This window comes from Pseudomonas triclosanedens, from assembly GCF_026686735.1.
In the GTDB taxonomy this organism is placed as follows: Bacteria; Pseudomonadota; Gammaproteobacteria; order Pseudomonadales; family Pseudomonadaceae; genus Pseudomonas; species Pseudomonas triclosanedens.
In genome coordinates this window covers 5,680,989-5,911,674 of the sequence record NZ_CP113432.1, presented here as the reverse complement: position 1 = coordinate 5,911,674, position 230,686 = coordinate 5,680,989, and the positions used below count along the sequence as shown (strand labels likewise).

Below are 230,686 nucleotides of genomic sequence, written 5' to 3'. Positions count from 1 at the left end.
GTTTTCTATCCCAGGAACTGAGCGGCGTGCAGCGCTTCGCCGAGCAGATCTCCCTGTCGCTGGCGCGTCTGCGCAGCGACGTGCATTTCGTTGCGCCGCCCGGCCCGTTGGTCCGCGAGGACGTTGCCCGGCAACTGCGGGTCGAGCGCATCGGCCGCAACCGCGGACATCTCTGGGAACAGGTCGACCTGCCGCTGTGGCTGGCGCGCAATGGCCGGCCGCTGCTGGTGTCGCTGTGCAACACCGCACCGCTGGCCTACGGGCGGCAACTGGCGACCCACCATGACATCGCCTACGTGCGCCACCCGGAGAGCTTTTCCTGGCGCTTTCGCGCGCTGTATCGCGTGCTGACGCCACTGATGCTGAGGCGGGTGCTGGCGCTGATCAGCGTCAGTGAGTTCTCCCGCCAGGAAATAGCCTCGTACTACCGTTTTGCGAAGCAGCGCATCCATGTCATCGGCAATGCGGTCTCCGGCGAGTTTCGTTCCGCCGCCGTGGCCACACCCGCGCGGCCCTACCTGCTGGCGGTGTCGTCGCAGGCGGCGCACAAGAACTTCGCGCGGATGGTGGAGGCGTTCGGATTGCTGCATGACCTGGATGTCGAGTTGCACATCGTCGGCTCCGCCGGCCGCAGTTTCGCCGACTGCCGTTTGCAGGCCAGCGGCCAGGGCGAGCGAGTGCGCTGGCTCGGCCGCATCGACGACACACGACTGATCGAGGAGTACCGGGGGGCGGCGGCGTTCGTGTTCCCATCGCTCTACGAGGGCTTCGGCATTCCGCCGCTGGAGGCGCAGGCGTGCGGCTGCCCGGTGATCGCCGCCAGCAGCGCGTCGATCCCCGAGGTGCTGGGCGCCTCGGCGCTGTACTTCGACCCGCGCGACACCCAGGCGCTGGCCGAGGCGATGCGCCGCGTCCTGCTGGACGGCGAGCTGCGTGACAGCCTGCGCCGCGCCGGGCTGGAGAACTTCCTACGGTATTCGTGGGATCTGTCAGCCCTGCGGCTGTCCAGCCTGATCGACACCTTTCTCGCCGACCGCGCGGACTACCTGCCGCGCTTCGATCCACTCGAGTAGTGCGGACCCAGGGGTCCGTCCGCCAAGGAGGCAAGTTCCATGAAAGGCATCATCCTCGCCGGGGGCTCCGGCACCCGGCTGCACCCCATTACGCTCGGGGTGTCCAAGCAACTGCTGCCGATCTATGACAAACCGATGGTGTATTACCCGCTGTCGGTGCTGATGCTCGCCGGCATCGACGACATCCTGCTGATCTGCACGCCTGCCGACCTGCCCAACTTCCACGCCCTGCTGGGCGATGGCGAACAGTTCGGCGTGCGTCTGCAGTACGCGGTACAGCCGTCGCCGGATGGCCTGGCGCAGGCATTCCTGATCGGCGAGTCGTTCATCGGCGACGACTCGGTGTGCCTGGTGCTGGGCGACAACATCTTCTACGGCCAGAGCTTCACCGCCACCCTGCGCGAGGCCGCCGCGCGGGAGCGTGGCGCCACGGTGTTCGGCTACCAGGTGGCCGACCCGGGCCGCTTCGGGGTGGTCGAGTTCGATGACGGCGGGCGGGTGATTTCCATCGAGGAGAAGCCTCGCGCCCCGCGTTCGAACTATGCGGTAACCGGCCTGTACTTCTACGACAACCGCGTGGTGGAGATCGCCAGGAACATCCGTCCCTCGGCGCGCGGCGAGCTGGAGATCACCGACGTCAACAACGCCTACCTGGCCCTTGGCGAGCTGCGCGTGAGCCTGCTGGGGCGCGGCTTCGCCTGGCTGGATACCGGAACCCACGAGTCGCTGATGGAGGCAGGGCACTTCGTGCAGACCATCGAGGCACGGCAGGGGCTGAAGGTCGCCTGCCTGGAGGAAATCGCATTCCAGCAGGGCTGGCTTTCCAGCGAGCGTCTGGCCCTTCAGGCCGAGCGCCTGGGCAAGACCGGCTACGGGCGCTATCTGCAGCAACTGCTGCTGGACGCCCGCCCATGAACTCCGTCTGCCGCATGTCTGGCCGGTCGGCCGCGGCGGTGCATCACCGACCTGTCTGCCTTGGGTGGCAGCGACGCCAGGATGGGCGTCGAACGTTGTGAGGTTTTTCCATGTCCATTCGATCGAAGGGAATTTTGCGGGCCAACCAGTCGCTTCTCGCACTGGCTCACCGGCTGCTCGATCTGCTGGTCATCGTCGTGAGTGGGGCGATTCTCCTGAGCGATGGCAGCGGCATGCCGGACTCCCGCGTCTGGGTATCGGTTCTGTTGTGCGTGATGCTGTTCGGCTGGCTCGGCGAGCTGAACCGGCTGTATGGCTCCTGGCGCGGCGAGTCGATGCTGCGCGAGTCGTTGCTCGTCACCAGCTACTGGTCGCTGTCGTTCTTCGCGGTGATGCTGCTGGACGTCGCGCTGCGCCACGGTGTGCTCACCGACGGCCGCCGCTTCGCCTGGTTCGCCATCGCGCTGCTGGTGATGTGCGGCTATCGCCTGCTGCTGCGTGTCCTGCTGCGCCTGGCGCGACGGCACGGCCTGAACAGCCGCAATGTCGCTATCTACGGCACCGGCGAAATCGGTGCGCGGCTGGCGGCCACCATCCTCGATGCGCCGTGGATGGGCCTGCACCTGGTGGGCTTCTACGATGACCGCCCGCAGCAGATGCCGCTGGACCAGCGGGTGCCGGTGAAGGGCGGCCGCCTGGCGCTGATCGAGGCGGCGCGCGCCGGCCAGATCGACAAGGTCTACCTGACTCTGCCTCTGTCCCGCGAGCCGCTGCTCAACGAGCTGATTCGCGAACTGTCCGACACTACGGTGTCGGTCTACCTGATTCCCGACCTGTTCATGTTCGATCTGCTGCACGCGCGCAGCGAGAGCATCAACGGCCTGGAAACCATCAGCATCTTCGACACCCCTATGGATGGGCCCAACGCGGTGCTCAAGCGCATCGAGGACGTTGCCCTCGCTTCGCTGATCCTGCTGCTGGTGTCGGTGCCGATGCTGCTGATTGCCGTGGCGGTGAAACTCACCTCGCGCGGCCCCGTGCTGTTCCGCCAGACCCGTTACGGGATGGACGGAAGGCCGATCCGCGTATGGAAGTTCCGCAGCATGACGGTCATGGAGGATGGTGCCGAGGTCACTCAGGCCTCGCGCAACGATTGCCGCGTCACTCGCCTGGGCGCGTTCCTGCGACGGACTTCACTGGATGAGCTGCCGCAGTTCTTCAATGTCCTCCGGGGCGATATGTCGGTGGTTGGCCCACGGCCTCACGCAGTGGCGCACAACGAGCAGTACCGCCGCCAGGTCAGCCGCTACATGCTGCGTCACAAGGTCAAGCCCGGTATCACCGGATGGGCGCAGGTCAACGGCTGGCGAGGCGAGACAGACACCCTGGAAAAGATGCAGAAACGCATCGAATACGACCTTGATTACATTGAGAACTGGTCCGTCTGGTGGGATCTGAAAATCGTCTTGCTGACCCTCTTCAAGGGATTCGTTCATCGCAATGCGTTCTGAATCTGTCTCCTACCTAACACCCTGCTTCAAGGAAGGATCGCCATGAAAAATCTGTTCGTGTTCGGTCTTGTTGTCGGCAGTCTGGCGCTACAAGGCTGTGTATTCTCCCCCGGTCAGCACATGACGGATTCCGATATTCAACGCGAGGCACAGAAGGAGGGGATGCAGATCACTCTGGTGCCCATCACGCCCCAGGTGCTGCAACGCCAGGAAGCGACCCGCGAGAGCCTGCCCGGCGTGCCTGCGGAGCTGCTCAACTACCGTCCGCCGCAGAACGACTACCTGATCGGCGCGGGTGATGTCCTGCTGGTCACTGTCTGGGATCACCCGGAGCTCACCAGTCCCGGCTCGACCCAGCAGATGGAAGCCAACGGCCGCGTGGTCGGCGCCGACGGCAATATCTTCTTCCCCTATGCGGGGGTGGTGCGCGCCGAGGGGCAGTCTCCCGCGCAGTTGCGCTCGCGCCTGGCCAGCCAGCTCGGGAAGAAGGGTATCGTCGATCCGCAGGTGGACGTCACCGTGCTGCGCTATGCCAGCCAGCATGTGGTGCTCTCCGGTGCCTTCCAGAACGGCGGCCAGGTCGAGCTGAACAATACGCCGACGACGCTGGTGCAGGCGGTCAGCAAGGCTGGCGTGATTGCCGGCGAGGCGGATCTGTCGGGGCTGACCCTCAAGCGTGACGGCCGCGAGTATGTGATCGACGTCGATGCGCTCAACCGCACCGGCTCCACCCTGAGCGGCGTCTACCTGAAGAACGGCGACCAGATCCACCTGCCCTATAACGACCGCAAGAAGGTCTACGTGGTGGGCGAAGTGGAGCGGCCGCAGGTAGTCACCTATCGCACTACCGGCCTGTCGCTGCTCGAAGTGCTCGGCAACGCCGGCGGCCTGGCCCCGGAAACCTCCGATGGCGACTCGGTCTACGTGATTCGTGGCAACCCGCAGCAGACCGCCAGTGCTCAGGGCGCGTTCCAGGCACAGGTCTTCCACCTGGAAGCCAAGCGCCCGACCGCCTATGCGCTGGCCAAGGAGTTCGCCATGCAGCCGCAGGACGTGGTGTTCATCGGTCCGGCCAACATCACCCGCTGGAACCGCTTCATCAGCCAGTTGCTGCCGTCGGCCAACATCGTAAGCACCAGCGCCGCAGTGGGCCGCTGAGGCACTCGCGACCCAGCCTTCGCAAGACGCCGGACGGGTTCGCCCGTCCGTGCGGACGCTCTACCCTTTTGGTGGGCGTTTCCCCTAGCAATGCCCATGACCCGCCAACGTTGCAGCGTTGGCGGGTTTCTTTTTGCCGGCGACACGATCCTGCCGCGTGTGTCATGGGGTACGCTCGATCTCTTATATTCCTTAATAGAATTACATATTAAGAATTAATTCTTTTTGGATTTATAACGCTTGTCTTATCGTTGCCCAGCGTTGCCGCTGGCTGTATCGGAAGGCACGGAGGAGTGGCGGTAATCCGCCAGCAAGGTAGGGGACGGTGGCGGTTTTCCGCTGGTCTTGCCTGGGGAAGTGGCTCTGGAACGAGAGCCGGGGCAGGCCGCGCGGGGTTGTCGGGCACATGAGGCCGGTTGGCCTGGGGTTTGCCTTGGCAGTGGGCGCGAGCCTGCAGCTTCGCCACGACAACAAGACACGAGTACCGAACCATGCCACTGCATTTCTCTGCCGTATCTCTCTCCGCCTGCCTGCGCATCGTCCCCGACTAGAGGGACTCCACCAGCTCCGAATACCGGATGCCCGCGTGCGTGCTCACGCCGCGCCGAGGCCGCTGTTTGCCATTCGGACGGATTCGCTGGGGATTCGTCGCCGTCGTGAATGGCCTGTTTTCCAAGATCAATAAAATGGGGAAATTCCAATGAAAAGCCGCACTCTCACGCAATCGAGCCTGGCGCTCGCCATCGCTGCCGCCAGCCTCGCTCAGTCGGCCGTCGCCGGCGGGTTCATCGAAGACAGCAAGGCCAACCTCACCCTGCGCAACTTCTACATCAACAGCGACAACCGTAACGGCACCAGCGACCCGAACAAGCAGGAAGAATGGGGCCAGGGCTTCCTGCTGAACTACAGCTCGGGCTTTACCGAAGGCACGGTAGGGTTCGGCGTGGATGCGCTGGGCCTGCTGGGTGTGCGCCTGGACAGCAGCGGCGCCAAGCACTACGAGTCGGCTTCGCAACAGGGTGGCACCGTGTTCCCGTCCAAGAGCAACGGCGATGCGGTGAACGACTTCAGCAGCCTGGGCCTGACCGCCAAGGCCAAGGTTTCCAATACCGAATTCCGCTACGGCACCCTGCAGCCCAAGCTGCCGGTGGTGACGTACAACGACGGCCGCCTGCTGCCCGTCACCTTCGAAGGCGGCCAGGTCGCTTCCACCGACCTCAAGGACTTCTCGCTGGTAGCCGGCCAACTGGAGCACTCCAAGGGCCGCAACTCCACCGACAACCGCAGCCTGAGCATCGCTGGCGCCAACGGCTCCAGCCTCAGCTCCCGCGACAGCAACAAGTTCTACTACGCCGGTGGCGACTACAAGCTGAACAAGGACCTGACCCTGCAGTACTACTACGGTCAGCTCACCGACTTCTACCAGCAGCACTTCCTCGGCCTGCAGCACAACTGGGCTATCGGCCCGGGCGTCCTGAAGACCGACCTGCGCGCCTTCGACAGCAGCTCCGATGGCAAGAACGGCAGCTCCTCCGGCCGTGCCGACGGCTATGTCAGCAGCGGCTACTACGGCGGCAACACCACCAAGGGCGAAGTGGACAACCGCGCCTTCAGCGGTCTGTTCACCTACTCCGTCAGTGGCCACAGCTTCGGCGCCGGTTACCAGGTGCTCAACGGCGACAGCGACTTCCCGTTCCTCAACCGTGGCGACGGCGAAGGCTCCACTGCCTACCTGATCACCGACGTGCAGATCGGCAAGTTCCAGCGCGCCGGCGAGCGCACCTGGCAGGTCCGCTACGGCTACGACTTCGCCAAGGCCGGTCTGCCGGGCCTGACCTTCCAGACCATCTACCTGCACGGCGACAACATCGATACCAAGTACGGCGACAAGAGCGAGTGGGAGCGTGATATCTCCCTGGCTTACGTGATCCCGGACGGCACCTTCAAGGGCCTGGGCTTCACCTGGCGTAACGCGGCCCTGCGCAGCGGCCTGCCGGACAGCTCCGCTGGCAAGCCCGGCACCGCCACCCAGCGCGATCAGGACGAGAACCGCCTGATCGTCAGCTACACCATCCCGCTGCTGTAAGCATCCGGGGCAAACAGAAGCCGCCGACCTCGTGAGAGGCGGCGGCTTTTTTGCGGGCGGCTTTTGCAGGGTGCTCTTGTTGGGGGCTCGCAGACAATCAGCTCAGTGCGCGATGCTCGATGGGTATCGCTTCGCTCCACCCATCCTACGAACCTGCCAGGCAATTGCTCCTGCGGATCAGCCGGGTGGCCTCGTAGGAGTGCACGCAGCAACCGAAGCTCGCCGTAACCGTAGGATGGATGGAGCCTGACAAGGCAAATGCTCCTGCGGGGTTGTCTGCCGCAGAAAGAAAAAGGCCGTCGCTCGGTCGGAGTGACGGCCTTTTTTCTTCAGCGAATCAGCGCTTCTGCGGCGCTGGTTGCTGCTGGGTGATGCAGTGGATGTTGCCGCCGCCCAGGAGAATCTCGCGGCCCGGCACCATCACTACTTCGTGCTCGGGGAAGATGCGCTTGAGCGTCGCTTCGGCTTCTGCATCCTTCGGATCGTCGAAGCGCGGGGCGATGATGCCGCCGTTGACGATCAGGAAGTTGACGTAGGAACCGGCCAGACGGATCGACGGATCGCGCGGCTGGGTGCCAATCACCATATCGACACCTTCGCACTCGGCTTCGGTGGCGTGGATCGGGCCGGGGATGGTGATCTTGTGCACGGTCAGTTGGCGGCCCTTGGCGTCGCGGGCGCCTTCCAGTATGCGCATGGCGGCCTGGCAGCGCTGGTAGTTCGGGTCGTTGACGTCGTCGGTCCAGGCCAGCAGGACTTCGCCGGGGCGCACGTAGCAGCAGAAGTTGTCGACATGGCCGTCGGTCTCGTCGTTGAACAGGCCGTCCGGCAGCCAGATCACGGTATCGATGGCCAGGTGGTCGCGCAGCACGGCTTCGATTTCTTCGCGGCTCATGTGCGGGTTGCGGTTGTGGTTGAGCAGGCACTCTTCAGTGGTGATCAGGGTGCCTTCGCCGTCCACGTGGATCGAGCCGCCTTCGAGTACGAAGCCTTCGGTACGGTAGCCGGCGCAACGCTCGATACCGAGGATCTTGCTCGCCACCTGGTCGTCGCGGTGCCAGGGGAAGTACAGGCCGCCTTCCAGGCCGCCCCAGGCGTTGAAGGTCCAGTCCACGCCGCGCACGGCTCCGTTGTCGTCGATCACGAAGGTCGGGCCGGTATCGCGGACCCAGGCGTCATCGTTGCTGATTTCCACCAGGCGGATGTTGGCTGCATCGGCGAGCTGCGCGCGGGCGTTCTCGTACTGGCCTGCGGAGACGCCGATGGTCACCGGTTCGAAGCGCGCGATGGCGCGGGCGACGGCGCTGAACGCGGCCTGCGCGGGCTTGCCGCCCAGGCGCCAGTTGTCCGGGCGCTCGGGCCAGACCATCCAGGTCTGGGTGTGGGGTTCCCATTCGGCCGGCATGCGGAAGCCATCGGCGCGGGGAGTGCTGGTCAGAGTGGTCATGGGGCGATCCTTGAGTGGTGCCGCGCAGGGGGAGGCGCCTGCGCGGCGGGGTCGGTCATTCGGAGAGGGTTTCGCCGTCGAGCGTCGCGATCGGCCAGTATAGGTTCGGCCTGCGATCGCGGAACACACCCCAGGCGGTGCGGGTCTTTTCCAGGGCATCCAGGTCGAAGGCGTGGACCAGGATGCCTTCCTCGGTCTCGTTCAGTTCCGCTACCTTCTTGCCGAACTGGTCCGCGATGAACGACGAGCCGTAGAAGGTGATGTCGTAGCCGTCCTGCTCTTCGCGGCCAATGCGGTTGGAGGCCACCAGCGGCATCAGGTTGGCACCGGCGTGGCCCTGCTGGACGCGCTGCCAGTGGTCGCGGGAGGTAATGCTGGCGTCGTGCGGTTCGCTGCCGATGGCGGTGGGGTAGAACAGCACTTCGGCACCCATCAGCGCCATGCTGCGGGCGCATTCGGGGAACCACTGGTCCCAGCAGATGCCGACGCCGATGCGCGCGTGGGCGGTATCCCAGACCTTGAAACCGGTGTCGCCGGGATTGAAGTAGTACTTCTCGTGGTAGCCGGGGCCGTCGGGAATGTGGCTCTTGCGATAGACGCCGAGGTTGCTGCCGTCGGCATCGATGATGGCGATACTGTTGAAGCGGGCGCGGCCGGCGCGCTCGAAAAAGCTGATCGGCAGCACCACGTTCAGTTCGGCTGCGACTTTCTGGAAGTGCCGGATCGCCGGGTTCTCTTCGGTGCTGGTTGCCAACTGCGTGTAGTCGGCGTTCGGCTTCTGGCAGAAGTATGGGGTCTCGAACAGCTCCTGGATCAGGATGATCTGCGCGCCCTTCGCCGCTGCCTGGCGAACCAGTTTCTCTGCGTTGGCGATGTTGGCCTGGATATCCCGGGAGCACGCCATCTGGGTGGCGGCGACAGTGACAGTGCGGGTCATGGAACACCTTGCATGCGGATATTTATCGATGGTCCCACCGATAACCGGTAACGAGGCTGAATGACCACGGTTGTGCGCGCCCACACCTTGGTCGTTCAGGGCATGGGCGATTTATATCCGATAAAAATCGGTTTATGAAGAGATTTTGAAAAATAATCTCACCGTGAATTCGATAAATATCAGATAAAAATCGAATTAACTCAGGGGTTGAGCGCGCTTGGGCAGGCCGGGCGGCAGGTAGAGGCCGAGGTAGGCGTCGAATACGCGCATGCCTTCCTCGGCCAGACGCTCGCTGATGTGCCCGTGGCGCTGCATGGAAAGCGCGTAGACGCGGTCGCCCAGTTCCATCGCCAGGCTGAACACTTCGATATCACGCGGCAGAGGCGGCAGCTCGAAGTGGCGTTCGAACAACTGGCGCATCGCTTCGCCCAGTTGCACGTCGTGCTGGCTGTCGGCCTGGGTGACTTCGGCCAGGCCGTGGCTGGCGAGGATCAATTGGCGGGCGGCTGCGTCGTCGGCGTAGACCTCCAGCATGCGCTGCTCGACGATGCGCGAGAGATCGCGCCATTCGCGCAGCTGCGCGTGGTCTATCGGGCGCTCCAGGCAGGCGCGGAAGGCGGCGTGGACATCGTTGGTCAGGCCCTGGAGCAAGGCGGGCACGCTGGGGAAGAAGTGGTAGACGGAGGAGGGCGGAATCCCGGCGCGCTCGGCCACCGCATAGATCGACAGGCTTGCCGCGCCGCTCTCGGCCAGCAGCGCCCGAGCGGCGTCGAGGATCACAGCGATGCGCGCCTGGCTGCTGGCGCGAGGTTTGCGAGTGGTGGGAGCGGGCATGGCGTCCTCCGGAGCTGGGCGGCTATTGGACGCCAGCTGCGGGGCGCTCGGCAACCCGCTGTCATTTTCGCAGGAGTTGCCAGGCCTGTTGCAGCGGTGTTTGCAGTTTCTCGGATACGGGCGGAAGCAGGAACAGCCGGCGCTGGATCTGGACATCCGGGAAGAGATTGACGTCATTGCGCATGGCCGGGGTGAGGTTTGCAGCTGAGCCGGGCACTGCATTGGGATAGAAGGTGGCGGTGGTATTGCGCGCGGCCACTTCGGGGCGCATCAGGTAGTCGATGAAGCGATAGGCGAGTTCGGGATGGGCGGCATGGGCGGGAATGGCCAGGGAGTCGATGAACATGGGGGAGCCCTCTTCCGGAATGAAGAAGTGCACGGGCTGTCCTTCTTCCGCAGCCTTCAGGGCATCGCCCACCCAGGCCAGCGACAGGCACAGGTGCCCCTCCGAGAGATCCTTGATATAGCGCTCGCTGTCGATGTAACGCAGGTTGGAGCGGATCAATTGGAGCTTTTCGCCCGCGGTCTGGATGAGGCTGGGGCGCAGGTTGGAAAGGCTGCGGCCCTGGAAGTTGATCAACGCGGCGAAAGTTTCTTCCGGTGCGTCGAGCAGGCTGACGCCGCAGTCCTTGAATTTTGCATTGCTGTCCGCTTCGAACAGCAATGCCCAGCTATTGGGCAGCGGTCCGCCGTAGGCGGCTTCTGCCTGCGGCATGTTGATCGCCAGGCCGATCATGCCCCACAGGTAGGGAGCGGCGAAGCGGTTGCCAGGATCGAACGGGGCGAGCTTGCGCAGCAGGTACTTGTCCAACTGGCCGAAGTTTTTCAGGCGAGTACGGTCAAGCGGCAGCAGCAGGTGTTTGTCGATCAGTTCGAGCAGGTCGCTGTGCGCCGGGACCACGACGTCCAGAGTGGCGCCGTCGCGCAGCGACTGCATGAGTTCCTGCGTTGTATTGAATGTCCGGTAATCGACTCCGATACCGGTCTCTTTCTCGAAGTCCTGCACCACCTGGGGATCGATGTAGTCATTCCAGTTGTAGACGGTTATGCGCTCGCCGGACTGGGCCAGGGGGATTTGAAAACACAGCAGAATTAAAAGCGGGCTTAGATATCGATAGAACATCAAGGTGGCTCCGGAGTTGAGGGTGTTCCTTCAACTCCGGAGTATTCGGGCGAGTGGTTTCTCGATGGACTGAGAGTTGCCTGAGGCTGTCGTAGGAAAGTACGCGTAATTATCGAGCTTCCCTGCGCAGGTGCTCCCAGACTTCGGTGATGACCGGGGCGGTCTTCTCCGGCGCGGTCTCCAGGGCGAACAGGCGGCGCTTGGTTTCCTGGTCGGGATAGAGGCCGGGCTGGTCGCGCAGGGCGGCGTCCAGGTACTGCGCGGAATCCTTGTTGCCGTTGGGGTAGAGCGTGGAGGCGGTGATCTGCGCCGCTACCTTCGGCTGCATCAGGTAGTCGATGAAGCGCAGGGCGAGGTCCGGGTGCTCGGAGCTGCTGGGGATGACCAGGTTGTCGATGAACAGCACGGAGCCTTCCTGCGGCACCACGAAACGAACCGGCTGGCCGGCGTTGGCGGCATTCAGCGCGTCGCCGACCCAGGCCATCGACACGCACAGCTTGCCGGCGTTGAGGTCCTGGATGTAGCGCTCGCTGTCGATGTAGCGCAGGTTCGGACGCAGCGCCGCGAAGACTTCGCCGGCCCGGCGAATCTGCGACGGCGCGCTGCGGGCGAAGTTGCGGCCCTGATAGTTCATCAGCACGGAGAAGGCTTCGTCCGGCGCGTCCAGCAGGCTGATGCCGCAACTTTTCAGGCGCTGGCTCTGCTGCGGGTCGAACAGCACGCTCCAGCTTTCTGGCAGCTTGCCGCCGTAGGCCTTCTCCGCCTCGGGTTCGTTGATGGCCAGGCCCACGGCGCCCCAGAGGTAGGGCACGGCATGCTGGTTGTTGGGGTCGACCGCGGCCAGCTTGCTCAGCAACTGGGGATCCATGTGGCTGCGGTTGGGCAGGCGGGCGAGGTCCAGCGGCTGGATCAGTTTGTCCTTGATCATCGCCGGCAGATCATTGTGCGATGGCACCGCGACGTCGATGTGCTCACCGCTTTGCAGGGCTTTCTTCAGTTCTTCGGCGGTGCTGTAGGTGTGGTACTCGACCCGGATTCCGGAGTCTTTCTCGAAGTCCTTCAGCACTTCGGGGGCGATGTAGTCGTTCCAGTTGTAGACGCGTATTACCTGGTCGGCCCATCCGGACAATGGGCACAGCAGCAACAACATCAAGGCGTACAGGCGTGGCATTGGCGATCTCCCTGAATAACCACGTAACTCAGCGGATGCGGCTTGGGCCGCTCGAAAGCGCAACAGCAAAGACACGACAGACGCGATGGGTGCCCGACCGGGCAGGCGGAGTCATCGCGAGCAGGAACCGGCAGCGTGGGTGGGTCGCGTCGGCGCCTCCCCGCGCCATTGCGATATCGCTGCCCTGGTGATGCCAGAGGCACCAGGGAAACGCCGGCACGAGGGCCGGCGTTTCAGTTGCCACTTATACGGTATGCAAGTACCAGTTGTACTCGAGATCGGAGATCGAATATTCGAACTCCTGCATCTCATGCTCCTTGCACGCGACGAAGATGTCGATGTACTCGGGGCTGATGTACTTGTTCATCACGTCGCTGTCGTCCAGCTCGCGCAGTGCATCGCGCAGGTTGTTCGGCAGGCTCTGTTCCAACTGTTCGTAGGCGTTGCCCTCGATCGGCGCACCGGGCTCGACCTTGTTGGTCAGGCCGTGGTGGATACCCGCCAGTACCGCCGAAAGCAGCAGGTACGGGTTGGCGTCGGCGCCAGCGACTCGGTGTTCCAGGCGTACTGCCTCGGGCGTGCCGGTCGGGACGCGCAGGGCGACGGTACGGTTGTCCAGACCCCAGCTCGGTGCGTTCGGCACGAAGAAAGCCGAGCCGAAACGGCGGTACGAGTTGACGTTCGGGCAGAGGAACGCCATCGATGCCGGCAGGGTCTCGAGCACACCGCCGATCGCGTGGCGCAACGCGGCGTTCTGCTCGGGATCCTCGCTGGTGAAGATGTTCTTGCCGTCCTTGTCGAGCAGCGAGACGTGGACATGCAGACCGTTGCCAGCCTGGCCCGGGTAGGGCTTGGCCATGAAGGTCGAATCCATCTCGTGATCGTAGGCGACGTTCTTGATCAGACGCTTGAGCAGGACCGCGTAGTCGCAGGCCTTCAGCGCGTCATTGACGTGGTGCAGGTTGACTTCGAACTGGGCGGGGGCGCTTTCCTTGACGATGGCGTCGGCCGGAATGCCCTGGGCGCGCGCGCCGTCGATGATGTCCTGCAGGCAGTCGGCGTACTCGTCGAGGTCGTCGATGGAGTAGACCTGAACCGATTGCGGACGCTTGCCGGATATGGGCGAGCGCGGCGGTTGCGGACGGCCGTTCACGTTTTCCTGGTCGATCAGGTAGAACTCCAGCTCGAACGCGGCAACGATGGTCAGGCCCATGTCGGTGAACTTCTGCACCACCTGGCGCAGTACTTCACGCGGGTCGGCGAAGAAAGGCTGGCGTCCTTCCATCTCGTGCATGGTCATCAACAGTTGCGCGGTAGGGCGCTTCTGCCAGGGTTCCATCGAGAGTGTGTTGGGGATGGGGTAGCAGACGCGGTCCGCGTCTCCAATGTCCAGGCCGAGGCCAGTGCTTTCTACAGTGGAGCCGGTGATGTCGAGAGCGAAGAGAGAGGCGGGGAGATTGATGCCTTTCTCGTAGACTTTGGGCAGGTTGGTGCGTTCGATGCGCTTGCCGCGAACCACACCGTTCATATCTGCAATAAGAAGGTCGACGAACTGGACCTCGGGATGTTCCTTCAGGAACTCACTCGCTTCTTCAAGCGAAACGGCACTCTGGGGTACCGGCATGATGCAACACCTTTATTGTTAAAAATATCAATCATTCGAAGGCTGAGGTGTGAGTCAATCCGAATTGGCAAGGGTTGTCAATGTTGCACCATGTTGGTGCGGTCTGGCTCTGGCAGGCCGTTTTTGGGGCGTCCAGAGGCACTCTAAGCAGGCTGAGAGCCTTGGCTGGCGGGCTGTTCAGTGGGGCGTGTTTGATTTTTTACATTTCTGTTGTGTAAAAAAATGAACAAGGCTAAGCTCGGCCTCAAGCCCATAACACATACAAACACGGGTGCCTCATGTCTCGCCTGCCGTTAATCGGCGTGTCGGCCTGCGTCAAGCAGATCGGTTCGAAACCCTACCACGTTACTGGCGACAAATACCTCAGAGCAGTGATCTCCGGGGCCTCGGGCATTCCGGTGATCATTCCTTCCCTGGGCGAGGTCATCGACCAGGAAGCCATGCTGGCTTCCCTCGATGGCCTGCTGTTCACTGGCTCGGCGTCAAACGTCGAACCACATCATTATAGTGGCTCCGCCAGCGAAGCCGGCACTCTTCATGATTCCTTGCGCGACAGCACCACGCTGCCGCTGATTCGTCGTGCCGTGGCGGCCGGCGTTCCAGTGCTGGGCATCTGCCGCGGATTCCAGGAAATGAACGTGGCCTTCGGTGGCACGCTGCACCAGAAGGTGCACGAAATCGAAGGTTTCATGGATCACCGCGAGCCTGCCGGTGAACCGATCGAAATCCAGTATGGACTGCGGCACGTCGTCGACGTGCAGCCGGGCGGCGTCTTCGCCGATATCGGGCTACCCTCGCAGTTCCAGGTCAATTCCATTCATGGCCAGGGCGTTGAACGTCTGGCGCCCGGCCTTCGTGTAGAAGCTCTGGCGCCTGACGGGTTGGTTGAAGCCTTCTGCGTCGAAGGTGCAAAGACCTTCGCTGTCGGTGTGCAGTGGCACCCGGAGTGGCAGGTCGAAACGAACCCCAACTATCTCGCTATCTTCCAGGCTTTCGGCAAAGCCTGCAGCAAGAGGGCGGGGAACCGTTGAGTCCGGCGTTGGGGCCGGGCTCTTAAACCCTGAGGTCTTTATGACTACCAAGTTAGACCAGCTGAGCAGCTGGCTGAAGGAACGCAAGATCACCGAAGTGGAATGCATGATCGCCGACCTTACCGGGATTGCCCGGGGCAAGATCGCGCCGACTGCGAAGTTCCTCAACGAGAAAGGCATGCGCCTGCCGGAGAGCGTTCTCCTGCAGACCGTGACCGGTGACTACGTCGAGGATGACATCTATTACGACCTGCTGGATCCGGCAGACATCGATATGGTCTGCCGCCCGGACGAGAATGCCGTGTTCCTCGTTCCCTGGGCCATCGAGCCGACCGCGATGGTGATCCACGATACCTACGACAAACTGGGCAACCCCATCGAGCTGTCGCCACGCAACGTGCTCAAGCGCGTGCTCAAGCTCTACGCCGACAAGGGGTGGAGGCCGATTGTCGCCCCGGAGATGGAGTTCTACCTGACCAAGCGCAGCGACGATCCCGACTACCCGCTGCAGGCTCCGATCGGTCGTTCCGGTCGCCAGGAAACAGGCCGCCAATCCTTCTCCATCGACGCGGCGAACGAATTCGACCCGCTGTTCGAGGACATGTATGACTGGTGCGAACTGCAGGGCCTGGATCTGGATACCCTGATCCATGAAGAAGGCACCGCGCAGATGGAAATCAACTTCCGTCATGGCGACGCCCTCGACCTGGCCGACCAGATCGTGGTGTTCAAGCGCACCATGCGCGAGGCTGCCCTCAAGCACAACGTGGCCGCTACCTTCATGGCCAAGCCGATGACCGGCGAGCCGGGCAGTGCCATGCACCTGCACCAGAGCATCGTCGACATCAAGACTGGCAAGAACATCTTCTCCAACGCCGACGGCAGCATGAGCGAGCTGTTCCTGAGCCACATCGGCGGCTTGCAGAAGCTGATTCCGGAGGCGCTGCCGCTGTTCGCGCCGAACGTCAACTCGTTCCGCCGCTTCCTGCCCGATACCTCGGCGCCGGTGAACGTGGAGTGGGGCGAAGAGAATCGTACCGTCGGTCTGCGCGTGCCGGATTCCTCTCCGGAGAACCGCCGCGTGGAGAACCGTCTTGCCGGTGCGGACGCCAACCCTTACCTGGCCCTGGCAGCCAGCTTGCTGTGCGGTTACATCGGCATGGTGGAAGGCCTCAAACCCAGTGCACAGGTCAAAGGCCGTGGCTACGAACGGCGTAACCTGCGTCTGCCGCTGACCATCGAGGCAGCGCTGGAGTGCATGGAAGGCAGCAAGACCCTGGAGAAGTACCTGGGCGAGAAGTTCATTCGGGGCTACGTCGCGGTGAAGCGCGCCGAGCACGAGAACTTCAAGCGAGTGATCAGTTCCTGGGAGCGTGAGTTCCTTCTGCTTTCCGTCTGATCGGCGTGGGGTCCGGCCAGCCGGTCGGACCCTGTGTTTCTTAGAGAGAGGTTTTACCAAGATGACTAACCAGACCAGCGCCAAGACCCAGCATTGGCAGGCGCTCAGCCGTGAACACCACCTGGCACCGTTCACCGACTACAAGCAGTTGAACGAAAAGGGTGCTCGCATCATCACCAAGGCCGAAGGCGTGTACCTTTGGGACAGCGAGGGCAACAAGATCCTCGATGGCATGGCGGGCCTGTGGTGCGTGAACGTCGGCTACGGTCGCAAGGAGCTTGCTGAAGCCGCTTACAAGCAGATGCAGGAGCTGCCCTACTACAACCTGTTCTTCCAGACCGCACACCCGCCGGCGCTGGAACTGGCCAAGGCCATTGCCGATATCGCCCCCGAGGGCATGAACCACGTGTTCTTCACCGGTTCGGGCTCCGAGTCCAACGACACCGTGCTGCGCATGGTCCGTCACTACTGGACGATCAAGGGGCAGCCGCAGAAGAAAGTGGTCATCGGCCGCTGGAACGGCTACCACGGCTCTACCGTAGCCGGCGTCAGCCTGGGCGGCATGAAGGCTCTCCACGAGCAGGGCGACCTGCCGATCCCGGGCATCGTGCACATCCCGCAGCCGTACTGGTACGGTGAGGGCGGTGACATGTCGCCGGAAGAGTTCGGCGTCTGGGCTGCCGAGCAACTGGAAAAGAAAATTCTGGAAGTTGGCGAAGACAAGGTCGCCGCCTTCATCGCCGAGCCCATCCAGGGCGCAGGCGGTGTGATCGTTCCGCCGGAAACCTACTGGCCGAAGATCCGCGAAATCCTCGCCAAGTACGACATCCTGTTCATCGCCGATGAAGTGATCTGCGGCTTCGGCCGTACCGGCGAATGGTTCGGCAGCCAGTACTACGGCAACGCCCCGGACCTGATGCCGATCGCCAAGGGCCTGACCTCCGGCTACATCCCTATGGGTGGCGTGATCGTTCGCGATGAGATCGTCCATACCCTGAATGAGGGTGGCGAGTTCTATCACGGATTCACTTACTCTGGTCACCCGGTTGCAGCGGCTGTCGCGCTGGAAAACATCCGTATCCTGCGCGAAGAGAAGATTGTCGAGAAGGTGAAGACCGAATCGGCACCGTATTTGCAGAAGCGCTGGCAGGAGCTGGCCGATCACCCCCTGGTTGGCGAAGCCCGCGGTGTCGGTCTGGTGGCAGCACTGGAGCTGGTGAAGAACAAGAAGACCCGCGAGCGCTTCGAGAACAAGGGTGTGGGAATGCTGTGCCGTGAGCACTGCTTCCGTAACGGTCTGATCATGCGCGCGGTGGGGGACACTATGATTATCTCGCCGCCGCTGGTGATCGAGAAATCGCAGATCGACGACCTGATCACCCTGGCGCGCAAGTGCCTCGATCAAACCGCCGCAGCCGTTCTGTCTTGAGTCTTTCACCGGACCTTTGACAGACTGCGCCTGTGCGTTGGCCAGGCTCACCGGGTGGTGACGGATCGAACTGTCCACGCCACCCGGAACATCAAAAAAACAAACGGAGCTACCCGCATGTTCAAGACCTTCGGCAAATCCCTGCTCGCTGTGACGCTGGCGGGCGCTGTGGCTGGTATGGCGCAGGCAGATGACAAAGTGCTGCACGTATACAACTGGTCGGACTACATCGCGCCGGATACGGTCGACAAGTTCACCAAGGAAACCGGAATCAAGGTCGTCTACGACGTCTATGACAGCAACGAAGTGCTGGAAGCCAAGCTGCTGGCCGGTAAGTCGGGTTATGACATCGTGGTTCCGTCCAACTCCTTCCTCGCCAAGCAGATCAAGGCTGGTGTCTATCAGCCGCTGGACAAGTCCAAGCTGCCGAACTGGAAGAACCTGAATCCGGACATCATGAAGACCCTGGAGATCAGCGACCCGGGTAACCAGTACGCGATTCCGTACATGTGGGGCACCATCGGCATCGGCTACAACCCGGACAAGGTCAAGGCTGCGCTGGGCGACAACGCTCCGGTGGACTCCTGGGACCTGGTGTTCAAGCCGGAAAACATCCAGAAGCTGAAAGCATGCGGCGTGAGCTTCCTCGACTCGCCGACCGAAATGCTGCCGGCCGCCCTGCACTACCTGGGCTACAAGCCGGATAGCCAGGATCCGAAAGAGCTGAAGGAGGCCGAAGCGCTGTTCCTGAAGATTCGCCCGTACATCTCGTACTTCCACTCCTCGAAGTACATCTCCGACATCGCCAACGGCAACATCTGCGTGGCCATCGGTTACTCGGGTGACGTATACCAGGCCAAGTCCCGCGCTGAAGAAGCCAAGAACAAGGTCACTGTGAAGTACAACATTCCGAAGGAAGGTGCCGGCGCGTTCTTCGATACCGTCGCAATCCCGAAGGATGCCGAGAACCCGGAAGCTGCTCTGAAGTGGATCAACTTCCTGCTTGAGCCGGCGGTAATGTCCGAGATCACCAACGTGGTTCAGTTCCCGAACGGTAACGCCGCCGCCACTCCGATGGTGAGCGAGGCCATTCGTAACGACCCGGGCGTATACCCGACCGATGAGACCATGAAGAAGCTGTACGCCTTCCCGGACCTGCCGGCGAAGACTCAGCGCCTGATGACCCGCAGCTGGACCACCATCAAGTCCGGCAAGTAATCGGGTAGTCGCTGCCGCCTGGCGCGGCAGCCGATGTACCGGGTAGATGGCGGGGGAGTGCGCTCCCCCGTCACTTCCGGCAGGAATCCGTAGCTTCCATCAGTGGAATGGCTGCGCAAGTCGAGGTGCTCTCGTGCTCCTGATGGCTTTGTCGCTATCCACGCAATGGCCGTCGTCGCCAACCGACAGAAGAAGTTAAAAACAACGAGAGGACTAACGTGTGCGCATTCCCTTCCGCAGAACCCTGATCGCCGCAGTCTCCGTATTTGGCTTGGCCAGCGTGGCCCAGGCTGGACCGTCCGTGCATATCTACAACTGGTCGGACTACATCGGTGAAACCACTCTCGCCGATTTCGAGAAGGAAACCGGTATCAAGCCGGTGTACGACGTCTTCGACTCCAACGAGACCCTGGAAGGCAAGCTGCTGGCTGGCCGTACTGGCTACGACGTGGTCGTGCCGTCCAACCACTTCCTCGGTCGCCAGATCAAGGCGGGCGCGTTCCAGAAACTGGACAAGAGCCAACTGCCCAACTGGTCGAACCTCGATCCGCATCTGATGAAACAGCTCGAGGCGAACGACCCGGGCAACGAGTACGGCGTGCCGTACCTGTGGGGCACCAACGGCATCGGCTACAACGTCGACAAGGTCAAGGCCGTGCTGGGTGTCGACAAGATCGATTCGTGGGCTGTGCTGTTCGAGCCCGAGAACATGAAAAAGCTCAGCCAGTGCGGCGTCGCCTTCCTCGATTCGGGCGACGAAATGATGCCGGCTGTGCTCAAGTACCTGGGGCTGGATCCCAACAGCACCAATCCGGACGACTACAAGAAAGTCGAAGACAAGCTGATGGCGGTGCGCCCGTACGTCACCTACTTCCACTCGTCCAAGTACATCTCCGACCTTGCCAACGGCAACATCTGTGTGGCCGCCGGCTTCTCCGGCGACGTCTTCCAGGCTGCCAACCGTGCCAAGGAAGCTGGCAAGGGCATCAATATCGCCTACGCGATCCCTAAGGAAGGCGCGAACCTGTGGTTCGATATCCTTGCCATCCCGCGTGATGCCGCGAACCCGAAGGAGGCGCATGCCTTCATCAACTATCTGCTCAAGCCCGAAGTGATCGCCAAGGTCAGCGATTACGTCGGTTACGCCAACCCGAACCCCAAGGCTGGCGAATTCATGGATGAGTCCGTGCGCAACAATCCTGAGGTCTATCCGTCTCAGGAGGTTCTCGACAAACTCTTCGTGCAGCATGAGCTGCCGCCGAAGACCCTGCGCCTCATGACCCGTTCCTGGACCAAGATCAAGTCGGGCAAGTAAGCCCGGGCTCTACTGAGTCCGTGCGCGCGGGCACGGAGCGTCGGAGAGGGCTCAAAAAAGCCCTCCGACGTCTCTAAACTGCGCCAGCCCGTAGTAATACCAAGCATGCCCGGCCGCGGGGGCCGGGCCTCTATGATTTGGGAGTTGTGGTAATGGCAATAGCCTCCGGTGCCTACAAGAAAGCCCTCAGTGGCGACCAGCAGCCTAAAGAGGTGCTGGTAAAAATCGACCGGGTCAGCAAGCAGTTCGACGAAACACTGGCTGTCGATAGCGTGTCCCTGAACATCAAGAAAGGTGAGATTTTCGCCCTGCTCGGTGGCTCCGGTTCGGGCAAGTCGACCCTGCTGCGCATGCTGGCTGGTTTCGAGCGTCCCACTGAAGGTCGCATCTTCCTCGATGGCCAGGACATTACCGACCTGCCGCCCTATGAGCGGCCGATCAACATGATGTTCCAGTCGTATGCTCTGTTCCCGCACATGACGGTAGCGCAGAACATTGCTTTCGGCCTGAAGCAGGACGGACTGCCCAAGGACGAGATCGACCAGCGCGTCAACGAGATGCTCAAGCTGGTGCAGATGGCCCAGTACGCCAAGCGCAAGCCGCATCAGCTTTCCGGCGGCCAGCGTCAGCGCGTTGCCCTGGCCCGCTCCCTGGCCAAGCGTCCGAAGCTGCTGCTGCTCGACGAGCCGATGGGCGCACTGGACAAGAAGCTGCGCTCGCAGATGCAGTTGGAACTGGTGGAGATCATCGAGCGCGTGGGTGTGACCTGCGTGATGGTGACCCACGACCAGGAAGAAGCGATGACGATGGCTCAGCGCATCGCCATCATGCACCTGGGCTGCATCGAGCAGATCGGCAGCCCGATGGACATCTACGAGACCCCGGCCAGCCGCCTGGTCTGCGAGTTCATCGGCAACGTCAACCTGTTCGACGGCCAACTGGTCCAGGACGTGGAAGACCACGCCGTGATCGCCTGCCCGCAGTTGGAAAACCCGATCTACATCGGCCACGGCATCAGCACCCGTGCCGAAGACAAGCGCATCACCTACGCGCTGCGTCCGGAAAAGGTCATGGTCAGTTCGCAGAAGCCTGAGAACCTCGAGCACGAGGGCTGCAACTGGGCGCAAGGCACCGTCTACGATATCGCCTACCTGGGCGGTCATTCGGTGTACTACATCAAACTTGCCTCCGGCATGATCGTGCAGGCCTTCATGGCCAACGCCGAGCGTCATGTGGCTCGCCCGACCTGGGACCAGCCCGTGTACATCAGCTGGTACGACGACAGCGGCGTGGTACTGCAATCATGAACGTCGCCGCCTCGATCCTGAAACGCCTGCCCAGAGGGCGGCATGCCGTGATCGGCATCCCGTTCTTCTGGCTGTTCCTGTTCTTCCTCCTGCCGTTCGCCATCGTGCTGAAGATCAGCCTGGCTGCGGCGGACGTCGCCATTCCGCCGTACACGGAAGTCTTCCAGTACGCGGACCAGACCCTGCAGGTGGTGCTGAACCTCGGCAACTACCTGATGCTGACGGGCGACCCGCTGTACATCGATGCCTATCTCGGCTCGCTGAAGATGGCGTTCATCAGTACCCTGATCTGCCTGCTGATCGGCTATCCGATGGCCTACGCCATCGCCCGCGCCAGCAAGGAAATGCAGACCGTGCTGCTGCTGCTGATCATGATGCCGACCTGGACGGCGATCCTGATCCGCGTCTACGCCTGGATGGGCATCCTGTCCAATAACGGCCTGCTCAATGGCTTCCTGATGTGGCTGGGTGTGATCAACGAGCCGCTGACGATTCTGAACACCAACTTCGCGGTGTACATCGGTATCGTCTACTCCTACCTGCCCTTCATGGTCATGCCGTTGTACGCCAACCTGGTCAAGCACGATATGAGCCTGCTGGAAGCTGCCTCCGACCTTGGCGCGCGCAACTTCACCAGCTTCTGGAAGATCACCGTACCGCTGTCCAAGAACGGCATCATCGCCGGCTGCATGCTGGTGTTCATCCCGGCGGTGGGCGAGTTCGTGATCCCGGAACTGCTCGGTGGCCCCGAGACGCTGATGATCGGTAAGGTCCTCTGGCAAGAGTTCTTCAACAACCGTGACTGGCCGGTGGCTTCCGCCCTTGCTGTCGTGATGCTGGCTATCCTGATCGTGCCCATCATCTTCTTTAACAAGAACCAGGCTAAAGAGCTGGAGGGCAAGGTATGAACAAGCGTTGGTCGTTCTCCAACATCATGCTGGTCCTCGGTCTGCTGTTCATCTACGTGCCGATGATCATCCTGGTCATCTACTCGTTCAACGGCTCCAAGCTGGTGACCGTGTGGGGGGGCTGGTCGATCAAGTGGTACGTCGGCCTGCTCGACAACCAGCAACTGATCGGCTCGGTGTTCCGCTCGCTGGAGATCGCGTTCTACACTGCGTTCTCCTCCGTGGCGCTGGGTACCCTGGCGGCTTTCGTGCTGACCCGCATCCCGCGCTTCCGTGGCCGCACGCTGTTCGGCGGCATGGTCACCGCGCCGCTGGTAATGCCCGAGGTGATCACCGGTCTGTCGCTGCTGCTGCTGTTCGTAGCGATGGCCCAGTTGATCGGCTGGCCGCAGGAGCGTGGCATCGTGACCATCTGGATCGCTCACACCAGCTTCTGCTCGTCCTACGTGGCGGTAGTGGTATCGGCGCGTCTGCGTGAGCTGGACCTGTCTATCGAAGAAGCGGCAATGGACCTGGGCGCCAAGCCCTGGAAGGTGTTCCTGCTGATCACCATCCCGATGATCGCGCCGTCGCTGGCAGCGGGCGGCATGATGTCCTTCGCCCTGTCGCTGGACGACCTGGTTCTGGCCAGCTTCGTGTCCGGTCCTGGCTCCACCACCCTGCCGATGGAAGTGTTCTCCGCCGTGCGCCTGGGCGTGAAGCCGGAGATCAACGCGGTGGCCAGCCTGATCCTGCTGACCGTTTCGCTGTTCACCTTCTTCGCCTGGTACTTCACCCGCCGGGCCGAGGAGCGTCGCAAGCGCGCTGTCCAGGAGGCGATGGAGTCCAACGCTACCGACTGGCAGCAAAAGAGTTCGACAGCCACCGCCTGACACCGTCTTGTCGGCCGGTTGCTTCCGGCGATTGTCGAACCACGGGCCACCTTCGGGTGGCCCGTGTCTATTTGTGTCGGCGTTATTCCGAAGTGTCTGGAAAATCAGGATTTATCGGAAAAATCTGTAGGTAAGAAAGGCCTTCTCCGAGCGTTTACCCAACTAATATCTAAAGCGTTCGATGACTTTGCCGGCCTCCCCCCAAACCAGGGCCGGCATCGTCAACGGCAACTTCCCATGAAGTCTTTGATACGTGCGGGAGACGGCGCCCAATACAACACCCCGAGTGTCCCTAGGGGAAATAACGCGCCAAGGAGCTCTGGCATCTCCCGCAGTACTCTCTTTCCAGCTGCAAAAAGAAAACCCCGCAATGCGGGGTTTTCTTTTTTCGGGGGGAGGTCAGCGACTGGCGGGTACCAGTTTCAGCAGACCCTTGGTATTGGCCTTAACCTCGGCATCCTCATAGTGCTGGGGCATGTACTGTCCTTCGATGTAGGCTTCGGCCTGGTCGTTGTAGTGCTTGTCGAACGGCACGCCGCTCTGTCCGACCGGATTGATGCCCAGACTGTGCGTTGGGTTGGCAAAGTCGATCAGGCGCCGTGTGGATGGGCCGTAGGCGACCTGCCAGGGTGCCGGGCCGACGCGGGCGGACAGGTTGTTTGGCGTCTCATGCCCGCCGGGTGCGGCGAACGGGCCGACGTTGAAGATGCGATCCAACGGCTTCTGCTGCCCCAGCGGGTGGCCGTGGGTGAGCGTATGAGCCTTGCCCCACTGCCATTGCGCCGAGTCCTGCCCAAGCGTGCTGCGCAGGTGCGCCAGGCTCGCCTGCCAGGCGGCCTTGACGATGTCCTGGCGTGTCTCCTTCTGCGGCGTCTTGTGGTTATCCCACCAGGGCGAGCTCTCGTCGGCCACTAGGCGCGGCAGAGCGACATCCAGCACGCGGGTCGACAGCAGGTTGTCGAAGAAGGCGTCGCCCATCTCGTCGCGCATCGCACCGTCGGCGATCTGGTACAGCAACTGGTTGAACAGCGTTGCGGTGACCGAATCGACCGGATGGTCGCCTTGCCAGGCCGCCAGTTTCTCCACCAGAGCCTTTTCCTCGCCGTTGGCCGCGGCTTCGCGCAGGATCGGCAGCAATGGTTTGAGCACGCGCGGACCATAGCCGGTACCGGTATCGAGCTGGAGTGCCTGACTGTTCTGCAGATCCCATTTCACCGAGTTGTCGGCGAGGCGCTCGTTCAGGCGCTGGCCGCGATCCGGCAGGTTGTAATAGCCCGGCACCGGGCGGCCGTTGGCGGGAACCGGCTGGAAGTTGGCGGACACGATGTAGCCACGCGGCGGGTTTTCTTCCTGCGGGTTCTCGCTGAAGGGGTAGTAGCCGTTCTTGTCGGCCTGGCCGGTGGCGCCATCGAGCAGGAAGTACGGATTGACGCCGTCCGGTCGCACCGGCAATTGCGCCGAGGCCCACCAGCCGATGTCACCGCGGGCGTTGGCCCAGATCACGTTGAGGCCCGGCGACTGGATCTTCGACGAGGCGTTGCGGGCCTTTTCCAGGGTGTCGGCGCGGTTGAGCTGGTAGAAGGCGTCGAGGATCGGGTTCTGCGTTTCCAGGAAGGCCCACCACATCGAGATCGGCGTCTTGCCCGCTGCAGTGCCCAGAGCATCGTTGACCAGCGGGCCGTGGGGCGAGCTGCGCAGGGTGATCTTCACCGGCGCCTCGCCCTTCACCGCGATGCTCTGCTCCTCGCTCTTCAGGTCGACCCACTGGCCGTGGTACCAGACCTGGTTGGGATTGTCCGGGTTGACCTTCTCCGCGACCAGATCGACATCGTCATTCTGGAACATGGTCAGGCTCCAGCCGAACTGCTGGTTGTGGCCGAGCGATGCGAACGGGTTGAGCGCCTGATAGTGCCCATATAGCTCGAAGCCCGGGGCGCTGGCCTGGATCTCGTACCACACCGCCGGTACGGCGAAGCGGATGTGCGGGTCGCCCGCCAGCAGTGGCTTGCCACTCTTGGTGCGGCTGCCGGACACGGCCCAGGCGTTGCTGCCTTCGAACTGCGGCAGGCCGGCTTCCTCCAGCGCTGCGTGGCTGATCCGGGCGATGGCGCTGAGGTCCTGCCAGTCGGCGGCGGCCAGCGGGCTCTTGTCGAGCACGCCTTGCGGATGCCAGTCGAGGTCGAAGACCTTCAGGTAATCGGTTCCCAGCTTGTCGCGGACGTAGGTGAGCACCGGTTCGGTACGGAAGGCCGCAGCAAAACTGTAGGCCATGTAGCCGGCGACGCTGACGGTATCCTCGGGGGTGAACGGACGCTTGGGAATGCCGAGGATATCGAACTCCATCGGCCGCGGATGGCTGTCCTGGAATTGGTTGACGCCATCGAGATAGGCCACCAGCGCTTTCCAGGCGGGAGAGTTCTTGTCCTGGGTAGCGACGTACTCTGCGGCGTGGTCGCGGATTCGAAGGCTGCGGAACATGCGGTCGGTATCGACCAGTTTGGGCCCGAGTACCTCGGCCAGTTCGCCACGCGACAGCCGGCGCAGTATCTCCATCTGGAACAGGCGATCCTGCGCGTGGACGTAGCCGATCGCGCGATACATGTCCTCCTCGCTGGCCGCCTTGATGTGCGGTACGCCGCGCTCGTCGTAGCGAACGGTGACCTCGCTCGACAGGCCGGCCAGGGGCAATTGTCCATCGCGTACCGGCTGCTTGCCGTGCAGGTACCAGCCGGCGCCGGCCGCGGCGGTTGCCACGACGACGGCGAGGACAGTCAGGGTGCGTTTCATGCGCCATCTCCTTGTTGTTATGCGGTGATTCTGCAAAGGAAGGCTGTCGCTATTCATTGACCGAATGTCTCGATGCTGGAACTCTTTGGTCAATCCAAGGAGAGTCCATGCCTACCCCCGAGTTGAATTTCCCGGCAGCCCCGGCGCTGACCCAGTCCGCCACCCTGCGCCGATTGCTCTACGAGTCACTTGCGGACCTGGGTTTCGATCCCACCGACATCTACCGCCAGGCGCTGCAGAAGGTCCGCCTGCCGGCCCCTGCGCAGAGTGGGCGGCTGGTGCACGACGATGCGCCGCTATTCTGGACGACCCTGGACGAGATCACCGGCGACCGCGATATCGGCCTGCACCTGGGCGAGGTGATGAAGCCGCGCCTGCTGGATGTAGTTGGCTATCTACTGATGGCCAGCGCCGATCTGCGTGAGGCGTTGCAGAGCTTCCTGCGCTTCCAGCACATCCTCTCCGGAGGCTTTGCCGCGCAGATGCGCGAGGAGGGCGAGCAGGTACGGCTGATTCTCGACCTCAACTACCTGGGCGTGCCCAGTCTGCGACAGCAGATGGAGTGCCTCATGCTGCTGTTCCTCAAGCTGCTGGCGCTGATCACCGATGGAGAGTTCCGCGCCAACGCCATCGAGTTCCGTCACTCTCAGCCGCGCCGGCTGACCGAGCACCGGCGACTCTATGAGCTTACTCCATGCTTTGGCCAGCCCAACGATGCGCTGCTGTTCGACCGGATGCTGCTGTCGCGCCCCTCGCGCACGGCCAACCCTGATCTGCATCGGTTGCTCAGCGGGCACGCCCGCGAGCAATTGGGGACCTTCGACGAGAATGACCTGCTCAACCGTCTGCGTTACCTGATCGGCATTCGGCTGGGTGATGGAGAGTGTTCGCTACGCAGTTGTGCGAGCGAGCTGGGCGTGCGTCCGGGCCTGTTGCAGCGCAGCCTGGCGAGCAGGGCGCAGACCTTTCGCGATGTGCGTGAGGAGGTTCGTCGGCAGCGCGCCGCCGAGATGCTGGAGCGCGGAGCCGCGATCCGCGAGGTGGCGCGTGCTTGCGGATTCGCAGAACTGTCGCCGTTCTACAGGGCGTTCAGGCGATGGTACTCGGCGCCGCCGGAGCGCTACCGGCAGCGGTTGCGCGGAGGCGTCGCCGAGTCCTGAGGCCGCTTACTGGGCCAGGGGGATTTCCCGGGTCACGTCCAGCAGGGCCATTGCGTCGAGCTGGTCCTCGATCTGCAGGAAGCGCAGGGAGCGCTTGGGCGAGACCTCCTTGGCGATGCGCTTGAGGTACTTCTCCTTCAGCTCCTGCTTGTCATCCTGCAGCTCCAGTACCCGCTTCTGCAGCTTGGTTGCGTCCTCGTCGCTGACTGCGCCGGTGTTATAGCTCTTGGCGTAGTCGAGGATGATCTTCAGGGTTTCCTTGCTCAGCTTGTCCGCCTCGGTGCGATAGCTGTTGTAGATCGGCCAGAATTTCTCGGTTTCCTTCGGATCGAGTGCCATGTTGGCCTCGACGATGCGCTTGCGCTTGTAGTCGATGTCGGCCAGGCGGTTATCGATCGCCTGCTTGTGGTCGCTCATGACCTGGCTGCTGCTGGGGGCCTGGTCGTCGGCGTGGGCGGCGAAAGGCAGGCTGAATACGGCGCACAGGGCGAGGGCGGGATGAAGACGCATATGAACTCCTTGATGGCGAGCGGCCCTTCATGGGCCGGCGCTGCAAGTGTAGTCATGGATTGCGCATTGACGGTGTTGATGAGGCTCAGTGCCTCGCATTGTCCCAGGGGCAATAGCAGCCGACCGCGAGGGTATGGGTGGCCTGCACGCGTCGTCCCTGTACCAGTGCATCGAGGATCGGCTCGATGAAGCTGTTGCTGGAGGTACATACCGCACCTTCGCTGTAGGGCCCGAAATAGGCGAGATTGCCCTGGGAATCCCAGATCGCCACAGCGGGGCTGGCTGGCAGGCTTGCCGCGCCGGGCAGTGTGGGCAGTACCTGCATGTGCTTCAGGGTGTCGGGCAGTTGGCCGTGGCTGCCGGGCTTCTGCACCGCATAGAAGTCCACGCCTTGCGGGCCGAAGCGATCGATCAGCTCGGCGAGATGCTGCTGGTTGCCGACATTGCAGGGGCAGGCCGGGTCCCAGAAGTGGACGAGACGAATGTGCCCTGGCCCGGCCAGTTGCGCTGGCAGCATCAGGTGGTCGCCGGAGAACAGTTGGGGCTGGTCGCTGAATGGCCGGATGAAGCGCTTCTCGTACCACCAGTAGGTACTGAGCAGGACGGCGAGGCAAAGGGCTGCGACGAGCCAAGTGATCAGTTTCTTGTTACGGGTAGCCATGTCGGTCCCCAGTCACATAGCCGGTAAGATAGCCGCCTAGCTTGCCATGAGGACGGTCGCGGCTGAATATCCCGCACAAGCGCCAGATTTTCCACCCTAGCCTTGCCGAGAAGCGAAACCCCCATGACTGAAGCGTTCCAGCCCAATCTGCTGCGTCCCCGCCTGCGACCACTGACCGCGGATACGACCGAGAGCGGAATCGTGCTGTACCAGCGTTTCTACGGTCTCGATCTGGTGTCGCGCTACCCCGGTGCACAGACCCGCCTGGGCACCTTCGAGGCAGCCGGCTACCAGATCGCGGCGCAGTTCTGGCGCCCCCAGTGGGCGCGCGGAACGTTGCTGCTGCTGCATGGCTATTACGACCACATGGGGCTGTACCGGCACGTGATCGACTGGGCGCTGGGCATGGGCTTCGCCGTGCTGGCCTGCGACTTGCCGGGACATGGCCTGTCGGGCGGGAAGGTTGCCAGCATCGGGGATTTTTCCGAGTACCAGGCGGTGCTGGCCGGGCTGCTCGGCCAGGCGCAGGCGCTGGGTCTGCCGCAGCCCTGGCATCTGTGCGGGCAGAGCACTGGCGGGGCGATCCTGCTCGACTATCTGCTGACCGGTGACGCGAGACCGGAGCTTGGGCGAACCATTCTGCTGGCGCCGCTGGTACGGCCACGCGCCTGGGGCTGGTCGAAGCTGAGCTATCAGGTGCTGCGGCCATTCGTTGATTCGATACCGCGCCGCTTCACCGCTAACTCCAGCGATGCGGAGTTCCTGGAGTTCTTGCAGAATCGTGATCCGCTGCAGCCGCGAACGCTGCCAACTGCCTGGGTAGGGGCGCTGGCCCGCTGGATTCCGCACATCGAATCAGCCGCGCCGGGGTCACAGAGTCTCCTGGTGGTGCAGGGCGACGCCGATGAAACGGTGGATTGGCGGTATAACCTGAAAGTGCTGGAAGACAAGTTCGAGCGGATCGAGTGTCTGCTGCTCAGCGGTGCGCGGCACCATCTGGCGAACGAGAGTGAGGTATTGCGGAGGCGGTATTTCGACTTTCTGAGCGAGCGGTTGAGCTAACCGCTGCGGAGCTGCCACGGGGTGTGTCCATTATTCCTTGCGCCATTTTCCTCAGACGCCACCCCCTGAACAGCGAGAGTGATTCTGAAGAGAATGTTCCTCGGAGTGGTCCAAAAACGCGGTAGGTAAATTCTGATCACTGTTCGCTGGGGGAGACGGACAGCCCGGCGCGCAGTGCGGTGAGGGCGGCACGGTAGTAGTCGCGTCCCGCGGGAGATTCGCCAAACGCTGCGAATTGGGCGAGTTCGGCATCGGAAAGGCCGCGATAGACATACAGCAGCGTGTTATCGAGGTCCGCGCCGATCTGCTCCATCAACTTCTGCCGCTGGCCTTCCAGCATGCCCTGGGCCTGGCCCTGGCCGAGCAGGCCGGGGAGCATCTGGCTCAGGCTGTCGGCGGCGACGCTGGCCAGCGCCAGGCTGACTTCCGCCCCTGCCTCGCGGGCCGGCAGGATCTGGCTCAGTCGCTGGATCGTCTGCAGGCGTGCCTCGCTGGCCTGCTGGCGTGGCAGGCCATTGGCGCTCTTCTGCAACTGGTCGCTGCGGGTGGCGAAGGTTTCCGCAGCGCTGACCTTGCGGCCCAGCGGAGACTCGAAGAAATTCAGTGCCGAGGTGCTGTCGGGCAGGCTCTGGCGAAGGCTGGCCAGCGCACGTTGGTCGATGTCGGCGGGGGCGAAGCGGCGATTGCTGTTGTCCACCAGCGCCTGGTACAGCGCCGGTGGCAGGTTGCCCTGGTAGCGCTTCTGTGCGGCGTGCAAGGCGTCGTTGAAGTGTGCACGCTGCTCGGGCCAACCGGCGGCCTGGTAGAGGCGCTGGTAGTTGTCGGCCAGGGCAGGCATGCCCAGGACCAGAAGAGTGAGGGCCAGCAGTACGCGCATTGCAACTCCTTTTGGGCGGCAGGGTTCGCTCGCCGGGGCTATTGTCGGCAAGGCTTGCCCTGCTTGTCGAGCCACTGGCGTCGGACGTTACAATGCGCCATGAATCTTGACGCCGATTTCTCCCTGCTGCAGCTCATTGCCGACGACCTCGCCGAGAGGGGTTGGTCCGTTCAGGACGCGTTTCTTCCTGCATCGCTCATCGCCGCGCTGGCGGCGGAGTGCCGTACCCGCGCGAGCGAAGGCCTGCTCGCCGCCGCAGCCGTCGGTCGTGGCGATGGGCAGGCGGTGCGTGAGGGTATTCGCGGCGACCGCATCCATTGGCTGGAGCCGGGGCAGTCGGAGGCGTGTGATCACTACCTGTCCGCCCTGGACACCCTGCGGCTAACCCTCAACCGCACGCTGTTCCTCGGGCTGGAGGATTTCGAGGGCCATTTCGCCCTCTATCCGCCAGGTTCCTTCTATCAGAAGCATCTGGACCGGTTCCGCGACGATGATCGTCGTACCGTGACGGCGGTGTTCTACCTCAACGCGGACTGGCGAGAGGAGCAAGGCGGAGCGCTGCGCATGTACCTGCCCGACGAGCAGGTGCTGGACCTGGCGCCGCTCGCTGGCCGCCTCGCGGTGTTCCTGTCCGGCGACTTTCCCCACGAAGTGCTGCCGGCCAGCCATGAGCGCCTGTCGCTGACTGGCTGGTTCCGCCGTCGCGGATCGTTCTGAGACGGGAGCTCAGTGCCCCCAGACCTTGATGGTGCCGCTGATGTCCTGGATATCGCGCACTTCCAGTGTCCCCAGCCGCCCGTTGCCGACGTAGAGATCCCCCCTGATCCGCAGGCGGATGGTCTGTGACGGCAATCCGCTGGCATTGAGCTGCTTGTTGATGGTGGAGAGGTCGGGCAGCGTGAGCGCCAGTTGCTGCGTGCCGCTGGAGCTTTTCACCACGTCGACCTGCAGGGTCGGCTGCTCGATGCCGAAGATCGGCAGGCTCAGGCCCAGCTTGGCGGCGCCGAAGGGCAGACTGCCGCCACGCCCGTCCGGGCAGTCGCCGGTCTTCACGCAGCCGTTGTCGATGTACACGTTGCGCAGCGAAACGCTGCCGCCGTCGTCATTCCAGGCGGCGCTGTCGATGCGTGCCTGTACGTCGGCGCGAATGCTGATGCCGTCCTGTCCGGTGATCGCACCGAGGCTCTCATTGTCCAGGGCTTCGAGGGCGGCTTGGCTGCTTGAGAGGTGGAAGAGTGCCGCGGCGGCGGCGGACAGGGCGAACAGGCGGGTCATGACGGGGGCTCCTGGCGGTTGGGGGTGCGTCAGTCTGGTCAGGCGCCCGATGGGCGGCCAGTGCCGACCGGCTGTTCCCGCCGAAGGTTGTGCTGTCGCGCGAGTCCGACGACTGGTAGTGGCGTTGCCGCCCGACTTTCGGCGGGCTCGAAATTCCATGCGACAGATCACCGATGAACGTCGTGTTACTCGGCGTGACCCGAAAGAAGTGAGCGGCTAGTCTGTGGCATTCGAAATGGAGTGAATGGCCCATGCAGAAGGTTCTTGTCAGCCGATGCCTGCTCGGACACCGCGTACGCTACGACGGTGGCGCGCACGGTCCGTTCGACCTGCTGACGCGCTGGCTGGCGCAGGGGCGCGTGGTGGCGTTGTGCCCGGAGGTGGCCGGCGGATTGCCGACGCCGCGTGCGCCAGCGGAAATTCCCGGCGGCCAGGGGCTGGCCGTGCTGGAGCGGACGAGCCCGGTGGTGACTGTCGATGGCCAGGATGTCAGCCACGCTTTCCTGGCCGGTGCCGAGGCGGCGGTGAAGCTGGTTCGGCACCACGATATCCGCCTTGCGGTGTTGAAGGCGCGCAGCCCGTCCTGCGGTAACCGAGAGAATTACGACGGCACCTTCAGCGGCCAGCGTGTGGCCGGGGAGGGTGTCACCGCCGCGGCGCTCAAGCGCATGGGGGTGCTGGTGTTCAGCGAAGAGGAGCTGGATGCTGCGGCAGTCTGCCTGGCCGGGCTGGAAGCCGGGGGCTAGAGCGGTCGCCGACACCTCGCGAAGCATTCTTTTGCTTGAGCCTGCGGCTCGGACGCCTATGCTTGTGGGTCCATGCGGGCGAACGGTCCGGTCTGAGCGGGCCGTCTTCCCGATTCCCGAGAAGAAGGAGAAACCCATGAGAACCATGCTGCCTTGCCTTGGCCTGGTTGCGCTGTTTGTCGGCGCATCCGCGGTCGCTGCGGATCTGCCGCGTACGCCGGCACCGGAAGGCGCCAAGGTGTATTTCATCGAGCCGGCCGACGGCGCCACGGTCGACAAGACCTTCACCGTCAAATTCGGCCTCAAGGGCATGGGCGTGGCTCCGGCAGGCGTCGATTCGCCGGCGACCGGCCACCATCACCTGTTGATCGATCTGAAGGAGCAGCCGGTGATGAACCTGCCGCTACCGATGACCGACAGCATCAAGCACTTCGGCAAGGGCCAGACCGAGACCGAAGTAACCCTGCCGCCGGGCAAGCACACCCTGCAATTGCTGGTGGGCGACAAGAACCACATCCCGCTCGACCCGCCGGTGGAGTCGCAGAAGATCACCGTCAACGTGAAGTGATCTTTTCGCGGGCATGAAAAAGGAGGCCGAGGCCTCCTTTTTCTTTTACCGCTGTATCTATTTGCCGTCTCTGAGGTCCTGTCTCGCCGAAGCGCAACAGGTCTTGGCTCAGAACAGGACGCGGCTGCGGATGGTGCCGTTCACGTGCTGCAGCTTCTCAAGCGCCAGGTCCGAGTACTCGGCGTCGACATCGATCACCACGTAGCCGACCTTGTCGTTGGTCTGCAGGTACTGGCCGGAGATGTTGATGCCGTTGTCGGCGAACACCTTGTTGATTTCGCTCATCACACCCGGGATGTTGGCGTGGATGTGCAGCAGGCGGTGCTTGCCCGGATGCGACGGCAGGGCCACTTCCGGGAAGTTGACCGACGATACCGAGGTACCGTTGTCGCTGTACTTGACCAGCTTCTCGGCCACTTCCAGGCCGATGTTGGCCTGGGCTTCGGCGGTGGAACCGCCGATGTGCGGGGTCAGGATCACGCGATCCAGGCCGCGCAGCGGGCTTTCGAACTCTTCGTCGTTGGACTTGGGCTCGACCGGGAACACGTCGATGGCGGCGCCGATCAGATGCTCGTCCTTGATCGCGGCAGCCAGATGGTCCAGCTCTACCACGGTGCCGCGCGCGGCGTTGATCAGGATGCCGCCCTTCTTGATGGCGCGGATTTCCTTCTCGCCGATCATCCACTGGGTGGACGGCAGCTCGGGCACGTGCAGCGAGACGATGTCGGACATGCCGAGCAGATCGTGCAGATTGCCGACCTGCTGGGCATTACCCAGCGGCAGCTTGGTGACTACGTCGTAGAAAAACACCTGCATGCCCAGGGCTTCGGCGAGGACCGAAAGCTGGGTGCCGATCGAGCCGTAGCCGATGATGCCCAGCTTCTTGCCGCGGATCTCGAAGGAGTTGGCTGCGGACTTGATCCAGCCGCCACGGTGGCAGGAAGCGTTCTTTTCCGGGATGCCGCGCAGCAGCAGGATGGCCTCGGCCAGCACCAGTTCGGCAACCGAGCGGGTGTTGGAGTAGGGGGCGTTGAATACGGCGATACCGCGCTCGCGGGCCGCGTTCAGGTCGACCTGATTGGTGCCGATGCAGAAGCAGCCAACGGCGATCAGCTTCTTGGCAGCGTCGAAGACTTCTTCGGTCAGTTGGGTGCGCGAGCGGATGCCGATGAAGTGCGCATCGGCAATCTTTTCCTTCAGCTCGTCACCGGACAGGGCGGTCTTGAGGTACTCGATGTTGGAGTAGCCGGCTGCCTTGAGGGTGTCGACGGCGTTCTGGTGCACGCCTTCAAGGAGAAGGAATTTGATCTTGCTCTTGTCGAGAGAAGTCTTGCTCATCTGCTTTGAACCTGTAGTCCCGGGAGAGTGGCTAGAAAACCAATAGCTCTGGCCGAACCGGCCGGTGCCAGGCAGCTCGGCGCCAGGTGGCGATCTGCGTGGGGTGCGTATGCTAGCATGTTCTCCCTTTTCCTTGCCCGGTTGCGACCTGAGCTGTTCTCAGGACGACCATGAACCATTTGAGAGTTCCTCCAATGACCCGCGACGCCCTGATCGAATCGCTCAAGCCCCTGCTGGATGCCGGGAAGCTGCTGACAGACGCCGATTCCCTCGACACCTACGGCAAGGATTGGACCAAGCATTTCGCCCCGGCGCCGCTGGCGATCGCCTTCCCCAAGAGCACCGAGCAGGTCCAGGCCATCGTTCGCTGGGCCAACGAGCACAAGGTCGCGCTGGTGCCCTCCGGCGGCCGTACCGGTCTTTCCGCCGCCGCCGTCGCCGCCAATGGCGAGGTGGTCGTGGCCTTCGACTATATGAACAAGGTGCTGGAATTCAACGAATTCGATCGCACCGTGGTCTGCCAGCCGGGCGTGATCACCAAGCAGCTTCAGACCTTCGCCGAAGAGCACGGCCTGTACTACCCGGTGGACTTCGCTTCGTCCGGTTCCAGCCAGATTGGCGGCAACATCGGCACCAATGCCGGCGGGATCAAGGTCATTCGCTACGGCATGACCCGCAACTGGGTGGCCGGCCTGAAGGTCGTCACCGGCAAGGGCGACCTGCTGGAGCTGAACAAGGACCTGATCAAGAACGCCACCGGCTACGACCTGCGCCAGCTGTTCATCGGCGCCGAAGGCACCCTGGGCTTCGTGGTCGAGGCCACCATGCGCCTGGAGCGCACGCCGAAGAACCTCACCGCGATGGTCCTGGGCACTCCGGACTTCGACTCGATCATGCCGGTGCTGCACGCCTTCCAGAACAAGCTGGACCTGACCGCCTTCGAGTTCTTCTCCGACAAGGCCCTGGCCAAGATCATGGCCCGTGGCGACGTGCCGCCGGCCTTCGAGACCGACTGCCCGTTCTATGCGCTGCTGGAATTCGAGGCGAGCACCGAGGAAGTGGCCAACGAGGCGCTGGCGACGTTCGAACATTGTGTAGAGCAGGGCTGGGTGCTCGATGGCGTGATGAGCCAGAGCGAACAGCAGCTGCAGAACCTGTGGAAGCTGCGCGAGTACATCTCCGAGACCATCTCCCACTGGACGCCGTACAAGAACGACATCTCCGTCACCGTCGGCAAGGTCCCGGCCTTCCTCAAGGACATCGACGATATCGTCGCGGCCAACTACCCCGACTTCGAAGTGGTCTGGTTCGGCCACATCGGCGATGGCAACCTGCACCTGAATATCCTCAAGCCCGAGAACCTGACCAAGGACGAGTTCTTCGCCAAATGCGCGACCGTCAACAAGTGGGTGTTCGAGACCGTGCAGAAGTACAACGGCTCGATCTCCGCCGAGCACGGCGTGGGCATGACCAAGCGCGACTACCTGGGTTACTCTCGCTCGGAGGCTGAAATCGGCTACATGAAGGCGGTCAAGGCGGTGTTCGATCCCAACGGGATCATGAACCCCGGCAAGATCTTCACCGAGTAAGTCGCTTTCCAGAAGGGCCGGTTCTCCGGCCCTTCTCACGTCCAGCGCCCACGGACAGGGTGTGCGGAACCACAAGGATGCGGGCGCCGTGCGGGTTGCGAGCCTGCGCGCCGATCATCTATTCCATCCGTTCAGGAGTCGGTCATGAGTTACCAGCATCAGTATGTCGACGGCACGCCGATCCATTTCACCCTGGGCAAGGTGGTGTGCGTCGGCCGCAACTACGCGGAACACGCCAAGGAGCTGAACAACCCGGTACCGACCGAGCCGCTGCTGTTCATCAAGCCGGGCTCCTGCACCGTGTCCCACGCCGGCGGATTCGCCATTCCCGAGGACCGCGGTTCGGTGCACTACGAGGCGGAGATCGCCGTGCTGATCGGCAAGCCGCTGTCGCGCCAGCCCAGCGCCGAGGAAGTACTGGATGCCATCTCCGGCTATGCGCCTGCGCTGGACCTGACCTTGCGTGATGTCCAGGCGAAGCTGAAGGAGAAGGGGCTGCCCTGGGAGCTGGCCAAGTCGTTCGACGGCGCCTTCGTGCTTGCGCCCTTCGTCAGCGCCGACCACTTCCCGGATCCGACCGACATCGGCATCCGCCTGAGCATCGACGGCGAAGTCCGCCAGGACGGCAACAGCCGCGACATGCTCAACCCCATCGTGCCGCTGATCCAGCATATCTGCGGGCACTTTTCGCTGCAGCCGGGCGATGTGGTGTCCACTGGAACGCCAGTAGGCGTCGGCCCGCTGCACAGCGGAAATGTACTGGTGCTGGAACTTCCGGGCGCCAGCCGTTTCGAAAGCCGCGTGCTCTAACCCGCTGTCCCGCCGAAGGCCGCCGTTTGTGCGGCCTTCGCTTGTTGCGGGGCGCCCAGTCCGTGTCTGCCAACAAGAGTCGCCATGACCATGTCCATCCTCCGTCCGCGCTGGTTGCTGCTTGCGCTGCTGTTTGCCCTCGTCGTGCTCGGCGTGCTGACTTTCCTCTTCCACTGGGATGATCGCGCCCGCCTCTGGCTGCATGAGCAGGACGCCAGCCAGCAGGAGCGTGCCGAGAGCATCTGGCTGCCAGGTTACCGTGCGGTGATCCAGGCCAAGCCGCTCAAGGGAGGCATCGAGGGGCAGGAGACGTCGGACTTGGCATACAACCCGGTGACTCGAACGCTGTTCACCGTGACCGGCAAGAAGCCGCTGCTCGCCGAGCTGTCGCTGACCGGCGACGTGCTGCGGGTCATCCCGCTGCTGGGCATGTCCAACCCGGAAGGTGTCGCGGTGATGGAGAATGGCAATATCGCCGTGACCGACGAGCGCAAGAATTCCCTGACCATCTTCCATGTCGACCCGCAGACCCGCGAACTGAGTACCGAAAAGCTGTCCAGCTTCGATCTCGGCCCGCGCGGCAAGAAGAACAAAGGCATCGAGGGCATCGCCTGGGATCCGCGCCAACAGCGCCTGGTGCTGGGGCAGGAGCGCGACCCGCTGGCCCTGTTCAGCCTGGCCAGCGACGGTAGCGCCTCGCTGCACGGGGCATTGCAGGCGATGCCCAGTGGCCAGTTGATCATGCGCAACGTCTCGGCGCTGAGCATCGATCCGCGCACTGGGCACACCCTGGTGCTGTCGGCGGAGTCGCACTTGTTGCTGGAACTGGACGAGAAGGGCGAACCCGTCAGCTTCATCAGCCTGCTGGGCGGGCTGAATGGGCTGCATGAGAAGATTCCGCGCGCCGAAGGTGTGGCCATCGACGAGCAGGGCACCATCTACATGGTCAGCGAGCCGGACCTGTTCTACGTGTTCAAGCGCGAGCCGGAGCAGGCTGGGGCGAATTGATCTGGAACGGCTGGATGGAAGGCGGATGGCTTTAAGTTTGGGTTAAGTCCGGATTCAGGCTGATTTCAGCCACCGGCCCTAAGCTGAACCCATCGAAAACGCCCCAGGAGGCCAATCCATGAAACTTCGTCATCTCCCCCTGATCGCTGCCGCTGGCCTGTTCTCCACTATCACCCTGGCCGCCGGTTACACCGGTCCGGGCAGCGATGCCGCCAAACCCGCAGCGGCTGCCCAGGTCACCACCGTCAAGCAGGCGCAGAGTGCAGCCGACGATACCCCGGCAGTGCTGGAAGGCGTCATCACCAAGCGTCTGCACGGCGAGCACTACGAATTCAAGGACGCCACCGGCACCATCCAGGTCGAGATTGACCATGACGACTGGCCGGCAGGCGCTTCGGTTTCCGAGAGCACCAAGGTGCGTCTGACCGGCGAGGTCGACCACCACAACCGCAAGGCCACCGATATCGACGTGGACCGTGTAGAAATCCTGCAGTAATTCGCGCCCCAGGGCCGACAAAAAGCCGCGCCGGGAACCCCATCCCCGGCGCGGCTTTTCTGTTTCCAGCAGGGCGGTGAGATCAGCCGATGCTGTCGAAGCCCTGCAGCACGTTCACGGCGTTGATGCCGATTTCCTCTACTGCGTAGCCGCCTTCCATCACGAACAGGGTCGGCAGGCCGAGGCGGCCGATGGCTTCGCCCATACGCAGGTAGTCCGGGCTGTCCAGCTTGAATTGGGAGATCGGGTCTTCCTTGAAGGTATCCACGCCCAGCGACACGATCAGCACGTCCGGCCTGTAGGCCGAGATCTGCCGGATCGCAGCCTGCAGCGCGAGGCTCCATACCGACCAGTCGCTGCCCGACGCCAGCGGGTAATTGAAGTTGAAGCCTTCACCCACGCCCTGGCCCTTCTCGTCGGCGTAGCCGAGGAAGTACGGGTATTCGAAGCGCGGATCGCCGTGGATCGAGGTGAACAGCACGTCGGCACGGTCGTAGAAGATGTCTTGGGTGCCATTGCCGTGGTGATAGTCCACGTCGAGGATCGCAACCCTGCTGGCACCCTGGTCGAGGATCGACTGGGCGGCGATGGCTGCGTTGTTGAGGAAGCAGTAGCCGCCCATGAAGTCAGCCGAGGCGTGGTGTCCCGGCGGACGGCAGAGCGAGAATACCGAGCGCGCGCCCTTGGCCAACTCGGCCTGGCCGGTCATGGCGACGTTCACCGAACTGGTGATCGCCTGCCAGGTGCCGGCGGTGATCGGTGCGCCGGCGTCGAAGGAGTAGTAGCCCAGGCGGCCGTCGATGCTGTCGGGCTCCTTCTGCCGCAGGCGCCGGGTTGGCCAGGCGATGGGCAGCATGTCGTGGGTCCGACCGGTGGCCAGCCAGTCGCGCCAGGCGTGTTGCAGGAAGCGCACGAAGCCTTCGTCATGCACCCGCAGGATCGGCTCCAGCCCGAAGTCACGCGGGGCCTGGATGTCGCCGAGCTTCACCGCCTTGACCCGGTCCAGCACCATGTCGGCACGGCTGGGTTTTTCGAAGCAGGGGGTGAACTGGCCGCCGATCAGCTCGTGCTGACCGTGGTGCAAGCGATGGTCGTCGGTGTAGATCGTCAACATCACGCGCTCCTCATGGCGCCTGGTGGCGCCCGCTGGTTCCGGTTGTCAGGGCGTGTTCGACCCGGCGCGCCGCCGGGTCGAACACAGGGTCATGCGTTTTCCTCGAAGTTCACGCTCGGCGCCTTGCGGCGGAATCCGCCGGTGTGTACTGCCAGGTAGGTGAAGCCGACGGCGAACCAGCTCAGGCCCACGATCAGCGTCAGTTGCGACAGGCTGGTCCACAGCCACAGGGTCAGGCACAGGCCGATGAAGGGCACCAGGCCGTAGGTCAGCAGGTTGGCGGCACCGCGACGGCGCTCGACGCCGAGATAGGTGCGGATTACCGCCAGGTTGACCACGGAGAAGGCAACCAGGGCGCCGAAGCTGATCATCGAGGCCAGGGTGGTCAGGTCCAGCACGATCGCCAGCAGCGAGAACGCGGAGACGGCGAGGATCGCCACCACCGGGGTCTGGAAGCGCGCGTGGAGGACGCCGAACAGACTGCGCGGCAGGATGCCGTCGCGGCCCATCGTGAAGATGATCCGCGATACCGATGCCTGCGATGCCAACGCCGAGCCGATGCAGCCGGCGATGTAGGCGGAGGTGAAGAAGTTGCCGAGGAACTGGCCACCGACCTTGAGCATCACTTCGTTGGCCGCCGAGTCGGCGTTCTGAAATACGCTGCCGGGGAACACCAGTTGGCTGATGATCGCCAGCAGAGTGAACAGCAGGCCCGCCAGGACGGTGGTGATGATGATGGCTCGGGGGATGTCGCGGCGGGCGTCACGGGTTTCCTCGGCCATCGTGGAAACCGCGTCGAAGCCCAGGAACGACAGGCACAGCACCGCAGCGCCGGCCATCAGCGGAGCGAAGCCCGGCTGGGTGCCATCGCCGACGAAGGGCAGGCTCAGGTCGATCGGCGCGCCGCCGCCCAGGCTCTTGATGGACATGCCGACGAACACCACTACGAAGACGATCTGCGCGCCGACGATGATGTTGCTCATGCCCGCCACCTGGCTGATGCCGACGACATTGAGCACGGTCACCAGGGCAATGGAGGCGACCACGAAGACCCAGGCCGGGATTTCCGGGAAGGCGATGTTCATGAACAGGCCGATGAGCAAGTAGTTGATCATCGGCAGGAACAGGTAGTCGAGCAGCAGCGACCAGCCGGACAGGAAGCCGACTGCCGGACCGAAGCTCAGGCTGGAGTAGGAGTACGCCGAACCGGCGATGGGGTACTTGCGCACCATGAAGCTGTAGGAGGCCGCGGTGAACAGCATCGCCAGCAGGGTGATCAGGTAGGCGCTGGCGGTACGGCCGCCGGTCATCTCGGTGACCACGCCGTAGGTGGTGAACATGGTCAGCGGGACCATGTAGACCAGGCCGAAGAAGACCAGGGCGGGTAGCCCCAGTGCACGTTTGAGACGGGTATCGGACGCCGCCGGGACGCCTTGTTGGGTGTGGGTGGAGCTGGCGCTGTGTTGGCTGGCCATAGGGAAATTCCTCGCGATTGTTCTGGCTTCTTGTGTGAGAGCGCGATGGTGGGCGGCGCTCGGTGGCCGTCCACGAGTCGTCTGGCTACGGATCAGCCGCAGCGACGACGACGGGCGAGGAATGAGGGGCTGTGCTGCAGGGTGACGCAAAAGCTGGTCATGGGCGTTCTCTGGGACTTTGTTCTTGTGGATAACGCGCTCGCGTTCCCTCGGGATTTCCCAGCGCCACTTCGGTGGCGTCGGGGCTGGCCGCCTTTCCAGCCGCTCCCTGCGCGAGCTGCCCGACTCTAGCAACCGCCGGTTGCCGGGCAGAACCCTGCAAAGGGTCAAAAAGGGATCGAGATGGCCAAATTGTCTGTCAGGAACACCCGGCGCGCACCGCCGCGCCGGGTGACTTCCGGGTCACTTCTTCAGCTTGGTCCAGACCTTGGAGCGCAGTTGCAGGGCCTTGGGCGAGCAGAGCTTGAAGGGCTTCAGGCGGTCGAGCTTGTCTGCCGGGGTGTTGATCGCCGGATCGTCGAACAGCTCCTTGTCCATGTACTTGTCGGAGCCCTCGATGGCGTTGTTGTACTTGGCGAAGTTGGAGGCCAGGGCGATGTTTTCCGGCTGCATCATCCAGTTCAGGAAGGCGTGGGCTTCCTTGATGTTGGTGGCATCCTTTGGAATGGTCAGGTTATCGATGAACAGGCGTACGCCTTCTTTCGGATAGACGTAGACAAGGCTGTCGCGCTGGGCATGGGCGCGGTGGAAGGCGCCGTTCCATTGCTGGTGCATGGATACTTCGCCGGCGGCCATGCGCTCGATGGTGCCGTCGCTGTTGTACATGGCCAGCATCGGCTTCTGCTTGAGCAGCAGATCCTGGATCTTCGCAGCTTCTTTCGGATCCTCGGTGCACTCGTCGACGCCCAGGTAGTAGGACGCCGGGGCATACAGCTCCTCAATGGAGTTGAGCGCCACGACCTTGCCCTTCAGTTCGGCCGGCGGTTCGAAGAACGGTTTCCAGCTTTCATCCAGCTTGCCGCCCGGCACCTTGGCACTGTCGTAGCTGTAGCCGGTGGAGCCCCAAAGGTAAGGCACGGAGTAGTCGTGGCCCGGATCGTAGGTCAGGGTCTTGAACTTGTCTTTGAGGTTGGCAAGATTCGGCAACTGCGATTTGTCGAGCTTCTGCAGCAGGCCCTCCTTGACGAAGATTTCGATGAAGCTGTCCGACGGCACCACCACGTCGTAGGCGCCGCCGCCGGCCTTCAATTTGGCCAGCAGGGTTTCGTTGCTGTCGTAGGAGTCGAGGGTGGCGTGGATGCCGGTGTCTTTCTCGAACTTCTTCAACAGTTCCGGCGGGAAGTAGTCGGACCAGTTGGCGAAGTGCAGGGTGCCGTCGGCGTGGGCGCTGCCCGCCAGCAACAGGCTGGCGGCGACGAGCGTGCGGGCGAAGGGAGTACGGCGGAATTTCATCGGTGAAGCTCCTTGCAATGTTGTTTTGTTTGGCGGCAGGAGGTCAGCGGCGACGCTGGCCGACGTAGTACGACAACGCAACGAACGCGATGGAAATCAACAGTATTATTGAAGATATGGCGTTGATCTTCGGGGAAATCCCCATTCGGATGGAGCTGAAGATGTATACCGGCAGGGTGGTTGCACCAGCACCGGCGACGAAGTAGGTGATGACGAAGTCGTCCATCGAAATGATGAACGCCAGCATCGCCCCGGACACGATCCCCGGTGTCAGCAGCGGGAAGGTCACCTTCCAGAAGGTCTTCCACGGCGAGGCATAGAGGTCTGCCGCCGCTTCCGCCAGCCTGGGGTCCATGCCTTCGAGACGGGCGCGGATCGGCAGGTAGGCGAAGGGAATGCAGAACACGATGTGCGCCAGCAGAATGGTGAACAGCGACAGCTTCAGGCCGATGAAGGCGAAGAACATCAGGGTCGCCACGGCGGTGACGATCTCCGGCACCAGCAGCGGCAGGCCCAGCACGCCGCTCATCAGCGTCTGCCCGCGGAACGAACGGCCGCGCATGCCCAGCGCGGCGAGCGTCGCCAGGGTGGTGGCGACGACGGTGGCCAGGGTCGCGACGATCAGCGAGTTCTTCGCCGCACGGAGGATCTCCGGGTCATCCGCCACCACGGCGTACCATTTCAGGCTGAAGCTTTCCCACAGCGTGGCCGACTGGCCGCTGTTGAAGCTCAGCACCACCAGCACGAAGATCGGGATGTAGAGAAAGGCGAAGAACAGCCAGGCGGCGGGCCTGACCCCGGTGAAGCGCCACAGCGGATTGGCCGACTTCATGGATGACCTCCCGCCGTGCCCTGCTTGAACCGCATGCTGTAGATCAGCATCGCCAGCAGCACGAAGGCCAGCAGGGCGAAGGACAGCGCCGCGCCGAACGGCCAGTTGTGCGCCGTGCCGAACTGCAGTTGGATCAGGTTGCCGATCATCAGCGACTTACCGCCCCCGAGCAGCTCGGGAATGATGTAGCTGCCCAGCGAGGGAATGAACACCAGGATGCAGCCGGCGACGATGCCGGGCATGGCCAGCGGGATGATGATTCGCTTGAGCGCCTTCCAGCGGTTGGCGCCGAGGTCAAAGGCTGCCTCCACCAGGCGCCAGTCCATCTTCTCCAGGCTGGTGTAGATCGGCAGCACCATGAATGGCAGGTAGGTGTAGAGCAGGCCGATGATCACCGCGTTGTCGGTGTAGAGGATGCCCAGCGATGCGTTGGAAAACCCCAGCCCGTGCAGGCCCTCGTCGATCAGTCCGCCGTTGCGCAGCAGCAGCATCCAGGCATAGACCCGCACCAGCAGGTTGGTCCAGAACGGCACGGTGACGAGGAACAGCAGCAGGTTGCGCCGGCGTTCGTCCTGCAGCGCCAGGTACAGCGCGGTGGGGAAGCCGATCAGCACGCAGCCCAGGGTGGTCAGGATCGATAGCCAGAACGAGCGCTGGAAGATGCCCAGGTAGTCGGCGTTGAACGACAGGCTGTCGTCCAGGTCGCGCTCCCAGAGGAAGTTGATGTAGGCCTCGACGGTGTGCTGGCCCCACTTCACGCCGCCGTAGTCCCCCGGTGCCTGGATCGACACGGCGAACATGATGCCCAGGGGCAGCACGAGGAACACCACCAGCATGATCATCGCCGGGCTGGTCAGGGCCAGGCGATTGAGCAGGGACTTCCGTTCGGCTTGTGCGCGCAGTGTACTCATTCGGCCAGCACCCGTATTGCGGTGGCGGGTATGCGGACCCGTACCCGAGCACCCGGGGCGTGGGTGGAATGGGCGCCGTCGCGGTTCTGCTGGCGGACGCGGAAGCCACCCTGACCGGCGACGTTGAGGTGGTACACGGTATCGGTGCCGACGTAGACGATGGTTTCCACCACGCCTTCGAGCTGGCCGTCCTGCGCGAGTTCGGTGCGTTCGGGGCGGATCGCCAGGGTCACCTTGCCCGGCTGCGTGGTGGCTGCCGGCAGGATTTGGCCGTCGGGCAGGCGCACGCCTTCGCTGCTGGACTCGCCTTCGAGGAAGTTGGTTTCGCCGATGAAGTCGGCCACCAGGCGGTTGACCGGCGCTTCGTAGATTTCCGTCGGCGTGCCGATCTGCATCACCTTGCCGCGACTCATCACCGCGATGCGGTCGGACATGGTCAGGGCTTCTTCCTGGTCGTGGGTGACGAAGATGAAGGTGATGCCGGTTTCGTGTTGCAGGCGCTTGAGCTCGATCTGCATTTCCTTGCGCAGCTTGAGGTCGAGCGCCGAGAGGGATTCGTCGAGCAGCAGCACCTTGGGCCGGCTGGCCAGGGCGCGGGCCAGCGCGATGCGCTGCTGCTGGCCGCCGGAGAGCTGGTCGGCGCGCCGCTTGCCGACATCCGGCAGGCGTACCAGGTCGAGCATCTTCTGCACGGTGGCGTCGATGTCGCCGCGATCCTTGCCTTGCATTTCCAGGCCGAAGGCGATGTTCTGCGCCACGGTCATGTGGGGGAACAGGGCGTAGCTCTGGAAGACGGTATTGACCGGGCGGCGGAAAGGCGGGAGGCCTTCCATCGCGTCGCCATAGAGGCGAATGCTGCCGGAGGAGGGTTGTTCGAAGCCGGCGATCAGTCGCAGCAAGGTGGTCTTGCCGCAGCCCGACGGGCCGAGGAGGGTGAAGAACTCGTTGGCGCGGATTTCCAGTGACACGTCGTCCAGGGCCTTGAGGCCTTGCCCGGGTGTACCGAACTCCATGCATATCCGCTCGATAGTGATCGCGCTGGTCATGCGGGTACCATGCAGTTAAGCAGTTGTTATTGTTGAGGTTTTACGGTTTCTGGAGGCCGTTTCACCTAGCTGCGGACTGATAATGACCAAGCTGCCGGATGCGCAGAACGATAGATCAGGCCAATAAGGGATAAATCAGGCCAAGTTGAAAACGCCCTCTGGAACGCTGGATTTCGGGCGTCAGCCGATTGCTGTGCCGGAGAGTTTCCGGGGCCGGCATCTACGCGGAAAGGTCGCTTGTGGCGAGGGGCAGGATTTCTATCGTTTCGCTCCACCCATCCAGCCAATAGCGCTCGCGCCTCAGCCTCGATACAGGCTCGGGCTCGACCCGCTCCAGCGCTGGAACGCGTGGCGGAAGCTGGCGGTTTCGCTGTAGCCGAGCTGCTCCGCGATCAGGTAGATGGGCAGGTCGGTGTCCTTGAGCAACTGTCGGGCGCGGTCGAAACGTACTTCGTCGAGCACCTGTTGATAACTCGTATTGTGTTGTTGCAGATGACGCCGCAGGGTGCGGGTGGAGCGGTGCATGTGGCGCGCCACGGACTCCAGGCTGGCCGTGTCCTGGAGGTGGCTGGCCAGGTGCTGGCGCAACTGGTCGAGCATGTCGCCGCGGCTGCTCAGGGTAGCGCTCATGCGCAGGCATTGCTGTACGCCGTTGTGGCAGCTCACCGGGTCGGCCAGCGGTAGCGGCCGGTCGAGCAGCGCGGGACTCAGGCACAGCGCACTGCTTGGCGCGCCGAACTCCACCGGGCAGCCCAGCCGTTCGGTATAGGTTGCCGCATGCAGTGGAGGGCGATAGGCCAGCAGCAGGCGGCGCGGCCGCACCGACTCGCCGAGCAGGTCGCGGATCACCGTGAGCATCGAGGTCAGGCAGAGTTCGGTGTTGAACACCGTCAACTCGGGCGCGTAGCGGTAGCCGTCGGCGCTCAGCCAGACTTCGTCGCCGTGGGCCTGCAGTGCCAGGCGGAAGTATGTGCCGAGCAGGTCGGGGAAGGACAGCGCCAGTTGCAGCGCATCGCGCAGGGTGCGGCTGGCGAGCATGCTGTAACCGAGGATGCCGTAGGCGGAAACGTGCATGCGCAGGCCCAGGTACAACCCCAGCGCCGGGTCGTGGTGGCAGCCCAGCGCGTTGGCGAAGACACGCAGCTCCTGGGCGTGGGTGATGAATTTTTCCGGGGTCAGCAGGTCCGCCTCGGCGATGCCGCTGCCCTCCAGCAAGCGCTGGCGCGGGACGCCTGCGTGGTGCAGTACCTCGGTAGCCAGAACCACCGTATGCAGCGTGGCCTGTGCGCGTTGTTCGGGAAGCAGGGACACAGCCATCGGTACGCCTTTCGCGAATGATCGATCGGTCTTGCGCTAACCTGACTCTAGCCTGCAAGCATTTCCCGTGCAGGCATTAAGGTAGGTTTCAGCCGTGGTTGCGAAGCTGTGCGGCCACTGTGAATCCATCGAGCCCTCCATGCGCCGTCTGTTGAAACCCCGCCGTCTGGTCATTCTCCTGCTGCTGGTCGCTCTGGCCGCGCTGCTGTGGATGGGACAGGCGTTGCGCGTTTACGAGCGCGCCTGGTTCGCCATCGAGGAATGGCGGCACGCCGAGGTCTGGCGCGACAAGTCGCTGTGGCTGCCGGACTACCGCGTGGTGCTGGAGGCGGAGCCGATCGAGGGCCTGGACGATGACGTCTCGGCGCTGACCTACGATCCGGACCGGCAGACCTTGTTCACCGTCACCAACAAGCCGGCGCAGATCATCGAGCTGTCCCTTGAGGGCAACCTGCTGCGCAAGATTCCCCTGCATGGTTTCGGCGACACCGAGGCCATCGAATACATCAGCCGCGACGTCTATGTAATCAGCGACGAGACCCATCAACGGCTGATCCGCGTGACCCTGCGCGACGACACGCGGGAACTGCGGATCGAGGACGCGCAGCAGTTGGCGCTCGCGGTCGGCCGCGGCGGCAACCGGGGCTTCGAGGGGCTGGCATACGATTCGGCGGGCAAGCGCCTGTTCGTCGCCAAGGAGAGTAATCCCGTGCACATCTACGAAGTGCGCGGCTTCCCTTACGTGCACAGTGACCAACCCTTCGCCGTGCACGTGGTGGAAGACCTGAAGCACAACCGCAACCTGTTCGTCCGGGACCTGTCCAGCCTGCAGTACGACGAGCGCAGCGGCCACCTGCTGGCGCTCTCCGACGAATCGCGGCTGGTGCTGGAGCTCAGCGCCGAAGGCGAGCCGATCAGCTCGCTATCGCTGCTGCGCGGGATGCAGGGGCTGCGCCGCAGCGTGCCGCAGGCCGAGGGCATCGCGCTGGACGATACCGGCACGCTGTACCTGGTCAGCGAGCCCAACCTGTTCTACGTGTTCAAGAAGCGTGAGGCGGAAGCGCCGTAAGCGCCTCCGCCAAGTGGATTCAGAACTGCCATTGCACGCCGAGCGAGTAGGACGCCTGGCTGCCTTCGCTGTGGGCGAAGCGCGAGTTGGCCTCGGCGAACACGCCCAACTGCTCGGTGACCGCCAGCAGGGCGCCAACCTGAGCGCGGCCGAAGTCCTTGTCCACGTCGCCCAGATCGGCGACGCGGGTGCGGCCATCGCCCAGGGCGGTCAGCGCGATGTCGTCCAGGCGCCCGTCGGCCAGCTCCTTCACCCAGCGCACGCCGGCGTAGGGCTGCACGGCCATGCGGTTGCCCAACGGCAGCTCGCCGCGCAGGCCCCAGCCGAGGCTGGCTTCCACCGAGTCGTAGTCCTGCTTCTCGTAGCCCAGCGCGGTACGCAGGTCGTCGTCCTCATTGAAGTCGTCGATGCGGTAGTGCACGTAGTCCAGGCCGCCGATAGGGCCGGTCTTGATGCCGGCGATATCGAAGTCATAGCCGCCGTCGACGCGGGCGCCCCAGAACCAGGCGTTGGTGTCGCCGGAGAGCGTCTGGTCCAGTAGCACCGGGCCGTTCTTCGCTTTCAGGTAGACCGAGCGCTTGCTGTCGAAGTCGCTGTAGCCGGCGCTCAGCTCGCCCGCCAGCCAGGTCGGGCCGCCGTCGTTGAACAGGCCGTAGAGGCCGAGTTGCCAGGTTTCTGCTTCCAGGCGGGCGCTGTGGTCCATGTTGTCGCGGCTGCGCTGGAAGCTCAGGCTGCCGCCGACGGTCAGCGCCTCGTTGGCCCGGTAGTCGCCCAGCAGGTGCGCGCCGGCACGGTGCGAACGAGGGTCGCCGGGCATGTCGAAGCCGTTTTCCGGCGTGGTTTCTCCTTCGATGCCGATCTCGCCGTCGAAGCTGCCCACTTCGCGGGCGCCGCCCAACAGCCCCATCCAGCGGCGGTCGTGCAGGCGGGCCAGGGCCTGGTGCTGGCGCTGCAACTGGTCTTCCATCTGCCGTGCCATTGCGCCGCCGGAAGCGGTAGAGGCGAGCAGGTCGGCATTGGTCAGCTCCAGCACCAGGCGGGTGAGCAGACGCGAGAAGTCACGCAGGCGCTGGTCGATGCGCTCCTGGCCGAAGGCGCCGGTGAGCACCTGCTCGTTGTCCAGCGTGGGGTTGTGCCACGTGGCGCCGCCCGGAATGGCGGGGTTGTCGGTCTGCTGGTAGCCGTCCAGATCGCCCAGCTCCCAGTTGGTCGCCTCGACGAACAGCACCGGTACGTTCAGCCCTTCGAAGCTCTCGCCGTCGCTGCAGCAGCCGGTGCCGGCGGGGTATTCCTCGTTCAGCCCGGGGTTGGTGAACAGCGGGATGTTCAATTCCTCGGCAATGCGCAGGACCTGCTCGCGATAGGCGGCCAGGGCCGGGTTGTCCACGCTGTTGTAGCCAGCGTGGGCGTACATCTTGTCGCCGGTGATCAGGCTGTCGAGGTTGATCATCCCCAGCAGGTTGGCCCGTTGCTCGTCGCTGAGCGAGGCAACGTAGGCGCGGGAGCCGCGCAGCCCCTCTTCTTCGGCGCCGAAGCCGACCACTTCCAGGCCGTTTTCCAGCGGGATGCCACCCAGGTTGCGGGCGATCTCGGTCAGCACGGCGGCTCCGGAGCCATTATCGTCCAGCCCTTGCAGCGTCGGGCGGCCGTAGTAGGTGTCGTAGTGCGCGCCCAGTACCACGAACTGGCCGCTGGTGCCCGGCGCGCTGGCGATGACATTCTGCGAGCTGCGGTTGCCGGCCCAGGTGAAATCCTGAAGGCTCGTCTGGTAGCCATAGCCCAGGCGCGACTGCATCAGCCCGGTGGCCCCGGCGAAACTGGCCGTGCCGCGGTAGCGGCCAGGATAGTCGTTGATGAGGCTGTCGAGGGTGTCCCCGGCATAGTCCCCATATTCATAGGCGTCGATATCGGCCGACAGCGCGGCACATCCCAGGCTTACGGCAACGGCTAATGGTTTGAACACGGCACTTTCCTTTGTGTCGGTTGGGTCGCGCATCGAAGAACACGTGCGCCGAGGAAAGCAGGATATGGACCGTTTCGTCGAAGATGCCTGGTATTTGACGCCTGAATGACTGGCAATGTCGCGCGGCTGTAACAATGGCGATACACAGGCGACGGGCAGGCCGACTTTGCTCGCCATGTGTCACCGCGCTTTCACCGAAACGGGGCGTTTCAGCTCTCGTCGCTGACCGCCGCCTCCGGCGCATAGCGCTTCACCGCCGCGACGCCAGCTTCGGCGTTGGCCTGGCTGGCGTACATCTGGCTCTGGCCGACGACTTGGCCGTTGGTAGCCTTGAGGACGAAGTAGTGCTTGCCGTTGGAAGCCACCTTCACCTCGAAGGCGCCTTCGCGCTGGGAGTTCCTGCGTACCGACTCGATGCCTTCCTGTACCGAGGCCTTGGCCTTGTACAGCTCGCTGGTCAGGACGATCTCGCCGTTGCTGGCGTGCAGGTTGAAGTGGAACTGGCCATCGCTGGCCTTCTTGAGGTGGTACTTGCCGGCCATGCCGCATCTCCGCTGGGGTTTGAGGTAATCCCAGCGTAGACCGCCATGCCGACAAGGGCGGCGCCATCCAGCGGACGGCGCCGAGCGGCGTCAGGCCTTGAAGGTCTTCACACCTTCGGCGGTGCCCAGCAGCAGCACGTCGGCCGGGCGCGCCGCGAACAGGCCGTTGGTGACCACGCCGACGATGTTGTTGATCTGCTCCTCCAGCCTTGTCGGGCTGTCGATCCGCAGGTTGTGCACGTCGAGGATGATGTTGCCGTTGTCGGTCAGCACGCCCTCGCGGTACACCGGGTCGCCGCCCAGCTTCACCAGTTGGCGGGCCACGTGGCTGCGCGCCATCGGAATGACCTCGACCGGCAGCGGAAAGCCGCCGAGCATCGGCACCAGCTTGCTGGCGTCGGCGATGCAGATGAACTGCTTGGCTACCGCGGCGACGATCTTCTCGCGGGTCAGCGCGGCACCGCCGCCCTTGATCAGTTCCAGGCGTTCGTTGGTTTCGTCGGCGCCATCCACGTAGAACTCCAGTTCGTTGACTGTGTTCAGGTCGTAGACCGGGATGCCGTGGCCCTTCAGGCGCTGCGCGGTGGCTTCGGAGCTGGCCACGGCGCCGTCGAACTCCATCTTGTGCCTGGCCAGCAGGTCAATGAAGAAGTTGGCTGTGGAGCCGGTGCCAACGCCCACGATGCTCTTGCTGTCGAGGTGCGGAAGAATGTGGTCGACGGCGGCCTGGGCCACTGCCTGCTTGAGCTGATCCTGGTTCATGGGGACTGTCTTCTGGCTGGTCGACGCGCGGGCGCCGGGGGAAAGTCGAGGTGCCGAATTATAGCGGCGGTGGACGCGGCGGTGTTGCGCTGGCGGACAACTGTTACGGTCTTCTCCGTACGGATTGTTCGGTGGCCCGTGCGACGCCGGCTGGAGTAGACTCGCAAATCCTCGAAAAAGCCGCCGATGTAGCCCTTCCGATGCTCGAACAATACGTCAAGAAGATCCTCACCTCGCGTGTCTACGACGTTGCCGTGGAAACGCCCCTGCAGCCCGCCCGCCAGCTCTCCGAGCGCCTGGGCAACCAGATTCTCCTCAAGCGCGAGGATCTGCAGCCGGTGTACTCCTTCAAGATTCGCGGCGCCTACAACAAGCTGGCGCAGCTGACCCCGGAAGAACTCGCGCGCGGCGTCGTCACCGCTTCGGCCGGCAACCACGCCCAGGGTGTGGCGCTGGCGGCCCGTGAGCTGGGGATCAAGGCAACCATCGTGATGCCGCGCACCACGCCGGAGCTGAAGGTCCAGGGCGTGCGCGCCCGCGGCGGCAAGGCGGTGCTGCATGGCGATGCCTTCCCCGAGGCGCTGGCGCACTCGCTCAAGCTGGTGGAAGAGAAAGGCTACGTCTACATCCATCCCTACGACGATCCGGAAGTGATCGCCGGCCAGGGCACCGTGGCGATGGAGATTCTCCGTCAGCATCCAGGCCGCCTGGACGCGATCTTCGTTCCGGTCGGCGGGGGTGGCCTGATCGCCGGCATTGCCGCCTACGTCAAGTACCTGCGTCCGGAAATCAGGGTCATCGGCGTCGAGCCGGATGATTCCAATTGCCTGCAGGCCGCGATGGCCGCCGGCGAGCGCGTGGTGCTGGGCCAGGTCGGGCTATTCGCCGACGGTGTCGCCGTGGCGCAGATCGGCCAGAACAACTTCGAGCTGTGCAAGGATTACGTCGACGAGGTCATCACCGTCAGCACCGACGAAATCTGCGCGGCGATCAAGGATATCTACGACGATACCCGCTCCATCACCGAGCCGGCCGGCGCGCTGGCGGTGGCGGGCATCAAGAAGTACGTGGAGCGCGAGAGCGCCAGCGGGCAGACTCTGGTGGCGATCGACTCCGGCGCCAACATCAACTTCGATCGCCTGCGCCACGTGGCCGAGCGCGCCGAACTGGGCGAGAAGCGCGAGGCGATCATCGCGGTGACCATCCCTGAGCGTCCGGGCAGCTTCAAGGCATTCTGCGAGGCCATCGGAAAGCGCCAGATCACCGAATTCAACTATCGCTACAACACCGACCAGGAAGCGCACATCTTCGTCGGCGTGCAGACCCACCCGGACAACGACCCGCGCGAGGTGCTGGTAGAACAACTGCGTAGCCAGGGCTTCCCGGTGCTCGACCTGACCGACAACGAGCTGGCCAAGCTGCACATCCGCCACATGGTCGGCGGTCATTCGCCGCGAGTCAGCGGCGAGCAGGTGTTCCGCTTCGAGTTCCCGGAGCGTCCGGGCGCGCTGTTCAACTTCCTCAACCGCCTGGGCGGGCGCTGGAACATCACCATGTTCCACTACCGCAACCACGGCGCGGCCGACGGTCGCGTGGTCGCTGGCCTGCAGGTGCCGGAGGAGGAGAAGCACCTGGTGGCCGAGGCGCTGGAAGAAATCGGCTATCCCTATTGGGACGAGAGCGATAACCCCGCCTATCGCCTGTTCCTCGGCTGACTCCGGGGAGCGGAGTGTTCGCGCTGGGTGCTAGTCTTCGTTGAACGCAGGATTTGTTCACAGGAACGCATGATCATGGAAAGCTACCAGACCCTCCGAATCCTCCACGGTATCGCGGCGGTGCTGCCGTTGCTCGCGATCATCGGCCTGGCCTGGTACGGCTGGCGCAGTTGGCGCGGCGGCGATGCCGGCAAGATCGCCACCGCGCTGCAGCGCATCGGCCTGGCTGGCTGGGTGCTGGTTGCCGGCAGCATCGCCAGCCTGCCGGTCACCGGCTGGCAGATGGTCCATAGCGCGGGCTGGCCGCTGGGGCAGACCTGGCTGCTGGCCAGTGCCTGCCTGCTGATCGTCGCCACGATTTTCTGGCTGCTGTTCACCACGAGGCTGTGGCGCGTCCGCGAGCTGGCGCTGGTGGCGCAGGCGAGCGGCGAACCTATCGCTGTCCACGTGGCGCGTGAGTGGAAGTTCGGCCTGGCGTTCTTCGTGCTGGCGCTGGCCTGCGTGATCGCTATTCTCGCGCTGATGGTGGCCAAGCCGGTCTGAAACATTCGCCGTGAGTTTCTACCTGCTGCTCAAGACCCTGCACATTCTCTCTTCCACGTTGCTGTTCGGCACCGGGCTGGGCTCTGCCTACTACAGTTGGCGCGCCTGGCGGAGCGGCAATCTGGAGGCGATCCGCATCACCTTCCGCCACCTCGTCACCGCCGACTGGCTGTTCATCGCCACCACGGCGGTTTTCCAGCCGCTGAGCGGCATCGCGATGGCGCGCATGGCCGGTTGGCCGCTGGACTCTGGCTGGCTGCTGTGGAGCCTGGCGCTGTACGTGTTCGCGGGGGCCTGCTGGTTGCCAGTGGTGTGGCTGCAGATTCGCGTGCGGGACATGGCCTACGCCGCCCATCGGGAAGGTACGGCGTTGCCGCCGCGGGCCTTCCTCTATATGCGCTGCTGGTTCGCCCTTGGCTGGCCGGCGTTCATCGCCTTCCTGGCGATCTTCCACCTGATGGTCAACAAGGGCCTCTGAAGGTTCAGTTGCGCAGGCTGATAACCGGCCAGCCGCGCTCGATGGCGGTGGCGCGCAGGGTGTCGTCGGGGTCGACGGCGACCGGGTTGGCGACGAGCTCCAGCAGCGGCAGGTCGTTGCGCGAGTCGCTGTAGAAATACGCATCGTCCAGGCCCAGGCCGGTCTCTTCGAGCCAGCGCTTGAGGCGGGTCACCTTGCCGCCCTGGAAGCACGGTACGTCGCAGGTCTGGCCGGTGTACAGGCCATCGCGCATTTCGCATTCGGTGGCGATCAGCGTTTCCACGCCCAGGCGCTCGGCGATGGGGCCGGTGACGAAGCGGTTGGTGGCGGTGATGATCACCAGCTTGTCGCCGGCGGCGCGGTGCTCGGCGAGCAATGCTTCGCCCTTGGCCAGGACGATCGGTTCGATGACTTCGTCCATGAACTGGCGGTGCCAGGTCGCGAGCTGCTCCAGGCTGGTACGGCCGAGAATTGCCTGGGTGAACGCCTGATAGGCGAACACGTCGAGCGTGCCGGCGAGATAGTCGGCATAGAAGGCATCGTTGCGCGCCTGGTACTCGCCGGCGTCGACCAGCCCGCGCTGACATAGCCATTCGCCCCAGCTGTGGTCGCTGTCGCCGGCCAGGAGGGTGTTGTCGAGATCGAAGAGAGCCAGTCGCACGATGAAATCCGTCAGTTGCCAATGCTGAAAAGTCGCCTAGAGTAACGGCTTTTGCCCGCCCTGCACATGACGCCGCGCCTCGCGTTGCCGCTGTCACAAGCTTTGTGGAACAATGCGGGCACACGCGATTTCGAGGATGTACCGCCGTGATCGATCCCGATGGTTTTCGCCCCAATGTCGGCATCATCCTTTCCAACGATGCCGGACAGGTTCTGTGGGCACGGCGTATCAACCAGGAAGCCTGGCAATTTCCCCAGGGCGGGATAAACGCCCGCGAAACCCCTGAGGAAGCGCTGTACCGTGAACTGAACGAAGAGGTCGGCCTGGAAGAGCAGGACGTACGCATCCTGGCCTGTACCCGTGGCTGGTTACGCTATCGTCTGCCGCAACGCCTGGTGCGGACCAACAGCCAGCCGCTGTGCATCGGGCAGAAACAGAAGTGGTTCCTTCTGCGCCTGACCGGCGAGGAAAGCCGGGTTCGCATGGATGTGACCGGCAAGCCGGAGTTCGACGGCTGGCGCTGGGTAAGTTACTGGTACCCGCTCGGCCAGGTAGTGACCTTCAAGCGCGAGGTCTATCGTCGGGCCCTGAAGGAATTGGCACCGCGCCTGCTGGCGCGCGACTAGCACGAAAGTTCAAGGAGTTAGACCCCGAGCCATGCTCAACACGCTGCGTAAGATCGTCCAGGAAGTGAACTCCGCCAAGGACCTCAAGGCGGCGCTGGGCATCATCGTGCAGCGCGTGAAGGAGGCGATGGGCACCCAGGTGTGCTCGGTCTACCTGCTGGATGCCGAAAACAATCGTTTCGTGCTGATGGCCACCGAGGGCTTGAACAAGCGCTCCATCGGCAAGGTCAGCATGGCGCCGAACGAGGGTCTGGTCGGCCTGGTCGGCACCCGCGAGGAGCCACTCAACCTCGAGAACGCTTCCGAGCACCCGCGTTACCGCTACTTCGCCGAAACCGGCGAGGAGCGCTATGCCTCGTTCCTGGGCGCACCGATCATCCACCATCGTCGGGTGATGGGCGTTCTGGTCGTCCAGCAGAAGGAAAAGCGCCAGTTCGACGAAGGCGAGGAGGCCTTCCTCGTCACCATGAGCGCCCAACTCGCCGGCGTTATCGCCCACGCGGAAGCGACTGGCTCGATCCGCGGCCTGGGCAAGCTTGGCAAAGGCATCACCGAAGCCAAGTTCGTCGGCGTTCCAGGCGCTCCCGGCGTTGCCGTGGGCAAGGCCGTGGTAGTCCTGCCGCCGGCCGATCTCGAAGTGGTTCCGGACAAGCCCATCGACGATGTCGAGGCGGAAGTGGAGCGCTTCAAGCAGGCGCTGGAATCGGTCCGCGAGGACATGCGCAATCTCTCCAGCAAGCTTGCCACCCAGTTGCGCAAGGAGGAGCGCGCGCTGTTCGACGTCTACCTGATGATGCTCGACGACGCCTCCATCGGCCAGGAGGTCAAGCGCATCATCCGTGAAGGCCAGTGGGCACAGGGTGCCTTGCGGCAGGTGGTGATGGAGCACGTCCAGCGCTTCGAGCTGATGGACGACGCCTACCTGCGTGAGCGAGCCTCCGACGTGAAAGACATCGGCCGCCGCATCCTCGCCTACCTCCAGGAAGAACGTAAGCAGTCGCTGACCTACCCGGACCAGACCATCATCGTCAGCGAGGAGTTGTCGCCGGCCATGCTCGGCGAAGTTCCCGAGGGCAAGCTGGTCGGACTGGTTTCAGTGCTTGGCTCGGGTAACTCCCACGTAGCGATCCTCGCCCGTGCGATGGGCATTCCCACCGTCATGGGCGCGGTCGATCTGCCGTATTCCAAGGTCGACGGCATCGACCTGATCGTCGATGGCTACCACGGCGAAATCTACACCAACCCGTCGCCGCAACTGGTCAAGCAGTACGGCGAAGTGGTCGCCGAAGAGAGGGAACTGAGCAAGGGGCTGGCCGCGCTGCGCGAGCTGCCTTGCGAGACGCTGGACGGCCATCGCATGCCGCTGTGGGTCAATACCGGTCTGCTGGCGGACGTGGCCCGCGCCCAGGAGCGCGGCGCCGAAGGGGTCGGCCTGTACCGCACCGAAGTGCCGTTCATGATCAACGACCGCTTTCCCAGCGAGAAGGAGCAGCTCGCCATCTACCGCGAGCAGCTATCGGCCTTCCACCCGCTGCCGGTGACCATGCGTACCCTGGACATCGGCGGCGACAAGGCGCTGTCCTACTTCCCGATCAAGGAAGACAATCCTTTCCTCGGCTGGCGCGGCATCCGCGTCACCCTCGACCACCCGGAAATCTTCCTGGTGCAGACCCGCGCCATGCTCAAGGCCAGTGAGGGCCTGGACAACCTGCGCATCCTGCTGCCGATGATTTCCGGTACCCACGAGCTGGAGGAAGCGCTGCACCTGATCCACCGCGCCTGGGGCGAAGTGCGCGACGAGGGCGTGGATATCCCCATGCCGCCAATCGGCATGATGGTGGAGATCCCCGCAGCCGTGTACCAGACTCGCGAGCTGGCGCGCCAGGTGGATTTCCTCTCGGTCGGCTCCAACGACCTGACCCAGTACCTGCTGGCCGTGGACCGCAACAATCCGCGCGTCGCCGACCTCTACGACTACCTGCACCCCGCCGTGCTGCAGGCGCTGAAGAAAGTGGTCGACGATTCCCACGCCGAAGGCAAGCCGGTGAGCATCTGCGGCGAGATGGCTGGCGATCCGGCTGCCGCAGTGCTGCTGATGGCGATGGGTTTCGACTCGCTGTCGATGAACGCTACCAACCTGCCCAAGGTGAAGTGGCTGTTGCGCCAGATGACCCTGTCCAAGGCACGCGAGCTGCTCGGACAACTGATGACCTTCGATAATCCGCAGGTCATCCACAGCTCGCTGCATCTGGCCTTGCGCAATCTCGGCCTTGGCCGAGTGATCAACCCGGCGGCGACCATCCAGGCCTGATGCCGGTTTCCAAGCCCTTCCGGAGCCGTGCATGACCGGAAGGCTCGAAGGCCGGCAAGCCGGCCAAGGCGAAGCTTATGGAAGAGCTCGACGTCAACCAATGCACGGATACCCTCGATAACCAGGACAGCGCACGGACCTTGCGCTATGCGCTGGATATCGTCAGCGACGGTATCTGGGACTGGCGCATCCGCAGCAACCACGTCAGTCGCAGCCCTGGCTGGTACACCATGCTCGGCTACGACCCGAACAGCCTGCCGGAGAACGTCGCCACCTGGCATGAGGTGATCCACCCGGACGACTTCCCGCGTGTGATGGAGGGTTTCAACGCCTATGTCGAAGGCCGCAGCGACCGTTATGCGGAGGAGTACCGCTGCCGTTGCCGCGACGGCAGTTACCTGTGGATAAGCGATCATGGCCGCTTCGTCGAATTCGATGGGGAGGGCCGCGCGACGCGGATGATCGGCGCACATCGCAACATCCATGAGCGCAAGCTGGCGGAGCTGGCGTTGCAGCAGAAGAACCTCGAACTGCTCGAACTCAACCAGCGCCTCGAAGCGCTGGTTGAGGCGCGTACCGAGGCGCTGCGGCGAGCCAACGAGGCGCTCGTGGAGCAGGCCGCCGTAGCGCTGCGCCTGTCTGAAATCGACCCGTTGACCCAGATCGCCAACCGCCGCCGCTTCGAGCAGCAGCTACACGCGGAGTGGCAGCGCCTCCAGCGTCACGGTCATGTCTGTTCGCTGATGATGTTCGATCTCGACCACTTCAAGCGTATCAACGACAGCCTCGGGCATCCGGCTGGCGATCGGGTACTGGTGGCTGTGGCGGAAGTGGTGCGGCGGCGTCTTCGCGAAGAGGATTGCTTCGCTCGCTGGGGCGGCGAGGAGTTCATCGTGCTGTTGCCGGAAACTGGCAGCGACGAAGCCCGCGAGCTGGCCGAGCGCCTGCGCCTGAGTCTGCGGCGCGCCGACGTTTCCCTGCCGGTGCAACTCACTGCCAGCTTCGCCGTGACCGAGATGCACGCTGGAGAAGACCTGATGGCGCTGTTGCGCAGGCTGGACGACGCACTCTATCGCGCCAAGCGGCAGCGCGACTGCATCGTCACCTGCTAGACGGTCAGCCGCACATCACCCAGGCGCGCCCCGCCGGGGCCGAAGCTGCGTTCGAGCAACTCGCGGCGGCCATCAGCGTGGACGATCAGCGCCGTGCTGGCGCGGGTGCCGTAGTTCGGGCTGGAGATGAACACGCTCGACAGCAGGCGCTCGGTGGCGAGGCCCACGCCGGTTTCGGGCAGCTCGGCATCGCTTGCCTGGCGCGGGTCCGCGAGCAGCGCGAGGAGATCGTCGGCCACAGGCATGGCCAGCCGGGTATCGAGCCCCGAGCGTGCGCTCAGCAGCTTCGGCCACGGCGTATCCAGCGCGGCATTGGACAAACCGTGCAGGCCGGGCGCGACCGCCACCGGCGGGCCGACGCGGGGATTGAAGTAGCAGAGTGTCTCGCGGTCGCCGACCAGCAGGTTGAAACCGCTGTACTCGCCAGCGCGGCGCGCCACCTGCTGGAGATACTCCAGCGGCGCCAGGCGGCCCTGCAGGAACGCCGCGACCAGCTCGCCCCGCGAGCGCGGTCCGAGTGGCTGGCCGGGGTCGCGTACATTGGTCAGCGCGGCGAAACGGCCGTCCGGGCCGATGCCCATCCAGCTTCCGCCTGCTTCCAGGTCGCGGCCGGCGTAGACGCCGGGGCTGTCTTCCCAGCCGCCCAGCGGCCGTGTCGGTCGGGCATAGAACTCGTCACGGTTGGCCGCGACGACGAGTGGCATGGCGTGGTCGGGGCGCCAGGCGAAGACGATCAGGCACATGGGCGGCATCGAAATGGTGGTGGTCAGGGCAGGTTAGGAAACTACGGATTCCAGCTCAATACCCTGCGCGAAGATGAGTGGCCAGCAGGCATCGCCAGCTATCCCGATGCCCTGAGTCGTAACTCCCGCGACGGAGCGTCTGCCGCCGCCCGCGCATTTTGGGTACCATGCCGGTTTTTCCCATCGAGGCCGACTCATGGAGTTCGTGCTCTATCTGGTGCTGGGCGGCTGTGCCGGCGTACTGGCCGGGCTGTTCGGCGTCGGCGGCGGGCTGATCATCGTTCCGGCCCTGGTGTTCAGTTTCACGGCCCACGGCTTTTCGCCGGAGGTTCTGACCCAGATGGCGGTCGGCACTTCGTTGGCGACCATCGTGTTCACCTCGATCAACTCGATCCTCGAACACCATCGCCGGGGTGCGGTGCGCTGGCAGGTGTTTCTCTGGATGACCGTCGGCATCCTGCTTGGCAGTGTCCTGGGTGCCGTCACCGCCTCGAAGATCCAGGGGCCGGTGCTGCAGAAGATCATCGGTGTGTTCGCCATCCTGGTTTCCATCCAGATGGCCCTTGGGCTGCAGCCCAAGGGTGGCGGCGACCTGCCTGGGCGCGTCGGGCTCGGCGTGGCTGGCGGCGTCGTCGGCTGGGCATCGGCGATCTTCGGTATCGGTGGCGGCTCGCTGACCGTACCGTTCCTGTCCTGGCGTGGCATGCCCATGCAACAGGCGGTTGCGACTTCATCGGCCTGCGGACTGCCGATTGCCGTCGCCGGTGCGATATCGTTCATCGCCGTCGGTTGGCATAACGCCCAACTGCCGGAGATGAGCATCGGTTTCGTCTACTTGCCGGCGCTGGTGGGCATTGCCCTGACCAGCATGTTCTTTGCGCGGATTGGCGCGCGGCTGGCGCACCGTCTGCCGGCCAAGGTTCTCAAGCGCCTGTTCGCCCTGCTGCTGTTCAGCGTGGGTCTCAGTTTCCTGATCTGAATTTCAGAGGGTCTGTTGAGGTTCTTTCGCGACCGCGATGGAGCCAAAATTTGCGCAGAGCACGGCGCGAGGAGAGCGGTTTGGTTGTTTCAAATGAACGGCGAGTAACGCGGCGCTGCGCAAAAAGCGGCCCGTCCCTTCGGGTTGCGCGGCAACGCGATGCACGAAAAAAACTCAACAGACCCTAGGAGAAGCGGATGCTGCCTTATCCACAGATCGACCCGGTTGCCTTGTCGCTCGGGCCGCTGAAAATCCACTGGTACGGTCTCATGTACCTGATCGGTATCGGAGGAGCCTGGCTGCTGGCATCGCGTCAGCTCAAGCAGTTCGACCCGACCTGGGCCAAGGAGAAGCTCTCCGACCTGGTTTTCTGGGTTGCGTGCGGTGTGGTTCTGGGCGGTCGCCTGGGCTACGTTCTCTTCTATAACCTGGATGAGTACATCGCCAATCCGACGCTGATCTTCGAGGTTTGGAAGGGCGGAATGTCGTTCCACGGCGGGCTGATCGGCGTGATGCTGGCTACCTGGTGGTTCGGCAAGCGCAACAACAAGAGCTTCTTCCAGCTGATGGACCTGATCGCGCCGCTGGTGCCGATCGGCCTGGGCGCCGGGCGTATCGGCAACTTCATCAACGGCGAGCTGTGGGGCAAGGTGACCGACGTGCCCTGGGCGATGGTCTTCCCCACTGGCGGCCCGGAGCCGCGCCACCCGTCGCAGTTGTACCAGTTCGCCCTGGAAGGTGTCGCGCTGTTCGTCATTCTCTGGCTGTTCACCCGCAAACCGCGCCCGACCGCCTCGGTGTCCGGCCTGTTCGTGCTGTGCTACGGCATCTTCCGCTTCATCGTCGAGTTCGTCCGCGTGCCGGACGCCCAGTTGGGCTATCTCGCCTGGGGCTGGCTGACGATGGGACAGGTGCTGTGCGTACCGATGATCCTCGGCGGCATCGCATTGATGGTCTGGGCCTATCGCCGCGCCCCGGCGCAACCGGCTGCGAACTGAGGTTCGCCAGAATGAAAAGGCCCGCCGATTGGCGGGCTTTTCTATTGCAGCTTGGTATGGCGCTTTCAATGGCGCTGCTGGGTGTCGTGGCGCTTCCCGGCGCTATAGCGGCTCCACCAGCAGCAGGACGCCGTCCTGGCCGATCACGCGTACCTGCGTGCCGGCGGGCAGGTCGGGGCCGCCGACCAACCAGACGCTGTCGCCCACGCGAATCTTGCCGCGCCCGCCGACGATCGCCTCGTGCAGGGCGAACTGGCGTCCGAGCAGTTCGCTGCCGCGCCGGTTCAGGCCCGGCGTATCGCTGGGACGGCGGGCCGAGCGCTGGCGGTTCCACCAGTACAGCGCGGTGAGTATCGACAGCACGCCGAACATCAGGAACTGCCAGATCCAGTCCAGCCCCGGGATGAGGAAGGCGATGACGCCGGTGAAGGCGGCGGCGATGCCTATCCAAAGCAGGTAGCCGCCGGCACCGAAGACTTCCAGAATCAGCAGGATGATGCCCAGCCCCAGCCAATCCCAGAAACCCAGGTGTTGCAGGAAGCCCATCATCAACTACGGCCCTTGGTGTCGCCGATGGCGGCCCCACCGAAGGTGGCCTTGACGATCTCGCCGATGCCGCCGACCGCACCGATCACCTGGCTGGCTTCCAGCGGCATCAGCACGATCTTGCTGTTGTTGGAACTGGCCAGTTGTCCCAGAGCGTCGACGTACTTCTGCGCGACGAAGTAGTTCACTGCCTGCACATTACCGCCGGCGATGGCTTCGGATACCACACGGGTAGCCTTGGCTTCCGCCTCGGCCTGGCGTTCGCGTGCTTCGGATTCGAGGAAGGCGGACTGGCGCAGGCCCTCGGCCTCGAGGATCTGGGCCTGCTTCTTGCCCTCGGCGGTGAGGATCTCCGCCGCGCGGCGGCCTTCGGCTTCGAGGATCTGCGCGCGCTTGAGACGCTCGGCCTTCATCTGGCTGGCCATCGCTTCCACCAGGTCGGCCGGCGGGCTGATGTCCTTGATCTCGATACGGGTAACCTTGAGGCCCCAGGGCGCCGTGGCTTCGTCGACGGTGCGCAGCAGGCGCTCGTTGATCGCATCGCGCTGGCTGAGCATGTGGTCCAGTTCCATCGAGCCGAGCACGGTACGGATGTTGGTCATCACCAGGTTGCGCACGGCGTTTTCCAGGCCGCTGACCTCATAGGCCGCGCGCGCCGCGTCGACCACCTGGAAGAAGCACACCGCATCGATCTGCACGATGGCGTTATCGGCGCTGATTGCCTCCTGCGGCGGCACGTCCAGCACGCGCTCCATCATGTTGATCTTCTGGCCGATGCGGTCTACCACCGGAACGATGATGCTCAGGCCCGGCTTCAGGGTGTTGGTGTAGCGGCCGAAGCGCTCCACCGTCCACTCGAAGCCCTGCGGAACCACCTTGAAGCCCATCAGAACGATGACGATGGCCAGTATGACGAACAGCAGGACGACACTGCCGATTTCCATGTGAAGCACTCCTTGGTCGAAAACTTCCTTGATTCTGGCCGTGCCCGCAGGAGCGGCTCAACTGTTGCGGCCAGCCCGGTCTACGGTGTTACTTCTGCTCGCTCTGTGGCGTGACGCGCAGTACTTCCTCGATCGTGGTCAGTCCGGCGGCAACCTTCTGCGCACCGGACAGGCGCAGGCTGCGCATGCCTTCCTTGAAGGCCTGGCGGCGCAGCGGGATCAGATCGGTGTCCGCGCTGATCTGCTCCTTCACCGTCTCGCTCAGCAGCATGATCTCGTAGACCCCCGCGCGCCCGCGGTAGCCGGTGTCGCGGCATTCCAGGCAGCCGACGGCGCGATGGGCGTGGGTCGGCAGAGGTGCGTTCCAGGGGCGGGTGAGTTCCTGCCAGTCCGCCTCGTTGAGCTCCATCGGCTCCTTGCAGTGCGGGCAGAGCGTACGCACCAGGCGCTGGGCCATGACGCCGAGAACGGTGGCGCGGATCAGGTAGTAGGGCACGCCCAACTCCAGCAGGCGGGTGATCGCCGTCGGGGAGTCGTTGGTGTGCAGCGTGGAAAGCACCAGGTGACCGGTCAGCGCCGCCTGGATCGCCATCTCGGCGGTTTCCAGGTCGCGGATCTCGCCGACCATGATGATGTCCGGGTCCTGGCGCAGCAGGGCGCGCACGCCGCTGGCGAAGCTCAGCTCGATGTTGTGCTGGACCTGCATCTGGTTGAACGAGGGCTCGATCATCTCGATCGGGTCCTCGATGGTGCAGACGTTCACCTCGTCGGTGGCCAACTGCTTGAGCGTGGTGTAGAGCGTGGTGGTCTTGCCCGAGCCGGTGGGGCCGGTTACCAGGATGATGCCGTTGGGCTGGCTGGTCATGCTTTCCCAGCGCCGCAGGTCTTCGGGCGAGAAGCCGAGCTGGTCGAAGGTCTTGAGCAGCACTTCCGGGTCGAAGATACGCATCACCATCTTCTCGCCGAAGGCGGTGGGCAGCGTCGACAGGCGCAGCTCCACCTCGGCGCCGTCCGGGGTCTTGGTCTTCACCCGGCCGTCCTGGGGCTTGCGCTTCTCGGCGACGTTCATCCGGCCGAGGGACTTCAGGCGGCTCACTACCGCCATCGTGACCTGTGGCGGGAACTGGTAGACGTTGTGCAGCACGCCGTCGATGCGGAAGCGCACGGTGCCCTGCTCGCGGCGCGGCTCGATATGGATATCGCTGGCGCGCTGCTGGAAGGCGTACTGGAACAGCCAGTCGACGATGGTGACGATGTGCGCGTCGTTGGCATCCGGTTCCTGGTCGGCGGCGCCCAGGTTGAGCAGTTGCTCGAAGTTGCCCACGCCGGAGCTCTTCTGGTCGTGGTTGGTTGCGCCGCTGACCGACTTGGCCAGGCGGTAGAACTCCACGGTGAAGCGCTGGATGTCGGTCGGGCTAGCGACCACGCGCTTGATCGGGCGCTTGAGGACGTGGGTGAGATTGCTCTCCCAGGAGTGCACGAAGGGCTGCGCGCTGGCGATGGTCACGAGGTCTGGCGACACTTCCACCGCGAGGATGTGGTGGCGCTGGGCGAAGGCATAGGACATCAGCGGCGTGACCGCAGCGACGTCGATCTTCAGCGGGTCGATGCGCAGGTAGGGTTGTCCGGAGTATTCCGCCAGCCAGTGCACCAGGCTGTCGAGATCGAGCTTGCGGCCGGGACGCTGGCGGTCCTCGATCTGCTGCGCGGCGAGGAACTCCAGCGGGTGCTGCTGGTTCCTCACCGCGCTGCGGCGGATGGCCACGCACTGCTCGGCGTCATCCTGGGCGACGCGGCCCTGGCTCACCAGTTCGCGCAGAATTTCGCCCAGGTCGAGCATGCGGTCCTGGGCGGATGGGGAAAAGGCGGACATACGGACTCCCTTCGAGTAAGGCGGGCCGTGCGTGACCCGCCGTAATGCCCGGTCAGCTTATTTCAAAAGGGCCTTCCACGGCTTGAGGGTGAGCACAGTATGGGCCTGGGCTGCCAGGGCATCCAGGCGGCCCTCGCTGTCCGGCGCGGCCAGCAGCTCTTCCAGCTTGGCCAGCTCGCCGTACAGGCGATCGACTTCCGGCAGCTCCAGCACACCGCGCGCCGGGCGCAGCCAGACCAGCATGCGCTGCACGCGCGGCAACTGGTCGGCGAGTACTTCCGGTAGTTGCTGGGCGCGCGACAGCGGCATGGCCTGCGCCTCCTCGGCGAGCAGGCGAACCAGCCACTTGCCCAGCGGCGCGGCGCCCTGGCGATTGCCGCGCTCGTTGCGGCCTTCGGTCCAGCCCTTGGCCAGCAGCCAGCGCGAGGCCGACAGGGAGAATTGCCCCCAGCGCGTATTCGCCAGCTCCGCGCGGAAGGCTTCCGGCGCCTGCTGGCGCACGGCTTCGTCATTGCTGCCCTGTTCCAGGCGCGGGCGCCAGTCGGCGATCAGCGCGTCGAGCGCATCGCGCAGTTCACGGGTGGTGGCACGCGGCACCGCCTGGCCGAGGCTGCCGAGCAGCGCTCGCAGGTCGACCAGTTGGCGCAGCCAGTCTTCCAGCAGGCGCCAGTGGCCGTTGAAGCGGTACTGCTCGGCCAGGCGCTGGCTATTGCCCAGCAGCGACCAGGAGATCGCCGCGAAGGCGCCGTCGAGCGGCGTTTCCGCCAGCAGCTTCTGCGCATCGGCCTGGATGCTGTAGCTCGATGGATCGAACAGCCGGTAGCCACGCTCGGCCTTGCTGATGTCGCAGGGCATGAGCGGCAGGTCGGCCGCCAGTTCCAGCGCCAGCTCCAGCAGCGCGGCGGGTTCGCCCTGGCGCAGCTCCAGCTCCAGCTCGCAGATTTCTTCTTCCTGCTTGCCGGCGATGACCTTGCCCAGGTCCAGCGCGGCCTCGATGACCACCTTGGCCTTGCCGCGGCCCCAGGCGATCTCGGCGCGCTGGCGGGTGAAGTCGGTGCTGAAGATCGGCGCCAGTTGCTTCTTGTCCAGGTCGGCCAGGGCGGCCGGCCAGCACTGGTCGTCGAGTTTCTTCAGGTCCAGCTTGTTCTTCTCCAGGTACCAGTCCCATTCGTTGCGCTCGGAAAGCCCGGCGACGCTCTGGCCGCGGGTCTTCAGGGTCTGGATGTACTGCTCGCCGTCGCGGCGCATGCGCAGGGCCACGCGGGCGCGGGCCAGCTCGCGGGTGGGCGTGTCGAAGTACTGGTTGAACAGTTCGCGCGGTTCCCAGCCGGACTTGTTGCGCTTCTTCAGCGCCGGGTGATCGCGCAGGGCCTCGAGGGTTTCGCGGCTGGCGCGCAGTTTGATTTCGGTCTCTTTCTGCATGGCGATGTCCGTTTCCAGGACGCGCGCGTCCTGAGATGAAGATGTTTCAGATCAAAAGTGACGCCGGCAGCGGTTTCTATACTTGCCGACGTGTCTCCACGGGAGGTCCACGATGCCGACCAACCCCTTTGTCAGTCTGTTCGGTCGTTCGCCGATCGGCCCCATGCAGCAGCACATCGCCAAGGTCCATGAATGCGTGGTGTGCCTGATACCGCTGTTTCAGGCGGTGCTCGCCGAGGATTGGCCGGGTGTCGAGGTCATCCAGCGGCAGATGGTGGCGCTCGAACGTGAAGCCGACCGCTTGAAGAAGGCGGTGCGCATGCACCTGCCCCGGGGCCTGTTCCTGCCAGTGCCGCGCTCTGATCTGCTTGAACTGCTGAGTGTACAGGACAAAGTCGCCAACCGCGCCAAGGACATCGCCGGCCTGATGCTGGGGCGGCAGATGCGTATTCCGCGGACATTGCAGCCGCTGATGCTCGAATACGTGGAACGCGCGGTGGAAGCCAGCGCCCAGGCGATGCGGGCGGTTGGAGAGCTCAACGAATTGCTCGAAACCGGGTTTGGCGGCCATGAGGCGATGCTGGTGGAGCGCATGGTCGAGGAGCTGGAGCGAATCGAGGATGACACCGACCGGCTGCAGATCGAGGTGCGTCGTTGCCTGTTCCAGCAGGAGCACGCGCTGCCTCCGGTGGATGTGATGTTTCTTTACCAGATCATCGAATGGGTCGGCCAGGTGGCTGACCGTGCGCAACGGGTCGGCAACCGGCTGGAGCAGTTGCTGGCGCGCTGAGGCGAGCACCTTCCCGTCACCTTTTCGAGAGACCTGACTTATGGCGTTGATCGCCGACTATGGCCTGGTTTTCCTGGCGCTGGCCTGCCTGTTCGGTTTCTTCATGGCCTGGGGCGTGGGCGCGAACGATGTCGCCAACGCAATGGGTACCTCCGTCGGCTCGCGGGCGTTGACCATTCGCCAGGCGATCTGCGTTGCGATGGTCTTCGAGTTCTGTGGCGCCTACTTTGCCGGCGGGCAGGTCACCGAGACGATCAAGAGCGGCATCGTCGATCTGCAGATGATGACGCCAGAGGTTCTGGTGCCGGGGATGCTCGCTTCGCTGCTGGCGGCGGGAGTCTGGCTGATGGTGGCGACGCTGCGCGGCTGGCCGGTCTCCACCACGCATTCCATCGTTGGCGCGATCATCGGTTTCGCCTCGGTCGGCGTGTCGGTACATGCAGTGCAGTGGTCGGCCATCGGCCCCATAGTCGCCAGTTGGGTGGTGACCCCGGTGCTTTCCGGGGTGGTCGCGCTGCTGCTGTTCCAGAGCGTGCAGTGGCTGATCCTGCGGACCGACGACCCATTCCACAACGCCCGCCGCTACGTCCCGCTGTACATGTTCCTCACCGGCTTCATGGTTTCGCTGATGACTATCGGCAAGGGCCTCAAGCACCTGGGCCTGGATCTGGGCGCTGCGCAGAGCGTTGCGCTGGCGCTGCTGGTGGGGGCGGCGGTGATGCTGCTGGGGATCGTGCTGCTGCGGCGGATCAGCCCCCCCAACGGTGATGCCGCCAGGCGTGCCAGCGGCGTGGAGCGGGTGTTTGCGGTACTGATGGTGTTTACCGCCTGCTCAATGGCTTTCGCCCACGGCGCCAACGATGTGGCCAACGCGGTAGGACCGCTGGCGGCCATCGTCAGTGTGGTGAAGGCCGGTGGAGACCTGCAGCTCATGGCCCGTTCGCCAGTGCCCGGCTGGGTGCTGCTGTTGGGGGCGGTGGGTATCGTCGTGGGGCTAGCGACCTATGGCTACAAGGTGATTGCCACCATCGGCCGGGAAATCACCGAACTCACCCCCAGCCGCGGCTTCGCCGCCGAACTGGCGACTGCCACCACCGTGGTTGGCGCGTCTGCCATCGGCCTGCCGGTATCCACCACCCACACCCTGGTGGGTGCGGTGCTGGGCATCGGCATCGCCCGCGGCATCGGCGCGCTCAACCTGCGTGTGATCGGCTCGATCTTCGTCTCCTGGGTCATCACCCTGCCTGCCGGAGCGCTGTTGTCGATCGTCTTCTACCTGATCCTGCGGGCACTGTTCGGCTGACCTGCGGTTTTCAGTCACAGCCCAATCGGCCATGATGGTCCCGGACCGTCCAGGAGAAGCCGATGCCATTGCCATCGCTGAAACAACGCTTTGCCGAGCTGATCGCCATTCCCTCTGTGAGTTGTACCCAGGCGGCGCTGGATCAGTCCAACCGCCCCGTGGTGGAGCTGCTGGGCAGTTGGCTGGGCGAGCTGGGCTTCGCCTGCGAGCTGCAGGAAGTCACGCCGGGCAAGTTCAACCTGATCGCCGTGCTCGGCAGCGGCCCCGGTGGCCTGGTGCTGGCCGGGCATACCGATACCGTGCCCTACGACGACGCCCTGTGGAAAAGCGATCCGTTGCGCCTGGACGAGCGTGATGGCCGCTGGTTCGGCCTGGGTAGTTGCGACATGAAGGGCTTCTTCGCCCTGGCCATCGAGGCGCTGTTGCCGTTGATCGGCCAGCCGCTCAAGCAGCCGTTGATCCTGCTCGCCACCTGCGACGAGGAAAGCTCCATGTCCGGCGCCCGCGCGCTGGCGGGGTCCGGGCGGTCGCTGGGGCGCGCGGCGGTGATCGGCGAGCCGACCAATCTCAAGCCGATCCGCCTGCACAAGGGCGTGATGATGGAGCGCATCGACATCCTCGGGCAGAGTGGCCACTCCTCCGATCCCGGTCTTGGGCGCAGCGCGCTGGAGGCGATGCACGCCGCTATCGGCGAGTTGCTGGCGCTGCGTGGCGAATGGCAGCGCGAGTTCGCCAATCCACAGTTCAGCGTGCCGCAACCGACGCTCAACCTCGGCTGTATCCACGGCGGCGACAACCCCAACCGCATTTGCGGGCAGTGTGCGCTGGAGTTCGACCTTCGGCCATTGCCGGGAATGCGCCCGGAAATGCTGCGCCAGGCGATCCGCGAGCGCCTGCGGCCGGTCGCCGAGCGCCATTGTGTACAACTCGAATACCGGCCGCTGTTCCCCGCCGTTCCGCCGTTCGAGGAAGCTGCCGACAGTGAGCTGGTGCGTATCGCCGAAAGTCTGAGCGGGCATCGCGCGGAAGCGGTAGCCTTTGGCACCGAAGCACCGTATCTTCAGCAGCTCGGCTGCCAGACCCTGGTGCTCGGCCCTGGCGACATCGCTTGCGCCCACCAGCCGGACGAACATCTCGAGCTCGCCCGCATCGAGCCGACCGTGGAATTGCTGCGCGGACTGATCCGCCACTACTGCCTGTAGAGAACCCGATTGCCTGTAGAGCGCCCGTAACCGGGCACGCGTACCACTGAAGAGGAGAAAACTGTCGATGTTCCTGCGACGACGATAACCGCGCCGCCCGAGGCCGTCCTTCGGCCGCAACTCGACAGATTTCCGCCCATTCGCACGACAGGCTGTTCAAGCAATGCACGACTACGTCAACTGGCTACGCCACGCCTCGCCCTACATCAACTCGCACCGTGACTGCACCTTCGTGGTGATGTTGCCCGGCGAGGGGGTCGAGGATTCCAATTTCGGCAACATCGTTCACGACCTGGTGCTGCTGCACAGCCTTGGCGTGCGCCTGGTGCTGGTGCACGGCTCGCGTCCGCAGATCGAGGCGCGCCTGGCCCAGCACGGGCTGGCGCCGCGTTTCCACCGCGGCCTACGGGTGACCGATGCACCGACTCTCGGCTGTGTGATCGACGCGGTGGGCAACCTGCGCATCGCCATCGAGGCGCGCCTGTCGATGGATATGGCCGCATCGCCCATGCAGGGCTCGCGCATGCGCGTGACCTCCGGCAACTTCGTCACCGCGCGGCCAATCGGTGTTGTCGAAGGCATCGACTACCACCACACCGGCGAAGTGCGTCGGATCGACCGCAAGGGCATCAACCGCCAGCTCGACGAGCGCAGCATCGTGCTGCTCTCGCCGCTGGGCTACTCGCCGACCGGCGAGATTTTCAACCTCGCCTGCGAAGACGTCGCCATGCGCGCTGCCATCGACCTTGGCGCCGACAAACTGATTCTCTACGGAGCCGAGCGTGGCCTGATGGACGGCGAAGGCCGTCTGGTGCGCGAGCTGCGTCCGCAGCAGGTGCCGATGCACCTGGAGCGGCTTGGTTCCAGTTACCAGGGCGAGTTGCTCGACGCCGCGGCGCAGGCCTGCCGGGCCGGCGTTCGGCGCAGCCATATCGTCAGCTTCACCGAGGATGGCGCGTTGTTATCCGAGCTGTTCACCCGCACCGGCAACGGCACGCTTGTGGCGCAGGAGCAGTTCGAGCAACTGCGCGAAGCGGGCATCGAAGATGTCGGTGGCCTGTTGGAACTGATCCGGCCGCTTGAAGAGCAGGGCATCCTGGTGCGCCGCTCGCGGGAGGTGCTGGAGCGCGAGATCGAGCAGTTCAGCATCGTCGAGCGCGAGGGGTTGATCATCGCCTGCGCGGCGCTCTATCCCATTGCCGACTCCGATGCCGGTGAACTGGCGTGCCTCGCAGTGAACCCGGAATACCGCCACGGCGGGCGCGGCGACGAACTGCTGGAGCGCATCGAGCAACGCGCACGCAATCTCGGTCTCAAGACGCTCTACGTTCTCACCACCCGTACCGCCCACTGGTTCCGCGAGCGTGGCTTCCAGCCCAGCAGTGTGGACCGGCTGCCAGCGGCGCGCGCCTCGCTGTACAACTACCAGCGTAATTCTCAGGTGTTCGAGAAGGTGCTGTAGGGCTCCTGCCCGCCTTCTGCCAAGGCGCGCGTGGCCGGCGTCGTCAACTCGCTTCGCAGCGCTCGCCGGGGCGTTCTCATGGCCTCGCCGAGTGCCCAGTCATTGGGATTGCGGCATCGTCGGTTCTCCTGCGGGAGGGAAATCCAGCGAACCCTTTGGCTGTGGCCGCAGGGTTCGCCGCAGGAGGGAAGTCTTCCCTGACGATGTGGGCGGAGCAGACTTCTATTTGAACGCTGTCAGGGCTTCCACGTCCGGCTACACGCTGATCAGGCCCAGGATGCTTGCCTGGTAAGCCGCGACGAAGGTGTCGAAGTCACCTTCGGGATGGTGTTCCAGCTCATCCTGTTCGGCCAGGGACTGGCTGGCCATCTGTTCGAAGCGGGCCTGCTCCTCGGCAGTCAGCGGTTGCGAGCGCAGCGTCGCGGCGTGCTGGCGGCTGTAGCGCAGGGAGAAGGCTTCGAAACTCTCGCCGCGTTCGCGCATCTCTGCCAGTACCCGCGCGGACGGCGTCAGGTCGGGGTCAGCCACCTTGGCGCGCTGCTGCTGCAGGCTCTCGGCATGCAGGTTGCCGCCACGGGCGCGGTCGAGCAGCTCGACGATCGGGACGATGGCATCGAGCAGGCTGCAGGCCCAGTCTTTGAGCTCCACCTGTTTGCCGCCGCGCTCCAGCATCAGGCCGGGGCGCCGGCCTTCCTTGACGGTCTTGAGGAAATTGCTGGTGGCCGCGCCGCACTCGCAGCCGCCCAGCGGCGGACTGTCGGAGAGTGCGCAGAAGAGCAGGAAGGCGTCGAGGAAGCGCGCCTCCGGGAGGTCGATGCCCAGCGGCAGGAAGGGGTTGATGTCCAGGCAACGTGCCTCGACGTACTGCACACCACGGGCCATCAGCGCCTGGATCGGACGCTCGCCGGTGTAGGTGACGCGTTTCGGGCGGATGCTCGAGTAGTACTCGTTTTCGATCTGCAGGATGTTGGTGTTGAGCTGTACCCACTCGCCGTCGACCTTGGTGCCGACTTTCTCGTACGGCGCATAGGGCGTGCTGACCGCGCGGCGCAGGCTGTCGATGTAGCTGTCGAGGTCGTTGTAGCAGGGCGTCAGGCCTGCCTGGGCGTTGTTCTGGTAGCCCAGGTCGCTCATCCGCAGGCTGGTGGCGTAGGGCAGGTAGAGGGTGTGCTCGTCGAAGGCTTCCAGGCCGTGCGGGCGGCCGCGCAGGAAGCCTGCGTCCAGCGCCGGGGAGGCGCCGAACAGGTACATCAGCAGCCAGCTATGGCGGCGGAAGTTGCGGATCATCGCGATGTAGCGGTGGGACTGAAAGTCCCGCGCACTCTTCTCGCTGCCTTCTTCCCGGCGCAGCAGTTCCCACAGCCCCTCGGGGAGGGAGAAGTTGTAGTGGATGCCGGCGATGCACTGCATGGTCTTGCCGTAACGCAGGGCCAGACCCTTGCGATAGACGTACTTCAGTCGGCCGATGTGCGAACTGCCGTAGCGGGCAATCGGGATGTCTTCCTCATCCGGCAGTTCACAAGGCATCGACGGGCTCCACAGGTACTCGCCGTCGAGTTTCTGGTAGGCGAAGCGGTGGATTTCACCCAGGGCTTCCAGGGTTTGTTCGACGCTGCTGGCGGTAGGGGTGATGAATTCCAGCAAGGACTCGGAGTAGTCGGTGGTGATCTGCGGGTTGGTCAGGGCCGAGCCGAGCGCGCGCGGATGCGGGGTCATGGCCAGCTTGCCGCGTTCGTCGACGCGCAGGCATTCGCGCTCGATACCGTGCAGGCACTGGGTGAGCAGGGACAGGTTGGCAGCATCGCCGAGCAGAGCCAGGCGGCGGGAGAGTTGGTCGCTCAAGTTGGAAGTCCTTCACACGGCAGTCGCCCCACTATGGGGGTGGACTGGGCGGTCTACAAGGGGAGAACACCATTGGCGTGGTCGCCTGGCTTGCGTCGAACCTGCATATGATCTGCTGCGCGTGGGCAGGGCTACGTTGGAAACAGGCTCTTGAACGCTGCGCCGGCGCCCGTGTTTTGTGGGCTCCGGCTACAGCATAGGTCAGATGTCGTACGGCGATTTATAGCTGTGCGAAGGTGCCTTGCCCCTTCGCGACCAGCTTGTCGCCCTGGAAAATATCGGCCTCGACCACCAGCGAGCGCCGCCCGGCGTGCAGGACCCTGGCTACGCAGCGCACATCGCCTTCGGCGACCGCGCGGATGTAGTTGATCTTGCACTCCAGGGTCACGCTTTGCCGGTCGAAGCCGTGGGCGCCGGAGCAGGCCAGCCCCATCGTCACGTCCATCAGCGAGAACAGCGCACCGCCGTGCATCACGTTGCCGCGATTGCGCAGGTGCTCGGCCATCTTCAGGCTCACTTCGGCGACACCGTCGCCGATGCTCACGGGCTCCAGGCCGACCAATTCGCTGAACGCGCTGATCAGCGTGTCCCGGCTGGGCATCTCGCTCACGGGGGCTCCTTACTTCTTCTTCAGTTGCTTGGCATTGGCGAACAGGGCGGCCATCGCGTTGTTCGACGGGGCCTTTTCCTGCTGGCGCGGTGCGCCGCGTTCGCCGCGCGGGGCACCGTTGCCGGGGCGGCCGCCACCACGCGGGCCTTCGACTTTCTCGCCGGGGGTGTCGCTCATGCGCATGGACAGGCCGACGCGGTTACGCGGGATGTCCACTTCCATGACCTTGACCTTGACGATGTCGCCGGCCTTGACCACTTCGTACGGGTCCTTCACGAACTTCTCGGACAACGCGGAGATATGCACCAGGCCGTCCTGGTGAACGCCGATGTCGACGAAAGCGCCGAAGTTGGTCACGTTGGTCACCACGCCTTCGAGCACCATGCCGGGTTTGAGGTCCTTGAGGCTCTCCACGCCGTCCTGGAACTCGGCGGTCTTGAACTCCGGACGCGGATCGCGGCCGGGCTTGTCGAGCTCCTTCAGGATGTCGGTGACGGTGGGCAGGCCGAACTGCTCGTCGGTGAATTTCTTCGGGTCAAGGCGCTTGAGGAAACCCGAGTCGCCGATCAGAGAGCGCACGTCACGGCCGGTATCGGCGGCGATCCGCTGCACCAGCGGGTAGGTTTCCGGATGCACCGCGGAGGCATCCAGCGGGTTGTCGCCGTTCATCACGCGGAGGAAGCCGGCGGCCTGTTCGAAGGTCTTCTCGCCCAGGCGGCTGACTTTCTTCAGCTCGTCACGGGTCCTGAACGCGCCGTTGGCGTCACGGTGCGAGACGATGTTCTGCGCCAGCGTGCTGTTCAGGCCGGAGATGCGTGCCAGCAGGGCGGCGGATGCGGTGTTCACATCCACACCCACGGCGTTCACGCAGTCTTCCACCACTGCATCCAGGCTGCGCGCGAGCTGCAGTTGGGAAACGTCGTGCTGGTACTGGCCGACGCCGATGGATTTCGGGTCGATCTTCACCAGCTCGGCCAGCGGGTCCTGCAGGCGGCGGGCGATGGATACGGCGCCGCGCAGCGAGACGTCGAGGTCGGGGAATTCGCGGGCGGCCAGTTCCGAGGCGGAGTACACCGAAGCGCCGGCCTCGCTGACCATGATCTTGGTGCACTTGAGCGCCGGGTATTTCCTGATCAGCTCGGCGGCCAGCTTGTCGGTTTCTCGGCTGGCGGTGCCGTTGCCGATGGCGATCAGCTCCACCTGGTGCTTGGCGCACAGCGCGGCGAGCACGGCGATGGTCTGGTCCCACTGGTTCTTTGGCGCGTGCGGGTACACGGTGGCGGTCTCCAGCAGCTTGCCGGTGGCATCGACTACCGCGACCTTCACGCCGGTGCGCAGGCCCGGGTCCAGGCCCAGGGTGGCGCGCGGGCCGGCAGGGGCCGCCAGCAGGAGATCGTGCAGGTTGCGGGCGAAGACGTTGATCGCCTCGGCGTCCGCGCCTTCGCGCAGTTCGCCCAGCAGGTCGGTTTCCAGGTGGGTGTAGAGCTTGACCTTCCAGGTCCAGCGCACCACTTCGGAGAGCCACTTGTCAGCGGCGCGGCCCTGGTTGGAAATGCCGAAGCGCTCGCCGATCATGATCTCGCACGGATGCGCGGTGCCCGGCAGTTCCTCGCCGACCTTCAGGGCGACGCTCAGCACGCCTTCATTGCGGCCACGGAAGATCGCCAGGGCGCGGTGCGACGGAGCGTTCTTGAGCGGCTCGTCGTGCTCGAAGTAATCGCTGAACTTGGCGCCTTCGGTTTCCTTGCCCGGCACCGCGCGAGCGGTGAGGGTGGCGTTGTCCTTGAGGAATACGCGCAGCCGGTCGAGCAGGGTGGCGTCCTCGGCGAAGCGCTCCATGAGAATGTACTTGGCGCCTTCGAGCACGGCCTTGGTGTCGGCGAAGCCTTTCTCGGCGTCGACGAAGCGCGCCGCTTCGGTTTCCGGGGTCAGGTTCGGGTCGTTGAACAGTGCGTCGGCCAACTCTCCCAGACCGGCTTCCAGGGCAATCTGGCCCTTGGTGCGGCGCTTCTGCTTATACGGCAGGTAAAGGTCTTCGAGGCGGGTCTTGGTGTCGGCGAGGTTGATTTCGCGGGTGAGCTCGGGGGTCAGCTTGCCCTGCTCCTCGATGCTGGCGAGGATCGCGGCGCGGCGTTCGTCCAGTTCGCGCAGGTAGCGCAGGCGCTCTTCGAGCATGCGCAACTGGGTATCGTCCAGGCTGCCGGTGACTTCCTTGCGGTAGCGGGCGATGAAGGGAACGGTGGAGCCTTCATCGAGCAATGCGACGGCAGCGGCGACTTGCTGCGGTTGAACGCGGCCGGAGGGCAGTGCGGAAAGCTCTTCGGCGATACGGGTATTGATGCTGTCCATGAATCCACCTGACAAGACAATCGAAAACGGGGCGCATGATCTGCTGCGCGTCGGCATAACTGCGTTGAGGCCAACTGAGAAATGCTCATTGACTGCAGTCAACTCCGCTTTCTCAGTCGTCCTCGCCTTGTTCTGCTCTAGCTCGCAAGATCATGAACAGGCACATAAAAGAGCATCTGGACCGGGCTTCCCGGTCATTCGACAGGCTCTGTGACAACGCCCCGCCGCAAAAGCGCCGCATTATACCCACGACAATTTCACCGGGTGGGCGGCTGGTCGGGGAAAAATCTGCTAACAATGGACAGTCCGTGAGCCACGGTCGCTGGGCGATAATGCCCGTCGAATCAGATTCTGGGAGTTTCCATGACGAACGCTGCCACCCTGCCGGAAGGCGAAAAGATCCTTGTGGTCGATGATGACGCGCGCCTGCGCCGACTGCTGGAGCGCTTCCTCGATGAGCAGGGTTACCGTGTCCGCGCCGTCGAAAATACCGAGCAGATGGACCGTCTGCTGGCACGCGAGTTGTTCCAGCTGGTCGTGCTGGACCTCATGATGCCCGGCGAGGATGGTCTCTCCGCGTGCAAGCGCCTGCGTGAATCGAACAATCAGATCCCGATCATCATGCTCACCGCCAAGGGCGACGAAACCAGCCGCATCTCGGGCCTGGAGCAGGGCGCCGACGACTACCTGGCCAAGCCGTTCAACCCGCGCGAGCTGCTGGCGCGGATCAAGGCTGTGCTGCGCCGCCAGGCGCCTCTGGTGCCGGGCGCGCCGGCGGGCGAGGACGAAGTGGTCACCTTCGGCGACTACGAACTGCACCTGGCGACCCGGGAACTCAAGAAAGGCGACGAGCTGCACATGCTCACCACCGGTGAGTTCGCCGTGCTCAAGGCGCTGGTGCAGCATGCCCGCGAGCCGCTCACCCGCGATAAACTGATGAACCTGGCCCGTGGCCGCGAGTGGGACGCGTTGGAGCGCTCCATCGACGTACAGATTTCCCGCCTGCGCCGGCTGATCGAGCCCGATCCGTCCAAGCCGCGCTACATCCAGACCGTGTGGGGCGTGGGCTACGTATTCGTGCCGGACGGCGCTGCGCGCAAGTGAGGTCAGGGCGGAATCGCCCAGAACCTTTTCGCCGCCGTTTGCCGTGACAGATCACTGTCCGCGCGGCGGCTTCGCGTTCTGGGCCGGCTCTGCGCATCCTCCGATTCCGCACTGGATACACCGTTGTGAAAACACCCCTCTGGTTCCCGCAAAGCTTCTTCGCCCGCACCTTGTGGCTGGTGCTCATCGTCGTGCTGTTCTCCAAGGCGCTGACGCTGGTTTACCTGCTCATGAACGAGGATATGCTGGTCGACCGCCAATACAGCCACGGCGCGGCGCTGACCGTGCGCGCCTACTGGGCGGCGGACGAGAAATCGCGGGAAGCCATCGCCCAGTCCGCCGGGTTGAAGTGGGCGCCCCACGAAGAGGGGCAACCGGAGGAGCAGCACTGGCCGTATACGGAAATCTTCCAGCGGCAGATGCGCATGGAACTGGGTATCGACACCGAGACGCGCCTGCGGATCCACCATCCGTCGATGCTCTGGGTGCGCGCGCCGACCCTGGGCGAGGGCTGGATCGGCGTACCGCTCTACCCGCACCCGTTGCGTGGCCAGCAGATCTGGAGCGTCCTGGGCTGGTTCCTCGGCATCGGCCTGTTGTCCACTGCGGCGGCGTGGATCTTCGTGCGGCTGCTCAGCCAGCCGCTCAAACGCCTGGTCTTTGCCTCCCGCGAGTTCGGCAAGGGACGCAGCGTGCGCCTTCCGCTGGGGCCGGAAACGCCCAGCGAGATGGCCGAGGTATACCGCGCCTTCAACCAGATGGCCGATGACGTGGAGCAGGCCGGGCGCGAACGCGAGCTGATGCTGGCCGGGGTCTCTCACGACCTGCGCACGCCGCTCACCCGCCTGCGCCTGTCACTGGAGCTGATGCCGGAAAGCGACCGCGAGATGGTCGAGGACATGGTCCGCGACATCGAAGACATGGATGCCATTCTCGACCAGTTCCTCGCCTTCATTCGCGACGGCCGTGACGAGCCGGTGGAAGAGGGCGACCTGTACAGCCTGGTGTGCGAGGTGGCAGACGCCTTCAATCAGAAGGAAGAGCGCGTCCGCCTGTGCCTGGAACCGCTGCCGGAATTCCGCTTCCGCCGCGTGTCGATCAAGCGCCTGCTCGGCAACCTGATCGAGAACGGCCTGAACCACGGCGGCGGCAAGGTCGAAGTAGCGGCGCATGTCGCCGGTGGCGGCGGCGCGCCCTATGTGGTGCTCAGCGTGCTGGACCGCGGCGCGGGCGTCGACCCGCAGGAACTGGAGAACATCTTCAACCCCTTCTTCCGTGGAGACAAGGCGCGCGGCGGCAAAGGCACCGGTCTCGGGCTGGCCATCGTCAAGCGCATCGCCGAACAGCACGGCGGCAGTATCGAGCTGCGCAACCGCGAAGGCGGCGGTGTCGAAGCCCGCGTCTGCCTGCCGCTCGGCCTGCTACTGCCGCGCGACGCTCACTGATCCCAACGCAGGGTCTTGCCTTCCAGCACTGCCTGGCGGCCATAGGGCCAGGCACGGTTCTGCGCGCCATGCCCGCTGGGGAGTCCGTGGTAGAGCGGGACTCCGAGCGGCGCGACGTACTCTGCGAAAATTTCTTCCAGGCTATGTGCAACGCCTTTGCGCGGACAGTCGGTGAAGCCGCCCAGGCATACCGCGCCCAGGCGCGCGCCTGCGAGGCTGTGCAGTAACTGCCAGAGGCTGCGCTCGATGCGGTAGTAAGGCTCGCCGACGTCTTCGAGAATCAGGATCGCGCCGTCGGGCACGTACAGCGCGCCTTGCGTGCCCGCCATGCAGGCCAGTGCGGTGAGGTTGCCGCCGATCAGCGGGCCTTCGGCGGTCCGCTTCGGCCCGGCCAGGTGCTGTACCGCCAGCTTGCCGGGCCCGCCTTCGAGCACATGGCTGACCGAGGCCAGCGATGCCAGGCGCTCGCGCTGTTCGCTGGGTGCGCTCAGCGGTTGCAGCCCCAGGCCGGTGGCGACAGGGCCGTGTATCGCCGGCAGGCCGTGACGGTGGAAGGCGCTGAGCAGGACCGAGATGTCCGAGAAGCCGATCAGCGGGCGCGGCGATGCGGCCTTCAGGCGCTGCCAGTCCAGTTGCGGCACCAGTTGTCCACAGCCGTAGCCGCCGCGCAGGCACCAGACGGCGCTGACATCGTCCAGCTCGAAGGCCGCATGGAAGTCCTCCAGCCGTTGCTCCGGCGTGCCGGCCAGATAGCGATAGCGGGCATCTGCATGGGCGCCGAGGTGATAGTCCACGCCCAGCACTTCCAGTTGGCGCAGCGTGGCTTCCAGTACCTCTTCGGCAATGGCTGAGGCAGGCGCGACCAGCGCGATGCGGCCTTCGATGGGCGACCATTTGAGTTCGGCGTTGGATCGGGAAGACGGCATGAGATGAGTCCGGTTACTGCGGGGTGACATGTAGGAGCGAGCTTGCTCGTGGATGGTTCAGCGTGGCAATGAAAGCGGAAGGAGAAACACCCGTAGGGCGAATAAAGCGGGACGCTTTATCCGCCGTCAGGCGGGAGGCGCATATCCTGAGACAACATCCTGTCGTGACTACATGCTTCTCTGTGCCCCTTACCAGCCCATCCGTGGCCTGGCGTTCGCCGGCGCGACGCATGCGTCGCGAAAGCCCCGACTTACCCCTTGCCTTTGGTCCGCGCCAGATGCGGCCCACCGTTCTTCTCCAGGTACTCGATGATAACGCCGGCGATGTCCTTGCCGGTGGTGGACTCGATGCCCTCCAGCCCCGGCGAGGAGTTCACTTCCATCACCAGCGGCCCGTGGTTGGAGCGCAGGATATCCACGCCGGCAACGTTCAGGCCCATGACCTTGGCGGCGCGGATGGCGGTCATGCGTTCTTCCGGGGTGATCTTGATCAGGCTGGCGCTGCCGCCGCGGTGCAGATTGGAGCGGAACTCGCCTGGCGCGGCCTGGCGCTTCATCGAGGCGATCACTTTGTCACCCACCACGAAGCAGCGGATGTCGGCACCGCCGGCTTCCTTGATGTATTCCTGCACCATGATGTTGTGCTTGAGCCCCATGAAGGCTTCGAGAACCGACTCGGCGGCTTTCTCTGTCTCGCAGAGCACCACGCCGATGCCCTGGGTGCCTTCCAGCAGCTTGATCACCAGCGGCGCGCCGCCGACCATCTCGATCAGGTCCGGCACATCGTCTGGGGAGTGGGCGAAGCCGGTCACCGGCAGGCCGATACCCTTGCGCGAAAGTAGTTGCAGCGAGCGCAGCTTGTCGCGGGAGCGGGCGATGGCGACCGACTCGTTGAGCGGGAACACACCCATCATCTCGAACTGACGCAGCACGGCGCAGCCATAGAACGTCACCGAGGCGCCGATACGCGGGATCACCGCGTCGAAGCCTTCCAGCGGCTGGCCCCGGTAGTGGATCTGCGGTTTGTGGCTGGCGATGTTCATGTAGGCGCGGAGGGTGTCTATCACCACCATCTCGTGGCCGCGTTGCTGTCCGGCCTCCACCAGCCGACGGGTGGAATACAGACGCGGATTGCGCGACAGCACGGCAATTTTCATTGATCACCTGAAAGGGTGGCGGGAACCATGATGAGAGGTTTTTCCTGGACGTAGGCGAGACCGGGGTTGACTACCAGTTGACCCTGCACGAGAGCCTTGGAGCCCAGCAACACGCGGTAGCGCATGGTCTTGCGGCAGGCCAGGGTGAACTCCACCGGCCAGGCGCGATCGCCGAGGGCCAGCAGCGTGCGGATCACATAGCGGGTCTGGGCCTGGCCGTTGGAGCTTTTGATGGTCTTCATCGTCACTACCGGCGCTTCGCAGCGGTGACGGCGCTGCACCTGGGTGCCCAGGTGAGCGACGAAACGCACCCAGCTCTGGCCGTTGCGGCGGAACGGCACGATGTCGCTGGCGTGCAGGCTGGAGGTGCTGGCGCCGGTATCGATCTTCGCGCGCAGGCCAACCATGCCCAGTTCGGGCAGGGCTATCCACTCGCGCAAACCAATTACCGATAGTTGGTCGAATGTCTTCAAGGCAGGCGTCCCCGGCGTTTGCCGGCATTCTAGTCAGGGCGCTTGTGCCCCGCCAGCGGGGCGCGCGGTACACTCTCAGGCCCGCGTGACGAGGTGATGACGTGAGCGAAAAAGACGACGACAGGGTTCGCCTGGACAAGTGGCTGTGGGCGGCGCGCTTCTACAAGACGCGCTCGCTGGCCAAGGACGCCATCGATGGCGTCAAGGTGCATTGCCGGGGCGAGCGCTGCAAGCCGGGCAAGGAGCCGAAGGTTGGCGAGGAATATGTGATCCGCACCGGCTTCGACGAGCGCACGGTGGTGGTCAAGGCGCTGTCGATGGTGCGCCGCGGTGCCGCCGAAGCCCAGTTGCTGTACGAGGAAACCGCCCAGAGCATCAAGCGCAGGGACGAAGCTGCTGCCATGCGCAAGGCTGGGGCGCTGGGCGTACAGACCGACGGCCGACCGACCAAGAAGCAGCGCCGCCAGTTGTTCAGCTTCCGCGACCAGGGTTGAGCGCGGCAGGCTCCCTATAAAGGAAGGCACAGGGGCCGGACCAGCCGGCCCGGGGAGCGAATCAGGTCGCGATGACGCTCAGGCGGTTGAGCAGCGGGATCTTCGCCAGCAGATCGAACAGCGGCTGGGTCCAGCGCACCAGCGCGGCGCTGCCCTTGGCGGCGAACGGAGTGAAGCAGCTCCAGGCCAGGGCCACCAGAGCCATCTGGACGCCACCGATGTAGTCGTCCTGGCCCCAGTGCGCACCGGCCACCAGGCGCGGCAGCATGAACAGCAGGGCCAGGCCCCAGATCACAATCCACTGTACGGCAGTGCGGGCGAACAGGGTCAGGAACAGCGCCCAGATCAGCAGCACCGAAGCGTGGTCGCCGGGGAAGCTGCGGGCGGATTCGTCCTTGATCTCGAAGGCGGTGTCTTCCCAGCTTGGGAAGTAGTGGCCCAGGTGTACCGCGTCGTCGACCAGGCTGGAGATGCTCGCATGCTGCCAGCCCAGCTTGTGGGCGAGCTTGGCGTACAGGATGCGCACGATCACCAGCACCACCGCCGCGCAGAGGAAACCGAAGGTGGCGGCGCGCGCCTGGCTGGCCTTGAAGATCCAGTCGCCGCGAATGAGCAGCAGCAGGAGGATCACACCGACCAGCAGGTCGAACGGCCGGGTGCTGGCCACCGCCCAGGTCAGGCGCCAGATTTCGTTGGTCGCCAGGGGCTGGTTGAGCAGGCTGAACAGGCTGTAGTCGAACAGGTTCATCGCCGCGCGTGTCGGCTCCCAGAGCCACAGCAGGAGCAGCGCGAGCGCCATCAGGTGGCAGGCTATGAATGGCTTCCAGGACCAGGTGGCTTGGAACGGAGTGGCTTTATCCATAAAATCGATACCCCCTTCTGACAACGGCTTCAGGGCGCCGAGTTCGACAAAGGGCGCTTTATAGGCCTTTGTCATCGGCTTGTCATTTCCTTCTGTATCAGCGTCGTGTCCAGCATGTCCCAAATCGATCAAAGTCAGCGTTTCCTGTTCGACAACACCGATGTTCGCGGTGAACTGGTGGAGCTGGACCGCAGCTACGCCGAAGTGCTGGCCAAGCACCCCTACCCGCAGCCGGTCGCGCAGTTGCTGGGTGAGATGCTAGCCGCCGCCGCGCTGTTGTGCGGCACCCTCAAGTTCGATGGTCTGCTGGTGCTGCAGGCGCGTTCCAACGGTGCCGTGCCGCTGCTGATGGTGGAATGCTCCAGCGACCGCGAAGTACGTGGCCTGGCCCGCTATGACGCAGAGGCCATCGGCGATGCCGCCGGCCTGCCCGAGCTGATGCCCCACGGCGTGCTCACCCTCACCGTCGACCCGAAGAACGGCAAGCGCTACCAGGGCATCGTGCCGCTGGAAGGCTTGACCCTGGCCGAGTGCCTGTCGACCTACTTCGCGACGTCCGAACAGCTCCCCACGCGCTTCTGGCTCAATGCCGACAGCCGTAGAGCCCGTGGCCTGCTGCTGCAGCAACTGCCAGCCGATCGCCAGCGCGACGCCGAGTCCCGCGAGGCAAGCTGGCAGCACGTCACCACCCTGGCCGACACCCTCACCGCCGAGGAGCTGCTGGGGCTGGGCAACGCCACCGTGCTGCACCGCCTTTACCACGAGGACGACGTGCGCCTGTTCGATCCGCAGCCGCTGGTGTTCCGCTGCAGTTGCTCGCGGGAACGCTCGGCCAATGCCCTGGTCAGTCTTGGGCTGGAGGACGCCGAGCGTCTGCTGGCCGAGGAGGACGGCGAGATCGTCATCGACTGCCAGTTCTGCAACCAGCGCTATCGATTCGACGGTTCGGACGTCGCCCAGTTGTTCTCCGGCGGCGGCAGCCAGACACCGTCAGCAACCCGTCATTGAGCGAGCCTATCTGTCCGATAGCCGAACCAATGACGCTCTCGCCGGATCAGAGGCTGCACGAGAACAGTTCTTTTCTGGCATAATCCCGCGACTTTTTTCCGCGGTAGTGGGAATTAGAAGTCACTACGCAATGTTTGGAGGACTCGGCTTCGGCCGACGGGGACCCACATGACGCAAGCCAACAAAGCCGTTTACACCGATATCAGCGTTGCCCAACTGGTCGAAGAAGCCATTCGCCGCGGCGAAGGCGAACTCGCCGACAACGGCTCGCTGGTGGTGAAGACCGGCCACCGCACCGGCCGCTCGCCTGCCGACCGCTTCATCGTCGAAGAGCCGGGCAGCAAGGATTCCATCGCTTGGGGCGCCATCAACCGTCCGTTCCCGGCCGACAAGTTCGATGCCCTGTGGGACCGTGTCCAGGCCTTCAACGACGCCCAGGACCACTTCGTTTCCCACGTCCATGTAGGTTCGGCCTACGACCACTACCTGCCCGTCAAAATGGTCACCGCCACCGCCTGGCAGAACCTGTTCGGCCGCGCGCTGTTCATCGAGCCGGAACAGTACAACCCGGCTGGCCGCGAAGAGTGGCAGGTCCTCAACGTCGCCAACTTCGAGTGCGTGCCCGAGCGTGACGGCACCAACTCCGATGGCTGCGTGATCCTCAACTTCGCTCAGAAGAAGGTCCTGATCGCCGGCATGCGCTACGCCGGTGAAATGAAAAAGGCCATGTTCGGCGTGCAGAACTACCTGCTGCCGGAAAAAGACGTACTGCCGATGCACTGCGCCGCCAACATCGGCGAAGCCGGCGACGTCACCCTGTTCTTCGGTCTGTCGGGCACCGGCAAGACCACCCTGTCGGCTGACGAAAGCCGTTACCTGATCGGCGACGACGAGCACGGTTGGGGCGAAGGCGTTGTCTTCAATATCGAAGGCGGCTGCTACGCCAAGTGCATCGACCTGTCCGAGAAGAACGAACCGGTCATCTGGAAGGCCATCAAGTTCGGCGCCGTGCTGGAAAACGTCGTCCTCGACGAGAACCGCACCCCGGACTACGCCGACGACAGCCTGACCCAGAACTCCCGCGCGGCTTACCCGCTGGAGAACGTCGAGAAGCGTTCCGAGAAGAACCTCGGCGGCGAGCCGAACGCCGTGATCTTCCTGACCTGCGACCTGACCGGCGTTCTGCCGCCGGTGTCGATCCTGAACAACGAGCAGGCTGCCTACCACTTCCTGTCCGGCTACACCGCGCTGGTCGGTTCCACTGAAATGGGTTCGGGCGGCGGCATCAAGTCGACCTTCTCCACCTGCTTCGGCGCACCGTTCTTCCCGCGTCCGGCCGGTGTCTACGCCGAGCTGCTGATCAAGCGCATCAAGGCGTTCGGCTCCAAGGTATACCTGGTCAACACCGGCTGGACCGGTGGTGGCTACGGCGTCGGCAAGCGCTTCAACATCCCGACCACTCGTGGCGTGATCGCTGCCATCCAGAGCGGCGCTCTGGTCGGTGCCGAGACCGAGCACCTGGACATCATCAACCTGGACGTGCCGAAGGTCGTTCCGGGCGTCGAGACCAATCTGCTCAACCCGCGCAATACCTGGGAAGACAAGGCTGCCTACGACGAAGCTGCCAAGGGTTTGGCCAGCAAGTTCATCGAGAACTTCAAGAAGTTCGACGTGAGCGACGCCATCAAGAACGCCGGCCCGCAGCTCTAAGCGCGCCCGTTCTTCGAACGAGCCGCCTTCGGGCGGCTTTTTCATTGGTGTTTCGCGGCGGCTGCTCGCCAAGGCATCCTTCGCAGAGGATGGGCATCGAAATCCCCTCGACCGGTTCGTTCCCGCAGGCATAGCAAGGGCCTGAGCGAGGCAATGGAGTACCCCATGCACGACACCCTCGAACGCGTCTTCGGCTTCCGTCAGTTCCGCCCCGGACAGGAGGCGGCGGTCAGCGCCGTGCTGGCCGGGCGCTCGGCGGCGGCGATATTTCCTACCGGCTCCGGCAAGTCATTGTGCTACCAGTTGCCGGCGCTGATGCTGCCGCACCTGACCCTGGTGGTGTCGCCGCTGCTGGCGCTGATGCAGGACCAACTGGCGTTTCTTGCCCGCCACGGCATTGCCGCCGCCAGCATCGACTCGGCGCAGAGCCGCGAGCAGGTGGCGCAGACCGTTGCGCGGGCGCGCAGTGGCGAGCTGAAGGTGCTGATGATCTCGGTCGAGCGCCTGAAGAACGAGCGCTTCCGCAACTTCATTGGCGAGGTGCCGATTTCGCTGCTGGTGGTCGATGAGGCCCACTGCATTTCCGAGTGGGGCCATAACTTCCGCCCCGACTACCTGAAGCTGCCGGACTACCAGAAGCAGTTCCGCATACCCCAGGTGCTGCTGCTGACCGCCACCGCCACTGCCGCGGTGATCGCGGACATGCGCAGCAAGTTCGGGATCGCCGAGGCCGACGTGGTGACCACCGGCTTCTACCGTGCCAACCTCGACCTGCAGGTGGAGCCGGTCGCCAGCTCCGCCAAGCGTGCGCGTCTGGTGGAGTGGCTGCGCGCGCGAGCCGGGCAGCCGAGCATCGTGTATGTGACCCAGCAGAAGACCGCCGAGGAAGTAGCCGCGCACCTGAGCGCCTCCGGGCTCGCGGCCTGCGCTTACCATGCAGGCATGGAGCACCCGGAGCGCGAGGCGATCCAGCAGCGCTTCATGGGCGGCGAGCTGAACTGCATCGTTGCCACCATCGCCTTCGGCATGGGCATCGACAAGAGCGATATCCGCAACGTCGTGCACTTCGATCTGCCCAAGTCGGTGGAAAATTACAGCCAGGAAATCGGCCGTGCCGGGCGTGACGGCCAGCCGTCTGAGTGCCTGGTGCTGGCCAACCGCGACAGCCTCAGCGTGCTGGAAAACTTCGTCTACGGCGATACGCCCGAACGCGAGGGCATCCGCACCGTACTGGAGGAGATCGCCGCCGCTCCCGGCGGCCAATGGGAGTTGATGCTGACCGCGCTGTCGGATCACTCGAACATCCGCCAGCTACCGCTCAAGACACTCCTGGTGCAGTTGGAGCTACGCGGCATAATTGCGCCTCGTTTCGCCTATTTCGCCGAATATCGCTTCAAGAACCTGATCGAACCACAGGCGCTGGCCGAGCGCTTCGAGGGCGAGCGCAGGCAGTTCGTCGAAGCTATCCTCAGCACCTCGGCGCGTGCGCGCACCTGGTCGACCCTGGATTTCGACGCGCTCTACCAGCGTCATGGCACCGAGCGCGCGCGAGTGGTGAAGGCCCTGGACTACTTCCAGGAGCGCGGCTGGATCGAACTGGAAAGCAAGCAGATGACCGAGGTGTACTCGGTGCTGGATGGCGGTTTCGCTCCGCAGGCGCTCAGCACCGAGCTGCACGACTACTTCAAATGCCATGAAGCCAGCGAAATAGCGCGCATCGAGGCCATGTTGTCGCTCTTTTCCAGCGAGGAATGTCTTAGCTGGCGGCTGGCCCGCTACTTTGGCGATCTTCACGCACCGCGGCACTGCGGGCATTGTTCGGTGTGCGCCGGGCGCGTGGCTCGCCTGCCGGAACCGCCCAGCCTGCCGCCGCTGGACGGACGGACGCTGCAAGGCCGCTGTGCTGCCTTCCTCGACAAGTACCTCGGTGCACGGGGAGTGCCACCCAGCCCGGACTGCATCACCCGCTTCCTCTGCGGTATCAGCGTGCCGGCCTTGACCCGCCTGCGCGCGCGTTCGCTACCCGGCCACGCGGCGCTGGAGGGCTACCCCTACGCCCAGGTGCGCGCCTGGGTCGTGGCGCAACTGGGGTAACACTGGCCGGCGCTGCGCACGACTAAAGGTCGGCGGCCGGTTTCTCGCGGGCCTTGTAGGGTGAGGGCAGGAAATTCCTCCTAGACTCACTCAGGCGTTGCCGCCTTCCGGCCGAGGAGCCTATCGCATGTCCGTCGAGCACCTGGATGTACTGATCATCGGCGCCGGCCTGTCCGGCATCGGCGCCGCCTGCCACCTGCAAAAGCAGTGTCCCGGCAAGTCCTACGCCATCCTCGAAGGGCGCGAATCCCTGGGCGGCACCTGGGACCTGTTCCGCTATCCCGGCATCCGCTCCGATTCGGACATGTTCACCCTGGGCTACAACTTCAAGCCCTGGACCGACCCCAAGGCGATCGCCGACGGCCCGTCGATCCTCAGCTATATCCGCGATACGGCCCGCGAGCATCGTGTAGAGGAGTGCATCCGTTTCCGCCACCGCGTGCTCAAGGCCGACTGGAACAGCGACAGCGCGCGCTGGAACCTCACCGTGCAGCGCGGCGACGAGGAAGAACCGGTGCGCATGAGCGCGCAGTTCCTCTTCATGTGCACCGGCTACTACCGCTACGACGCCGGCTACACCCCGGAATTCGCTGGCCGCGAGAGCTTCGGCGGACAGATCATCCACCCGCAGTTGTGGCCGGAAGGTTTCGACTATGGCGGCAAGCGCATCGTGGTGATCGGCAGCGGCGCCACTGCCGTGACCCTGGTGCCGTCGCTCACCGACAAGGCCGCCCACGTCACCATGCTGCAGCGCTCGCCTTCCTACGTGATCACGCTGCCGCAGAAGGATCCGATCTCCAACTTCCTGCGGCGGTTCCTGCCTGAGACATGGGTTTACCGCCAGGCGCGGGCACGCAACGTGACCATGCAGATGATCTTCTTCATGGCCTCCAAGGCGTTCCCCGGCGCAGTACGCAAGCTCATGCTCAAGCTGGCCAGCCTGCAACTGGGCAAGAACTTCGACATGCGCCACTTCAGCCCGCGCTACAAGCCGTGGGACGAGCGCGTTTGCTGCGTGCCCGACGGCGACCTGTTCAAGGCGCTGCGCCAGGGCAAGGCGTCGGTGGTTACCGATCACATCGAGCGCTTCTGCGAGAAGGGCATCCTGCTCAAGTCCGGGCAAGTGCTGGAAGCGGACGTCATCGTCACCGCCACCGGGCTGGACCTGGTGATGTTCGGCGGCGCGGAACTGGCCGTCGACGGCAAGCCGTTCGATGTGACCCAGAGCATGGGTTATCGCGGCATCATGCTGCGCGACCTGCCCAACCTGGCCGCCATCGTCGGCTACACCAACGCCAGTTGGACGCTCAAGGCGGATCTCTCCAGCGAGTACTTCTGCCGCCTGATCAACCACCTCGATGCCATCGGCATGCGCCAGTGCACCCCGCGGCAGACCCACGGGCAGGTGAAGGAGGAACCCTTCCTCAACCTCAACTCCGGCTACATCCAGCGCGCTGCCGACAAGATGCCCAAGCAGGGCGACCGCGCGCCGTGGAAGCTCTACCAGAACTATGCCCTGGACCTGGCCTTGCTGCGTTACGGCAAGGTCGAGGACGGCTACCTGACCTTCACCTCGCCCAAGCAGCACCAGGCCACGGCGGTCCCGGTGCAGGCGCTGGAAAGCTGATCACCCAGCGGGAGCCTTGTACGACGGGCTCCCGCTGCGTCCAATCGAAGCGCTGGATAGACATTATCGATATGCCGCCCTGCACCGGGCCGTCCACTCCGCTTACCATGCGCGTCATTCCCGCCCATGCAAGCCAGAGGATTTTCCATGCACATCGATGACGCTATCCGCACCCGTCGTTCCATCCGTGGTTTCGATACCACCTACGTGATGAGCCGCGAAGAGAAGGACGAGCTGCTGCAACTGGCGCTGCTCGCCCCTACCGCCTTCAACCTGCAGCACGTGCGTCTGGTGGAAGTCAGCGACCCGCAACTGCGCGCGCACATCCGCGAAGTGGGCTGGGACCAGGCGCAAATGACCGAAGCCTCGATGCTGGTGGTGGTTTGTGCCCGCATCGATAGCTGGGAGGCCAACGCCAGCCGCGTCTGGGAAGGTGCTCCGGCCGAGGTGCAGGGCTTCATGGTCGGCGCCATCGACGGCTACTACCGCGACAAGCCGCAGACCCAGCGCGACGAAACCATGCGCAGCTGCGGCCTGGTGGCCCAGACCCTGATGCTCGCCGCCCGTGGCCGTGGCCTGGACAGCGTGCCGATGGACGGCTTCGACTTCGACGCCGTGGGCAAGCTGATCAACCTGCCGGACAACCACGTCATCGGCCTGATGGTCGCCGTGGGCAAACAGGCCGTCGAAGCCAAGCCGCGCATCGGTCGCCTGCCGCTGGACGAGACGATCATTCGCGATCGCTTCTGATCCAGACGAAAACGCGCCTTCGGGCGCGTTTTTTTGTTTTTGCTCTTCGTAGGATGGGTATCGCTGCGCTCCACCCATCTACGTCGTGCTTCCTGCTACTTCGGCGCGGAGTCCACTATCCGCTCCACCAACCATTGCAATGCCGTATCCCGCTCGCGTTGGGCGAGGTAGACCAGCTCCAGGTGGAACTGTCCCACATCGAACGGCAGCTCCAGCACCTGCAAAGGCAGCAACTCGGCGAAGTAGTTGGCCAGACGGGTTGGCAGGACTGTCAGCAAGTCCGTGCGGGCCACCAGGTGCGCGGCTTGCAGATAGTTCGGCGTGATGTAGGCGATCTGTCGCTTCAGCCCCTGGCTGGCCAGCCACTGGTCGACCATGCCCTTGGTCTGCCCGCCCGACACCCAGAGGTGCCGCTGAGCGAGGAAGGTCGTCAGGTCGATGGCAGCGTCTACCTGAGGATGCCCGCGCCGGGCAAGCAGGCGCAGTGTCTCGCTGGCCCACGCGCGCCGCTGGAAGCGTGCCGGCAGGTCCTCGAAGCGCCCCAGCACCAGGTCGAGGCTGCCCTTGTCCAGCGCTTCGGCCGGCAGCGTCGGTGTCAGGTGCTGGATGGCCACGCCGATGGCTGGCGCTTCGGCCTCCAGATTCTGGAGCAGGTGTGGCATGCACAACGCCTCGACATAGTCGGTCAGCGCCAGGGTGAAGCGCTGACGGCTGCGTGCCGGGTCGAAAGCATCACCGCCGGCCAGGCTCTGGCCGATGCGCTGCAAGGCATCACGGATCGGCGCTTCCAGTTCCAGAGCCCGTGGCGTCGGCTGCATGGCGCGGCCCACGCGCACCAGCAGCGGGTCGTCGAGCAACTCCCGCAGGCGGTTCAGCGCGTTGCTCACCGCAGGCTGGCTCAGCGCCAGGCGCTCCGCCGCGCGGGAAACGTTGCGCTCGCGCAGCAGAGCGTCGAGCACCCGCAGCAGGTTGAGATCGAAGTTGTTCATATTCATCGGGTGAATGCCACTTATCACAACTCAAAATTTCAAAAATAGTACCGCCTTCCCTAAGGTGATGGGTCTTCAAACGAGCGTTTCAGGCTGACAAGAGGAACAACATGAGCCAGAACATCCGCATCGCCAGCGCCGCCGTCATCGGCGCCGGCACCATGGGCCGGGGCATCGCCATGTGCCTGGCCAACGCCGGCGTGCAGGTCCTGTGGCTGGACAACAATCCGCAGATGCTGACCCAGGCCCTGGGCGTGGTGGCCGACACTTACGCACATAACGTACGCCAGGGCCGTATCGACGAAGCCGAGGCGGCCCGACGCCGCGCGCGCATCTCCCAGGCGGCCAACTATGCGGCGATCCGCGAGGTCGACCTGGTGATCGAAGCGGTGTACGAGAACCTCGAACTCAAGCAGTCGATCTTCCGTGAGCTGGATGCGGCGCTGAAACCCTCGGCCATCCTGGCGTCCAACACCTCCTATCTCGATATCGACGCCATCGCCAGCGTGACCGGGCGTCCGTCCCAGGTCCTGGGCCTGCACTTCTTCAGCCCGGCGCACATCATGAAGCTGCTGGAGATCGTGCGCGGCGCCAAGACCGCGCCCGCCGTGCTCGACGCGGCGCTGGAACTGGGCGAGCGCATGGGCAAGGTCAGCGTGGTGGCCGGCAACTGCCACGGCTTCATCGGCAACCGCATGCTGGAGAAGTACGTCCAGGAATCGCGCCGGCTGATCCTCGAAGGCTCGCTGCCGCACCAGGTGGATGCGGCAATCCAGGGCTTCGGCTTCGCCATGGGGCCGTTCCGCATGTTCGATGTGGTCGGCATCGACCTCGAATGGCGCGCCCGCGAACTGGCCGGCAAGGGCCAGGACGCGCCGACCGTGCAGGTGGACAATCGCCTGTGCGAGATGGGCCGCTTCGGCCAGAAGACCGGCAACGGCTTCTACCACTACGAGCCGGGCAGCCGTCAGGCCGAGCACGACCCGGAAGTCGACGCCCTGGTGCTGCGCGAGTCCGAGCGCCTGGGCTATGCCCGCCGCGACATCGGCGACGCGGAAATCGTCGAGCGCTGCCTGCTGGCGCTGGTCAACGAAGGCGCGAAGATCCTCGATGAAGGCATTGCCTCCACGAGTGCCGACATCGACACCGTCTACCTCAACGGCTACGGCTTCCCCAAGGACAAGTCCGGCCCCATGGCCTGGGCCGACGCCCAGGGCCTGCAGAGCGTGCTGGCGCGCCTGCGCGACCTGTCCGGTGAGCACGGCGCGCACTGGCAACCGGCCGCGCTGATCGAGCGCCTGGCCGCCGCCGGTGGCCGCTTCGCCGACGTAAAACAGGAGCATTGAGATGAGCTACCAGGCACCCCTGCGCGACATGCGCTTCGTCCTCCACGAACTGTTCGACGTCAGCGCCCACTGCGAGCAACTGGGCAACGGCCTCGACCGCGAACTGATCGACGGCGTGCTGGAAGAAGGCGCGCGCTACACCGGCGAAGTGGTCGCACCGCTCAATCGCAACAGCGACGAGCAGGGCGCGACCTTGCAGGATGGCGAAGTCACCACCCCGGACGGCTTCCGCGAGGCCTACCGGCAGTATTGCGACAACGGCTGGGCAAGCATGACCGGGCCGACCGAGTTTGGTGGCCAGGGCTTCCCGCAGATGGTCGCGGCCTGCTTCCACGAGATGCTGATGGCCGCCTCGCTGTCCTTCCGTGTCTATTCCGGCCTCACCGAGGGTGCGGTGCTGGCGCTGTACAAGCACGGCGCGCCGGAGCTGCAGCGCGACTACCTGGCGAAGATGGTCAGCGGCGTATGGGCCGGCACCATGTGCCTTACCGAACCCCAGGCCGGCACCGACCTCGCCCTCCTGCGCACCCGCGCCGAACCCCAGGCCGACGGCAGCTACAGCGTCAGCGGCAGCAAGATATTCATCAGCGGCGGCGAGCAGGACTTGTCCGAGAACATCGTCCACCTGGTGCTGGCGCGCCTGCCGGACGCCCCGGCGGGAGTGAAGGGCATCAGCCTGTTCCTCGTACCGAAGTTCATCGCCAACCCCGACGGCACGCTGGGCGCGCGCAACGCCCTGAGCTGCGGCGCCATCGAGCACAAGATGGGCATCAAGGGCGCGTCCACCTGCGTGATGAACTTCGACGGCGCCACCGGCTGGCTGATCGGCCAGGCCAACCAGGGCCTGGCGTGCATGTTCACCATGATGAACGACGCGCGCTTCCAGGTCGGCCTGCAAGGGCTGGGCATCGCCGAGCGCTCCTTCCAGGGCGCGCTGGCCTATGCCCGCGAGCGCCTGCAATCGCGCGCGCTGAGCGGCCCGGCCGAGCCGTCGAAAGCTGCCGACCCGATCATCGTCCACCCGGATGTGCGGCGCATGCTGCTGACCCAGAAGACCCTCACCGAAGGCAGCCGCATGCTGGCCGCCCTGTGTGCACGGGAGCTGGACCTGGAGCACGGCCATAGCGATGCCGACGCGCGCAAGGCCGCGGGCAAGCGCGCGGCCCTGCTGATCCCGTTCGTGAAATCCTTCCTCACCGACATGGGCCAGGAAGTCGCCAGCCTCGGTGTGCAGGTCTATGGCGGGCACGGCTTCATTCGCGAGTGGGGCATGGAGCAACTGATGCGCGACAGCCGCATCACCCAGATCTACGAAGGCACCAACGGCATCCAGGCCCTCGACCTGGTGCGCCGCAAACTGCTGGGCGACGGCGGTGCCGAGCTGAACGCGCTGATCGGCGAGCTAGCCGCGGTATGCGAGGTCGCCGGCGCCCGCCCCGAACTGGCGGCGCTGTCGGAAACCGTGCGCCAGCGCCTGCTGGAATGGCGCAGCCTCACCGCCGAAGTGATCGCTGCCTGCCAGCGCGACGTACAGGAAATCGGCGCCACCTCCGTGGACTTCCTGCAGTACTCGTCCTACGTGCTGCTCGCCGGGCTCTGGGTGCGCGCGGCTGGCGTGGCGCAGGCGAAGCTGGCAGCGGGCGAGGGCGACGCGGACTTCTACCGCGCCAAGCTGGCCAGTGCGGACTTCTATGTCCGCCGCATCCTGCCGCGCGCCAGCATGCACCGCGAGGCCCTGCTGGGGGGTGCCTCCTGCCTGATGGCACTGGACGCGGAGCACTTCGCGTTCTGATGCCGCCGCAATGAAAAACGCCGCTCCGGGCAGCCGGGGCGGCGTTTTTCGTTGTGCTGGGCGTTATGCCTGCGAGGTGCGGATCAGAAAGTCCGTGGTACCGGAGATCGCGGCACGTCGCTGGCACACATCGAGTTCGCTCAGCAGGCGTTCCAGCGTCGCGCCGGCATCGCCGCTCAGCTCCTTCAAAGCGTCCAGCTCATCGAATGCCTGGAGGATTGCTCGCAGTTCCGCGCTGATACTGCCCTGAAGTGCCTGCTGGAACACCGGCCGGCCCAGGCTCCAGACTCCTGCTTCCAGCCCGATGGCCCCCGTCTGCATCGCCATGAGCACGCCCCTGGCGAGCGAGGCCACGTAGAACTCCACGTTGCCCTGGGGGATTTCCAGCGTGATTCCCGGCATCCGTTCGCCCCGTTGCGCAGTGTGCGGGCGGGCTCAGGCCCGCTCCCACACCTCGAACGCATAGGCCGGGGTGTCGCCTTCCGCGTCGTGCTCGATGCTCGATGCCAGGTGCCACTGGCTCTCGTTCACCTCGGGGAAGTGCGCATCGCCCGCGGGGCTCAGGCCCACGCGGGTCAGGTAGAGGCGCTCGGCGCGCTCCAGCGCCTCGCTGTAGAGCTGCGCGCCGCCGATCAGCATCAGCTCCTCGGCTTCCTCTTCCTGTGCCCATTCAGCGGCACGTTGCAGCGCGGCGTCGAGGCTGGTGAAGACTTCCGCGCCTTCCAGCACGAGGCCCTCCTGGCGGGTGACCACGATGTTCAGCCGGCCCGGCAGCGGGCGGCCCAGCGAATCCCAAGTCTTGCGGCCCATGATCACCGGTTTGCCCAGAGTCATCGCCTTGAAGTGCTTGAGGTCCTGCGGCAGGTGCCAGGGCAGGCGGTTGTCGACACCGATCACGCGGTTGTCGGCAAGGGCGGCGATCATCGCCAGGGGCAGGGCTTGGGCCATCTCGACTCCAGTGGTGAACATCAGCGGGAACTCCCGTTGCCAGAGGATACCAGCCGAACTCCGCCTGCGGGACCGGCCGGCGGAACGCGCATGAAGAAGGTGCCGTCCTCGTTGACCTGGGTGATACCGCTGGCCAGCACCTTGCGATAGTCCTTGAGGTTGAATGCCAGCGGCTGGTCGGGCTGTTCGGCCTTGAGCAGCACCTGGGAATAGGTGATGAGGATTTCGAAGATCTTCAGGTCGCCCGATTGCAGCCAGATGTACGACGGCCCTGCCTGGAGTGGCGGTGCGAAGGCCAGCGCCTGGGCGCCGGGCTTGCGCGCGAACTTCAGGTGCAGGCCCTTGGCGTCGAGCCAACTGGACTCCACCTGGCCGTCGATGCCCACCAGCGGGAACACCTTGTGGTAGTTCAGGTGCATCACATTGTCTTCCAGCTTCGCACCGGGGCGCTCCAGGCTCACCAGCGAATCCAGGCGCAGGCCGACCAGGCTCATGGCGCCGTAGCTGGGCACGCCGAGGACCTTCACGCTGTCGGGCCGGTAGTCGAGGTTGTCGCCGTCGAGCTTCACCGTGCCGGAGAGGCGCAGCGGCAGCCACGGCCCGATGCCCAGCGGTTGCACCTCGCCGGACACCAGCAGGCGGTCGCCGTCCACGCTCAGGCTGAAGTCGCGCAGCATGCTTTCGGGGTAGGCGAGGATGTGCTGGTTGAACAGGTTGGAAAGTTGCTCCGGGCTGAGGATCACCTCACCTTCGGAGACCTCGATGCGCATGTCCTGCGGGCGGTCGAAGTCCACCGGTTCGCCAGCCTTGAGCGGCACCAGCCAGCCCTTCAGCTCCGGGCTGTGGAAGCCGATGCCGTCCTGGAAATACATGTCCACGTTGTGCAGCAACAGGCCGACGCCATCCTGCCCGGAGTCGCGCAGGCTGCCGGGGCGGGTGGCCTTGTAGTCGGCGGCGGGCGGCGTCTGCTGGTACCAGCCCTGGCGCAGCACGCCAAGCTCTCGCTGCTGGCGGTCGATGGCGCTGTCGGCGTGTACCTGCGTGGCTGCGGCCAGGCCGAGCAGCGCGGCGATGATGGCTCTCATAGGGCTTTCTCCTGCGGCGCCGGGGCCTTCACGGGCGATACGGCGATATGCACCATGCCGTCCTCGCGCAGGCGGATTTCGCCGTACTGCAATTGCCTGCGGTAGTCGTAGAGATTGAACAGCAGCGGAGCGTCCGGGCTCAGGCTGGTGAACAGGGCGTAGGCTTTGACCAGGATGGTGCGGGCCATCTTGATGTCGCCGCCTTCGACGAACATATAACTCTTCGGCGCGTTCAACTGCGGCCACTTCAGGGCGGCCAGGTCGCTGCCCAGCAGCAGGTCCATCCCTCCGTCGGCGAGTTTCAGGCTACTGACGGCGAAGTCCAGGCGCGGCGGCGGGAACAGGCCGTCCAGGTCGACCAGGATGCGGTTGCCGACCAACTGCATGTGCGCGGTGTGCAGTTGCAGTACCTCGGACATCTCGATGGAAGCGGCGGTCAGCGACGGCGTGACATCCACGCCATCGACGAAGATCCGCTTAGGCACCAGCGCGACTTTCAGCGGCCCGGCCTGCTCGATGTCCGTGACCATCCGCAGCGGCCGCCAGCGCCCCTTGCGCAGCAGCTCGCCGTTCACCTCCTGAGCATCGGCGCGGGTGCTCAGCGCCAGGTTGCGCACCGGTGCGCCGGCGTTGCGCAGCTCCTCGTTGAGCAGGGTGGCCAGGGTCGCGTCGGCGACGAAGATATCGCCGGACTCGATGCGCGCGACCATCGAAGTGGGATCGTCGAGCAGCAGCGGTGTGCCTTGCGGACCGTTGGGGCTCATCTGGATCAGCATCTTGCGGATGAAGAAACCGATGTCGTCATGCAGGCGGAAGTCGGTCTGGCTTATCCACAGCTTCGACGTGTTGCTGGCGGACTGCCGCGCGCTGACGCTGGCGTCGAGTTGGCGTGGCGGTACCGCCTGCATCAGTGGCGTATCGGGGCCCCAGTCGGAGGGGCGTACCGGCGGCGTTTCGACGGCCGCTGCGCTGGCGGCGGCGAGCAGCAGGGGCAGGGCACTGAGCAGAGAGCGCAGCATGGCGGGCCTCATTCTTGTTTTTGTAGGCGTTGTTGTCCGGTGAGTCTGAGCCCGCCCGGTCCCGGCGTGAGCCCTTCCTTGGTTTGGTTGACGCCGGAGGGTGTTACCGGCGGCCTCGGGCGGACGGCGGCGCGCTCAGCGGTTATGCTTCCGGGTCAGTACCGAGTGTCGGAGACCCTGTGAGCGAGACCCCCGCTTCCGCCCTTGAATCCCTGTGGCTGTGCGAAGCCGTGCGCTTGCGCGAGGAGCAGGCCGGCCCGCTGGAAGACAGCGAAGCCAACCGCCGCGCCATCGTCGCTGGCGGCGATCTTGCGCAGCGCCTGCAACGGCGTGCCCTGTTGCTGGCCGAACGCGATGGCCAGCGCAGCGCCCTGCATACCTGGACCCAGGGGGCGCGGCTGGCGCTGTTCGTGTTGCTGGCGCTGGCGTTGTTCACCGGCGGCGGCCTGGCCCTGGCGGCTCTGGGCGACGGCCTGCGGCCGGTGAATGTGTTCTGGGCGCTGGCCAGCCTGCTCGGCCTGCACCTCATCACCCTGGTTGGCTGGGGCCTGGCCTTCTTCGCCGGCGGCGAAGCGGCGGGCGCGCTCGGGCGCCTGTGGCTGTGGCTGAGCGGCAAGCTCGCCCGCGACGCCCATGCAGCACAGCTCGCCCCTGCGCTGCTGGTCCTGCTCGACCGCCGGAAACTCACTCGCTGGGCGCTGGGCCTGCTGGTCCACGGCCTGTGGTTGGCGGCACTGAGCAGCGCGCTGGGCGTGATGCTCGCGCTGCTGGCGACGCGGCGCTACGGCTTCGTCTGGGAAACCACCATCCTCGGCGGCGACACCTTCATCGCCCTCACTCACGGCCTTGGGGCATTGCCGGCGCTGCTCGGCTTTCCGCAGCCGGATGCCGAACTGGTACGCGCCAGTGGCGACGCCCTGGTCGCCAACGAAGCCGCGCGCCATGCCTGGGCGGGCTGGCTGGTGGGTATCCTGCTGGTCTACGGCGTGCTGCTGCGCGGCGCGCTCTGGCTGCTCTGCCTGTGGCACTGGAAGCGCGGCCGCGCAAGCCTGGCGCTGGACGTATCGCTGCCCGGCTACGCGCTGCTGCGTGAGCGCCTGATGCCGGCCAGCGAGCGCTTGGGCGTCAGCGATGCCGCGCCGGACGAGCTGATTGAGCCGCAGGCACAGGCCCCGGCGTCCACCGCTGACGGCGCTCTGCTGGTTTCCATCGAACTGCTCGACCGGCCCGACTGGCCGCCGAAGCTGCCGGCTGGCGTGGCCAATGCGGGCGACCTGGACGATGGCGCACAGCGTCGCCGCCTGCTGGAGCAACTCACCCGCTACCCGCCGGCGCGCCTGGCGATTGCCTGCGACCCACGCCGCTCGCCGGATCGCGGCACCCTGGCGCTGATCGCCGAGCTGTCCCGCTGCGCCGCCGCCACGCGCGTCTGGCTGCTGCAGGCGCCGCCGGGCGAAGCGCTGGACGCCGACCGCCTGGGCGACTGGCACGCCGCCATCGAACGCCTGCAACTGCCGCACACCTCGGCATCGCCGCTGGGCTGGCTGGAGACCGGGCATGACTGATGCACTGAAACTGGCCGTTGTCGGCCACACCAACGTCGGCAAGACCTCCCTGTTGCGCACGCTGACCCGCGATGTCGGCTTCGGCGAGGTCTCCCATCGTCCCAGCACCACGCGCCACGTGGAGGGCGCGCGGCTGTCGGTGGATGGCGAGCCGCTGCTGGAACTCTACGACACCCCCGGCCTGGAAGATGCCATCGCCCTGCGCGACTTCCTCGACGGCCTGGAACGCCCGGGTGAGCGCCTGGACGGCCCGGAAAAGCTGCGCCGCTTCCTCGATGGCAGCGAAGCCCGTGGCCGCTTCGAGCAGGAAGCCAAGGTACTGCGCCAGTTGCTGGCCTCTGACGCCGGCCTCTACGTGATCGACGCCCGCGAGCCGGTGCTCGCCAAGTACCGCGACGAACTGGCGGTGCTCGCCGCCTGCGCCCGGCCGCTGCTGCCGGTGCTCAACTTCGTCGCCAGCCCGCAGCACCGCGAAGAACAATGGCGCGAGGCGCTGTCACGCCTTGGCCTGCATGCCCTGGTGCGCTTCGACAGCGTGGCGCCGCCGCTGGATGGTGAGCGGCGCCTGTACGAAAGCCTCGCGCTGCTGCTGGAGCGCGCGCGGCCGCAACTGGACCGCCTGGTGGCTGATCATGAAGCCCAGGCCGTTGCCCGCCGTGAAGCCGGTGCGCGGTTGATCGCCGAGCTGCTGGTGGATGTCGCCGCCTGCCGCCAGTTGGTGCCGGCCGGCGATGCCGCCGTGCGCGCCGCCACCGAAGCGTTACGCGACCAGGTGCGCAAGCGCGAAGACGCCTGCGTGAAGGCGCTGCTCAGTCTCTACGCCTTCCGCAAGGACGACGCCCGCGCCGCCGACCTGCCATTGCTGGACGGGCGCTGGGGTGACGACCTGTTCAACCCGGAAACCTTGCGTCAGCTCGGCATCCGCCTGGGTGGCGGCGTTGCGGCTGGCGCGGCGGCGGGGGCGGGGATCGACCTGTTGGTGGGCGGCCTCACACTCGGCGCGGCGACTGCGCTCGGCGCGCTCGCTGGCGGCGCCTGGCAGACCGTCGGCCACTACGGCCAGCGCCTGCTCGGCAAGCTCAAGGGCAGCCGCGAGCTGTCGGTGGACGACAGCGTGCTGCGCCTGCTGGCACTGCGGCAGCGGCAATTGCTGGCGGCCCTGCAGACGCGCGGGCATGCGGCGGTGGAAGCGATCCAGGTGCAGTCGCCTGAAGACAAGCAGTGGCGCGAGGGCAAGCTGCCCGAGGCATTGCGCAAGGCGCGTGCGCATCCGGAGTGGTCGGCTCTCAATGGCCGCCGGCGCGGCGAGAAGAGCGAGCGGCAGGAGGCGGTGGCGCAGTTGGCCACGCATCTGCTCGAGCCGTAAGCGCCGCGCGAATGCTATAGGTCCGTAGGGCGCATAACCTGGAACAGGTTATCCGCCGGCAAACGTGCGGCGGATAACGCTGGCGCGTTATGCGCCCTACGACTGCCCCCTCTCTGTCTGGGAGGGGGCGGGCAAGCACAAGCGACGATGCTCCCTGTAGGAGCGAGCTTGCTCGCGAACGCGCTCAGACGAGCGTGACCATCTCCACCGCGGCAATACCCTCGCTCACGGTCAGAATCGCCAACGCAATCGGCAGCTTGAACCGCCGCGGCCCGGCGCTGCCGGGATTCAGGTACAGCACCCCGTTGCGCCGCTCGTTCAGTGGTTTGTGCGAATGCCCGGCAAGTACCAGGTCAATGCGTTCGGCTACCGGGTCGATGGCCAATTGCTTGAGGTCATGAATCAGGTACAGGCGCAGCCCGCCCAGCTCCAGCAGCAACGTTTCCGGCAACTCGCTGGCCCAGTCCTCGGTGTCGTTGTTGCCGCGCACCACATCCAGCGGCGCCAGCTCGCGGAGCCGGTCGAGGAGGGATGCGGGGCCGATGTCGCCCAGGTGCAGGATGCGCTCGCAGCCGCGCAGCGCATCCAGCGCTTCCGGGCGCAGCAGGCCGTGGGTGTCGGCGATCACGCCGAGGCGCAGTGAAGTGTTCATGCGCGGAGCATAAACGACGACGCCACCCGGAGGTGGCGTCTTGGCGGGATCACTCGTTGTGCGAGGCCTTGGCGGCTTCGGACTCGGGCAGGAACCAGTTCAGCAGCAGGGCACAGATGCCGCCCGTAGCGACGCCCGACTCCAGCACATTGCGGATGGCATGCGGCATGTGCGCAAGGAACTCAGGCACCTGCGAGATGCCCAGGCCCAGCGCCAGGCTGACGGCGATGATCAGCAGCGCACGGCGGTCCAGGTGGGTGCCAGCGAGGATGTTGATGCCCGATGCGGCGACCGCGCCGAACATCACCATCACCGCGCCGCCGAGCACCGGCTCCGGCACGGCCTGGATCACCCCGGCCACGCTGGGGAACAGGCCGAGCACGATCAGCATCGCGGCGATCCACAGGCCAACGTGACGGCTGGCCACGCCAGTGAGTTGGATCACGCCATTGTTCTGCGCGAAGACCGAACTGGGGAAGGTGTTGAACAGGCCGGCCAGCAGCGAATTGGCGCCGTTCACCAGCACGCCGCCCTTGATCCGCTGCATCCACAGCGGGCCTTCCACCGGCTGGCGGGAAATCTTGCTGGTGGCGGTGACGTCGCCGATGGCTTCCAGCGAGGTGACCAGGTAGATCACCAGCATCGGGATGAACAGGCTCCAGGAGAAGCCCAGGCCGAAGTGCAGCGGGACCGGCACCTGGAACATCGGCGCTTCGTGCATGCCGGTGAAGTCCAGGCGGCCCAGGTAACCGGCCAGCGCGTAGCCCACGGCCAGCGCGATGACGATCGCGCCGCTGCGCATCCATACCACCGGGATGCGGTTGAGGATGACGATGATCGCCAGAACAAGGCCGGACAGCAGCAGGTTTTCACCGTTGGCGAAGGTGCCGTTGCCCATCGCGGTGAAGCCTCCGCCCATGCTGATCAGGCCGACCTTGATCAGCGTCAGGCCGATCATCAGCACCACGATGCCGGTGACCAGCGGCGTGATCAGGCGCTTCACGAACGGCAGGATGCGCGATACGCCCATCTCCACGAAGGAACCGGCCATCACCACGCCGAAGATCGCCGCCATCACTGCTTCCACCGGCGTGCCGTTCTTCACCATCAGCGCGCCGCCCGCGATCAGCGGGCCTACGAAGTTGAAGCTTGTGCCCTGGACGATCAGCAGGCCCGCGCCGAACGGCCCGAAGCGCTTGCACTGGACGAAGGTGGCAATGCCGGAGATGACCAGCGACATCGACACGATCAGGTTGGTGTCGCGCGGCGAAACGCCCAGCGCCTGGCAGATCAGCAGGCCGGGGGTGACGATCGGCACGATGATCGCCAGCAGGTGTTGCAGCGCAGCCAGCAAGGCAATGGGCAGGGACGGGCGGTCTTCCAGGCCGTAGACCAGGTCGGGCTGATCCTTGGCGGTGGACGGTTCGTTGAGGGAGCTCATGGGCGGCGGTCCGGGAAAAAAGAGCGCGATTTTACTGGCCAGACGCCACGCGGGACAGTGCCGCGACGCAAGGGATGACGAGTGGGTGACGGTAATTGTCAGCGACTGATAGGAAGTTATATATGAGGTGACAGCTTGAGTCAGAGTTTTTTGGAGTTGTCTATGAAAATAAAGTGCATCGGAATTTTCCACGTCTTGGGAGGAATAATCCGACTTAAATGAGTTTTCTGCGAGTCATTAAATGAAGTTATCCGGTGTTCTTTGTGAATGTTCTGGTGAATGTCGGAAAGACAACTTAATGACTAGCAGGTGAATCGATATGAAAAGTATGCAGAAGGGTTTTACCCTTATCGAACTGATGATCGTAATTGCGATTATCGGTATTCTGGCCTCGATTGCCTTCCCGGCATATCAGGATTACACGGCTCGCTCCCAGGCTGTCGAGGCATTGCAGGCGACGGCGGGAATCCAGGGTGATGTAGCTGTCGACACCGCAAATGCAGGATCCTTGACGGCGACGACAGATACCATTGCTGCAGCCCAAGACCTTGAGGGGAAGTATTTCAAGGCTAAGAGCGCCAGTGTTACGAGTGGCGGGATTATAAGTGTGAAGTTTGATTCTGGCGCCCTGAATGGTCAAACAATGACTTTGACTCCAACGCTGAATGCTGCAAAAAACCAGATTGCTAGCTGGAAGTGCACCGGCTTGTCTAAGAATAATACCCTTCCATCCGGGTGTCGTTGATAGTTGCTTCGATGTTTAAAGTAAACCCCTTGCTTGTAAAGTTAGGGGTTTTTACTTTGGTGGACTGTTGACTAAAATTTATCTCACTAAAAAGCCCGGCGTCTGCCGGGCTTTTTATTAGCTCAATGAGCTCACCCTTCCAGCAATGCCTTATCCCGCACCGCACCCTTATCCGCACTGGTTGCCAGCAGCGCATAAGCCTTCAGTGCAGTACTTACCTTGCGCGCACGCGGTTGGGCCGGTTTCCAGCCTTTCTTGTCCTGCTCGACGCGGCGGGCGGCGAGTTCGTCGTCGCTCACCAGCAGGTTGATGCTGCGGTTGGGGATGTCGATCAGCACCTTGTCGCCGTCCTGTACCAGGCCGATGGCGCCGCCAGCGGCGGCTTCCGGGGAGGCGTGGCCGATGGAAAGGCCGGAGGTGCCGCCGGAGAAGCGGCCGTCGGTGAGCAGGGCGCACTGCTTGCCCAGGCCCTTGGACTTCAGGTAGCTGGTCGGGTACAGCATTTCCTGCATGCCCGGGCCGCCTTTCGGGCCTTCGTAGCGGATGATCACGATATCGCCCGGTTTGACTTCGTCGGCGAGGATGCCTTTCACGGCGGCGTCCTGGCTTTCGAAGATCTTCGCGGTGCCTTCGAATACGTGGATGGATTCATCCACGCCGGCGGTTTTCACCACGCAGCCGTCCAGGGCGATGTTGCCGTACAGCACGGCCAGGCCGCCTTCCTGGGAGTAGGCGTGCTCGACGCTGCGGATGCAGCCTTCGGCGCGGTCATCGTCCAGGCTGTCCCAGCGGGTGCTCTGGCTGAACGCCACTTGCGTGGGGATGCCGGCGGGGCCGGCCTTGAAGAAGGTGTGGACCTTCTCGTCCTGGGTCTGGGTGATATCCCATTCGGCAATGGCGTCGGCCATGCTCGGGCTGTGCACGGTGCCCACGTCGGTGTGCAGCAGGCCGCCACGGGCCAGTTCGCCGAGGATGGAGAAGATGCCGCCGGCGCGGTGCACGTCTTCCATGTGGTACTTCTGGATGTTCGGCGCCACCTTGCACAGTTGCGGAACCTTGCGCGACAGACGATCGATGTCGCGCAGGTCGAACGGCACTTCCGCCTCCTGGGCGGCGGCCAGCAGGTGCAGGATGGTGTTGGTCGAACCGCCCATCGCGATATCGAGGGTCATGGCGTTCTCGAACGCCTTGAAGTTGGCGATGTTGCGCGGGAGTACGGAGTCGTCGCCTTCGCCGTAGTAGCGCTGGCACAGTTCGACGGCCAGGCGGCCAGCGCGCAGGAACAGTTGTTCGCGGTCGGAGTGGGTGGCCAGGGTCGAACCGTTGCCCGGCAGGGACAGGCCGAGAGCTTCGGTCAGGCAGTTCATGGAGTTGGCGGTGAACATGCCGGAGCACGAACCGCAGGTGGGGCAGGCGCTGCGCTCGTACTCGGCGACTTTCTCGTCGGAGCAGGAGTCGTCGGCGGCAACCACCATCGCGTCGACCAGGTCCAGGCCGTGGCTGGCCAGCTTGGTCTTGCCGGCTTCCATCGGGCCGCCGGAGACGAATACCACCGGGATGTTCAGGCGCAGGGCGGCCATCAGCATGCCGGGGGTGATCTTGTCGCAGTTGGAGATGCAGACGATGGCGTCGGCGCAGTGGGCGTTGACCATGTACTCCACGGAGTCGGCGATGATCTCGCGGCTCGGCAGGGAGTAGAGCATGCCGTCGTGGCCCATCGCGATGCCGTCGTCCACGGCGATGGTGTTGAATTCCTTGGCCACGCCGCCGTGCTTTTCGATCTCGCGGGCGACCAGTTGGCCCAGGTCCTTCAGGTGCACGTGGCCGGGCACGAACTGGGTGAAGGAGTTGGCGATGGCGATGATCGGTTTCTTGAAGTCTTCGTCCTTCATCCCGGTGGCGCGCCACAGGGCGCGGGCGCCGGCCATGTTGCGGCCGTGGGTGGAGGTTTTCGAGCGGTAATCGGGCATGACACGTTCCTGCGGCTATCAGGTCTCGGGGGAGTCGCTGCGGGTCTTGGTTGCGGCGGCGTTCAGCGGGTGGCGCTGGCCGGCGAGACCCTGGCGGACTCTGAATTCGTATCGTGAGCGCGGTACGCACCGGATGCAAACAGCAGATAGCCTTGCATGGGCGTTGCGGCGCGGGGCGTGGCGGGGTCACCGCCTGCCTGGCCGGGGCTCACAGGCCCGCCGGGGGATAAATGGCAGGAATGCCCGGATTCTACGCCGTGCCTGCTGGCGAGGGGAAGGCTGGCGGTCGGGGGCGTATAGACTGTGCTGAAGCCGGTAGCCCTCAGGGTTGCCATTTCTTCCTGCCCACTGGAGGGTTCGCATGAGGATTTCCCGGATCGCCCTGCTCGCCGCGCTTTTCGCCGGCGCCGTGCAAGCCTCGTCGGACGGGGCCTGGCAGGCTCAGGACAAGCTGCAGCGCGAGAGTTGCCTGGCCCTGAGCCATCTGCAGAACAAGAAGATACTGGGCGCGCCGGTGCTGTTCGATGACAGCGTCGGCTACACGGCGCTGATGATCGGTGGCCGGTATTCGCAGAAGGGCGCGCAGGCGCACATGAAGGGGAAGGAGGGGCGCGAGCTGTGCCTGTTCCAGCGCAGCACGGGCAAGGCGACGATCAGCGAAGCGGATTCGCTGCTGCCGCCGAAGTGAAGCCATGCTGCGCTTTGCGGCGATGGATTGAAAAAAGGGGCGCTCCCGTCGGGAGGCGCCCCGTTTTTCGTGCCGCTCAGCCTTAGCCGTTGGGCAGCAGGCGAACGGTGAGGCTCTTGATGTAGCGGGTTTCGTGGATCGCCGGGTGTACCGGGTGATCCGGGCCCTGGCCGCCGCGCTCCAGAAGCTGAATGTTGCGGTCGAGGTGGCGGGCGCTGCCGAGCAGGATGTTCTGCAGGTCGTCCTCGGGCAGGTGCATCGAGCAGGAGGCGCTGACCAGGACGCCGTCCTTGGACAGCAGGCGCATGGCCTGTTCATTGAGGCGGCGGTAGGCGGCTTCGCCGTTCTTGAGGTCCTTCTTGCGTTTGATGAAGGCGGGCGGGTCGGCGACGATCACGTCGAAGCGCTCATCGGCTGCCTTCAGCTCGCGCAGTGCGTCGAATACGTCGCCTTCCACGCAGGCGACTTTCTCGGCCAGGCCGTTGAGGGTGGCGTTGCGTTCCACGCCATCGAGGGCGAAGCCGGAGGCGTCCACGCACATCACTTCACTGGCGCCGAAGGCTGCGGCCTGGATACCCCAGCCACCGATGTAGCTGAACAGGTCGAGTACGCGCTTGCCCTTTACGTAGGGGGCCAGGCGTGCGCGGTTCATGCGGTGGTCGTAGAACCAGCCGGTCTTCTGGCCGGCCAGTACCGGAGCTTCGAACTTCACACCGTTCTCTTCCAGGGCGACCCATTCCGGAACGTCGCCGTAGGCGTTCGCCACGTAGCGCTCCAGACCTTCCGCGTCACGGGCGCTGGAATCGTTCTTCCACAGCACGGCGCTGGGCTTGAGCACTTGCAGCAGCGCGGCGAGTACGTCGTCGCGGTGCTTTTCCATCGTGGCCGAGGCCAGTTGCACCACCAGCACGTCGCCGAAACGGTCCACCACCAGGCCCGGCAGCAGGTCGGAGTCGCCATAGACCAGGCGGTAGAAGGGTTTGTCGAAGAGGCGGTCGCGCAGGCTGAGTGCTACGTTCAGGCGGTGAACAAGCAGGGATTTGTCGAGAATGTGCTTGGTTTCGCGGGAAATCAGGCGTGCGCAGATGAGGTTGTTCGGGCTCACTGCGACGATGCCCAGCGGCTTGCCGTTGGCCATTTCGAGGATGGCCTGCTCGCCGGCGCCGAAGCCGTTCAGCGGGGTCGCGGCGACGTCCACCTCGTTACTGTAGACCCACAGGTGGCCAGCGCGCAGGCGGCGCTCGGCGTTGGCTTTCAGACGCAGGCTGGGCAGGGTCATGGGGGTAGCTCCGGCAAAAGAGCGCGATTATAACGCAGCGGCGCGCGCCGCCGGAGCGGGGCGCGCGCTTTTGGTCGACTGGGGCGTCAGGCGGCGAGTGTTTCGATCAGTTGCTTGTTGAAGGCCGGGATGTCATCGGGCTTGCGGCTGCTGATGAGATGCCCGTCCTTGACTACCTGGCGGTCGACCCAGTGCCCGCCGGCGTTGCTGATGTCGTCCTTGAGCGAGTTCCAACTGGTCAGCGTCCGGCCTTTCACCAGCCCGGCGGAAACCAGCAGCCAGGCGCCGTGACAGATCACTGCGATGGGTTTGCCGGCGTGGTCGGCGCGTTTCACCAGTTCCTGGGCCTTGGGCAGGCTGCGAATCTGGTCGGCGTTGATCACGCCGCCGGGTAGCAGCAGTGCATCGTAGTCGTCGATGCGCGCGGCTTCGAAGGTGCTGTCGACGCTGAATGTGTCGGCGGGTTGGTCGTGGTTCCAGCCGCGTACTTCATCGATGTTGTCGGAAAGGATGTGAATCTCGGCGCCTGCCTTCTCCAGGGCCTGGCGCGGCCCGGTCAGTTCGATCTGCTCGAAGCCATCGGTGACCAGGATGGCGACGGTCTTGCCTTTGAGTGTCTGGCTCATGGCGAATCTCCCGTTTCGTCCTCTGGGGTGTAAAGGTTCCGACCCTTTGGCCGATGAAAGTTCAGTCTAAAACGCCGGTTCCAGAATGCCGCACTCTGGGTAAACTGTGCGCCCCGTCAACTTTCGACACGTCCACCATGTCCCAGGAACTCTCTCCCGAACAGATCCGCCAGGCCCTGCAGGGCATCAGTGTGCCGCCGCAGCCGCAGATCATGGTCGATCTGCAGATGGAGCAGTTCATGCCCAACCCGGACCTGAAGGCGATCGCCAAGCTGATCAGCCAGGACCCGGGGCTGTCGGGCGCTTTGCTCAAGCTGGTGAATTCGCCGTTCTTCGGGCTGGCCAACCGGATCACCTCGATCCAGCGCGCGGTGAACCTGCTCGGCAGCCGCTCGGTGATCAACCTGATCAACGCGCAGTCGATCAAGGGCGAGATGACCGATGACACCATCGTCACGCTCAACCGCTTCTGGGACACGGCGCAGGACGTGGCGATGAGTTGCCTGACGCTGGCCAAGCGCATCGGCTACGAGTCGGTGGATGAGGCGTATGCGCTGGGCTTGTTCCACAACTGTGGCATTCCGTTGATGCTCAAGCGCTTCCCTCACTACATGGCGGTGCTGGAGGAAGCCTATGCCAGCGCCAGCGACGAGCGCCGCGTGGTGGATACCGAGAACCGTGTGCTCAATACCAACCACGCGGTGGTGGGCTATTTCACCGCTCGCTCCTGGCGCCTGCCGGAGTATGTCTGCGAGGCGATCGCCAACCATCACAATGCGCTGTCGATCTTCAGCGACGACAGTTCGCGCGATACGCAACTGAAGAACCTGCTGGCGATCCTCAAGATGGCCGAGCACATCTGTGGCTCGCACCGGGTGCTGGGCAACCAGCCGGAAGACCATGAATGGGAGAGCATTCGTGCGCGGGTGCTGGACTACGTGGGGCTGTCGGAGTACGACTTCGAGAACCTCAAGAGCAGCATTCTCGAACTGGGCGTGGGGCAGGGTACGTACTGACCTGCGTGCGCCTGCGGGATCGATATCGCCATCGCGCGTTCGACTGCCTGCCTGCTCCTGCAACCGGGGGCGCTCAGGCCAGCGCCAGACAGAGAAAAGCCGGGCATCTCGCCCGGCTTTTTTCGTTCGAGGGTCCGGCTCAGTCGAGCATGTCGCTGAAACGGGCGTCCTTCTTGTAGGCGATGGCCTGGCTGAAGCCCGGCACCTGCACGCCTTTGTCGCTGATCTCGATGGCCTGCTCGTCGATCATGTCGTTGCCGAAGTTGTAGATGATGTCGAAGCGGCCCTGGGTTGCCTGCTCGTCATATTGGCGGGCGGCGGCGCGGGTAGCTTCGCGGCGGGTCAGGTAGGCGTCGAACGCCGCATCGCCGTGGCGCTTGCGCAGCATCTTCTCGGTCACGGACGGGGACAGCAGCACGCCGGTGGCGTTGTTGCCGCCGAAGCCCTTGGAGTTGATGAAGCAGACTTCCAGGTCGTCGCGGCGAACGTCGCGGTTGGACAGGCTGATGTGGTCCTTGAAGACGTCATCGGCGAAGGTGTCGACGGTCTTGATGCCCGGTACCACGCCATAGCGGAAGGTGCCAAGGGCGGAGATCAACTGGTCGGCGCTGGCGGTGGCCAGGGAGTGGCCGACGAAGGACTTGACCGCGGCGATCGGCCAGCCGCTGATGCCGAAGGCGGTGGCGACGCGGTCGAGGATTTCCGATTCGGTGACGCGGTTGGCGGGGGTGCTGGAGCCGTGGGCGTGCACGAAGCTGTGCTTGCGCACGCTGTCCGGGCCGACGATCTGGGCAGCGGCGGCGACGGCCTTGGCCATCGTCAGGTAGTTGCCCGGGCCGGGGGCGGAGATGGACTTCTTGAAGCCGTCGGCGTTGATGAACACGTCCGTCACCGAGCCGTGGATGTCGGCGCCCAGTTCCAGGGCAAGGGCGTCGTCCATCAGCACTACGTACTGCGCGGATTCGGCCAGGGTGAAGCCGCAGTTCTCGCCGAAGGGGCGGCTGGCGCGGCGGAAGTCGACGTCGTCGCGGCCTTCGATGTGGCGCAGCCCCTCTTCGGTGGCCAGCGCGCCCATTGCGGCGTAGCCCTCGATGATTTCGGAGGTGATCGGCGCTTCGGCGTTGCCGACGATCGCCACGCGGGCCTGGCCGGTGGTGATGACGTCGATGCCTTTCTGCAGGTTATAGAGGAAGGTGGCGCAGGCGCCGGTGACGCTGCCGGTCATGCCGACGCTGCCCAGTACGTAGGCGTTGATGAAGTCGGTGGGCATGCTGTTGAAGCCCAGCGGCAGTTGCTTGGCCGATACGCGGTGGCCACGCAGGCGCGATTGCAGCAGGCCGCCGAAACCGTTCTCGTCGAGCTGGCTCATGATGCTGCTGGAGAACACGGCGATTTCGTCGGGCTGTACGTGATCGCAGATGGTCTGCCAGTCGATGCCGGTGGAGCGCACCGCGTCGGTGGCGGCGACCACGGACATCTGCAGGCCTCGCGGATGGAAGCGCGAGTTGTAGAGTTCGCCCGGCTCGAAGCCGGTGGGCAGTTGCCCGGCGGATTTCACCGGCAGCGCGCGGTAGCTGTCGACTTTGAATTCGCAACTGTCGTGCAGGGTGACGCGGACTTCGCCGCCTTCGAGCTCTTCCACCGACCAGTTGGCCGGCAGCGGTTCGGGCAGTTGCTTGCGCTGGGTGGTGAAGGTTACCGGGCTGCCGGCGGCGCCCAGGGTGATGCTCTTGTGGCAGTGCGCGGCATCGACGTCGAGGTATTGCAGTTCGATGCGGCGGATCAGGGTGGACTGGCGAATCTGCTCGGCGAAGCGCTGCTCGATGTCGCCGAGCGTCAGCGGCTGGCCGTCGCTGTCCTGGTACTGTCCGGCTTCGTGCTTCACCAGCTTCATCATTACCGCGAGGCCGGCGAGGGTTTCCTGGCGGGCTGCCGGCTCCATCGATTCGAGGACTGTGCGGCGGAACCCATGGTGGAACGAGCTGCGACCCGCAGCGTTATATCCACCAAAACCAACGATGACCGGTAGTCGAGACATCTCTCGGAAACTCCTTCAGCAAGTCCATCTTGTGCGTGCGGGCGGTTCAAGCCCATGCGGGGGCGGCCCGCCGGCACAAAGCCAGGCGGTGGCTTACGTGATTCGAATGCTTTAGCTGACGAGGATGATGACTGCCGAGTCACGCTTGCGCCAGGAATTGGCGGAAGAAGGCGACGAATTTCAGTTGGATAGGGCGAAAACCTGAGAGAGAAACCGGGAGCCTTGAGCGGCTCCCGGGGTATTGCGGGCATGAATCAACGGTATTCGATACCGGCTTTCTTGGTGCTGACGCGGGTGCCGGACTTGCCCTGGGTAATCGCCACGATGTTTTCCAGCGAGCCGATGACGGCATCTTTGCCGGTGTTACGGGCGAATTCGATGGCTGCCATGACCTTCGGTCCCATCGAGCCTGCGGCGAAACCGAGGCGCTCCAGTTCGTCCGGGTGCGCCTGGGCGATGGCTTTCTGGGTCGGCTTGCCCCAGTCGATGTAGGCGGCGTCCACGTCGGTGGCGATGATCAGGATGTCGGCAGACAGTTCCTGGGCCAGCAGCGAGGAGCAGAGGTCCTTGTCGATCACCGCTTCGACGCCGGAGAGTTTCTTGCCCGACTCGTCATACATGGTCGGGATGCCGCCGCCGCCTGCGCAGATGACGATGGTGCCCTTCTCCAGCAGCCACTTGACCGGGCGGATCTCGAAGATGCGCTTCGGACGCGGGCTGGCCACGACGCGGCGGAACTTGTCGCCGTCGGGCGCAATGCTCCAGCCTTTTTCCTTGGCGAGGCTTTCGGCCTCTTCCTTGGAATAGACCGGGCCGATGGGCTTGGTCGGGTTCTGGAAGGCCGGGTCCTTCGAATCGACTTCGACCTGGGTGAGGATGGTGGCGAACGGCACTTCGAACGGCAGCAGGTTGCCCATTTCCTGTTCGATCATGTAGCCGATCATGCCCTCGGTTTCAGCGCCGAGAACGTCGAGCGGGTAGGGTGCGACCTTTTCATAGGCGGCGCCCTGCAGGGCCAGCAGGCCGACCTGCGGGCCGTTGCCGTGAGCGATCACCAGTTCGTTGCCGGGGGCGACCTTGGCGATCTGCTCGGCAGCGATCCGTACGTTGGTGCGCTGGTTGTCGGCAGTCATGGGCTCGCCACGACGCAGCAGGGCATTGCCGCCCAATGCGACGACGATACGCATATTCAATTCCTCCGAAAGAGTGGAAACGCGCCCGGACCGACGAACGAGTCGTGGTCCGGGCGCGGCGCGGCATTACATGTCGGCGAGGGTCGAAACGAGGATGGCCTTGATGGTGTGCATGCGGTTTTCCGCTTGCTCGAAGGCGATGTTGTACGGGGACTCGAAGACGTCCTCGGTGACCTCGATGCCGTTCTTCAGGTTCGGATACTGTTCGGCGATCTGCTTGCCTACCTTGGTTTCGCTGTTGTGGAACGCCGGCAGGCAGTGCATGAACTTCACGCGCGGGTTGCCAGCGGCCTTGATCATGGCCATGTTGACCTGATAGGGCAGCAGTTCCTTGATGCGCTCGCCCCAGGCTTCCACCGGCTCACCCATCGATACCCAGACGTCGGTGTGGATGAAGTCCACGCCCTTCACGGCTTCTTTCGGGTCTTCGGTGATGGTGATGCGGGCACCGCTCTCTTCAGCGAACTTCTTGCAGGCGGCGACGTGTTCGTCGGTCGGCCACAGTTCCTTCGGCGCGGCGATACGTACATCCATACCCAGCTTGGCGCCGATCAGCAGCAGGGAGTTACCCATGTTGTTGCGGGCGTCGCCCAGGTAGGCGTAGGCGATGTCGTGCAGCGGCTTGTCGCTGTGCTCACGCATGGTCAGCACGTCTGCCAGCATCTGGGTCGGGTGGTACTCGTCGGTCAGGCCGTTGAACACCGGAACGCCGGCGTACTTGGCCAGTTCCTCGACGATTTCCTGCTTGAAGCCACGGTATTCGATGGCGTCGTACATGCGGCCGAGCACTCGGGCGGTGTCCTTCATGCTCTCCTTGTGGCCGATCTGCGAGGAGTTCGGGTCGATGTAGGTAACGTTCGCGCCTTGGTCATAGGCGGCGACTTCGAAGGCGCAACGGGTACGGGTCGAGGTCTTTTCGAAGATCAGAGCGATGTTGTTGCCTTTCAGATGTTGCTGCTCGGTGCCGGTGTACTTGGCGCGCTTGAGGTCGCGGGACAGGTCGAGCAGATAGCGCAACTCGCGGGTGCTGTGGTGCATCAGGCTGAGCAGGTTGCGGTTGTGCATGTTGAAAGCCATGTTCTTTCTCCTTGTGGGATGGAAATCTCGGCCTCGTCAGTACAGCTCGTGGCTGGCGGGGCGAGCGGCCCGGCTTCGGGCCGCCTCGTGAGTTGGGTTGCGCTCTGTTGGGGTTGGTTGCGTTCTTTAGACCTGGAGCATCAGTAGTCGATCGGGTCGCGGATGATCGGGCAGGTCATGCAGTGGCCGCCGCCACGGCCCCGGCCCAGCTCACCGGCGCTGATGGTGATGACTTCCACGCCGGCCTTGCGCAGCAGGGTGTTGGTGTAGGTGTTGCGGTCGTAACCGACCACCACGCCCGGCTCCAGGCAGACCACGTTGTTGCCGTCGTCCCACTGCTCACGCTCGGCGGCGAAGCTGTTGCCGCCGGTTTCCACGACGCGCAGTTTCTTCAGGTTCAGGGATTCGGCGACGACGCTGATGAAGTCTTTGTCTTCGCGATGGACGCTGATGCCGTAGGGGCTCTTCCCGTCCGGGCGCAGGGAGAACGGAACGATCTCTTTGACCACTTCCGGGAAGACGGTCACCAGGTCGCGGTCGCAGAAGCTGAACACGGTGTCCAGGTGCATCGCGGCGCGGGACTTGGGCAGGCCGGCAACCACGACTCGCTCGGCAGCGCCTTTGGCGAACAGGTTCTGGGCGACCTGGCCGATGGCCTGGCGGGAAGTACGCTCACCCATGCCGATCAGGACGACACCGTTGCCGATGGGCATGACGTCGCCACCTTCCAGGGTTGACATGCCGTGGTCCTTGTCCGGATCGCCGTACCAGATTTCGAATTCGGCGTTGGTGAATTCCGGGTGGAACTTGTAGATCGCGGTGGTCAGCAGGGTTTCCTGACGTCGCGCCGGCCAGTACATCGGGTTCAGAGTCACGCCGCCGTAGATCCAGCAGGTGGTGTCACGGGTGAACTGGGTGTTGGGCAGCGGCGGCAGCAGGAAGCTGGAGTGGCCCAGGTAGTCGCGATACATCTTCAGCGCCTTGGAGCCTTCGCTTTCCGGGATATCGTCAGCGGTTACGCCGCCGATCAGGAACTCGGCCAGCTTGCGCGGCTCCAGGCTTTCCAGCCAGCCACGCAGCTCTTCGGTCAGGCCCAGGCCAACGCTGTCGGCGGTGATCTTGCGATCGAGGATCCACTTCAGGGCCTCGGGGTTCTGGACGGTCTCGGTCAGCAGGTTGTGCATTTCCAGAACGTCGATGCCACGCTCGCGCATCTTGGTGACGAAATCGAAATGGTCACGCTTGGCCTGGTTCACCCAGATCACGTCGTCGAACAGCAACTCGTCGCAGTTGCTCGGGGTCAGGCGTTGGTGGGCGAGTCCGGGCGAGCAGACCATCACTTTGCGCAATTTGCCAGCTTCAGAATGGACGCCAAGTTTGGTTTTTTCCGTGCTCATGAGATGTCTCCAGGAGTTACAGAGAGAGGAAGCCGTCGTAGAGGCCGTAGGCTGCGATCAGGAACCCGATTGCAACGGCCGCGAAAATCAGCTTCTCGACATTGGTGAAGATGGGTTGGCCCACTTCACGTTTCGCGATGGCGAAGAGGATTACCCCCGGCGCATACAGCAGCGCCGACAGCAGCAGGTATTTCAGACCACCCGCGTAGATCAGCCAGATGGCGTAGATGACGGAGATGCCGGCGATGATCAGGTCTTTGCTGCGGTCGCCCGGATCCTTCTCGTAGGTCTCGCCCTTGACTGCCAGCAGCAGGCCGTAGGCGGCGGACCAGAAGTAGGGGACCAGGATCATCGAGGTCGCCAGCAGCAGCATCTTGGTGTACGGGTCCATCCCGTCGGAGCTGCCCGAGGTGAAGAAGGTGATCACCAGGAAGACCTGTACGCAGATGTTGGTCAGCCACAGTGCGTTGGCCGGCACCTGGTTGGCGTTCTCCCTGCGGAGGAACTCCGGCATGGTGTGGTCCTTGGCCGCTGCGAACATGATCTCGGCGCACAGCAGTACCCAGGAGAGCAGGGCACCCAGCAGGGAGATCAGCAGACCGACGCTGATCAGTACCGCACCCCAGTGACCGACGATGTGCTCCAGTACCAGGGCCATCGACGGGTTCTGCAGCTTGGCCAGTTCCGGTTGAGTCATCACGCCCATCGACAGAACGTTCACCAGTACCAGCAACAGCAGGACGGTGATGAAACCGATGACGGTGGCCTTGCCGACGTCAGAACGTTTTTCCGCACGGGAGGAGAAGATGCTCGCGCCTTCGATGCCGATGAACACCCAGACGGTGACCAGCATCATGTTGCGCACCTGGTTCATCACGCTGCCCAGTTCCGGGTTGCTCTTGCCCCAGATGTCGGCGGTGAAGATGTCCAGTTTGAAGGCGAACAGGCAGATCAGGATGAACAGGAACAGCGGCACGACCTTGGCGACGGTGGTGATGGTGTTGATGAACGCCGCCTCCTTGATCCCGCGCAGTACCAGGAAGTGCAATGCCCAGAGCAATACCGACGCCCCGATGATCGCGGCCAGCGTGTCGCCCTTGCCGAAGATCGGGAAGAAGTAGCCCAGGGTGCTGAAGAGAAGCAGGAAGTAGCCTACGTTGCCGAGCCAGGCGCTGATCCAGTAACCCCAGGCCGAGGAGAAGCCCATGTAGTCGCCGAAACCTGCCTTGGCGTATGCGTACACACCGCCGTCAAGCTCGGGTTTGCGGTTGGCCAGGGTCTGGAAGACGAATGCCAGCGTCAGCATACCGACCGCGGTGATGGCCCAGCCGATGAGAATGGCGCCGACGTCTGCACTGGCGGCCATGTTTTGTGGCAGGGAGAAGATACCCCCGCCGATCATGGATCCAACGACCAGTGCTGTCAGCGCGCCGAGTCGTAGTTTTTGGCTGCTTTCTTGCGACATTTAAGAATCTCCCTATAGGAAGTTGGAGAGTGTAGCTATTAGGCGCTGGCTGTCAGGGTCGCTACCTGATTCAGGTCAATAGCTTGCTATCCAATGTTTTGAGCGGTACTCCAACCACCGCTCGCCCCGCTGAAAAGATAGAAGGAGTTTTCCAATAACGCCCGATTTAGAGAGGATTTAGTGAAAGTTTGATCGCGGTGGCGTGACGGCTTCGTGGCACGCGCTCCGTTGCGCCGCTGGATTGGCCGGAAAGCGGCAGTTTTCCTTCCGCAGCAAGTGTCGGTGGCGGGACGTGGCCGGCAGGTGCGGAGCGTGCTCCGGCGCACGGCCGGAGGCGATCAGGAAGAGGGATTGGCCGGGGCAGGATCGCTGCGCCCGGCGATGCGCCGAAGGCGCCAGATGGCATTGAGGCCGAAGGACTCCAGCGGGTTCGTGGCCCGCTGGGCGTACCACGAACTGGCGTGGTACGAAGGTGCGCAAGGCGCGCCGGTCAGACAGGAGCAAGCGGCGTGCCAGCCTGCGTCAGGCTGCCGCACCCGCATTCGGGCAGTGTTTCCTCTCACGAACCTTTCAATGCTTCGGCGGATTCTTGCTCATCCATCGCTATCGTCGGCGGGATTCCCGCCACCGGAGAACAGCAGGCCATGCTTGCGCAGCTTGTCGTGCAATGTCTTGCGCGGCACGCCGAGCGCTTCGGAGAGACTGCGCAGCGAGCCGTGGGGGCGCGCCATCTCGGCGGCGATCAGCGAGCGCTCGAAGGCTTCGACCTGTTCGTTCAGCCCGCCTCCCGTGGCCGTCGGCATTGCCAGCGAGCGGCTCTCGTCCAGGCCAAGGTCCAGCCCCAGCGCGTAGCGTTCGGCCGCGTTCTGCAGTTCGCGCACGTTGCCGGGCCAGCCGTGGGCCAGCAACTGCGCGCGCTGCGCGGAATCCAGCGGGCGCGGTGTCAGACCGTGGCGCTGGGCGCCGCGTTCGGCGAAGTGCTGGAACAGCAGGAGAATGTCGTCGCCGCGTTCGCGCAGCGGTGGAATTCGCAAACTGGCGACGTTGAGGCGGTAATAGAGGTCGGCGCGGAAGCGGCCTTCGTCGGAGGCCAGGCGCAGGTCTTCCTTGGTCGCCGCGATGATGCGGATGTCCAGCGCGATGAGCTGGTTGGACCCCAGGCGTTCCACCGTGCGCTCCTGCAACAGGCGCAGCAGCTTCACCTGGATATCCAGGCTCATGCTCTCGATCTCGTCGAGGAACAGTGTGCCGCCGTTGGCGTACTCGAACTTGCCGATGCGCCGCTTCTGCGCTCCGGTGAAGGCGCCCTGTTCATGGCCGAACAGCTCGCTCTCCACCACCGACTCGGCAAGCGCGCCGGCGTTGATGGCGACGAAGGGGCCATTGCGGCGGCTGGAAAGGTCGTGCAATGCGCGGGCGACCACTTCCTTGCCCGAACCGGTCTCGCCCAGTACCAGAACGTCGGCCTGGATGGCGGCCAGCGATGCCACCTGCTGCTGCAGGCGCTGCATGGGCGCGGACTGGCCGAGCAGGCGGCCGCGCAGCTCCTTCTGTTCGGACAGTGCCAGGCGCAGGCTGCGGTTTTCCAGCACCAGCCGGCGCACGTCGAGAGCGCGGCGCACGCTGTCGAGCAGGGCGTCGCTGGGAAAGGGTTTTTCCAGGAAGTCATAGGCGCCCGAGCGCATGGCCTTGACCGCCAGCGGCACGTCGCCGTGGCCGGTGACCAGGATCACCGGCAGCCCGGAGTCCACGCCGTGCACTTGCTCGAGCAGTTGCAGGCCGTCGATGCCGGGCATGCGGATATCGCTGACGATGACGCCGGGCCAGTCCAGTGCCTGCTGCGTGTCGAGCTGGCGGGCGTCGGCCAGGGCGACGACCTTGAAGCCGGCCAGGTCGAGGGTCTGGCATAGCGCCTGGCGCAGGTGTGGATCGTCATCGATCAGGAGCACCTGGGTGGTGGGGTCGAACGGCGCTGCCGAACTCATGCGCGGGTTTCCTCCTGCGGCGTCGAAGTCACGCCGGGAAGGCCCGGCAACAGGTGCAATTGTACGAGAGCGCCGCCTTCGGGGTGGTTACCCAGTTCGAGGTGCCCGCCCAGCGCGCGCAGCAGCGTGTCGCAGATCGCCAGCCCCAGTCCCAGCCCCTTGGCGCTGGTCTTGGTGGTGAAGAAGGGTTCGCGGGCATGGGCCAGCGCTTCGTCGGAGAAGCCGGGGCCGTTGTCGCGCAGGGAGAGGATCACGCGCTCCGGGGTCTGGCTGGCGATGAGCCAGATGCGCCGGGGCGGCGCCTTTTCGCTGAGGGCGTCGAGGGCATTGGCCAGCAGGTTGGCGAGGATCTGCCGCAGGCGCGTTTCGCCGGCCTGGACCCAGATGTCGGCATCGGGCAGGTCGCGCAGCAGTTCGACCTGCATGGCCTGGCGCCGCGAAGCCACCAGGGCGAGGGAGTCGTTGAGCGCCGGTTGCAGCGCGACGTTCTCCGGTGCCCGCCGCGCGCCGCGCGCGTAAGCCTTGAGGTGGCCGATGATCGAGGCCATGCGGCCGGTGAGCTCGCTGATCTGCACCAGGTTGCCGCGGGCATCGTCGAGACGTTCGTGATCGAGCAGCACCCGGGCATTGTCGGCATAGCTGCGGATCGCCGCGAGCGGCTGGTTGAGTTCGTGGCTGATGCTGGCGGACATGGTGCCCAGGGCGGTCAGCTTGCCGGCCTGCACGACTTCGTCCTGGGCGTGCATCAGTTCGCGCTGGGCCTGTTCGCGGTTGCTGACTTCCTGCTGCAGGCGGGCATTCGCGTCTTCGAGTTCGCGGGTTCGTTCCAGTACCCGGATTTCCAGTTCGTGCTTGGCTTGCGCCTCCAGGGCGATGCGTTCCAGGTAGTGGCGGCGGCTGATGGTCAGCAGCGAGAGCAGCAGGAGCATCGCCACCAGCGTGGCAGCGCCGATGATCACGACGCTGCGCACGGGGTTGTCCACCTGAACGCGCGGGGTATAGATGCTGACGGTCCAGCCAGTCTCGGGCAGTTCGCGGCTCTGGCTGAGCCAGCGGCGCTGGTCGATCTTCAGCGGCTTGGGCTGCAGGATCGGGTAGGGGATGTTCTCTGCGATCTCGCGCTGCTTGGCCGGCGACAGTTCGCGGCTGCTGTGGAAGCGCCAGGCGTTGTTGGAGGAGAGGATGACAACGCCGTTGCCGTCCATCACCAGCAACTGGTCGGGGGTGTTGCCCCACAATTGTTCCATGTGCTCCAGGTCGACCTTCACTACCAGTACGCCGAGCAGCCGCGTGCCGTCGCGCACTTCACTGGCGAAGAAGTAGCCTCGCCGCTTGGAGGTGGTGCCCAGGCCGAAGAAGCGCGCGGGCCGGCCCTGCATCGCTTCCTTGTAATAGGGGCGGAATGAGAAGTTGCGGCCGACGAAACTGTCTTCCTGATCCCAGTTGGAGGCGGCGCGGGTCAGCCCGTCCGGGCTCATCAGGTAGATGACGTCGGCGCCGGTGCGCCCGCGGATGCGCGCCAGTTCCAGGTTGGCGGCGCTTTGCAGGGCCCGGTCGGTGGGGGATTGAAGTGCGGCGCGCAGGGTGGGCAGCTCGCCGAGGATCGGCGGCAGGTCTTCATAGCGGCGCAGGGTGCCGAGCAGGTTGGCGACGTAGAGGTCGAGGGTCTGCTGGTTCTGTCCGGCGATCTGCTCGCTGTAGTAGCGCTCCGCGAAGTGGTGCAGCGGCCACAATAGCGGTGCGAGCAGGAGCGCCAGGATGGCCAGCGAACGCCAGCGGGTCAGGTAATGGTTCAAGGTGGCGTACATCGCGTGCGGTCGTATCCGCCGTGGATGCTACACCGATCAGCGCTCGATGGGCTGCAGTTCGAGCAGGTTCATCAGCCGCGCCACACTTTCCTCAAGGCTCAGGCGGTCGGTGTCGATGCTCTCGAATGGCGCCAGCGGTTCCTCGTAAGGCGAGCTGATGCCGGTGAATTCGGGCAGTGTTCCCGCGCGGGCCTTCTTGTACAGGCCCTTGGGATCGCGTTGCTCGCAGACCTTCAGGGTGGTGCTGAGGTGGATTTCACGGAAGCGCTGTTCGCCGATGATCGCGCGGGCCTGTTCGCGGTCCTGGCGGAACGGGGAGATGAAGGAGGTGATGACGATCAGCCCGGCGTCGTTCATCAGGTGCGCGACTTCGGCCACGCGCCGGATGTTCTCGGTTCGGTCCTCGTGGGAAAAGCCCAGGTCCTTGCACAGCCCGTGGCGTACGTTGTCGCCGTCCAGCACGACGGCGGAATAGCCAAGCTCGTGCAGGGCGTATTCCAGGGCAAAGGCGAGCGTCGATTTGCCCGAACCGCTCAGGCCGGTGAGCCAGAGCGTGGCGGGCTGCTGCCGCAGCCGGGAGGCGCGCTCTGCGATGCTCAGGCGGCCTGCGTGCCAGCGGATGTTGCGGTCGGTGGTCATGGGAGCTTCCTGTAGGCGATGGGCGGCTCAGCTGACATAGCCGCGGCCGCAGTAATGGTCATCCAGCGTCAGGCACTGCAGGATTTCGTCCTCGGCGAGGCTGGGTTGCTCGACGAACAGTGCCCAGATCCGCTGGGCCAGTTCCCGCGGCGGACGCAGACCGGGGTGCAGGCGCTCGCGTAGCGTACGGGCATCGACAACATACTCCAGTGCTGCCTGCTGAATCGTCCGGCGCATGGCACAGGCGCTGACTTCCGCTTCGGTTTGCGACAGGAATCGACCAATCGCTTGCCCGGCGGCGTCCAGCTCGTAGCGGGCCAGTTGGGTTTCGTCGGCGCTGAGCAGTTTTTCCAGTTGGAAGCTCTGGCGGTACAGCTCGGCGCCGGGCTGCAGGCGTGTGCCCCTGTCGACGAAGCAGCCCTGGGCGCGGGCGCCAATCGGGTCGAGGGCCTGGCCGATCTCCTTGTCGGTGATCAGGTAGTAGCCGTGTATCGGCCGCTCCAGCAGGCCGCTGAGCTGTGCCTGTATGGTGCCGGAGTAGCCAACGTCCACTACCGCGACGCTGTCGGCCGCCATTTCGGGAAGGCCGGTTTGCCTCAGGTAGGCCAGCATCGCCGGGCGCTCGTCGTTCGCCTGCTCCAGCAGTTCCGCCTGCAGGGCGTCGAGCACCGGGCGCAGCGCGCGGATGTCGCCATCGATGACTTCGACCTGCTGGTCGGTGCGCCATTGGCCGGCGTCGATCAGTTGCTGGCGCCGCGCCGCCGTGAGGATGTAGCCAAAGCGCGATTCGAGGAAGTTCTCCAGGGTGTTGCCGAAGTAGGTGGGACGGGCCAGGCGCTGGATATCGTCGAAGCCGGACAGGCGTGCCATCGTCGCGGCGCGACGGGACAGCACCAGGTAACGGGAGGGCGGGGCATCGTTCGCGCCGTCGCACCACAGGTCGTAGGCCGCCTTGAGGATCTTGCCTTCGCGCGAGAGGAAATGCAGCTCGCCGATACCGTCGCGCTGGGCCGCGTGGCGCAGCCAGTCGACGAAGCTCGCCAGCAGCGGGCCGAGGACGTTGTAGCCCAGCAGCGCCGCGGAGTCCTGAGTCAGGGCGCGGACGTTCACGCCGGCGTAGGTGATCGGCGCGAAGTTGCGGCGCAGCAGCAGGCCGAGCGCCAGTTCGTGGTCGAGCTCTTTGTGGCGCTCCACCTCCTCTACCAGCGGGCGGAACTTGGGCAGGCCCCGCGCCAGTTCGGTAGCGCGCAGCAGGTGCAGGGTGCGGATGCCCAGGTTGTCGGGAATCTGGAAGTCGGAGCGCTCGTTGTCGCCGATCATCAGCAGAGCCTGGGGTTCGAGCTGCTGGTCCCGCAGAACATGGGTATAGAGGTCGCCCTGGTCCTTGCGCACGCCGACTTCGTTGGACAGGTAGAGGGCTGTCCAGCGGGGAATGCCGTTGTCCCGCAGCATCTGCTCGATGCAGGCGCGCGGCAGGAACATGTCGCTGATCAGCAGGACCGGCTTGCCCAGTACCAGTGCCTGTTGCAGCAGGGCGACGCCTTCCGGCCGGGCAGTGACGCTGGCCAGCTCGATACGCTCTTCCAGCTCGCGCAGTTGGCGGGTTTCGTCGACGCTGAGGCCGGTCAGGCGTTGCAGTTCGGCATAGATCTGGTCCAGGCCCACATCGCTGCCGGTGCGCTCACGGGCACGGCCTTCGGCGGTGGCGCGGTAGTCGAGATAGACGCTGCCGAGCGTGGCGCCAGCCTGCTGTGCGACCAGACGCTTGGTGGTCTCGGCGTTGACCATCGGGCGCACCAGCAGGGTGTCGAAGATATCGAAAGCGACTGCCTTGATGTCCGCCGCCGCGATGCTCTGGCGCAGATGCTCGTGGCTGCGCGACAGGTAGTGATGGAAGCCCCACGGCGACCAGGCATGGGCCTGCGGATCGCGGAGGATGGCGATGGGCAGTTCCTGTGCCTGGCTGCTCAGGGTCAGCAGGCGCTCCAGGCAGTGGGCCAGCGTACCGTCCCGCTGGCCGGCCTCGGGTTCGAAGTCTTCGAGCTGCAGGTTGGCGTCGAACAGCGGCTTGAGGGCATCGCTGCGGGCCCAGAACATGCTGCCGGCCGGATAGTGGAAGTAGCCGCCGGGAATCTGCCCGCCCAAGCCCAGCCGCTGCGCCCAGGTGCGCCCGCGTGCGGCATTGGCCAGCCAGGTGTTGGCCATGTAGGGCAGGCCGTCGTAATTCTGCGGGTAGACGATGCCACAGCCTTCGCTGTCGAGCAGGGTGAAGATCGAGCGGATGTGTTCCGGCTGGCCGAGCAGCGCGCCGCACAGGTATTCGCGCCAGCCGAGGGTGGCGCCGTTGTTGTAGAGCGACTTCTTGCTGTGCAGGTGCAGCAGATAGGTGTACTCGCGCAGCGCACTGCCGAAGGTGCAGAAGAATGGGGCGATGTCTCGCCCACGGTTCTCGACCTGCTCGATGCGCACGGCGCCGCATTGCGGCAACTGGGCGAACGTGCGCTGCGCCACGGCGGCGGCATCGGCGTCACACACCGAGACGAACAGGTCGTAGGCATACGGCATGTTGCGCAGATGGTCGGCGAATTCGCCGGCCAGGTCGCCGTAGAACAGGTGCAGGTGGATGGCTATGCGGCCTTCCGGGCTGGCGCAGGGCGGCACGTTGCCCAGCACCACCAGCTCCGGTGCGCTCTGGCCCGCGCCCAGCGGCTGGCGGCCGAGGTTGCGCCATTGCTCGTAGTGCGGGACGCCGCGGAAGGCGAATCCCATGTGCCGGTAGATCAGTTTCAGCATGGGCGCGCGGTAGCTGGGCGGCAGGCGCCAGTAGGCGTTGCGGCCAAGCTGGACGCCATAGTTGCGCAGGCTTATCAGCGCCTCGCGGTGTTTGCCGCTGAACAGTCGGCTGGTGAAACGCACGGGCTTGGTCAGCATCCAGGAGGCGGAGGAGTGGATTTCCTGGATGGCGTCGCGGGCATTGCCCAGGGCGAGCTGGCTTGCTTCCAGCTCTGCTTCCAGGCGCTTGACGTGCTGCTGGCTGGCGCTGAGTTCGGCGACGAAGTAGCGCAGGCTTTCGACCTGTTCGACCAACTGCGCGGCGAGTCTTTCGTGGCGCTCGACGGCGTGGCGGTCGTTGCGGTGCATCAGTTCCAGTGTCTCGCGCTGGGCGAGCAGGCTGGCGCGTAGCGCGTCGAGCCGCTTCCGGGTATCGGTATCGTCCAGGCAGCGCTGGTCGGCGGCGGCTTCGAGCAGCAGGCGATACAGTGCGATGAGGTCGGCTGGCGCCTGTTCTGCCAGCTCCGGATCGTCCGGCGAGTGGCGACCGTGTTGCAGTCCCTCGTCGAGGAAGTCGTGGAGGTATTCGTCCAGCCGCTCGCGCGAGGCGGGTTGCAGATCGAGCTGCCGCGCGAGGCGCATCAGTTGACCTTCCGGGTCGCCCATCAGGTTTTCGAAGCTCAGTACGGTGCGGGTGGCGCCGGCGGTATAGAGCACGCTGTCCAGGCTGTGCTGCAACCAGAGCTCCAGGCTCTTGGCGGGGCAGAAATCGTCGCGGGTAGAAAGGGACTGGGCGACGCTCAGCGGGTGGCGCACGCAGATGACGTATGCGGCGTCAGCCTCCATGCGTTGCAGCACGCGCTGCCAGAACGGTAGCAGGCGCGAGATGCGCGGGTCCTTCAGGCCCAGCAGGGGCGAATGCAGGAAGTGCGCTTCGAGATAGGCCGTGGCGCGCTCCTGCAGTTCGGGCGCGAGCGCGGGGTCGAGCAGGCGTTCATCGAGCAGTGCAAGGGAGTCCCAACTGGCGCCGATCTGTTCGAGCAGCAGGTCGTTGATCGCGACGACTTCCCGGTCTTCCCAGAAACCCTTGTCGTTGTTGCCCTCGACCGCCGGGGTGAGGTTTTCTCCCAGGTCGACATTCAGGGCCAGCAGGCCGCGCGTGATGGCACTGGTGCCACTGCGGTGCATGCCAAGGACGATCACCACCTTTCGCCGGTGTTGCACTGGAACTCTCCGTACTACGTGATTTCTTGTCGTTATTGTGCTGCGGGAGCGGGACTGTCAGTCGAAGAGTTCGGCGTCCGCCAGGCTCTTGCCGTCCCGGTCCTTGCCGGACAGCGAGGGCTCGCCGTCCAGAGGCCACTCGATGGCCAGTTCAGGGTCGTTCCAGGCGATGCAGCGTTCGTGCTCCGGCGCCCAGAAGTCGGTGGTCTTGTAGAGGAACTCGGCGGTTTCGCTGAGCACCAGGAAGCCGTGGGCGAAGCCCTCGGGAATCCACATCTGCAGCTTGTTCTCTGCGCTGAGAACCTGGCCTGCCCAGCGGCCGAAGGTCGGCGAGCTGCGACGCAGGTCGACGGCGATGTCGAAGACCTCGCCCTGGACCACGCGCACGAGCTTCCCCTGGGCCTGGCGGATCTGGTAATGCAGGCCGCGCAGCACGCCACGAGCCGAGCGCGAGTGGTTGTCCTGCACGAACTCGGCCCGGCGGCCAATGGCCTGCTCGAATTTCCGCTGGTTGTAGCTTTCGTAGAAGAAGCCACGGCTGTCGCCGAAGACCTGGGGTTCGATCACGAGAACGTCGGGGATGGCCAGCGGGGTGACTTTCATCAGTAAACCGTTTGCGTCAGAAGGCGTTGGAGGTAAAGGCCATAGCCGCTCTTGGACAGCGGCGCGGCCAGTCGTTGCAGGTCGTCGGGGCTGATCCAGCCCTGACGGAAGGCGATTTCTTCCGGGCAGGCGACCTTGAGTCCCTGGCGGTTTTCCAGCGTGGCGATGAACTGGCTGGCTTCGAGCAGAGACTCGTGGGTTCCGGTATCCAGCCAGGCATAGCCGCGGCCCATGATCTCTACCGACAGCTCGTCCTGTTCAAGGTAGATGCGGTTGACGTCGGTGATCTCCAGCTCGCCGCGCGCGGAGGGGCGGATGCTCCTGGCTATCTCGATGACGCGCTGGTCGTAGAAGTACAGCCCGGTGACCGCGTAGTTGGACTTGGGCTTCGCTGGCTTTTCTTCCAGGCTGATGGCCTTGCCGCGTTCATCGAACTCGACCACGCCGTAACGCTCGGGATCGTGTACGTGGTAGGCGAATACGCTGGCGCCGCTTTCGCGCCGCATGGCGCTGGTCAGCAGTTCCTGGAAGTCGTGGCCGTGGTAGATGTTGTCACCCAGCACCAGGGCGCTGAGGCCGTCGCCGAGGAACTCCTCGCCAATCAGAAACGCCTGGGCCAGCCCGTCGGGCGAAGCCTGCACGGCGTACTGCAGCTCGATGCCCCACTGGTTGCCGTTGCCCAGCAGTTGCTGGAAACGCGGAATATCCTGGGGGGTGGAGATGATCAGGATTTCCCGGATGCCCGCCAGCATCAGGGTGCTGAGCGGGTAGTAGATCATCGGCTTGTCGTAGACCGGTAGCAGTTGCTTGGAGACCGACAATGTGGCTGGGTGCAGCCGGGTTCCCGCGCCACCGGCAAGGATGATGCCCTTGCGCTTCATGCGTGTCTTTCTCCTGTCAGCTCGATCAGCATTCGTTGAACGTGGAATTCCCAGGCGGGCAGGGTCAGGCCGAAGGCTGCCTGCAGTTTGCGCGTATCGAGCCTTGAGTTGCGTGGGCGCGGTGCCGGCAGCGGGTACTCGTCAGTGCTGATCGGCAGTACCCGCTCCGGCAGCGTTCGCAGCGGCCAGCCCATGCGTGCGGCCTGTTCGATCACGAAACGGGCGTAGCCGTGCCAACTGGTTTCGCCGCTGGCCGACAGGTGGTAGGTACCTGCCAGCGACGCTGAGTCGGCACGCAGACGCAGTTGCCCGAGGGCCTGGGCGGTGACGTCGGCGATCAGCTCGGCGCTGGTCGGTGCACCGACCTGATCGGCGACGACGCGCAGTTCGTCGCGGTCGGCGGCCAGGCGCAGCATGGTCCTGGCGAAGTTGGCGCCACGTGCCGTGTAGACCCAACTGGTACGGAAGATCAGGTGGCGGCAGCCGCTGCGGCGGATGGCCTGCTCGCCTTCGAGCTTGGTGTGGCCGTAGGCGTTCAGCGGGCCGCAGGGGGCGTCTTCGGTGAACGGGCGGTCACCGCTGCCATCGAAGACGTAGTCGGTGGAGTAGTGCACCAGCCAGGCGTCGAGGTCTGCGGCAAGCCTGGCCAGCAGGCCGACGGCTTCGGCATTCACCCGCCGTGCGCGGTCGACGTCGGCTTCGGCCTTGTCCACCGCGGTGTAGGCGGCTGCGTTGACGATGATCGCCGGGCGCGCACTGTTCACCAGCGCGCGCAAGCCGTTCAGGTCTTCCAGGTCGCCGCGCTGGCGGTCGCAGATGATCAGGCGGCCCAGCGGGGCCAGGGCGCGCTGCAACTCCCAGCCGACCTGGCCGTTGGCGCCGAGAATCAGGATATCGGTCATGCGTATTGCGTACTCAGCCAGTCGCGGTAGGCGCCGCTGGCGACGTTTTCGACCCAGTCCTGGTTGTCCAGGTACCAGCGGACGGTCTTGGCGATGCCGGTCTCGAAGGTTTCCGCCGGCTTCCAGCCCAGCTCCCGCTCCAGGCGCGTGGCGTCGATGGCGTAGCGACGGTCGTGGCCGGGGCGGTCCTTGACGAAGCGGATCTGCTCCCGGTAGCTCTTGCCGTCCGCGCGCGGCGCCTCGCGGTCGAGTGTGTCGCAGATATGGTGGACGACGCTCAGGTTGGACTTTTCGTTCCAGCCGCCGACGTTGTAGGTCTCGCCCGGTTGGCCCGCTTCCAGCACGCGGCGAATGGCGCTGCAGTGATCCTTGACGTACAGCCAGTCGCGGATCTGCTGGCCGTCACCGTAGATGGGCAGCGCTTCGCCGGCAAGAGCGTTGCGGATGACCAGCGGGATCAGTTTTTCCGGGAAGTGGTAAGGGCCGTAGTTGTTCGAGCAGTTGGTGGTCAGTACCGGCAATCCGTAGGTGTGGTGATAGGCGCGGACCAGGTGGTCGGACGCGGCCTTGGATGCCGAATACGGGCTGTTGGGCTGGTATGGGTGGTGTTCGGTGAAGGCCGGCGCGTTGGCTTCCAGCGAGCCATAGACCTCATCGGTGGAAACGTGCAGGAAGCGGAACTCTTTCTTGCGGGCATCATCCAGCGCATTCCAGTGGACGCGCACGGCTTCCAGCAGGTGGAATGTACCCACCACGTTGGTCTGGATGAAGTCTTCAGGGCCGAGGATGGAGCGATCCACGTGGGATTCGGCGGCGAAGTTCAGCACGGCGCGTGGCTGGTGCTGCTCCAGCAGGCGAGCGACCAGTTGGGTATCGCCGATGTCGCCGTGGACGAAGGTGTGGCGCGCGTCCTCGTCGAGGTCGGCCAGGTTTGCACGGTTGCCGGCGTAGGTCAGCTTGTCGAGGCTGACCACGGGTTCGTCACGCTCGCCGAGCCAGTCGAGTACGAAGTTGGAGCCGATGAATCCGGCGCTTCCGGTAACCAGGATCGTCATGGGGTCACAGCCTCTGTATGAGCGTTGCGGCAACCAGTCCAAGGTTGCCGGGAAGCGTCTGCCGGTATACGCCGGACTGGCTGATCAGCTGGAGCTTGCGATGCAGCGGCGCGCGGCGCGCGTTGCCGAAAAGCTCGAGGATGCGCTGATTTTCGCTGGTCAGGTGGTGGCGCAGATGGGAGATCGCATCCAGATTCACATCGTTCCAGTGTCGGAACGTTCCCTTGAGCATGCGTTGGAGGCGAACGAGTCGGTCCCTGACGCTCGAGTTTGAGCCTATCAGGTTATTTCCGTGCTGGCGGTAGCCGATCGACGGCTGTTCGTCGTAATGCACCTCGCCGCCACAACCGGTGACCACGATGTAGGCCCACCAGTCATGGGAGATGATCGGTACGTGTTGTGGTGTCAGGCACAGCAGCGCCGCGGTCCGCGCATTGAACAGCATGGTGTTGCCGCCAGCGATGCTTTGCACCAGGGCGTTGGCGAAGCTCGGCGCGCGACGGAACAGGGGGGAGTAGCCGATAGCCCGGCCTTCGGCGTCGATCAGGCGGGTGCGCGAGCAGTACAGGGCCGGGAGGTCCTCCTCCTGGCGCTGTGCCCACGAGAGGCCGCGCTCGAGCTTTTCCGGCTCCCAGAAGTCATCCTGGTCGCAGAAGGCGAAGAAGTCCGCGCGGCCGTTGGCGTGCTTGAGTGTAGCGAGGAAGTTGGCGGCGAAGCCCTGGCGCGGCCCTTTCAGGATGACCAGGCGTTCCTTGCCGAGCCTGCGTTGGTAGTCGTGGAGAATGGCGACGGTATCGTCCTGCGATCCGTCGTCCGAGGCATAGATGACCCAGTCCCGGCAGGTCTGCGCCGCCAGCGAGTCGAGTTGCTCGGGCAGGTAGGCAGCGCCGTTGTAGGTGGACAGTAATATCGCGACTGTCGATGTGGATTGATGCTGCACACGAGTTCGGACGCGAACCGTCGATGGACTATCCAAAGCGGCATCCCCTGTTTTTTTTAGTTATTCGTCGCTTCTATGGTTCAGGATAAGTGTCTGCCTCGGGGCTGGGCAAGTATGAGAAGGGGTGACCGGTCAGTCATGTGCGCTGATGGTTGAATTCCGGTCGGAAGCGGCTGGTTTCCCGGCAAATCTGTGTGAGATCGCTCGCAGTTTCCCTCAGAGCGATTTCACCAGTTCGGTGAAACGGGCCTTCACGGCGGTCTCCGAGAAGATCTTCCGGCAGCGCTCCAGGCCGCCCTGGCCGAGGGTGGCCAGGCGCTGTGGATCCTTCTGCAGGCTGGCGATGGCGTCGGCCAGTTGCCGGGCGTCGCCGGCCGGAATGGTGACGGCTGCTTCCTGGTCGGGCGCGACCCAATTGACCCCGGTGTCGAGCCAGCAATTGAGGATGGGGCGGGAGCAGGCCATCGCGTCGAGCTGGGCGATGCCGAAGGCTTCGGAGTAGTACACCGAGGGGAACAGGAAGAACTGTGCACCATTGATGAGGTGGTACTTGTCCACATCGCTGACGAAGGTATTGATGAAGTGCACGCGTTCGGGGAACTCCTCGGCGAGCTTCCAGAAGCGCAATTCTTCCGGCCCGATGCCGAACACCACCAGGTTGACCGGCTCCTTGCGCTCCATCAGCAGGCGGAAGGCCTGGTCCAGCGGCTCGGTGCCCTTGTAGCTGACCAGTCGACCGAAGAACACGCAGTAGCCTTCGCGCCGGAAATGCTCTGGCAACTGGAGCGTGCTTGGCTGCTCCAGGCAGCGGGCAACATGTTCCATATCGACGGAGTAGGGCAAGGCACCGATTTCACGGCGAATGCCGCCCAGCACTTCGGAATGTTCGCGCAGCGCCGGGCTGCCGGTGATCACCAGGTCGGCATTGCGCACGACGAAGCGATCGAACAGGTAGGTGATCTTCTTCAGGTAGCGCTGCCGATAGACGTCGCAGTGATAGCTGACGACGGTTTTGCCCTTTATCAGCCAGTGGGTGAGCCACAGGGCGAGGCTGGCGGAGGGGAATTGCAGGTTGATGTGGACGACGTCGGATTTCAGCGCCAGACGCAGAAAATGCCAGAAGAACGCGAAGCTCAGCGGCACCGACAGCAGGTTGCCCAGCGAGGCTGCGCGCAGGACGCGGATGCCGTCGATCATCTCCACCCGCGAACGAAGCATGCGAGTGTTTGCGCAGCACAGGACGGTGACGTCGTGACCGCTCTCCTGATACCAGTGGGCATACTGCTTGACTGCCGTCTCGATGCCGCCCGTGGAAGGGGCGTAGTACTTGTTGACCAGCAGAGTTCGCTTGATTGCCATTTGGTATCTCGGTGCCGCAGGAGGTTCGAAGCCCGAGGCGAGCGCTCGGGGCATGGTAATGTCGTTTCGGTCGGTGCACGCGGGTGTGGGTTACGAAAGGGTCAATGGTATTGCGCAATGACCTTTCGATAAACATCCAGGGTGTTGCCGCAACAGGCGTCCCAGGAGTATGTCTGGGCACGAAGGTGGCCCTGCGTGACGCGTTGCGCGGTCAGGTCGGGGTTCTCGACCGTTGCGAGCATCGCCGCGGCGATATCCGAGTCGTCCAGCGGATTGACCAGCAGTGCCGCCTCCCCCGCGACTTCGGGCAGCGAGGTCGTGTTGGAGGTGATGACCGGGCAACGTGCGGCGAAGGCTTCGATCACTGGCAGGCCGAAGCCTTCATAGAGCGAGGGGAATACCATCGCACCGGCGCTTTGCAGCAGCGCCAGGACGTCAGCCTGCGGCAGGTAGTCGAGCCAGCGGCCATCGCCACGGGACTCCAGCGCCTGGAGCTCCGGCAGCAGCTCGTCCACTCCCCAGCCGACGCGGCCGACTACCACCAGTGGGTGCGCCTTGCGCACGTCTTCGGGCAGCGAGCGATGCGCAGCCAGCACGCGGCCGAGGTTTTTCCGCGGCTGCAGGGTGCCGATGCAGAGGAAGAAACCAGGCCGTAGGCTGCACTTGTCCAGGACTTTCTGGCGCTGCTGGCCGTCGATGCGCTGAAAGTACGCCGGCTCGACGCCCAGCGGAGTGACCGAGATGTCGTCGGCTGCGATGCCCAGGTGCTCGATCAGGTCGCGCTTGCTGTACTCGGAGATGGTGATGATGTGTGCTGCACTGCGCACGGTCTTGCCGAAGAGCCAGTTCTTCGCCTGGCGCAAGGTCGGTGAGGCCCATTCCGGGTGGAGCATCGGGATGAGGTCCATCACGTTGGCGACGACGGGGACATCCTTGAGCTGGGGAATGTGGTGGTCGGTAGCGTGGAACAGGTCGACCTGGCGAGCGATATTCGCCGAAATCCGCCGGGATGCGCCAAGCAGCGCGGCGCGCAGTGCGTAGGCGGAGAAGTGTCCGGCGACAGACTGGGGCCGCCCGCACTCCAGTTCCGGTAGCTCACGACCGAAGGCGAAGGGCGTGAAGCTGAGGCCCGAGTTCGCCATCGCGGCGCGTTGCTGCATGCCACGCCACAGTGCCTGGGTATAAACGCCGATGCCATCCAGATGGCCAGCCTTGGCGCCCTTGGCCCACACCGTGGTGCCGAGTCCGATTCGCATGAAGTGTTCCAGTTTCAGTTGGCGCGGGCTGCTTGCAGCATGTCTTCCAGGGTTTGCTGAAGATCCTGGCGGGGAGCGAAGCCCGTGGCGGCCTGCAGGCGTCGGTTATCGCCGCGCAGTACGGGGATTTCGTTGGCTCGAACGAATGCAGGGTTGACCTCGACCTTGATCCGGTAGCCGGCGATGTCTTCCATCTGCGAGATGATCTCGCGCAGGGCAATGGCGCGGCCGGAGCAGATGTTGACCCGTTCTCCGCGCACATCGGATTCGAGCAGGCGGGCATATGCCTCAACGACATCCCGTACGTCGGAGAAGTCGCGGCTTACGTCCAGGTTGCCCAGTTCGATGGTGGCTTCGTTGCGGGCGAAGTGCCCGACGATCTTGGGGATCAGGAAGCGCTCGTCCTGGCCGGGGCCGGTGTAGTTGAACGGCCGGGCCATGACGATCGGCAGGCGCTCGAACCAGGTTGCAACCATGTGTTCCATCGCCAGCTTGCTGCAGGCGTAGTGGTTGACCGGGGCCGGGCAGACATCCTCGTTGATCACTTCTATGCCGGGAGTGCCATAGATGTTGGCGCTGCTGGCGACAAGGATGCGTTGCGGAGCTTTCTTCTGCTCGGCGAGGGCGGCCAGCAGGTTAAGCGTGCCGAAGACGTTCACGCGGTAGAACGCTTCCTGGTCGGTGTGGCCGACGAAGGCCAGCGCCGCCAGGTGGACTACCCAGTCGGGCTGGGTCTTGTCGACGGCGGCCCTTACGGCCGCGGCGTCGGTCAGATCGCATGCCAGGGTTTCATCGGCATTGGTTGGTTCGCTGCCGAGGCCGGCTACAGTGAATCCGCGCTTTTTCAGCACGTCGATCATGTAGCGTCCGGTGAAACCCGAAGCGCCTGTTACCAGAGCGGTTGGCATGCAGAATCCCCTTAGAACGAGAAGCCTTGTTCGTTACGGCGTAGATCCGCTTCGACCATCATGCGGCACAGCTGTTCCAGGGACGTGGTGGGCTCCCAGCCCAGGTCGCGCTTGGCCTTCTCGGGGCTGCCGATCAGCAGGTCGACTTCGGCCGGGCGGTAGAACTTCGGATTGATCGAAACCACGACCTTGCCGGTTGCGGCATCGATACCTTGCTCGGCTTCGGCCTCGCCCTTCCAGTTCAGGTCGATATCCACGGCCTTGAATGCCATGTTGACGAAGTCGCGCACGGTTTCGGTGCGGTTGGTGGCCAGTACGTAGGTGTCCGGCTTGTCAGCCTGCAGCATGCGCCACATGCCTTCTACGTATTCCTTGGCGAAGCCCCAGTCGCGCTTGGCGTCGAGGTTGCCCAGCTCCAGCAGGTCCTGCTTGCCCAGTTTGATCTTGGCGACGGTGTCGGTGATCTTGCGGGTCACGAACTCGCGGCCGCGCAGCGGCGACTCGTGGTTGAAGAGGATGCCGCTGGAACCAAAGATGTCATAGGACTCGCGATAGTTAACGGTCATCCAGTGGGCATACAGCTTTGCGACACCGTAGGGGCTGCGCGGGTAGAACGGGGTGTCTTCGGTCTGCGGGATGGCCTGCACCTTGCCGAACATCTCGGAGGTCGACGCCTGGTAGAAGCGGACCTTCGGGTTGACGATGCGGATGGCTTCCAGCAGGTTCACGGCACCGATGCCGGTGATCTCGGCGGTGGTCAGCGGCTGCTCGAACGACACGCCGACGAAGCTCTGGGCGGCGAGGTTGTAGACCTCGGTGGCTTCGGTGGTCTGCAGCAGGCGGATGCTGGCGGACAGATCGGTGAGGTCGTACTCGACGAGATGCAGGTTCGGATGCTTCTCGATACCCAGCTCCTCGATACGCCAGAAATTCACCGAGCTGGTGCGGCGGTAGGTGCCGTAGACGGTGTAACCCTTTTCCAGCAGCAGCTGAGCGAGGTAGGCGCCGTCCTGGCCCGAGATTCCGGTAACAATCGCTTATATGGACTCTCCCCACAAGTAGTGAGCAAAGCTTTTCTTTTGCACTTGTCGTCAGCGCGGTTGCATTCGTATATCCGGCCTGTTTTGGGCTCTACCGCCCTGGCCATTCTGTAGTTCGCGCAGCGGGGGCCAAGCGTTCAATCGATCACGAAGATCATGATTGTTATCGGCCTTATTCCGCTGCAGGACTCGCCTGTTCCGACAGTGCTGCTACTCACCACAACCACAAGAAAACCATCACGCCTTCTTGATTACCTCCGCCGTCAGGCGGGCTTTACGCTTTGCCAGTCACCACTAAATCGCCGCTCATGACACCACACCGCCCAGCAAATCCTAACCAGCTTGTTGGCCAAGGCCACGGCCGCTTTGTTGTGGCCAACACGTGCCGCCGTCTCGACGGCCCAGCGCTGTAACTGGGTCAGTTTCTCGGGTGTCCGGGCCTGACAGCGCTGCGCTGCCAACAAGGCCGCGCGCGAGCCGTGGATCAACAGGGTGCGCACGTATACATTGCCTTGCCGGCTAATGTGGCCCAGTTTGCGCCGCTCACCACTGCTGAACTCTCGCGGCGTCATGCCCAGCCAAGCGCTGAGCTGGCGACCATTGGCAAAGCGCTCGGGCTTGCCGACTGCGGTTTTCAGGGCGCTGGCGGTCAACAGGCCAATACCGCTGACTTCATCGAGTTTGCGCACGACTTCATCGTCGGCATGCCAGCGTTTGAGTTGCTGCTCGCACTCGACCATGCACTGTTCGTGCAGGTTTATTTCCGCCAGGACGATATGCAGTTGATGGCTCAAGGGCGCGATTTCTGGGCGCTCAACTAACTCATGGGCGGCACGGATAAAAGCGGCGGTAGAGGCTGGAGCTTCGATGCCCGCTTCGCGCAGGATGCCGCGCAGTAGGTTGATCCGCTGAGTACGGCTTTTCTTCCAGGTTTCGCGCAGCCCATGCAGTTGCTGCACCTGTTGCTGCTCATGGGTTTTCACAGGCACGGGATGGATATCCTTGCAGCGCGCGGCTTCTAGCATCGCATCGCAGTCGTTGCGGTCGGTCTTGTTGCGGCGGCGATACGGGCGCACATAGCGCGGGTGGATCAGCTTTACCGAATGGCCCAGTGCCTGCGCCACGCGCCCCCAGTAATGGGCCGTACCGCAGGCCTCCATCACCCACTCGACCGGCTCGGCTTGCTCCTGTATATATCGCCTAAACGCCTCTCGGTTCAGCCGCTTGCGCTGCACCACTTGGCCGGAACGGACACTCTCGGCAACTTGGTAAACGGACTTGGCCAGATCAACCGCAATTCGCTTCATCACAACACTCCCAATTTCAGCCACCACCGTTCTCGGTATAGAACTGTGGCGCAGGGAGAGTCCATTACAGCATTCATGGTGTTCCTTCTAGTCCTTCGCAAGGATCGCAAAAAATGTGGCGGCCGCAGGGCATTCTCAGCCGAAAGCCTAGTGGCCATCTTACAACTGCGGTGCGTTGGGTACGCAGACCGCGAGTCGGGTGGTTCAGCGGAGGTGCGTTTCTGCGGTCGGGCTCTTTTCACTGACCTCGCCAGAGGGGCTCAGTGATGCGGCCGCGGTGAGTATCTCCGATGCGGTGACGCTCCACGGCTTAGCCTTGTAACTGTCTGCGATCAGCTGTTCGCGCCGCCGGATTTCATTCGGATTGGCGAAGTAGTAACCCAGGCGATCCTCCCAGGCCGGTATATCCCAGGGGTCGACGTAGTCGACCAGTTCGCCCCCCACTTCGGGTATCGAGGCGGCGTTGGAGGCGAGGCAGAACTTGCCATATGCGAGGCTTTCCGCTACTGGCAGCCCCCATCCTTCGTAAAGCGATGGATAGACAGTGAACAGGGCGTTCTTGTAGAGCGAGGCGAGTTCTGCGTCGTTCACGTGGCCTCGAATCTCGATCAGACCCTGAGTACGTGGATCGAGCTTCAGGTCAGCTAGCAGACCATCGATTCCCCAGCCGTGCATGCCAACGAAAATCAGCTTGGGGAGGTTCTTCTCGCCGCGATCCAATAGTCGTGTGTAGGCTCGGTAGAGTGTCTCGTGGTTCTTGCGTCGCTCGATTGTCGATACATAGAGGATGTACGGGACGCCGATGGTGTCTTCCGGCGCCTCAAGCGCCGGCGGTAGCTCCGAACCGTGATTGATCACCACGGTCTTTGGAATCGGTGTGCCGAGAGTGTCGAGCATGCTCAGCAGGTCTCTCTCAGAGCAGCGAGAGACGCAGACGATCTTGTCGGCATTCCAGGCGACGTTGGCGAAATAGCGCGAGAACATCGCCGAAACGCTTTCCACGCAAAGATGGGGAAGCTTCACCGGGATTACGTCGTGGCAGCACAGCAGGATCTTCAGATCCAGCTTTCGCTTGAGCGCGTGTAGATAGGCCAGATCCTTGTCGTCCCAGTCCAGCCCGAGCGAGATATAGATATCCGAACGGGCGAACGGTGGGGTGCCACGAGCCGAGTTGGTTTGCTGCGGGGGCTGAGTGGGCGCGGCCTGTACCGGGCGAAGCAACTGCTTGATGGCGCTCTTGATGTGGCGCATCCCCTGCAGCAGTTCCTGGAAGTGGTGCCGACGGTTACGCAGAATCAGGAAGAGGCGTGCCCGGGGTTGTTCAGGCAGCCAGCAGAGCAGTTTGCGGAGTAGCTGCTTGAGGCGCTCTTCCGTGGATAACCTGGGTTTCACGAAGTGCACAGGAACGCTGGGACTCGCATCCGCAGATGGTTTGCCGAGGCTGTCCAGGCAGGATTTGACCTGGTCCGCACCGATTTCCCGATAGCCGTTCAGCTGATCGAAGGCGCAGAAGCGCACTGGATGTTCGGTATGCGTCAGAGCGTAGCGTACGCACTCGGCTTCAACGCGCACGATGCCAACGGCAGGACGTTTCCAGGCCAGCAGGGTGGTGATATCAATCCAGATGGTATTCATTGGTGATGCTCTGGAGCTTTCTGCGATGGGTTGCGGGACTCGCTCGTGGGCGCAGACTGATTTGCCAGTTCATGAGCCTTGTCGAAGATCGAGCGAGCGGTGTCACTCCAGGACGGTGCCACGTACCGGGTAGCGATGACCTGCTCTTTGCGAGCCAGCTCTTCGGGATGGCGTGCATAGAAGAGAATCCGCTCGGCCCAGGCCGGTACGCTGAGTGGGTCGAGGTATTCAACAAACTCGCCGCCAACTTCGGGCAGGGAGGCCGCATCGGACGACAGGCAGAATTTCCCGTGGGCAAGGCTCTCGGCAACCGGCAAGCCCCATCCCTCGTACAGAGAGGGATAGACGGTGAACAGTGCATTGCCATACAGCCCGTTCAGCTCCTCGTCGGTCACGTTGGTGCGCATCTCGATATGCCCCTTGATGCGCTCGTCCAGGCGCAGGTCATTGAGCAGCTCGCTGATACCCCAGCCGCTCATACCGACGAAGACCATCAGCGGCAAGTCGGTCACACCGGCGTCGAGCAAGCGTGTATAGGCCCGGTAGAGCACTTCGTGGTTCTTGCGTCGCTCGATGGTCGAGACGAACAGGATGTACGGGCGGTCGATCTCTGGCTGCTTTTTCACCGGGCGAGGAAGATCGGAGCCCAGGGTAATCACCGATGTTTCGGGTACTGGCGCGCCGAGAGTGTCCAGCAGGCCCAGCAGGTCCCGTTCCGAGCAGCGGGAAATACACACCACCTTGTCGGCTGCCTCGGCCAGATTCGAAAAGTAGTTCGAGAAGAACGGCGCAACATCGCCTGCGCAGAGTTGCGGCGCTTTGACCGGAATAACGTCGTAGCAGCACAGGAGCACCCGAAGTCCAAGCTTGCGCTTGAGTTGGCGCAGTTGCGGCAGGTCCTTGTCATTCCAATCCAGGCCGAGAGAAATGTAGACGTCTCCAGCCTTGAAGGGCGGTTCTGCTCTTGCCAGAGCCGTGACTGGCTGCACGATGGCCTGTTGGGGGGCAGGTTGGGCTCGCCGCCGGATAAGGCTGAGAGCCAGGGACTGCAGCGCGTGCTTGATCAGACGCAGGCCGTGGATCATCTCGAGAATGCCGGCTTTGCGGGACATGGCGAAATGCAGCAGGCGCGAGGAGTAACGTGACGGCAGGCGACTGCAGAGCCGAAGAGTCAGTTGTTTCAGTCGTTCGACCAAGGGTGCTTTCTGCGGGGCGCTCGCTGGCGAACCCGGCGTCTGGGGGGAGTTTGGTTTCGCGTGCTCTACGCCGTCGATTCTCTCGAGCGCTCCCTTCAGGTCAGCGGCAGCGATCTCGAAGAACCCGGTATCCCGGTTGAAGGCGCAGAAGCGGATGGGCAGATTGCCGGCTTTCCCTGACAGTGCGCTCTTGGCGCACTCTGCTTCGACCCTGACTACGCCAACGGCGGGGCGCTGCCAGGACAGGGTTGTGGTGACATCAAGCCAGATGGTGCTCATGCGATACTGCTCTTGTTCAACAGCTTTTCAGCTTCCTTGGGAATGTTCGCCAGGGTTTGAGACCAAAGCAGGGCCTTCCTGCTTCCGCTACCTGCCTCTGTGGTACCTCCGTGGTTTTCGCCCAGGAGTTTGCGCATGGCATGCTGGAAGTCCTTGGGACTGCGGGCGACGTTGATCTGCGGCAGATCGAGGTAGTCTTCGAAGCCCCGGAAGGCGGTTTCCGATCCAACGACATGCTTGCCGGAGTAGATCGCCTCAGCAGTCTTGATATTCGAGCCACCACCATGAGGGATGGGCAACAGGAAAGCGTGCGCGAGGCTTTTGACCGCGGCCAGGTCTTCGTCTGACAGGACGTAGAGGAACTGCATCCGGGAAAGATTCAACGAATGCCAGCGCGTCTTGGACAGCTCCCGATAAAGGTGCTCGCAGACGCTGCCGGCTACTACCAGTCGGCTGTCCGGTGGTATGCAGCCCAGCGTATCGCCCACACAGGAAACGAAGCCTGTGAAGTTTGGCGGATGGGCGCTGGCAACATAGAGAATCCACGGGGCATCGGGCAACTTCTGCTTCCAGTTCTCGAGGTCTCTGTCATCAGCCTGCCAGTGGGCTATGCCGTTGGCTGCGAGCATCGCGTTCTTCGCGCCCCAGGAGCGTATGACTGCCAGGTCGCTCTGGGTAACGGCGAGAGATATGTCGGCCTCCTGGGTGGCCTGTCGCTCGAGCTTCAGAACATCCTGCAACGCGTCTTCCGCGTCGACGATCTTATAGCTCTGGAAGATGTCGCGCTTGAGTGGCTCTTCGATATTCTGCGATCCGTAGATCAGCAGGCAGTGGCTGTACTGCGGCATTGCCCGGATCTTCTTTGCCAGCGGCCACAGCCAGGGCTGCTCGACATGAATGACGTCCAGGCGCTCCGGAAGTTTGTTGCGGATCTGCGGGAAGCCACCATCCTCGGCGCACGCAAAGGCCCCCGAGAGCAGGTCGGTGATCATCGGGATGGATCGATTGCCCTGGTAGAAGCGGTAGGGCGAATCGAAGTTGAATGGGACATCACAAGATTGGACCAGATCGGGGTTGTGGCTTTCCGATTCATACACAGCGATGCTGACCAGTTGCCAGCCAGCGTCGCGATAGGCGCGTGCGATGCTGTCCAGACGGATCTGGCCGCCGTGGCGGGGAACCTTGAATGGGTAGGTACTGAGCAGGAGGGCTGTTTTCTTCATGAAATGAATCTCCCGTCAGTTACGTTGGCCGAGCAGGTTCTTGAAAGCTCGCAGGGGACGCGTGACTCGCCAGGACGTAGAGCTGACCAGCGCCTGGATCTGCTCCGAAAGAGCCTGGCGCTGGGAGGATAGGGTCGCTCGCTCCTGTTCGCAGCTCTTGAGGTCGGCCCTGCTCTGTTCCAACTGGGCATTGAGGATGTTGATCCTTTCCGAGCTCAGGCTGATCGCCTGATTGAGCTTGACGACCTCTTCCTGAGAGCTGGCGGCGTGTGCCTGTTCCTCGACGAGGTCATGACGGACGAAATTATCGAAGACGTTGGGCGGATACTTGAATGCGGCCGTCAACTCGAGGTGGTTGTCGGCGACGTAGAAGCGGTTGAGTCCGTCCGCATACACGAAGTGGTAGCCGGCTTTCAGAATCAGGGGCTCCCAGCTGGCGTGCGATTCGACCTGGCTCATCGGGAACGTTGCTTCGATCACCAGAATCCAGGGGCGGAAGCGTTCCCAGTCATTGCCACGGATGACGTTTTCTTCGAGGCCCTCGACATCGATCTTGAGGAAATGGATATCCCGGCCAGGAGCGTGCTCCTCGAGAATTTCCGCAAGCGTACGAACCCGCACCTTGATCGGCTCCACGGTCCAGCCTTTGTCGGCGTGATGGTCCGCCACGCCCTGGTCCATCGATGTCAGGCCGGTGCTTGGGACGATGTAGATCTCCTGCTCGCCGGAGGAGTCGGATACGGCGTCGGTCACCAGAATGTCGCGAGGGCGGTTTACCTGGTACGGCACGGCGAAGTCCGGATTCGGCTCGATATTGATGCCTGACCAGCCCGCGTTGTAGAAGGCCTTGGTCACGGAATCCAGATCCGGCGAGAACGCCCCGACATCCACATAGAATCCATTCTGAATGTGCTTCAGGGCGCGCCACAGCATGACGTCCTCGAAGTTCTGGGCGAAAGATACGAACTTCATATTTGGGAAATCTCGATACTTGGGTCCAGCCAGGAGCAGCCAGCGAAAGCTTCTTTGTTGATGTTGACTATGTTGAAGACCAGAGCCAGGTCTCTCCATTCGTAGTTGTTCACCAGATGCGTATCCGTGCTGACCAGTGCTGTCTGCACCGAATAGCTGCCCTGGCCCAGGTTGGCCGGGAAGTTGATGTCGAACTGGTAGGTGGCGCCTGTTTCGGGATGCTCGATGACCTGGTTCTTCAAGTCAGTATTGGTGCCGTACATGACTTGTCCGAGCCTGTCCTTGATCCCGTAGCCCAGCACCAGCCGCTCCAGGCGCTGGTGGACCTTGGCACGAACGCGCAGTGTTACTCGCTGGCCGACGTCCACGAATTCAATAGGCTGGCCCTGTTCGTTCAGCAGTTCGATGTGCTCTACGGTCGCTTCGCCGGTGCCGGAAATGGTCTGGATCCGGCCGTTTTCGGTGACGTCCTGGCGAAGCTGCTGATTCTGACGATCAGCAAGCATCGCATTGTAATAGTCCATCACCGACTCCGGGTCTCCCTCAAGGGCGATGGAGCCTTTGCTCAGCAGGATCGCGCGGTCGCAGATGCTCTGGATGGCCTGCTTGTCGTGCGAAACCAGCAGCAGGGTAGTGCCTGACTTCCGGAATTCGCGGATACGTTCGAAGCTCTTGTGCTGGAAGTAGGCGTCGCCGACCGAGAGTGCCTCGTCGACGATGAGTATGTCCGGGCGGATCGCGGTGGCGACCGCAAAGGCCAGGCGCACCTGCATGCCGCTGGAGTAGACCCGTACCGGCTGGTCGATGTATTCGCCGATCTCGGCGAAGTCCTCGATGGAGGGCATCAGCTCGGTGATCTGCTCGTTGCTCAGCCCCAGAAGCTGGCCTGCCATGTAGACGTTCTGGCGGCCAGTGAACTCCGGATGGAAGCCCATGCCGAGTTCCAGCATTGCCGCGACCCTGCCGGTCATGCGGACTTCGCCGGTCGTGCAATGCGCCGTCCCGGTGATGAGCTTGAGCAATGTGCTCTTGCCGGCACCGTTGATGCCGATGATGCCGACGGCTTCGCCCGGGTTCACCGAGAAATTGATGTCCTGCAGGATCCACTTCAGCGTGTGATGAGGCTTCGAGGTAGGGGAGAGCCACTCTTTCAGGCGGTCGAAGCGCGAGTGATATTGCTTGTACGCCTTGCCCAGGCCCTTGACTTGGATGCTGCCCATCAGAGCTCGTCCACCATGTCTGCGGAGTGTTTACGGAACAGGTAAAGCCCGAGCGCGAGCGCAGCGACGCTGATGGCGGCAACAGGCCAAAGGGTGTGCCATTCAGGCCATTGATGCTGGACCAGAACCGCCTGGTAGGCGATTACGATGTCCGCCATCGGATTCATCAGCATGTAGCTGTGCGCCCATGCGGGGATGATCGCCAGGGGGTAGACGATTGGGGTGAACCAGAACCAGAACTGCAAAAAGATTCCCATGAACTGACCGACGTCGCGGAAGAAGACGTTCAGTACGCCAAGAACCATGCCCAGACCCAGCGCGAAAGCAGTCTGCAGGATGAGTAACGGGATCACCGCTACGAACTCGATACCGGGGAAGCTGTTTGTAACGACCAGGAACAGCAGGAAGATCGAGAAAATGATCGCGAAATTCAGCAGGGCTGACAGTGTGATGATGACCGGCAGGCAGATCCTCGGGAAGCTGAGCTTCTTCATCATGTTGGCGTTTTCGATGAACACGCCTTGGGCCCGGCCGATCATCTCCGCAAACAGGCCCCAGGTCAGGCTGCCGGCGCAGAGATAGATGCTGTAGGCGTAGGCGTTGTCCACGCCCGGCAGCTTGGCCCGCATGATCTGCGAGAAGACCAGCGTGTAGATCAGGATCATGGCCAGCGGTTGCAGGATTAGCCAGAGCGCGCCGAGCATGCTGCGGCGATAGCGGGACTGAAACTCTCGCTTGATGCTTCCCAGAATGAAACTGCGGTAGAGATAGATGGCTTTCAGGTTTGAAAACATTGCTATACCAGGAGCTCTACCCATAGCACCGCCCCGCCGAATGGAGCTGGCGGGGCGGTGCGGGGTGCGGAATGGGCGGAACGGCAATCACCGAGGTTAGTCTCGGTGACTCAGGTGCGCCCGTAATTGTCTTCGAAACGCACGATATCATCCTCGCCCAGATAGTCTCCGCTCTGGACTTCGATCAGCACGAGATCGATAACGCCCGGGTTCTCCAGGCGATGTCTGTGCCCGGCCGGAATGAAGGTCGATTCGTTGCTGTTCAGCATCATGGTTTTTTCGCCGTTGACGACGCGGGCCATGCCGGTCACGACGATCCAGTGCTCACTGCGGTGGTGATGCATCTGCAGCGACAGCGATGCGCCGGGCTTGACCACGATGCGCTTGATCTTGAAGCGGTGCCCCTCTTCCAGGGTCGTGTAGGTGCCCCAGGGGCGATGGACGGTGCGGTGCAGCAGGTGCGCGCTGTGCCCGTTCTTCTTCAACTGGGCGACGATCTGCTTGACGTCCTGGGTGTGCTCCTTGTGAGCGATCAGCAGGGCATCTGGCGTGTCGACGACGATCAGGTTCTGTACGCCAACCAGTGCTGCCAGGCGTTCCGGGCTGTGCACGTAGTTATTGTGCGCGCCGTGGGAAAGCACTTCGCCTTCGCAGCGGTTGCCGTTCTCGTCTTCGCTGGTCAGTTCGCTCAGGGCATTCCACGAGCCGATGTCGCTCCAGCCCAGGTTGCATGGCACGGTCGCGACTTTGTCGGAGCGCTCCATCAGTGCGTAGTCGATCGAGATGTCCGGCACCTGGCCGAACACGCCAGCATCGAGCGACAGACAGCGATGCGCCGGCGCTTCACTGAGACGGGACTGGGCGATGGTCTGGGCGACGGCGGCATGGACGTCGGCTGCGTGAGCTTTCATTTCGTCGAGCAGCGTGCCGACGCGGAAGCAGAACATCCCCGAGTTCCAGAAGTAGTTTCCGGCAGCCAGGTATTCCTGGGCCTTTTCCAGGCTGGGTTTCTCGACGAAGCGCTTTACCTTCAGGCCGCCGTCCAGCGCCTGGCTGTCGCTTTCGATGTAACCGAAGCCGGTTTCCGGGTATTGGGGCTGGATGCCGAAGGTAACCAGCCAGCCAGCGGCCGCCAGGCGGGATGCGTTGGCAACGGCTTCCGAGAAAGCGTCGTTGTGCTTGATCAGGTGGTCGGCGGGGAGCACCAGCATCAAGGCATCGGGGCCGTGTGCCTGCTCGAGTTGCAGGGCCGCGGTCAGGACTGCGGCGGCGGTGTTGCGGCCAAACGGTTCCAGCACGTAGCTGAGACAGCCGACATTGGTTTTGAGATTGCGGTATTCGTCTTCGGTCTTGAAGAACAGCTCACGGTTCGTAACCGTCATGACCTCGGATACGCCATCCAGGGCGAGCGCACGCAGCAGCGTCTTCTGCAGGAGATTCTGCCCGTCAGGAAGGGGCATGAAGGGTTTGGGGTGGGCCTCGCGAGAGACAGGCCACAGTCGGCTGCCGGCACCACCGCAAATGATCACTGGGATCAGCATTAATCAAAGGTCCTTTGCAAGTTACGTCCTACGCTGCATCGCCGGTTTATCGTTGTACTGTGAGGCAGTTCGCGCTCGGGATCCAGGCGAGTGCGGAAGATTACCGCATCGCACCCGGCTACTCATAGTGCAACCCGTCAATTTAGGCTGGAGGACAGACTTATTCAAAGGTTGGATTGTGTCGGAAAAGTTTCGTTCCCTGAACGAAAAAGCCCCGCAGCGATGCGGGGCTTTCTAATGATGGTGCCGGCACCAGGAGTCGAACCCGGGACCTACTGATTACAAGTCAGTTGCTCTACCAGCTGAGCTATACCGGCAACAAGGGTCGCCATTATAGCGATGCGGCCTTGGGTGTAAACCTCTGATTTTTCAGTGCGATCCACGCTCCCCTGATCAGTGCCCGCTGGCCGCAGCGCCAGGTTTGGCGCCGAATGGCGGCTTGGCCAGGCAGATGATCACCAGCATGGCCAGGAATAGCCATCCCAGTAATGTGAAATAGTCGATGGTCGAGATCATGTAGGCCTGGCTTTCCACCATGCGCTCCAGTAGCGCCGCGCTGTGCTGGCCCGGTCCGCCGAGCTGGTCGACGGTTGCCTGGGTGGCCGGGTCGTACTGGCTGAGGTTCTCGGTCAGGTAGGCGTGGTGCATCGTCGCTCGGCGGTTCCAGATCCAGGTGGTAAGGGAGGCGGCGAAGCTGCCGGCCAGGGTTCGCAGGAAGGTGGCGAGCCCGGAGCCGTCGGCGATCTGGTCGGGTGGCAGGTCCGACAGCAGAATACTCAGGATCGGCATGAAGAAGAAGGCGACACCCAGACCCATGAACATCTGCACCAGGGCGATGTGGGTGTAGTCGACTTCGGTAGTGAAGTTCGCCCGCATGAAGCAGGTGGCGGCCATCGCCAGGAAGGCCAGGCCGGCCAGCACGCGCAGGTCGAAATTCTGCGCGTAGCGTCCGACGAGCGGTGACAGAAACACCGGCAGGATGCCGATTGGCGCTGCCGCGAGGCCCGCCCAGGTGGCGGTGTAGCCCATTTGTGTCTGCAGCCACTGGGGCAGCAGCAGGTTCATGCCGAAGAAGCCGGCGTAGCCGCCCACCAGCGCAAGGGTGCCAATGGTGAAGTTGCGGTGTACGAACAGGCGCAGGTTGACGATCGGGTGGCGGTCGGTCAGCTCCCAGATCACGAAGATGGCGAGGGCGATCACCGAGAGCACCGTGCCGCCGATGATGAAGTTCGACTCGAACCAGTCTAGGTCATTGCCCTTGTCGAGCACGATCTGCAGGGCGCCGACGCCCAGCACCAGCATCGCCAGGCCCATGTAGTCCATTGGCGCGTGCTTGATCACCACCGGTCGCGCGCGCAGTTGCTGGTAGACGACCATCGCCGCGAACAGGCCGATGGGGACGTTGATGAAGAAGATCCACGGCCAGCTATAGCTATCGGTTATCCAGCCGCCGAGAATCGGTCCGGCGATTGGCGCAACGACCGTCACCATCGCCAGCAGTGCCAGTGCCATCCCCCGTTTGGCGGGTGGGTAGATGGAGATCAGCAGCGTCTGAGTGATCGGGTAGAGCGGTCCGGCGACGAAGCCCTGCAGTGCGCGGAAGCCCACCAGCATGCCCATCTGCTGCGCCACGCCGCAGAGGAACGAGGCAATCACGAAGAACAGGGTGGCAGCGATGAACAGCCGCACCTCGCCGACTTTCCGGCTCAACCAGCCGGTCAGCGGCAGGGCGATGGCGTTACTCACCGCGAACGAGGTGATCACCCAGGTGCCCTGCTCGGAGCTGACCCCGAGGTTGCCGGAGATAGTCGGCAGCGCCACGTTGGCGATGGTGGTGTCGAGCACCTGCATGAACGTCGCCAGTGATAGGCCGATAGTGGCCATCACCAGGCTGGGCGGGGAAAAGCTGCTGCTGTTCTGGCTCATGGCGTCGGGCGTATCAGCGCTGGGCGGTGCTGTGGTTGGCGGCGGCCAGGTTGGCGTGAATCAACTGCTCGATCAGTTGGTCGGCGGACGCCAGTTGTTGCTGATAGACGTCGGTGGAGAACAGCGCCTCGCGCGGAGGCTGCTGCGCCAGGGCGGGGCCGCTCTGGTCGTGCAGGTTGACGTTGACGTCCATCGACAGGCCGATGCGCAGCGGGTGCCTGGCCAACTCGTCCTGGCTGATGCGGATGCGTACCGGCACGCGCTGGACGATCTTGATCCAGTTGCCGGTCGCGTTCTGCGCCGGTAGCAGGGAGAAGGCGCTGCCGGTGCCGACGCCGAGGCTGTCGACGGTGCCGGAGTACTTCACTTCATTGCCGTACAGGTCGGAGCGGATTTCCACTGGTTGGCCGATGCGCATGTGCTTCAGCTGGGTTTCCTTGAAGTTGGCATCGATCCATACCTGGTCCAGCGGAATCACCGCCATCAGCGCGGCGCCAGGCTGCACACGTTGGCCAACCTGCACGGTACGCTTTGCGACGTAGCCGGTGACCGGCGCAATGATCACTGAGCGGGCATCGTCCAGATAGGACTGGCGCAGTTTGGCGGCAGCGGCTTTGACGTCCGGGTGCGAGGTGATCACGGTGTCGTCGACCAGCGCCCGGTTGGTATCCAGTTGCTGTTCGGCGCTGGTCAGCGAGCTGCGTGCGGTATCCAGGGCATCGCGGGCGTGGGCCAGTTCTTCCTGGGAAATCGCGCCGTCATTGGCGAGGTTCTGGCGCCGCTTGAAGTCTGCCTCAGCCTTGGCCAGGGCGACGCGCTTCGCCGCCACATCGGCCTTGTAGCCGTCCACGTTGCTGAACAGGCCGCGTACCTGGCGGACCGTGCGGGCGAGGTTGGCCTCGGCCTGTTGCAGGGCGATGTCGGCGTCGCTCGGGTCGAACTTCACCAGTACCTGGCCTTTCTGCACGAGGTCGCCGTCATCGGCGCCGATGCTCACCACGGTGCCGGTGATCTGCGGGGTGATCTGTACGACGTTACCATTCACGTAGGCGTCGTCGGTGTCTTCGTGCCAGCGGCCGTAGAGAATTTCCCAGGCGACACTGGCCAAGCCGGCCAGGATCACTACGGCGAGCAGGATCAGCAACCAGCGCTTGCGTTTGGGGTTGCCGGCGGGGAGGGCGGTTTTGGTGCTCATGTCGATGCCTCGTTCAATGCGCGGCGGCGCCACTCGCCTGGGCGAGCGGAGCGGGAGTGGATGTGGATTCGGGCTGGTAGCCACCGCCCAGGGCCTGGACCAGTTGCACCGAGAGGTCGATGCGTTCGGCATCCAGGCTGGCCAGTTGGCGTTCGGCGAGCAGCAGTTGTTGCTGCACGCTCAGGGCGTCGAGGTAGTTACCCACGCCTTCGCCGTAACGGCGCATGGCCAGGTCGAAGTTGGACTTGGCGATATCGCGCGCTTCGCTCTGGTCGGCGATCTGCTGTTCCAGCGAGCGCAGCTTGCCGAGGTCATCGGCTACTTCGCCGAGGGCGTTGACCAGCGTTTTGTTGTACTGGGCGACCGCCAGGTCGTAGTCGGCGTCCTTGCCGGCCAGATTGGCGCGCAGCCGTCCACCGTCGAAGATCGGCAGGGAAATGGCTGGAGCGACCTGAAAGAAGCGGCTGGGAGCCTTCAGCACATCGCTGGCGTGCATCGCGGCCAGACCGACCATCGCGCCCAGGTTCACGTTGGGGTAGAACTCGGTCTTGGCCGACTGGATGCTCTTGGACGCTGCCTCTACCCGCCAGCGGGCGGCGACGATGTCTGGCCGGCGGCCGAGCAACTCGGCAGGCAGATCCGATGGCAACGCCAGTGCGCCGGGTTTGAGTACTTGCGGGCGTTGCAGGCTCTGACCGCGATCGGGGCCCTGGCCCAGCAGTACGGCGAGGGCGATGCGGTTGCTTGCAATGTCCTGTTCGGCGGCGGCCAGTTGCTGTTTGGCGCTGGCTACCTGGCTTTGCGTCTGCTGCAGTTGGACCTTGCTGTCCAGGCCGGCGTCCATGCGTTTCCGGCTCAACTGGAACAGGTGTTGCGAGCGCTCCAGTTCGTCTCGGGCCAGGTCGCGGGCGACAAAGGAGTGGGCCAGCTCGCTATAGGCGCGGGCGACATTGGTGGACAGGCTGATCGTCGCCGCCTGGCGATCCACTTCAGCGGCGTTGGCCTGGCCGAGTGCCGCTTCCCAGGCGTCGCGCTGGCCGCCCCAGAGGTCGAGGTCATAGCTGAAACTCATCGACAGGTACTTCACCGCCGAGTAGCGACCGCCAGTGGGCGGCGGCAAAACGCTTTCCGGAGCGCGGATGCCGGCGTAGCTGGCCGTGCCCTTGACGCTGGGCATGCGCTCCGCGTCCTGGGCCTGGGCTGCAGCGATGGCCTGGCGAGCGCGGGCGCTGGCGATTTCCAGGTCGGGCGTGCCACGCAGGGCTTCATCGATCAGGCTGTCCAACTGCGGGTCGCCCAGGCTGGTCCACCAGTTCCGGCTGGGCCAGGCAGCGCTGGAGAGCGGCGTGCCGTCGAGCGTTTCGCCGACCTTCAGGTTGGCGGGATCGGTGGCGTGACCGCTGGGCAGAAGTCCGGAGGAGCTCACGCAGCCGGCCAGGCTGAGCGCGGCGCCGAAGAGGCAGGCGGGCAGGCGCGCGGTGCGCACGATGTTCATGTTCAGTTCTCCTGCATCGGGCAACTGGCCGCGGTGCCGTGAGCGCGCAGAATCTTGTCGAGTAGGCCGGTCAGTGTGCGCAGTTCCTCGCGGGAAAGGCCGCCAACCAGTTCATTCATCGCTGCCGCGGCGATCTGTGGTGCCTGGTTGTTCACCGCCTGACCCGCTTCGCTCAGGTGCAGGCGAACGCTGCGGCGGTCGTGCTGACAGGGGTGGCGCAGCAGGAGGTCCTTGCGCGCCAGGCGATCGAGCATGCGGGTCATTGAGCCGCTGTCGATGGACAGCTCTCGGCACAGTTCGGCCGGCGTGTTCGCACGGTCGTTGCCAATGAAGAACAGCACCTTGAACTGCGCCGCAGTGATGTCGAGATGGGCCAGATGCTTGTCCAGCAGGCGGTCCTTGAGGAGCGCGGTGGCGCCCAGGAGCTGGCCGATGGAGCCCTTGAACGGAAAGTCCGCAACGTCGTAGTGATTCATGGCAAGACTAATTGCTGTCTAGGCAGTGAAATGTTTCGAAATATTACTGCTTAGGCAGCGATTGACAAGGCCTGACTGTTTCTTATGGGGAACAATCAATTCCATGAACCAAGATTGGTGTATGTTTGGCAACAGGAATGCTGGTTTGCGGTGGCCAATGGCTGGCGCCTTATGCACATCGCAGGCCTGCCTTGGAAGAAAATTGAATATCTCTTCGCGCAGATTTTTCGATGAGATATAAGTTGTTGTTTTAAAAGAATTTAATTATTAATTTCAGGAGGCGGGAAGAGGACTTTTGAGACGTCCGGAACGGGGAGGGAACAAGCCCCTTCGGGGTGATTTCAACAGAATTATCCACAGGGGCTGTGGATGGAACTCTGGAACTACCGTCTCAGGTGCGTTCCGCGAGCAACAGCAGATTTCGAGGTGTCATTCTGGAGGTGCAGAAGGTTCCAAGGTGTACTTCGTAGCCGCGTTCCTCCAGCAAAAGTGCTCGGTCGAGCAGCAGCCACAGCTCCAGTGGTCGACGGAACAGCCCGCGTACCAGTTCGAGATTGCGGACTTCCGCCAGTCGCTTCCAGCCTTGCGCTTCCAGTGCCGACCAGTTGCGCGCGCCGGGTGTGGGGATAGTCTTGAGTGCAGCCAGATCGCGGCAGTAATCGGCGAAGGGCTTTTCCAGCCAGGCTGGCGCAACCGAAGGGATCGGCAGGTATTCGTCGACGCCTCGCAGTTCCCGTTGCAGAAGATCGAATGCCAGGCGGCGTGCCATCGATGCGTCGCGCTGTCGGCGCACCCGCGCGCCAGCGGTGACCGTTTCGGCGAGCGGCAGGCGCAGGTCGTCGCGGGAGAGCTTCAGGTGGGAGCCCTGCGCACTTCGAGAGAGGGCGTTGTACTGCTCGCCGGCGATGCGGTTGTAGCAGCACGGTGCGACTGCCAGTTGGCGACAGCCGCGCTCGCTGGCCAATTGCAGCAATCGGACGTGGAGGTCGCCGCAGGCGTGTAGAGCAACCGCTGTGTGTTCGCTATCGAGTCGTTCGGCCGCGCTGGTGTCAAGTACGTCCTGCTGGCAATGCCTGGCTTGCAGCCCGAGCCGGTCGCTCATGCGCTGCCCGTCCGCGACCAACGCGGCATCGAATTCGAGGCTGAGCAAGGGATCGCCGGCACGTGCCAGCAGGCGTCCAAGGTGGCCCTTGCCGGCGCACCAGTCGAGCCACTGCCGAGGCTGGTCGGTGAAATTCAGGCGGCTGGCAAAGGCTTCGATCTGCTGCCATTTGCGGCCAGGCACGTCCACCGTCAGTTGGTTCGCCAGCTTGCCCAGCGGTTGTGCGGGCAACTCACCGACTGCCGACAGTCGAGTGGCGGTCGCGGCCAGTTCGGGAAATGGCGCGGGGGCGGCGAGCAGTTCTGGTGCGTTGTGCGCCGCTTCGGCATCGTCGAGGCTGCGGCGCCGAAGCCAGCCGGCCAACTCGGGATGCTCCTTCTCCCACGGTAGCTCCCGTGCTGTGAAAGGCTTCGGACGCCACAGTATCTGATGTTCCAGCAGGAAGCCGTCCAGGGCCTGGAAGCGCTGGAGTAGAGAGTTGCCGGTCAGCGGGATGTCGTTCGGAATCACGGCGTGAAGCGAGGAAATGGTCGCGGGGCGCGCATTATAGCGGCCCCGCGAGCGGGTAGCGCGCCGGTCAGCGGCCCTGCATGGAGTCGACCCGTAGCCAGCGCTCCAGCAGGCGGAAGATACGGGTCAGCAGCAGCGTGATTACCAGGTAGAACACGCCAGCCAGGCAGAAGAACAGCATGGCTTCGTAGGTGCGCGCGATGATGGTGCGGGTCATGCCCATGATGTCGAACAGCGTCACGGTGTAGACCACGGCACTGGCCTTGAGCATGAGGATCACCTCGTTGCTGTAGGCCGGCAGGGCAATGCGCGCGGCGCGCGGCAGGATGATGTGGAACAGCGCCTGGCGACGGGACATCCCCAGCGCGCGTGCGGCTTCCACTTCGCCGACGGGGATGGCGTGGATGGCGCCGCGGAGGATCTCGGCGATATAGGCAGCCGTGTGCAGCGTCATGGTCAGCAGTGCGCACCAGTAAGGGTCACGCAGGTAGGGCCAAAGCGGCCCCTGGCGAATGCTCTCGAACTGCGCCAGGCCGTAGTAGACGATGAATAGCTGCAGTAGAAGCGGAGTACCGCGGAAGAAGAAAATGTAGGTATAGGGCAGTGCGCGCACGTACCAGTGGCGCGAGGCGCGCGCGATGCCCAGCGGCACCGCGAGGCAAAGTCCTGCAACGACTGCGATGGCCAGCAGTTCCAGGGTCAGGGTCGCCCCCTGGAGCATCTTCGGCATCCATTTGAGGATCAGCTCGAAATCGTTCATAGCTCATTCCTCACGAAGCCGCGGCCCGCCCGCCGTTCGAGGAAGTGCAGGGCAGCCATGATGAATACGGTGAGGCCGAGGTAGATGAAGGCCGCAGTCATGTAGAAGGTGAACGGCTCCTTGGTCGCGTTGGAGGCGACCTGGGCCTTGCGCATGATTTCGTCGAGGGTGATCAGCGAGACCAGTGCGGTGTCCTTGAGCAGGATGAGGTAGAGGTTGCCCAGGCCGGGCAGCGCCACGCGCCACACCTGCGGCAGCACGATGCGCCAGAAGATGCGCGGTGCGGAAAGCCCCAGTGCCTGACCGGCTTCCCGGTGCCCCTTGGGGATGGCCAGCAGTGCTCCGCGGAATACCTCGGTGGCATAGGCGCCGAAGCACAGGCCAAGGGCGCAGGTGCCGGCGGCGAAGGGGCTCAGTGCCAGGTCGGGCTTGCCGAACAGGTTGCCGAGCGCGTTCAGGCCGCTCACAGTGCCGAAGTAGATCATCAGTACCCAGAGCGTTTCAGGTACGCCGCGCACCACGGTGGTGTAGAAACCGCCGAGCATGCGCAGGAATGTGTTCTTGGAGGTCTTCGCCACAGCTCCCAGCAGGCCGAGGACCAGTCCCACGCAGACTGCGGCGAGCGAGAGCTTTAGCGTCATCCAGGTGCCGGCGATCAACTGATCGCCAAAGCCGTGCAGGTCGAAAATCATGGGGAGTCACGCCTGGTGGCGCGCGCCGCCCGTGGCCGGGCGGCGCGGCACGTGCATCAATAGATGCTGAAGGGGAAGTACTTTTCGTTGATCTTCTTGTAGGTGCCGTCGTCGACGATTTCCTTCAGAGCGGCGTTCAGCTTGTCGCGCAGCGGGTCACCCTTGCGCACTGCAATGCCGATCTTGTCGTTGTCGAACACCGGCTCGCCCTTGAACTCGAAGTCCTTGCCGGCATCGCTCTTGAGCCAGTCATACTGCACGAACTTGTCGGCCAGCACGCCATCGAGGCGGCCAGAGGACAGGTCGAGGTAGGCGTTTTCCTGGGTGTCGTAGAGCTTGATGGTGACGGTATCGGACATATTGTCCTCAAGCCAGGTACCCGCGATGGTCGCGCGCTGGGCGCCGATCACCTTGCCCTTCAGATAGCCCTTGTCGGTCTTGAAGTCCACCGACTTGGGCGCCACAAATTGCAGCTTGTTGGTGTAATACGGGGTGGTGAAGTCGACGGCCTGCTTGCGTTCGTCGGTGATCGACATGGAGGCGACGATGAAGTCGAACTTCTTGGCGTTCAGCGCGGGAATGATGCCGTCCCAGTCGGAAGTGACGACGTCGCACTCGGTCTTCATCTTGGCGCACAACGCCTTGCCGATCTCGACGTCGAAGCCGATGACCTGACCGCTGGCGTCGATGCCGTTGAAGGGCGGGTAGGCGCCTTCGGTACCGATCCGCAGTTTCTCCGCGGCGATGGCATTGCCTCCCAGTGCCAGGGTGGCCGCGACAGCCAGAACGATCTTCTTATAGTTCTTCATGCAGTAGTGCTCCGTTAGCGGTGGCTGGACATGAATTGTTTACAGCGTGCCGATTGCGGGTTGTCAAATACCTGCTGCGGCGGTCCCTGCTCCTCTACCAGGCCCTGGTGGAGGAACACCACCTCGCTGGAAACCTGGCGGGCAAAGTTCATTTCATGGGTCACCAGCAGCATGGTGCGACCCTCTTCGGCGAGCGCGCGGATAACGTTAAGCACTTCCTGGACCATTTCCGGGTCCAGCGCGGAAGTCGGTTCGTCGAAGAGGATGACCTTGGGTTGCATCGCCAGGGTGCGGGCGATGGCAGCGCGCTGCTGCTGGCCGCCGGAAAGCTGGGCGGGGAAACTGTGGCGCTTGTCGGAGATGCCAACCTTTGCCAGCAGCGCTTCGGCGATCTCGGTGGCCTCGGCGCGGGTCTTGCCTAGCACACGACGCGGCGCCTCGATGATGTTGTCGAGGATGCTCATATGCGGCCAGAGATTGAAGTTCTGGAAGACGAAGCCCAGCTCGCTGCGCAGACGATTGATTTGCTTGTTGTCGGCGGCGACCAGCGATCCGTCCTTGGCCTTCTTCAGCTTGAGTTCTTCACCGGCGACCAGGATCTGGCCCTGGTGCGGGTTCTCCAGCAGATTGATGCAGCGCAGGAACGTGGACTTTCCGGAGCCGGAGGAGCCAAGGATGGAAATGACGTCGCCGTCACGGGCGGTCAGGGAAATGCCTTTGAGCACTTCCAGGTCACCGTACCGCTTGTGCAGGTTACGGATTTCCAGTGCGGGTATGGCCTCGGCCATAGGGGGCTCCTCTATTGTTATTCGGACGCTTTCGCAGTGTGTGTCACTGCAGAATCGGGGCCATCCTGGCGAGGGGCAAGCTAACACGCGACCCAGAGTGCGCCAAGCGTCCATCTATCACCCTTGCCCGGGATGATGGCAAGTTGTCGCATTGCCGCAGCGCGTTGTCGCCTGGGCTGAACTAGTCCGGCGGATTTTGGGGACGGGATGGTGCCAGCTTCCCCCAGCAGCGGAAAGGCTGGCGGCCATGCGGCCGCCAGTTCGTGCTTATTGCATCATCTGACGCAATTGCGGTGCCGGTTCCTCGATGGTGTCGGCGGGCACGCTGTCATCCTGCGACTCCGCCGGCTGGCTTGCCATCAGGTTCGGATGGCCGGAGAGGCGCGGAATTGGCAGCACGTTGCCGTCTGCCAGGGTCTGCTTGCCCAACTCGCTGGCGTCGATTGCCGATTTGCGTGGCTGGGTTATGACGTGGAAGTCGGTGATCTCGATGACGCCCTTGCCTTCGGCCAGCAGGTGGAAGGAGAACGCCTTGCGTGCCTGCTCATTATCGAATGAGAAGGTGACCGCCAGAGGCTGATTGCGCAGCACCCTCGGGAAGTCCGGCATGGGGATCGGCACCGGCTGCTCGAACGAGCGAGTCTTGAGCTGGATGCGTGCACCATTGTTGTCCATCTGCACCGCACGGATCTTCAGGCTCACTGTGGTGCGGGTGTTGGCCGGGAACTCGAGGTATTGCGCGCCGATCAGGTTGTCGGTGTATTCGTTGGTGATCTGCGGTTTCAGGCGAATGCGCTCGCGGGTGGCGAACTGGTACTCGCGAGTGGACTGGGCGTTGACCACCGACTGGTCGAGGATATCGGCACGGGCAGTCATCAGGCGGGCATCCCGGCCGCTGAAGCGCCCATCGAACTTGGCGCTGTCGGCGATGAATCCCTCGCTCTTGTAACGCCGGCAGACCTGCTGGAAGTCGCACTCGGTGAAGGTGCCCTTGCCATCGTGATAACGCTGCATGCCATTGGTGAAGGAGACCATCTCGCGGCCGGTGCTGTATTCACGGAACAGCGAGCGACCGGCGATGTCCTGCGGTGCCTTGAAGCCGAAATAGTCGAGGATCGACGATTCGAGGTCGACGTGGCCGTAGACGCCGGCTTTCACTGGCGGCAGCGCTGCCTGCTCGGGAGCCAGCACCAGGTTGAGGCCCCAGGCCGAGGCCAGGCGGACGTTATCGATACCGTGGGATTCGTCGGAGGTGACGATGACCAGGGTGTCCTTCAGTACGCCTTTTTCTTCCAGGCCCTTCAGGAAGGCGTCCACGGCGTCGTCCAGGTAGGCAATGGCGGCCTGGCGCGGAGTCGGGTACTTGGCGAGGTACTCCGGCGTCGCCGAGTAGGGTTGGTGGGTGCCGACGGTCAGCAGCGTGAGCATCCACGGTTGCTTGCGCTGGCGCAGTTGGCCGACGTAGTCGAGAGCGCCCTCGAAGAAGGCTTTGTCGTCCATGCCCCAGGCGAATTCCAGATAGGGCTTTTTCTTGAACCAGTCGCGGCCAAGGGTTTTATCGAAGCCCATCGCCGGCATGACCTTGTCCTTGGCCATGAAGCGCAGCCCGGCACCCTGCAGGAAGTGTGTGCTAAAGCCGTGCTGGTGCATCTGTCCCGGCAGGCACTCAGCGCCACGGGTCGGGTTACCCAGCAGCTCGACGCCCTTGGGCGTGCCGTTGTCCAGCTTGCTGTAGTCGCCGCAGAGCATCGCGTAGAGGCCGCGAATGGTCTGGTGGCTGTGCACCACGTAATCCGGCGTGGTCATCGCGCGCTCGGCCCAGGTGCTGAGCTTGGGCATCATCGATTCTTCGTAGCTGCTGCTCAGGGCGGCACGGTTGGTGGCGACATACGCCCCCGGAATGCCTTCCATCGCAATGATCAGTACGTTCCTGGCCTGCCCCGGGCCGGACAGCAGCGGCGTTCCGTTCAGGTCGTGCTGGGTCAGGCCGGTAACGTCGGGCTTGAGGTCCGGGCGGTCGCCGTCGCGCCAGTCCTGATAGGCAATCTCACTGCTGGTGATGGCGCGGGATACCAGTTGATGTGGCAGGTTGAACTGCTTCCACATTTCCGCATCGCTGGGCATGTAGTACTGCACACCGAAGTGCCCGGCCAGCAGCAGGGCGGGCAGGGCATAGGCGTAACGGCTGAGCGGCTTCTCCCGTCGGCGCCAGAGCAGGGCGCAGAGCAGAATGCCGGCACCGATGGCGAGCGCGAGGTGCAGGTGATTGAGACCGCCGCCTTCGGTGGAGTTGGCGACGAAGGTGGGGTCGGCGAGGAAGTGCAGGTCTTCCGGCGCGGGCATGCGGCCCACCGCGCTTACCAGTTCGGCGGTGCCGATCACCGACAATGCCCAGATCAACATCACCGGCAGCGCGACCAGGAGCCGGCGGTTGTGCAGCAACAGGACGAGCAGCGAACCCAGCGCAAGGTCGGAGAGGTAGCCCAGCGGCGTGCCCCAGCCAAGGCTATGACGGCTGATTACGGGAATCAGCAGGAAGAGGGCGGCGAGTGTGATCAGATTGCCGCGAGACTGCCACCAGCTAATGAGTGCGCGCACAGTTGCTCCGCTACGAAACATCAAGGGCCGGAGGGTATCTCACCCAAGGGTGAAAATCGTCCGGAATGTCATGATTCTGAAAGATCGATGTGCTATGTGCCAGTAGACAGTATTAGTCGGCAAATATTCGACACCGGTGCAAGAGAATCCGAAGGCGGAGTGGAAGCGTGCGCCGCAGCACGCTTCTGGCGTGCTGCGGCGTGATTGACGAGAGCAGAAGTGCTTAGGCGGGGATGGGGTGGTGGTTGAACCAGATCTGTCCGCCATCCCTTAGCGTCCAGCCGTTTACATCGGCTGTTCGATCGTTTTGCTGGTAGGTGGTGGGGCGCTCCCGGTAGAGCGTCCAGCCCAGAGCAGAAAGCTTTTTGAGCGCGAGACCTTCGATCAGTCGGGATTGAGTTGCGATGAACAGCGTGCCGACGTGATCGTTGAGATGCTGCAAGAAGGATTCATCCTGCAGCAGCGCCTCTTCCGCCCCCTGCAGGTCCATGTGCAGGAAGTCGATGCGAGGGGTGCGTTCGCAGAGCTTGGCGAGGGAAATGCCTGGAACCTTGTTGTACTGGACGGTCAGCCCCCGATAGTCCAGCGCTGTGGGTGTCAGTGTGAGTTGCGCACCGTTGTCATGATTTGTGTCTACCTTGGGAAAGTAGACCGTTTCGTCGCGTACATGGACTGCACCATGAATAGCATTTAGTTCGACGTTACTGACGTCCAGAAGGCCATTGCGGCGTGCATGTTCGGTGATCATGGGGACGGATGCTTCATTGGCTTCGACTGCCGTGAGGCTGACGTAGTCGAACCCGTTGCGCAGTGCCAGCAATCCGGAAGCGATCGCCCAAGGACCGTAGGAGGCTCCTAGCTCCATGACCGCGAAGGAATTCCGGCCTTGCTGGTGAGCCCGTTCAAGACTGCAGATCAAGGCGATGTATTCGATTGTTTCTGCATGTACCCGGTCATCTGGGATGGGAAGGTCGCCGATGACGAGGGGGCCGGAGGTTGGGGCAGGGAGCCAGGCGTGCAGGCGGATGTCCGTACGAATCCCCAGCCAGTCGAGTATTTCACCGCTGCTTGCGTTCACCGGGCCGTCGTACCGGTAGCGTTGGAGATGCTCGATGTCCTCGGGATTCCAGCCTCCGAAGAAGTCATTCGTCAGTTGCTGGCGAGCGGACAAGGCGTTTAAGATGCGGTCGGTGTGTTGGATGTCCTGCCTGGATAGCCACTTGTTCAGAAGTGTCTTCATTGAGCGAGTCCCATCTTCTGTTCGGAAAGAAGCAACGGCTGGGTCAATTGAAGTTGATACGTCTGCAATTGCCGGATTCGGCGCTAAAGCATGGCTCAGGTTGAATGGCAGCTTGCTCATGCGACATGCCGTTCGTCCGAATGCTGGATGAATGTGGTCGTAGGCTCGGCTAAATCCGATAAGCAGAAAGTGGCGTGTGTGTAATGGTCTATGGTTGATTTTTGCTCAGCAAACTTGAAGCGCTTGGGGGAAAGGATGTTCTCGAACTTTCGATCGACCGACGTTCCGCGTTCGCAGGCTACGGAGGCATTTGCAGCCAAGATCAATATCGGCTGTGGCTACAATAAGCTTGACGGGTATCTGAATCTGGACTGCGATCCTGCATGTCAGCCGGATATCCTCATCCAGGACAACGATCTCTACAGCCTGCCCCGTAACCACTTCGTTGAGGTGTTTGCCAAGGATGTGCTCGAACATATTCCGCGCGAGCACATGATGTCTGCATTGTTTGACTGGGCATCCATACTTCGAATGGGTGGAACGTTGTACGTACAGACATCCTGGATATACGGGATCATCGACATCATGCGACAGGCGAATGATTTCGAGACTGTCCACAACTGGAAGATATGTCTCTTCGGCAATCAGGTTCACCCGGGAGACTGGCACTTCAACGGATTCACTGAGGTGACGTTGCGGGTCTATCTGACCGCCGTGGGATTCCGGGACTCTGGATTCAGCATCGAAGACGGTTGGTTGATCTCGACTCGCGCAACGAAGGTCGATGACTGGTCCTATTTGATCGAGCTGTCGGATTACGACGAATTCGTTTCGAAGGCGTATCGAGTTCTGTTGGGGCGAGAGCCCGAGGACTGGCGATTCGACGCTGGTTTTCGTACCGAGGCGGGATCGAAGGCGCGCTACCTGGAGCTACGCTCGCTCGCCTGTTCCGCAGAGCGCCTGTACAAGATCGGAAAGGAGCTCGAAGGCGGGGCCAGGCTTCAGGTGATGTGATTTGTAGATGTAACGAAAAAGCCCCTGAAATCTTGTGATTTCAGGGGCTTTTCAAATTTTGGTGCCCAGGGACGGAATCGAACCGCCGACACTGTGCTGGCTGCCGAGAGCCATAGCTAAGCCCTTAAGAATCAAAACACTGAGTGCTTGTGACTACTGCCTAGTGTACCTGTTCCGTGTACCTGACTCCAGAAGCTGAAAGCCGGCTGCGCAGATCTTTTGGGCCAGACGGTAGGAAGGGTGCTGTCCTATGGCGAGGGGAGCTAGCTCCTGCCTCGACACAGCATGATGCGCATCAGGTTTGACGCTGCATGCCTTTGGCGAAGATTTCTTTTTACTTCAATTTCGAAAGGTAAATCAGTTCCTGTACCACAACGCGCAGGTCAGAGATTATTTTGTCGATATCATCTCTGACGGCGTTATATCTTCTGCTGTGTGCGGACTTGTCTCCGATATCCTTGAGTTTCGGAAGAGCTTGCTTGGAATTTCTGGAGAGATTCCATGTTGTCTCTCGAAGAGTTGCTGATATTAAGTCGGAGAGGTAAAGGAAATCTCCAGATGGAGATTTTATATTGTTTGCAATGCTGTGGCTTTCAAAGGCCTCAATAATAAGGGTCTCTATCAGGCGCCTAATCATTACCGCGCAAGCATCGTACCAGCCATTTGTATATGAGCCGTTTACTTGATGGGTTATCTTTTCAAGGTATCCACGAGTTGATCGAACGAGGGTGAAAGGGATCACTGGTTGGCCGATGGCCTCCAGCCCCCCTTCTGGGGGGAGAAGGCTTTCCGCGCAATCGCTCTCAAATGCAGAAATTAGATCCTTGATCTTTTGAGCGGTAGGCATCTAAATCAATCCTTGAAGGTCTTCAAGTGCTTGGCCATGCTTTCAAATATTTTGTCTATCTGTTCCGCTGTTGATTCTGGTGAGATGTGGAGTTGAATGTTTATATGCAGCTCTGGCGCGGCGCTCAGGTGTGAGCGGGTATGTCGCTCTTTTTCCTCGTGATGTGTCTCCCGCTGAGGGAGGGGGCGCTGCTCGTCAGCCTGTGAGGCAAGCTGAGCACTTGGGGCAGAAGCTTTATTTTTCGCTGGTTTGCTTGGAGTCTTTGGTGTTTTCGGCGTTGCTGTTTTCTTCGCGGCGAGAGATGCTCCTTCATTTGGGTCTGCTCGTAACATAAGTAAATAGAATCGAGCATATTTCTTTGCAGCGTCCATGCCGCATTTTGCATTGTTCATGAACCAGTTAGTAACCTTTTGAGGGTCCGACTCTGCCGTATGGTACAGATCTCGAATTTCTTGAGGGTACTGGCTTTCGATTATCTTTTCGCAAACAGAAGGATACTTATCATCATCTCGCCAGTCATAAGCCAGGGTAGTGGGTTTGAGGCCGTCATCCACCAAGCCGATTTTCTTTAGGGGGCCAATGATATTTGCTTTTGCTGATGCTTCGCTCACTCCGAGGGCGGAGCTTACATAGGTGCCCGAGAATGTTCCAGGGACCTTCTGCTTGAGCAGTTCTCTTAATTTCCACCAGTTTGCATCGGGAACTTTAGGGTATGACGTTTCTCCGTTTGCCACTTGCTATCTCCCTTTGTCTGTCTTTGCGACGGCTATGACAGTAATACCTCCTGCTATAGAACGTCTAGTGGCCATATGCCTGAAACCATGAGCGACCCAAAATCGGAATGTGAGCCCGAGTGGGGAGATTGACTGAAGGAGTAGTGGCTTCCCCCCTCCACAGTTTCTCAGGGATCGGGCGCTAGCCAATCGAAGGCGACAGATACCTTTCGGTTCTTATGCATGTGGTCTGGTAGCTATGCAGAAAACCTCCGTTTTCTGCTACCGGCTGTCTAGGCTTCGAGTTGGTTGCATAAAAATAGCCTTGACTGATTTGTGCGACCGAATGTAGCGTGCTACTACATTTTTTGCTACCAGCAAGGTGAGCGATATGAGTCGAACCTTTCTCTACGCCAGGGTAAGCACCGCTGATCAGACCACAGATAATCAGCTGTTAGAGGTGCAGGCCGCAGGGTTCGATGTTCTGCCTAGCCGTGCAGTGGCTGAGACGGTCAGCGGGGCTGTGCCTTCGGGTGATCGGCCAGGTTTTCAACGGCTTCTTGAGCGAATGGAGGAGGGGGACATTCTGCTTGTGACCAAGCTAGATCGGCTTGGTCGTAATGCGATGGATGTTCGATCGGCACTGTTGCAAATAGTCGGTGGTGATAAACTTATCATCCCCTTTTGCTGATGGAGCTGCACATGAACCCATTCAAAGGCCGGCATTTTCAGCGTGACATCATTCTGTGGGCCGTACGCTGGTACTGCAAATACGGCATCAGTTACCGTGAGCTGCAGGAGATGCTGGCTGAACGCGGAGTGAATGTCGATCACTCCACGATTTACCGCTGGGTTCAGCGTTATGCGCCTGAAATGGAAAAACGGCTGCGCTGGTACTGGCGTAACCCTTCCGATCTTTGCCCGTGGCACATGGATGAAACCTACGTGAAGGTCAATGGCCGCTGGGCGTATCTGTACCGGGCCGTCGACAGCCGGGGCCGCACTGTCGATTTTTATCTCTCCTCCCGTCGTAACAGCAAAGCTGCATACCGGTTTCTGGGTAAAATCCTCAACAACGTGAAGAAGTGGCAGATCCCGCGATTCATCAACACGGATAAAGCGCCCGCCTATGGTCGCGCGCTTGCTCTGCTCAAACGCGAAGGCCGGTGCCCGTCTGACGTTGAACACCGACAGATTAAGTACCGGAACAACGTGATTGAATGCGATCATGGCAAACTGAAACGGATAATCGGCGCCACGCTGGGATTTAAATCCATGAAGACGGCTTACGCCACCATCAAAGGTATTGAGGTGATGCGTGCACTACGCAAAGGCCAGGCCTCAGCATTTTATTATGGTGATCCCCTGGGCGAAATGCGCCTGGTAAGCAGAGTTTTTGAAATGTAAGGCCTTTGAATAAGACAAAAGGCTGCCTCATCGCTAACTTTGCAACAGTGCCGTGGCATCCACCAAAGTGCCTTGGGTCATCATGACGCCTGCTTCGGCCAGCCAGCGATTGATGGTCTTGAACAATTGACGGGCCAGTTGATGCTGCTCGAGCAGGTGGCGGAAATTCATGATGGTGGTGCGATCCGGCAGGGCGCTATCCAGGGATAATCGGGCAAACAGGCGCATGGAGGCGATTTCGTACAGGGCATCTTCCATGGCACCGTCGCTCAGGTTGTACCAATGCTGCATGCAGTGAATACGCAGCATGGTCTCCAGCGGATAGGGCCGTCGGCCATTGCCCGCCTTGGGATAAAACGGCTCGATGACAGCGGTCATATTCTGCCATGGCAGAATCTGCTCCATGCGGGAGAGGAAAATCTCTTTTCGGGTCTGACGGCGCTTAGTGCTGAATTCACTATCGGCGAAGGTGAGTTGATGGCTCATGATGTCCCTCTGGGATGCGCTCCGGATGAATATGATGATCTCATATCAGGAACTTGTTCGCACCTTCCCTAAATCAGTAAGTTGGCAGCATCACCTGTTGTGTGTTATGTACTTTTTTAGTGCAACATGATATCATCAAAGCGTCCTTCCGAGTCGCTATGCATGATGCATGCGTCTAGACGGTACATCAGGGACATGTGTAGCCGTATAACATTCATTTTAAATAACACAAATCTTTATGGAGTTTATCATGTTCAAATCGATCATGACCGTATCATTGCTGGCCGCCGCTATTGCTTCTACCAGCGCAGTGGCCGCAGACAATTCGGCGGGTGGTATCATTAACTTTACCGGCGCAATTACCGATACAACCTGTACCATTAACGGCGGTAAAAGCGCGGACTTTACCGTTGCGCTTTCCCCTATTTCGGTAACAGATGCGGGCACCAAGGTTGGCCTGATCACTAAAAATAAAAAATCTATTGCGCTGACTTTCTCAGGTTGTTCACCAGCAGCCGGAACGACCGGTACCCCGCTGAAAGTGTATTTCTCCAGCGCGGATAATATTTCCACTGACGGTAAATACCTGCTGAATAACAGCGTGAACGAAAGCGATGCCAGCGTGGCACGTAATGTCGGCTTTGCGTTAGTGGAGCCAGGTTCGTCTACGCCTATTACCCTGAACCAGCCTTACACGACAAATATTATGGGTACAGCGACCGCGCCAGATTCCGAAACGCTGACGCTGGATGTTTATTACTATAAAACGAACGCCGCTGCCGCCACCGTGGGCGAGTTAAGCTCCAACGTAACGTATACCATTTCCTACCTGTAATAGTGATTATTCAGGCTCTGTTTTCGCAGAGCCTGTATTTAAGGTTGCAATCATGCGCAAGGCAATTTTGCTGGCAGGCTTACTGCTAAGCACGGGTCACTCATGGGCCAATATTGTCATTAATGGCACCCGTGTCCTTTATCCTGAAAATAACAAAGAGGTGATCGTCCAGTTAATGAATACGGGCGATGCGCCGGCTCTGGTGCAATCCTGGATAGATGACGGTGATATTAATTCCACGCCGGAAACAGCCAATGTGCCGTTTTTGCTGTCGCCGCCAGTGATAAAGGTTAACGAACATAATGGCCAACAGCTTCGTATTAAAAAGCTGCCGTCCAGCTTGCCTGCGGATCGCGAATCCGTCTTTTTCCTGAATGTTCTCGACATTCCGCCCAGACCTGAAAATCTGCAAAATCAGAATACCGTTCAGCTGGCGATTAAATCCCGTATCAAACTTTTTTACCGGCCCGCTGCGCTGAAAGGCACGCTGGATGACGCGGTGGCGAAACTTACGCTCGCCGCCGACGGCGATCGCTTTCGCATTACAAATAACAGTCCGTTCCATATTACGGTCGCCAATATTTCGCTGGGTAAAACGAAATTGCTCCAGGAGTCCCCGATGGTTTCCCCGTTTGGGCAGCTGACGGTCGCCGCAAAAAATACGGTTAAGCGCGGACAGACCTTCCAGCTGATGTATGTGGACGATCTTGGCGCGTATAAAACCCGGACTTTCACCAGTCTGTGATCGGAAAGACTCACCATGAAAATGAAACAAAACAGACTCTGTCTGCTGGCAGTCTGCACGCTTCTGCTTTCGCATAAATCAGGGGCCGTCTCGTTTGATCCCTCCCTGCTTGCTGGCGCATCCGGTGAGTCCGATCTGTCTCGCTTTTCCGAAAACAACGCCATGCCTGCCGGCAGCCAGGAGATGGATATCTACGTAAACGGCAGCTGGAAGGGACGTTATACCGTCATCTACGGCGAGCAGCGTGACGACATCCGCATTGCCTGGAAAGATGCCCGGTCGCTTGGCATCAACACCACGTCCGTGCCTGCGCCCGCCATTGCGCACGGGCAGGTTCAGCTGCGCGATCTGGTTCAGGGCGGTGAAGTCAAAACCGATACCAGCACCCTGAGTCTGGCGCTTACCGTTCCGCAGGCGGCCGTGCTGCGTACTGAAGAAGGTTACATTGCCCCCCAGTTCTGGGACGAGGGGATACCGGCGCTGATGCTCTCGTGGAACACGACCTGGTACAACACCCGCGCGAAAGGCGCTGCGAAAGACACAAATGATGATTTTTATGCCGGGCTGGATTCCGGCGCCAACCTGTTCGGCTGGCAGTTTCGCGACAGCAGCGCCTGGCGGAAAACGGCCAGCGGAGAGAGTAGCTGGCAGAATAATACCCGCTACCTGCGCCGTCCCCTGGCCTCGCTGAAATCCAACCTGACGCTGGGTGACTTTTATATTCCTGGCGATCTGTTTGATTCCCTGCGCGTGCGCGGCGTGTCGCTGGCGTCGGACATGAAGATGCGCCCAAATTCACAGCAGGGTTTTTCACCGGTGGTTCACGGCGTGGCACGGACGAACGCCCTGGTGAAAGTTATCCAGAATGGCAACGTGATCTATCAGGAGAATGTGCCGCCGGGCCAGTTTACCCTCGACAGCATTCAGCCTACCGGCTCCGCGGGCGATTTGCTGGTGGTGGTGCGTGAAGCGGACGGTTCACAGCAGTCCTTCACGGTGCCGTTTTCCGCCGTACCCGGGATGCTAAAAGAAGGGGTGAGTCAGTACAGCGTGGTGGCGGGTAAAGTGCATCAGAACACGCTCGATGCCGAACCCGCATTCATGCAGGCCACGCTGCGCTACGGGTTTAATAACCTCATCACCGGGTATACCGGGACGATTATTAGCGATAACTACCAGGCCGGGCTTGTCGGTACCGGGTGGAACCTTCCCTTTGGCGCGGTCTCGTTTGATGTCACCCACGCCAAAACCACCCTACAGGATCGCACCAGCAGCGGTCAGAGTTATCGCGTGTCGTACAGCAAATTTATCGATACCACCGCCACCAACTTCACCCTGGCGGCCTATCGCTATTCCACGAAAGGGTATTACAGCTTTAGCGACGCGCTTTACTCCCGGGAAGGGTATCAACGCCTGAAAGCACAGTATGACGAGTATGAAGATCGCTTCGGGGTCGCCCCGGAGATGACGATGAGCACCTGGGACGCCATGCGCGCGGCGCAGCCCAAGAATACCTTTACGCTTAACCTTAATCAGCGTCTGCCCGACAACTGGGGCACGGTGTTTATCTCGGGTACACAGCGGGACTACTGGAATTCCCGCCAAACCTCGCGCGAATATCAGGCCGGCTATTCCAACGCCATCGGCCGGGCCAGCTATACCGTCTCCGCCAGCCGGGTGCGCAACAGCGAGCGTGAAGAAGAGACGCGTTTTTACCTCTCCCTCAGCCTGCCCTTCTCGCTGTTTGATAACAACGCGTGGGTCACCTCCAGCCTGACGGCCAGCGACTCGCATTATGAACAGAGCAATATCAGCATGAGCGGCAACGCGCTGGCGTCGAACCGCCTGAGCTATACGCTCTCCGGCAGCAATGCGCGGGGCGGGAACAACACCGCCAGCGTGAACACCGCATACCGGGCAAACTTCGCGACGCTTGGTGGCTCCTACAGTGAATCCTCCGACTACCGCCAGACCGGGCTCAGCGGACGCGGCAGCCTGGTGGCCTACCCGTGGCACGTTCTCGCCTCAAACGAAACCGGCACAACCATGACTATCGTCGATGCGCCAAAGGCGGAGGGGCTGATGGTGAACGGCGACGAAAGTATCGTGACCAACCGTGATGGCGTGGCGCTGGTGCCTTACGCCACCCCGTATCGCAAAAACGCCATTACGTTAACTGAAACGGAAAACAGCGCTGGCGCGGAGGTGATCGGCAATATGGCTAACGTGGCTCCTTACGACGGGGCGGTGAGCTATATCCGCTTTGAAACCGACAAGCGCCAGTCATGGATGCTGCGCGCCACCCGCCCGGACGGGGCACCGTTGCCGTTTGGTACCGAAGTGCTGAACGAGCGCGGCGAGTCGGTGGGTTATGTCGGCCAGGCCAGCGTGCTCTACATTCGCGCGGAACAACCACCACGTGAGCTTAGCGTTCATTTGCGTAGCGGAAATTGCACTATCGCCGCACCGGCGTGGGGACTGGAAAGCCCGTCCTCTGTTTGCCATTACTAACGGAACATCAACATGATACGGTTACTGACCTTTCTGTTTCTCGCCTGCGTCAGCGGGGCAAGCTATGCCACCTGTTCCGGGGGCAGTATTTCCTATGGCCCGCCGATCAGCGTCGATCTGTCGGATAAGCTGACGCCCGCCACGCCGACCTGGACCGGCAGCTTCACCACCCAGTACAGCGGCTCGTTCAACTGTACGACGCCTAACAGTGAATTTTCTTACACGCCGATCCTCTCGACCGACGACAAATACGCGACCATCCTCGGATTCAGCAACAACAAGTATATGGTGCGGGCGGAGATCACCAATCCCCCGGCCAATAAAACCCTGTCTGCCAGCGGTAGCCATACGGCGTCTGAGCTGAACACACCGTTTACGGTTCGCTTCACCCTCGTTAACCAGAGCGGCACCACCCTGACGGGGGATACGGCGAACATGAGCGACGTTCTGTTCGTCAGCGACATGAGCGGATTGTCGATTTTGGAAATCATCGCCTGGCCAATCAAGCAGCTCGTCAAGATATTGCAGTGGTTAATCAACGGGTTCAAATGGCCTTACGACAACCGCGATATGTTTGGTCAGCCGATGATCATCAAATACGCGCCAAAACTGACTACCTGTTCCTTTGATAATGCGGGGCTGACCGTGGCGCTGCCGACGCTCGGCATTCCCCAGCTCAGTGCATCCTCACAGCCGGGGCTGACGCCTTTTTCACTGAACATGAGCTGTCAGAACGTCGGGGTTAACGGCAATTCCGATCGGTCAATTGAGATGTTTCTGTCCAGCACGCAGCTGCTTTCGACCGACAGCTCGGTGCTGATCGACAGCAGCAGTAGCGCGGCGCAGGGCGTGGGGCTACGCCTGATAAAACGTGACGCCCCGCAAACGCCGGTGACCTTCTCTACCTCGACCACCAGCCGTGGCAACGCCACAATGATTTTCAGCGTGGCGGCTGGCGCGGCGCTGGACGAACATTTCACCCTTCCGATGGCGGCGTACTATTACGTGTGGGCGCCCGCCCAGGTGAGCCAGGGTAAGATCAATACATCGGCTACGCTGAATATTATCTACCCCTGATGTGGACTATTCCTCCATCTTTCCAACCGTCTGCACATACTTAATCAGTTCGCTGTGGTTGGAAAGATTCAGCTTTTTCATCGCATTATGCTTCTGCGTCGCAGGTGATGCTGCCAACTTACTGATTTAGTGTATGATGGTGTTTTTGAGGTGCTCCAGTGGCTTCTGTTTCTATCAGCTGTCCCTCCCGTTCAGCTACTGACGGGGTGGTGCGTAACGGCAAAAGCACTGCCGGACATCAGCGCTATCTCTGCTCTCACTGCCGTAAAACATGGCAACTGCAGTTTACTTACACCGCTTCTCAACCCGGTACGCACCAGAAAATCATTGATATGGCCATGAATGGCGTTGGATGCCGGGCAACCGCCCGCATTATGGGCGTTGGCCTCAACACGATTTTCCGCCATTTAAAAAACTCAGGCCGCAGTCGGTAACCTCGCGCATACAGCCGGGCAGTGACGTCATCGTCTGCGCGGAAATGGACGAACAGTGGGGATACGTCGGGGCTAAATCGCGCCAGCGCTGGCTGTTTTACGCGTATGACAGGCTCCGGAAGACGGTTGTTGCGCACGTATTCGGTGAACGCACTATGGCGACGCTGGGGCGTCTTATGAGCCTGCTGTCACCCTTTGACGTGGTGATATGGATGACGGATGGCTGGCCGCTGTATGAATCCCGCCTGAAGGGAAAGCTGCACGTAATCAGCAAGCGATATACGCAGCGAATTGAGCGGCATAACCTGAATCTGAGGCAGCACCTGGCACGGCTGGGACGGAAGTCGCTGTCGTTCTCAAAATCGGTGGAGCTGCATGACAAAGTCATCGGGCATTATCTGAACATAAAACACTATCAGTAAGTTGGAGTCATTACCCCCGAATCCGGATACAGTATTGAAGACCTTGCACGGGATGCCGAAGGCGTTATTTCGGCGCTTGAGCTTAAACGCTACATTCTGGTTGGCCATTCGATGGGGGGGAAGGTCGCCCAATTGATGGCATCGCGCCAGCCCGAAGGGCTTGAGGGTCTGGTTCTCATTGCACCCTCCCTACCTTCCCCCATGCTGCTTTCCTCAGAGGAGCGCGACAGACGGCACTGTTGCAAAGTTAGCGATGAGGCAGCCTTTTGTCTTATTCAAAGGCCTTACATTTCAAAAACTCTGCTTACCAGGCGCATTTCGCCCAGGGGATCACCATAATAAAATGCTGAGGCCTGGCCTTTGCGTAGTGCACGCATCACCTCAATACCTTTGATGGTGGCGTAAGCCGTCTTCATGGATTTAAATCCCAGCGTGGCGCCGATTATCCGTTTCAGTTTGCCATGATCGCATTCAATCACGTTGTTCCGGTACTTAATCTGTCGGTGTTCAACGTCAGACGGGCACCGGCCTTCGCGTTTGAGCAGAGCAAGCGCGCGACCATAGGCGGGCGCTTTATCCGTGTTGATGAATCGCGGGATCTGCCACTTCTTCACGTTGTTGAGGATTTTACCCAGAAACCGGTATGCAGCTTTGCTGTTACGACGGGAGGAGAGATAAAAATCGACAGTGCGGCCCCGGCTGTCGACGGCCCGGTACAGATACGCCCAGCGGCCATTGACCTTCACGTAGGTTTCATCCATGTGCCACGGGCAAAGATCGGAAGGGTTACGCCAGTACCAGCGCAGCCGTTTTTCCATTTCAGGCGCATAACGCTGAACCCAGCGGTAAATCGTGGAGTGATCGACATTCACTCCGCGTTCAGCCAGCATCTCCTGCAGCTCACGGTAACTGATGCCGTATTTGCAGTACCAGCGTACGGCCCACAGAATGATGTCACGCTGAAAATGCCGGCCTTTGAATGGGTTCATGTGCAGCTCCATCAGCAAAAGGGGATGATAAGTTTATCACCACCGACTATTTGCAACAGTGCCTAAAAGAGTCTCAGCGGTTCGTGCAATTTATTGAGTGTTTGGATAGAGCGGGGCTAGTTGAAATTCAGTTGGCTACAACTGTGGCATTGTCTTTCTTGGTCGCGAATGCTCAGTCTGAAGGAGATCAGCTAACTATTAGGGCGCTGGATTGTTTGTATAAGAATGCTGTGCCTGATTCTGAATTGAGAGAAAAGCTTCCATGGATTAACTCTCGGATAATTTCTTTGCAGAAAAAAGCAGGTGCGATGAATAATCCGCTTAATAAGCTAATCGCAGGAGGCTTGCCCATTTGGCTTACCTCTTTTCGATCCTTGTCTGCGCCAGAAGTTTTCCCCTATGGTCGAAGGATATGGACGGTACTCTCCAAAGGGGATTCTGTGGAATTTATGCATGGGATGCGAGAAATTGTGAGTTTCTTGGGTGCGCATCCGCTCGCAGATATACTTGAACGCTTCCACCTATTCGAGGTGCCGGCATTCTTTGTGACTGATCCTGCGGAGCTTGGATTAGAGGATTTTGACGAAGAGGAATTTTCTGAAAAGCCAAGTTCATGTCCGGTATGTGGAGGCTTAAGGATTGCTGAAATTATTTATGGCTACCCAGATTTCACCGAGACCTTAGAGCGGGACATTGATCAGGGGCGGGTTGTGTTAGGTGGTTGCATACCGTCAGAGTCGAAATGGCAGTGCCTTACCTGCGCTAAACGGATTCCCGATAGCTCCAATGGGTGAGGCATTACAGACTTTGAGGGTTAGCCTTGCAATTGGCCTACTATCTGGACTTCCAATTTGGCGTACTCGATACCTGTACTCACTGCGACCGACACCATACCCAGCAGTCAGCGGCTTTCGCTGACGGGGAGGGAGAGGGAGGGATGTGAGGTAGGAGGAGAGGAGGGAGCTCACGAAGTGAGCGAGCTAGCCCATTGAGTGTGCATAGTAGATGACTAGTTCATCAGCAGAAGTGCTCAAATCTATCTCTGGGGGGGATAGGGGGGCAAGCGAGCGCCTATCGCGCTGCTCCTATTTTGCCCGCTGGTGCCAAATGCTGTGGGAGGCCTGCCCCTCCCTCGTTCGAGCTTTTCGTCTCATCTAGGTGCCTTGTAGGGCCTTGTAGAGAGGGGTCGGCGCTGAAGGGAGCTTGGCCAGTTCCTCCGCCATTCGCTGCAGAGGCATTGATCCGTAGTCACGACTGACGCTGCCGTCGCTATGCCCCGTTATGGCGTCATGCACGTCCTCGGGGATGCCGACCTGGCGGCATAGCGTCTTGAAGGTATGGCGGAAGCCGTGAGAGGGGCTAGCAGGGCTTTGGACGCTTGCTATGTCCCGCAGGTACCTACCCCATGCCTTGCCCCAGTTCGTGCCGTAGAAGCCCGCTGGAGAGGCTTTGAGCAAGGGGAAAAGTTGGCCTGTTGGTGGCAGTGCCTTTGCGTAGTCGAGGAGCCCGAGCTCTATCAGGTCTGGATGTAAGGGGATGCGGCGGCGGCTGCTGTCCGTCTTGACAGTGCGGAGCTCCTTGCTGGTGCCGTGAGCGCTGGGCGTTTCGTCGCTCGTTGCCAAAATGGAGAGATAGTGAATGCCTGCGTCGTCTTGCTTTACGTCGGCGACAGCCAGTTGTGCCAGCTCTTCGCGTCGAGCGCCGGTGTAGTACATCAAGAGGGGCAGCCAGTACCAGGCCTTTCCATAATCTGCACGAGGCCGCTTCCAGTCGGTCCCGGCAAAAATCGGGCTGCTAAATAACGCGTTGAGCTCCGCCTGCGAATAGTCCTTTCGTCGCTGCGCGACTCTGCCGCCTGCTGCCTTGCTGGCAGCTTTGGCGACTCCACTGGCTTCTACCGGATTTTCTTGAATCCACCCCATTCGTACTGCATATCCCAGTATGGCCGATAGGGCTCTCAGGCGATTGCGGATCGTTGCCGGTGATAGCCGAGGTAATGCATTGGCTTTGGCTTTCTCAATGAGTTGCTGGGCGGTGAGTTTGCCAGCGCCGGCAGTCTTGACTGGCAGCTCAGCGAGTTTGCTTCGATAGTCTTGCACCGTTCCCCGCGAAATGTGGGAAGTCTCCATGTCCCCGAAGAGCTCGATGAATCTCCGGATGGAGCTACGGAACTCATCCAGTGTCTTTCGTGTGCTTCGATTGTCCCCGTCGTCGAGAATCTTGGCTCTGGCATAGGCTTCGAAGCATTCCAGAAGCGTGCTGGTTTTGCTTCCCTTCTGTACGCCGACGCTCAGAGGCTCATGTTCGAGTACGCCCGCTTTTGCCATCCAGTCGCCATCGTATCGTTGCTTTGCAATCTCCGAGAGCTTTAGCAGGTGGCTCCGGAAGGCATCGACCAGTGCAAGTCGAATGGGCGATTGAGGAGGGGGCAGGAGGATGTGCTCGGAGTGCAAGGCGTGGCGAATATGTGGCAGGCATACCTGCTCGTAATCTGTCTCTCCATCGGGAGTGCGCAGATCCTCGCTAGGCCATAGATCGACTTCCAGTGCTTGCCTGATGCTAAGCACGTCCTGGTGTTCTTCTGGGCCGTGAGGAGTCTCCCAGGATTCCACTATGTCGGGAACCAAGTAACTTCTGAATTCACCTGAGCTTTCCATTTTGGCTAGCTCTTGGCGATACCAGCGTGCCGCCAGTTGTTGGGCATCACGAACCGTGAGTGCCTGCGCCCCGGACGCCTGGGCTTTGGCGATAGAAAAGGCTTCTTCGCTTTTGCCCCACTCCGCCGCAAAGCGCGCCTTTGCCTCGGCTGGGTCGCGTGTCTTCAGTGAGCGCTTGTATTCGTGCCCGAGAATAGGGCGGAGTTCGTCAGGAACGCGACGTCGGAGATAGAAGACTCCGCTCTGGGGGTGCTTGAAGGGCTGTGCCATGAAGGATCGTGCGCGGTATCGGGGTGATCCGCAGATCATACGGCTGGAGTCGGCCATGTGTACCCACCTTGTGTACCAGTCGGGTGGGCTTTAGCCATGCCTCAGAAAGACAAAACCCCTGATCTCTTTCAAGATCAGGGGCTTAGGTGTCTTGGTGCCCAGGGACGGAATCGAACCGCCGACACGGGGATTTTCAATCCCCTGCTCTACCAACTGAGCTACCTGGGCAACGTGGCGCGCATTAAAAGGGTTTTCCGAAGGGGTGTCAAGCGTGCCGCGAAAAAATTTTTCAAATAATACCGAAGCTTACGCGCTGGGCGGGACATAGCCCTCGGCCTGCGCGTATTCCTCGCCAGAAAGGAACTTGTCCATTTCTGCGGTGAGGAACTTGCGGTCCTCGGCGTTCATCATGTTCAGGCGACGCTCGTTGATCAGCATGGTCTGGTGCTTCTGCCATTCGTCCCAGGCTTTCTTCGATACGTGCTCGTAGATGTCCTGGCCCTTGGCCCCGGGATAGGGCGCGCGATCGAGGCCGGGCAGCTCTTCTTTGTACTTGCGGCACATCACCAGTCGGGTCATGACATTTCTCCTGCGTTCAACACGTCGGCGGCTCGTTTGAGCAGCTTCTTCACCGGGGCGGCAAGGCCGAGCCGCGGCGGGGTGGCGAGGTTATACCAGAGCCAGTCAGCCTCGGCCACGGCGGGAGCTGCGTCCTCGACGCGCACCAGCCAGGGCTCGATGGCCAGTTGGAAATGGCTGAAGGTATGGGTCAGGCCGGCCAGTTCACGCCGCTCACCCAGGCGCAGGGCGTGGCGTTCGGCGAGCGGGGCGAGGGCTGTGAGGTCGTCCAGTTCCGGGAAGCTCCATAGTCCTCCCCACAGGCCTGTCGATGGGCGGCGATAGAGCAGGATGTCACCTTCGCGGTTGGCCAGTATCGGCATCAGGGTGCGCTTCTGCGGCAGCGCCTTGCGCGGCTTGGCTACCGGGAAGTCGGTCGCGCGGCCAAGCAGGTGCGCGCGGCAGCCTTCGCGCAGCGGGCAGAGCAGGCAGCTCGGCTTGCTGCGGGTACAGAGCGTGGCGCCGAGATCCATCATCGCCTGGGTGTAGTGGTTGACCCGCTCCTGCGGGGTGAAGCGCTCGGCGGCGTCCCACAGTTGCCTGGCCACCTTGGGTTCGCCGGGGTAGCCGTCGCAGGCCAGGTAGCGTGCCAGCACGCGTTTGACGTTGCCGTCGAGGATCGGCGCGCGCAGTCCCATCGAGATGCTGGCGATGGCGCCGGCGGTGGAGCGGCCGATGCCAGGCAGTTCGGCAAGCTGCTCGACGTCCCGTGGGAACTCACCGCCGTACTGCGTCATCACCGTTTTCGCGGTCTTGTGCAGGTTGCGCGCGCGGGTGTAGTAGCCCAGCCCGGTCCAGAGGTGCAGCACTTCGTCTTCCGGCGCTGCCGCGAGGTCGGCGACCGTCGGCAGCGCGCTCATGAAGCGGTCGTAGTAGCCCATCACGGTGCTTACCTGGGTCTGCTGCAGCATGATTTCCGAGACCCACACCCGATAGGGCGTGATGTTCTGCTGCCAGGGCAGGTCATGGCGGCCGTGATGGTCGAACCAGTCGAGTACGGCGGTATTGAAGCGTTCCGGGGTCATTTTTTCTTGAACAGCCCTTTGAGTGCGTCTTTGAGTTCGGGACTGACCTTGTCTCCGAGCTTCTCTTCCAGTTTTTCGTTCAGTCTGTCCCCAGCCAGTCGTGCGGCGATCTTGCCGATGCCATCCTTGTCCAGGCGACAGGCCTTTGCACCCAGTTCCAGCGGTCCGCGGCAACGCAGCGGCCATTCGATGCCGACGTAGCGCTTGTTCACTTCGCAGGCCGGGTCGGGCATGTCGCTCTTGTCGCCTTCGATGATCACGCCGATGCGGTAGTCCATGCCGAGCACGCGCAGGTCGATATCGCCGTCGCCCTTCACCGTCAGCCCGGGAATGCTGGCCTTGAGGTCGGGGTTGCTGGCTACACCGTTGCGGAAGGTCAGGTTGCCCTGAAGCTCGCGGAAGGGCGTGTCCTTGCCGCCATGCTCGGCACTGAGCGACTTGCGGTTGAGGGTGGCGATGCCCTGGCAGAGCTGCTGTTCCAGATTGGCATTGAGCAGCACGCCCTGGGTCATGACGAAGCGCGCGGTGCCGTTGAGGTTGTCGATCCAGGCCTTCTGGCTGTTGCCCTGGGTAGTGATGTCGGCATCCAGGTCCAGCAGGCCCTTGACTGGCGGCTTCTGGTCCTGGGATTCGAGCAGGCGCTCCACCGGAACGTCGGCGATGTGCTTCTGCGCCTTGAGCAACGGTATGTCCTGGCGTACGTCGAGGCTGGCCTTGGCGTTGAACTTGCCGTCATACAGCTCGCCGCGCAGGTCATCAAGGCTGAGCAGGCCGCCCTGGCCTCGCAGCTTCAGGCTGGCGTCGTTGATCGGCAGCTTATCGATGGTCAGTTGGCCGAGGCTCAGGCCTATGTCCAGGTCCAGCGCGCGCAGGCGGGCGATAGGCAGGACGGGGGCGTCGCTCCAGGCTTGCTGGGTCGGCGAGTTGGGCAGCGGGGTGTCGCCCTTGATGGCGTTCTGGGTGGTGGTTTCGACCTCGGCCTTGCGTGCCGCGCTGGTGGCTTCCTGGGCCTTCTTGACCTTGGCTGGCAGGTAGCGGTCGAGATTGAGGCGGTCGCCGCTGAGTTGGGCGCGGATCGCCTGTTTGCTGAAGTCGGCGATGCCCAGGCTGCCACCGAAGCTGCTGTCGTCCAGCTTCAGCTTGATGTCGTCCAGGTTCAGGCTGTTGCGGGTGCCGGCCAGGCGGGTGGCCAGCTCCAGCTTGCTCAGGGTGGTGCCGTCGGCCATCGCGGGCAGGGTCTGGCCGATGCCTTCGAGGAACTCGCGCAGATTGAACGGGGCGATGGACAGCCCGCCGTCGAACTTCGGCTCTTTGTCCAGTTCGCGCGCCTTGAGTTCGCCCAGCGCGCGCAGTTGATTGACCGACAGCTTCAGGCCATTCCACTCGGCGACCTGGGCGGCCTGGTCTAGCACCAGTTGGCCTTGCGCGCTGAAGGTCGCGGTCTTGCCCTGGAACGGATCGCCCGAAGCCTCGCCGGAGAGCTTGGCATCCTCCAGTTGGTAACGCTTGAGGGCGCGGTCGAAGCGCAGGTTGCCGGTCAGTTCGGTGCGCGCGCGCAGCACTGGCTGGTTGGTGCCCAGGTACGCGCTGAGCTTGAGTGGAATGCTGCTGCCTTCGCGGATGGCTCCGGTGGTCAGTTCGATGCCTTCGACGCTGTATTGCTTGCCACTCTGCGCATCGGCGTAGTCGATACGGGCGTTCTTCACCGTGAGGCTGTCGATATCGAGTTTCATCGCCTGGCGCGGCGCGCTTTCGGTCGGTTTGGACGCTTCGCCTGGCACCGGTTGCGCGGCGGGCGGCGTGCCGGTGGCCGGCTGGACGGGCTTGCCGATGTTCTCCCAGTTGCCCGCGCCATTCTTGTCGCGGCTCAGGCTCAGGGTCAGGCCTTCGACGCGGATGTCGCTCATCTGCAGTTCCTTGCGCAGCAGCGGCAGCACACGCACGGACATGCCCAGCAACTGCACGTCGGCGAACGGCTGGGCCGGCTGCTGCAGGGTGGCAACGCTGGTGTCGTGCAGCTCCAGGCCCAACCAGGGGAACAGGCTCCAGCCGATGTCGCCCTTGAGGTTCAGCTCAACGTTGGCCTTGCCTCGGGCGAGTTGGCGGATCTCTTCCTTGTAATCGTTCGGATCGAAGAAGTGAGTCAGCACGAAGCCGGCGGCGACGACGAGCAACAGCAGGACCAGGACAATGATGCCCAGGATTTTGCCGAACGCTTTCATGGACGGGTCCTTGTTCAGACGGCGGATGAATGGCGAAAAGTATATCAACGACGAGCGGACTGCTTGGGAGGCGAGTCCGTGGACGTTTCGGGTTGGAGGCCCCGGGAAGGGGAGGGTTCCGTGCTTCGGGGTGTCAGTGCGCTATCAGGCCCAGCCCCAGGTGTTCCGCCAGGCGTGCCGCTTCCAGGTGGCCCGCCGGTGCGCCGAGGCGCAACCCCGCGCCTTGCAGCACGGCAAGGCGCTGCGCCTCTTCCAGCAGTCGCCGGGCAACGCCGCGACCGCGGGTGACCTTGCGCACGCACAGCCTGGACAAGCACCAGAACGAGTCGTCGCGCTCGACCCAGGCGGCACCCAGCAGGCGGTCGTTGAAGCGCCCGGTCAGCAGCCTGCCATTGAGCAGTCCCTGATTCACCAGGTCCTCGGCATTGGTGAAGGGAGCCAGCAGCCAGTCCGGCGCGTCGGCATAGATCTTCAGCAGGTCCTGGTGGTCCTGGTCGCTGGGCTGGGTCAGGTGCTGGACGACGACGGGCATGGGCGATCCTCGGAATCTGGCCGCGCAGTGTAAGTAGAACCTTGCACTATCGGCCAGCGCCGACCGCCGCCCATAGCCTCGCCGGGCCCGGCGCGCCTATAATGCCGGCCCTTCTTATAATTACGTGCAGTGTTAGCTGTGGAGCTGGTGATGGCCGAACGCAAGGCATCCGTCGCGCGCGACACCCTGGAAACCCAGATCAAGGTTTCCATCGACCTGGATGGGACGGGCAAGGCCCGCTTCGATACCGGGGTTCCCTTCCTCGAGCACATGATGGACCAGATCGCCCGCCACGGCCTGATCGACCTGGACATCGAGTGCAAGGGCGACCTGCATATCGACGACCACCATACCGTCGAAGACATCGGCATCACCCTCGGCCAGGCCTTCGCCAAGGCCATCGGCGACAAGAAGGGCATTCGCCGCTACGGCCATGCCTACGTGCCGCTGGACGAAGCCCTGTCGCGTGTGGTCATCGATTTCTCCGGCCGTCCCGGCCTGCAGATGCACGTGCCGTTCACTCGTGCCAGCGTCGGTGGCTTCGATGTCGACCTGTTCATGGAGTTCTTCCAGGGCTTCGTCAATCACGCCCAGGTGACCCTGCACATCGACAACCTTCGCGGCCACAACACCCACCACCAGATCGAAACCGTGTTCAAGGCCTTTGGCCGCGCGCTGCGCATGGCCATCGAGCTGGACGAGCGCATGGCTGGCCAGATGCCCTCCACCAAAGGGTGCCTGTGATGCAGACGGTAGCTGTCATCGACTACGGCATGGGCAACCTGCACTCGGTGTCCAAGGCACTGGAACGCGTGGGTGCCGGCCGCGTGCTGGTGACCAGTGACGCCTCGGTGATCCGCGAGGCCGACCGTGTGGTGTTCCCCGGTGTCGGCGCGATCCGTGACTGCATGGCCGAGATTTCGCGCCTGGGCTTCGACAGCCTGGTCCGCGAAGTCAGCCAGGACCGCCCGTTCCTCGGCATCTGCGTAGGCATGCAGGCGCTGATGGAGCACAGCGAAGAGAACGACGGCGTCGACTGCATCGGCATGTTCCCCGGCAAGGTGCGCTTTTTCGGCAAGGACCTCTACGAGGACGGCGAGCATCTGAAAGTACCGCACATGGGCTGGAACGAAGTGGCGCAGAGCGTGGACCACCCGCTGTGGCACGACATCCCGAACAACGCCCGTTTCTACTTCGTGCACAGCTACTACATCGAGGCAGGCAACCCGCGCCAAGTGGTCGGTCGCGGCCACTACGGGCGTGATTTCGCCGCCGCACTGGCCGACGGCTCGCGTTTCGCCGTGCAGTTCCACCCGGAGAAGAGCCACACCCACGGTCTGCAACTGCTGCAGAACTTCGCCGCCTGGGACGGTCGCTGGTAATCATGGCTCGCCGGGAAAAGCCCCAGATACTCGAACTCGACGGGTCCCAGCGCCAGGAGGCGAGCCGCGTGCTCCAGCGTTTCCTGGAGGACCGCTTCGAGCTGGACCTGGGCAGTTTCGAGGCCGAGGAGGCGCTGGATTTCTTCATGCGCGAGCTGGGCCCGCTGTTCTACAACAAGGCGATTTCCGATGTGCAGGCGCACCTGAAAGACAGGTTCGAAAGCATCGAAAGCGACTTGTGGGCGCTCGAAAAGAGCTGACCCGACCCTATTCATCTTTGGATTCGAGCAGGTTCAACCGATGCTGATCATCCCCGCAATCGATCTGAAAGACGGCGCCTGCGTGCGTCTGCGCCAGGGCCTGATGGAAGACGCTACCGTCTTCTCCGACGACCCGGTGGCTATGGCCGCCAAGTGGGTGGAAGGCGGCTGCCGTCGTCTGCACCTGGTGGACCTGAATGGTGCCTTCGAAGGCAAGCCGATCAACGGTGAGGTGGTTACCGCCATCGCCAAGCGCTACCCGAACCTGCCGATCCAGATCGGCGGTGGCATCCGCTCGCTGGAGACCATCGAACACTACGTCCGCGCTGGCGTCAGCTACGTGATCATCGGCACCAAGGCGGTCAAGCAGCCGGAGTTCGTCGGCGAGGCCTGCCGCGCCTTCCCCGGCAAGGTGATCGTCGGCCTGGACGCCAAAGACGGTTTCGTCGCCACTGATGGCTGGGCTGAGGTCAGCGAAGTACAGGTGATCGACCTGGCCAAGCGCTTCGAGGCCGACGGCGTTTCCGCCATCGTCTACACCGACATTTCCAAGGACGGCATGATGCAAGGGTGCAACGTCGAAGCCACCGCCGCGCTGGCCAACGCCACGCGCATCCCGGTGATCGCCTCGGGCGGCATCCACAACCTTGGCGACATCCAGAAGCTGCTGGACGCCCGCACCCCGGGCATCGTCGGCGCCATCACTGGCCGCGCGATCTACGAAGGCACCTTGGACGTCGCCCAAGCCCAGGCACTGTGCGACGCCTTCAAGGGCTGAGCTGAACCACGGGGAACCCTGACATGGCACTGGCTAAACGCATCATTCCCTGCCTCGACGTGGACAACGGCCGCGTGGTGAAGGGCGTCAAGTTCGAGAACATCCGCGATGCCGGCGATCCGGTGGAAATCGCCCGTCGCTACGACGAACAGGGTGCGGACGAAATCACCTTCCTGGATATCACCGCCAGCGTCGATGGCCGCGATACCACCCTGCACACCGTCGAGCGCATGGCCAGCCAAGTGTTCATCCCGCTGACCGTGGGCGGTGGCGTCAGGACGGTGCAGGACATCCGTAACCTGCTCAATGCCGGTGCGGACAAGGTCTCGATCAATACCGCCGCGGTGTTCACCCCGGAGTTCGTCGGCGAGGCTGCCGCACGCTTCGGTTCCCAGTGCATCGTGGTCGCCATCGACGCCAAGAAAGTGTCGGCACCTGGCGAGGCGCCGCGCTGGGAGATCTTCACCCACGGCGGGCGCAAGCCTACCGGGCTGGATGCGGTGGAGTGGGCGAAGAAGATGGAGGGGCTGGGCGCGGGCGAAATCCTGCTGACCAGCATGGACCAGGACGGCGTGAAGAGTGGCTACGACCTGGGGGTAACCCGCGCCATCAGCGAGGCAGTAGGCGTTCCGGTGATCGCTTCGGGTGGTGTCGGCAACCTGCAGCACCTTGCCGACGGCATCATCGAAGGCAAGGCCGACGCGGTTCTCGCGGCGAGCATCTTCCACTTCGGCGAGTACAGTGTGCCGGAGGCAAAGGCATACCTGGCCAGCCGCGGCATCGTTGTCCGCTGATCCTTTCCGGGCCGGGGTTCTCCCGGCCCGATTGCTTTTCCCAGAGCCATTCTGCTGCGGCATTTCCTTCCAGGCTTTCTAACCGAAGCCTTTAGTCAAGGTAATGGCGTACCTGTATCCCATTGCCATATTCATAGGGTTTATTGACGTCAATTCTCCGAGTAAGCTCTGCGCCTTCTCAGAAATGTCTTACTCAGGAATTCACAGATGCTGAAGCGCATTCTGCTCGCATGGATTGGCTGCGGCCTGCTGCTGGCCAGCGCGGCAAGGGCGGAAACGGAAGCTTCGAGTTACAGCATGGTGCTGCTGACCGAGAACTTCCCGCCGTACAACATGGCTATCAATGGCAAGAATTTCGCCCAGGAGGACAACATCGACGGAATAGCCGTCGATATCGTCAAGGAAATGTTCAAGCGCGCCGGCGTTTCCTACAGCCTCACTCTGCGTTTCCCCTGGGACCGCATCTACAAGCTGGCCCTGGAAAAACCGGGTTACGGTGTATTCGTAACCGCTCGACTGCCTGAGCGGGAGAGCCAGTTCAAATGGGTCGGCCCGATCGGCCCGGACGACTGGGTCATGCTGGCCAAGGCCGATAGCACCATCACTCTGAATAACCTGGACGATGCCAAGAAGTACCGAGTCGGTGCCTACAAGGGCGACGCGATGGCCGAATACCTCGCCGAGCACGGCTTCGAGCCAGTGTTGGCACTGCGCGACCAGGAGAACGCCGGCAAGCTGCAGGAAGGCCAGATCGATCTGTGGGCGAGCGGCGATCCGGCGGGCCGCTACCTGGCCAAGCAGATCGGAGTGACCGGCCTGAAGACCGTCTTGCGCTTCAACAGCGACCAACTGTTCCTGGCGCTGAACCGGGAAACCCCGGATGAGGTGGTGCAGAAACTGCAGGGCGCTCTGGACAAGATGCGCGCCGAAGGTTTCGTCGACGACGTACTCAACAGTTACCTGTAAACCCGATGGTCGGCTATCCGCCGGCCATCGTGTCCGGCGTCGACATCCATCGGCGCCTGTTTTGCCACGGAAGGCAGACGAGCGAAGTATTCCGTCCCTCTGCAGGGATGCCGCAAGCCAATAACGATAACCAAGCGAGCGGTATGACCATGCTGAAAGTCCTGATCAAGACCCTGACCCAGGGTCTGTTGTTGGGGGCCGCCACGGCCCGCGCCGAGTTGCCCACCGATTACAAGATGGTGCTGCTCACGGAGAACTTCCCGCCTTTCAACATGGCGGTGGACGACAAGAACTTCGCTCGCGACGAGGGGATCGACGGCATCAGCGCCGACATCGTCCGCGAGATGTTCAAGCGCGCCGGCATCCAGTACACCCTGAGCCTGCGCTTCCCGTGGGATCGCCTCTACAAACTCACCCTCGACAAGCCCGACTATGGGCTGTTCTCCACGACCTACACTCCCGAACGCATCCCCCTGTTCAAGTGGGTCGGCCCGATCGCCAGGACCAACTGGGTATTGCTGGCGCCGCCGGGCAGCACCATCAAGGTGAAGGATCTCAAGGACGCCGCGAAGTACAAGCTCGGCGCCTACAAGAACGACGCCGTCAGCCAGAACCTTGAAAGCCAGGGCATCCCGGTGCTCAACGCCCTGCGCGACCAGGAAAACGTGAAGAAGCTGACGACCGGTGAGATCGACCTGTGGGCCACTACCGATCCGGTGGGCCGCTACCTGGCCAAGCAGGAGGGCGTTTCCGGCCTGCAGACCGTACTGCGCTTCAACGAGGCGCAACTCTACCTGGCACTGAACAAGGACACGCCCGATGAGGTGGTGGAGCGGTTGCAGAAGGCGCTGGACGCAATGCGCGCCGAAGGCTTCATCGAGCAGGCGACCAACAACTATCTGTAAGCGAAACTGGCCGGGCGCGCTGCGTCCGGCCGTTCGCGGAAGCGGCGTTCAGCGGTAGATGCCGTTGCGTCCGTGCGCTGCCATTGCCCGGTTGCCGCGCTCGGCGATCATCTGCGACGGCTGCACCAGTTCGAAACCCTGGGCCTTGAGGGTGGGCAGCACCCGTTTGAGCACCGCGAGGGTTGCCGGCTTCGGGTGGCCGATCATCACTACCGTCCCCTGCTTGCGCGCCAGTTTCAGGCCGCGCTCCATCTGCTCCAGCACCGCCGCTTCGCTCGGGTCGTCATCGAGGAAGACATCCCGCGACAGGCTCGCCAGGCCAACCTTCTGTGCTTCGGCGGCAGCCACGGTGGCGGCGCTGGTGCGGCTGTCGAGAAGGAACAGGTGACGGCGCTGCAGCTCGCCCGCGAGCCAGGCCATCGCCGGACGGTCGGCGGTCATGCGGCTGCCTTCGTGGTTGTTCAGGCCCTGTGCGTAGGGGACTTTCGCCAGCGCCGCGTCGAGCCTGCGGGCTCGCTCGTCCTGGCGCAGTTCCGGGCGCCAGGCGAAGTCTCCGCCGGCCGGGTCCATCGGCATGTGCAGCATCACCGTGCGGCCACGGCGGTGCGCTTCGCGGGCCAGCTCGGCGGCGTGGGGGGTGTCGGGAATGATCGCCAGGGCGATGGCGGGGGAGATATCGAGCACCTGGCGGTCGCGCGCCAGATTCTGCCCGAGGTCGTCGATGACGATGCTGACCAGCGGCTTGCCGCTGTCCGGCCGGGACGTCGCGGTCACCGGCTGGCACAGCAGTGCGCCAAGGCCAAGGCCGAACAGCAGCCGGGCCAGGCGCATCGGTCAGTTGTTGCCGCGGCTGACGCTGAGTCCTTTCAGCAGGCTGAGGGCTTGGCTCATCTGGTAGTCGCTGTCCTGCGGGCGCTCCACCGGCGGCTTGCCAGCGGTGGTGGGACGGTCCTTGCCGCCGTTGCCGTTGGCCAGGTGGCCCTGCAGGTCGGCTTCCTTGAATCCGTCGAATTCGCTCTGCTCGCGGGTGACCTTGGCGCGTTCCACCTCGATATCCGGGGTGATGCCCTGGGCCTGGATGGAGCGGCCATTGGGCGTGTAGTACAGCGCGGTGGTGAGCTTCAGGGCACGGTCGTTGTTCAGCGGCAGAACGGTCTGCACCGAACCCTTGCCGAAGCTGTCGGTGCCCATGAGGATGGCGCGCTTCTGGTCCTGCAGGGCTCCGGCGACGATTTCCGCCGCCGAAGCGCTGCCGCCGTTGATCAGCACCACCAGCGGTACTCCGTCGCTCGGGTCGCTCGGGTCGGCGGAGAAACGCAGCTCGGAGTTCGGGATGCGCCCCTTGGTATAGACGATCAGCCCCTTGGTGAGGAAGGCGTCGGCCACTTCCACCGCCGACTGCAGCACGCCGCCGGGATTGTTGCGCAGATCGAGGATCAGGCCCTTGAGCCGGCCGTTGTTGTCCTTGCGCAACTTGGTCAGTGCCTTGACGGTCTCTTCACCGGTGTTGACCTGGAACTGGGTAATGCGCAGGTAGCCGTAGCCGGGTTCCAGCATCTGGCTGCGTACGCTCTTGACCTTGATGATGGCGCGCTTGAGTTCGACATCGAACGGCTTGCCGCCGCCGCGAACGATGGTGAGGGTGATCGGCGAGCCGGCCTTGCCGCGCATGCTGTCTACAGCCTCGTTCATCGACTGGCCCTTGGTCGGCTTTCCGTCGATCTTCACGATCAGATCGCCAGGCTGGATGCCGGCGTTGGCTGCTGGAGTGTCGTCGATCGGCGAGATCACTTTGACGAAGCCATCCTCGCTGCCGACCTCGATACCCAGGCCGCCGAACTCGCCGCTGGTGCTTTCCTGCAGCTCGGCGAACTCTTCCGGGCCGAGATAGGCGGAGTGCGGATCGAGGTTGCTGAGCATGCCCTTGATGGCGTTTTCCAGCAGGGTCTTGTCATCCACCGGCTCGACGTAGGCGGCCTTCACGCGGTCCAGGACCTCGGCGAAGGTGCGCAGCTCGTCGAGCGGCAGCGGAGCCTCCTTGCCGTTGGCTGCTGGAGCGGCTGGCGCATCGGCGGCCTGGACCGCACCTGCGCCGAGCAGCAGGGCCAGAGCCAGGGTAGTGAGACGGAAAGCGTGAGACATGTATGGCTCCTAAGGCGTGTCCGCCGTTTATCCCTGCGTGCGACACCAGGTAGTAGGGTCCGCCGGGCGGCCCTGATGGCGAATGGCAAAGTATACCGCCGGGGTGCTCTGCCCACCGCTGGCGCCGACGGTGGCGATGGGGTCGCCTGCTTTGACGGTGTCGCCGGCGTCCTTCAGAAGGCTTTGATTATGCCCATAAAGGCTGAGGTAGCCACCTCCGTGGTCGAGAATGACCAGCAGGCCGGCTCCGCGCAGCCAATCGGCGAATACCACCCGCCCTCCGTGCACGGCGCGCACCGTGCTGCCAGCGGAGGCGCCGATCAGTACGCCGTCCCAGGTGGCGCGGGGATCGTCGCCGCGCGGGCTGCCGAAGCGCGCCAGCACACGACCGTTGACCGGCCAGGGCAGCCGCCCCTTGGCTGCGCTGAATGCACCACCGAAACCTTCGCCGCTTGATACCAGTGGGCCGCTGTAATCCGGGCGTCTGGATGGGGTTGCGGGCTTTTCGCCACGCGCGGCCTGTTCCTGCTCTCGCTTGACCCGCTCGCGCTCGGCGGCCAGCGCGCGCTGGCGGGCCTCCTCGGCTTCGCGGGCCTGACGGGCGAGGGTTTCCTCGATGGTCTTCAGAACCTTGTTCAGCTCGGCCTGATTCTGCTCGCGCTCCTTGAGTTTGCGATCGCCGCTCTGAAAGTCGCTGTTCAGCCTGGCCAGCGTCTCCTGACGCGCCTTGCGGGCCTCGGCCAGCTCCTGGCGACGCGACTCCAATGCATTCTGCTGTTCGATCTGCTGGTTCTTCTGCGCGGTGATTTCCTGCTCGACGTTGCTCAACTGGCGCAGCGTCTCGTTGAACGCAGTGAGCTGTTCGAGGCGCGCCTTGTTGATGTAGTCGTAGTAGGTGAGGGTACGGCTGAATTTCTCCGGGTGTTCCTGGTTCAGCAGCAGCTTGAGGTATTCCTGGCGGCCACTCTGGTAGGCGGCGCGGGCCTGGATGGCGATCAGTCGCTGCTGCTCAATGCGCGCGTCCTGGAGTTTTTTTTTCTCCGAATCGAGGCGCTGCAGCTCTTGCTCGTTCTTCTGCATGTCGTCCTGGATCTGCTTGATCTGCTTTTCCAGGTCGCCCATCTGGGTCTCGGTGGACTTGAGCTGCTTCTGCACCCCGGACTTTTCATCCTGGATGTTCTTCAGGTTCTTCTTCAGCTCGTTGATATCTTTCTGCGTCTGCTCCAGCTGGCGCTGGGTGTCGGCACGATCATCGGCAATGGCCGCGAGCGGGCTCAGGAGGCAGATCAGCAGCAGCGGGATGAGGGCGCGGGGCATTGGGCGGCGGGCACCTGGATTCTGGACCGGGCTAGTATGCCCGTGGCGGGCGCTAAAAAAAACGCCCCAGGCCGCATGGCGTGGGGCGTTTGCTCTGACTGGCGGGATACTGCTCACGTTCCCGTCGAATCGTCACCCTTTAAAGAAGGGTGACGATCGATTTGCCGGTCATCTCTTTCGGCTGCTCCAGACCCATCAGATTCAGCAGGGTCGGCGCCACGTCGGCGAGCACGCCGCCCTCGCGGATGCTGAGCTTGCGCTTGCCGACATAGACGAACGGCACCGGCTCGCAGGTGTGTGCGGTGTGCGCCTGCCCGGTCATGGCGTCTTCCATCTGCTCGACGTTGCCGTGATCGGCGGTGATCAGCGCTTCGCCGCCGACCTTGTCCAGCGCCTCGACGATCCGACCAACGCAGGTATCCAGGCACTCGACGGCTTTCACCGCGGCCTCGAACACGCCGGTATGACCGACCATGTCGCCGTTGGCATAGTTGACGATGATCACGTCGAAACGCTGGTTCTCGATGGCGTCGACGATCCTGTCGGTAACTTCCGGCGCGCTCATCTCCGGTTGCAGGTCGTAGGTGGCGACCTTGGGCGACGGGATGAGGATGCGCTCTTCACCCTTGAACGGTTCTTCGCGGCCGCCGGAGAAGAAGAACGTCACGTGGGCGTATTTCTCGGTTTCGGCGATGCGCAGCTGGGTCTTGCCATTCTTGGCCAGGTACTCGCCCAGCACGTTGTCCAGGGACTCGGGCTTGAACGCGCTGGGCGCTGGAATGCTTGCCGCGTATTGCGTGAGCATCACATAGCTGGCCAGCTTCAGTTCGCGCTGACGCGGGAACTCCTTGAAGCCCGGCTCGACGAAGGCTCGCGACAGTTCGCGGGCGCGGTCGGCGCGGAAGTTCATGAAGACCACGGCATCGCCGTCTTCTACGCGAACCTGCTCGCCGATACGGGTGGCATTGACGAACTCGTCGCTCTCGCCGCGCTCGTAGGCGGCCTGCAGCGCGCCCAGGGCGGAGTCGGCGGTGAATTGGGCAGTGCCTTCGGTGATCAGGTTGTAGGCGGCCTCCACTCGATCCCAGCGGTTGTCGCGGTCCATTGCGAAGTAGCGGCCGATGATGCTCGCGGTGCGGCCCTTGCCCAGGCGAGCGAAGGTGTCGTCGAGCAGCTTCAGGGACGGCTCGGCACTCTTGGGCGGAGTGTCGCGGCCGTCCAGGAAGGCGTGCAGGTAGATTTTTTCGGCACCGCGTCTGGCGGCCAGTTCGGCCATCGCGACCAGGTGATCCTGGTGGCTGTGGACGCCGCCGTCGGAGAGCAGGCCGAGGATATGTACGGCCTTGCCGGCGCCGGCGGCCTTGTCCACCGCTTCGGTGATGACAGGATTCTCGAAGAACTCGCCGTCGCGGATCGCCTTGGTCACGCGGGTGAAGTCCTGATACACGACGCGGCCGGCACCCAGGTTCATGTGGCCGACCTCGGAGTTGCCCATCTGGCCGTCGGGCAGGCCGACATCCATGCCGGAGCCGGAGATCAGGCCGTGCGGCTGGCTGGCCAGCAGACGGTCCCAGTTGGGCTTCTTCGCGGCGTAGATGGCGTTGTATTCCGGGCTATCGCTATGGCCGAAGCCGTCCAGAATGATCAGGACCAGCGGTTTGGGCGTTGCAGTCATAGGTACGGCTCTTTCCGGGAACAGGGGCAGAAAAGGACCGACATTTTACCTTTTGGTGCCGACAGGCGCCACGATTCGCAGGGTTCAGCCGTCAGAATGGCGCGTGTATACTGGCCGGCATTTTTACGTCTGGATGTCCTGTGCCATGTCCTCGTTCTTCCCTCGTCTGATCGAATTCGCCACCAACCACTACCTGCTGGTAGGGGCGCTGGTCGTGCTGCTGGTGCTGCTTGCCCTGCATGAGATGCGCAAAGGCGGCAAAGCCCTGTCGACCCGCGAACTGACCGCCCTGGTGAACGCCGAACAGGCCGTGGTCCTCGATATCCGTCCTGCCAAGGAGTTCTCCGCCGGCCATATCGTCGATGCGCTGAACATTCCGGCGGACAAGCTGAACGCCCGTATGAGCGAGCTGGAAAAGCACAAGGCCAAGACCATTATCGTGGTCGACGGCATGGGCCAGCATTCGGGAACCTGGTGCAGCGTCCTGCAGAAGGCCGGCTTCAATGCCGCCAAGCTGTCCGGTGGTATCGGCAGTTGGCGTGGTGAAAACCTGCCGTTGGTGAAGTGAGATGTCGTCGGTCTTGATCTATACCAGCGCGTGGTGCCCTTATTGCATCCGTGCCAAGGCTCTGCTGGATCGCAAGGGTGTCGCCTACGAGGAAATCTCGGTGGACGGCAAGCCGGGTATCCGCGCCGAGATGATCGACAAGGCAGGGCGCACCTCGGTGCCGCAGATCTGGATCGGCGATACTCATGTCGGCGGCTGCGACGATCTTTACGCGCTGGAACGCGCGGGTAAGCTGGATACGCTGTTGTCGGCGTGATCCCCAAACTTGAAACGAAGCACAAGAAGGTCCCGAAATGACTGAACAAGCCAACGGCGCAGCCGAGCAAGACAACAACCCGCAGTTCTCGCTGCAGCGCATCTACATCCGCGACCTGTCCTTCGAAGCGCCCAAGGCGCCGGAAATCTTCCGCCAGGAGTGGCAGCCAAGCATTTCCATGGACCTCAACACTCGTCAGAAGCAGCTCGACGGCGACTTCTACGAAGTGGTGCTGACCGTTTCCGTAACCGTCAAGAACGGCGAAGAGACCGCGTTCATCGCCGAAGTGCAGCAGGCCGGTATCTTCCTGATCAAGGGCCTGGATGCTTCGAGCATGAGCCATACCCTTGGCGCGTTCTGCCCCAACATCCTATTCCCCTACGCCCGTGAGACCCTGGACAGCCTGGTTGTCCGCGGCTCCTTCCCGGCACTGATGCTGTCTCCGGTGAACTTCGATGCGCTGTACGCGCAGGAGATCTCCCGTATGCAGGCTGCCGGCGAGATCCCAACCCCGTAATTGCGGTGGCAGTGGAAGAAAGGCGCCTTCGGGCGCCTTTTCTTTGCCTGCGATTTGGCGTTGATCGAATTCTGACCATTAGCCTGCGAGGCGCGCCAAATCTGGCGCCTGCCTGGTTATCCACAGGGTATTCCAGCAGTTGCCCAGTCCCTCTGTGGGTAAGCGCGATGTCTTGGGATCTGTCGGTCCTCATTTGGTGCGTGCGCACTAGCAGAGCGCAGGCTCGTGGCCCGGGCGTGCGGGTTTGGCTGCGTGACACCATCTGCACGCAGGTGGGAACGTGGCCCGAGGGAATGCTGCACCCTTTGATTTACGGGGCTTCTGATGATTCGAGCTGTGCTGGGCTGGGTGCTTGCGTCATCTTGGCACGCCCTCTGCAATAGCCCAATCAACAGTGATTTCAGGGGGCCTCGGTACAGGCAGGCTGGGGAAACCCCTCTTTTACATCCGCGAGCGTGTCGCTTTCAGCAGCGACCCTCGCCAACGGTTCGGGGGTCCTGGTACAGGCAGGCCGGGTAAGCCCCCCTTTTATGCCGGCAGGCGCGCCACGGCGCCCTGCGCACCCGTTAGGGGCCCTGGTACAGGCAGGCCGGGTAAACCCCTCTTTTATGCCTGCGGGCACCGCTGAGAGGTTGCCCGCCCACGCCTACTCGGATCGGACCCGGATGTTCAGCCGCCAGCGCCCATCCACTTGCGCACTGTCCCAGTCGCCGCGCAACGGGCGGGTCGATACGAGGGTCAGGAACACCCCATTTCCCTGCGGTTCCAGCTTCCAGCGCAGTGGCACGTCGCCAATCCGCGATTGCCCCTGCTGCGCCGCAGCAGAGGCGCCGATACGTAACGCCAGTGCCCCCTCCAGGTGCCCGGCCTGTACCTCGGGCTGGCGGTCCAGGCTGAGTTGCAGGCCGTTGGCGGAGGGTTGAATAGCAAGCACTCTGGGCATTTCGGCGACCGGGTCGAGCAGGCGGCCGATCATCAGCCCCACCAGCAGCCCGCCCACGCACAACGAAACCATCACCCGCAGCAGCGGCCTGGGCCTGGGAGTAGAATGCCGTCCGTTCTCAGGCTCGGAGCGTTGCATGTTCCACGTGATCCTTTTTCAACCGGAAATTCCACCCAATACCGGCAACATTATCAGGCTGTGCGCCAATGCGGGTTGCAGCCTGCACCTGATCGAGCCTCTGGGGTTCGAACTGGACGACAAGCGCCTGCGTCGCGCCGGGCTGGACTACCACGAGTACGCCAGCGTGCGTCGCTACGCGACACTCGATGAGTGCCTGGAGCAGCTAGGCCGCCCGCGTCTGTTCGCCTTCACCACCAAAGGTTCGCAACCGTTCCACGAGGTCGCCTACCAGCGTGGAGATGCGTTCCTGTTCGGCCCGGAAAGTTGCGGTTTGCCGGAAGAGGTCCGCGATGCCTTGTCGCCGGAACAGCGCGTACGCCTGCCGATGCGTCCTGGCTGCCGCAGCCTGAATCTGTCGAATACCGTGGCGGTGAGCGTCTACGAGGCGTGGCGGCAACTCGGCTTCGGCATGGAGTGAGGCTGTTCGTTTTTTGATCGATTGGCGCGAGCCATGATGCCGTCAGGCTTCCAGCCGCTTGTCCCCGGTTTATCCACAGGCAGGCGCACAATGGCTGTGGGCAAGCGGAAATTCCTGCACAGAAAGCATGCAACCCTGCAGACCCCGCGTCTCCTGGGGTGTAGCACGTTCCTTCCCCGCTCCGTGCACAAGCTTATCCACAGGTTCTGGGGATGGATGCAGCCCTCCCGCTGGCCGCTGTGGCCATGGGGCTGCGAGTTCTGGCGGGGCGCACGATGCGAAGCGATGGCTCTCTTCAATTCCAGCGCCGCGATATGAAAAGGGGCCTTGCGGCCCCGTTTCGTCAGGCGATGTCAGTCGTCGCCATCGTCGTCCGGGCCGTCGATCTTCATGCCCAGTTCCTTGATCTTGCGCGTCAGGGTGTTGCGGCCCCAACCCAGCAGCACGGCGGCGTCGCGGCGGCGTCCGGCGGTGTGCTTGAGGGCGGTCTCGATCATGATCCGCTCGAAGGCCGGCACGGCGGTGTCGAGCAGGCTGGACTGGCCGCGACCCAGGGCCTGGTCGGCCCAGTGGCGCAGGGCCTGTTCCCAGTTGGCCACGGGCACACTGTCCTGCGGCTGGGTCAACAGTTCCGGCGGCAGGTCGTCAATGTGAACCTCGCGGCCGGAGGCCATGACGGTGATCCAGCGACAGGTGTTTTCGAGCTGGCGGACGTTGCCCGGCCAGCCGAGGTTCTTCAGGTACTCCTCGGTTTCCGGCTTGAGCAGCTTGGGTTCCACTGCCAGTTCCTGTGCGGCGCGGGCGAGGAAGTGCCGGGCGAGCGCCGGAATGTCTTCGCGGCGGTCCGCAAGGCGTGGAATGTGGATGCGGATGACGTTCAGGCGGTGGAACAGATCCTCACGGAACTTGCCTTCGCGCACCAGGTTTTCCAGATTCTGGTGGGTGGCCGCGATGATTCGTACATCCACTTTCACCGGGGTGTGGCCGCCGACCCGATAGAACTCGCCGTCTGCCAGTACGCGCAACAGCCGCGTCTGGGTGTCGGCTGGCATGTCGCCGATCTCGTCGAGAAACAGCGTGCCGCCGTCGGCCTGCTCGAAGCGTCCGCGACGTTGGTTGGCCGCGCCGGTAAAAGCGCCTTTCTCATGGCCGAACAGTTCGGACTCCATCAGGTCCTTCGGGATCGCTGCCATGTTCAGTGCGATGAACGGCGAAGTTGCGCGCGGGCTGTGGCGGTGCAGTGCATGGGCGACCAGCTCTTTGCCGGTGCCCGACTCGCCATTGATCAGCACGGTGATGTTGGAGTGGGAGAGCCGGCCGATGGCACGGAATACCTCCTGCATCGCCGGTGCCTCGCCGATGATCTCCGGGGTGCGCGTCTGGTTCGCCGGCGCTTCCAGGCCTTCCTGCTCATGGGCATGCTGGTTGGCGCGTTTGACCAGGGCGACGGCCTCGTCGACATCGAACGGTTTGGGCAGGTATTCGAAGGCACCGCCCTGGTATGACGCCACGGCGCTGTCCAGGTCGGAGTGCGCGGTCATGATGATCACCGGCAGGCGCGGGTGGACCTCGCGGATCTGCGCAAGCAGATCGAGGCCGCTGGATCCGGGCATGCGGATGTCGGAGATGATTACGTCCGGCTGCTGGCGTCCTAGCCGGTTCATCACGCTGTCGGCGCTGTCGAAGCTGACGGTGGTCATGCCTTCCTGTTGCAGGGCTTTTTCCAGTACCCAGCGGATGGAGCGGTCGTCGTCGACGATCCAGACGGTCTCTGAACGGCTCATGGTCAATGCACTCCTTGTTCCAGGGGCAGGAACAGACTGAATACGGTATGGCCGGGATGGCTCTCGCATTCGATCAAACCCTGGTGCTGGCTGATAATGTTCTGGGTAATGGCCAATCCGAGCCCGGTGCCGTCGGCGCGGCCGCTGACCATCGGATAGAAGATGGTGTCCTGCAGTTCGGCGGGAATGCCCGGGCCGTTGTCGATGATTTCCACCTTGCACACCAGGCGATGGCGGGTGTGGCCAATGGTGAACTGGCGAAGGGTGCGGGTGCGCAGGGTGATGCGGCCGAGCCGGAGTTCGTTCTGCGCGGAGATCGCCTGCATGGCGTTGCGCACGATGTTGAGTACGGCCTGGATCATCTGTTCGCGGTCGAGCAGCAGGTCGGGAATGCTCGGGTCATAGTCGCGCACCAGCGGAATGCTGCCCTGGGTTTCCGCTTCCACCAGGCTACAGACGCGTTCCAGCACTTCGTGGATGTTGGTGACCGCCAGTTGCGGCAGTTTGTTGGAACCGAGCATGCGGTCCACCAGGTTCCGCAGGCGGTCGGCTTCTTCAATGATGACGTTGGTGTAGTCCTTGAGCGCCTCGTCCGGCAACTCGCGGGAAAGCAACTGCGCCGCGCCGCGAATACCTCCCAGCGGATTCTTGATTTCGTGGGCCAGGCCGCGTACCAGCAGTTTGGTGGTCTCCTGCTTGGAGAGCTGCGCTTCTTCCTTGGTGATGCGCATCAGCCGGTCGCGCGGATGGACTTCCAGCAGCAACAGGGTTTCGCGGCGGTTGAGGATCGGCGTAACTGCGTAGTCGACCGTGATGGTCTGGCCAGTCAGAGAGGTCAGGGTCGCCTCGCGCTTGGTGAACGGGTGTGCTTCCTCCACTGCTTGGCGCAGCGACTGCAGAGCCTCGGGGGACTCGGTGAACAGTTCGCTGATGAATTGCCCGTGACTGCGCTGCCCGCTGACTGCCAGCAGCATTTCCGCCGCGGGGTTCATGTACTCCAGGCGCAACTCTGCATTGAGCAGGATTACCGCCGTGGTGAGGTTGTCGAGCAACAGGCGGAGCTGGGTTTCTGTAGGCATGGCGTAAGAGATGTCCCAAGACTGTGCGGAAAATGCAAAAAGCAAACCAGGCCCTGAAAAGACGCGCCATTCGGCGCCTGACGCTGAAATGCAGTGCGCAAGCGAAGGCGCAGGCCGCCAGAAGTGACCTAAAACGGGGAGAGTATAGAAAGTGGTGCAGTCATATGCACCGAATTGGTGCATTGAGCGGCGGCGCCACCTCTCATCGGGAGGCGACGCTGGCTTGCGGGGTCGCGGTCGGCGCGGGGACTTGTCCGAAGGCGGCACGGAACATGTGGAAGGGTTGGGCGGGCGTCTGCTCCACCGTGCGGCCGAGGGTATCGATGATTTCCACCGACAACTGATGAGTGCCGCGGTCGATGTTGTCCAGCGGGAAGACCGGGCTGCGGCCAGGCGCGCCGACCGGTTCGCCATCCAGCAGCAGGCGGTAGAGATGGCCGGGAAGCAGGCTGGGGTCGCTGGTGACCGAGACGATCAGTTTGCCGTCGTTGGCGCGGATGGTGGCATCGGGCTCCGGCACGATTATGCGCAGCAACTGATAGGCGGGCGGGCCCGCCGGCAGCGGGGGGGCCACCGGAGCGTAAAGCGGGCGGGGCATGATCGGCGCGGCCTTGTTGGTCGGGGTCAGTTCCAGGCGCTGGGCGTTGCTGCGCGTGGGCTGGTCGGTGAAGACGCGATTGCCGTCCTTGTCGATGTAGGTGTAGACCTCGGCGCTGGCTGACAGGCAGGCCAGCGTCGACAACAGGAAGATCACCAGATGACGCATGTTCAGCCGCCCGACCTCGGTTTGACCTGCGGTCGCGCGGGGCTGTTGGTACTGATCCGCTGCAGGGTGAAGGTCACCGGCGAGCTGCTCTGGATCACGCGGGTGCCCTGGACAACCTGCACGGCGAGGGTGTGTTCGCCACGATCGATGTTGTCCATTGCGATGGTCGTGTCCCTGGTTGGAGCGCCATAGGGCTGGCCGTCCAGCAGCAGTTGCAGCTGGTGATCCATTTCCAGCGCCGGCTGCACCACGACATCGACGTTGAACGAGCCGTTGTTCGCCCGCAAGGCTTCATCGTTGGGCACGTTGCTCAGCGCGAGGATGGTATAGCCGGCTGCCTGGCTGCCGGTGCCGTCGATGCCTGCCTGGGTGGTGCCGCCTGCGGGGCCCTGCGGACCGACAGTATTGGTGGGTGGCAGTTGCACTGGTTGGGCGTCGACGTTGGTAGGCGGCTGATTGGTGAACACCGTCTTGCCGTTGGCGTCGGTGTACTTGTAGATCTGCGCACTGGCCGGCAGCGTGGCGGCGAGCAGCAGGGCGGTGAGAATCAGGCGCATGGGCGGTCTCCGGATGATCGTGCCAAGCCTTGCATTGCCGACGGCGGCTGGCAAGTTGCCAATTGTGAATCAGCATGGCAGCTCACAGTGTGCGTTGCCGCTTGCCGGCGAACCTTTTGCGCGAGGACGCAGTCCCATCGCCGGTCCGAGACCGGCATCAGCGTCTGTATGATGCTCCGAGCGTTCCGTTATCTGTCCTGGGGTGTGCCCGTGATCGACCTGCTCCGTTTCCATATTCGCCATTGCCTGCTGCTGTGCTGCCTGAGCCTCGGTCTGGTGCTCGCCCTGCCCGCACAGGCGGCGTTGCCCGGGCCGCTGGCCGGGGTTGCCGGTGGCGGTGAGAAGGTCAGTGAAGCGCAACTGCAGCAGTCGCTGGATCAGGTCATCAAGACCCTGGAGAACGATCAGCAGCGCGCCGACCTGCTGAAAAAGCTCAAGCAGTTGCGCGATGCCAGCAAGAAGAGCACGGAGGAGCAGGGCGGGGTGCTCGGCCTGATCGGCGACACCCTGGGCAGCCTGGAGAAGCAGTTCGAGGGGGCCAATAGCCCGGTGGTGCGCTGGAGCGATCTGTTCCGGCAGGCGCGCGTCGAAATGGAAACGCGTACGCCGTCATGGCAGGAATGGCCGGGGATGGTCCTCGACTTCTCCGCGGTCATTGTTCTCTGGGCCTGCGTGGCGCTTGGCCTGCGCTGGCTGGCGGGGCGCATGCAGACGCGCTTCGGGTTGGCCAATGAACTGCCACAGCACCCCAAGACCCGCGATCTGTTGCTCTTCGCCCTGCGCAAGCTCGGCCCCTGGCTGGTGGCATTCCTGATCACGGTATATCTGTCGGTGGTGCTGCCCAGTTCGTTGGGCAAGCTGGTGGCGATGGTGATCGCCTACGTGCTGGTATGCGGCACTCTGTTCTCCGCCCTGTGCGTGATTTCCCTGTCGTTGCTCAGCGGCCCGCACCGCACGCGAGCGCTGGATATTCTGCGGCGTCGTGCCTTCCGGCCGTTGTGGCTGATCGGCAGCCTGGCGTCGCTGGGGGAGGTGATGCACGACCCGCGTGTGATCGAGAGCCTCGGACAGAGCATCGCGCTGTGCGTGGGCTCGCTGGCGAATATCTTTGCGGCGCTGTTCACTGCGCTGTTCGTGCTGCAGTTCCGCCGTCCGGTCGCCCACCTGATCCGCAACCAGCCGCTGGAGCGACGCCTCAAGCGGCGTGGCCTGCACGAGCTGGTCGAGCTGGTCGGCTCGCTGTGGTTCCTGCCGGTGCTGGTGCTGGTGGGGATTTCACTGTTCGCCACCGTGGTCACCGCGGGCGACAGCACCTACGCGCTGCGCCGCGCACTGCTGTGCGCCCTGATCGCGGTGGTCGCGATGACCATCAATGGCCTCATCCGCCGGACTCACCTGCGCTCTTCACGTCACGGCCTGCGCCGCAGCGCACCTTACGTGGAACAGTTGCAGAGTTTCGGCTACACCCTGCTGCACATCGCCAACCTGCTGGTGTTCCTGGAAATCGGCCTGCGCGTGTGGGGCATGTCGCTGATCGCCTTCGCCGAGGGTGATGGTTCGGCGATCAGCCTCAAGCTGATCAGCTTCGGCACCACCCTGCTGGTGGCCTGGCTGGTGTGGATCCTCGCCGACACGGCGGTTCAGCACAGCCTCGGCCTGGGCGGCAAGAACCGCAACAACACCCGTGCGCTGACCATGCTGCCGCTGATCCGCAACGTGCTGTTCGTGACCATAGCGGTGATCGCGCTGATCGTCGCCCTGGCCAACATGGGCATGAACGTCACACCGCTGCTCGCCGGTGCCGGCGTGATCGGCCTGGCCATCGGCTTCGGTGCGCAATCGCTGGTGGCGGACCTGATCACCGGCCTTTTCATCATCATCGAGGATTCGCTTTCCATCGACGACTATGTGGATGTCGGCGGCCACCTCGGTACCGTCGAGGGCCTGACCATCCGCACCGTGCGCCTGCGCGACCTGGATGGCGTGGTGCACACCATCCCGTTCAGCGAGATCAAGAGCATCAAGAACTACTCACGCGAGTTCGGTTACGCGATGTTCCGCTGGCCGGTGCCGGCCAGCATGCCGATCGACGATGCGGTGGCGCTGGTCCATGAAGTCACCCGCGACCTGCGCGGAGACCGCAATATCAACCGAGCCATGTGGTCGGCGCTGGAGATGCAGGGTGTCGAGAGCTTCGACAACGGCCAGGCGATCTTGCGTTTCCGTTTGAAGACGGCGCCGATTCGCCAGTGGGAAGTGCAGCGCGCATTCAACCTGCGCCTGCGCCAGAAGCTGGACAAGGCGGGGCTGGAACTGTCGATGCCGCGCCTTAACGTGCAGCTTTCGCGCATGCGCACGGGGCGGCACGAGGACGACCGGGAGCGCGGCGAGCCGGCAGACGGCGGAGTCTAGGGGCCGCGCCGCTACAACCTCATGGCGACTTCAGCGCCCGGCAGGTGCGGCGCAGGTCGCGGTCATCAATGCTTTCGCAATCCGCGGCGGTGCCGTTGGTCATGGCCCGGCAGGTGCGGCGCATGTCGCGATCATCGATGCTTTCGCAGTCGCCAGGGTTGTTGGTGACGATGGCCTGGCACTGCCGGCTGGTGTCGCGATCGTGGATATCGCTGCAGTCGGTTCGGCCGTTGTCCGGTGCGACTTTCGCCTCGCAGTAACGCCGCAGATCGCGATCGCCGATGCTGTTGCAGTCGGAGACGGTGCCGTTCTTCACCGCCTCGCACATGCGCCGCATGTCGCGGTCGTGCACGTCGTTGCAGTCAGTCAGGGCATAGGCGGGCAGAGCGAGGAAGAGCAGGGGGAGAAGCCAGGTGGGCGAGCGCATGGGAAGTCCTTTCCTTCGGTAGCTGTCGCTCGGACTCTAGCCGCTGGCACGATCCTCGGGCAATAAAAAAGGCCTCCCGCAGGAGGCCTTAATGGTGCCGCTATTTATAGGTATTCGTGGATCAGACGCTGTAGTACAGGTCGTATTCCAGCGGGTGCACGAAGGTGCGCACCTTGATTTCTTCTTCCGACTTCAGCTCGATGTAGGCATCGATGAACTCGTCGGTGAACACGCCGCCCTTGGTCAGGAACGCGCGGCCCTTGTCAAGTTCTTCCAGCGCTTCTTTCAGGCTGCCGCAAACCTGCGGGATTTCCTTCGCCTCTTCCGGCGGCAGGTCGTACAGGTTCTTGTCGGCGGCATCGCCGGGGTGAATCTTGTTCTGGATGCCGTCCAGGCCAGCCATCAGCAGTGCGGCGAAGCACAGGTAGGGGTTGGCAGCCGGGTCCGGGAAGCGCGCTTCGATACGGCGGGCTTTGGGGCTGGATACGTACGGGATACGGATCGAGGCGGAACGGTTGCGAGCCGAGTAGGCCAGCATCACCGGAGCTTCGAAGCCCGGAACCAGACGCTTGTAGGAGTTGGTGGCCGGGTTGGTGAAGCCGTTCAGGGCCTTGCCGTGCTTGATGATGCCGCCGATGAAGTACAGGGCGGTGTCGGACAGGCCGGCATAGCCTTCGCCAGCGAAGGTGTTCTTGCCATCCTTGGAGATGGACATGTGCACGTGCATGCCCGAGCCGTTGTCGCCATACAGGGGCTTGGGCATGAAGGTCACGGTCTTGCCGTAGGCGTCGGCCACGTTGTGGATGCAGTACTTCAGGGTCTGCACTTCGTCAGCCTTGGCAACGAGGGTGTTGAACTTCACACCGATCTCGTTCTGGCCGGCGGTGGCCACTTCGTGGTGGTGAACTTCCACGGTCAGGCCCATTTCTTCCAGGGCATTACACATGGCGGTACGGATTTCGTGGTCGTGGTCGACCGGCGGTACCGGGAAGTAGCCGCCTTTAACGCCCGGACGGTGACCTTTGTTGCCGGTCTCGATGTCGGCGTCGGTGTTCCAGGAAGCCTGCTCGGAGAAGATCTTGAACATCGAGCCGGAGATGTCGGACTTGAACTTCACTTCGTCGAAGATGAAGAACTCCGGCTCCGGGCCAACGAATACGGTGTCGCCGATACCGGTGGACTTCAGGTATTCCTCGGCGCGCTTGGCGATGTTGCGCGGGTCGCGCTCGTAGCCTTGCATGGTGCTCGGCTCGATGATGTCGCAGACCAGGATCAGGGTCGGCTCTTCGGTGAACGGATCGAGCACGGCGGTGCTGTCGTCCGGGAGCAGGATCATGTCGGAGGCTTCGATGCCTTTCCAGCCGGCGATGGAGGAACCGTCGAACATCTTGCCAGCTTCGAAGAAGTCATCGTCCAGGGCGTCGCGGGCCGGCATGGTGACGTGCTGCTGCTTGCCTTTGGTGTCGGTGAAGCGCAGGTCAACCCACTTCACATCGTGGTCTTTGATCAGTTGTTGCGACTTGTACGCCATGCTGTCCTCCAGGAGGGTTTGAGTCTGAGGGTTCGTACCCCAGTAACGGATGATGCCGGGCGTGAATACTCAGCCAGGGCAACCTGCCTCACAAGGGAGCAAGTTGCGTGCCAGTGCCCGCAAACGTGCAGAAGCCCGTAAATCAGGGCCTTCGGCGCGCATGACAGGGAATTGCACGGCAATTGTGCACCGTTTCGGTGCTTGGTCATGGTGCACTCGTCCACTTTGGTGCACTCGAAAGAATCTCGCCGAAATCTGCTCAAGTCTTGAGCAATTTCAGATATAATCTTGCCCCTTTTTTTCTCTCCAATGGCTTTCGCCCGGTTCGCATGAAACTCATCGTCAAGGTCTTCCAGGAAATCACCATCAAGAGCAGGCCGGTGCGCAAGCGCTTCATCCGCCAGCTGGCGAAGAATATTCGCACGGTGCTCCGCGACCTCGATCCCGAACTGCTGGTCGAAGGCGAGTGGGACAACCTCGAGGTCGAGACCCGGGTTGCCGATCCCAAGGTCCTGCGCGAAATGATCGAGCGCCTGACCTGTACGCCGGGCATCGGCCACTTCCTGGAGGTGCACGAGTACCCGCTGGGGGACTTCGACGACATCCTGGAGAAGTGCAAGACCCACTTCGGCGACAAGCTGCCGGGCAAGGTCTTCTCCATGCGCTGCAAGCGCGCCGGCAAGCATCCCTTTACCTCCATCGACGTCGAGCGCTACGTCGGCGGTGGCCTGCGCCAGCACTGCGGCGCGGCCGGTGTGTCGCTGAAGAACCCGGAAGTGGAAGTGCGCATCGAAATCCGCCATGACCGCCTCTACGTGATCCACGCCCAGCATCCGGGCCTGGGCGGCTATCCTCTGGGGGCTCTGGAGCAGGTGCTGGTGCTGATGTCCGGTGGTTTCGACTCCACCGTGGCGGCCTACCAGATGATGCGCCGCGGCATGATCAGCCACTTCGTCTTCTTCAACCTCGGTGGCCGCGCCCATGAGTTGGGCGTGATGGAAGTGGCCCACTACCTGTGGGAGAAGTTCGGTCGTTCCCAGCGTGTGCTGTTCGTCAGCGTGCCGTTCGAGGAAGTGGTCGGCGAGATTCTCACCAAGGTCGACGACAGCTACATGGGCGTGACGCTCAAGCGCATGATGCTGCGCGCCGCCAGCCGCGTGGCCGAGCGCCTGGAGCTCAACGCGCTGGTGACCGGCGAGGCGATTTCCCAGGTTTCCAGCCAGACCCTGCCGAATCTCTCGGTGATCGACCGGGTGACCGACACCCTGGTCCTGCGCCCGCTGATCGTCAGCCACAAGCAGGACATCATCGACACCGCGACGAAGATCGGCACCGCCGAGTTCGCCAAGCACATGCCCGAGTACTGCGGCGTGATCTCGGTGAACCCGACTACCCAGGCCAAGCCTTACCGCGTCGATCACGAAGAATCCAAGTTCGACATGGCCGTGCTGGACCGCGCCCTGGAGCGCTCCACCCAGATGACCGTCGATCGTGTGATCGACGAACTGGGCAAGGACCTGCCGGTGGAAATGGTCGGCGAAGTGCTGCCGGGGCAGATCGTGGTCGACATCCGGCACCCGGATGCCCAGGACGATGAACCGCTGGAACTGGAAGGCATCGAAGTGCTGCCCATGCCGTTCTACGCGATCAACAGCAAGTTCAAGGAACTGGACCCCAACCGCCAGTACCTCCTGTATTGCGACAAGGGTGTGATGAGTCGCCTGCACGCTCACCACCTGGTCAACGAAGGACACACCAATGTGCGTGTTTACCGTCCGGAATAAAGGTGCGGATCAACGCCGCCAGCCCGGACTGTTCGGCGGCAGCATCCGCCATCGACCACCCGACACATTCGGTGCGTAGGCTCGCGCCCCGACCCTTTGCACCGCCGCGCCAAGGCCCGGCCCCCGCTGCCCGACGGCAGCCGAAGATTCACTATCGAGACTGACACTGTGATCGAAAAACTGCGCAATATCGCCATCATCGCCCACGTCGACCATGGCAAGACCACCCTCGTCGACAAGCTGCTGAAGCTGTCCGGCACCCTCGACCGCAAAGAAGCGGAAAACGAGCGCGTGATGGACTCCAACGACCAGGAAAAGGAGCGTGGCATCACCATTCTGGCGAAGAACACCGCCATCAAATGGAATGACTACAACATCAACATCGTAGACACCCCCGGCCACGCCGACTTCGGCGGCGAGGTAGAGCGCGTGATGTCGATGGTGGACTCCGTGCTGCTGGTGGTCGACGCCCAGGACGGCCCCATGCCGCAGACCCGCTTCGTGACCCAGAAGGCCTTCAAGGCCGGTCTGCGTCCGATCGTGGTGGTGAACAAGATCGACCGTCCGGGCGCGCGCCCTGACTGGGTGATCGACCAGATCTTCGACCTGTTCGACAACCTGGGCGCCACCGACGAGCAACTGGACTTCCCGATCGTCTACGCCAGTGCCCTGAACGGCATCGCCGGCATGGACCACGAGAAGATGGACGACAACATGGACGCGCTGTTCCAGGCGATCATCGACCACGTACCGGTTCCCCAGGTCGACGTCGACGGTCCGTTCCAGATGCAGATCTCCCAGCTGGACTACAACAGCTTCCTCGGCGTAATCGGGATCGGTCGTATCGCCCGCGGCAAGGTCAAGACCAACACCCCGGTGGTCGCTATCAGCGACGACGGCACCAAGCGCAACGGCCGTATCCTCAAGATCATGGGTCACTCCGGCCTGCAGCGCGTTGAAGTTGCCGAAGCCGAAGCCGGCGACATCGTCTGCGTTTCGGGCATGGACGAGCTGTTCATCTCCGACACCCTGTGCGACCCGCAGCACGTCGAGGCCCGCCCGCCGCTGACCGTCGACCAGCCGACCGTGAGCATGACCTTCCAGGTTAACGACTCGCCGTTCGCCGGCCGCGAAGGCAAGTTCGTCACTAGCCGCAACATCAAGGAGCGTCTGGACAAGGAACTGCTGCACAACGTGGCGCTGCGCGTCGAGCAGGGCGATTCCCCGGAGAAGTTCAAGGTTTCCGGCCGTGGTGAGCTGCACCTGTCGGTTCTGATCGAAACCATGCGCCGTGAAGGCTTCGAGCTGGCCGTGGGCCGCCCGGAAGTGGTGATCATCGAGAACGCCGACGGCGAGAAGCAGGAGCCGTATGAGAACGTCACCATCGACATCGAGGAACAGCATCAGGGTCCGGTGATGGAGCAGATGGGTCTGCGCAAGGGCGACATGACCAACATGATCCCCGACGGCAAGGGCCGTATCCGCCTGGAATACGTGATCCCGGCTCGCGGCCTGATCGGCTTCCGTAACGCCTTCCTGACCATGACCTCGGGCACTGGCATCCTGACTTCGACCTTCGACCACTACGGTCCGATCAAGGCCGGCGACGTTGCCCACCGCCTGAACGGCGTGCTGGTCTCCATGGCCACCGGCACCGCGCTGACCTACTCCCTGGAAACCCTGCAGGACCGCGGCAAGCTGTTCCTGTCTCCGGGCGACGAGGTCTATGAGGGCCAGCTGGCCGGCATCCACAGCCGCGACAACGACCTGGTGATCAACCCCACCAAGGCCAAGAAGCTCGACAACATGCGTGCTTCGGGCAAGGACGAAACCATCCAGCTGACCCCGGCGCTGAAGTTCACCCTGGAACAGGCTCTGGAGTTCATCGACGACGACGAGCTGGTGGAAGTGACTCCGAAGTCCATCCGTCTGCGCAAGAAGCTGCTGAACGAGAACGACCGCAAGCGCTACGAGCGCGCCAAGGTCTGATTCGATCGGTCGCATGAAGAAGCCGGGCATTAGCCCGGCTTCTTCGTTTTCGGAAATGGAAAACGGCAGGCTGTGTCCGAAGTTCCTCATTATTCGTCAGAGTATTCGTGCCTGTGAGATCGGACAGTGCCTTATTGAGCCCTGTCGATATACTCGGTTGCCAGGCAGGGCCCGTCAGGGCCGGGATGGATTCGTACAGATCATCAAGGATTCGAACGCATGCAATGGATCTTCATGCTGGTCGGTCTCGTCATCGGTGCCGCCGCAGGCGAGTCGATCACCGGCGCGGTACTGGGCGCGGCTCTCGGCCTTGCGCTGGGGCAGGCCATCGGTCTGCACATGGTGCAGCAGCAGAATGCGGCGCTGCGCAAGGAACTGAAGGCGTTCTCTGCGCGCTTCGAGCAAGGCACCCAGGCGCTCTACGAGCGGCTGCTGCAGGTCGAGCGCCGTTCCACGGAGACGCCGCCCTCCGTCCCGCCTGACATTCCCGTCACGCCGACAGCCACCAGCGCCCCGCCGCCACGGGCTGCCGAAGGCGATGTGTCCGCCCTGGACTGGGATATCGAGCTGCCCGCTCCTGCACCACCGCCCGCTACCGCTGCCGAACCAACCATCGAGTGGTCCGATCTCGCCCTCGAACCTCTGGAAACCCGTCCGGCGCAGGCCGAACAGGCCGAGCCCGCAACCGAGCCGCCGATCACCCCCAGCGTGCCGCCGGCGCCGCCGCGCAAGCCGCCGGCTCCGTCTCTGTTCGAGCGAGCCTTCGCCGCCGCGCGTGGCTGGCTGTTCGGTGGTAATACCGTCCTGCGGGTCGGAGTGGTGCTGCTGTTCCTGGGGCTGGCATTCCTGCTGCGCTACGCCACCGAAGGCATGACCATGCCGCCACAGGGGCCCTACATCGGTACCGCTGCGGCGGCACTGGTGCTGCTCGGCCTGGGCTGGTGGCTGCGCCATCGGCGCACGGCCTATGCGCTGATCCTGCAGGGCACTGGTATCGCGGTGCTCTACCTGACGGTGTTCGCCGGCATCAAGCTGTACCCGGCGATGAACCACGGCGAAGTGCTGATCGATCCGAGCGCGGGTTTCATCCTGCTGGTGGCGGTCACGCTGTTTTCAGCGATTCTGGCGATTCTCCAGGATGCCCTGGGCCTCGCTGCCGCCGCCGCTCTGGGCGGCTTCGCCGCGCCGATTCTGGCGTCGTCCGGCGGCGGTAACCACGTTGCGCTGTTCAGCTATTTCGCCCTGCTCAACGCCGGCATCTTCGCCATCGCCTGGTTCAAGGCGTGGCGGATGCTCAATCTGATCGGCTTCTTCGGCACCTTCGGCATCGGCCTTGCCTGGGGGCTGCGTTCCTACATTCCGGAACTGTTCGCCAGCACCGAGCCGTTCCTGATCCTGTTCTTCCTCACCTACGTCGCCATCGGCCTGCTGTTCGCCCGCCGCCGTCTGCGCGAAGCGACCGGTACGCCCCGCGACGACACGCGCGAAGCACTACTGCGCTGGTCAGCGCGGCAGACCGACTACGTCGACGGCACCGTACTGTTCGGCACACCGCTAGTCGGCTTCGGTCTGCAGTACGCGGTGATCCGCCATCTGGAGTTCGGCCCCGCGTTCAGCGCATTGGCAATCGGCCTGTTCTACATGATTCTTGCGCGCCTGCTGGCTGGCCGTACTGCCGGCAGAGCTCTGCTGCTGGTGGAAACGTGCCTGGCGCTGGGGGTGGTGTTCGGCACCCTGGCGATTCCGCTGGGTCTCGATGCTCGCTGGACGTCTGCCGCCTGGGCGGTGGAGGGTGCCGGCATCTACTGGCTCGGCCTGCGCCAGCAGCGGCCGCTGGCGCGCATCTTCGCGCTGCTGTTGCAGGCGGGTGCGGCGCTGGCGTTCCTCGCCGGCCTGCGCATCGACCCGCAGTCCGTCCACCTGCTCGAAGGTGCGCCGCTGGGCGCATTGATGCTCGGCGCGGCGCTGCTGTTCAGCTTCTGGAATCTGCGGCGTACCGAGGCGCAGACGCTGCGCGGCTGGGAGCCGACATGCCGCCCGGTGCTGGCGGCGTTCGGCCTGGCCTTCCTCTATCTCATCGCGCCGCTGTGCCTGGGTGTCGAAGGGACGGTCATCGTCTGGTCGCTGGCCGGGCTGGCGACCCTGTTCGCCGGTCTGCGCCTGCGCTCGCGTACCTTCCTGGCGTGCGCTTTCGCGGTGCAGTTGCTGGGCGGTGTGGTGTTCCTGCTGAACCTGCACGGCGCCGAAGCCGGAGGCAGCGTGCTCGGTTCCGGCTGGCGCGGACTGGTGACCGCCTCGCTGGTGGGACTGGCGCTGATCGCCGGCATGCTCATCGCCGCGCGCGATTCGATGGTGCGCGATGATCGCCGGCTGATGCTGGGCCTCACCGTGGTCCTGCTGCTGGGGCTGGTCTTCGTCAACCTCGCCGTGCTCTTCGTGCTGCCGTGGCGTACCGCGGCGGCGGTGTGGGGTGGCAGCGGCCTGCTTATCCTCTGGTTGAGCCTGCAGTTGCAGCAGCGTACTGCGTTCATCTTCGGCCTGGCGCTGCAGGTGATCGGTGCCGGCGCCTTCCTGTTGGGCGGTTCGACACTGTTTGGCGACCTGCCCGGCGAGGGTTTGAAGCCGCTGGCGCACATGGGTTTCTGGACGCCGGCGGTGCTGGCGTTGGCCGCCCTGGCCGGTGCCTGGCGACTGCACCGCGCCAGCGCCCGGGAGCGCACGCTGGCCGTGGGCGGGCTTGACCTGGAGCGCTTGTCGCAACTGTTGCTGGTATGGGGCGCCGGCTGGTGGGCGCTGACCGCGGTGTGGGAGATCGCACGCTTCGTCCCGGCCGGTCTGCGCGAGCACGTGGCGCTGCTGGCGGCGGCGGTCAGCGTGGCGCTCTGGGCGCTGCTCGCCCTGCGCGAGCAGTGGCGCGCGCTGGCCTTGCTGTGCCTGGCCCTGCTGCCGCTGGCCATCGCCGCCCTGGCGAGTGCCTGGAGCCTGGAATACCACCCGTTGGCGCAACTGGGTTGGCTGGGCTGGACGGCAGTGTTCGCGGTGCACCTGCTGGCGATGCGTCGGCTCGATTCGCTGCTGCCCTCCATTGCCGTGCGAGCGGCGCATGTCCTGGGCTGCTGGTTGATTCTCGGCGTGCTGGCGCTGGAGTTGCGCTACCTGTTCTTCGCCCTGGCCGAGCACTACAACGCCTGGCGCTGGCTGGGCTGGGCGCTGGTGCCGAGCCTCTACCTGATCCTGATGGGCGGCGTCCCGCGCCTGCCCTGGCCGGTGGCGGCCTATACGCGCGAGTACCGTGCCATCGCGGCCGTGCCGGTGGCGGCGGTCCTGCTCGGCTGGTTCTGGCTGGTCAACCTGTTCAGCGACGGCTCGGCCGAACCGCTGCCGTACCTGCCGCTGCTCAACCCGCTGGAGCTGGGCATGCTGATCGTGCTGGCGGCGATCTTCCAGTGGACGCGCCTGGGCCTGCCGCAGTTGGGCTTGCCGGAGAACCGTCTGCGCCTGCCGGTGCAGGCGGTGCTGGGAGCTTCGCTGTTCGCCCTGCTAACCCTGGCGGTCTGCCGTACCGCGCACCATTGGGGCGGCGTGCCGTTCGAGCTCGACTCGCTGCGCGACTCGATGCTGGTGCAGGCCGGGTTGTCCATCGTCTGGGCGCTGATCGCGCTGGGGCTGATGATCGCCGGCCATTTGCGCGGACGCCGGGATTTCTGGCTGGTTGGCGTAGTCCTGCTGGTGGTCGTGGTGATCAAGCTGCTCCTCGTCGACCGCAGCAACAGCGGTGGGCTGGAGCGCATTATTTCCTTCATCGGCGTCGGCGTGCTCATGCTGATCGTCGGCTATTTCGCGCCGATGCCACCCCGTCGGCCGGCCACCGAATCGGAACAGGAGCAACCTTCCGCATGAAGCTGAACCCCCTAGCCCTGCTGGCTGGATGCCTGCTCTCCGGCCTTGCGGTCGCCTCGCCAACACCGGCGGACTTCGCCAGCCGGGTGCCACTGGAGGTCTCCGGCAACGGTCCGTGGTATCGCCTGCAACTGCCCATCGACGTGCTCTTCGCCGCCCGCAATGGCGACCTGCGCGACCTGCGGGTGTTCAATGCCGACGGCGAGGCGCTGCCCTACAGCCTGCGCACGACCTCCGCCAGCGAGAAGCTGGTGCGCAGCGAGGTGCAGGCGCGCATCTTCCCGCTGCGGGGGCGCAGTGGCAGTGCTGCGGCGGATAGCGTGAAAGTGGTGCGCAGCACCGCGGGCACCATTCTGGAAATCACCCCGGCTGCGCCTGCGCCAGACAAGCAGGAAGTCCTGCGTGGCTGGTTGCTGGAAACCGGCGCGGGTGACCTGCCGCTGGATCGCCTGCAACTCGACTGGACGGCTGATGCCGATGGCTTCCAGCGTCTGCGCATCGAGGCCAGTGACGATCTGGAACACTGGCGCTCGCTGGGCGAGGGGCAATTGGCGCGGCTGGATTTCAACGGCCAGCGCATCGAGCAGAACGACATTGCGTTGCCTGGCGAGTCGGCGCGCTACCTGCGCCTGTGGTGGGAGTCGCCGGAACAGGCCGCGCAACTGGTTGGCGCGACCCTGAGCGGCAGCCGCAGCAGCACCGGCCCGATTCCGATGCTGTGGTCGGAGCCGCTGGCGGCCAAGGCTGGCGCACAGGGCGAATTCAGTTGGAGTCTGCCGCTGGCGCTGCCGGTGGAGCGGGTGCGGATTCCGCTGGAGCAGGCGAACACGCTGGCGCCGGTGATGCTCTCCGGCCGCCGCGACGGCAATGTGCAGTGGACGCCGCTGGCCCGCGGCGTGCTCTATCGCCTGCCGGGAGAGGGCGGTGAGATCACCCAGGAGGAACTGACGCTGCCGGGTACGGCGGTCAGCCAGTTGCGCCTGCAGCCGGACTCCCGTGGCGGCGGGCTGGGTGGTTTGACGGCGAACCTCAGCGTGGGCGTGCGTGCCACCGAGGTGGTGTTCCTCGCGCGGGGTGGCGAGCCCTATCAACTGGCGATTGGCAGCACCGCGGTCGCCGATGGCAGCCTGCCGCTGGGCACCCTGGTGCCCGGCTTCGACGCCAAGCGCCTTTCGGGTATGGGCGAAGCGCGCCTCAAGGGCGCGCTACAGACGCGGAACGCGGCTGCTCCCACGGTGGAGGCGAAGTCCGATGGGCGCTGGAAACGCTACGGCCTTTGGGCGCTACTGCTGGCCGGTGTTGCCCTGCTGGGGCTGATGGCGGTGAGTCTGCTGCGCGGCGATCGGCAGCAGGGTTGACCGGTTTCACGAACATGGCGGCAGGATAGGGGTGCTGCGCGGGCAAACTCTGCTACTGTCATGGCGTTCTGACCACCCAATAAAAACAAGCACGGAGTAGCAGAATGATCAGACAGGCGCTCACCCCGCTGGCGGCGGCTTGCGTACTGGCAATTGCTTCGCAGGCTGCGGCGGCCCCCTCGCCCTATTCGACAATGGTTGTGTTCGGCGACAGCCTGAGCGACTCGGGCCAGTTCCCCGACGCCGGTGGTCCGGCCGGCGCGACCACGCGCTTCACCAATCGCATCGGCCCGACCTACCTGGACGGCAGCGGCGAGGTTTTCGGCCCGACGGCGCCGATGCTTCTCGGCAGCAAGCTGGGCATCGCCTCCAGCGACCTCAATCCCTCTACCTCACTGGTCGCCGGTACACAGGACGGCAACAACTGGGCAGTGGGTGGCTACCGTACCGACCAGATATACGACTCCATCACCGCGCCGGGCGGCTCGGTGGTCAGCGCCAGCGGCAGTACCCGCAGCCGTGACGGATATCTGGTAGGGCGCCGTGCCGACCCGAACGCGCTCTATTACCTCACTGGCGGCGGCAACGACTTCCTTCAGGGGAAAATCCTCGACGCGGCCAGCGCCGGTGCTGCTGCCGGGCGCCTGGTGGACAGCGTCCAGGCTCTGAATCACGCCGGTGCGCGCTACATTATGGTCTGGCTGCTGCCTGACCTGGGGCTGACTCCGGCTACCAACGGCACTGTGCTGCAGCCTTTCGGCACCCAGCTCAGCGGCATCTTCAACGAGCAACTGTCCACCCAACTGGCGGCGACCGGCGCCAACGTCATTCCGCTGAACATCCCGCTGATGTTCAAGGAAGTGCTGTCCGATCCAGGCGCCTTCGGCCTGGCTACCGGCACCAATCTGGTGGGCACCTGCTTCAGCGGCAACAGTTGCCCGGAGAACCCGCTCTACGGCCGCCACAGTGCGACGCCCGATCCGACCAAGCTGATCTTCAACGATGGCGTGCACCCGACCATCGCCGGCCAGCGCCTGATCGCCGATTACGCCTACTCGGTACTGTCGGCGCCGTGGGAAGTCTCGCTGCTGCCGGAAATGGCCATCGGCACCTACAACGCCTACCAGGACGAACTGCGCAGCCAGTGGCTGGCGGATTGGGGGAACTGGCAGAACGTCGGCCAGTGGCGCGGCTTCATCACCGGTGGCGGTCAGCATCTGGATTATGACGACCAGGACAGCGCTGCCGACGGCGATGGCTTCGGCTACAACCTGACCCTGGGTGGCAGCTACCGCATCGACGATGCCTGGCGCGTCGGCGCCGCCGCCGGCTTCTACCGGCAGAAGCTGGAGGCGGGCCCGGAAGACTCCGACTACAAGCTCAACAGCTATCTCGGCAGCCTGTTCGTGCAATACCAGCAGAACCGTTGGTGGGCGGATGCGTCGGTGACCGGTGGCTACCTCGACTACGACGACGCCAACCGCAAGTTCGCCATCATCGATCAGACCATCGAAGAGAAGGGCGACACCGACGGCAACTTGCTCGCCTTCAGCGGCCGCCTTGGCTACGACATCGCGCAGGGCGGTGAGAACTGGCACCTGTCGCCGTTCGTCAGCGCCGACTGGGCGCGGGTCAAGGTCGATGGCTACAGCGAGGATGGCGCCGAGTCGGCGTCGCTCGCCTACGATGAGCAGAATCGCTATTCCCGCCGTCTGGGTGTGGGCTTGCAGGGCAAGCTGGACCTGTCCAGTGAAACCCAGTTGTTCGGTGAGGTGGCAGTGGAACGCGAGTATGCCGACGACACCCAGAACATCGGCATGAACTTCACCAGCCTGCCGGCCAACGGCTTCACCCTGCAGGGCTACACCCCGCAGAGCCACCTGCAACGCCTGGCACTGGGCTTCTCGCAGAAGCTCACTCCAGAGCTGTCGTTGCGCGGCGGTTACAGCGCGCATCGCAGCGATGACGACCTGCAACAGGGTGTGAGCCTGGCGCTGAGCCTGGACTTCTGATCGGTACGGGAGGATGGGCAAGGCCTGGAGTCAGGCATTACCCATCTCTCCAGGTCTTTTCGCGAGGGATAAGAGGGGCGGCGGCGTACCTGAGGATACGACTTGCCGCCCTATCGTCTCTTCGAGGAAAGCTTGTGAGCGAACAGGACAAGGGCACCGATTGCCACCATGAACAGGCAGAACCCCAGGGTCTGACCTGTCGTCATCAGGCGCATGGTGTATTTGCCGGCGGGCAACTGCCTGCCAAGAAGTGCCAGGCGGAGAAACATCGAGGCTCCAAACAGGATGAAGCTCAACCCGGCGAACTTCGCCCAGACGGGGTCGTTTCTGCTTGGCAACAAAAGGTCGGGCGAGTCCTTGAGGACAAGCCAGACAGCCAGGAAGAACGGCGTCATGACAAATATGAAGTCCAGCACCTGCCTGTCTCCCTTTGCTCCACGAGAAATCCTTTGCCTTGCAAGCTGAGTCGGAGCCGCTAGCGCCATGATCGCCGCGCCGCCAGTCTTCGCGGAGTTATACCAGACCGGAGTCTGCGGAGGACGAACAAGCTGAAGGCGCGAGCCGCCGTCACTCCTGCGAGACGACAGCCCGTAATACCCCGCTGTTACCCCGCCAGGCCCTTGCGCTTTTAGACTGCCGGTCCGTTTCACGAGGATCCGCCATGACCTTCACCACCGAACTCCAGCCCGGCGTATGCATCGAGCCGGAAGCCGTCACCCAGGACTACGTGTTCAACCACACCATGCTGCGGGTGAAGAACCCGGAGCCATCGCTGGACTTCTACACCCGTGTACTCGGCATGCGCCTGCTGCGTCGCCTGGATTTCGAAGAGGGTCGCTTCTCCCTGTACTTCCTCGCCCACACCAGGGGCCGTGAAGTGCCCGAGGATACCGGCGAGCGCCAGCGCTACACCTTCGGCCGCGAATCTGTGCTGGAGCTGACCCACAACTGGGGAACCGAATCCGGCGACAGCCAGTACCACAACGGCAACAGCGAACCGCGCGGCTTCGGCCATATCTGCTTCAGCGTGCCGGACATCCAGGCCGCCTGCGCCCGTTTCGAGGCCCTGGGCGTACCGTTCATCAAGCCGCTGGAGCGCGGGATGAAGAACGTCGCCTTCATCGCCGACCCCGATGGCTACTGGGTGGAGATCGTCCAGGCCGACCTCAACGGCGAGATGGGACGCGGCTGAAGGTCGCGGCGCGCTGGACGCGGAAGGGAACTGCCCGTGGCTGGCGGCCTCCAAGCACTCGGTGGCGCTTGCGCACAGGAGGCGTCACGACGGATTCCACGCTAGAATGCGCCCTGATTTTTTCTACCTTCTCCCCTGGAGCCTTTCATGTCCCGCGTTACCCTCAGCCGCTATCTGATCGAGCAGACCCGCAGTCACAACACCCCGGCCGACCTGCGCTTCCTCGTCGAGGTGGTAGCGCGCGCCTGCAAGGAAATCAGCCATGCCGTCTCCAAGGGCGCCCTGGGTGGCGTACTGGGCAGCATGGGCACGGAGAACGTCCAGGGCGAAGTGCAGAAGAAGCTGGACGTGATCTCCAACGAAATCCTCCTGGAAGCCAACGAGTGGGCCGGCAACCTGGCCGGCATGGCGTCCGAGGAAATGGATCACCCCTACCAGATCCCGGGCAAGTACCCCAAGGGCGCCTACCTGCTGGTCTTCGATCCGCTGGATGGTTCCTCCAACATCGACGTCAACGTCTCGGTTGGCACCATCTTCTCCGTGCTGCGTTGCCCCACCGAGTACCTGAGCCAGAACGACAGCCTGCGTGAGGAAGCCTTCCTCCAGCCGGGCACCACCCAGGTTGCCGCGGGCTACGCCATCTATGGCCCGCAGACCATGCTGATCCTGACCCTGGGCAACGGAGTGAAGGGCTTCACCCTGGACCGCGAGCTGGGCAGTTTCGTGCTGACCCACGAGAACATCACCGTTCCCACCAGCACCGCCGAATTCGCCATCAACATGTCCAACGAGCGCCACTGGGAAGCCCCTGTGAAGCGCTACGTCAGCGAGCTGCTGGCTGGCAAGGAAGGCCCGCTGGGCAAGAACTACAACATGCGCTGGATCGCTTCGATGGTGGCCGATGTGCATCGCATCCTGACCCGTGGCGGCGTGTTCATGTACCCGCGCGACTCCCGCGAGCCCGAGAAGCCCGGCAAGCTGCGCCTGATGTACGAAGCCAACCCGATGTCCTTCATCATCGAACAGGCTGGCGGCGCTGCCACCAACGGCCATCAGCGCATCCTCGACATCCAGCCCGAGAACCTGCACCAGCGCGTCGCCGTGTTCCTCGGCTCCAAGGAAGAAGTCGAGCGCGCCACCGCCTACCACAAGGAAGGTTGATGGCCCCACGGGTCCAATGGCAGGCGTTGCTGGACTGGTGGTTCGGCAGCGCCCTCGACGCGCTCGAAGTCTCGAAGCAGCGCAACTCGCTGTGGTTCGGCAAGAGTGCCTGCCAGGACGTCGATACCGACAACCGGTTCGGCGGCCTGGTTCGCCAGGCGCTGGATGGTGCTCTCGACGATTGGGCCGGGACGCCGCAAAGCTGGCTGGCGCTGATCCTGCTGCTCGACCAGTTGCCGCGGATGATCTTCCGTGACACGCCGCGCGCCTATGCCGGTGACGCCCGTGCCCAGCGCCTGGTGCGCGAGGGCCTGGCGGCGGGGCTCGACCGCCAGTTGCCGCGCATCGAGCGGGTCTTCGTCTACCTGGTGTTGGAGCACGCCGAAGACATCGCCAGCCAGCATGAGGCCGTGCGCCTGTTCGGCGAGCTGCAAGCCGAATCCAGCGCTGCCGAGAAGGTTCTGTTCGCCGGTTTCCTCGCCTATGCCGAGAAGCACCGCGCAGTGATCGCCCGTTTCGGCCGCTTCCCCCATCGCAACGCCATCCTCGGCCGTGAGTCCAGCGACGAGGAAACGCAGTTCCTCACGGAACCCGGATCACGTTTCTGACTCCAACCCGGCGGCCGCAAAGGCGGCCCTGTGCCAAGCTGTTGGTCAGTCCCCCCAAAACAAGGAGTTGTCGATGTCTTTCCGCCGCCTCGCGCTCGTCGCATTCTGTGTCGCCCTGGCTGCCTGCAGCAAAGTGAACCAGGAGAACTATTCCAAGATCAAAACCGGCATGACCAAGGCCGAAGTCGAAAGCCTGCTCGGCAAGCCCACCGAGTGCTCTGGCGCGCTGGGCGTTTCCAGTTGTACCTGGGGCGACGAAAAGGCCTTCATCAGTATCCAGTACGCTGGCGACAAAGTGCTGCTGTTCTCCGCCCAGGGCCTGAAGTAAGCGCCTGGGAAGGCAGGCGGCCAAGGAGGCTTGAATGCGTAGATCCGTCATCTGGCTGGCTTGCCTCTTCGTGCTGGGCGGTTGCGCCGGCTCCACGCAACCGCCTCCGGGCACGGCGGAAGTCGATCTGCAGCGCTACCAGGGCACCTGGTACGAGCTGGCGCGCAAGCCGATGTTCTTCCAGCGTCATTGCGTGCAGTCCGAAGCCCATTACCGCCTCCAGCCCGATGCCAGTCTCGCGGTGACCAACCGCTGCCTGACCGCCGACGGCGAGTGGGAACAGGCCACTGGGCGCGCCGAGGCACAGGTGCCGGGCCGGACCGACAAGCTCTGGGTGCGCTTCGACAACACCTTTACGCGGATTTTCCCCGGCCTGGCCAAGGGGGATTACTGGGTGCTTTACATCGATGACGGTTACCAGACAGCGCTGGTAGGCAACCCGAATCGTGAATATCTCTGGCTGCTCTCGCGTCAGCCGGTGGTGCCGGATGCGGTCCGTGCCCACTTGCTGGAGCTGGCCCATGAGCGTGGTTACCGGACCGATGATCTGATCTGGCGGGCAAGCGAGACACCTGCCGCGCCGTAACGAAAAAACGCCCCTCGGGGCGTTTTTTCATGCTCGGCATTTCCAGAATCCACCGGCTGCCTCGACGTAGGGTGGGTGGAGCGCAGCGATACCATCGATGGCCGTGCGCAGGCTGCATGGCTATCGCTGCGCTCCACGCCATCCTGCAAAGGCGTTTGGGTCAGTCGAGCAGTTCGCGGAGGACCTGGGCGAAATCGCGGGCGCTCTGTTCTTCCAGCGCATGTCTGCCATCGCGCACACGCCATTGCCCGGCCACCATCACGTCACGTACCTGGCTATCACCGCCAGCGAACAGCCAGCGGTTGAGAATGGCGTCGCCGCTGGCCGTCTGCAGGTAGGGATTGCGGCCATCGAGCACCAGCAGATCGGCGCGCCGGCCGACCGCCAGAGTGCCGCATGGCTGGCCAAGGGCCTGTGCGCCGCCAGCGAGGGCGGCGTCGAACAGCGTGCGGCCAACCATCGGCTGGTCGGCACCGTAGAGACGGTTGCGGCGCTGGTCGCGCAGGCGCTGGCCGTATTCCAGCCAGCGCAGTTCCTCAACCACGCTGAGCGAGACGTGGCTATCCGAGCCGATACCGAAGCGGCCGCCCTGGGCGAGGTAGTCGACAGCCGGGAAGATACCGTCGCCAAGGTTCGCCTCGGTGGTCAGGCACAGGCCGGCAACAGCTCCGCTACGCGCCATTGCAGTCACTTCGTCGGCCTCGGCGTGGGTGGCGTGAACCAGGCACCAGCGCTCATCCACCGCTACGTTCTCATGCAGCCATTGCAGCGGGCGGCGACCGCTCCAGGCCAGGCAGTCGTCCACTTCCTTCTGCTGTTCGGCGATGTGGATGTGAACCGGACAGGCACTCTCATCGGCGTCCAGCACCGTAGCGATCTGCTGTGGAGTGACTGCGCGCAGGGAATGGAAGCACAGGCCGAGCGTCTGCTGCGGCTGTTTCGCCAGATGGGCACGCAGGCCGTCGATCAGCTTCAGATAATTCTCTGTTCCGTTGATGAAGCGCCGCTGGCCCTCGCTCGGCACCTGGCCACCGAAGCCGGCATGGGAGTAGAGCACCGGCAGCAGCGTCAGGCCGATACCGGCATCCGTTGCCGCCTGGCTTACGCGCAGGGCCAGTTCAGCGGGGTTGGCATAGGGCGTACCGTCGGTGTCGTGGTGGACATAGTGGAACTCCGCGACGCCGGTGTAGCCCGCCTTGAGCATCTCGATGTACAGCTGTCGGGCGATCACCTCGACCTGCTCGGGCGACAGGCGGCCGACCAGGCGGTACATCAGATCGCGCCATGTCCAGAAGCTGTCGTTGGGGTTGCCGGCGACTTCCGCCAGGCCCGCCATTGCGCGCTGGAAAGCGTGCGAATGCAGGTTTGGCATACCCGCCAGAACCGGCCCGGTGGCGCGCTCGGCGCCGTCCGCGCTGGCGTCCGGGGTGATCGCGGTGAACAGGCCGGCTGCGTCGATCTCGAAGCGGACGTTGCGCGCCCAGCCGGAGGGCAGCAGGGCGGATTCGGCGAACAGGACGGACATGCGCGGGTCCTCGCGGCGTACTCATGAATGAGCAGGTAAATTTGTATATACATATACAGACGTTTGTCGGCACCGTAAACTGCAAGGCGATCCGATGGTCGCCGGAGGACTTGTATGCACGGGTCGAATCCGGTACATGCCGGAGAAGCTGTTTAGGATCTGCCGCGCGTCGGCCGTAGGGCGTTGAAAGCGCTTCAGCCCCAGGCCTTCGCCCACCGTCGCCCAGACAAGGAGTTTCCCGTGCCCGCATCGTCTACGCCCAACCCGCCCACCGAGGGTTCGTCGCTCGCCGCGCAGATGGGGGAAATTCCCGCGCCGCTGTATGCCCGGGTCAAGCAGATGATCATCCAGCAGATTCAGTCCGGTACCTGGCCGCCGCACCATCGAGTGCCGTCCGAGGCTGAACTGGTCAATGAACTGGGCGTCAGCCGCATGACCATAAACCGCGCCCTGCGCGAACTGACCGCCGACGGCTTGCTGGTGCGGATGCAGGGCGTGGGCACTTTTGTCGCCGAGCCCAAAGGTCAGTCGGCGCTGTTCCAGGTGCAGAATATCGCCGAGGAAATCACCGCCCGCGGCCACAAGCACCACTGCGTGGTGATCAGCCTGGTGGAGGAACTGGCGACCGCCGAGCGCGCGCTGGCGCTGGATGTGCGCGAAGGGCAGCGCATCTTCCACTCGCTCATCGTGCACTATGAGAACGAAGTGCCGGTGCAGATCGAAGACCGCTACGTGAACGCCGCCGTGGCGCCGGACTATATGAAACAGGACTTCACCGGGCAGACACCCTTTGCCTACCTCACGCAGGTTGCGCCGCTGAGCGAAGGCGAGCACGTGGTCGAGGCGGTGCTGCCCAGCCCCGAGGAGTGCAAGCTGCTGTCCATTGACCGCCATGAGCCGTGCCTGCTGATTCGCCGGCGCACCTGGTCGGGACGCAACACTGTGACCAGCGCACGCCTGCTCTACCCGGGCTCGCGCTACCGCCTGGAAGGACGCTTCAGTTCATGACCGCCATCAAGCTGCTGCGCGCAGCCAGCTACCCGGCGATGCCGTGGAAGAACGGCGCAGGCACCACTCGCGAGATTGTCCGCGATGCCGGCGATGGCCTCGGAGGATTCGGCTGGCGGGTTTCCATCGCCGATGTCGGCGCACCCGGCCCGTTCTCTGCCTTCACCGGCTACCAGCGCATCATCAGTGTGCTGGAGGGCGAGGGCATGCGGCTGAACGTGGACGGCCTCGACTCCCGCGATCTGCGCGCCCAGGATGCCTTCGCCTTCGATGGTGCCAGTGCGGTGGAGTGCACTTTGCTCGGCGGTGCGATCCGCGACTTCAACCTGATCTACTCGCCGACCCGCTATCGCGCGCGGCTGCAATGGCAGAAGGTGGATGGCGTGGCGCATTTCTTCAGCAGCGCTTCGACGGTGCTGCTGTTCAGTGCAGGGGAGGGCCTCCATGTCAGCCTCGACGCCGCAGCGAGCGGCGTGCTGGGGTTGCATGACACGCTGGTCGCCGAGGGTGATGGGGCGTTGCGCGAGTGGCGGCTGACAGTGGCGGGAAGTGCAGATGTCTGCGTGATCGAACTCGAAGCACATTGAACAAGAAAGGGCGCCGAGAGGCGCCCTTTCCAATTGGGATCAGATGGGAGGCCGGGCGTGGAGCGAGGCGATACCCATCAATCACTGCGCGGCGATCCGCATGGGCATCGCTGCGCGCGGGTAAGGCGGAGGGCTCTCGGCTGTCGTGTCAGTCGTACAACCGTGCGTAACCGACCCACCGGCTCATCACCCCATCCTCGACCCAGGCCCGTGCGGCGGCGATGTCCGGGGCGAAGTATCGATCCTGCGCGTAGTGCGGCACCTGGCTGCGGATCAGTGTGCGCACTTGCTGAAGTTGCGGCGAGCTTTGCAGCGGTGCGTGGAAATCCACGCCCTGCGCCGCCGCGAGCAACTCGATGGCAACCACCCCGGCGCTGTTGCTGGCCATATCCAGCAGGCGGCGGGCGGCGAAGGTCGCCATCGACACGTGGTCTTCCTGATTGGCCGAGGTCGGCAGGCTGTCCACCGAGGCCGGGTGCGCCAGGCTCTTGTTCTCCGAGGCCAGTGCCGCCGAGGTGACCTGGGCGATCATGAAGCCGGAATTCAAACCGCCTTCCTTGACCAGGAAAGCCGGCAGGCCGGACATCGCCGGGTCCACCAGTTGCGCGATGCGTCGTTCCGATAGCGCGCCAATTTCGGCAATCGCCAGCGCCAGCACGTCGGCTGCCATCGCCACCGGTTCGGCGTGGAAGTTGCCACCGGACAGCACGTCGCCGTCGTCGCTGAATACCAGCGGGTTGTCGGAAACGGCGTTGGCTTCGCGCAGGAATACCCCGGCGGCGAAGCGCAGATGATCCAGGCAGGCACCCATCACCTGCGGCTGGCAGCGCAGCGAATATGGGTCCTGCACGCGCTTGCAGTCGATATGCGACTGGTTGATCTGGCTGTCGTGCAGCAGTTCGCGATACAGCGCCGCGACGGCAATCTGTCCTGGCTGGCCGCGCACTTCCTGGATGCGCGCGTCGAACGGAACGAACGAGCCCTTCAGTGCTTCCACTGTCAGGCTGCCGGCGACCACCGCCGAAACGAACAGCCGTTCCGCCGCGAACAGGCCGCGCAAGGCCAGCGCCGTGGATACCTGGGTGCCATTGATCAGTGCCAGGCCCTCCTTCGGGCCGAGGTTGAGTGGCTCGGCGCCGGCGATACGGAGCCCTTCCAGCGCGTCGAGCATGCGACCTTCGTGGCGCACCTGGCCCACGCCCAGCAGGGTGGCGGACATGTGCGCCAACGGCGCCAGATCGCCCGAGGCGCCCACCGAGCCCTGGGACGGAATGCACGGGTAGACCCGCGCCTGGTAGAGCTTGAGCAGCGTCTCGATCACCGGCAGGCCGACCCCGGAGAAGCCACGCGCCAGTGAGCCGATCTTCAGTGCCATGATCAGCGCCACGCTGGCATCGTCGAGCAGCGGGCCGGTGCCGGTGCAGTGCGAGAGGATCAGGTTGCGCTGCAGGGTGGCCAACCGGTCCTCGGCGATCGAGGTGCGCGCCAGCAGCCCGAAGCCGGTGTTGATGCCGTAGACGGTGCGCTGGCCGGCGATGATCTGGCTGACTGTCTGTGCGCTGTGCAGGATGGCTGCGCGGCACTCGTCGGCCAGTTGCAGGGGACTCTGGTGCTGGTAGATGGCGCGCAGTTGGTCGAGATCGAAGCGGCCGGGCGCAAGGAGCAGGGTTTCGGGCATGGCGGCGTGTACCTGATTCGGTGGAGTGTTACTGCGGTCGTTTCCTGTATATACAGGTATAGCAAGCGCTATGCCATTAGGCGCCAGGGCCTGTCCGGCCAACCTTGGGCGTTTTTCCGTGGCCACTCGTGTCCAGTGAATGTCACCGTCGGTGGCATTTCCAGTCCGGTGGTCATGGGCAAATCGTGGATCGGCGGCTAAACCCTATGGGACACCGACGCGCCTGGAGAACTCGCCATGTCCGCCATCCGCTGCCTGTTGGCCGTGCTGTTCGCATTCGGTCTGTGCGCCCAGACCCTTGCCGCCGATTGTCCCTATCCGAAGCCGGTAGTGTTCGCCGGGCTGAACTGGGAAAGCGGGATGTTCACTACCGAGGTGCTGCGCTTCATTCTGGAAAAGGGCTATGGCTGCAAGACCGACGCGGTGCCAGGCAACACTGTGACGATGGAGAATGCGCTGAGGCAGAACGACATCCAGGTCACCGGCGAACAGTGGGCTGGGCGCAGCACCGTGTGGCAGCAGGCCGAGAAGGCCGGCGAGGTGTTCTCCGTGGGCGAGACGGTGAAGGGTGCCAGCGAAGGCTGGTGGGTGCCGGACTACGTGGTGCATGGCGATGCCAGGCGTGGCATCGCGGCCGCCGCTCCAGGCTTGAAGTCGGTGAGCGACCTGCCGAAGTACAAGGCGCTGTTCCGCGACGACGAGGAGCCGGACAAGGGCCGCTTCTACAACTGCCCCACGGGCTGGACCTGCGAGATCGTCAACACGCAGAAGCTCAAGGCCTACGGCCTGGACGGCAGCTACGTGAACTTCCGCACCGGTGCCGGCCCGGCGCTGGATGCGGCGATCAGCTCGGCCATCGCCCAGGGCAGGCCGGTGCTCTTCTATTACTGGGCGCCGACTCCGCTGCTCGGGCGCTTCAAGCTGGTGCAACTGGAGGAGCCACCGTTCGACGAGGCGGCCTGGCAGACCCTGACCGACCCGAACAACCCGAATCCCAAGGGCTCGCGCTCGCTGCCGGCGAAGATCAGCATCGGCGTGTCGCGGGACTTCCACGACAGGGCGCCACAGCTGGTGCAGGTGTTCGAGAAAGTCGAGCTGCCGCTGCCGATGTTCAACGCGCTGCTGGCGAACATGGCCCAGCACCATCTGGATGTGTCCAAGGTGCGCGAGCAGTTCTTCCGTCAGCACCGGGAGCTGTGGTCGACATGGGTGTCCGCGGATGCGGCGGGGCGGATCGACGCGGCCTTGAAGTGAGCCCCGCAATGCCACTCGCGGCAGGAGTGGTTTCTCTGTTTCTTGGTTGTCTATACAAGCTGTATCCCTTCGTAGCGGACGATGTTACCGAACGCAACGAAAGCGGGCAGGCAGGCTCCTTTCTGGTGCGTGATACCGAGTGATGGCGCTCTCCGGGACGTTTGCTCATTCCTTCTGATTTGATTTTTAGTCCTTTCAAATCAATTGCTTGCTATTTCTTCCGGGGCTGGCGGCGGCTGTGCGGACAGGGTTGGCCTTACCTTTGCTTATACTTGTACATACAAGCATAGACATGAGGGTGGCGAGTCTCTCGATGCCCTCGCCCGAACCGCCCTGCCGCCCTGCGCCCTGGCGGCCACCGATCCGAGCAAGCGAAGGAGCCTTCCGTGACCAAATTCCGCGACGTCGAAATCCGTGCCCCGCGCGGCACTCAATTGAACGCCAAGAGCTGGCTGACCGAAGCTCCGCTGCGCATGCTGATGAACAACCTCGACCCGGAAGTCGCGGAGAATCCGAAGGAGTTGGTGGTGTACGGCGGCATCGGCCGCGCCGCGCGCAACTGGGAGTGCTATGACAGGATCGTTGCCACCCTGAAGGAGCTGAACGACGACGAGACCCTCCTGGTGCAGTCCGGCAAGCCGGTCGGCGTGTTCAAGACCCACGCCAACGCCCCGCGCGTGTTGATCGCCAACTCCAATCTGGTGCCGCACTGGGCGACCTGGGAGCACTTCAACGAGCTGGATGCCAAGGGCCTGGCGATGTACGGGCAGATGACCGCAGGCTCGTGGATCTACATTGGCAGCCAGGGGATCGTCCAGGGCACATACGAAACCTTCGTCGAAGCCGGTCGCCAGCACTACGACGGCAATCTCAAGGGGCGTTGGGTCCTCACCGCCGGCCTGGGCGGCATGGGGGGTGCCCAGCCATTGGCGGCGACCCTGGCCGGCGCCTGCTCGCTGAACATCGAGTGCCAGCAGAGCCGCATCGACTTCCGCCTCAAGACCCGCTATGTCGACGAGCAGGCCACTGACCTCGACGACGCCCTGGCGCGCATCGCCCGCTACACCGGCGAGGGCAAGGCAATCTCGATTGCCCTGTATGGCAACGCCGCCGAGATTCTCCCGGAGCTGGTGCGCCGTGGCGTGCGCCCGGATATGGTCACCGACCAGACCTCAGCCCACGACCCGCTCAACGGCTACCTGCCGGCCGGCTGGACCTGGGAACAGTACCGCGACCGCGCGCAGACCGAACCGGCGGCAGTGGTCAAGGCCGCCAAACAGTCGATGGCAGTCCACGTGCAGGCCATGCTCGACTTCCAGAAGCAGGGTGTGCCGACCTTCGACTATGGCAACAACATCCGCCAGATGGCCAAGGAAGAGGGCGTGGCCAACGCCTTCGACTTCCCCGGCTTCGTCCCGGCCTACATCCGTCCGCTGTTTTGCCGTGGCATCGGCCCGTTCCGCTGGGCTGCGCTGTCGGGCGATGCCGAGGACATCTACAAGACCGACGCGAAGGTCAAGGAGCTGATCCCTGGCGATGCGCACCTGCACCGCTGGTTGGACATGGCCAGGGAGCGCATCAGCTTCCAGGGCCTGCCGGCGCGCATCTGCTGGGTCGGCCTGGGCCAGCGCGCCAGGCTGGGCCTGGCGTTCAACGAGATGGTCCGCAGCGGCGAGTTGAAGGCGCCGATCGTGATTGGCCGCGACCACCTGGATTCCGGCTCGGTCTCCAGCCCGAACCGAGAGACCGAGGCCATGCAGGACGGCTCCGACGCCGTGTCCGACTGGCCGCTGCTCAACGCCCTGCTCAACACCGCCAGCGGCGCCACCTGGGTTTCGCTGCACCACGGCGGCGGAGTGGGCATGGGCTTCTCCCAGCATTCGGGGATGGTGATCGTCTGCGATGGCACCGACGAAGCCGCCGCGCGCATCGCCCGCGTGCTGACCAACGACCCGGGGACTGGCGTGATGCGCCACGCGGATGCCGGTTACCAGATCGCCATCGACTGCGCCAGGGAGCAGGGCCTGAACCTGCCGATGATCACCGGCAGGTAGTTCCGCCGGGACCAGGCAGCGAGAAACCGCGCAGCGTGGCGCGTCGGCTCGCTGCGCAGCAATAGCTTCGACATAACAAGAACCTCCGGGAGAACGACGATGTCCCAGGCCCGCGATAGCTCCAGACCCCTGGTCGAGTGCCGTGGATCACCAGGCGGCCGCACGGCTTTGGCCGTGCTCCGTTTGCCCGCCCGACGCGACGTCCGGGCAATGCCGGGGCGAAAGGCCGGCACCTGAACAGATCGGCCCGGCCGCTCTGCTCGTTCGCCGACGCGGCCCTTGCACTGCCCAACCTCATTCACGTTTAGGAGCATCAGATGAACAACACCAAGAAGACTCTGCTGGGCCTGTTTCTTTCTGCCGGACTGCTCGGCTCGATGACGTCGGCCCAGGCCGCCGGCTGGTGCGAGAGTGGCAAGCCGGTGAAGTTCGCCGGTCTGAACTGGGAGAGCGGCATGCTGCTCACCGACGTCATGCAGTTCATCCTCAAGAACGGCTACGGCTGCGAAACCGATAGCCTGCCGGGCAACTCCATCACGATGGAGCAGGCGCTGGCCAACAACGACATACAGATCTTCAGCGAAGAATGGGTCGGCCGCAGCGATGCCTGGAACAAGGCCGCCGCCGCCAACAAGGTGGTCGGAGTGGGCGCGCCCATCGTCGGTGCCACCGAAGGCTGGTACGTGCCGCGCTTCGTGATCGAGGGTGACAAGGCGCGCAACATCGAAGCCAAGGCGCCGAACCTCAAGGCCGTCACCGACCTTGGCCAGTACGCCGAGCTGTTCCGCGATCCGGAAGAGCCGGGCAAGGGCCGCTTCTACAACTGCCCGGCCGGCTGGACCTGTGAGCTGGAAAACTCCGAGATGCTCAAGAAGTACGGCCTGGAGGACAAGTACACCAACTTCCGTCCCGGCACCGGCCCGGCCCTGGATGCGGCGGTGCTGTCGAGCTACAAGCGCAAGGAGCCTATCCTCTTCTATTACTGGTCGCCGACGCCGCTGATGGGGCAGGCGGACCTGGTGAAACTGGACGAGCCGGGCGTGAACAAGGATGTGAAGATCCAGGTCGGCCTGTCGCGCACCTTCCACGACCAGGCCCCGGAACTGGTGGCCGTGCTGGAGAAGGTCAATCTGCCGATCGACCTGCTGAACCAGAACCTGGCGAAGATGGCCAAGGAGAAACTGTCCTCTGACAAGCTGGCCAAGGCTTTCCTGAAGGAGCACCCGGAGTTGTGGCACACCTGGGTGAGCGACGACGCGGCGAAGAAGATCGACGCCGCGCTCTGAGCCCGAAGAACGGCGAGGGAGCCTGCGCTCCCTCGTGCACGACGCATCACTAGCGAGAACGAGCCATGTTCCCCGAGCGCTTCACCTTCTCCATCGCCGACTGGGTCAACGGCTGGGTCGATGCCCTGGTCACCAACTACGGCGACGTGTTCCGCCACATCTCCGACACCCTGCTGTGGGCCATCGTCAATCTTGAAAGCCTGCTGCGCGCCACGCCCTGGTGGCTGATGCTGGCCATCGTCGCCGGCATCGCCTGGCATGCCACCCGGCGCGTGCTGCCGACGGTGGTGATCGTCGGGCTGCTGTTCCTGGTCGGCGCGGTGGGGCTGTGGGACAAGCTGATGCAGACACTCGCGCTGATGATGGTCGCCACCATCATCTCGGTGCTGATCGGCATCCCGCTGGGTATCCTCGCCGCCCGCAGCGACCGCTTCCGCGCCGTGCTGCTGCCGCTGCTGGACATCATGCAGACCATGCCCAGTTTCGTGTACCTGATCCCGGTGCTGATGCTGTTCGGCCTGGGCAAGGTGCCGGCGATCTTCGCCACCGTGATCTACGCCGCGCCGCCGCTGATCCGTCTCACCGACCTGGGCATCCGCCAGGTCGACCGCGAGGTGATGGAGGCGATCACCGCCTTCGGCGCCAACCGCCGCCAGCAACTGTTCGGCGTGCAGTTGCCGCTGGCGCTGCCGAGCATCATGGCCGGCATCAATCAGACCACCATGATGGCGCTGTCGATGGTGGTGATCGCCTCGATGATCGGTGCCCGTGGCCTGGGCGAGGACGTGCTGGTGGGCATCCAGACCCTCAACGTCGGCAAGGGCCTGGAGGCGGGCCTGGCGATCGTCATCCTCGCCGTGGTCATCGACCGCATCACCCAGGCCTACGGCCGCTCGCGCCACCACGAGGCCAGCAAATGAGCAAGATCCAGGTCAAGAACGTCTACAAGATCTTCGGTGCCCGCGCCGATGCGGCGCTGGCGATGATCCGCCAGGGCAAGAGCAAGGCCGAGGTGCTGGCCGCCACCGACTGCGTGGTCGGCGTCAACGACCTCTCGCTGTCCATCGAGGCAGGGGAAATCTTCGTCATCATGGGGCTGTCCGGCTCCGGCAAGTCGACCCTGGTGCGCCACTTCAACCGCCTGATCGACCCCACCAGCGGGCAGATCCTGGTGGACGGCGAGAATGTCCTCGCCTATGACGCGGCAGCGCTGGAGAACTTTCGCCGGCGCAAGATCAGCATGGTGTTCCAGAGCTTCGGCCTGCTGCCGCACAAGAACGTGCTCGACAACGTCGCCTATGGCCTGAAGATCCGCGGCGAGAGCAAGGCGCTATGCCAGGAGCGCGCGCTGCACTGGATCGCCACCGTGGGGCTCAAGGGCTACGAGAAGTCTTATCCGCACCAACTCTCCGGCGGCATGCGCCAGCGTGTCGGCCTGGCCCGTGCGCTGGCTGCAGACACCGATATCATCCTCATGGACGAAGCCTTCAGCGCCCTCGACCCGCTGATCCGTGCCGACATGCAGGACCAGTTGCTGGAGCTGCAGAAGACCCTGCACAAGACCATCGTTTTCATCACCCACGACCTCGACGAAGCCGTACGCATCGGCAACCGCATCGCCATCCTCAAGGACGGCCAACTGATCCAGGTCGGTGCGCCGGCAGACATCCTCCACAAGCCTGCCGACGAGTACGTGGACCGTTTCGTTCAGCGCCGCGTCGCCGCGCTGTAAACCCTTTTCCGGCCGGGGAGGGCGCTCCCCGGCATGCCCCACACAAGGAGCCTCTGCATGTCGTCGTCTTCCTCGGTCATTCTCGGCAACGGGCCGCTGCGTTGGCAGGAGCTGGTCGCCGTTGCCCGGCATGGCGCGCGCCTGGAGCTGGCGCCGGCCGCCTGGGCGCGCATCGACAATGCCCGCGGCATCGTCGAGCGCATCGTCAGCCGGGGAGAGCGGGCCTATGGCATCAATACCGGCCTGGGCGCGCTGTGCAATGTGGTGCTGCAAGGCGAGCAACTGGCGCAGCTTTCGCGCAACACACTGCTCAGCCACGCCTGTGGTGTCGGCGAGCCGCTGAAGGACGAACAGACCCGCGCGATCATCTGCGCGGCCATCACCAACTACAGCCACGGCAAGTCCGGCCTGCATCGCCGGGTGGTCGAGGCGTTGCTGGCGCTGCTCAACCACGGTATCACGCCGCGCGTTCCGTCCCAGGGCTCGGTGGGATATCTGACCCATATGGCCCATGTCGGCGTGGCGTTACTGGGGATTGGTGAGGTGAGCTATCGCGGCGAGGTCGTCCCCGCCGCCCAGGCCCTGGCCGCCGAGGGACTGGAGCCGGTGCAACTGAGCGCCAAGGACGGGCTGTGCCTGGTCAACGGCACCCCCTGCATGACCGGACTGAGCTGCCTGGCACTGGACGACGCAACGCGCCTGGCGCAGTGGTCCGACGTGATCGGGGCGATGAGCTTCGAGGCGTTGCGCGGGCAGATCGACGCCTTCGACGCCGAGGTCATCGCGCTCAAGCCGCACCCGGGCATGCAGGTAGTCGGCGCGAACTTGCGGGCGCTGCTCGAAGGCAGCGAGGTGATCGCCGCCAGCAAGGGCATCCGCACCCAGGATGCGCTGAGTATCCGCTCCATGCCGCAGATCCACGGCGCGGTGCGCGACCAGTTGGCCCATGCCGCACGGCAGATCGAGACGGAGCTGAATTCCGCCACCGACAACCCCCTGGTGCTGGGCATTCCGGATGATTACCGCGTGGTCTCCCAGGCCAACCCGCACGGCGAGTCGGTGGCGATGGCCGCCGACCTCCTGGCCATCGCCGTGGCCGAGCTGGGCGGAGTCGCCGAGCGCCGCCTGGATCGCCTGATCAATCCGCTGGTCAGCGGTCTGCCGGCGTTCCTGGTCAGCCAGCCCGGGGTGAACTCCGGGATGATGATCGTGCAGTACGTCGCCGCCTCGCTGGCCGGTGAGAACCGCCAGTTGGCGCAGCCGGCGGTGGTGGACAATTTCGTCACCTCCGGCCTGCAGGAAGACCATCTGAGCCTGGGCACCAGCGCCGCGCTGAAGCTCGGCAAGGTCATCGCCAACTGCACGCAGATTCTCGCAATCGAGTACCTGCTGGCCGCCCAGGCGTTCGAGTTCCTCAAGCCGCAGCGTTTCGGCATGGGCACCGATTGCGCCTGGAGCCTGTTGCGCGAGCGGGTGCCAGCCTATGACAGTGATCGCTGGCTGGCGCCGGACATCGCCCGCGCAGCCGCGCTGCTGGCCGAACCCGCCGCACTGCGCAGCATCGGCGCGAGCATCGGGAGGCTGCAATGAAACACCTCTGGCACCACTGCCACGCGGCGACGATGCGCGATGGTCGCTACTCGATCATCGAGGACGCGGCGATCATCACCGAGGGCGAGCGCATCACCTGGATCGGCCCGCGCGCCGACCTGCCCGAGCGCCCGGTACAGAGCACCGACCTGCGCGGTGCCTGGGTGACGCCGGGGTTCATCGACTGCCATACGCACCTGGTGTTCGCTGGTGACCGCAGCGCCGAATTCGAGCAGCGCCTGAATGGCGTCAGCTACGCCGAGATCGCCGCCGCCGGCGGAGGCATCGCCAGTACCGTGCGCGCCACCCGCGAGGCCAGCGAGGAGGAGCTGCTGGCCAGCGCCGTCAGGCGCGCCCGCCCGTTGCTGGCCGATGGTGTGACCGTGCTGGAGGTGAAATCCGGTTATGGCCTGGATCTGGACAGCGAGCGGCGGATGCTGCGCGTCGCCCGCCGCCTGGAACAGGAGCTGCCGGTAACGGTGCGTACCACCTGCCTTTCGGCCCACGCGTTGCCGCCGGAGTACGCCGGCCGCGCCGACGATTACATCGAGCAGGTGTGCAGCCACATTCTTCCCGCGCTGGCGGCCGAAGGGCTGGTGGATGCGGTGGACGCCTTCTGCGAGCACCTGGCGTTCTCCCCAGCGCAGGTGGAGCGGGTTTTCCAGGCCGCGCAACGCCTCGGCCTGCCGGTGAAGCTGCATGCCGAACAGTTGTCGTCCCTGCACGGCTCCAGCCTCGCGGCGCGTTACGGCGCGCTGTCCGCCGATCATCTGGAATTCATGACCGAGGAAGATGCCATCGCGATGGCCGAGGCGGGCACCGTGGCGGTGCTACTGCCGGGCGCCTTCTTCGTCCTGCGCGAAACCCGGCTACCACCGGTGGATGCCCTGCGCAGGCATGGCGTGGCCATCGCCGTGGCCAGCGACCTGAACCCCGGCACCTCGCCGGCGCTATCGCTGCGCCTGATGCTGAACATGGCCTGCACCTCGTTCCGCCTGACTCCGGAAGAGGCACTGGCCGGCGTCACCCTTAACGCCGCCCGCGCGCTGGGCATGGCTGACAGCCACGGCAGCCTGGAGGTGGGCAAGGTCGCCGACTTCATCGCCTGGGACATCCAGCGCCCCGCCGAACTGGCCTACTGGCTCGGCGGTGATCTGCCCAAGCGTGTCATTCGTCACGCAGAGGAGATTGCCTCCCGTGGATAAGGTTCTCGACTTCAAGCGCGGCCGCGTACCGTTGCTGATCAGCATGCCGCACCCCGGTCTGCGCCTGACTCCGGCAGTGGAGCGCGGGCTGGTGGAGGAGGCGCGCGAATTGGCCGATACCGACTGGCACATCCCGCAACTCTATGACTTCGCCGAGGAGCTGGGCGCCAGCACCCTGGCCGCCGGCTATTCGCGCTACGTCATCGACCTCAACCGCCCGGCCGACGACAAGCCGCTGTACAGCACGGCCACCACCGGTCTCTACCCGGAAACTCTGTTCGACGGCCGCCCGCTGTTCAAGGATGACCAGACGCCCTCCGCCGAGGAGCGAGCGCGCTATCTCGCGGAGGTCTGGGCGCCCTATCACCAGACCCTGGCCGACGAACTGGCACGGCTGAAGGCGGAGTTCGGCTACGCGCTGTTGTGGGATGCGCACTCGATTCGCTCGGTCATTCCGCATCTGTTCGACGGCAAGCTGCCGGACTTCAACATCGGCACCAACAGCGGCGCGAGCTGCGATGCGGAGCTGGCCGAGCGGCTGCTTGCGGTGTGCGCCGCCGCCCCGGCCTACCGGCACATCCTCAACGGGCGCTTCAAGGGCGGGTACATCACCCGCCACTACGGTCAGCCAGGGGACAACGTGCACGCGGTGCAACTGGAGCTCGCGCAGTGCAACTACATGGATGAACAGGCGCCGTTCGGCTACCGCGACGATCTCGCCGGGCCGACCGCGCAGGTAATTCGCCGGATGCTGGAAACCTTCATTGCCTGGGGCCGCGAGCGCTACGGGCGCTGAGTTTTACGCAGTCGCCTGCCGTGCCGGGTCTTGTCGGCGCGGCGCCGCCGGCCCACGCATCCCGGCGGCGCTTCTCCTGGAGCGGCAGGCGGCTGTCTTTTCTTCGAAGCGGCGTTGCATCAGCTGCTCCTTGGCCTGGGGTTCCGGGGTGGCAAACATCGCCCTGCCAAGCGAACTCCCATCAAAGCGGTGCTTTGGTTCGGGCATTCCCAATGTTGTGTAGAAAAATCTGATTAATAAGTTCATCCGTCAGCCAGCTCGCAGGTGAGTGATAGGTTCGCCCCCACCAGCCAACCCACCACTGCAATCAAGGGTGACGACTTCAGATGGTTATCAGTCCTCCCTTTCTTCCAACCTCGACTCCCGGCGAGGCGGATGGCGCGTACCTTGATCGTGCGATGCTTGAAGGCGTCCCCGGCAAGGGGGCCTTCCCGGTCAGCCATGATCTGAATTGGCACGGTGGCGTCCACCTGACTGCCCCCGAAGAAGGTGGAAAGTCCCTGCCGGTTCGCGCAATTGCCGACGGAACCCTGGTCTACATACGACAACCTACCCCGCGCACCAACGACGCAACCCATCCGCTGAATTACGGCGGCGCCTGGACCGACGATGGGTGCATCCTCCTGCGCCACGAAACGGAGATCGGCGAAGGGGGGCAGGCGCAGGTAGTGTTCTACTCGCTCTACCAGCATCTCTCGACCATTGAACTGAGCGCCATGAGCGTCGGCAGTAAGGTCTATCGGCGGGATGTGCTGGGGCAGGCGGGTTCCATCAGGGAACCCGGTTCGAAGAAGATTCATTTCGAGATCATCACCGAAGAGGCGGCTCCCTTGCTTGGGCGCAGTACCACGGTTCTGGATTACCTGCGCAGCGATGGGCGTACAGACAGTTGTTGGGGCGACGTGCATTTCCATCTGCCACCCGAGGTGCTGTGTTACGAAGAGCGGCCCCATGTCTGGAGCAATCCCGACAACTCCACCGGCACCATCGTCACCCGGTCGGAGCAGAGCCTGTTCATTCGACTGCACTACGAGAAAGGGCAGTGCACGCTGACCACCTTTACCGAGGCTGGTGAAGTGATTGGCACGCTGGCGGAGCCCCAGGACTTCGAATACGACCTCTATCAGATTGCCTGTGAGCGCTACCCGGCTTGCTCCAGTGCGGGCTACGAGCTGCTCCGCTGGGGGCGGGTGCTCGGACCGGATGCTTTGAGCCCCTCGCAGGCGGCTCATTGGCGGAAAATCCCGCTGCCCGGTGGCCCCGCATGGGTCAATCTGAATGCTTTCACGGTGACCTGTTTCAGTGATGCCGACTTCCCGCATTGGCTGGGCTGGCAACTGATCGACGATGACACCGACGACGACTCGCACTGCCAGTCACCGACCGTGCGTGCCGTGTTGAGGCTGGATGAAGACCCCATTTTCCCCGACACCACCGATGCGATCTCTATCGCCAGCTCCCCGGCCTATGACCCCCTGTCTGCCGAGGACAAGGATTGGTTAGGCAAGCGCTACGAGATAGAGCAGGCTCGCAACATTGCGAAGCTGGAGGAGCATCACCAGAAGCTCAGGCGGTTCGCCTTCAGGTTCCCCACCGAGTGGCGCCACGAGGGCTTCGATGCCCGTTATGGCTGGTGGCTCAGGATCTTCCACAACGATGAGTCCGCACTTCAGAGCTACCAGGAGATGAAGGCTCACCAGAAGGCGTTGGCGTTTTGGGAAGAGGCTGCCCTGGACGGCATTGGCAGCACCCATTGGCATCTTCCGCCCCGGCAGTTCATCGAGGCGTTTCGCAGGTGTGGCTGGTTGAGTCAGGCGGAACTGACCCAACTGCTGCCGATGACTGCATTGCGTAAGGATCATGGGCATTGGGTGTCGGAGCCGGTCACGCTCACATCTCGTGCCAAGAGTAATATCCAAGACTATAAGGTCGAGCTCAATAAGTCGCTGCGCACCCATGGTTTGTCCGCCAGTCCTCTGCGTTTAGCGGCTTTCTTCGGTAATGCGATGCAAGAGACGCAATGGTTCGACAAGCTTCACGAAGGTAATTCAGGAGCCTGGTATTTCCCTTGGGATGGCCGTGGGTTCCTGCAACTTACCCATGCCGAGAACTACATAAAGTACTGGCGCTTCCGTGGGCGTGTTGTCAGTGAAACTCTTCGGCAGCAACTCCGAAATGCTGCGGTGACGGCACATCAGCAACATAGCAACAACGCGCTGCGGGATAGCAATTTCTCGGGGTTGACACCAGAAATGATCCAGTGGCGTGATCATGTGGAAACCAAAGCTGTCGATGCTGCTTATAGTGCAGTGGCTTATTGGTCTTGGTCCAGAGCGGCTAAGTTTGCTGATTTGTCACCGGATATGGTTAGAGAGTCTGTTAATGGTACTCATGTGTTCATCTATTACAGCAGCGTCCCATTTGGGCAGGTAGCGGCTACAGTTAACTTTGGGAGTCCGACGACTACCACATCCGCCATATCGGGTGTCAATGGAATACAGGCCCGCTATCAGGCATACATTAGTGCGCTAATGGTATTGTGCGAAGGGCTAGAGTTTCCCGATGCTCATGGCCATAGAATTGAAAGCCCTGATGGTTATACGCCAAGGAAAAATTGATTATGCATAAGATCACACACGGACTTTTGGGCGTTTTAGCCTCTGCCAGCATTATTGGACAGTCAGTGGCTGCAACTACGGCTATGGCAATGAAAGAGTATGTTGTTGATGATTGTCATTTCGCTTTCTCTGATCCATATAACGGACGCGGTGATGTCGACAATGAGAGTTCGGTTCATTCGGCGAGTTATATTTCATCTGTAGGGGGAGTAGGGATGCATTCGATCGGTGAAGTTTCTATTCGTTTCACCTGCAATACCAAGAAAGGGCGAAGTGCGTTCACCGAACTCGGGTTCGACAAGCACAACGGTGAGTGGAAGCTTATTCCAAATGAATATGATCCTAAAAATCTGGCTCAGGTAAAACTCTACCCTTTGGCTGGAAAAGGTACTGATGGTGCGGCAGCAACGGATAATCAAACCACTGGAGATGAAAACGAGCGGACACAAGGATTGTCATTCTGCCTGACTGACCAGAAACAAATTATTTGCGGAACTAGTTCGGCCGTTGGCTATGTGGCATACCCCAAACAATCCAGCTTGCCAAAAGTCCTTGAGCTTTTGAAAAGTATTAAGTTCCTCGATCCAGTTTCGCCCTAGCGTCGGCCCGATGACTGCCAGGTAGGCGGACGACAGGCGCGAATACGGTGTCGCAGCGGGCACGTCATTGCCAGTCCAGCCGCGCCAGTTTCCACTCGGAGCCGTCGCGCCACCATTCCAGTTTCACCGCGTAGTGCGCGGCGCTGTCGGGGATCAGGTTCTCGGCGCCGGTGAGGGCGACCTGCGCCTCGGTGTGACCGCGGTTGGAGTAAGTCGGATCGATGCGGTTGTCGGCGCTCAGGGCGATCACCTTCACCTGCTGGTGGCGCAGGAACAGCATGGTCATGGTACGCCTGGCCCAGTCGCGATCGTATTCGCCCTGGGCGCGGAAATCGCCGTGTAACTGTTGCATGACAGCATCAGTGTTCCTCGCCTCCAGGTTGCCTTGCAGGCGCGTTGCCGCGGCCTCCAGTTGTGCCTGCGGATCGTCCCTGGAACAGCCTGACAGCAGAAAACCGAACAGCAATAGAGATAGAAACAACTTCCTGCTCATCGGGCACCAACTCCTTTATGGGTTTTTCTCCGGCCCGAGTATCATGCCCGACACCGTGAGACCTGTTGATCCTTGATCAGAGCCGCGGTGCGGCAACAGGACTGCCCGCAAGTCACCAACAGGTCCTAGGATGGTTACAGGTCGGGGAGCGGCCGTAGCACTGATCCAGGAGCACGCCATGCAAGCTTTGTATCCGGAAATCAAGCCTTACGCTCGCCATGAACTGGCCGTCGAGGAGCCCCACGTCCTCTATGTGGACGAGAGCGGCACGCCCGACGGGCTGCCAGTGCTGTTCGTGCATGGCGGGCCGGGTTCCGGCTGCGATGCGCTGTCGCGGCGTTTCTTCGACCCCAACCTGTACCGTATCGTCACCTTCGACCAGCGCGGCTGCGGCCGCTCCACGCCCTACGCCAGCCTGGAGAACAACACCACCTGGCATCTGGTGCGGGACATCGAGCGTATCCGCGAGCACCTGGGCATCGACAAGTGGGTGCTGTTCGGCGGCTCCTGGGGGTCCACGCTGTCGCTGGCCTATGCCCAGGCACACCCCGAGCGCGTGCTGGCGCTGATCGTGCGCGGCGTCTTTCTGTGTCGTCCGCAGGACATCCAGTGGTTCTACCAGGAAGGGGCCAGCCGCCTGTTCCCGGATTACTGGGAAGACTACCTGGCGCCGATTCCGGCCGACGAGCAGGGCGACCTGCTGCAGGCTTTCCATCGCCGCCTGACCGGCCCGGACCAGATCGCCCAGATGCACGCGGCGCGCGCATGGTCTACCTGGGAAGGCCGCACCGCCACGCTGCGGCCAAATCCGGCGGTGGTGGATCGCTTCTCCGATCCGCACCGTTCGCTGTCCATCGCCCGCATCGAGAACCATTATTTCGTCAACGGCGGTTTCCTGGAGCCGAACCAACTGCTGCGCGACATGCACAAGATCGCCCATCTGCCGGGAGTGATCGTGCATGGCCGCTATGATGTGGTCTGCCCGCTGGACAATGCCTGGGCGCTGCACAAGGCCTGGCCCAACAGCGAACTGCAAGTTGTGCGCGACGCTGGCCATGCGGCGAGCGAGGCGGGTATCACCGACGCGCTGGTGCGCGCGACCAACGAGATTGGCCGTCGTCTGCTGAACCTCCCGCCGGAGGCTGAATGAAAGGGCTGATTCAGCGCG

Annotated in this window: 200 protein-coding genes, 2 tRNA genes and 2 pseudogenes (2 of these 204 only partly in view); 96 read left to right on the top strand and 108 right to left on the bottom strand. The window is 63.4% G+C overall.

Features of this window, described 5'->3' with window-relative positions:
• The 5 genes from OU419_RS27335 to OU419_RS27315 form a co-directional block, all read left to right on the top strand.
• Positions 1-1,073: the 3' portion of a glycosyltransferase family 4 protein gene (locus tag OU419_RS27335; protein WP_254475381.1), read on the top strand. It extends 19 nt beyond the left edge of the window; 1,073 of the gene's 1,092 nt are visible here — the last part of the coding sequence; its start codon lies beyond the left edge, outside the window; the stop codon is at positions 1,071-1,073.
• Positions 1,074-1,112: 39 nt separating this feature from the next.
• Entirely contained in the window at positions 1,113-1,988 is an 876-nt protein-coding gene (gene rfbA, locus OU419_RS27330) for a glucose-1-phosphate thymidylyltransferase RfbA (protein WP_254475379.1), read from the top strand.
• 110 nt (positions 1,989-2,098) lie between these two features.
• Positions 2,099-3,499 carry an undecaprenyl-phosphate glucose phosphotransferase gene (locus tag OU419_RS27325; protein ID WP_254475376.1) on the top strand — a complete coding sequence of 467 codons (1,401 nt, stop codon included), beginning with the start codon at positions 2,099-2,101 and terminating at the stop codon, positions 3,497-3,499.
• A 42-nt stretch (positions 3,500-3,541) separates the two neighbouring features.
• The gene (locus OU419_RS27320) at positions 3,542-4,657 is read left to right on the top strand and encodes a polysaccharide biosynthesis/export family protein (RefSeq protein ID WP_254475374.1); all 1,116 of its coding nucleotides are present in this window, start codon (positions 3,542-3,544) and stop codon (positions 4,655-4,657) included.
• 700 nt (positions 4,658-5,357) lie between these two features.
• The gene (locus OU419_RS27315; RefSeq protein ID WP_254475372.1) at positions 5,358-6,743 is read left to right on the top strand and encodes an OprD family porin; all 1,386 of its coding nucleotides are present in this window, start codon (positions 5,358-5,360) and stop codon (positions 6,741-6,743) included.
• A 337-nt stretch (positions 6,744-7,080) separates the two neighbouring features.
• Here OU419_RS27315 and aguA read toward each other — a convergent pair whose 3' ends face one another.
• The 6 genes from aguA to OU419_RS27285 form a co-directional block, all read right to left on the bottom strand.
• On the bottom strand, positions 7,081-8,190 hold the full coding sequence (gene aguA / locus OU419_RS27310) for an agmatine deiminase (RefSeq protein WP_254475370.1): 1,110 nt from the start codon (positions 8,188-8,190) through the stop codon (positions 7,081-7,083).
• Positions 8,191-8,245: 55 nt separating this feature from the next.
• Positions 8,246-9,127, bottom strand: a complete 882-nt coding sequence (gene aguB / locus OU419_RS27305; protein WP_254475368.1) for an N-carbamoylputrescine amidase — start codon at positions 9,125-9,127, stop codon at positions 8,246-8,248.
• A gap of 195 nt (positions 9,128-9,322) precedes the next feature.
• Complete coding sequence (locus tag OU419_RS27300) at positions 9,323-9,961, bottom strand: TetR/AcrR family transcriptional regulator (RefSeq protein WP_254475366.1); 639 nt, start codon at positions 9,959-9,961, stop codon at positions 9,323-9,325.
• 61 nt (positions 9,962-10,022) lie between these two features.
• A complete protein-coding gene (locus OU419_RS27295) occupies positions 10,023-11,084 on the bottom strand; it encodes an extracellular solute-binding protein (protein WP_254475364.1) in 1,062 nt (353 codons plus the stop codon).
• A 109-nt stretch (positions 11,085-11,193) separates the two neighbouring features.
• Positions 11,194-12,255 (bottom strand): polyamine ABC transporter substrate-binding protein, encoded by a 1,062-nt coding sequence (locus OU419_RS27290; RefSeq protein WP_254475362.1) that lies wholly within the window; start codon positions 12,253-12,255, stop codon positions 11,194-11,196.
• A gap of 244 nt (positions 12,256-12,499) precedes the next feature.
• Entirely contained in the window at positions 12,500-13,879 is a 1,380-nt protein-coding gene (locus OU419_RS27285) for a glutamine synthetase family protein (protein ID WP_254475360.1), read from the bottom strand.
• A 278-nt stretch (positions 13,880-14,157) separates the two neighbouring features.
• Here OU419_RS27285 and OU419_RS27280 point away from each other — a divergent pair, with 278 nt between their 5' ends.
• From OU419_RS27280 to OU419_RS27245, 8 genes are all read left to right on the top strand, one after another.
• Positions 14,158-14,910: a gamma-glutamyl-gamma-aminobutyrate hydrolase family protein gene (locus OU419_RS27280; RefSeq protein WP_254475358.1), complete on the top strand. Its 753-nt coding sequence runs from the start codon at positions 14,158-14,160 to the stop codon at positions 14,908-14,910.
• A 40-nt stretch (positions 14,911-14,950) separates the two neighbouring features.
• A complete protein-coding gene (locus tag OU419_RS27275; RefSeq protein WP_254475356.1) occupies positions 14,951-16,309 on the top strand; it encodes a glutamine synthetase family protein in 1,359 nt (452 codons plus the stop codon).
• Positions 16,310-16,370: 61 nt separating this feature from the next.
• Positions 16,371-17,738 carry an aspartate aminotransferase family protein gene (locus OU419_RS27270; RefSeq protein ID WP_254475353.1) on the top strand — a complete coding sequence of 456 codons (1,368 nt, stop codon included), beginning with the start codon at positions 16,371-16,373 and terminating at the stop codon, positions 17,736-17,738.
• Positions 17,739-17,855: 117 nt separating this feature from the next.
• Positions 17,856-18,956, top strand: coding sequence for a polyamine ABC transporter substrate-binding protein (locus OU419_RS27265; protein ID WP_254475351.1), 1,101 nt, complete (start codon positions 17,856-17,858; stop codon positions 18,954-18,956).
• A 220-nt stretch (positions 18,957-19,176) separates the two neighbouring features.
• Positions 19,177-20,271 (top strand): polyamine ABC transporter substrate-binding protein, encoded by a 1,095-nt coding sequence (locus OU419_RS27260; RefSeq protein WP_408004913.1) that lies wholly within the window; start codon positions 19,177-19,179, stop codon positions 20,269-20,271.
• A gap of 152 nt (positions 20,272-20,423) precedes the next feature.
• A complete protein-coding gene (locus OU419_RS27255) occupies positions 20,424-21,578 on the top strand; it encodes an ABC transporter ATP-binding protein (RefSeq protein WP_254475349.1) in 1,155 nt (384 codons plus the stop codon).
• Between the two features lie 26 nt (positions 21,579-21,604).
• Positions 21,605-22,486, top strand: a complete 882-nt coding sequence (locus tag OU419_RS27250) for an ABC transporter permease subunit (protein WP_254475564.1) — start codon at positions 21,605-21,607, stop codon at positions 22,484-22,486.
• Entirely contained in the window at positions 22,483-23,358 is an 876-nt protein-coding gene (locus tag OU419_RS27245; protein WP_254475347.1) for an ABC transporter permease subunit, read from the top strand. The genes OU419_RS27250 and OU419_RS27245 overlap by 4 nt, the downstream gene beginning before the upstream one ends.
• A 399-nt stretch (positions 23,359-23,757) precedes the next feature.
• Here OU419_RS27245 and OU419_RS27240 read toward each other — a convergent pair whose 3' ends face one another.
• A complete protein-coding gene (locus OU419_RS27240; RefSeq protein WP_254475345.1) occupies positions 23,758-26,145 on the bottom strand; it encodes a penicillin acylase family protein in 2,388 nt (795 codons plus the stop codon).
• Between the two features lie 107 nt (positions 26,146-26,252).
• Between OU419_RS27240 and OU419_RS27235 the strand changes: the two genes are divergently transcribed.
• Positions 26,253-27,305, top strand: a complete 1,053-nt coding sequence (locus tag OU419_RS27235; RefSeq protein ID WP_254475343.1) for an AraC family transcriptional regulator ligand-binding domain-containing protein — start codon at positions 26,253-26,255, stop codon at positions 27,303-27,305.
• A gap of 6 nt (positions 27,306-27,311) precedes the next feature.
• On the opposite strand, the gene OU419_RS27230 is transcribed toward OU419_RS27235, so the two are convergent.
• Positions 27,312-27,815 (bottom strand): transcriptional regulator, encoded by a 504-nt coding sequence (locus OU419_RS27230; protein ID WP_254475341.1) that lies wholly within the window; start codon positions 27,813-27,815, stop codon positions 27,312-27,314.
• A gap of 85 nt (positions 27,816-27,900) precedes the next feature.
• A complete protein-coding gene (locus tag OU419_RS27225) occupies positions 27,901-28,476 on the bottom strand; it encodes a DUF6436 domain-containing protein (protein WP_254475339.1) in 576 nt (191 codons plus the stop codon).
• 123 nt (positions 28,477-28,599) lie between these two features.
• On the opposite strand from OU419_RS27225, the gene OU419_RS27220 reads away from it, so the two are divergent.
• Positions 28,600-29,538: a phospholipase BipL gene (locus OU419_RS27220; RefSeq protein ID WP_254475338.1), complete on the top strand. Its 939-nt coding sequence runs from the start codon at positions 28,600-28,602 to the stop codon at positions 29,536-29,538.
• A 136-nt stretch (positions 29,539-29,674) separates the two neighbouring features.
• Here the strand turns inward: OU419_RS27220 and OU419_RS27215 are convergent, their stop codons facing one another.
• Positions 29,675-30,415 (bottom strand): hypothetical protein, encoded by a 741-nt coding sequence (locus OU419_RS27215; RefSeq protein ID WP_254475337.1) that lies wholly within the window; start codon positions 30,413-30,415, stop codon positions 29,675-29,677.
• A 99-nt stretch (positions 30,416-30,514) separates the two neighbouring features.
• On the opposite strand from OU419_RS27215, the gene OU419_RS27210 reads away from it, so the two are divergent.
• Complete coding sequence (locus OU419_RS27210; RefSeq protein WP_254475336.1) at positions 30,515-31,132, top strand: 2OG-Fe(II) oxygenase; 618 nt, start codon at positions 30,515-30,517, stop codon at positions 31,130-31,132.
• A 9-nt stretch (positions 31,133-31,141) separates the two neighbouring features.
• Here the strand turns inward: OU419_RS27210 and OU419_RS27205 are convergent, their stop codons facing one another.
• Entirely contained in the window at positions 31,142-31,690 is a 549-nt protein-coding gene (locus OU419_RS27205; RefSeq protein WP_254475335.1) for a DUF6160 family protein, read from the bottom strand.
• Positions 31,691-31,941: 251 nt separating this feature from the next.
• Here OU419_RS27205 and OU419_RS27200 point away from each other — a divergent pair, with 251 nt between their 5' ends.
• Together OU419_RS27200 and OU419_RS27195 are read left to right on the top strand one after the other, a co-directional pair.
• Positions 31,942-32,436, top strand: a complete 495-nt coding sequence (locus OU419_RS27200) for a DUF523 domain-containing protein (protein WP_254475334.1) — start codon at positions 31,942-31,944, stop codon at positions 32,434-32,436.
• Positions 32,437-32,572: 136 nt separating this feature from the next.
• Entirely contained in the window at positions 32,573-33,004 is a 432-nt protein-coding gene (locus OU419_RS27195; RefSeq protein WP_254475333.1) for a DUF4399 domain-containing protein, read from the top strand.
• Positions 33,005-33,112: 108 nt separating this feature from the next.
• Here OU419_RS27195 and serA read toward each other — a convergent pair whose 3' ends face one another.
• On the bottom strand, positions 33,113-34,342 hold the full coding sequence (gene serA / locus OU419_RS27190; protein ID WP_254475332.1) for a phosphoglycerate dehydrogenase: 1,230 nt from the start codon (positions 34,340-34,342) through the stop codon (positions 33,113-33,115).
• Positions 34,343-34,536: 194 nt separating this feature from the next.
• Between serA and OU419_RS27185 the strand changes: the two genes are divergently transcribed.
• The 4 genes from OU419_RS27185 (at position 34,537) to OU419_RS27170 (ending at position 38,245) form a co-directional block, all read left to right on the top strand.
• Positions 34,537-35,931 (top strand): FAD-binding oxidoreductase, encoded by a 1,395-nt coding sequence (locus OU419_RS27185; protein ID WP_254475329.1) that lies wholly within the window; start codon positions 34,537-34,539, stop codon positions 35,929-35,931.
• A gap of 144 nt (positions 35,932-36,075) precedes the next feature.
• Positions 36,076-36,741, top strand: coding sequence for a fumarylacetoacetate hydrolase family protein (locus tag OU419_RS27180; RefSeq protein ID WP_254475327.1), 666 nt, complete (start codon positions 36,076-36,078; stop codon positions 36,739-36,741).
• An 84-nt stretch (positions 36,742-36,825) separates the two neighbouring features.
• On the top strand, positions 36,826-37,749 hold the full coding sequence (locus OU419_RS27175) for an SdiA-regulated domain-containing protein (RefSeq protein WP_254475325.1): 924 nt from the start codon (positions 36,826-36,828) through the stop codon (positions 37,747-37,749).
• Positions 37,750-37,867: 118 nt separating this feature from the next.
• Entirely contained in the window at positions 37,868-38,245 is a 378-nt protein-coding gene (locus tag OU419_RS27170; protein WP_254475323.1) for a NirD/YgiW/YdeI family stress tolerance protein, read from the top strand.
• A gap of 82 nt (positions 38,246-38,327) precedes the next feature.
• On the opposite strand, the gene OU419_RS27165 is transcribed toward OU419_RS27170, so the two are convergent.
• The 7 genes from OU419_RS27165 to OU419_RS27135 all read right to left on the bottom strand — a co-directional run bounded on the left by OU419_RS27165 (position 38,328) and on the right by OU419_RS27135 (position 46,392).
• Complete coding sequence (locus OU419_RS27165; protein WP_254475321.1) at positions 38,328-39,359, bottom strand: histone deacetylase family protein; 1,032 nt, start codon at positions 39,357-39,359, stop codon at positions 38,328-38,330.
• 89 nt (positions 39,360-39,448) lie between these two features.
• Positions 39,449-40,834 (bottom strand): APC family permease, encoded by a 1,386-nt coding sequence (locus OU419_RS27160; protein WP_254475305.1) that lies wholly within the window; start codon positions 40,832-40,834, stop codon positions 39,449-39,451.
• Positions 40,835-41,236: 402 nt separating this feature from the next.
• A complete protein-coding gene (locus OU419_RS27155; RefSeq protein WP_254475303.1) occupies positions 41,237-42,286 on the bottom strand; it encodes an ABC transporter substrate-binding protein in 1,050 nt (349 codons plus the stop codon).
• Between the two features lie 43 nt (positions 42,287-42,329).
• On the bottom strand, positions 42,330-43,118 hold the full coding sequence (locus tag OU419_RS27150) for an ABC transporter permease (RefSeq protein ID WP_236174356.1): 789 nt from the start codon (positions 43,116-43,118) through the stop codon (positions 42,330-42,332).
• Positions 43,115-44,029 (bottom strand): ABC transporter permease, encoded by a 915-nt coding sequence (locus tag OU419_RS27145; protein ID WP_254475301.1) that lies wholly within the window; start codon positions 44,027-44,029, stop codon positions 43,115-43,117. Before OU419_RS27145 ends, OU419_RS27150 begins: the two co-directional genes overlap by 4 nt.
• Entirely contained in the window at positions 44,026-45,075 is a 1,050-nt protein-coding gene (locus tag OU419_RS27140; protein ID WP_254475299.1) for an ABC transporter ATP-binding protein, read from the bottom strand. The genes OU419_RS27145 and OU419_RS27140 overlap by 4 nt, the downstream gene beginning before the upstream one ends.
• Positions 45,076-45,375: 300 nt before the next feature.
• Entirely contained in the window at positions 45,376-46,392 is a 1,017-nt protein-coding gene (locus OU419_RS27135; protein WP_254475297.1) for an AraC family transcriptional regulator, read from the bottom strand.
• A gap of 139 nt (positions 46,393-46,531) precedes the next feature.
• On the opposite strand from OU419_RS27135, the gene OU419_RS27130 reads away from it, so the two are divergent.
• Positions 46,532-47,461, top strand: coding sequence for an SdiA-regulated domain-containing protein (locus OU419_RS27130; protein ID WP_254475295.1), 930 nt, complete (start codon positions 46,532-46,534; stop codon positions 47,459-47,461).
• Positions 47,462-47,480: 19 nt separating this feature from the next.
• Here OU419_RS27130 and OU419_RS27125 read toward each other — a convergent pair whose 3' ends face one another.
• The 3 genes from OU419_RS27125 to rpiA form a co-directional block, all read right to left on the bottom strand.
• Positions 47,481-49,424 (bottom strand): autotransporter outer membrane beta-barrel domain-containing protein, encoded by a 1,944-nt coding sequence (locus OU419_RS27125; protein ID WP_254475293.1) that lies wholly within the window; start codon positions 49,422-49,424, stop codon positions 47,481-47,483.
• A gap of 209 nt (positions 49,425-49,633) precedes the next feature.
• Positions 49,634-49,966: a YegP family protein gene (locus tag OU419_RS27120; protein ID WP_254475291.1), complete on the bottom strand. Its 333-nt coding sequence runs from the start codon at positions 49,964-49,966 to the stop codon at positions 49,634-49,636.
• A 90-nt stretch (positions 49,967-50,056) separates the two neighbouring features.
• On the bottom strand, positions 50,057-50,728 hold the full coding sequence (gene rpiA / locus OU419_RS27115; protein WP_254475289.1) for a ribose-5-phosphate isomerase RpiA: 672 nt from the start codon (positions 50,726-50,728) through the stop codon (positions 50,057-50,059).
• Positions 50,729-50,928: 200 nt separating this feature from the next.
• Between rpiA and ilvA the strand changes: the two genes are divergently transcribed.
• The 3 genes from ilvA (at position 50,929) to OU419_RS27100 (ending at position 53,464) form a co-directional block, all read left to right on the top strand.
• The gene (ilvA, locus tag OU419_RS27110) at positions 50,929-52,443 is read left to right on the top strand and encodes a threonine ammonia-lyase, biosynthetic (protein ID WP_254475287.1); all 1,515 of its coding nucleotides are present in this window, start codon (positions 50,929-50,931) and stop codon (positions 52,441-52,443) included.
• 75 nt (positions 52,444-52,518) lie between these two features.
• Entirely contained in the window at positions 52,519-52,986 is a 468-nt protein-coding gene (locus OU419_RS27105) for a DUF2269 domain-containing protein (RefSeq protein ID WP_254475285.1), read from the top strand.
• 10 nt (positions 52,987-52,996) lie between these two features.
• The gene (locus OU419_RS27100) at positions 52,997-53,464 is read left to right on the top strand and encodes a DUF2269 family protein (protein WP_254475283.1); all 468 of its coding nucleotides are present in this window, start codon (positions 52,997-52,999) and stop codon (positions 53,462-53,464) included.
• Positions 53,465-53,468: 4 nt separating this feature from the next.
• On the opposite strand, the gene OU419_RS27095 is transcribed toward OU419_RS27100, so the two are convergent.
• Entirely contained in the window at positions 53,469-54,125 is a 657-nt protein-coding gene (locus tag OU419_RS27095) for a histidinol-phosphatase (protein ID WP_254475280.1), read from the bottom strand.
• A gap of 146 nt (positions 54,126-54,271) precedes the next feature.
• Here OU419_RS27095 and OU419_RS27090 point away from each other — a divergent pair, with 146 nt between their 5' ends.
• The 3 genes from OU419_RS27090 (at position 54,272) to OU419_RS27080 (ending at position 58,174) form a co-directional block, all read left to right on the top strand.
• Positions 54,272-54,751 carry an RNA pyrophosphohydrolase gene (locus tag OU419_RS27090; RefSeq protein ID WP_254475278.1) on the top strand — a complete coding sequence of 160 codons (480 nt, stop codon included), beginning with the start codon at positions 54,272-54,274 and terminating at the stop codon, positions 54,749-54,751.
• A 31-nt stretch (positions 54,752-54,782) separates the two neighbouring features.
• Positions 54,783-57,062, top strand: a complete 2,280-nt coding sequence (gene ptsP / locus OU419_RS27085; protein ID WP_254475276.1) for a phosphoenolpyruvate--protein phosphotransferase — start codon at positions 54,783-54,785, stop codon at positions 57,060-57,062.
• Between the two features lie 77 nt (positions 57,063-57,139).
• Positions 57,140-58,174, top strand: coding sequence for a sensor domain-containing diguanylate cyclase (locus OU419_RS27080; RefSeq protein ID WP_254475275.1), 1,035 nt, complete (start codon positions 57,140-57,142; stop codon positions 58,172-58,174).
• Here OU419_RS27080 and OU419_RS27075 read toward each other — a convergent pair.
• The gene (locus tag OU419_RS27075; RefSeq protein ID WP_254475271.1) at positions 58,171-58,917 is read right to left on the bottom strand and encodes an NRDE family protein; all 747 of its coding nucleotides are present in this window, start codon (positions 58,915-58,917) and stop codon (positions 58,171-58,173) included. The genes OU419_RS27080 and OU419_RS27075 overlap by 4 nt on opposite strands.
• 196 nt (positions 58,918-59,113) lie before the next feature.
• Between OU419_RS27075 and OU419_RS27070 the strand changes: the two genes are divergently transcribed.
• Positions 59,114-59,896 (top strand): sulfite exporter TauE/SafE family protein, encoded by a 783-nt coding sequence (locus OU419_RS27070; protein WP_254475269.1) that lies wholly within the window; start codon positions 59,114-59,116, stop codon positions 59,894-59,896.
• A gap of 197 nt (positions 59,897-60,093) precedes the next feature.
• Positions 60,094-60,894 (top strand): prolipoprotein diacylglyceryl transferase, encoded by an 801-nt coding sequence (lgt, locus tag OU419_RS27065; RefSeq protein ID WP_254475267.1) that lies wholly within the window; start codon positions 60,094-60,096, stop codon positions 60,892-60,894.
• A 102-nt stretch (positions 60,895-60,996) separates the two neighbouring features.
• On the opposite strand, the gene OU419_RS27060 is transcribed toward lgt, so the two are convergent.
• From OU419_RS27060 to OU419_RS27045, 4 genes are all read right to left on the bottom strand, one after another.
• Positions 60,997-61,443: an NfeD family protein gene (locus tag OU419_RS27060; protein WP_254475265.1), complete on the bottom strand. Its 447-nt coding sequence runs from the start codon at positions 61,441-61,443 to the stop codon at positions 60,997-60,999.
• Positions 61,443-62,384, bottom strand: coding sequence for an SPFH domain-containing protein (locus tag OU419_RS27055; protein WP_254475263.1), 942 nt, complete (start codon positions 62,382-62,384; stop codon positions 61,443-61,445). The genes OU419_RS27060 and OU419_RS27055 overlap by 1 nt, the downstream gene beginning before the upstream one ends.
• Before the next feature lie 88 nt (positions 62,385-62,472).
• Entirely contained in the window at positions 62,473-64,257 is a 1,785-nt protein-coding gene (locus tag OU419_RS27050) for a GspE/PulE family protein (protein WP_254475261.1), read from the bottom strand.
• Positions 64,258-64,314: 57 nt separating this feature from the next.
• The gene (locus OU419_RS27045; RefSeq protein ID WP_254475259.1) at positions 64,315-65,679 is read right to left on the bottom strand and encodes a CYTH domain-containing protein; all 1,365 of its coding nucleotides are present in this window, start codon (positions 65,677-65,679) and stop codon (positions 64,315-64,317) included.
• Positions 65,680-65,791: 112 nt separating this feature from the next.
• On the opposite strand from OU419_RS27045, the gene OU419_RS27040 reads away from it, so the two are divergent.
• The 4 genes from OU419_RS27040 (at position 65,792) to argA (ending at position 70,436) form a co-directional block, all read left to right on the top strand.
• On the top strand, positions 65,792-66,469 hold the full coding sequence (locus OU419_RS27040) for a TIGR00153 family protein (RefSeq protein ID WP_254475256.1): 678 nt from the start codon (positions 65,792-65,794) through the stop codon (positions 66,467-66,469).
• A gap of 40 nt (positions 66,470-66,509) precedes the next feature.
• Positions 66,510-67,772 (top strand): inorganic phosphate transporter, encoded by a 1,263-nt coding sequence (locus tag OU419_RS27035; RefSeq protein ID WP_254475254.1) that lies wholly within the window; start codon positions 66,510-66,512, stop codon positions 67,770-67,772.
• Positions 67,773-67,834: 62 nt separating this feature from the next.
• Positions 67,835-68,974 carry an acetylornithine deacetylase gene (argE, locus tag OU419_RS27030; RefSeq protein WP_254475252.1) on the top strand — a complete coding sequence of 380 codons (1,140 nt, stop codon included), beginning with the start codon at positions 67,835-67,837 and terminating at the stop codon, positions 68,972-68,974.
• A 163-nt stretch (positions 68,975-69,137) separates the two neighbouring features.
• On the top strand, positions 69,138-70,436 hold the full coding sequence (gene argA, locus OU419_RS27025) for an amino-acid N-acetyltransferase (RefSeq protein ID WP_254475250.1): 1,299 nt from the start codon (positions 69,138-69,140) through the stop codon (positions 70,434-70,436).
• Between the two features lie 255 nt (positions 70,437-70,691).
• Here the strand turns inward: argA and gshA are convergent, their stop codons facing one another.
• From gshA to OU419_RS27010, 3 genes are all read right to left on the bottom strand, one after another.
• Entirely contained in the window at positions 70,692-72,278 is a 1,587-nt protein-coding gene (gshA, locus tag OU419_RS27020) for a glutamate--cysteine ligase (RefSeq protein ID WP_254475248.1), read from the bottom strand.
• A 220-nt stretch (positions 72,279-72,498) separates the two neighbouring features.
• The gene (locus OU419_RS27015) at positions 72,499-72,879 is read right to left on the bottom strand and encodes a PaaI family thioesterase (protein WP_254475318.1); all 381 of its coding nucleotides are present in this window, start codon (positions 72,877-72,879) and stop codon (positions 72,499-72,501) included.
• An 18-nt stretch (positions 72,880-72,897) separates the two neighbouring features.
• On the bottom strand, positions 72,898-75,237 hold the full coding sequence (locus OU419_RS27010) for a Tex family protein (protein WP_254475246.1): 2,340 nt from the start codon (positions 75,235-75,237) through the stop codon (positions 72,898-72,900).
• Between the two features lie 363 nt (positions 75,238-75,600).
• On the opposite strand from OU419_RS27010, the gene ompR reads away from it, so the two are divergent.
• Both ompR and OU419_RS27000 read left to right on the top strand, forming a co-directional pair.
• Positions 75,601-76,341 carry an osmolarity response regulator transcription factor OmpR gene (ompR, locus tag OU419_RS27005; RefSeq protein WP_254475244.1) on the top strand — a complete coding sequence of 247 codons (741 nt, stop codon included), beginning with the start codon at positions 75,601-75,603 and terminating at the stop codon, positions 76,339-76,341.
• 125 nt (positions 76,342-76,466) lie between these two features.
• The gene (locus OU419_RS27000; RefSeq protein WP_254475241.1) at positions 76,467-77,786 is read left to right on the top strand and encodes an ATP-binding protein; all 1,320 of its coding nucleotides are present in this window, start codon (positions 76,467-76,469) and stop codon (positions 77,784-77,786) included.
• On the opposite strand, the gene OU419_RS26995 is transcribed toward OU419_RS27000, so the two are convergent.
• From OU419_RS26995 to rimB, 3 genes are all read right to left on the bottom strand, one after another.
• The gene (locus OU419_RS26995; RefSeq protein ID WP_254475239.1) at positions 77,780-78,712 is read right to left on the bottom strand and encodes a S66 peptidase family protein; all 933 of its coding nucleotides are present in this window, start codon (positions 78,710-78,712) and stop codon (positions 77,780-77,782) included. The two genes, OU419_RS27000 and OU419_RS26995, sit on opposite strands and share 7 nt — an antisense overlap.
• Positions 78,713-78,963: 251 nt before the next feature.
• Positions 78,964-79,869 (bottom strand): 30S ribosomal protein S6--L-glutamate ligase, encoded by a 906-nt coding sequence (gene rimK / locus OU419_RS26990; RefSeq protein WP_254475237.1) that lies wholly within the window; start codon positions 79,867-79,869, stop codon positions 78,964-78,966.
• The gene (rimB, locus tag OU419_RS26985) at positions 79,866-80,342 is read right to left on the bottom strand and encodes a retropepsin-like aspartic endopeptidase RimB (RefSeq protein ID WP_456239212.1); all 477 of its coding nucleotides are present in this window, start codon (positions 80,340-80,342) and stop codon (positions 79,866-79,868) included. The genes rimK and rimB overlap by 4 nt, the downstream gene beginning before the upstream one ends.
• Before the next feature lie 101 nt (positions 80,343-80,443).
• Between rimB and OU419_RS26980 the strand changes: the two genes are divergently transcribed.
• Positions 80,444-80,836, top strand: coding sequence for an RNA-binding S4 domain-containing protein (locus OU419_RS26980; RefSeq protein ID WP_254475235.1), 393 nt, complete (start codon positions 80,444-80,446; stop codon positions 80,834-80,836).
• 61 nt (positions 80,837-80,897) lie between these two features.
• Here the strand turns inward: OU419_RS26980 and OU419_RS26975 are convergent, their stop codons facing one another.
• The gene (locus OU419_RS26975) at positions 80,898-81,698 is read right to left on the bottom strand and encodes a phosphatase PAP2 family protein (protein WP_254475233.1); all 801 of its coding nucleotides are present in this window, start codon (positions 81,696-81,698) and stop codon (positions 80,898-80,900) included.
• A 114-nt stretch (positions 81,699-81,812) separates the two neighbouring features.
• Here OU419_RS26975 and hslO point away from each other — a divergent pair, with 114 nt between their 5' ends.
• The 5 genes from hslO (at position 81,813) to OU419_RS26950 (ending at position 88,887) form a co-directional block, all read left to right on the top strand.
• Complete coding sequence (hslO, locus tag OU419_RS26970; protein ID WP_254475231.1) at positions 81,813-82,706, top strand: Hsp33 family molecular chaperone HslO; 894 nt, start codon at positions 81,813-81,815, stop codon at positions 82,704-82,706.
• A gap of 168 nt (positions 82,707-82,874) precedes the next feature.
• Positions 82,875-84,416 (top strand): phosphoenolpyruvate carboxykinase, encoded by a 1,542-nt coding sequence (locus OU419_RS26965; RefSeq protein WP_254475230.1) that lies wholly within the window; start codon positions 82,875-82,877, stop codon positions 84,414-84,416.
• A 165-nt stretch (positions 84,417-84,581) separates the two neighbouring features.
• Positions 84,582-86,510: a RecQ family ATP-dependent DNA helicase gene (locus tag OU419_RS26960; protein WP_254475228.1), complete on the top strand. Its 1,929-nt coding sequence runs from the start codon at positions 84,582-84,584 to the stop codon at positions 86,508-86,510.
• Between the two features lie 127 nt (positions 86,511-86,637).
• On the top strand, positions 86,638-88,137 hold the full coding sequence (locus OU419_RS26955) for a flavin-containing monooxygenase (RefSeq protein WP_254475226.1): 1,500 nt from the start codon (positions 86,638-86,640) through the stop codon (positions 88,135-88,137).
• 147 nt (positions 88,138-88,284) lie between these two features.
• Positions 88,285-88,887 (top strand): nitroreductase family protein, encoded by a 603-nt coding sequence (locus tag OU419_RS26950; RefSeq protein ID WP_254475224.1) that lies wholly within the window; start codon positions 88,285-88,287, stop codon positions 88,885-88,887.
• A gap of 95 nt (positions 88,888-88,982) precedes the next feature.
• On the opposite strand, the gene OU419_RS26945 is transcribed toward OU419_RS26950, so the two are convergent.
• Entirely contained in the window at positions 88,983-89,882 is a 900-nt protein-coding gene (locus OU419_RS26945; protein ID WP_254475222.1) for a LysR family transcriptional regulator, read from the bottom strand.
• 104 nt (positions 89,883-89,986) lie between these two features.
• Between OU419_RS26945 and OU419_RS26940 the strand changes: the two genes are divergently transcribed.
• On the top strand, positions 89,987-91,222 hold the full coding sequence (locus OU419_RS26940) for a 3-hydroxyacyl-CoA dehydrogenase (protein WP_254475214.1): 1,236 nt from the start codon (positions 89,987-89,989) through the stop codon (positions 91,220-91,222).
• Position 91,223: 1 nt separating this feature from the next.
• Positions 91,224-93,014: an acyl-CoA dehydrogenase C-terminal domain-containing protein gene (locus tag OU419_RS26935; protein WP_254475212.1), complete on the top strand. Its 1,791-nt coding sequence runs from the start codon at positions 91,224-91,226 to the stop codon at positions 93,012-93,014.
• Between the two features lie 63 nt (positions 93,015-93,077).
• On the opposite strand, the gene OU419_RS26930 is transcribed toward OU419_RS26935, so the two are convergent.
• The 4 genes from OU419_RS26930 to OU419_RS26915 are packed head-to-tail and all read right to left on the bottom strand — an operon-like array spanning position 93,078 to position 96,066.
• Positions 93,078-93,416: a hypothetical protein gene (locus OU419_RS26930; RefSeq protein WP_254475210.1), complete on the bottom strand. Its 339-nt coding sequence runs from the start codon at positions 93,414-93,416 to the stop codon at positions 93,078-93,080.
• A gap of 33 nt (positions 93,417-93,449) precedes the next feature.
• Positions 93,450-93,962 (bottom strand): dihydrofolate reductase, encoded by a 513-nt coding sequence (locus tag OU419_RS26925; protein WP_254475314.1) that lies wholly within the window; start codon positions 93,960-93,962, stop codon positions 93,450-93,452.
• A 20-nt stretch (positions 93,963-93,982) separates the two neighbouring features.
• A complete protein-coding gene (locus tag OU419_RS26920; protein WP_254475208.1) occupies positions 93,983-95,047 on the bottom strand; it encodes a hypothetical protein in 1,065 nt (354 codons plus the stop codon).
• A complete protein-coding gene (locus tag OU419_RS26915; protein ID WP_254475206.1) occupies positions 95,044-96,066 on the bottom strand; it encodes a hypothetical protein in 1,023 nt (340 codons plus the stop codon). Before OU419_RS26915 ends, OU419_RS26920 begins: the two co-directional genes overlap by 4 nt.
• A 179-nt stretch (positions 96,067-96,245) precedes the next feature.
• Here OU419_RS26915 and OU419_RS26910 point away from each other — a divergent pair, with 179 nt between their 5' ends.
• Complete coding sequence (locus OU419_RS26910; RefSeq protein ID WP_254475204.1) at positions 96,246-97,631, top strand: DUF2868 domain-containing protein; 1,386 nt, start codon at positions 96,246-96,248, stop codon at positions 97,629-97,631.
• Positions 97,624-98,997, top strand: a complete 1,374-nt coding sequence (locus OU419_RS26905) for a GTPase/DUF3482 domain-containing protein (protein ID WP_254475202.1) — start codon at positions 97,624-97,626, stop codon at positions 98,995-98,997. Before OU419_RS26910 ends, OU419_RS26905 begins: the two co-directional genes overlap by 8 nt.
• A gap of 184 nt (positions 98,998-99,181) precedes the next feature.
• Here the strand turns inward: OU419_RS26905 and OU419_RS26900 are convergent, their stop codons facing one another.
• Together OU419_RS26900 and OU419_RS26895 are read right to left on the bottom strand one after the other, a co-directional pair.
• Positions 99,182-99,649 carry a metallophosphoesterase family protein gene (locus OU419_RS26900; RefSeq protein WP_254475200.1) on the bottom strand — a complete coding sequence of 156 codons (468 nt, stop codon included), beginning with the start codon at positions 99,647-99,649 and terminating at the stop codon, positions 99,182-99,184.
• 49 nt (positions 99,650-99,698) lie between these two features.
• On the bottom strand, positions 99,699-101,090 hold the full coding sequence (locus OU419_RS26895; protein WP_254475198.1) for a nucleobase:cation symporter-2 family protein: 1,392 nt from the start codon (positions 101,088-101,090) through the stop codon (positions 99,699-99,701).
• Between the two features lie 319 nt (positions 101,091-101,409).
• On the opposite strand from OU419_RS26895, the gene OU419_RS26885 reads away from it, so the two are divergent.
• Positions 101,410-101,835, top strand: coding sequence for a pilin (locus tag OU419_RS26885; RefSeq protein WP_302329068.1), 426 nt, complete (start codon positions 101,410-101,412; stop codon positions 101,833-101,835).
• Between the two features lie 131 nt (positions 101,836-101,966).
• Here OU419_RS26885 and ilvD read toward each other — a convergent pair whose 3' ends face one another.
• Positions 101,967-103,805: a dihydroxy-acid dehydratase gene (gene ilvD, locus OU419_RS26880; RefSeq protein ID WP_254475196.1), complete on the bottom strand. Its 1,839-nt coding sequence runs from the start codon at positions 103,803-103,805 to the stop codon at positions 101,967-101,969.
• A 361-nt stretch (positions 103,806-104,166) separates the two neighbouring features.
• Between ilvD and OU419_RS26875 the strand changes: the two genes are divergently transcribed.
• Positions 104,167-104,493: a hypothetical protein gene (locus tag OU419_RS26875; protein ID WP_254475194.1), complete on the top strand. Its 327-nt coding sequence runs from the start codon at positions 104,167-104,169 to the stop codon at positions 104,491-104,493.
• 82 nt (positions 104,494-104,575) lie between these two features.
• On the opposite strand, the gene OU419_RS26870 is transcribed toward OU419_RS26875, so the two are convergent.
• Positions 104,576-105,772 (bottom strand): class I SAM-dependent rRNA methyltransferase, encoded by a 1,197-nt coding sequence (locus tag OU419_RS26870; RefSeq protein WP_254475192.1) that lies wholly within the window; start codon positions 105,770-105,772, stop codon positions 104,576-104,578.
• An 86-nt stretch (positions 105,773-105,858) separates the two neighbouring features.
• Positions 105,859-106,398, bottom strand: a complete 540-nt coding sequence (locus OU419_RS26865) for a type 1 glutamine amidotransferase domain-containing protein (RefSeq protein WP_254475191.1) — start codon at positions 106,396-106,398, stop codon at positions 105,859-105,861.
• 191 nt (positions 106,399-106,589) lie between these two features.
• Between OU419_RS26865 and OU419_RS26860 the strand changes: the two genes are divergently transcribed.
• Positions 106,590-107,414 (top strand): HDOD domain-containing protein, encoded by an 825-nt coding sequence (locus OU419_RS26860; protein ID WP_254475309.1) that lies wholly within the window; start codon positions 106,590-106,592, stop codon positions 107,412-107,414.
• Between the two features lie 139 nt (positions 107,415-107,553).
• On the opposite strand, the gene OU419_RS26855 is transcribed toward OU419_RS26860, so the two are convergent.
• The 38 genes from OU419_RS26855 to OU419_RS26670 form a co-directional block, all read right to left on the bottom strand.
• Complete coding sequence (locus OU419_RS26855) at positions 107,554-109,452, bottom strand: beta-ketoacyl synthase (protein WP_254475189.1); 1,899 nt, start codon at positions 109,450-109,452, stop codon at positions 107,554-107,556.
• A 254-nt stretch (positions 109,453-109,706) separates the two neighbouring features.
• Complete coding sequence (gene arcC / locus OU419_RS26850) at positions 109,707-110,639, bottom strand: carbamate kinase (protein ID WP_254475187.1); 933 nt, start codon at positions 110,637-110,639, stop codon at positions 109,707-109,709.
• 72 nt (positions 110,640-110,711) lie between these two features.
• Complete coding sequence (locus OU419_RS26845; protein ID WP_254475185.1) at positions 110,712-111,722, bottom strand: ornithine carbamoyltransferase; 1,011 nt, start codon at positions 111,720-111,722, stop codon at positions 110,712-110,714.
• Positions 111,723-111,862: 140 nt separating this feature from the next.
• Positions 111,863-113,119: an arginine deiminase gene (gene arcA, locus OU419_RS26840; protein WP_254475183.1), complete on the bottom strand. Its 1,257-nt coding sequence runs from the start codon at positions 113,117-113,119 to the stop codon at positions 111,863-111,865.
• Between the two features lie 16 nt (positions 113,120-113,135).
• Positions 113,136-114,584, bottom strand: a complete 1,449-nt coding sequence (gene arcD, locus OU419_RS26835) for an arginine-ornithine antiporter (protein WP_254475181.1) — start codon at positions 114,582-114,584, stop codon at positions 113,136-113,138.
• A gap of 593 nt (positions 114,585-115,177) precedes the next feature.
• Positions 115,178-116,569: a two-component system response regulator DctD gene (gene dctD, locus OU419_RS26830; RefSeq protein WP_254475179.1), complete on the bottom strand. Its 1,392-nt coding sequence runs from the start codon at positions 116,567-116,569 to the stop codon at positions 115,178-115,180.
• Complete coding sequence (locus OU419_RS26825) at positions 116,566-118,377, bottom strand: sensor histidine kinase (RefSeq protein WP_254475177.1); 1,812 nt, start codon at positions 118,375-118,377, stop codon at positions 116,566-116,568. The genes dctD and OU419_RS26825 overlap by 4 nt, the downstream gene beginning before the upstream one ends.
• Positions 118,378-118,413: 36 nt before the next feature.
• Positions 118,414-119,016: an adenylyl-sulfate kinase gene (cysC, locus tag OU419_RS26820; protein ID WP_254475175.1), complete on the bottom strand. Its 603-nt coding sequence runs from the start codon at positions 119,014-119,016 to the stop codon at positions 118,414-118,416.
• 27 nt (positions 119,017-119,043) lie between these two features.
• The gene (locus tag OU419_RS26815) at positions 119,044-123,012 is read right to left on the bottom strand and encodes a rhamnan synthesis F family protein (RefSeq protein WP_254475172.1); all 3,969 of its coding nucleotides are present in this window, start codon (positions 123,010-123,012) and stop codon (positions 119,044-119,046) included.
• A gap of 57 nt (positions 123,013-123,069) precedes the next feature.
• The gene (gene rfbC, locus OU419_RS26810; RefSeq protein ID WP_254475170.1) at positions 123,070-123,615 is read right to left on the bottom strand and encodes a dTDP-4-dehydrorhamnose 3,5-epimerase; all 546 of its coding nucleotides are present in this window, start codon (positions 123,613-123,615) and stop codon (positions 123,070-123,072) included.
• Positions 123,615-124,496: a glucose-1-phosphate thymidylyltransferase RfbA gene (gene rfbA / locus OU419_RS26805; RefSeq protein ID WP_254475168.1), complete on the bottom strand. Its 882-nt coding sequence runs from the start codon at positions 124,494-124,496 to the stop codon at positions 123,615-123,617. Before rfbA (OU419_RS26805) ends, rfbC begins: the two co-directional genes overlap by 1 nt.
• A complete protein-coding gene (rfbD, locus tag OU419_RS26800) occupies positions 124,493-125,398 on the bottom strand; it encodes a dTDP-4-dehydrorhamnose reductase (RefSeq protein ID WP_254475166.1) in 906 nt (301 codons plus the stop codon). The genes rfbA (OU419_RS26805) and rfbD overlap by 4 nt, the downstream gene beginning before the upstream one ends.
• Positions 125,395-126,453, bottom strand: coding sequence for a dTDP-glucose 4,6-dehydratase (gene rfbB, locus OU419_RS26795; RefSeq protein ID WP_254475164.1), 1,059 nt, complete (start codon positions 126,451-126,453; stop codon positions 125,395-125,397). The genes rfbD and rfbB overlap by 4 nt, the downstream gene beginning before the upstream one ends.
• 4 nt (positions 126,454-126,457) lie before the next feature.
• Positions 126,458-127,393, bottom strand: a complete 936-nt coding sequence (locus tag OU419_RS26790; RefSeq protein ID WP_254475162.1) for a glycosyltransferase family 2 protein — start codon at positions 127,391-127,393, stop codon at positions 126,458-126,460.
• Positions 127,394-127,609: 216 nt separating this feature from the next.
• Entirely contained in the window at positions 127,610-128,752 is a 1,143-nt protein-coding gene (locus tag OU419_RS26785; RefSeq protein ID WP_254475160.1) for a glycosyltransferase, read from the bottom strand.
• Between the two features lie 101 nt (positions 128,753-128,853).
• Positions 128,854-130,008, bottom strand: coding sequence for a glycosyltransferase family 4 protein (locus tag OU419_RS26780; RefSeq protein ID WP_254475151.1), 1,155 nt, complete (start codon positions 130,006-130,008; stop codon positions 128,854-128,856).
• Positions 130,009-130,022: 14 nt separating this feature from the next.
• Positions 130,023-130,916, bottom strand: a complete 894-nt coding sequence (locus tag OU419_RS26775) for a GDP-mannose 4,6-dehydratase (RefSeq protein ID WP_254475149.1) — start codon at positions 130,914-130,916, stop codon at positions 130,023-130,025.
• A gap of 11 nt (positions 130,917-130,927) precedes the next feature.
• Positions 130,928-131,950 (bottom strand): GDP-mannose 4,6-dehydratase, encoded by a 1,023-nt coding sequence (gmd, locus tag OU419_RS26770; RefSeq protein WP_254475307.1) that lies wholly within the window; start codon positions 131,948-131,950, stop codon positions 130,928-130,930.
• Between the two features lie 269 nt (positions 131,951-132,219).
• The gene (locus tag OU419_RS26765) at positions 132,220-133,263 is read right to left on the bottom strand and encodes an IS110-like element ISPpu24 family transposase (protein ID WP_076611547.1); all 1,044 of its coding nucleotides are present in this window, start codon (positions 133,261-133,263) and stop codon (positions 132,220-132,222) included.
• 204 nt (positions 133,264-133,467) lie between these two features.
• Entirely contained in the window at positions 133,468-134,898 is a 1,431-nt protein-coding gene (locus OU419_RS26760; RefSeq protein WP_254476793.1) for a glycosyltransferase family 4 protein, read from the bottom strand.
• Entirely contained in the window at positions 134,895-136,373 is a 1,479-nt protein-coding gene (locus tag OU419_RS26755) for a glycosyltransferase family 4 protein (protein ID WP_254476792.1), read from the bottom strand. Before OU419_RS26755 ends, OU419_RS26760 begins: the two co-directional genes overlap by 4 nt.
• Positions 136,370-137,596 (bottom strand): glycosyltransferase family protein, encoded by a 1,227-nt coding sequence (locus OU419_RS26750; protein ID WP_254476791.1) that lies wholly within the window; start codon positions 137,594-137,596, stop codon positions 136,370-136,372. Before OU419_RS26750 ends, OU419_RS26755 begins: the two co-directional genes overlap by 4 nt.
• 15 nt (positions 137,597-137,611) lie before the next feature.
• Positions 137,612-138,568: an FkbM family methyltransferase gene (locus OU419_RS26745; protein ID WP_254476790.1), complete on the bottom strand. Its 957-nt coding sequence runs from the start codon at positions 138,566-138,568 to the stop codon at positions 137,612-137,614.
• Positions 138,565-139,788 carry an ABC transporter ATP-binding protein gene (locus OU419_RS26740; protein WP_254476789.1) on the bottom strand — a complete coding sequence of 408 codons (1,224 nt, stop codon included), beginning with the start codon at positions 139,786-139,788 and terminating at the stop codon, positions 138,565-138,567. The genes OU419_RS26745 and OU419_RS26740 overlap by 4 nt, the downstream gene beginning before the upstream one ends.
• Positions 139,788-140,582 (bottom strand): ABC transporter permease, encoded by a 795-nt coding sequence (locus OU419_RS26735; RefSeq protein WP_254476788.1) that lies wholly within the window; start codon positions 140,580-140,582, stop codon positions 139,788-139,790. Before OU419_RS26735 ends, OU419_RS26740 begins: the two co-directional genes overlap by 1 nt.
• A gap of 110 nt (positions 140,583-140,692) precedes the next feature.
• Complete coding sequence (locus tag OU419_RS26730) at positions 140,693-142,123, bottom strand: mannose-1-phosphate guanylyltransferase/mannose-6-phosphate isomerase (RefSeq protein ID WP_254476787.1); 1,431 nt, start codon at positions 142,121-142,123, stop codon at positions 140,693-140,695.
• 241 nt (positions 142,124-142,364) lie between these two features.
• Positions 142,365-142,440, bottom strand: a tRNA-Thr gene (locus OU419_RS26725).
• 76 nt (positions 142,441-142,516) lie between these two features.
• Positions 142,517-144,049, bottom strand: a complete 1,533-nt coding sequence (locus tag OU419_RS26720) for a DHA2 family efflux MFS transporter permease subunit (RefSeq protein ID WP_254476786.1) — start codon at positions 144,047-144,049, stop codon at positions 142,517-142,519.
• A 13-nt stretch (positions 144,050-144,062) separates the two neighbouring features.
• Positions 144,063-145,244 (bottom strand): HlyD family secretion protein, encoded by a 1,182-nt coding sequence (locus OU419_RS26715; RefSeq protein ID WP_254476785.1) that lies wholly within the window; start codon positions 145,242-145,244, stop codon positions 144,063-144,065.
• A gap of 13 nt (positions 145,245-145,257) precedes the next feature.
• On the bottom strand, positions 145,258-146,739 hold the full coding sequence (locus OU419_RS26710) for an efflux transporter outer membrane subunit (RefSeq protein ID WP_254476784.1): 1,482 nt from the start codon (positions 146,737-146,739) through the stop codon (positions 145,258-145,260).
• A 2-nt stretch (positions 146,740-146,741) separates the two neighbouring features.
• Complete coding sequence (locus OU419_RS26705) at positions 146,742-147,215, bottom strand: MarR family winged helix-turn-helix transcriptional regulator (RefSeq protein WP_254476783.1); 474 nt, start codon at positions 147,213-147,215, stop codon at positions 146,742-146,744.
• 391 nt (positions 147,216-147,606) lie between these two features.
• Positions 147,607-148,824, bottom strand: coding sequence for a methyltransferase (locus OU419_RS26700; protein ID WP_254476795.1), 1,218 nt, complete (start codon positions 148,822-148,824; stop codon positions 147,607-147,609).
• 70 nt (positions 148,825-148,894) lie between these two features.
• A complete protein-coding gene (locus OU419_RS26695) occupies positions 148,895-149,587 on the bottom strand; it encodes an ABC transporter permease (RefSeq protein ID WP_254476782.1) in 693 nt (230 codons plus the stop codon).
• Positions 149,584-150,279, bottom strand: coding sequence for an ABC transporter permease (locus tag OU419_RS26690; protein WP_254476781.1), 696 nt, complete (start codon positions 150,277-150,279; stop codon positions 149,584-149,586). The genes OU419_RS26695 and OU419_RS26690 overlap by 4 nt, the downstream gene beginning before the upstream one ends.
• 56 nt (positions 150,280-150,335) lie before the next feature.
• Entirely contained in the window at positions 150,336-151,088 is a 753-nt protein-coding gene (locus tag OU419_RS26685; protein WP_254476780.1) for an ABC transporter substrate-binding protein, read from the bottom strand.
• 14 nt (positions 151,089-151,102) lie between these two features.
• On the bottom strand, positions 151,103-151,876 hold the full coding sequence (locus tag OU419_RS26680; RefSeq protein ID WP_254476779.1) for an ABC transporter ATP-binding protein: 774 nt from the start codon (positions 151,874-151,876) through the stop codon (positions 151,103-151,105).
• Positions 151,877-152,143: 267 nt separating this feature from the next.
• Positions 152,144-154,495 carry an LTA synthase family protein gene (locus OU419_RS26675; protein WP_254476794.1) on the bottom strand — a complete coding sequence of 784 codons (2,352 nt, stop codon included), beginning with the start codon at positions 154,493-154,495 and terminating at the stop codon, positions 152,144-152,146.
• Positions 154,496-154,697: 202 nt separating this feature from the next.
• On the bottom strand, positions 154,698-155,834 hold the full coding sequence (locus OU419_RS26670; protein WP_254476778.1) for an FkbM family methyltransferase: 1,137 nt from the start codon (positions 155,832-155,834) through the stop codon (positions 154,698-154,700).
• Positions 155,835-155,969: 135 nt separating this feature from the next.
• Between OU419_RS26670 and OU419_RS26665 the strand changes: the two genes are divergently transcribed.
• Positions 155,970-156,728: a class I SAM-dependent methyltransferase gene (locus OU419_RS26665; protein ID WP_254476777.1), complete on the top strand. Its 759-nt coding sequence runs from the start codon at positions 155,970-155,972 to the stop codon at positions 156,726-156,728.
• A gap of 334 nt (positions 156,729-157,062) precedes the next feature.
• Here the strand turns inward: OU419_RS26665 and OU419_RS26660 are convergent, their stop codons facing one another.
• Both OU419_RS26660 and OU419_RS26655 read right to left on the bottom strand, forming a co-directional pair.
• The gene (locus tag OU419_RS26660) at positions 157,063-157,575 is read right to left on the bottom strand and encodes a hypothetical protein (protein WP_254476776.1); all 513 of its coding nucleotides are present in this window, start codon (positions 157,573-157,575) and stop codon (positions 157,063-157,065) included.
• A gap of 5 nt (positions 157,576-157,580) precedes the next feature.
• Entirely contained in the window at positions 157,581-158,309 is a 729-nt protein-coding gene (locus tag OU419_RS26655; RefSeq protein ID WP_254476775.1) for a DUF5343 domain-containing protein, read from the bottom strand.
• 370 nt (positions 158,310-158,679) lie between these two features.
• Between OU419_RS26655 and OU419_RS26650 the strand changes: the two are divergent.
• Positions 158,680-158,934 (top strand): annotated as a pseudogene (locus OU419_RS26650) (recombinase family protein); the annotation flags it as partial.
• 56 nt (positions 158,935-158,990) lie between these two features.
• Positions 158,991-159,695 carry an IS6-like element IS26 family transposase gene (locus OU419_RS26645; protein WP_001067855.1) on the top strand — a complete coding sequence of 235 codons (705 nt, stop codon included), beginning with the start codon at positions 158,991-158,993 and terminating at the stop codon, positions 159,693-159,695.
• 45 nt (positions 159,696-159,740) lie between these two features.
• Here OU419_RS26645 and OU419_RS26640 read toward each other — a convergent pair.
• Positions 159,741-160,181 (bottom strand): annotated as a pseudogene (locus tag OU419_RS26640) (IS5-like element ISKpn26 family transposase); the annotation flags it as partial.
• A 250-nt stretch (positions 160,182-160,431) separates the two neighbouring features.
• Here OU419_RS26640 and OU419_RS26635 point away from each other — a divergent pair.
• From OU419_RS26635 to OU419_RS26610, 6 genes are all read left to right on the top strand, one after another.
• Positions 160,432-161,016: a fimbrial protein gene (locus tag OU419_RS26635; protein ID WP_254476824.1), complete on the top strand. Its 585-nt coding sequence runs from the start codon at positions 160,432-160,434 to the stop codon at positions 161,014-161,016.
• Between the two features lie 52 nt (positions 161,017-161,068).
• Positions 161,069-161,761 carry a fimbrial biogenesis chaperone gene (locus OU419_RS26630; protein ID WP_254476823.1) on the top strand — a complete coding sequence of 231 codons (693 nt, stop codon included), beginning with the start codon at positions 161,069-161,071 and terminating at the stop codon, positions 161,759-161,761.
• Between the two features lie 15 nt (positions 161,762-161,776).
• A complete protein-coding gene (locus OU419_RS26625) occupies positions 161,777-164,272 on the top strand; it encodes a fimbria/pilus outer membrane usher protein (protein WP_254476822.1) in 2,496 nt (831 codons plus the stop codon).
• A gap of 12 nt (positions 164,273-164,284) precedes the next feature.
• Positions 164,285-165,349 carry a fimbrial protein gene (locus OU419_RS26620; protein WP_254476821.1) on the top strand — a complete coding sequence of 355 codons (1,065 nt, stop codon included), beginning with the start codon at positions 164,285-164,287 and terminating at the stop codon, positions 165,347-165,349.
• Positions 165,350-165,507: 158 nt separating this feature from the next.
• Positions 165,508-166,205 (top strand): IS1-like element IS1B family transposase gene (locus tag OU419_RS26615; protein WP_223844742.1). Its coding sequence is split into 2 segments (ribosomal slippage): positions 165,508-165,757 and positions 165,757-166,205, totalling 699 coding nucleotides; the frame shifts between segments, so codons are not numbered across the junction.
• 9 nt (positions 166,206-166,214) lie between these two features.
• Positions 166,215-166,544, top strand: coding sequence for an alpha/beta fold hydrolase (locus OU419_RS26610; protein WP_308409856.1), 330 nt, complete (start codon positions 166,215-166,217; stop codon positions 166,542-166,544).
• Here the strand turns inward: OU419_RS26610 and OU419_RS26605 are convergent.
• The gene (locus OU419_RS26605; protein ID WP_001067855.1) at positions 166,490-167,194 is read right to left on the bottom strand and encodes an IS6-like element IS26 family transposase; all 705 of its coding nucleotides are present in this window, start codon (positions 167,192-167,194) and stop codon (positions 166,490-166,492) included. The two genes, OU419_RS26610 and OU419_RS26605, sit on opposite strands and share 55 nt — an antisense overlap.
• Positions 167,195-167,277: 83 nt before the next feature.
• Here OU419_RS26605 and OU419_RS26600 point away from each other — a divergent pair, with 83 nt between their 5' ends.
• Positions 167,278-167,988 carry a hypothetical protein gene (locus OU419_RS26600; protein WP_254476105.1) on the top strand — a complete coding sequence of 237 codons (711 nt, stop codon included), beginning with the start codon at positions 167,278-167,280 and terminating at the stop codon, positions 167,986-167,988.
• 360 nt (positions 167,989-168,348) lie between these two features.
• Here OU419_RS26600 and OU419_RS26595 read toward each other — a convergent pair whose 3' ends face one another.
• The 6 genes from OU419_RS26595 to OU419_RS26570 all read right to left on the bottom strand — a co-directional run bounded on the left by OU419_RS26595 (position 168,349) and on the right by OU419_RS26570 (position 174,518).
• On the bottom strand, positions 168,349-170,121 hold the full coding sequence (locus tag OU419_RS26595; protein WP_254476107.1) for a site-specific integrase: 1,773 nt from the start codon (positions 170,119-170,121) through the stop codon (positions 168,349-168,351).
• Between the two features lie 152 nt (positions 170,122-170,273).
• A tRNA-Phe gene (locus OU419_RS26590) sits at positions 170,274-170,349 on the bottom strand.
• Between the two features lie 78 nt (positions 170,350-170,427).
• Positions 170,428-170,700, bottom strand: a complete 273-nt coding sequence (locus OU419_RS26585; RefSeq protein WP_015479334.1) for an oxidative damage protection protein — start codon at positions 170,698-170,700, stop codon at positions 170,428-170,430.
• Positions 170,697-171,764, bottom strand: coding sequence for an A/G-specific adenine glycosylase (gene mutY / locus OU419_RS26580; RefSeq protein ID WP_254476109.1), 1,068 nt, complete (start codon positions 171,762-171,764; stop codon positions 170,697-170,699). Before mutY ends, OU419_RS26585 begins: the two co-directional genes overlap by 4 nt.
• Entirely contained in the window at positions 171,761-173,986 is a 2,226-nt protein-coding gene (locus OU419_RS26575) for an AsmA family protein (protein ID WP_254476111.1), read from the bottom strand. Before OU419_RS26575 ends, mutY begins: the two co-directional genes overlap by 4 nt.
• A 133-nt stretch (positions 173,987-174,119) precedes the next feature.
• A complete protein-coding gene (locus OU419_RS26570) occupies positions 174,120-174,518 on the bottom strand; it encodes an acetyl-CoA sensor PanZ family protein (protein WP_254476113.1) in 399 nt (132 codons plus the stop codon).
• Positions 174,519-174,668: 150 nt separating this feature from the next.
• On the opposite strand from OU419_RS26570, the gene hisB reads away from it, so the two are divergent.
• The 7 genes from hisB to OU419_RS26535 all read left to right on the top strand — a co-directional run bounded on the left by hisB (position 174,669) and on the right by OU419_RS26535 (position 179,603).
• The gene (hisB, locus tag OU419_RS26565; RefSeq protein WP_152226950.1) at positions 174,669-175,262 is read left to right on the top strand and encodes an imidazoleglycerol-phosphate dehydratase HisB; all 594 of its coding nucleotides are present in this window, start codon (positions 174,669-174,671) and stop codon (positions 175,260-175,262) included.
• Positions 175,262-175,900, top strand: coding sequence for an imidazole glycerol phosphate synthase subunit HisH (hisH, locus tag OU419_RS26560; RefSeq protein WP_254476115.1), 639 nt, complete (start codon positions 175,262-175,264; stop codon positions 175,898-175,900). Before hisB ends, hisH begins: the two co-directional genes overlap by 1 nt.
• Positions 175,901-175,902: 2 nt before the next feature.
• Positions 175,903-176,160 carry a DUF2164 domain-containing protein gene (locus OU419_RS26555; RefSeq protein WP_254476117.1) on the top strand — a complete coding sequence of 86 codons (258 nt, stop codon included), beginning with the start codon at positions 175,903-175,905 and terminating at the stop codon, positions 176,158-176,160.
• Positions 176,161-176,200: 40 nt separating this feature from the next.
• Positions 176,201-176,938, top strand: coding sequence for a 1-(5-phosphoribosyl)-5-[(5-phosphoribosylamino)methylideneamino]imidazole-4-carboxamide isomerase (gene hisA, locus OU419_RS26550; protein ID WP_254476119.1), 738 nt, complete (start codon positions 176,201-176,203; stop codon positions 176,936-176,938).
• 23 nt (positions 176,939-176,961) lie between these two features.
• Positions 176,962-177,732: an imidazole glycerol phosphate synthase subunit HisF gene (gene hisF / locus OU419_RS26545; RefSeq protein ID WP_254476121.1), complete on the top strand. Its 771-nt coding sequence runs from the start codon at positions 176,962-176,964 to the stop codon at positions 177,730-177,732.
• A 207-nt stretch (positions 177,733-177,939) separates the two neighbouring features.
• Positions 177,940-178,698, top strand: a complete 759-nt coding sequence (locus OU419_RS26540; protein WP_408004912.1) for a substrate-binding periplasmic protein — start codon at positions 177,940-177,942, stop codon at positions 178,696-178,698.
• A gap of 149 nt (positions 178,699-178,847) precedes the next feature.
• A complete protein-coding gene (locus tag OU419_RS26535; RefSeq protein ID WP_254476323.1) occupies positions 178,848-179,603 on the top strand; it encodes a substrate-binding periplasmic protein in 756 nt (251 codons plus the stop codon).
• 48 nt (positions 179,604-179,651) lie between these two features.
• Here OU419_RS26535 and OU419_RS26530 read toward each other — a convergent pair whose 3' ends face one another.
• The 4 genes from OU419_RS26530 to gpmI form a co-directional block, all read right to left on the bottom strand.
• Positions 179,652-180,434: a divergent polysaccharide deacetylase family protein gene (locus OU419_RS26530; RefSeq protein WP_254476123.1), complete on the bottom strand. Its 783-nt coding sequence runs from the start codon at positions 180,432-180,434 to the stop codon at positions 179,652-179,654.
• Positions 180,435-180,437: 3 nt separating this feature from the next.
• Positions 180,438-181,745 (bottom strand): S41 family peptidase, encoded by a 1,308-nt coding sequence (locus tag OU419_RS26525; RefSeq protein WP_254476125.1) that lies wholly within the window; start codon positions 181,743-181,745, stop codon positions 180,438-180,440.
• Positions 181,746-181,772: 27 nt separating this feature from the next.
• On the bottom strand, positions 181,773-183,062 hold the full coding sequence (gene envC, locus OU419_RS26520) for a murein hydrolase activator EnvC (RefSeq protein ID WP_254476127.1): 1,290 nt from the start codon (positions 183,060-183,062) through the stop codon (positions 181,773-181,775).
• 139 nt (positions 183,063-183,201) lie between these two features.
• The gene (gpmI, locus tag OU419_RS26515) at positions 183,202-184,737 is read right to left on the bottom strand and encodes a 2,3-bisphosphoglycerate-independent phosphoglycerate mutase (RefSeq protein ID WP_254476129.1); all 1,536 of its coding nucleotides are present in this window, start codon (positions 184,735-184,737) and stop codon (positions 183,202-183,204) included.
• A 145-nt stretch (positions 184,738-184,882) separates the two neighbouring features.
• Here gpmI and OU419_RS26510 point away from each other — a divergent pair, with 145 nt between their 5' ends.
• The 3 genes from OU419_RS26510 to secB are packed head-to-tail and all read left to right on the top strand — an operon-like array spanning position 184,883 to position 186,078.
• On the top strand, positions 184,883-185,305 hold the full coding sequence (locus OU419_RS26510) for a rhodanese-like domain-containing protein (RefSeq protein WP_254476131.1): 423 nt from the start codon (positions 184,883-184,885) through the stop codon (positions 185,303-185,305).
• Position 185,306: 1 nt separating this feature from the next.
• Positions 185,307-185,561: a glutaredoxin 3 gene (grxC, locus tag OU419_RS26505; RefSeq protein ID WP_254476132.1), complete on the top strand. Its 255-nt coding sequence runs from the start codon at positions 185,307-185,309 to the stop codon at positions 185,559-185,561.
• Positions 185,562-185,598: 37 nt separating this feature from the next.
• Positions 185,599-186,078, top strand: coding sequence for a protein-export chaperone SecB (gene secB, locus OU419_RS26500; RefSeq protein WP_254476134.1), 480 nt, complete (start codon positions 185,599-185,601; stop codon positions 186,076-186,078).
• A 646-nt stretch (positions 186,079-186,724) separates the two neighbouring features.
• On the opposite strand, the gene OU419_RS26495 is transcribed toward secB, so the two are convergent.
• Entirely contained in the window at positions 186,725-187,159 is a 435-nt protein-coding gene (locus OU419_RS26495) for a hypothetical protein (protein WP_254476136.1), read from the bottom strand.
• Between OU419_RS26495 and OU419_RS26490 the strand changes: the two genes are divergently transcribed.
• Positions 187,158-187,619 carry a tRNA (cytidine(34)-2'-O)-methyltransferase gene (locus OU419_RS26490; protein ID WP_254476138.1) on the top strand — a complete coding sequence of 154 codons (462 nt, stop codon included), beginning with the start codon at positions 187,158-187,160 and terminating at the stop codon, positions 187,617-187,619. The two genes, OU419_RS26495 and OU419_RS26490, sit on opposite strands and share 2 nt — an antisense overlap.
• A gap of 353 nt (positions 187,620-187,972) precedes the next feature.
• Here OU419_RS26490 and ntrC read toward each other — a convergent pair whose 3' ends face one another.
• The 4 genes from ntrC to OU419_RS26470 all read right to left on the bottom strand — a co-directional run bounded on the left by ntrC (position 187,973) and on the right by OU419_RS26470 (position 191,805).
• Positions 187,973-189,403 (bottom strand): two-component system response regulator NtrC, encoded by a 1,431-nt coding sequence (ntrC, locus tag OU419_RS26485; RefSeq protein WP_254476140.1) that lies wholly within the window; start codon positions 189,401-189,403, stop codon positions 187,973-187,975.
• A 2-nt stretch (positions 189,404-189,405) separates the two neighbouring features.
• Positions 189,406-190,482 carry a nitrogen regulation protein NR(II) gene (glnL, locus tag OU419_RS26480; protein WP_254476142.1) on the bottom strand — a complete coding sequence of 359 codons (1,077 nt, stop codon included), beginning with the start codon at positions 190,480-190,482 and terminating at the stop codon, positions 189,406-189,408.
• 202 nt (positions 190,483-190,684) lie between these two features.
• Positions 190,685-191,248 (bottom strand): DUF4124 domain-containing protein, encoded by a 564-nt coding sequence (locus tag OU419_RS26475; RefSeq protein ID WP_254476144.1) that lies wholly within the window; start codon positions 191,246-191,248, stop codon positions 190,685-190,687.
• A 2-nt stretch (positions 191,249-191,250) separates the two neighbouring features.
• The gene (locus OU419_RS26470) at positions 191,251-191,805 is read right to left on the bottom strand and encodes a DUF4124 domain-containing protein (RefSeq protein WP_254476147.1); all 555 of its coding nucleotides are present in this window, start codon (positions 191,803-191,805) and stop codon (positions 191,251-191,253) included.
• A gap of 171 nt (positions 191,806-191,976) precedes the next feature.
• Here OU419_RS26470 and OU419_RS26465 point away from each other — a divergent pair, with 171 nt between their 5' ends.
• Positions 191,977-194,217 (top strand): mechanosensitive ion channel family protein, encoded by a 2,241-nt coding sequence (locus OU419_RS26465; protein ID WP_254476148.1) that lies wholly within the window; start codon positions 191,977-191,979, stop codon positions 194,215-194,217.
• A gap of 19 nt (positions 194,218-194,236) precedes the next feature.
• Here OU419_RS26465 and OU419_RS26460 read toward each other — a convergent pair whose 3' ends face one another.
• Both OU419_RS26460 and glnA read right to left on the bottom strand, forming a co-directional pair.
• Positions 194,237-194,644, bottom strand: a complete 408-nt coding sequence (locus OU419_RS26460; RefSeq protein ID WP_254476150.1) for a hypothetical protein — start codon at positions 194,642-194,644, stop codon at positions 194,237-194,239.
• Positions 194,645-194,765: 121 nt separating this feature from the next.
• On the bottom strand, positions 194,766-196,175 hold the full coding sequence (gene glnA, locus OU419_RS26455) for a glutamate--ammonia ligase (RefSeq protein WP_254476152.1): 1,410 nt from the start codon (positions 196,173-196,175) through the stop codon (positions 194,766-194,768).
• A gap of 329 nt (positions 196,176-196,504) precedes the next feature.
• Between glnA and thiI the strand changes: the two genes are divergently transcribed.
• From thiI to estP, 5 genes are all read left to right on the top strand, one after another.
• Positions 196,505-197,959 carry a tRNA uracil 4-sulfurtransferase ThiI gene (gene thiI / locus OU419_RS26450; RefSeq protein WP_254476154.1) on the top strand — a complete coding sequence of 485 codons (1,455 nt, stop codon included), beginning with the start codon at positions 196,505-196,507 and terminating at the stop codon, positions 197,957-197,959.
• A gap of 168 nt (positions 197,960-198,127) precedes the next feature.
• Entirely contained in the window at positions 198,128-199,948 is a 1,821-nt protein-coding gene (gene typA / locus OU419_RS26445) for a translational GTPase TypA (protein WP_254476156.1), read from the top strand.
• Between the two features lie 219 nt (positions 199,949-200,167).
• Positions 200,168-203,848 carry a DUF2339 domain-containing protein gene (locus OU419_RS26440; protein ID WP_254476158.1) on the top strand — a complete coding sequence of 1,227 codons (3,681 nt, stop codon included), beginning with the start codon at positions 200,168-200,170 and terminating at the stop codon, positions 203,846-203,848.
• A complete protein-coding gene (locus OU419_RS26435) occupies positions 203,845-205,206 on the top strand; it encodes a DUF3999 domain-containing protein (RefSeq protein ID WP_254476159.1) in 1,362 nt (453 codons plus the stop codon). Before OU419_RS26440 ends, OU419_RS26435 begins: the two co-directional genes overlap by 4 nt.
• Positions 205,207-205,310: 104 nt before the next feature.
• Positions 205,311-207,218: an esterase EstP gene (gene estP, locus OU419_RS26430; RefSeq protein ID WP_254476160.1), complete on the top strand. Its 1,908-nt coding sequence runs from the start codon at positions 205,311-205,313 to the stop codon at positions 207,216-207,218.
• A gap of 110 nt (positions 207,219-207,328) precedes the next feature.
• Here estP and OU419_RS26425 read toward each other — a convergent pair whose 3' ends face one another.
• Positions 207,329-207,634, bottom strand: coding sequence for a hypothetical protein (locus tag OU419_RS26425; RefSeq protein ID WP_254476161.1), 306 nt, complete (start codon positions 207,632-207,634; stop codon positions 207,329-207,331).
• A 245-nt stretch (positions 207,635-207,879) separates the two neighbouring features.
• Here OU419_RS26425 and gloA point away from each other — a divergent pair, with 245 nt between their 5' ends.
• The 5 genes from gloA to OU419_RS26400 all read left to right on the top strand — a co-directional run bounded on the left by gloA (position 207,880) and on the right by OU419_RS26400 (position 211,093).
• Entirely contained in the window at positions 207,880-208,410 is a 531-nt protein-coding gene (gene gloA / locus OU419_RS26420; protein WP_254476163.1) for a lactoylglutathione lyase, read from the top strand.
• Between the two features lie 147 nt (positions 208,411-208,557).
• Positions 208,558-209,571 (top strand): class 1 fructose-bisphosphatase, encoded by a 1,014-nt coding sequence (locus OU419_RS26415; protein ID WP_254476165.1) that lies wholly within the window; start codon positions 208,558-208,560, stop codon positions 209,569-209,571.
• Positions 209,571-210,179, top strand: a complete 609-nt coding sequence (locus OU419_RS26410; RefSeq protein WP_254476166.1) for a DUF924 family protein — start codon at positions 209,571-209,573, stop codon at positions 210,177-210,179. The genes OU419_RS26415 and OU419_RS26410 overlap by 1 nt, the downstream gene beginning before the upstream one ends.
• A gap of 73 nt (positions 210,180-210,252) precedes the next feature.
• Positions 210,253-210,507 carry an outer membrane protein assembly factor BamE domain-containing protein gene (gene bamE, locus OU419_RS26405; RefSeq protein ID WP_254476168.1) on the top strand — a complete coding sequence of 85 codons (255 nt, stop codon included), beginning with the start codon at positions 210,253-210,255 and terminating at the stop codon, positions 210,505-210,507.
• Positions 210,508-210,541: 34 nt separating this feature from the next.
• On the top strand, positions 210,542-211,093 hold the full coding sequence (locus OU419_RS26400) for a lipocalin family protein (RefSeq protein ID WP_254476170.1): 552 nt from the start codon (positions 210,542-210,544) through the stop codon (positions 211,091-211,093).
• Positions 211,094-211,253: 160 nt separating this feature from the next.
• On the opposite strand, the gene OU419_RS26395 is transcribed toward OU419_RS26400, so the two are convergent.
• Complete coding sequence (locus OU419_RS26395) at positions 211,254-212,618, bottom strand: formimidoylglutamate deiminase (protein ID WP_254476172.1); 1,365 nt, start codon at positions 212,616-212,618, stop codon at positions 211,254-211,256.
• 297 nt (positions 212,619-212,915) lie between these two features.
• Here OU419_RS26395 and hutC point away from each other — a divergent pair, with 297 nt between their 5' ends.
• The gene (gene hutC, locus OU419_RS26390) at positions 212,916-213,626 is read left to right on the top strand and encodes a histidine utilization repressor (protein ID WP_254476325.1); all 711 of its coding nucleotides are present in this window, start codon (positions 212,916-212,918) and stop codon (positions 213,624-213,626) included.
• Positions 213,623-214,213 (top strand): HutD/Ves family protein, encoded by a 591-nt coding sequence (locus tag OU419_RS26385; RefSeq protein ID WP_254476174.1) that lies wholly within the window; start codon positions 213,623-213,625, stop codon positions 214,211-214,213. Before hutC ends, OU419_RS26385 begins: the two co-directional genes overlap by 4 nt.
• A gap of 148 nt (positions 214,214-214,361) precedes the next feature.
• On the opposite strand, the gene hutH (OU419_RS26380) is transcribed toward OU419_RS26385, so the two are convergent.
• The gene (gene hutH, locus OU419_RS26380; protein ID WP_254476175.1) at positions 214,362-215,891 is read right to left on the bottom strand and encodes a histidine ammonia-lyase; all 1,530 of its coding nucleotides are present in this window, start codon (positions 215,889-215,891) and stop codon (positions 214,362-214,364) included.
• A gap of 237 nt (positions 215,892-216,128) precedes the next feature.
• Between hutH (OU419_RS26380) and OU419_RS26375 the strand changes: the two genes are divergently transcribed.
• From OU419_RS26375 to OU419_RS26330, 10 genes are all read left to right on the top strand, one after another.
• Complete coding sequence (locus OU419_RS26375; RefSeq protein WP_254476177.1) at positions 216,129-217,145, top strand: ABC transporter substrate-binding protein; 1,017 nt, start codon at positions 216,129-216,131, stop codon at positions 217,143-217,145.
• Positions 217,146-217,531: 386 nt separating this feature from the next.
• Positions 217,532-219,199: a urocanate hydratase gene (gene hutU / locus OU419_RS26370; protein ID WP_254476179.1), complete on the top strand. Its 1,668-nt coding sequence runs from the start codon at positions 217,532-217,534 to the stop codon at positions 219,197-219,199.
• Between the two features lie 377 nt (positions 219,200-219,576).
• The gene (locus OU419_RS26365) at positions 219,577-220,485 is read left to right on the top strand and encodes an ABC transporter substrate-binding protein (protein WP_408004974.1); all 909 of its coding nucleotides are present in this window, start codon (positions 219,577-219,579) and stop codon (positions 220,483-220,485) included.
• Positions 220,486-220,550: 65 nt separating this feature from the next.
• The gene (locus OU419_RS26360) at positions 220,551-221,405 is read left to right on the top strand and encodes an ABC transporter permease (protein ID WP_254476183.1); all 855 of its coding nucleotides are present in this window, start codon (positions 220,551-220,553) and stop codon (positions 221,403-221,405) included.
• Positions 221,402-222,217: a quaternary amine ABC transporter ATP-binding protein gene (locus OU419_RS26355; RefSeq protein WP_254476185.1), complete on the top strand. Its 816-nt coding sequence runs from the start codon at positions 221,402-221,404 to the stop codon at positions 222,215-222,217. Before OU419_RS26360 ends, OU419_RS26355 begins: the two co-directional genes overlap by 4 nt.
• Before the next feature lie 57 nt (positions 222,218-222,274).
• Positions 222,275-223,807 carry a histidine ammonia-lyase gene (gene hutH, locus OU419_RS26350; RefSeq protein WP_254476187.1) on the top strand — a complete coding sequence of 511 codons (1,533 nt, stop codon included), beginning with the start codon at positions 222,275-222,277 and terminating at the stop codon, positions 223,805-223,807.
• Positions 223,804-225,012, top strand: coding sequence for an imidazolonepropionase (gene hutI / locus OU419_RS26345; protein WP_254476189.1), 1,209 nt, complete (start codon positions 223,804-223,806; stop codon positions 225,010-225,012). Before hutH (OU419_RS26350) ends, hutI begins: the two co-directional genes overlap by 4 nt.
• Positions 225,005-225,808, top strand: a complete 804-nt coding sequence (gene hutG / locus OU419_RS26340) for an N-formylglutamate deformylase (protein WP_254476190.1) — start codon at positions 225,005-225,007, stop codon at positions 225,806-225,808. The genes hutI and hutG overlap by 8 nt, the downstream gene beginning before the upstream one ends.
• A gap of 398 nt (positions 225,809-226,206) precedes the next feature.
• A complete protein-coding gene (locus OU419_RS26335) occupies positions 226,207-228,426 on the top strand; it encodes a M23 family metallopeptidase (RefSeq protein WP_254476191.1) in 2,220 nt (739 codons plus the stop codon).
• A 2-nt stretch (positions 228,427-228,428) separates the two neighbouring features.
• Positions 228,429-229,025 carry a hypothetical protein gene (locus tag OU419_RS26330; protein WP_254476192.1) on the top strand — a complete coding sequence of 199 codons (597 nt, stop codon included), beginning with the start codon at positions 228,429-228,431 and terminating at the stop codon, positions 229,023-229,025.
• 64 nt (positions 229,026-229,089) lie between these two features.
• On the opposite strand, the gene OU419_RS26325 is transcribed toward OU419_RS26330, so the two are convergent.
• Positions 229,090-229,518, bottom strand: coding sequence for a hypothetical protein (locus OU419_RS26325; RefSeq protein WP_254476194.1), 429 nt, complete (start codon positions 229,516-229,518; stop codon positions 229,090-229,092).
• A 178-nt stretch (positions 229,519-229,696) separates the two neighbouring features.
• On the opposite strand from OU419_RS26325, the gene pip reads away from it, so the two are divergent.
• A complete protein-coding gene (pip, locus tag OU419_RS26320) occupies positions 229,697-230,668 on the top strand; it encodes a prolyl aminopeptidase (RefSeq protein ID WP_254476196.1) in 972 nt (323 codons plus the stop codon).
• Positions 230,665-230,686, top strand: partial view of a D-aminoacyl-tRNA deacylase gene (gene dtd, locus OU419_RS26315; protein ID WP_254476198.1) — the beginning only. 416 nt of this gene lie beyond the right edge of the window; the window shows 22 of its 438 coding nt (coding positions 1-22); the start codon lies at positions 230,665-230,667; the stop codon falls past the right edge of the window. Before pip ends, dtd begins: the two co-directional genes overlap by 4 nt.

Coding starts and splice junctions, on each gene's coding strand:
- OU419_RS27235 (WP_254475343.1), top strand. CDS start 26,253: ATGCCTACCCCCGAGTTGAATTTCCCGGCAGCCCCGGCGCTGACCCAG.
- ptsP (WP_254475276.1), top strand. CDS start 54,783: ATGCTCAACACGCTGCGTAAGATCGTCCAGGAAGTGAACTCCGCCAAG.
- OU419_RS26730 (WP_254476787.1), bottom strand. CDS start 142,123: ATGCTGATCCCAGTGATCATTTGCGGTGGTGCCGGCAGCCGACTGTGG.
- arcD (WP_254475181.1), bottom strand. CDS start 114,584: ATGTCGCAAGAAAGCAGCCAAAAACTACGACTCGGCGCGCTGACAGCA.
- OU419_RS26470 (WP_254476147.1), bottom strand. CDS start 191,805: ATGCGCCTGATTCTCACCGCCCTGCTGCTCGCCGCCACGCTGCCGGCC.
- OU419_RS26675 (WP_254476794.1), bottom strand. CDS start 154,495: ATGTTTCGTAGCGGAGCAACTGTGCGCGCACTCATTAGCTGGTGGCAG.
- aguB (WP_254475368.1), bottom strand. CDS start 9,127: ATGACCCGCACTGTCACTGTCGCCGCCACCCAGATGGCGTGCTCCCGG.
- OU419_RS27265 (WP_254475351.1), top strand. CDS start 17,856: ATGTTCAAGACCTTCGGCAAATCCCTGCTCGCTGTGACGCTGGCGGGC.
- OU419_RS27325 (WP_254475376.1), top strand. CDS start 2,099: ATGTCCATTCGATCGAAGGGAATTTTGCGGGCCAACCAGTCGCTTCTC.
- OU419_RS27210 (WP_254475336.1), top strand. CDS start 30,515: ATGAATCTTGACGCCGATTTCTCCCTGCTGCAGCTCATTGCCGACGAC.
- OU419_RS26960 (WP_254475228.1), top strand. CDS start 84,582: ATGCACGACACCCTCGAACGCGTCTTCGGCTTCCGTCAGTTCCGCCCC.
- hutI (WP_254476189.1), top strand. CDS start 223,804: ATGAAACACCTCTGGCACCACTGCCACGCGGCGACGATGCGCGATGGT.
- OU419_RS27080 (WP_254475275.1), top strand. CDS start 57,140: ATGGAAGAGCTCGACGTCAACCAATGCACGGATACCCTCGATAACCAG.
- OU419_RS27075 (WP_254475271.1), bottom strand. CDS start 58,917: ATGTGCCTGATCGTCTTCGCCTGGCGCCCCGACCACGCCATGCCACTC.
- OU419_RS26785 (WP_254475160.1), bottom strand. CDS start 128,752: ATGGCAATCAAGCGAACTCTGCTGGTCAACAAGTACTACGCCCCTTCC.
- OU419_RS27205 (WP_254475335.1), bottom strand. CDS start 31,690: ATGACCCGCCTGTTCGCCCTGTCCGCCGCCGCCGCGGCACTCTTCCAC.
- OU419_RS26940 (WP_254475214.1), top strand. CDS start 89,987: ATGAGCCAGAACATCCGCATCGCCAGCGCCGCCGTCATCGGCGCCGGC.
- OU419_RS27320 (WP_254475374.1), top strand. CDS start 3,542: ATGAAAAATCTGTTCGTGTTCGGTCTTGTTGTCGGCAGTCTGGCGCTA.
- glnA (WP_254476152.1), bottom strand. CDS start 196,175: ATGGCGTACAAGTCGCAACAACTGATCAAAGACCACGATGTGAAGTGG.
- OU419_RS26975 (WP_254475233.1), bottom strand. CDS start 81,698: ATGGATAAAGCCACTCCGTTCCAAGCCACCTGGTCCTGGAAGCCATTC.
- hisF (WP_254476121.1), top strand. CDS start 176,962: ATGGCACTGGCTAAACGCATCATTCCCTGCCTCGACGTGGACAACGGC.
- hutH (WP_254476175.1), bottom strand. CDS start 215,891: ATGCCCGAAACCCTGCTCCTTGCGCCCGGCCGCTTCGATCTCGACCAA.
- hutC (WP_254476325.1), top strand. CDS start 212,916: ATGGGGGAAATTCCCGCGCCGCTGTATGCCCGGGTCAAGCAGATGATC.
- arcA (WP_254475183.1), bottom strand. CDS start 113,119: ATGAGCACGGAAAAAACCAAACTTGGCGTCCATTCTGAAGCTGGCAAA.
- OU419_RS26435 (WP_254476159.1), top strand. CDS start 203,845: ATGAAGCTGAACCCCCTAGCCCTGCTGGCTGGATGCCTGCTCTCCGGC.
- dctD (WP_254475179.1), bottom strand. CDS start 116,569: ATGAGTTCGGCAGCGCCGTTCGACCCCACCACCCAGGTGCTCCTGATC.
- OU419_RS26695 (WP_254476782.1), bottom strand. CDS start 149,587: ATGAACGATTTCGAGCTGATCCTCAAATGGATGCCGAAGATGCTCCAG.
- ilvA (WP_254475287.1), top strand. CDS start 50,929: ATGCTCGAACAATACGTCAAGAAGATCCTCACCTCGCGTGTCTACGAC.
- OU419_RS26330 (WP_254476192.1), top strand. CDS start 228,429: ATGCATAAGATCACACACGGACTTTTGGGCGTTTTAGCCTCTGCCAGC.
- OU419_RS26905 (WP_254475202.1), top strand. CDS start 97,624: ATGACTGATGCACTGAAACTGGCCGTTGTCGGCCACACCAACGTCGGC.
- OU419_RS26765 (WP_076611547.1), bottom strand. CDS start 133,263: ATGAAGCGAATTGCGGTTGATCTGGCCAAGTCCGTTTACCAAGTTGCC.
- OU419_RS27285 (WP_254475360.1), bottom strand. CDS start 13,879: ATGCCGGTACCCCAGAGTGCCGTTTCGCTTGAAGAAGCGAGTGAGTTC.
- OU419_RS27130 (WP_254475295.1), top strand. CDS start 46,532: ATGCGCCGTCTGTTGAAACCCCGCCGTCTGGTCATTCTCCTGCTGCTG.
- OU419_RS26720 (WP_254476786.1), bottom strand. CDS start 144,049: ATGAGCCAGAACAGCAGCAGCTTTTCCCCGCCCAGCCTGGTGATGGCC.
- OU419_RS26825 (WP_254475177.1), bottom strand. CDS start 118,377: ATGTACGCCACCTTGAACCATTACCTGACCCGCTGGCGTTCGCTGGCC.
- thiI (WP_254476154.1), top strand. CDS start 196,505: ATGAAACTCATCGTCAAGGTCTTCCAGGAAATCACCATCAAGAGCAGG.
- OU419_RS26715 (WP_254476785.1), bottom strand. CDS start 145,244: ATGAGCACCAAAACCGCCCTCCCCGCCGGCAACCCCAAACGCAAGCGC.
- OU419_RS27155 (WP_254475303.1), bottom strand. CDS start 42,286: ATGAAATTCCGCCGTACTCCCTTCGCCCGCACGCTCGTCGCCGCCAGC.
- OU419_RS27165 (WP_254475321.1), bottom strand. CDS start 39,359: ATGTTGACGATCTACACCGACGACCATCGCTTGCACCACGGTCAGCAC.
- rpiA (WP_254475289.1), bottom strand. CDS start 50,728: ATGAACCAGGATCAGCTCAAGCAGGCAGTGGCCCAGGCCGCCGTCGAC.
- OU419_RS26740 (WP_254476789.1), bottom strand. CDS start 139,788: ATGGGCAGCATCCAAGTCAAGGGCCTGGGCAAGGCGTACAAGCAATAT.
- arcC (WP_254475187.1), bottom strand. CDS start 110,639: ATGCGTATCGTCGTCGCATTGGGCGGCAATGCCCTGCTGCGTCGTGGC.
- OU419_RS26760 (WP_254476793.1), bottom strand. CDS start 134,898: ATGAATACCATCTGGATTGATATCACCACCCTGCTGGCCTGGAAACGT.
- OU419_RS26575 (WP_254476111.1), bottom strand. CDS start 173,986: ATGAAAGCGTTCGGCAAAATCCTGGGCATCATTGTCCTGGTCCTGCTG.
- OU419_RS27070 (WP_254475269.1), top strand. CDS start 59,114: ATGGAGTTCGTGCTCTATCTGGTGCTGGGCGGCTGTGCCGGCGTACTG.
- OU419_RS26705 (WP_254476783.1), bottom strand. CDS start 147,215: ATGAATCACTACGACGTTGCGGACTTTCCGTTCAAGGGCTCCATCGGC.
- OU419_RS26555 (WP_254476117.1), top strand. CDS start 175,903: ATGGCTCGCCGGGAAAAGCCCCAGATACTCGAACTCGACGGGTCCCAG.
- OU419_RS26325 (WP_254476194.1), bottom strand. CDS start 229,518: ATGAGCAGGAAGTTGTTTCTATCTCTATTGCTGTTCGGTTTTCTGCTG.
- OU419_RS26335 (WP_254476191.1), top strand. CDS start 226,207: ATGCTTGAAGGCGTCCCCGGCAAGGGGGCCTTCCCGGTCAGCCATGAT.
- OU419_RS27200 (WP_254475334.1), top strand. CDS start 31,942: ATGCAGAAGGTTCTTGTCAGCCGATGCCTGCTCGGACACCGCGTACGC.
- OU419_RS27035 (WP_254475254.1), top strand. CDS start 66,510: ATGGCGTTGATCGCCGACTATGGCCTGGTTTTCCTGGCGCTGGCCTGC.
- OU419_RS27175 (WP_254475325.1), top strand. CDS start 36,826: ATGACCATGTCCATCCTCCGTCCGCGCTGGTTGCTGCTTGCGCTGCTG.
- gpmI (WP_254476129.1), bottom strand. CDS start 184,737: ATGACTGCAACGCCCAAACCGCTGGTCCTGATCATTCTGGACGGCTTC.
- rfbB (WP_254475164.1), bottom strand. CDS start 126,453: ATGACGATCCTGGTTACCGGAAGCGCCGGATTCATCGGCTCCAACTTC.
- OU419_RS27170 (WP_254475323.1), top strand. CDS start 37,868: ATGAAACTTCGTCATCTCCCCCTGATCGCTGCCGCTGGCCTGTTCTCC.
- bamE (WP_254476168.1), top strand. CDS start 210,253: ATGTCTTTCCGCCGCCTCGCGCTCGTCGCATTCTGTGTCGCCCTGGCT.
- OU419_RS27145 (WP_254475301.1), bottom strand. CDS start 44,029: ATGAGTACACTGCGCGCACAAGCCGAACGGAAGTCCCTGCTCAATCGC.
- OU419_RS26945 (WP_254475222.1), bottom strand. CDS start 89,882: ATGAATATGAACAACTTCGATCTCAACCTGCTGCGGGTGCTCGACGCT.
- OU419_RS27120 (WP_254475291.1), bottom strand. CDS start 49,966: ATGGCCGGCAAGTACCACCTCAAGAAGGCCAGCGATGGCCAGTTCCAC.
- OU419_RS26855 (WP_254475189.1), bottom strand. CDS start 109,452: ATGTCTCGACTACCGGTCATCGTTGGTTTTGGTGGATATAACGCTGCG.
- OU419_RS27185 (WP_254475329.1), top strand. CDS start 34,537: ATGACCCGCGACGCCCTGATCGAATCGCTCAAGCCCCTGCTGGATGCC.
- OU419_RS27050 (WP_254475261.1), bottom strand. CDS start 64,257: ATGTCCGCCTTTTCCCCATCCGCCCAGGACCGCATGCTCGACCTGGGC.
- rfbD (WP_254475166.1), bottom strand. CDS start 125,398: ATGACCGATATCCTGATTCTCGGCGCCAACGGCCAGGTCGGCTGGGAG.
- OU419_RS26625 (WP_254476822.1), top strand. CDS start 161,777: ATGAAAATGAAACAAAACAGACTCTGTCTGCTGGCAGTCTGCACGCTT.
- OU419_RS27215 (WP_254475337.1), bottom strand. CDS start 30,415: ATGCGCGTACTGCTGGCCCTCACTCTTCTGGTCCTGGGCATGCCTGCC.
- OU419_RS27010 (WP_254475246.1), bottom strand. CDS start 75,237: ATGGACAGCATCAATACCCGTATCGCCGAAGAGCTTTCCGCACTGCCC.
- serA (WP_254475332.1), bottom strand. CDS start 34,342: ATGAGCAAGACTTCTCTCGACAAGAGCAAGATCAAATTCCTTCTCCTT.
- OU419_RS27055 (WP_254475263.1), bottom strand. CDS start 62,384: ATGGAAATCGGCAGTGTCGTCCTGCTGTTCGTCATACTGGCCATCGTC.
- OU419_RS26845 (WP_254475185.1), bottom strand. CDS start 111,722: ATGGCTTTCAACATGCACAACCGCAACCTGCTCAGCCTGATGCACCAC.
- OU419_RS27195 (WP_254475333.1), top strand. CDS start 32,573: ATGAGAACCATGCTGCCTTGCCTTGGCCTGGTTGCGCTGTTTGTCGGC.
- hisA (WP_254476119.1), top strand. CDS start 176,201: ATGCTGATCATCCCCGCAATCGATCTGAAAGACGGCGCCTGCGTGCGT.
- OU419_RS27255 (WP_254475349.1), top strand. CDS start 20,424: ATGGCAATAGCCTCCGGTGCCTACAAGAAAGCCCTCAGTGGCGACCAG.
- OU419_RS26540 (WP_408004912.1), top strand. CDS start 177,940: ATGCTGAAGCGCATTCTGCTCGCATGGATTGGCTGCGGCCTGCTGCTG.
- OU419_RS26635 (WP_254476824.1), top strand. CDS start 160,432: ATGTTCAAATCGATCATGACCGTATCATTGCTGGCCGCCGCTATTGCT.
- OU419_RS27290 (WP_254475362.1), bottom strand. CDS start 12,255: ATGCCACGCCTGTACGCCTTGATGTTGTTGCTGCTGTGCCCATTGTCC.
- OU419_RS27315 (WP_254475372.1), top strand. CDS start 5,358: ATGAAAAGCCGCACTCTCACGCAATCGAGCCTGGCGCTCGCCATCGCT.
- OU419_RS26415 (WP_254476165.1), top strand. CDS start 208,558: ATGTCCCGCGTTACCCTCAGCCGCTATCTGATCGAGCAGACCCGCAGT.
- OU419_RS26400 (WP_254476170.1), top strand. CDS start 210,542: ATGCGTAGATCCGTCATCTGGCTGGCTTGCCTCTTCGTGCTGGGCGGT.
- OU419_RS26900 (WP_254475200.1), bottom strand. CDS start 99,649: ATGAACACTTCACTGCGCCTCGGCGTGATCGCCGACACCCACGGCCTG.
- OU419_RS26530 (WP_254476123.1), bottom strand. CDS start 180,434: ATGCGCCTGGCCCGGCTGCTGTTCGGCCTTGGCCTTGGCGCACTGCTG.
- OU419_RS27105 (WP_254475285.1), top strand. CDS start 52,519: ATGGAAAGCTACCAGACCCTCCGAATCCTCCACGGTATCGCGGCGGTG.
- OU419_RS27225 (WP_254475339.1), bottom strand. CDS start 28,476: ATGGCTACCCGTAACAAGAAACTGATCACTTGGCTCGTCGCAGCCCTT.
- rfbA (WP_254475379.1), top strand. CDS start 1,113: ATGAAAGGCATCATCCTCGCCGGGGGCTCCGGCACCCGGCTGCACCCC.
- OU419_RS26875 (WP_254475194.1), top strand. CDS start 104,167: ATGAGGATTTCCCGGATCGCCCTGCTCGCCGCGCTTTTCGCCGGCGCC.
- OU419_RS26780 (WP_254475151.1), bottom strand. CDS start 130,008: ATGCGAATCGGACTCGGCACCACGGTGTGGGCCAAGGGCGCCAAGGCT.
- OU419_RS26680 (WP_254476779.1), bottom strand. CDS start 151,876: ATGGCCGAGGCCATACCCGCACTGGAAATCCGTAACCTGCACAAGCGG.
- ompR (WP_254475244.1), top strand. CDS start 75,601: ATGACGAACGCTGCCACCCTGCCGGAAGGCGAAAAGATCCTTGTGGTC.
- OU419_RS26750 (WP_254476791.1), bottom strand. CDS start 137,596: ATGAAGAAAACAGCCCTCCTGCTCAGTACCTACCCATTCAAGGTTCCC.
- cysC (WP_254475175.1), bottom strand. CDS start 119,016: ATGACCACCGACCGCAACATCCGCTGGCACGCAGGCCGCCTGAGCATC.
- OU419_RS26930 (WP_254475210.1), bottom strand. CDS start 93,416: ATGCCGGGAATCACGCTGGAAATCCCCCAGGGCAACGTGGAGTTCTAC.
- OU419_RS26510 (WP_254476131.1), top strand. CDS start 184,883: ATGTCCTCGTTCTTCCCTCGTCTGATCGAATTCGCCACCAACCACTAC.
- secB (WP_254476134.1), top strand. CDS start 185,599: ATGACTGAACAAGCCAACGGCGCAGCCGAGCAAGACAACAACCCGCAG.
- OU419_RS27045 (WP_254475259.1), bottom strand. CDS start 65,679: ATGCAGAAAGAGACCGAAATCAAACTGCGCGCCAGCCGCGAAACCCTC.
- OU419_RS26950 (WP_254475224.1), top strand. CDS start 88,285: ATGCACATCGATGACGCTATCCGCACCCGTCGTTCCATCCGTGGTTTC.
- rfbC (WP_254475170.1), bottom strand. CDS start 123,615: ATGAAAGTCACCCCGCTGGCCATCCCCGACGTTCTCGTGATCGAACCC.
- OU419_RS26440 (WP_254476158.1), top strand. CDS start 200,168: ATGCAATGGATCTTCATGCTGGTCGGTCTCGTCATCGGTGCCGCCGCA.
- OU419_RS26935 (WP_254475212.1), top strand. CDS start 91,224: ATGAGCTACCAGGCACCCCTGCGCGACATGCGCTTCGTCCTCCACGAA.
- OU419_RS26865 (WP_254475191.1), bottom strand. CDS start 106,398: ATGAGCCAGACACTCAAAGGCAAGACCGTCGCCATCCTGGTCACCGAT.
- OU419_RS26920 (WP_254475208.1), bottom strand. CDS start 95,047: ATGAGAGCCATCATCGCCGCGCTGCTCGGCCTGGCCGCAGCCACGCAG.
- pip (WP_254476196.1), top strand. CDS start 229,697: ATGCAAGCTTTGTATCCGGAAATCAAGCCTTACGCTCGCCATGAACTG.
- OU419_RS26375 (WP_254476177.1), top strand. CDS start 216,129: ATGTCCGCCATCCGCTGCCTGTTGGCCGTGCTGTTCGCATTCGGTCTG.
- OU419_RS26395 (WP_254476172.1), bottom strand. CDS start 212,618: ATGTCCGTCCTGTTCGCCGAATCCGCCCTGCTGCCCTCCGGCTGGGCG.
- OU419_RS27275 (WP_254475356.1), top strand. CDS start 14,951: ATGACTACCAAGTTAGACCAGCTGAGCAGCTGGCTGAAGGAACGCAAG.
- OU419_RS27230 (WP_254475341.1), bottom strand. CDS start 27,815: ATGCGTCTTCATCCCGCCCTCGCCCTGTGCGCCGTATTCAGCCTGCCT.
- OU419_RS27135 (WP_254475297.1), bottom strand. CDS start 46,392: ATGGCTGTGTCCCTGCTTCCCGAACAACGCGCACAGGCCACGCTGCAT.
- hslO (WP_254475231.1), top strand. CDS start 81,813: ATGTCCCAAATCGATCAAAGTCAGCGTTTCCTGTTCGACAACACCGAT.
- OU419_RS27245 (WP_254475347.1), top strand. CDS start 22,483: ATGAACAAGCGTTGGTCGTTCTCCAACATCATGCTGGTCCTCGGTCTG.
- argA (WP_254475250.1), top strand. CDS start 69,138: ATGCACGACTACGTCAACTGGCTACGCCACGCCTCGCCCTACATCAAC.
- OU419_RS26495 (WP_254476136.1), bottom strand. CDS start 187,159: ATGCAACGCTCCGAGCCTGAGAACGGACGGCATTCTACTCCCAGGCCC.
- OU419_RS26365 (WP_408004974.1), top strand. CDS start 219,577: ATGACGTCGGCCCAGGCCGCCGGCTGGTGCGAGAGTGGCAAGCCGGTG.
- OU419_RS27240 (WP_254475345.1), bottom strand. CDS start 26,145: ATGAAACGCACCCTGACTGTCCTCGCCGTCGTCGTGGCAACCGCCGCG.
- OU419_RS27150 (WP_236174356.1), bottom strand. CDS start 43,118: ATGAAGTCGGCCAATCCGCTGTGGCGCTTCACCGGGGTCAGGCCCGCC.
- OU419_RS27300 (WP_254475366.1), bottom strand. CDS start 9,961: ATGCCCGCTCCCACCACTCGCAAACCTCGCGCCAGCAGCCAGGCGCGC.
- OU419_RS27160 (WP_254475305.1), bottom strand. CDS start 40,834: ATGGCCAGCCAACACAGCGCCAGCTCCACCCACACCCAACAAGGCGTC.
- OU419_RS26995 (WP_254475239.1), bottom strand. CDS start 78,712: ATGCCGTCTTCCCGATCCAACGCCGAACTCAAATGGTCGCCCATCGAA.
- OU419_RS26660 (WP_254476776.1), bottom strand. CDS start 157,575: ATGCCTACCGCTCAAAAGATCAAGGATCTAATTTCTGCATTTGAGAGC.
- OU419_RS26570 (WP_254476113.1), bottom strand. CDS start 174,518: ATGCCCGTCGTCGTCCAGCACCTGACCCAGCCCAGCGACCAGGACCAC.
- OU419_RS26775 (WP_254475149.1), bottom strand. CDS start 130,916: ATGCCAACCGCTCTGGTAACAGGCGCTTCGGGTTTCACCGGACGCTAC.
- OU419_RS27295 (WP_254475364.1), bottom strand. CDS start 11,084: ATGTTCTATCGATATCTAAGCCCGCTTTTAATTCTGCTGTGTTTTCAA.
- rfbA (WP_254475168.1), bottom strand. CDS start 124,496: ATGAAGCGCAAGGGCATCATCCTTGCCGGTGGCGCGGGAACCCGGCTG.
- OU419_RS26735 (WP_254476788.1), bottom strand. CDS start 140,582: ATGTTTTCAAACCTGAAAGCCATCTATCTCTACCGCAGTTTCATTCTG.
- argE (WP_254475252.1), top strand. CDS start 67,835: ATGCCATTGCCATCGCTGAAACAACGCTTTGCCGAGCTGATCGCCATT.
- OU419_RS27140 (WP_254475299.1), bottom strand. CDS start 45,075: ATGACCAGCGCGATCACTATCGAGCGGATATGCATGGAGTTCGGTACA.
- OU419_RS27040 (WP_254475256.1), top strand. CDS start 65,792: ATGCCGACCAACCCCTTTGTCAGTCTGTTCGGTCGTTCGCCGATCGGC.
- OU419_RS26690 (WP_254476781.1), bottom strand. CDS start 150,279: ATGATTTTCGACCTGCACGGCTTTGGCGATCAGTTGATCGCCGGCACC.
- OU419_RS26460 (WP_254476150.1), bottom strand. CDS start 194,644: ATGCGCTCGCCCACCTGGCTTCTCCCCCTGCTCTTCCTCGCTCTGCCC.
- mutY (WP_254476109.1), bottom strand. CDS start 171,764: ATGACCCCGGAACGCTTCAATACCGCCGTACTCGACTGGTTCGACCAT.
- envC (WP_254476127.1), bottom strand. CDS start 183,062: ATGCCCCGCGCCCTCATCCCGCTGCTGCTGATCTGCCTCCTGAGCCCG.
- OU419_RS26645 (WP_001067855.1), top strand. CDS start 158,991: ATGAACCCATTCAAAGGCCGGCATTTTCAGCGTGACATCATTCTGTGG.
- OU419_RS26465 (WP_254476148.1), top strand. CDS start 191,977: ATGCTCCGAGCGTTCCGTTATCTGTCCTGGGGTGTGCCCGTGATCGAC.
- OU419_RS26630 (WP_254476823.1), top strand. CDS start 161,069: ATGCGCAAGGCAATTTTGCTGGCAGGCTTACTGCTAAGCACGGGTCAC.
- aguA (WP_254475370.1), bottom strand. CDS start 8,190: ATGACCACTCTGACCAGCACTCCCCGCGCCGATGGCTTCCGCATGCCG.
- OU419_RS26535 (WP_254476323.1), top strand. CDS start 178,848: ATGCTGAAAGTCCTGATCAAGACCCTGACCCAGGGTCTGTTGTTGGGG.
- OU419_RS27270 (WP_254475353.1), top strand. CDS start 16,371: ATGACTAACCAGACCAGCGCCAAGACCCAGCATTGGCAGGCGCTCAGC.
- OU419_RS26605 (WP_001067855.1), bottom strand. CDS start 167,194: ATGAACCCATTCAAAGGCCGGCATTTTCAGCGTGACATCATTCTGTGG.
- OU419_RS26385 (WP_254476174.1), top strand. CDS start 213,623: ATGACCGCCATCAAGCTGCTGCGCGCAGCCAGCTACCCGGCGATGCCG.
- OU419_RS26885 (WP_302329068.1), top strand. CDS start 101,410: ATGAAAAGTATGCAGAAGGGTTTTACCCTTATCGAACTGATGATCGTA.
- OU419_RS26710 (WP_254476784.1), bottom strand. CDS start 146,739: ATGAACATCGTGCGCACCGCGCGCCTGCCCGCCTGCCTCTTCGGCGCC.
- OU419_RS26895 (WP_254475198.1), bottom strand. CDS start 101,090: ATGAGCTCCCTCAACGAACCGTCCACCGCCAAGGATCAGCCCGACCTG.
- OU419_RS26870 (WP_254475192.1), bottom strand. CDS start 105,772: ATGACCCTGCCCAGCCTGCGTCTGAAAGCCAACGCCGAGCGCCGCCTG.
- grxC (WP_254476132.1), top strand. CDS start 185,307: ATGTCGTCGGTCTTGATCTATACCAGCGCGTGGTGCCCTTATTGCATC.
- OU419_RS27180 (WP_254475327.1), top strand. CDS start 36,076: ATGAGTTACCAGCATCAGTATGTCGACGGCACGCCGATCCATTTCACC.
- hutH (WP_254476187.1), top strand. CDS start 222,275: ATGTCGTCGTCTTCCTCGGTCATTCTCGGCAACGGGCCGCTGCGTTGG.
- OU419_RS26475 (WP_254476144.1), bottom strand. CDS start 191,248: ATGCGTCATCTGGTGATCTTCCTGTTGTCGACGCTGGCCTGCCTGTCA.
- ntrC (WP_254476140.1), bottom strand. CDS start 189,403: ATGAGCCGTTCAGAGACCGTCTGGATCGTCGACGACGACCGCTCCATC.
- ilvD (WP_254475196.1), bottom strand. CDS start 103,805: ATGCCCGATTACCGCTCGAAAACCTCCACCCACGGCCGCAACATGGCC.
- hisB (WP_152226950.1), top strand. CDS start 174,669: ATGGCCGAACGCAAGGCATCCGTCGCGCGCGACACCCTGGAAACCCAG.
- OU419_RS26360 (WP_254476183.1), top strand. CDS start 220,551: ATGTTCCCCGAGCGCTTCACCTTCTCCATCGCCGACTGGGTCAACGGC.
- gloA (WP_254476163.1), top strand. CDS start 207,880: ATGACCTTCACCACCGAACTCCAGCCCGGCGTATGCATCGAGCCGGAA.
- OU419_RS26620 (WP_254476821.1), top strand. CDS start 164,285: ATGATACGGTTACTGACCTTTCTGTTTCTCGCCTGCGTCAGCGGGGCA.
- rimK (WP_254475237.1), bottom strand. CDS start 79,869: ATGAAAATTGCCGTGCTGTCGCGCAATCCGCGTCTGTATTCCACCCGT.
- hisH (WP_254476115.1), top strand. CDS start 175,262: ATGCAGACGGTAGCTGTCATCGACTACGGCATGGGCAACCTGCACTCG.
- lgt (WP_254475267.1), top strand. CDS start 60,094: ATGCTGCCTTATCCACAGATCGACCCGGTTGCCTTGTCGCTCGGGCCG.
- OU419_RS26745 (WP_254476790.1), bottom strand. CDS start 138,568: ATGAAGTTCGTATCTTTCGCCCAGAACTTCGAGGACGTCATGCTGTGG.
- OU419_RS26755 (WP_254476792.1), bottom strand. CDS start 136,373: ATGAGCACCATCTGGCTTGATGTCACCACAACCCTGTCCTGGCAGCGC.
- OU419_RS26685 (WP_254476780.1), bottom strand. CDS start 151,088: ATGAAGAACTATAAGAAGATCGTTCTGGCTGTCGCGGCCACCCTGGCA.
- OU419_RS27220 (WP_254475338.1), top strand. CDS start 28,600: ATGACTGAAGCGTTCCAGCCCAATCTGCTGCGTCCCCGCCTGCGACCA.
- OU419_RS26595 (WP_254476107.1), bottom strand. CDS start 170,121: ATGGCACAGCCCTTCAAGCACCCCCAGAGCGGAGTCTTCTATCTCCGA.
- OU419_RS27060 (WP_254475265.1), bottom strand. CDS start 61,443: ATGATGGGCTTCCTGCAACACCTGGGTTTCTGGGATTGGCTGGGGCTG.
- OU419_RS26355 (WP_254476185.1), top strand. CDS start 221,402: ATGAGCAAGATCCAGGTCAAGAACGTCTACAAGATCTTCGGTGCCCGC.
- OU419_RS26925 (WP_254475314.1), bottom strand. CDS start 93,962: ATGGCCCAAGCCCTGCCCCTGGCGATGATCGCCGCCCTTGCCGACAAC.
- OU419_RS26965 (WP_254475230.1), top strand. CDS start 82,875: ATGACGCAAGCCAACAAAGCCGTTTACACCGATATCAGCGTTGCCCAA.
- OU419_RS26585 (WP_015479334.1), bottom strand. CDS start 170,700: ATGACCCGACTGGTGATGTGCCGCAAGTACAAAGAAGAGCTGCCCGGC.
- OU419_RS26665 (WP_254476777.1), top strand. CDS start 155,970: ATGTTCTCGAACTTTCGATCGACCGACGTTCCGCGTTCGCAGGCTACG.
- OU419_RS26525 (WP_254476125.1), bottom strand. CDS start 181,745: ATGTCTCACGCTTTCCGTCTCACTACCCTGGCTCTGGCCCTGCTGCTC.
- OU419_RS27015 (WP_254475318.1), bottom strand. CDS start 72,879: ATGCCCAGCCGGGACACGCTGATCAGCGCGTTCAGCGAATTGGTCGGC.
- OU419_RS27280 (WP_254475358.1), top strand. CDS start 14,158: ATGTCTCGCCTGCCGTTAATCGGCGTGTCGGCCTGCGTCAAGCAGATC.
- OU419_RS26915 (WP_254475206.1), bottom strand. CDS start 96,066: ATGCTGCGCTCTCTGCTCAGTGCCCTGCCCCTGCTGCTCGCCGCCGCC.
- OU419_RS26955 (WP_254475226.1), top strand. CDS start 86,638: ATGTCCGTCGAGCACCTGGATGTACTGATCATCGGCGCCGGCCTGTCC.
- glnL (WP_254476142.1), bottom strand. CDS start 190,482: ATGCCTACAGAAACCCAGCTCCGCCTGTTGCTCGACAACCTCACCACG.
- estP (WP_254476160.1), top strand. CDS start 205,311: ATGATCAGACAGGCGCTCACCCCGCTGGCGGCGGCTTGCGTACTGGCA.
- OU419_RS26670 (WP_254476778.1), bottom strand. CDS start 155,834: ATGAGCAAGCTGCCATTCAACCTGAGCCATGCTTTAGCGCCGAATCCG.
- OU419_RS26490 (WP_254476138.1), top strand. CDS start 187,158: ATGTTCCACGTGATCCTTTTTCAACCGGAAATTCCACCCAATACCGGC.
- OU419_RS26410 (WP_254476166.1), top strand. CDS start 209,571: ATGGCCCCACGGGTCCAATGGCAGGCGTTGCTGGACTGGTGGTTCGGC.